The 230,686-nt window shown below is 37.6% G+C and carries 216 protein-coding genes, 1 tRNA gene and 1 pseudogene (2 of these 218 only partly in view); 75 read left to right on the forward strand and 143 right to left on the reverse strand.

Going from position 1 to position 230,686, the window contains the following annotated elements; translation table 11 throughout:
• From FEE95_RS19095 to FEE95_RS19150, 12 genes are all read right to left on the reverse strand, one after another.
• Positions 1-60: the 5' portion of an MBL fold metallo-hydrolase gene (locus tag FEE95_RS19095; protein WP_138659636.1), read on the reverse strand. It extends 717 nt beyond the left edge of the window; only the first 60 of its 777 coding nucleotides appear in the window; the start codon lies at positions 58-60; the stop codon falls past the left edge of the window.
• A 62-nt stretch (positions 61-122) separates the two neighbouring features.
• The gene (locus FEE95_RS19100; protein WP_138659637.1) at positions 123-698 is read right to left on the reverse strand and encodes a Crp/Fnr family transcriptional regulator; all 576 of its coding nucleotides are present in this window, start codon (positions 696-698) and stop codon (positions 123-125) included.
• A gap of 207 nt (positions 699-905) precedes the next feature.
• The gene (locus FEE95_RS19105) at positions 906-1,517 is read right to left on the reverse strand and encodes a MarR family winged helix-turn-helix transcriptional regulator (protein ID WP_138659638.1); all 612 of its coding nucleotides are present in this window, start codon (positions 1,515-1,517) and stop codon (positions 906-908) included.
• A 54-nt stretch (positions 1,518-1,571) separates the two neighbouring features.
• Entirely contained in the window at positions 1,572-1,835 is a 264-nt protein-coding gene (locus FEE95_RS19110; RefSeq protein WP_138659639.1) for a DUF2024 family protein, read from the reverse strand.
• A gap of 4 nt (positions 1,836-1,839) precedes the next feature.
• Entirely contained in the window at positions 1,840-2,562 is a 723-nt protein-coding gene (locus FEE95_RS19115; RefSeq protein ID WP_138659640.1) for a hypothetical protein, read from the reverse strand.
• A gap of 66 nt (positions 2,563-2,628) precedes the next feature.
• On the reverse strand, positions 2,629-2,862 hold the full coding sequence (locus FEE95_RS19120; RefSeq protein ID WP_138659641.1) for a thioredoxin family protein: 234 nt from the start codon (positions 2,860-2,862) through the stop codon (positions 2,629-2,631).
• Between the two features lie 469 nt (positions 2,863-3,331).
• On the reverse strand, positions 3,332-4,108 hold the full coding sequence (locus FEE95_RS19125) for a carboxypeptidase-like regulatory domain-containing protein (protein ID WP_138659642.1): 777 nt from the start codon (positions 4,106-4,108) through the stop codon (positions 3,332-3,334).
• A 277-nt stretch (positions 4,109-4,385) separates the two neighbouring features.
• Positions 4,386-5,558 (reverse strand): MalY/PatB family protein, encoded by a 1,173-nt coding sequence (locus tag FEE95_RS19130; RefSeq protein ID WP_138659643.1) that lies wholly within the window; start codon positions 5,556-5,558, stop codon positions 4,386-4,388.
• 218 nt (positions 5,559-5,776) lie between these two features.
• Positions 5,777-6,538, reverse strand: coding sequence for a hypothetical protein (locus tag FEE95_RS19135; protein ID WP_238474616.1), 762 nt, complete (start codon positions 6,536-6,538; stop codon positions 5,777-5,779).
• 63 nt (positions 6,539-6,601) lie between these two features.
• Positions 6,602-7,186: a Crp/Fnr family transcriptional regulator gene (locus tag FEE95_RS19140; protein ID WP_138659644.1), complete on the reverse strand. Its 585-nt coding sequence runs from the start codon at positions 7,184-7,186 to the stop codon at positions 6,602-6,604.
• 177 nt (positions 7,187-7,363) lie between these two features.
• Complete coding sequence (locus FEE95_RS19145) at positions 7,364-8,431, reverse strand: serine hydrolase domain-containing protein (protein ID WP_138659645.1); 1,068 nt, start codon at positions 8,429-8,431, stop codon at positions 7,364-7,366.
• Positions 8,432-8,666: 235 nt separating this feature from the next.
• A complete protein-coding gene (locus FEE95_RS19150; RefSeq protein WP_138659646.1) occupies positions 8,667-9,050 on the reverse strand; it encodes a nuclear transport factor 2 family protein in 384 nt (127 codons plus the stop codon).
• A 130-nt stretch (positions 9,051-9,180) separates the two neighbouring features.
• Between FEE95_RS19150 and FEE95_RS19155 the strand changes: the two genes are divergently transcribed.
• The gene (locus FEE95_RS19155) at positions 9,181-10,071 is read left to right on the forward strand and encodes a LysR family transcriptional regulator (RefSeq protein ID WP_138659647.1); all 891 of its coding nucleotides are present in this window, start codon (positions 9,181-9,183) and stop codon (positions 10,069-10,071) included.
• Between the two features lie 240 nt (positions 10,072-10,311).
• On the opposite strand, the gene FEE95_RS19160 is transcribed toward FEE95_RS19155, so the two are convergent.
• From FEE95_RS19160 to FEE95_RS19180, 5 genes are all read right to left on the reverse strand, one after another.
• Entirely contained in the window at positions 10,312-11,529 is a 1,218-nt protein-coding gene (locus FEE95_RS19160) for an acyltransferase family protein (RefSeq protein WP_238474617.1), read from the reverse strand.
• 250 nt (positions 11,530-11,779) lie between these two features.
• Positions 11,780-13,066, reverse strand: a complete 1,287-nt coding sequence (locus tag FEE95_RS19165) for an alkaline phosphatase family protein (protein ID WP_238474618.1) — start codon at positions 13,064-13,066, stop codon at positions 11,780-11,782.
• A 227-nt stretch (positions 13,067-13,293) separates the two neighbouring features.
• The gene (locus FEE95_RS19170; protein WP_138659648.1) at positions 13,294-14,148 is read right to left on the reverse strand and encodes a DUF2911 domain-containing protein; all 855 of its coding nucleotides are present in this window, start codon (positions 14,146-14,148) and stop codon (positions 13,294-13,296) included.
• Between the two features lie 69 nt (positions 14,149-14,217).
• On the reverse strand, positions 14,218-15,402 hold the full coding sequence (locus FEE95_RS19175) for a tyrosine-type recombinase/integrase (RefSeq protein WP_138659649.1): 1,185 nt from the start codon (positions 15,400-15,402) through the stop codon (positions 14,218-14,220).
• A 113-nt stretch (positions 15,403-15,515) separates the two neighbouring features.
• The gene (locus tag FEE95_RS19180) at positions 15,516-16,583 is read right to left on the reverse strand and encodes a branched-chain amino acid aminotransferase (protein WP_138659650.1); all 1,068 of its coding nucleotides are present in this window, start codon (positions 16,581-16,583) and stop codon (positions 15,516-15,518) included.
• A gap of 106 nt (positions 16,584-16,689) precedes the next feature.
• On the opposite strand from FEE95_RS19180, the gene FEE95_RS19185 reads away from it, so the two are divergent.
• The 10 genes from FEE95_RS19185 to FEE95_RS19230 all read left to right on the forward strand — a co-directional run bounded on the left by FEE95_RS19185 (position 16,690) and on the right by FEE95_RS19230 (position 26,348).
• Complete coding sequence (locus tag FEE95_RS19185; RefSeq protein WP_238474619.1) at positions 16,690-17,193, forward strand: DUF4920 domain-containing protein; 504 nt, start codon at positions 16,690-16,692, stop codon at positions 17,191-17,193.
• Positions 17,193-17,858, forward strand: a complete 666-nt coding sequence (mnmC2, locus tag FEE95_RS19190; RefSeq protein WP_138659652.1) for a tRNA (5-methylaminomethyl-2-thiouridine)(34)-methyltransferase MnmC2 — start codon at positions 17,193-17,195, stop codon at positions 17,856-17,858. The genes FEE95_RS19185 and mnmC2 overlap by 1 nt, the downstream gene beginning before the upstream one ends.
• A 106-nt stretch (positions 17,859-17,964) precedes the next feature.
• Positions 17,965-18,924: a TIGR01777 family oxidoreductase gene (locus FEE95_RS19195; protein ID WP_138659653.1), complete on the forward strand. Its 960-nt coding sequence runs from the start codon at positions 17,965-17,967 to the stop codon at positions 18,922-18,924.
• A 216-nt stretch (positions 18,925-19,140) separates the two neighbouring features.
• Positions 19,141-19,701 carry a nucleotide exchange factor GrpE gene (locus FEE95_RS19200; protein WP_138659654.1) on the forward strand — a complete coding sequence of 187 codons (561 nt, stop codon included), beginning with the start codon at positions 19,141-19,143 and terminating at the stop codon, positions 19,699-19,701.
• 9 nt (positions 19,702-19,710) lie between these two features.
• Complete coding sequence (dnaJ, locus tag FEE95_RS19205) at positions 19,711-20,826, forward strand: molecular chaperone DnaJ (protein WP_138659655.1); 1,116 nt, start codon at positions 19,711-19,713, stop codon at positions 20,824-20,826.
• A 312-nt stretch (positions 20,827-21,138) separates the two neighbouring features.
• Entirely contained in the window at positions 21,139-22,074 is a 936-nt protein-coding gene (locus tag FEE95_RS19210; protein WP_138659656.1) for an ABC transporter ATP-binding protein, read from the forward strand.
• Positions 22,067-23,404: an ABC transporter permease gene (locus FEE95_RS19215; protein WP_138659657.1), complete on the forward strand. Its 1,338-nt coding sequence runs from the start codon at positions 22,067-22,069 to the stop codon at positions 23,402-23,404. The genes FEE95_RS19210 and FEE95_RS19215 overlap by 8 nt, the downstream gene beginning before the upstream one ends.
• Positions 23,405-24,268 (forward strand): mechanosensitive ion channel family protein, encoded by an 864-nt coding sequence (locus FEE95_RS19220; RefSeq protein ID WP_138659658.1) that lies wholly within the window; start codon positions 23,405-23,407, stop codon positions 24,266-24,268.
• Positions 24,269-24,294: 26 nt separating this feature from the next.
• Positions 24,295-25,173, forward strand: coding sequence for a DUF6268 family outer membrane beta-barrel protein (locus tag FEE95_RS19225; RefSeq protein WP_138659659.1), 879 nt, complete (start codon positions 24,295-24,297; stop codon positions 25,171-25,173).
• An 11-nt stretch (positions 25,174-25,184) separates the two neighbouring features.
• The gene (locus FEE95_RS19230; RefSeq protein ID WP_138659660.1) at positions 25,185-26,348 is read left to right on the forward strand and encodes a sigma-54-dependent transcriptional regulator; all 1,164 of its coding nucleotides are present in this window, start codon (positions 25,185-25,187) and stop codon (positions 26,346-26,348) included.
• Between the two features lie 51 nt (positions 26,349-26,399).
• Here FEE95_RS19230 and FEE95_RS19235 read toward each other — a convergent pair whose 3' ends face one another.
• A complete protein-coding gene (locus FEE95_RS19235) occupies positions 26,400-27,095 on the reverse strand; it encodes a hypothetical protein (protein WP_138659661.1) in 696 nt (231 codons plus the stop codon).
• A gap of 198 nt (positions 27,096-27,293) precedes the next feature.
• Here FEE95_RS19235 and FEE95_RS19240 point away from each other — a divergent pair, with 198 nt between their 5' ends.
• From FEE95_RS19240 to FEE95_RS19250, 3 genes are all read left to right on the forward strand, one after another.
• Positions 27,294-28,178 carry a PPK2 family polyphosphate kinase gene (locus FEE95_RS19240; protein WP_138659662.1) on the forward strand — a complete coding sequence of 295 codons (885 nt, stop codon included), beginning with the start codon at positions 27,294-27,296 and terminating at the stop codon, positions 28,176-28,178.
• On the forward strand, positions 28,175-29,548 hold the full coding sequence (locus FEE95_RS19245) for a M20/M25/M40 family metallo-hydrolase (RefSeq protein WP_138659663.1): 1,374 nt from the start codon (positions 28,175-28,177) through the stop codon (positions 29,546-29,548). Before FEE95_RS19240 ends, FEE95_RS19245 begins: the two co-directional genes overlap by 4 nt.
• A gap of 128 nt (positions 29,549-29,676) precedes the next feature.
• Entirely contained in the window at positions 29,677-30,609 is a 933-nt protein-coding gene (locus tag FEE95_RS19250) for a peptidylprolyl isomerase (RefSeq protein ID WP_138659664.1), read from the forward strand.
• Positions 30,610-31,146: 537 nt separating this feature from the next.
• On the opposite strand, the gene FEE95_RS19255 is transcribed toward FEE95_RS19250, so the two are convergent.
• The 6 genes from FEE95_RS19255 to FEE95_RS19280 all read right to left on the reverse strand — a co-directional run bounded on the left by FEE95_RS19255 (position 31,147) and on the right by FEE95_RS19280 (position 35,398).
• On the reverse strand, positions 31,147-31,341 hold the full coding sequence (locus tag FEE95_RS19255; RefSeq protein ID WP_138659665.1) for a cold-shock protein: 195 nt from the start codon (positions 31,339-31,341) through the stop codon (positions 31,147-31,149).
• A gap of 197 nt (positions 31,342-31,538) precedes the next feature.
• The gene (locus FEE95_RS19260; protein WP_138659666.1) at positions 31,539-31,919 is read right to left on the reverse strand and encodes a hypothetical protein; all 381 of its coding nucleotides are present in this window, start codon (positions 31,917-31,919) and stop codon (positions 31,539-31,541) included.
• Positions 31,920-31,999: 80 nt separating this feature from the next.
• Entirely contained in the window at positions 32,000-32,851 is an 852-nt protein-coding gene (locus tag FEE95_RS19265; RefSeq protein WP_138659667.1) for a hypothetical protein, read from the reverse strand.
• Between the two features lie 152 nt (positions 32,852-33,003).
• Positions 33,004-33,996 (reverse strand): UDP-3-O-(3-hydroxymyristoyl)glucosamine N-acyltransferase, encoded by a 993-nt coding sequence (lpxD, locus tag FEE95_RS19270; protein ID WP_138659668.1) that lies wholly within the window; start codon positions 33,994-33,996, stop codon positions 33,004-33,006.
• Positions 33,997-34,131: 135 nt separating this feature from the next.
• Positions 34,132-34,875 (reverse strand): LVIVD repeat-containing protein, encoded by a 744-nt coding sequence (locus FEE95_RS19275; RefSeq protein ID WP_138659669.1) that lies wholly within the window; start codon positions 34,873-34,875, stop codon positions 34,132-34,134.
• A gap of 4 nt (positions 34,876-34,879) precedes the next feature.
• Positions 34,880-35,398 (reverse strand): hypothetical protein, encoded by a 519-nt coding sequence (locus FEE95_RS19280; protein WP_138659670.1) that lies wholly within the window; start codon positions 35,396-35,398, stop codon positions 34,880-34,882.
• 148 nt (positions 35,399-35,546) lie between these two features.
• Here FEE95_RS19280 and FEE95_RS19285 point away from each other — a divergent pair, with 148 nt between their 5' ends.
• Positions 35,547-36,077, forward strand: a complete 531-nt coding sequence (locus FEE95_RS19285; RefSeq protein ID WP_138659671.1) for a YfiT family bacillithiol transferase — start codon at positions 35,547-35,549, stop codon at positions 36,075-36,077.
• A gap of 55 nt (positions 36,078-36,132) precedes the next feature.
• Here the strand turns inward: FEE95_RS19285 and FEE95_RS19290 are convergent, their stop codons facing one another.
• The 3 genes from FEE95_RS19290 to FEE95_RS19300 are packed head-to-tail and all read right to left on the reverse strand — an operon-like array spanning position 36,133 to position 37,568.
• The gene (locus FEE95_RS19290; RefSeq protein WP_138659672.1) at positions 36,133-36,660 is read right to left on the reverse strand and encodes a GNAT family N-acetyltransferase; all 528 of its coding nucleotides are present in this window, start codon (positions 36,658-36,660) and stop codon (positions 36,133-36,135) included.
• Positions 36,657-36,986, reverse strand: coding sequence for a cupin domain-containing protein (locus tag FEE95_RS19295; RefSeq protein WP_138659673.1), 330 nt, complete (start codon positions 36,984-36,986; stop codon positions 36,657-36,659). Before FEE95_RS19295 ends, FEE95_RS19290 begins: the two co-directional genes overlap by 4 nt.
• Positions 36,987-37,010: 24 nt before the next feature.
• On the reverse strand, positions 37,011-37,568 hold the full coding sequence (locus FEE95_RS19300) for a thioredoxin family protein (RefSeq protein WP_138659674.1): 558 nt from the start codon (positions 37,566-37,568) through the stop codon (positions 37,011-37,013).
• 113 nt (positions 37,569-37,681) lie between these two features.
• Between FEE95_RS19300 and FEE95_RS19305 the strand changes: the two genes are divergently transcribed.
• Both FEE95_RS19305 and FEE95_RS19310 read left to right on the forward strand, forming a co-directional pair.
• A complete protein-coding gene (locus FEE95_RS19305; RefSeq protein ID WP_138659675.1) occupies positions 37,682-38,602 on the forward strand; it encodes a bile acid:sodium symporter family protein in 921 nt (306 codons plus the stop codon).
• A gap of 32 nt (positions 38,603-38,634) precedes the next feature.
• A complete protein-coding gene (locus FEE95_RS19310; protein ID WP_138659676.1) occupies positions 38,635-39,642 on the forward strand; it encodes a lysophospholipid acyltransferase family protein in 1,008 nt (335 codons plus the stop codon).
• 63 nt (positions 39,643-39,705) lie between these two features.
• On the opposite strand, the gene FEE95_RS19315 is transcribed toward FEE95_RS19310, so the two are convergent.
• The 7 genes from FEE95_RS19315 to FEE95_RS19345 all read right to left on the reverse strand — a co-directional run bounded on the left by FEE95_RS19315 (position 39,706) and on the right by FEE95_RS19345 (position 49,062).
• The gene (locus FEE95_RS19315) at positions 39,706-42,213 is read right to left on the reverse strand and encodes a glycoside hydrolase family 3 protein (protein ID WP_138659677.1); all 2,508 of its coding nucleotides are present in this window, start codon (positions 42,211-42,213) and stop codon (positions 39,706-39,708) included.
• A gap of 270 nt (positions 42,214-42,483) precedes the next feature.
• Positions 42,484-42,858: a nuclear transport factor 2 family protein gene (locus tag FEE95_RS19320; RefSeq protein ID WP_138659678.1), complete on the reverse strand. Its 375-nt coding sequence runs from the start codon at positions 42,856-42,858 to the stop codon at positions 42,484-42,486.
• A 74-nt stretch (positions 42,859-42,932) separates the two neighbouring features.
• Positions 42,933-43,328, reverse strand: coding sequence for a toxin-antitoxin system YwqK family antitoxin (locus FEE95_RS19325; protein WP_138659679.1), 396 nt, complete (start codon positions 43,326-43,328; stop codon positions 42,933-42,935).
• A gap of 182 nt (positions 43,329-43,510) precedes the next feature.
• A complete protein-coding gene (locus FEE95_RS19330; RefSeq protein WP_138659680.1) occupies positions 43,511-44,083 on the reverse strand; it encodes a hypothetical protein in 573 nt (190 codons plus the stop codon).
• Positions 44,084-44,180: 97 nt separating this feature from the next.
• A complete protein-coding gene (locus tag FEE95_RS19335; protein ID WP_138659681.1) occupies positions 44,181-46,709 on the reverse strand; it encodes a M14 family metallopeptidase in 2,529 nt (842 codons plus the stop codon).
• A gap of 125 nt (positions 46,710-46,834) precedes the next feature.
• Complete coding sequence (locus tag FEE95_RS19340; RefSeq protein ID WP_138659682.1) at positions 46,835-47,233, reverse strand: PUR family DNA/RNA-binding protein; 399 nt, start codon at positions 47,231-47,233, stop codon at positions 46,835-46,837.
• Positions 47,234-47,310: 77 nt separating this feature from the next.
• A complete protein-coding gene (locus FEE95_RS19345; protein WP_138659683.1) occupies positions 47,311-49,062 on the reverse strand; it encodes an ABC transporter ATP-binding protein in 1,752 nt (583 codons plus the stop codon).
• Positions 49,063-49,241: 179 nt separating this feature from the next.
• On the opposite strand from FEE95_RS19345, the gene nusB reads away from it, so the two are divergent.
• The 3 genes from nusB (at position 49,242) to yajC (ending at position 51,143) form a co-directional block, all read left to right on the forward strand.
• Positions 49,242-50,189: a transcription antitermination factor NusB gene (gene nusB, locus FEE95_RS19350; protein ID WP_138659684.1), complete on the forward strand. Its 948-nt coding sequence runs from the start codon at positions 49,242-49,244 to the stop codon at positions 50,187-50,189.
• A gap of 160 nt (positions 50,190-50,349) precedes the next feature.
• Positions 50,350-50,823 (forward strand): DUF1573 domain-containing protein, encoded by a 474-nt coding sequence (locus tag FEE95_RS19355; protein ID WP_138659685.1) that lies wholly within the window; start codon positions 50,350-50,352, stop codon positions 50,821-50,823.
• A gap of 29 nt (positions 50,824-50,852) precedes the next feature.
• Complete coding sequence (gene yajC / locus FEE95_RS19360; RefSeq protein WP_138659686.1) at positions 50,853-51,143, forward strand: preprotein translocase subunit YajC; 291 nt, start codon at positions 50,853-50,855, stop codon at positions 51,141-51,143.
• 62 nt (positions 51,144-51,205) lie between these two features.
• On the opposite strand, the gene FEE95_RS19365 is transcribed toward yajC, so the two are convergent.
• A complete protein-coding gene (locus FEE95_RS19365) occupies positions 51,206-51,802 on the reverse strand; it encodes a YdeI/OmpD-associated family protein (protein ID WP_138659687.1) in 597 nt (198 codons plus the stop codon).
• A gap of 53 nt (positions 51,803-51,855) precedes the next feature.
• On the reverse strand, positions 51,856-53,085 hold the full coding sequence (gene pepT, locus FEE95_RS19370; RefSeq protein WP_138659688.1) for a peptidase T: 1,230 nt from the start codon (positions 53,083-53,085) through the stop codon (positions 51,856-51,858).
• Positions 53,086-53,158: 73 nt separating this feature from the next.
• On the opposite strand from pepT, the gene FEE95_RS19375 reads away from it, so the two are divergent.
• A complete protein-coding gene (locus FEE95_RS19375; protein ID WP_138659689.1) occupies positions 53,159-53,602 on the forward strand; it encodes a hypothetical protein in 444 nt (147 codons plus the stop codon).
• Between the two features lie 91 nt (positions 53,603-53,693).
• Complete coding sequence (locus tag FEE95_RS19380; RefSeq protein WP_138659690.1) at positions 53,694-54,731, forward strand: quinone-dependent dihydroorotate dehydrogenase; 1,038 nt, start codon at positions 53,694-53,696, stop codon at positions 54,729-54,731.
• A gap of 24 nt (positions 54,732-54,755) precedes the next feature.
• Here the strand turns inward: FEE95_RS19380 and FEE95_RS19385 are convergent, their stop codons facing one another.
• Positions 54,756-55,178 carry a Dabb family protein gene (locus FEE95_RS19385; protein WP_138659691.1) on the reverse strand — a complete coding sequence of 141 codons (423 nt, stop codon included), beginning with the start codon at positions 55,176-55,178 and terminating at the stop codon, positions 54,756-54,758.
• 86 nt (positions 55,179-55,264) lie between these two features.
• On the opposite strand from FEE95_RS19385, the gene FEE95_RS19390 reads away from it, so the two are divergent.
• Both FEE95_RS19390 and FEE95_RS19395 read left to right on the forward strand, forming a co-directional pair.
• The gene (locus tag FEE95_RS19390; RefSeq protein WP_138659692.1) at positions 55,265-55,891 is read left to right on the forward strand and encodes a LysE family translocator; all 627 of its coding nucleotides are present in this window, start codon (positions 55,265-55,267) and stop codon (positions 55,889-55,891) included.
• 32 nt (positions 55,892-55,923) lie between these two features.
• Positions 55,924-56,790 carry a hydroxymethylglutaryl-CoA lyase gene (locus tag FEE95_RS19395; protein WP_138659693.1) on the forward strand — a complete coding sequence of 289 codons (867 nt, stop codon included), beginning with the start codon at positions 55,924-55,926 and terminating at the stop codon, positions 56,788-56,790.
• On the opposite strand, the gene FEE95_RS19400 is transcribed toward FEE95_RS19395, so the two are convergent.
• Genes FEE95_RS19400 through FEE95_RS19410 form a run of 3 tightly spaced genes read right to left on the reverse strand, consistent with a single transcriptional unit; the run spans position 56,787 to position 58,616 of the window.
• Positions 56,787-57,146 carry a hypothetical protein gene (locus FEE95_RS19400; RefSeq protein WP_138659694.1) on the reverse strand — a complete coding sequence of 120 codons (360 nt, stop codon included), beginning with the start codon at positions 57,144-57,146 and terminating at the stop codon, positions 56,787-56,789. The genes FEE95_RS19395 and FEE95_RS19400 overlap by 4 nt on opposite strands.
• A gap of 5 nt (positions 57,147-57,151) precedes the next feature.
• The gene (locus FEE95_RS19405; RefSeq protein WP_138659695.1) at positions 57,152-57,706 is read right to left on the reverse strand and encodes an FMN-binding protein; all 555 of its coding nucleotides are present in this window, start codon (positions 57,704-57,706) and stop codon (positions 57,152-57,154) included.
• Entirely contained in the window at positions 57,690-58,616 is a 927-nt protein-coding gene (locus FEE95_RS19410; RefSeq protein WP_138659696.1) for a DUF6607 family protein, read from the reverse strand. The genes FEE95_RS19405 and FEE95_RS19410 overlap by 17 nt, the downstream gene beginning before the upstream one ends.
• Positions 58,617-58,720: 104 nt before the next feature.
• Here FEE95_RS19410 and FEE95_RS19415 point away from each other — a divergent pair, with 104 nt between their 5' ends.
• The 9 genes from FEE95_RS19415 to FEE95_RS19455 all read left to right on the forward strand — a co-directional run bounded on the left by FEE95_RS19415 (position 58,721) and on the right by FEE95_RS19455 (position 67,921).
• Complete coding sequence (locus tag FEE95_RS19415; RefSeq protein WP_138659697.1) at positions 58,721-60,814, forward strand: TonB-dependent receptor plug domain-containing protein; 2,094 nt, start codon at positions 58,721-58,723, stop codon at positions 60,812-60,814.
• A gap of 11 nt (positions 60,815-60,825) precedes the next feature.
• Positions 60,826-61,452: an HmuY family protein gene (locus FEE95_RS19420; RefSeq protein WP_138659698.1), complete on the forward strand. Its 627-nt coding sequence runs from the start codon at positions 60,826-60,828 to the stop codon at positions 61,450-61,452.
• 218 nt (positions 61,453-61,670) lie between these two features.
• A complete protein-coding gene (locus FEE95_RS19425; RefSeq protein ID WP_138659699.1) occupies positions 61,671-62,855 on the forward strand; it encodes a transporter in 1,185 nt (394 codons plus the stop codon).
• Positions 62,856-62,978: 123 nt separating this feature from the next.
• On the forward strand, positions 62,979-63,515 hold the full coding sequence (locus FEE95_RS19430) for an FMN-binding protein (RefSeq protein WP_171037091.1): 537 nt from the start codon (positions 62,979-62,981) through the stop codon (positions 63,513-63,515).
• Positions 63,515-64,015 carry a hypothetical protein gene (locus FEE95_RS19435; protein WP_138659700.1) on the forward strand — a complete coding sequence of 167 codons (501 nt, stop codon included), beginning with the start codon at positions 63,515-63,517 and terminating at the stop codon, positions 64,013-64,015. The genes FEE95_RS19430 and FEE95_RS19435 overlap by 1 nt, the downstream gene beginning before the upstream one ends.
• Before the next feature lie 52 nt (positions 64,016-64,067).
• A complete protein-coding gene (guaB, locus tag FEE95_RS19440; RefSeq protein WP_138659701.1) occupies positions 64,068-65,540 on the forward strand; it encodes an IMP dehydrogenase in 1,473 nt (490 codons plus the stop codon).
• A gap of 58 nt (positions 65,541-65,598) precedes the next feature.
• Positions 65,599-66,408: a hypothetical protein gene (locus FEE95_RS19445; RefSeq protein WP_138659702.1), complete on the forward strand. Its 810-nt coding sequence runs from the start codon at positions 65,599-65,601 to the stop codon at positions 66,406-66,408.
• Between the two features lie 23 nt (positions 66,409-66,431).
• Positions 66,432-67,079 carry a class I SAM-dependent methyltransferase gene (locus FEE95_RS19450; protein ID WP_138659703.1) on the forward strand — a complete coding sequence of 216 codons (648 nt, stop codon included), beginning with the start codon at positions 66,432-66,434 and terminating at the stop codon, positions 67,077-67,079.
• A gap of 68 nt (positions 67,080-67,147) precedes the next feature.
• Entirely contained in the window at positions 67,148-67,921 is a 774-nt protein-coding gene (locus tag FEE95_RS19455; protein WP_138659704.1) for a hypothetical protein, read from the forward strand.
• Between the two features lie 75 nt (positions 67,922-67,996).
• Here the strand turns inward: FEE95_RS19455 and FEE95_RS19460 are convergent, their stop codons facing one another.
• Positions 67,997-68,473 (reverse strand): thioredoxin family protein, encoded by a 477-nt coding sequence (locus FEE95_RS19460; protein WP_238474630.1) that lies wholly within the window; start codon positions 68,471-68,473, stop codon positions 67,997-67,999.
• Between the two features lie 134 nt (positions 68,474-68,607).
• Positions 68,608-69,849 carry a diaminopimelate decarboxylase gene (gene lysA / locus FEE95_RS19465; protein ID WP_138659706.1) on the reverse strand — a complete coding sequence of 414 codons (1,242 nt, stop codon included), beginning with the start codon at positions 69,847-69,849 and terminating at the stop codon, positions 68,608-68,610.
• 262 nt (positions 69,850-70,111) lie between these two features.
• Between lysA and FEE95_RS19470 the strand changes: the two genes are divergently transcribed.
• From FEE95_RS19470 to FEE95_RS19485, 4 genes are all read left to right on the forward strand, one after another.
• Positions 70,112-70,753, forward strand: a complete 642-nt coding sequence (locus FEE95_RS19470) for an LON peptidase substrate-binding domain-containing protein (RefSeq protein WP_138659707.1) — start codon at positions 70,112-70,114, stop codon at positions 70,751-70,753.
• A 104-nt stretch (positions 70,754-70,857) separates the two neighbouring features.
• On the forward strand, positions 70,858-72,051 hold the full coding sequence (gene sucC, locus FEE95_RS19475; RefSeq protein ID WP_138659708.1) for an ADP-forming succinate--CoA ligase subunit beta: 1,194 nt from the start codon (positions 70,858-70,860) through the stop codon (positions 72,049-72,051).
• 229 nt (positions 72,052-72,280) lie between these two features.
• On the forward strand, positions 72,281-72,619 hold the full coding sequence (locus FEE95_RS19480; RefSeq protein WP_138659709.1) for a hypothetical protein: 339 nt from the start codon (positions 72,281-72,283) through the stop codon (positions 72,617-72,619).
• A 435-nt stretch (positions 72,620-73,054) separates the two neighbouring features.
• Positions 73,055-73,399: a hypothetical protein gene (locus FEE95_RS19485; protein ID WP_138659710.1), complete on the forward strand. Its 345-nt coding sequence runs from the start codon at positions 73,055-73,057 to the stop codon at positions 73,397-73,399.
• A gap of 51 nt (positions 73,400-73,450) precedes the next feature.
• On the opposite strand, the gene FEE95_RS19490 is transcribed toward FEE95_RS19485, so the two are convergent.
• The gene (locus tag FEE95_RS19490) at positions 73,451-73,837 is read right to left on the reverse strand and encodes a DUF1456 family protein (RefSeq protein WP_138659711.1); all 387 of its coding nucleotides are present in this window, start codon (positions 73,835-73,837) and stop codon (positions 73,451-73,453) included.
• 136 nt (positions 73,838-73,973) lie between these two features.
• Between FEE95_RS19490 and FEE95_RS19495 the strand changes: the two genes are divergently transcribed.
• A complete protein-coding gene (locus tag FEE95_RS19495) occupies positions 73,974-74,375 on the forward strand; it encodes a TerB family tellurite resistance protein (protein ID WP_138659712.1) in 402 nt (133 codons plus the stop codon).
• Between the two features lie 48 nt (positions 74,376-74,423).
• Here the strand turns inward: FEE95_RS19495 and FEE95_RS19500 are convergent, their stop codons facing one another.
• Positions 74,424-75,557 carry a DmpA family aminopeptidase gene (locus tag FEE95_RS19500; RefSeq protein ID WP_138659713.1) on the reverse strand — a complete coding sequence of 378 codons (1,134 nt, stop codon included), beginning with the start codon at positions 75,555-75,557 and terminating at the stop codon, positions 74,424-74,426.
• Positions 75,558-75,721: 164 nt separating this feature from the next.
• Here FEE95_RS19500 and FEE95_RS19505 point away from each other — a divergent pair, with 164 nt between their 5' ends.
• Positions 75,722-76,147, forward strand: coding sequence for an Hsp20/alpha crystallin family protein (locus FEE95_RS19505; protein WP_138659714.1), 426 nt, complete (start codon positions 75,722-75,724; stop codon positions 76,145-76,147).
• Positions 76,148-76,250: 103 nt separating this feature from the next.
• Here FEE95_RS19505 and FEE95_RS19510 read toward each other — a convergent pair whose 3' ends face one another.
• The 10 genes from FEE95_RS19510 to FEE95_RS19555 all read right to left on the reverse strand — a co-directional run bounded on the left by FEE95_RS19510 (position 76,251) and on the right by FEE95_RS19555 (position 93,519).
• Positions 76,251-77,822: a M20/M25/M40 family metallo-hydrolase gene (locus FEE95_RS19510; protein WP_138659715.1), complete on the reverse strand. Its 1,572-nt coding sequence runs from the start codon at positions 77,820-77,822 to the stop codon at positions 76,251-76,253.
• A gap of 140 nt (positions 77,823-77,962) precedes the next feature.
• The gene (gene uvrB, locus FEE95_RS19515) at positions 77,963-79,951 is read right to left on the reverse strand and encodes an excinuclease ABC subunit UvrB (protein ID WP_138659716.1); all 1,989 of its coding nucleotides are present in this window, start codon (positions 79,949-79,951) and stop codon (positions 77,963-77,965) included.
• 89 nt (positions 79,952-80,040) lie between these two features.
• Positions 80,041-81,495, reverse strand: a complete 1,455-nt coding sequence (locus FEE95_RS19520) for a T9SS type B sorting domain-containing protein (RefSeq protein ID WP_138659717.1) — start codon at positions 81,493-81,495, stop codon at positions 80,041-80,043.
• An 11-nt stretch (positions 81,496-81,506) separates the two neighbouring features.
• Complete coding sequence (locus tag FEE95_RS19525; protein ID WP_138659718.1) at positions 81,507-82,958, reverse strand: T9SS type B sorting domain-containing protein; 1,452 nt, start codon at positions 82,956-82,958, stop codon at positions 81,507-81,509.
• A 12-nt stretch (positions 82,959-82,970) separates the two neighbouring features.
• Positions 82,971-84,710, reverse strand: a complete 1,740-nt coding sequence (locus tag FEE95_RS19530) for a T9SS type B sorting domain-containing protein (protein WP_138659719.1) — start codon at positions 84,708-84,710, stop codon at positions 82,971-82,973.
• Positions 84,711-84,747: 37 nt separating this feature from the next.
• A complete protein-coding gene (locus FEE95_RS19535; protein ID WP_138659720.1) occupies positions 84,748-86,487 on the reverse strand; it encodes a T9SS type B sorting domain-containing protein in 1,740 nt (579 codons plus the stop codon).
• Positions 86,488-86,515: 28 nt separating this feature from the next.
• On the reverse strand, positions 86,516-89,224 hold the full coding sequence (locus FEE95_RS19540; RefSeq protein ID WP_238474620.1) for a T9SS type B sorting domain-containing protein: 2,709 nt from the start codon (positions 89,222-89,224) through the stop codon (positions 86,516-86,518).
• A 33-nt stretch (positions 89,225-89,257) separates the two neighbouring features.
• Complete coding sequence (locus FEE95_RS19545) at positions 89,258-91,639, reverse strand: T9SS type B sorting domain-containing protein (RefSeq protein ID WP_171037092.1); 2,382 nt, start codon at positions 91,637-91,639, stop codon at positions 89,258-89,260.
• 131 nt (positions 91,640-91,770) lie between these two features.
• A complete protein-coding gene (locus FEE95_RS19550) occupies positions 91,771-92,604 on the reverse strand; it encodes an ABC transporter permease (protein WP_138659722.1) in 834 nt (277 codons plus the stop codon).
• Positions 92,605-92,616: 12 nt separating this feature from the next.
• The gene (locus tag FEE95_RS19555; protein WP_138659723.1) at positions 92,617-93,519 is read right to left on the reverse strand and encodes an ABC transporter ATP-binding protein; all 903 of its coding nucleotides are present in this window, start codon (positions 93,517-93,519) and stop codon (positions 92,617-92,619) included.
• Positions 93,520-93,632: 113 nt separating this feature from the next.
• On the opposite strand from FEE95_RS19555, the gene FEE95_RS19560 reads away from it, so the two are divergent.
• Entirely contained in the window at positions 93,633-94,721 is a 1,089-nt protein-coding gene (locus FEE95_RS19560; protein ID WP_138659724.1) for a hypothetical protein, read from the forward strand.
• Here the strand turns inward: FEE95_RS19560 and FEE95_RS19565 are convergent.
• The 12 genes from FEE95_RS19565 to FEE95_RS19620 form a co-directional block, all read right to left on the reverse strand.
• On the reverse strand, positions 94,718-95,776 hold the full coding sequence (locus FEE95_RS19565; protein ID WP_138659725.1) for a nucleoid-associated protein: 1,059 nt from the start codon (positions 95,774-95,776) through the stop codon (positions 94,718-94,720). The two genes, FEE95_RS19560 and FEE95_RS19565, sit on opposite strands and share 4 nt — an antisense overlap.
• Before the next feature lie 63 nt (positions 95,777-95,839).
• Positions 95,840-96,340, reverse strand: coding sequence for an IS1096 element passenger TnpR family protein (locus FEE95_RS19570; protein WP_138659726.1), 501 nt, complete (start codon positions 96,338-96,340; stop codon positions 95,840-95,842).
• 28 nt (positions 96,341-96,368) lie between these two features.
• The gene (locus FEE95_RS19575; RefSeq protein WP_138659727.1) at positions 96,369-97,403 is read right to left on the reverse strand and encodes a COX15/CtaA family protein; all 1,035 of its coding nucleotides are present in this window, start codon (positions 97,401-97,403) and stop codon (positions 96,369-96,371) included.
• 137 nt (positions 97,404-97,540) lie between these two features.
• Entirely contained in the window at positions 97,541-99,478 is a 1,938-nt protein-coding gene (locus tag FEE95_RS19580; RefSeq protein ID WP_138659728.1) for an OmpA family protein, read from the reverse strand.
• Positions 99,479-99,489: 11 nt separating this feature from the next.
• Positions 99,490-100,419, reverse strand: coding sequence for a PorP/SprF family type IX secretion system membrane protein (locus FEE95_RS19585; protein WP_138659729.1), 930 nt, complete (start codon positions 100,417-100,419; stop codon positions 99,490-99,492).
• A gap of 35 nt (positions 100,420-100,454) precedes the next feature.
• Entirely contained in the window at positions 100,455-104,492 is a 4,038-nt protein-coding gene (locus FEE95_RS19590) for a T9SS type B sorting domain-containing protein (protein WP_138659730.1), read from the reverse strand.
• Between the two features lie 298 nt (positions 104,493-104,790).
• Positions 104,791-106,215, reverse strand: coding sequence for a CCA tRNA nucleotidyltransferase (locus tag FEE95_RS19595; protein WP_138659731.1), 1,425 nt, complete (start codon positions 106,213-106,215; stop codon positions 104,791-104,793).
• Positions 106,215-106,790 carry an L-threonylcarbamoyladenylate synthase gene (locus tag FEE95_RS19600; RefSeq protein WP_138659732.1) on the reverse strand — a complete coding sequence of 192 codons (576 nt, stop codon included), beginning with the start codon at positions 106,788-106,790 and terminating at the stop codon, positions 106,215-106,217. The genes FEE95_RS19595 and FEE95_RS19600 overlap by 1 nt, the downstream gene beginning before the upstream one ends.
• Before the next feature lie 80 nt (positions 106,791-106,870).
• A complete protein-coding gene (locus FEE95_RS19605) occupies positions 106,871-107,803 on the reverse strand; it encodes a glycosyltransferase family 2 protein (RefSeq protein WP_138659733.1) in 933 nt (310 codons plus the stop codon).
• A 14-nt stretch (positions 107,804-107,817) separates the two neighbouring features.
• Positions 107,818-109,671, reverse strand: a complete 1,854-nt coding sequence (locus tag FEE95_RS22485) for a glycosyltransferase (protein ID WP_138659734.1) — start codon at positions 109,669-109,671, stop codon at positions 107,818-107,820.
• 200 nt (positions 109,672-109,871) lie between these two features.
• Entirely contained in the window at positions 109,872-110,681 is an 810-nt protein-coding gene (locus FEE95_RS19615) for a glycosyltransferase family 2 protein (RefSeq protein ID WP_138659735.1), read from the reverse strand.
• A gap of 98 nt (positions 110,682-110,779) precedes the next feature.
• Positions 110,780-111,595 (reverse strand): 2,3,4,5-tetrahydropyridine-2,6-dicarboxylate N-succinyltransferase, encoded by an 816-nt coding sequence (locus tag FEE95_RS19620; protein WP_138659736.1) that lies wholly within the window; start codon positions 111,593-111,595, stop codon positions 110,780-110,782.
• A 101-nt stretch (positions 111,596-111,696) separates the two neighbouring features.
• On the opposite strand from FEE95_RS19620, the gene ruvX reads away from it, so the two are divergent.
• The 4 genes from ruvX to FEE95_RS19640 all read left to right on the forward strand — a co-directional run bounded on the left by ruvX (position 111,697) and on the right by FEE95_RS19640 (position 116,750).
• Positions 111,697-112,107 carry a Holliday junction resolvase RuvX gene (gene ruvX / locus FEE95_RS19625; protein WP_138659737.1) on the forward strand — a complete coding sequence of 137 codons (411 nt, stop codon included), beginning with the start codon at positions 111,697-111,699 and terminating at the stop codon, positions 112,105-112,107.
• Positions 112,108-112,698: a peptide deformylase gene (gene def / locus FEE95_RS19630; RefSeq protein ID WP_138659738.1), complete on the forward strand. Its 591-nt coding sequence runs from the start codon at positions 112,108-112,110 to the stop codon at positions 112,696-112,698. It abuts the gene before it with no gap.
• Positions 112,699-112,857: 159 nt separating this feature from the next.
• Positions 112,858-113,277 carry a DUF5606 family protein gene (locus tag FEE95_RS19635; protein ID WP_138659739.1) on the forward strand — a complete coding sequence of 140 codons (420 nt, stop codon included), beginning with the start codon at positions 112,858-112,860 and terminating at the stop codon, positions 113,275-113,277.
• Positions 113,278-113,375: 98 nt separating this feature from the next.
• On the forward strand, positions 113,376-116,750 hold the full coding sequence (locus tag FEE95_RS19640) for an amidohydrolase family protein (RefSeq protein ID WP_138659740.1): 3,375 nt from the start codon (positions 113,376-113,378) through the stop codon (positions 116,748-116,750).
• Positions 116,751-116,876: 126 nt separating this feature from the next.
• On the opposite strand, the gene FEE95_RS19645 is transcribed toward FEE95_RS19640, so the two are convergent.
• The 8 genes from FEE95_RS19645 to FEE95_RS19680 form a co-directional block, all read right to left on the reverse strand.
• Positions 116,877-118,343 carry a Gfo/Idh/MocA family protein gene (locus FEE95_RS19645; protein ID WP_138659741.1) on the reverse strand — a complete coding sequence of 489 codons (1,467 nt, stop codon included), beginning with the start codon at positions 118,341-118,343 and terminating at the stop codon, positions 116,877-116,879.
• A 292-nt stretch (positions 118,344-118,635) separates the two neighbouring features.
• A complete protein-coding gene (locus FEE95_RS19650) occupies positions 118,636-119,655 on the reverse strand; it encodes a pepsin/retropepsin-like aspartic protease family protein (RefSeq protein WP_138659742.1) in 1,020 nt (339 codons plus the stop codon).
• A 99-nt stretch (positions 119,656-119,754) separates the two neighbouring features.
• The gene (locus tag FEE95_RS19655) at positions 119,755-120,315 is read right to left on the reverse strand and encodes a magnetosome magnetite crystal formation protein family (RefSeq protein ID WP_138659743.1); all 561 of its coding nucleotides are present in this window, start codon (positions 120,313-120,315) and stop codon (positions 119,755-119,757) included.
• Positions 120,316-120,375: 60 nt separating this feature from the next.
• Positions 120,376-121,995, reverse strand: coding sequence for a family 20 glycosylhydrolase (locus tag FEE95_RS19660; RefSeq protein WP_138659744.1), 1,620 nt, complete (start codon positions 121,993-121,995; stop codon positions 120,376-120,378).
• A gap of 45 nt (positions 121,996-122,040) precedes the next feature.
• Positions 122,041-122,685 carry a GDSL-type esterase/lipase family protein gene (locus FEE95_RS19665; protein WP_138659745.1) on the reverse strand — a complete coding sequence of 215 codons (645 nt, stop codon included), beginning with the start codon at positions 122,683-122,685 and terminating at the stop codon, positions 122,041-122,043.
• 1 nt (position 122,686) lies between these two features.
• Positions 122,687-123,568: an alpha/beta hydrolase gene (locus FEE95_RS19670; RefSeq protein WP_138659746.1), complete on the reverse strand. Its 882-nt coding sequence runs from the start codon at positions 123,566-123,568 to the stop codon at positions 122,687-122,689.
• Positions 123,569-123,585: 17 nt separating this feature from the next.
• On the reverse strand, positions 123,586-124,314 hold the full coding sequence (locus FEE95_RS19675; RefSeq protein WP_138659747.1) for an MIP/aquaporin family protein: 729 nt from the start codon (positions 124,312-124,314) through the stop codon (positions 123,586-123,588).
• A 48-nt stretch (positions 124,315-124,362) separates the two neighbouring features.
• Positions 124,363-125,601, reverse strand: coding sequence for a serine hydrolase domain-containing protein (locus tag FEE95_RS19680; RefSeq protein WP_138659748.1), 1,239 nt, complete (start codon positions 125,599-125,601; stop codon positions 124,363-124,365).
• Positions 125,602-125,833: 232 nt separating this feature from the next.
• On the opposite strand from FEE95_RS19680, the gene FEE95_RS19685 reads away from it, so the two are divergent.
• The 3 genes from FEE95_RS19685 (at position 125,834) to FEE95_RS19695 (ending at position 129,125) form a co-directional block, all read left to right on the forward strand.
• On the forward strand, positions 125,834-126,166 hold the full coding sequence (locus FEE95_RS19685; protein ID WP_138659749.1) for a DUF2853 family protein: 333 nt from the start codon (positions 125,834-125,836) through the stop codon (positions 126,164-126,166).
• Between the two features lie 137 nt (positions 126,167-126,303).
• Complete coding sequence (locus tag FEE95_RS19690) at positions 126,304-128,520, forward strand: DUF5916 domain-containing protein (protein WP_138659750.1); 2,217 nt, start codon at positions 126,304-126,306, stop codon at positions 128,518-128,520.
• A 23-nt stretch (positions 128,521-128,543) separates the two neighbouring features.
• Positions 128,544-129,125, forward strand: coding sequence for a 3-keto-disaccharide hydrolase (locus tag FEE95_RS19695; protein ID WP_138659751.1), 582 nt, complete (start codon positions 128,544-128,546; stop codon positions 129,123-129,125).
• Positions 129,126-129,127: 2 nt separating this feature from the next.
• On the opposite strand, the gene FEE95_RS19700 is transcribed toward FEE95_RS19695, so the two are convergent.
• Genes FEE95_RS19700 through FEE95_RS19740 form a run of 9 tightly spaced genes read right to left on the reverse strand, consistent with a single transcriptional unit; the run spans position 129,128 to position 138,274 of the window.
• A complete protein-coding gene (locus FEE95_RS19700) occupies positions 129,128-129,574 on the reverse strand; it encodes a YybH family protein (RefSeq protein ID WP_138659752.1) in 447 nt (148 codons plus the stop codon).
• A gap of 16 nt (positions 129,575-129,590) precedes the next feature.
• The gene (locus FEE95_RS19705) at positions 129,591-129,947 is read right to left on the reverse strand and encodes a DoxX family protein (RefSeq protein ID WP_138659753.1); all 357 of its coding nucleotides are present in this window, start codon (positions 129,945-129,947) and stop codon (positions 129,591-129,593) included.
• A 2-nt stretch (positions 129,948-129,949) separates the two neighbouring features.
• Positions 129,950-130,240: a putative quinol monooxygenase gene (locus FEE95_RS19710; RefSeq protein WP_138659754.1), complete on the reverse strand. Its 291-nt coding sequence runs from the start codon at positions 130,238-130,240 to the stop codon at positions 129,950-129,952.
• Positions 130,241-130,292: 52 nt separating this feature from the next.
• Positions 130,293-132,794: a DUF2855 family protein gene (locus FEE95_RS22255; RefSeq protein WP_212748459.1), complete on the reverse strand. Its 2,502-nt coding sequence runs from the start codon at positions 132,792-132,794 to the stop codon at positions 130,293-130,295.
• Positions 132,795-132,842: 48 nt separating this feature from the next.
• Entirely contained in the window at positions 132,843-133,757 is a 915-nt protein-coding gene (locus tag FEE95_RS19720; protein ID WP_138659755.1) for an SMP-30/gluconolactonase/LRE family protein, read from the reverse strand.
• A 21-nt stretch (positions 133,758-133,778) separates the two neighbouring features.
• A complete protein-coding gene (locus FEE95_RS19725; RefSeq protein ID WP_138659756.1) occupies positions 133,779-135,431 on the reverse strand; it encodes an N-acyl-D-amino-acid deacylase family protein in 1,653 nt (550 codons plus the stop codon).
• 28 nt (positions 135,432-135,459) lie between these two features.
• Positions 135,460-136,296 carry a sugar phosphate isomerase/epimerase family protein gene (locus FEE95_RS19730; RefSeq protein ID WP_138659757.1) on the reverse strand — a complete coding sequence of 279 codons (837 nt, stop codon included), beginning with the start codon at positions 136,294-136,296 and terminating at the stop codon, positions 135,460-135,462.
• A 14-nt stretch (positions 136,297-136,310) separates the two neighbouring features.
• Positions 136,311-137,336 carry a DUF3500 domain-containing protein gene (locus FEE95_RS19735; protein WP_212748460.1) on the reverse strand — a complete coding sequence of 342 codons (1,026 nt, stop codon included), beginning with the start codon at positions 137,334-137,336 and terminating at the stop codon, positions 136,311-136,313.
• 5 nt (positions 137,337-137,341) lie between these two features.
• The gene (locus tag FEE95_RS19740) at positions 137,342-138,274 is read right to left on the reverse strand and encodes a TolB family protein (protein WP_138659758.1); all 933 of its coding nucleotides are present in this window, start codon (positions 138,272-138,274) and stop codon (positions 137,342-137,344) included.
• Between the two features lie 105 nt (positions 138,275-138,379).
• Here FEE95_RS19740 and mazG point away from each other — a divergent pair, with 105 nt between their 5' ends.
• From mazG to FEE95_RS19765, 5 genes are read left to right on the forward strand one after another with little or no spacing between them, the layout of a single operon-like run.
• Positions 138,380-139,153: a nucleoside triphosphate pyrophosphohydrolase gene (gene mazG / locus FEE95_RS19745; protein WP_138659759.1), complete on the forward strand. Its 774-nt coding sequence runs from the start codon at positions 138,380-138,382 to the stop codon at positions 139,151-139,153.
• Positions 139,154-139,175: 22 nt separating this feature from the next.
• Positions 139,176-140,546 (forward strand): MATE family efflux transporter, encoded by a 1,371-nt coding sequence (locus FEE95_RS19750; RefSeq protein WP_238474621.1) that lies wholly within the window; start codon positions 139,176-139,178, stop codon positions 140,544-140,546.
• Positions 140,547-140,551: 5 nt separating this feature from the next.
• On the forward strand, positions 140,552-140,779 hold the full coding sequence (locus tag FEE95_RS19755; protein WP_138659760.1) for a hypothetical protein: 228 nt from the start codon (positions 140,552-140,554) through the stop codon (positions 140,777-140,779).
• Between the two features lie 4 nt (positions 140,780-140,783).
• The gene (locus FEE95_RS19760; protein WP_138659761.1) at positions 140,784-141,353 is read left to right on the forward strand and encodes a phosphatase PAP2 family protein; all 570 of its coding nucleotides are present in this window, start codon (positions 140,784-140,786) and stop codon (positions 141,351-141,353) included.
• A complete protein-coding gene (locus FEE95_RS19765; RefSeq protein ID WP_138659762.1) occupies positions 141,350-143,008 on the forward strand; it encodes an ArnT family glycosyltransferase in 1,659 nt (552 codons plus the stop codon). Before FEE95_RS19760 ends, FEE95_RS19765 begins: the two co-directional genes overlap by 4 nt.
• Here FEE95_RS19765 and FEE95_RS19770 read toward each other — a convergent pair.
• The 5 genes from FEE95_RS19770 to FEE95_RS19790 all read right to left on the reverse strand — a co-directional run bounded on the left by FEE95_RS19770 (position 143,002) and on the right by FEE95_RS19790 (position 147,433).
• Positions 143,002-143,871, reverse strand: coding sequence for a lysylphosphatidylglycerol synthase transmembrane domain-containing protein (locus FEE95_RS19770; RefSeq protein WP_212748461.1), 870 nt, complete (start codon positions 143,869-143,871; stop codon positions 143,002-143,004). The genes FEE95_RS19765 and FEE95_RS19770 overlap by 7 nt on opposite strands.
• The gene (locus FEE95_RS19775; RefSeq protein WP_138659763.1) at positions 143,855-144,814 is read right to left on the reverse strand and encodes a glycosyltransferase family 2 protein; all 960 of its coding nucleotides are present in this window, start codon (positions 144,812-144,814) and stop codon (positions 143,855-143,857) included. The genes FEE95_RS19770 and FEE95_RS19775 overlap by 17 nt, the downstream gene beginning before the upstream one ends.
• A gap of 33 nt (positions 144,815-144,847) precedes the next feature.
• Positions 144,848-145,885 carry a methylmalonyl Co-A mutase-associated GTPase MeaB gene (gene meaB, locus FEE95_RS19780; RefSeq protein ID WP_138659764.1) on the reverse strand — a complete coding sequence of 346 codons (1,038 nt, stop codon included), beginning with the start codon at positions 145,883-145,885 and terminating at the stop codon, positions 144,848-144,850.
• A gap of 2 nt (positions 145,886-145,887) precedes the next feature.
• Positions 145,888-146,457, reverse strand: a complete 570-nt coding sequence (locus FEE95_RS19785) for a DUF2911 domain-containing protein (RefSeq protein ID WP_138659765.1) — start codon at positions 146,455-146,457, stop codon at positions 145,888-145,890.
• Between the two features lie 70 nt (positions 146,458-146,527).
• A complete protein-coding gene (locus FEE95_RS19790; RefSeq protein WP_138659766.1) occupies positions 146,528-147,433 on the reverse strand; it encodes an aldose epimerase family protein in 906 nt (301 codons plus the stop codon).
• A 174-nt stretch (positions 147,434-147,607) separates the two neighbouring features.
• Between FEE95_RS19790 and FEE95_RS19795 the strand changes: the two genes are divergently transcribed.
• Genes FEE95_RS19795 through FEE95_RS19805 form a run of 3 tightly spaced genes read left to right on the forward strand, consistent with a single transcriptional unit; the run spans position 147,608 to position 150,150 of the window.
• On the forward strand, positions 147,608-148,150 hold the full coding sequence (locus FEE95_RS19795; RefSeq protein ID WP_138659767.1) for an RNA polymerase sigma factor: 543 nt from the start codon (positions 147,608-147,610) through the stop codon (positions 148,148-148,150).
• Positions 148,134-148,718 (forward strand): hypothetical protein, encoded by a 585-nt coding sequence (locus FEE95_RS19800; RefSeq protein WP_138659768.1) that lies wholly within the window; start codon positions 148,134-148,136, stop codon positions 148,716-148,718. Before FEE95_RS19795 ends, FEE95_RS19800 begins: the two co-directional genes overlap by 17 nt.
• Positions 148,690-150,150 (forward strand): hypothetical protein, encoded by a 1,461-nt coding sequence (locus FEE95_RS19805; protein ID WP_138659769.1) that lies wholly within the window; start codon positions 148,690-148,692, stop codon positions 150,148-150,150. Before FEE95_RS19800 ends, FEE95_RS19805 begins: the two co-directional genes overlap by 29 nt.
• Before the next feature lie 3 nt (positions 150,151-150,153).
• On the opposite strand, the gene FEE95_RS19810 is transcribed toward FEE95_RS19805, so the two are convergent.
• From FEE95_RS19810 to FEE95_RS22380, 3 genes and pseudogenes are all read right to left on the reverse strand, one after another.
• A complete protein-coding gene (locus FEE95_RS19810) occupies positions 150,154-150,888 on the reverse strand; it encodes a sugar-binding protein (protein ID WP_138659770.1) in 735 nt (244 codons plus the stop codon).
• A gap of 147 nt (positions 150,889-151,035) precedes the next feature.
• Positions 151,036-151,722 carry a peptide-methionine (S)-S-oxide reductase MsrA gene (gene msrA, locus FEE95_RS19815; RefSeq protein ID WP_138659771.1) on the reverse strand — a complete coding sequence of 229 codons (687 nt, stop codon included), beginning with the start codon at positions 151,720-151,722 and terminating at the stop codon, positions 151,036-151,038.
• A gap of 170 nt (positions 151,723-151,892) precedes the next feature.
• Positions 151,893-152,687, reverse strand: a pseudogene (locus FEE95_RS22380) (malectin domain-containing carbohydrate-binding protein); the annotation flags it as partial.
• 392 nt (positions 152,688-153,079) lie between these two features.
• Between FEE95_RS22380 and FEE95_RS19825 the strand changes: the two are divergent.
• A complete protein-coding gene (locus FEE95_RS19825) occupies positions 153,080-153,757 on the forward strand; it encodes a peptidoglycan DD-metalloendopeptidase family protein (protein ID WP_138659773.1) in 678 nt (225 codons plus the stop codon).
• A gap of 183 nt (positions 153,758-153,940) precedes the next feature.
• Positions 153,941-154,192: a hypothetical protein gene (locus FEE95_RS19830; protein ID WP_138659774.1), complete on the forward strand. Its 252-nt coding sequence runs from the start codon at positions 153,941-153,943 to the stop codon at positions 154,190-154,192.
• Between the two features lie 5 nt (positions 154,193-154,197).
• Here the strand turns inward: FEE95_RS19830 and FEE95_RS19835 are convergent, their stop codons facing one another.
• A complete protein-coding gene (locus FEE95_RS19835) occupies positions 154,198-154,896 on the reverse strand; it encodes an arylesterase (protein ID WP_138659775.1) in 699 nt (232 codons plus the stop codon).
• Positions 154,897-154,962: 66 nt separating this feature from the next.
• Between FEE95_RS19835 and FEE95_RS19840 the strand changes: the two genes are divergently transcribed.
• The 3 genes from FEE95_RS19840 to FEE95_RS19850 all read left to right on the forward strand — a co-directional run bounded on the left by FEE95_RS19840 (position 154,963) and on the right by FEE95_RS19850 (position 160,331).
• The gene (locus tag FEE95_RS19840; RefSeq protein WP_138659776.1) at positions 154,963-155,652 is read left to right on the forward strand and encodes an ABC transporter ATP-binding protein; all 690 of its coding nucleotides are present in this window, start codon (positions 154,963-154,965) and stop codon (positions 155,650-155,652) included.
• A 47-nt stretch (positions 155,653-155,699) separates the two neighbouring features.
• A complete protein-coding gene (locus FEE95_RS19845) occupies positions 155,700-158,195 on the forward strand; it encodes an ABC transporter permease (protein ID WP_138659933.1) in 2,496 nt (831 codons plus the stop codon).
• Between the two features lie 87 nt (positions 158,196-158,282).
• Positions 158,283-160,331 carry a M13 family metallopeptidase gene (locus tag FEE95_RS19850; RefSeq protein ID WP_138659777.1) on the forward strand — a complete coding sequence of 683 codons (2,049 nt, stop codon included), beginning with the start codon at positions 158,283-158,285 and terminating at the stop codon, positions 160,329-160,331.
• Between the two features lie 73 nt (positions 160,332-160,404).
• On the opposite strand, the gene FEE95_RS19855 is transcribed toward FEE95_RS19850, so the two are convergent.
• The 12 genes from FEE95_RS19855 to FEE95_RS19910 all read right to left on the reverse strand — a co-directional run bounded on the left by FEE95_RS19855 (position 160,405) and on the right by FEE95_RS19910 (position 169,715).
• Positions 160,405-160,947 (reverse strand): DUF4287 domain-containing protein, encoded by a 543-nt coding sequence (locus tag FEE95_RS19855; RefSeq protein WP_138659778.1) that lies wholly within the window; start codon positions 160,945-160,947, stop codon positions 160,405-160,407.
• 38 nt (positions 160,948-160,985) lie between these two features.
• Positions 160,986-162,344 (reverse strand): M24 family metallopeptidase, encoded by a 1,359-nt coding sequence (locus FEE95_RS19860; protein WP_171037093.1) that lies wholly within the window; start codon positions 162,342-162,344, stop codon positions 160,986-160,988.
• A gap of 7 nt (positions 162,345-162,351) precedes the next feature.
• Entirely contained in the window at positions 162,352-162,765 is a 414-nt protein-coding gene (locus tag FEE95_RS19865) for a VOC family protein (RefSeq protein WP_138659780.1), read from the reverse strand.
• Positions 162,766-162,770: 5 nt separating this feature from the next.
• Positions 162,771-163,220 (reverse strand): SRPBCC family protein, encoded by a 450-nt coding sequence (locus FEE95_RS19870; protein ID WP_317129269.1) that lies wholly within the window; start codon positions 163,218-163,220, stop codon positions 162,771-162,773.
• A 70-nt stretch (positions 163,221-163,290) separates the two neighbouring features.
• Complete coding sequence (locus FEE95_RS19875; protein WP_212748462.1) at positions 163,291-164,844, reverse strand: phospholipase D family protein; 1,554 nt, start codon at positions 164,842-164,844, stop codon at positions 163,291-163,293.
• Positions 164,845-164,962: 118 nt separating this feature from the next.
• Entirely contained in the window at positions 164,963-165,982 is a 1,020-nt protein-coding gene (locus FEE95_RS19880; RefSeq protein ID WP_138659782.1) for a tetratricopeptide repeat protein, read from the reverse strand.
• Between the two features lie 60 nt (positions 165,983-166,042).
• Positions 166,043-166,744, reverse strand: coding sequence for a helix-turn-helix transcriptional regulator (locus tag FEE95_RS19885; protein WP_138659783.1), 702 nt, complete (start codon positions 166,742-166,744; stop codon positions 166,043-166,045).
• 56 nt (positions 166,745-166,800) lie between these two features.
• The gene (locus tag FEE95_RS19890; RefSeq protein WP_138659784.1) at positions 166,801-167,172 is read right to left on the reverse strand and encodes a VOC family protein; all 372 of its coding nucleotides are present in this window, start codon (positions 167,170-167,172) and stop codon (positions 166,801-166,803) included.
• A gap of 118 nt (positions 167,173-167,290) precedes the next feature.
• On the reverse strand, positions 167,291-167,704 hold the full coding sequence (locus tag FEE95_RS19895) for a VOC family protein (protein WP_138659785.1): 414 nt from the start codon (positions 167,702-167,704) through the stop codon (positions 167,291-167,293).
• A 4-nt stretch (positions 167,705-167,708) separates the two neighbouring features.
• Positions 167,709-168,203, reverse strand: coding sequence for an anthrone oxygenase family protein (locus FEE95_RS19900; protein ID WP_138659786.1), 495 nt, complete (start codon positions 168,201-168,203; stop codon positions 167,709-167,711).
• A gap of 9 nt (positions 168,204-168,212) precedes the next feature.
• A complete protein-coding gene (locus FEE95_RS19905) occupies positions 168,213-168,845 on the reverse strand; it encodes an NAD(P)-dependent oxidoreductase (RefSeq protein ID WP_138659787.1) in 633 nt (210 codons plus the stop codon).
• 84 nt (positions 168,846-168,929) lie between these two features.
• Positions 168,930-169,715 carry a helix-turn-helix domain-containing protein gene (locus FEE95_RS19910; RefSeq protein ID WP_138659788.1) on the reverse strand — a complete coding sequence of 262 codons (786 nt, stop codon included), beginning with the start codon at positions 169,713-169,715 and terminating at the stop codon, positions 168,930-168,932.
• Between the two features lie 240 nt (positions 169,716-169,955).
• On the opposite strand from FEE95_RS19910, the gene FEE95_RS19915 reads away from it, so the two are divergent.
• Positions 169,956-170,243 carry a hypothetical protein gene (locus FEE95_RS19915; protein WP_138659789.1) on the forward strand — a complete coding sequence of 96 codons (288 nt, stop codon included), beginning with the start codon at positions 169,956-169,958 and terminating at the stop codon, positions 170,241-170,243.
• Between the two features lie 372 nt (positions 170,244-170,615).
• Here FEE95_RS19915 and FEE95_RS19920 read toward each other — a convergent pair whose 3' ends face one another.
• The 16 genes from FEE95_RS19920 to FEE95_RS19990 form a co-directional block, all read right to left on the reverse strand.
• A complete protein-coding gene (locus tag FEE95_RS19920) occupies positions 170,616-171,053 on the reverse strand; it encodes a DUF6463 family protein (protein ID WP_138659790.1) in 438 nt (145 codons plus the stop codon).
• Between the two features lie 71 nt (positions 171,054-171,124).
• A complete protein-coding gene (locus FEE95_RS19925) occupies positions 171,125-171,706 on the reverse strand; it encodes a Crp/Fnr family transcriptional regulator (RefSeq protein WP_171037094.1) in 582 nt (193 codons plus the stop codon).
• Positions 171,707-172,040: 334 nt separating this feature from the next.
• The gene (locus tag FEE95_RS19930) at positions 172,041-172,772 is read right to left on the reverse strand and encodes a DUF6090 family protein (RefSeq protein ID WP_138659792.1); all 732 of its coding nucleotides are present in this window, start codon (positions 172,770-172,772) and stop codon (positions 172,041-172,043) included.
• Between the two features lie 227 nt (positions 172,773-172,999).
• A complete protein-coding gene (locus FEE95_RS19935) occupies positions 173,000-173,455 on the reverse strand; it encodes a DUF1877 family protein (RefSeq protein WP_171037095.1) in 456 nt (151 codons plus the stop codon).
• Between the two features lie 124 nt (positions 173,456-173,579).
• Positions 173,580-175,172, reverse strand: coding sequence for an amidohydrolase family protein (locus FEE95_RS19940; protein WP_138659794.1), 1,593 nt, complete (start codon positions 175,170-175,172; stop codon positions 173,580-173,582).
• Between the two features lie 38 nt (positions 175,173-175,210).
• Entirely contained in the window at positions 175,211-175,918 is a 708-nt protein-coding gene (locus tag FEE95_RS19945) for a class I SAM-dependent methyltransferase (RefSeq protein WP_138659795.1), read from the reverse strand.
• 4 nt (positions 175,919-175,922) lie between these two features.
• Positions 175,923-178,457 carry a M14 family zinc carboxypeptidase gene (locus FEE95_RS19950; RefSeq protein WP_138659796.1) on the reverse strand — a complete coding sequence of 845 codons (2,535 nt, stop codon included), beginning with the start codon at positions 178,455-178,457 and terminating at the stop codon, positions 175,923-175,925.
• A 73-nt stretch (positions 178,458-178,530) separates the two neighbouring features.
• Positions 178,531-179,754 (reverse strand): sensor histidine kinase, encoded by a 1,224-nt coding sequence (locus FEE95_RS19955; protein WP_138659797.1) that lies wholly within the window; start codon positions 179,752-179,754, stop codon positions 178,531-178,533.
• Between the two features lie 176 nt (positions 179,755-179,930).
• Positions 179,931-181,151, reverse strand: a complete 1,221-nt coding sequence (locus FEE95_RS19960; protein WP_138659798.1) for a sensor histidine kinase — start codon at positions 181,149-181,151, stop codon at positions 179,931-179,933.
• Between the two features lie 240 nt (positions 181,152-181,391).
• Entirely contained in the window at positions 181,392-184,754 is a 3,363-nt protein-coding gene (gene secA / locus FEE95_RS19965; RefSeq protein ID WP_138659799.1) for a preprotein translocase subunit SecA, read from the reverse strand.
• Between the two features lie 191 nt (positions 184,755-184,945).
• Positions 184,946-185,170 (reverse strand): DUF2795 domain-containing protein, encoded by a 225-nt coding sequence (locus tag FEE95_RS19970; RefSeq protein WP_013994285.1) that lies wholly within the window; start codon positions 185,168-185,170, stop codon positions 184,946-184,948.
• A 124-nt stretch (positions 185,171-185,294) separates the two neighbouring features.
• Positions 185,295-185,870, reverse strand: coding sequence for a cob(I)yrinic acid a,c-diamide adenosyltransferase (locus FEE95_RS19975; RefSeq protein WP_138659800.1), 576 nt, complete (start codon positions 185,868-185,870; stop codon positions 185,295-185,297).
• A gap of 85 nt (positions 185,871-185,955) precedes the next feature.
• A complete protein-coding gene (locus FEE95_RS22190; protein ID WP_171037096.1) occupies positions 185,956-186,096 on the reverse strand; it encodes a hypothetical protein in 141 nt (46 codons plus the stop codon).
• Positions 186,097-186,126: 30 nt separating this feature from the next.
• Positions 186,127-186,477 (reverse strand): hypothetical protein, encoded by a 351-nt coding sequence (locus FEE95_RS19980; protein ID WP_138659801.1) that lies wholly within the window; start codon positions 186,475-186,477, stop codon positions 186,127-186,129.
• Between the two features lie 143 nt (positions 186,478-186,620).
• Positions 186,621-188,510 (reverse strand): ABC-F family ATP-binding cassette domain-containing protein, encoded by a 1,890-nt coding sequence (locus FEE95_RS19985; protein ID WP_138659802.1) that lies wholly within the window; start codon positions 188,508-188,510, stop codon positions 186,621-186,623.
• A 22-nt stretch (positions 188,511-188,532) separates the two neighbouring features.
• Positions 188,533-189,723 (reverse strand): lipoprotein N-acyltransferase Lnb domain-containing protein, encoded by a 1,191-nt coding sequence (locus FEE95_RS19990; RefSeq protein ID WP_138659803.1) that lies wholly within the window; start codon positions 189,721-189,723, stop codon positions 188,533-188,535.
• A gap of 95 nt (positions 189,724-189,818) precedes the next feature.
• Between FEE95_RS19990 and FEE95_RS19995 the strand changes: the two genes are divergently transcribed.
• The 5 genes from FEE95_RS19995 to FEE95_RS20015 are packed head-to-tail and all read left to right on the forward strand — an operon-like array spanning position 189,819 to position 192,748.
• Positions 189,819-190,571 (forward strand): CDP-alcohol phosphatidyltransferase family protein, encoded by a 753-nt coding sequence (locus tag FEE95_RS19995; RefSeq protein ID WP_138659804.1) that lies wholly within the window; start codon positions 189,819-189,821, stop codon positions 190,569-190,571.
• On the forward strand, positions 190,568-191,098 hold the full coding sequence (locus FEE95_RS20000; RefSeq protein ID WP_138659805.1) for a DinB family protein: 531 nt from the start codon (positions 190,568-190,570) through the stop codon (positions 191,096-191,098). The genes FEE95_RS19995 and FEE95_RS20000 overlap by 4 nt, the downstream gene beginning before the upstream one ends.
• Positions 191,099-191,134: 36 nt before the next feature.
• On the forward strand, positions 191,135-191,377 hold the full coding sequence (locus tag FEE95_RS20005) for a hypothetical protein (protein WP_138659806.1): 243 nt from the start codon (positions 191,135-191,137) through the stop codon (positions 191,375-191,377).
• Positions 191,378-191,389: 12 nt separating this feature from the next.
• Positions 191,390-192,070, forward strand: coding sequence for a HupE/UreJ family protein (locus tag FEE95_RS20010; protein ID WP_138659807.1), 681 nt, complete (start codon positions 191,390-191,392; stop codon positions 192,068-192,070).
• Positions 192,071-192,079: 9 nt separating this feature from the next.
• Entirely contained in the window at positions 192,080-192,748 is a 669-nt protein-coding gene (locus FEE95_RS20015; protein WP_138659808.1) for a hypothetical protein, read from the forward strand.
• Here the strand turns inward: FEE95_RS20015 and lptB are convergent.
• From lptB to FEE95_RS20030, 3 genes are read right to left on the reverse strand one after another with little or no spacing between them, the layout of a single operon-like run.
• Positions 192,745-193,485, reverse strand: coding sequence for an LPS export ABC transporter ATP-binding protein (lptB, locus tag FEE95_RS20020; protein WP_138659809.1), 741 nt, complete (start codon positions 193,483-193,485; stop codon positions 192,745-192,747). The two genes, FEE95_RS20015 and lptB, sit on opposite strands and share 4 nt — an antisense overlap.
• A 52-nt stretch (positions 193,486-193,537) precedes the next feature.
• Positions 193,538-194,392, reverse strand: coding sequence for a twin-arginine translocase subunit TatC (gene tatC / locus FEE95_RS20025; protein WP_138659810.1), 855 nt, complete (start codon positions 194,390-194,392; stop codon positions 193,538-193,540).
• Between the two features lie 13 nt (positions 194,393-194,405).
• The gene (locus FEE95_RS20030; RefSeq protein WP_138659811.1) at positions 194,406-195,371 is read right to left on the reverse strand and encodes a KpsF/GutQ family sugar-phosphate isomerase; all 966 of its coding nucleotides are present in this window, start codon (positions 195,369-195,371) and stop codon (positions 194,406-194,408) included.
• A 195-nt stretch (positions 195,372-195,566) separates the two neighbouring features.
• Between FEE95_RS20030 and recQ the strand changes: the two genes are divergently transcribed.
• Positions 195,567-197,777, forward strand: coding sequence for a DNA helicase RecQ (gene recQ, locus FEE95_RS20035; protein WP_138659812.1), 2,211 nt, complete (start codon positions 195,567-195,569; stop codon positions 197,775-197,777).
• 66 nt (positions 197,778-197,843) lie between these two features.
• On the opposite strand, the gene FEE95_RS20040 is transcribed toward recQ, so the two are convergent.
• Both FEE95_RS20040 and FEE95_RS20045 read right to left on the reverse strand, forming a co-directional pair.
• Complete coding sequence (locus FEE95_RS20040; protein WP_138659813.1) at positions 197,844-198,917, reverse strand: trypsin-like peptidase domain-containing protein; 1,074 nt, start codon at positions 198,915-198,917, stop codon at positions 197,844-197,846.
• A 28-nt stretch (positions 198,918-198,945) separates the two neighbouring features.
• Positions 198,946-200,109 carry a YbjN domain-containing protein gene (locus FEE95_RS20045; RefSeq protein ID WP_138659814.1) on the reverse strand — a complete coding sequence of 388 codons (1,164 nt, stop codon included), beginning with the start codon at positions 200,107-200,109 and terminating at the stop codon, positions 198,946-198,948.
• A 324-nt stretch (positions 200,110-200,433) separates the two neighbouring features.
• Here FEE95_RS20045 and FEE95_RS20050 point away from each other — a divergent pair, with 324 nt between their 5' ends.
• Positions 200,434-200,916 carry a fasciclin domain-containing protein gene (locus FEE95_RS20050; protein ID WP_238474633.1) on the forward strand — a complete coding sequence of 161 codons (483 nt, stop codon included), beginning with the start codon at positions 200,434-200,436 and terminating at the stop codon, positions 200,914-200,916.
• 70 nt (positions 200,917-200,986) lie between these two features.
• Here the strand turns inward: FEE95_RS20050 and FEE95_RS20055 are convergent, their stop codons facing one another.
• The 12 genes from FEE95_RS20055 to FEE95_RS20110 all read right to left on the reverse strand — a co-directional run bounded on the left by FEE95_RS20055 (position 200,987) and on the right by FEE95_RS20110 (position 216,136).
• Positions 200,987-202,312 carry a carboxypeptidase-like regulatory domain-containing protein gene (locus FEE95_RS20055; RefSeq protein WP_138659816.1) on the reverse strand — a complete coding sequence of 442 codons (1,326 nt, stop codon included), beginning with the start codon at positions 202,310-202,312 and terminating at the stop codon, positions 200,987-200,989.
• 102 nt (positions 202,313-202,414) lie between these two features.
• Positions 202,415-203,053, reverse strand: a complete 639-nt coding sequence (locus FEE95_RS20060; protein ID WP_138659817.1) for a M23 family metallopeptidase — start codon at positions 203,051-203,053, stop codon at positions 202,415-202,417.
• Between the two features lie 116 nt (positions 203,054-203,169).
• Complete coding sequence (locus tag FEE95_RS20065; RefSeq protein WP_138659818.1) at positions 203,170-203,709, reverse strand: lipocalin-like domain-containing protein; 540 nt, start codon at positions 203,707-203,709, stop codon at positions 203,170-203,172.
• Positions 203,710-203,771: 62 nt separating this feature from the next.
• The gene (locus FEE95_RS20070) at positions 203,772-204,878 is read right to left on the reverse strand and encodes a helix-turn-helix domain-containing protein (protein ID WP_138659819.1); all 1,107 of its coding nucleotides are present in this window, start codon (positions 204,876-204,878) and stop codon (positions 203,772-203,774) included.
• 81 nt (positions 204,879-204,959) lie between these two features.
• Positions 204,960-205,694, reverse strand: coding sequence for a 23S rRNA pseudouridine(2604) synthase RluF (rluF, locus tag FEE95_RS20075; protein ID WP_138659820.1), 735 nt, complete (start codon positions 205,692-205,694; stop codon positions 204,960-204,962).
• Between the two features lie 3 nt (positions 205,695-205,697).
• Complete coding sequence (locus FEE95_RS20080; RefSeq protein ID WP_138659821.1) at positions 205,698-207,269, reverse strand: sodium:solute symporter; 1,572 nt, start codon at positions 207,267-207,269, stop codon at positions 205,698-205,700.
• A gap of 18 nt (positions 207,270-207,287) precedes the next feature.
• On the reverse strand, positions 207,288-210,284 hold the full coding sequence (locus FEE95_RS20085) for a glycoside hydrolase family 2 TIM barrel-domain containing protein (RefSeq protein ID WP_138659822.1): 2,997 nt from the start codon (positions 210,282-210,284) through the stop codon (positions 207,288-207,290).
• 175 nt (positions 210,285-210,459) lie between these two features.
• Positions 210,460-211,677, reverse strand: coding sequence for a DUF3999 family protein (locus FEE95_RS20090; RefSeq protein WP_171037097.1), 1,218 nt, complete (start codon positions 211,675-211,677; stop codon positions 210,460-210,462).
• A complete protein-coding gene (locus FEE95_RS20095; RefSeq protein WP_138659824.1) occupies positions 211,667-214,045 on the reverse strand; it encodes a DUF2339 domain-containing protein in 2,379 nt (792 codons plus the stop codon). The genes FEE95_RS20090 and FEE95_RS20095 overlap by 11 nt, the downstream gene beginning before the upstream one ends.
• Before the next feature lie 79 nt (positions 214,046-214,124).
• Positions 214,125-214,640: an SRPBCC family protein gene (locus FEE95_RS20100; protein ID WP_138659825.1), complete on the reverse strand. Its 516-nt coding sequence runs from the start codon at positions 214,638-214,640 to the stop codon at positions 214,125-214,127.
• A gap of 104 nt (positions 214,641-214,744) precedes the next feature.
• Positions 214,745-215,884, reverse strand: coding sequence for a serine hydrolase (locus FEE95_RS20105; RefSeq protein WP_138659826.1), 1,140 nt, complete (start codon positions 215,882-215,884; stop codon positions 214,745-214,747).
• Positions 215,885-215,893: 9 nt separating this feature from the next.
• The gene (locus FEE95_RS20110; RefSeq protein ID WP_138659827.1) at positions 215,894-216,136 is read right to left on the reverse strand and encodes a hypothetical protein; all 243 of its coding nucleotides are present in this window, start codon (positions 216,134-216,136) and stop codon (positions 215,894-215,896) included.
• A gap of 119 nt (positions 216,137-216,255) precedes the next feature.
• Here FEE95_RS20110 and FEE95_RS20115 point away from each other — a divergent pair, with 119 nt between their 5' ends.
• The 6 genes from FEE95_RS20115 (at position 216,256) to FEE95_RS20140 (ending at position 223,186) form a co-directional block, all read left to right on the forward strand.
• Positions 216,256-217,143, forward strand: coding sequence for a peptidylprolyl isomerase (locus FEE95_RS20115; protein ID WP_138659828.1), 888 nt, complete (start codon positions 216,256-216,258; stop codon positions 217,141-217,143).
• Positions 217,127-218,575, forward strand: a complete 1,449-nt coding sequence (locus FEE95_RS20120) for a peptidylprolyl isomerase (protein ID WP_238474622.1) — start codon at positions 217,127-217,129, stop codon at positions 218,573-218,575. The genes FEE95_RS20115 and FEE95_RS20120 overlap by 17 nt, the downstream gene beginning before the upstream one ends.
• Positions 218,576-218,585: 10 nt before the next feature.
• A complete protein-coding gene (locus FEE95_RS20125; protein ID WP_138659829.1) occupies positions 218,586-219,539 on the forward strand; it encodes an AAA family ATPase in 954 nt (317 codons plus the stop codon).
• 173 nt (positions 219,540-219,712) lie between these two features.
• Entirely contained in the window at positions 219,713-221,986 is a 2,274-nt protein-coding gene (locus tag FEE95_RS20130; RefSeq protein WP_138659830.1) for an aconitate hydratase, read from the forward strand.
• Positions 221,987-222,071: 85 nt separating this feature from the next.
• A complete protein-coding gene (locus tag FEE95_RS20135) occupies positions 222,072-222,626 on the forward strand; it encodes a TlpA family protein disulfide reductase (protein ID WP_138659831.1) in 555 nt (184 codons plus the stop codon).
• Positions 222,626-223,186 (forward strand): TlpA family protein disulfide reductase, encoded by a 561-nt coding sequence (locus FEE95_RS20140; RefSeq protein WP_138659832.1) that lies wholly within the window; start codon positions 222,626-222,628, stop codon positions 223,184-223,186. Before FEE95_RS20135 ends, FEE95_RS20140 begins: the two co-directional genes overlap by 1 nt.
• A gap of 3 nt (positions 223,187-223,189) precedes the next feature.
• On the opposite strand, the gene FEE95_RS20145 is transcribed toward FEE95_RS20140, so the two are convergent.
• The 6 genes from FEE95_RS20145 to FEE95_RS20170 form a co-directional block, all read right to left on the reverse strand.
• Positions 223,190-223,636, reverse strand: coding sequence for a sterol desaturase family protein (locus tag FEE95_RS20145; protein ID WP_138659833.1), 447 nt, complete (start codon positions 223,634-223,636; stop codon positions 223,190-223,192).
• The gene (locus FEE95_RS20150; protein ID WP_138659834.1) at positions 223,637-224,476 is read right to left on the reverse strand and encodes a phytoene/squalene synthase family protein; all 840 of its coding nucleotides are present in this window, start codon (positions 224,474-224,476) and stop codon (positions 223,637-223,639) included.
• A gap of 5 nt (positions 224,477-224,481) precedes the next feature.
• Positions 224,482-225,939 (reverse strand): phytoene desaturase family protein, encoded by a 1,458-nt coding sequence (locus tag FEE95_RS20155; protein ID WP_138659835.1) that lies wholly within the window; start codon positions 225,937-225,939, stop codon positions 224,482-224,484.
• A 20-nt stretch (positions 225,940-225,959) separates the two neighbouring features.
• Positions 225,960-226,859 carry a MerR family transcriptional regulator gene (locus FEE95_RS20160; RefSeq protein ID WP_138659836.1) on the reverse strand — a complete coding sequence of 300 codons (900 nt, stop codon included), beginning with the start codon at positions 226,857-226,859 and terminating at the stop codon, positions 225,960-225,962.
• Positions 226,860-227,123: 264 nt separating this feature from the next.
• Positions 227,124-227,207: transfer RNA gene (locus tag FEE95_RS20165), tRNA-Leu, on the reverse strand.
• Between the two features lie 124 nt (positions 227,208-227,331).
• The gene (locus FEE95_RS20170; RefSeq protein ID WP_238474623.1) at positions 227,332-228,072 is read right to left on the reverse strand and encodes a LytR/AlgR family response regulator transcription factor; all 741 of its coding nucleotides are present in this window, start codon (positions 228,070-228,072) and stop codon (positions 227,332-227,334) included.
• Positions 228,073-228,968: 896 nt separating this feature from the next.
• Between FEE95_RS20170 and FEE95_RS20175 the strand changes: the two genes are divergently transcribed.
• Positions 228,969-230,686, forward strand: the 5' portion of a protein-coding gene (locus FEE95_RS20175; protein WP_138659837.1) for a DUF5107 domain-containing protein. 1,591 nt of this gene lie beyond the right edge of the window; 1,718 of the gene's 3,309 nt are visible here — the first part of the coding sequence; its start codon is at positions 228,969-228,971; its stop codon lies beyond the right edge, outside the window.

Below are 230,686 nucleotides of genomic sequence, written 5' to 3' on the forward strand. Positions count from 1 at the left end.
AACTTCATTTTCTGTTTCAAGAACCATGGTAGCATTTCGTACATGATGAATATTTAGCATTTTGTATTTTTTATGTGTTATACAAAAGTCAAATAAAGAAGAATCATTTTGATTGATTCAAATCAAGAAGTACGTTTTCTAATACGACTTAATGTTTCAGGAGTTATATTTAGATAAGAAGCAATATGATATTGAGGAATAGATTGAAGCCATTCAGATTTGTAAATGAATAATTCTTTATATAATTCTTCTGGAGTTTTAGTGACGCGATTAAACTCCAACATTTCTTTTTGTTTTAATAATTTTTGAAACGAAGATTCAACAAAGGATTTTCCACATTGATATTTCTCTAACAAATCAAAAAAAGGCTTTCTGTCAATGCTTAAGACCTGTACTAAAGAAATGCATTCTTGATTTTTATTAGTTAAAGTATTTTGAGTGAAAGTCAATAAATCAGAAATAAATTGTGGTTTAACGTAAAAGTTTATATTAATTTCTTTTTCTTGATTTGAGTAATATTCTCTTACTATTCCTTTATTAAGAAACCTAAGTTGTTTTTCTTTAGTTTGAGCTTTAATTAATAGGCTTCCTTTCTTATGCTCATTAATTTCAAATAACGAGAACAGTTCGGCTAATCCATCTTGATTTAATGAATATTCAGATTTGAAAAATTTAGATATCTCAGCGAAATTGTTCATTTTTTTTGAGCTTGTTGGTAACGGTCTTGCATATAAAACGTAGCATGCAAAAAGATGTTGACTTTTCAGTTAAAACACAGAGCCGAATTTTATATTTTTCCTTTTATCTTATATTTCTCAAAAAGCCAAATTTAAAAATCTAACGGTCTTCAAAAATACACGAAAACCTCTCGAAATACCTGTAACATCTATGTTTTATATAATTTTTTAACCACTGATTTTTTCTTCATACTCTGGACAGTCCAATCGAATCTCTTGATTTAATAATTCCTTTTCAAGCAAATTACAGTAATCCGATTCTTGCTGTTTTTCATAAAACTTGCATCCATAACAAGTCCGCTGTACGTTCAATATTCCGTTACGATTTAGTTTGTAAATCAGTTGACTTAAAGTACCAAATAAACTCTTTAATTCAGATTGAGAAAGACTATCCACTTGTTTTTTTAATGGATTTGAGAAATCATAGGTTTGAGAAACTATTTCAGTTCCTAATTGAGATAATGTAATTGAATAACTACGACTATCTAATGAGGAAAAATCTTTTAGAATTAATCCTTTCTTGTCTAGAATTCTAACCGCATCACTAACAGTTGGTTTAGTTACGTTAAATTCTTTAGCAAGATGGCTTACGTTACACAATTTTCGTTTGTGAAAAGCTATAAATAGGAGTATTTGAATTTGAATTGGACTTAAACCAACCAACTTAGCCTTTTCCCATAGCAAGATTTTAAATACTTCCGAAACGCGTTCCATTCCTGTAACGATTTTACTCGAAATGTCTTTTTCTTGTTGCTCTGGATTAAATGTACTTTCCTTCATAAAAAAAGCCTGTCAAAATTTGTTCGACAGGCAAAGTTAGTACTCCTAATTAAATTAATTGCAATTTTCCATTTCTATTATGAAATAGCCCTTGTTTTCAATTGATGAGATTATTTCTTCTGATGCCTGTTCAATATGACACAGGCGACATTCATTTGAGGTCAATTGCCCTGTTTTAAATGATTTTGTCTTAAGGTAACTTTTTCCAAAATTAAATATCGTTTGCTCATTGGTTATATTTTCAGGAACGAGAATATCAAAATGCATAATATTACCATCTTCTTTTTTTACGTAAGTGTCCCAAACTGCTATTTTCATCTTATTAGTTCTTTACTTTATATGGTAACGACAAATCTCCACTTGCCACACTAAAAACTTCGTAAACTCCGAGCATAGGTAAATTTTCATTACTTGTATTTACTTTCATAAATGCAGTCACGCCATCATAATTAAAGTCTGTTCTATTGTTCATACGATAAATTGGCACGACTACCTTTATTTTGTTGCTTTTAGTTAAAACAGGATAACCTGGCGAATCCATATACATTGGCATTCCTGGATTTGTTGGTGGTAAAACAACTGTCTCATCTGCTTTCTTAAATTGTTTAACCGAAAGCCCTCCATCAATTCTTTTATCTTCGTGAAGAATTACCCAATGTGGATGCCAAATAATTCCATCGTTATCAAATATTTGGTCGCTATTTTCATCCCAAAGTGGTGTGTCATCAAAATCGGGATGTGATGTTAGAGCAAGAGCAACAATTCCGTCTGTCTGATTAAAGCCAACATCAGTAGGTTTTAAATTTGTTGGAAAAACATAGGCTAAAACAGGTGCACCATCTAGTTGACCAACTTTAGTTGGTGTTGTTTTTCCTGCTGTTCCAGCTACAGTGATTTCCCAAATAGTAACTCCTAAATCGGGTTTGTGTGTTACACTAACTTTATTGATTTTGAAATTGTCATTTTTATATTCGCTTTCTTGAGCACAAGAATTTGTTGTGTATAAAAGCATCGTTGTTGATAGTAATAATAGTATTGATTTCATTTTTGATTTGTTTTAAGAAGTTAGGATCCCTATAAAATTAGGAATCCTAACTATATATTTTAAAAATTAACCTTTTACATCTGCCATTGAAGCACCAAAATTTATATGTAAAGTATTGCCATTAGGTGTAACTAAAGCTGGAACAGAGTTTACTCCTGCTTTTTCTGCTTCTGAAATTCTGTTTCGGTCTTCTCCAATGTTTACGACTTCAACATTTTCAGCTCCAACTAAATTTACGATATCGTGTTCTGCACTTACGCAAACTGGACATCCTGCGTGATAGAAAATGGATTTACTCATTTTATAATATTTTTAGATTAACGCATTATTGCAACACAAATATAGTAAGGAATCCTAACAATACAAATTTTGAATCAATTATTTTTTGAAATGGAAAAGTGGGTTTTTAATCTATAGTTGGTTGCGTGCAGTATTTTTCAGCTTGTGGCTAACGGTTCGGCTAAGCGTAGTGCGGAGGCAAAGAAACTTTTCGTTTCCGTCTGTGCAAGAAGCTAAAGCTCTTGGTTTTTCTTTTTCTTTTTTTGTCCAAAGCTAAATCCCAAAGATTTAGCGACTTCATAAATATACACAGACCATTCGGTTTTGCCCTAAAGTCCGCATTATGTTTAGGTATTGTTAACTAATGTGGCGACATGTTTCAGTAAGCACGTTCCAATCCCGTTTTTTCTTTTATCTCCGCCCGAGTTGGAAGTCCATCTAGGTTTTCTTCGTCTCAGTCGACAGAATAAATCCCTCAATTTCTACAGTACTACTCCAAATCGTTGTTGACGCGATAAATCTTGCTCCTATCTTCCAAAAATTCCCAAATTTTCAACTTGTCCTGACCATCAACAGTAGCCTTGAAAATCGTGTCGAAAGCACAGAAATACATGAAGTCATCTATTCTTTCTTCAGGTACTTTCAGTTTTTGACTATAAAGCGAAACGGCATAAAACTTCTTTATAATCTCAATCTGTTCTGCTACTTCATCTAAGGAAACCATTTTTCTCAACCTTCTATTATGACCAGTTATTTCGTCAATAAGCCTATGCAGAGCTTGCTCTTCCATTGCCAAGAAAAGCTTTCTTTCATTGAGTGATAATTGTTTAACATGTGCATTTGGTAGTCCCAAAGTTGAAGATGTCACTACAGGTTCAATTTTCAATGATTGGATATCTTTAGCAATATCGCCGGATAATTTGTATGGTGTAATTACTACTTCATCTAGTTCAGTTAAAGATTCTTTCAAACGGACAGTAACCATTTTACTTTGTAAAATCTCATTAGTAACAATCAACTGGGATTTTTCATATTGAATTGCTGAAAACCATATGGTGTCATTCAGCTTTACTGAAATTCTAAAGTAACCATAAGCGTTAGTTATTGTAGCCTTTTTTGAGTTAGCGTTAATTACATGAACATCTGAGACCTCCATGGTTTCACTTTCTATTTTACCATCAAGTTCTTTTGCGATTTCTTGGGCATTTGAAATTAAACTAACAAAAGATATTATGAAGAAAATGATGAAATTCCTGTCTGAAAACATAAGATTTATAATTTTCCGACCGAGTGAAGTCCATCTGCGCAAACATGTTCAAAATTCCGTTTTACGTCCATTTTTTAATAAAATATTTTTTTGGATCTATTTTAGTTAATGGTTCGGCGATGGCAAGTAGGGCAGGCAAGGAAACTTTTCGTTTCCGTCTGGTCTACGAGCCAGAGCTTTTTGTTTTGTAATTAATTTTCTTTTTTAATTGCCAAATCCAAAAGATTTGGCAGACTTGGCAAATACGCACAAGCCTTTAAATATATCTCTTTATGCCCTATTTGTTATAGGTTTTGTTAGGCACAGCTTTTTTTATCTTGTTAATCGAATTCAACACCTTATCTCTAGAGGTAGCTATGTTCATTCGCATAAATAATGCACCCTCTCGTCCAAACCAATGCCCAGCGTTAAGCCCAACACCCGAACCTTCGGTTATGTTGGTAAACATTTCTTTGGTGTCTTCAAAAACCTCTCTAAAATCCAGCCAAAGTTGGTAGGTCCCTTCTGGTTTTATCAAATGTATATTAGAATTTTCTAACTCTTTCTCTATACTGATGACATTGTTTTCAATCGTTTTTATTATGTTTTTTAACCATATACCTCCGCTAGTATACGCTGTTTCCAGAGCAACTCTTGTGAGGGCATTTGTTCTACCTAAATTGTATTTTTTAAAAGTAGCCGACACGGAGTTCCTCAGTTCTTCATTCGAAATAATTACCATTGAGTCTGTAATTCCACAAAGATTAAAAGTCTTGGCTTCAGACGTACAAACAACTATTCTTTCATAATCTTTAATGAATTGTAAGGCCGAGGTAAATTGATTTTCGAAAAGGATAATGTCTTTATGTATTTCATCTGAAATAAGAAGTATATCATTCTCTTTACAAATACTAACAACTTGGTTTAATTCCTCTTTGGTCCAAACTCTACCAACTGGATTGTGAGGGTTACAAATAATCAGAACTTTATTGGTTTCCAATTTTGCTTTTTCTTCTAAATCTTGAAAGTCAATTTGATATTGTTTATCAATTAATTTTAGAGGGTTTTTTGTTATTCTACGCTGAGTGTTTCTTATCACATCTCTGAATTCCATAAACACAGGGGGTTGTGTTATTATTCCATCACTTTCAGATGTGAAATTTTCAATTAAAGTCGAAATTGTTGTAGTGATAGTAGGACTATATAAAACGTGGTCTTTGTTTAAATCAACTTGATAGTTTTGTTCATACCATTTCTTTTGTGCTAAGAAAAAAGATTCAGGCTTGTATTCATAACCAAACCCCGAATTAGAAATTCGTGCAATTAGAGCATCTTGGATAGGTTTTGCTATTTGAAATTCCATATCCGCAACCCACATAGGTGAAATATCACCTTTTCCAAATAGAGATTCTAAAGTATTGGGATTAGACTTGGTTAACGGTAATTCTTTTAATTTTTGGTCAATGTTCATGAAGTGGTTAAGTTGTGCCTAACGGTTAGGCTAAGCGTAATGCAGTAATAAGGAAACTTTTCGTTTCCGTCTGCGTACGAAGCTAAAGCTTTTGGTTTAGTTTTTATTTATCTTGTCCAAAGCTAAATCCCAAAGATTTAGCGACTTCATAAATATACACAGACCTTTTGGTTTTGACCTCAAATCTGTATTACGTTTAGGTATTGTTGGCGGTAGTTTTATTTCCGCAGTTTGCTTTTTAATTCTTCTGCTTTTGTCCGTCCTGCTTTATACTCTGGGTCAAGCTCTATAGCTTTATCAAGATAACGTAAAGCCTTTTGGCGATATTTTTTTCCTTGATATTGATTGGCCCAAGCCCAATAAGTAAAGCTAAGAACTTTGGAGTTTGCGTATTCAGAATTTTGTTCTGCTTTTTTGATTATGGAGCTAAAGTCTTTTTTTGAAAATTTACGTTTGCTAAAAAAGAACCAAGGTAAGTTCTCTGCCACACTACCTCTCAAAAATTCAGGCAAGTAGGTTATGTCTGAATATTTTTTGACGGCTTCTTCGAATAGGTCAAAAGACTTACCGAGTAAACTTAACTTTTTGGTTTCAGCTACAATCAAGGATAGTGCTGATGCTCTATAAGATGCTACAAAGGGCATTAATTCCTTGGGGGTACTTTCTGAATTAAAAAGTTCGCTTAAATGGTCAAAACTTTTCTTGGCATAACCTTTATACTCTGTTTCTGATAGAAATGATAAATTCAAAGCAACTTCATGATAAACAATACCGATTCGCGCTTTATTGATGTCACTTGACTCATTTTTGAAATCATATTCTACTTTTATCAATTTTTCTTTGATTTCCGTAGTATCGATAAGTTCCATTACATCATCAAGTTTCTGTTCAATTGCCCGTAACTTTTTTAAGTCTAACTCTTGGGCGTTTACCGTGTTCATCATTGCAACTAGTATAAATATTAATAATCTGTACTCCATAACTTTTGGTTTTAATTGAGTACAAATTTGCAAGTGAAATGGGGCTGAAAACGATGACTTATGTTAAGATTTTTCTTTTTTTTGTATTCGCGCTCTAATCCTGCTCAAACTTTCAGGACTGATGCCAAGGAAGTTGGCAATGTGTTTCTGCGGTATTCTTTGAAAGAAATCGGGTCGGTTATTTAGGAGATTTAAATAACGTTCTTCGGGCTTGTCGGAAGAAAGCGAAATTGCAATTCGTGTTGCTCGATTGGCAACTCCTTCTGCCATTAATCGACCAAATGTTTCGTATTTCGGGCAATCTCGATACAAATCTCCTAATTGTTTCTTTTCAACCGTATAGATAACAGAATTTTCCATTGCCTGAAGATTCATTATGCAATGTGCTTCTGTTGTAAAGCTTTGAAAATCTGTGACCCAAGAATTCTCAAAAGAAATGTCGCAGGTTTTTTCAAGGCCATTTTTTATATGAAAATGCCGAATGGAACCCTTTGCAATAAAACCCAGAAAATTACAGATAGAACCATCTTCAAGAAGATATTCCTTTTTTTTCAATGTCATTCGTTCAAAATATTTGTCAATCAGTTCCAATTCCTGAGGTGAAACTGGTACGATTTTTTCACAATATTTTTTAAGTTCATTAAACATTCAAAGGCTTTTTTAAATTACCGCCAACGGTTCGGCTAAGGTTCGTTGCTGTGATTCGTCCGAAGGACAATCCAGCCGAACCTAAAGATAGCTTTTTACGCGCTATTTCCCTGCCCGTCCGCAGGCGGGCGTTTAAGAAATCCGTAAGCAATGAATTTTAGGCTTTGCTGGCAGTAGTTATTTCCCATTTAAAACTTTATTCAAAGAGGTTACGATTTCCTGTATATTAGAGGCATCACCACTATTGGTTAGTATTATATAGCCACTGTTGTTATATAGATTTCGTATCATAAATGTTCTATAACCAGATAGTCCGCCTGCATGATATACTGATTTTCGCCCTTCTTTTTCAGAAATCACCCAGCCAAAACCATAATTGGTCAATTTCCCATTATTTAAGGTTGTTCTTGTGAAAGCCTCTTCCAAAGTGGATTTTGGAATTAACTTTTCGGTATACAACGCTTGATCCCAAAGATGTAAATCATCTAGTGTAGAAAATATACCACCAGCTCCAGTCGTTAAAATTTCATAATCATCTAATTCACCTGCTTTATTGTACCCAACTGCTCTGTTAGTAATGGCTGGAGTAGATTCATTGTATACTAATGTAGAGTTCATATTTAACGGTTTAAAAATATTAGTCTCCATAAATTCATTAAAAGGTATACCTGAAACTTTTGTGACAATTTGTGATAATAGAACGTAACCTCCATTGCTATAACTATACTTTTTTCCTGGCTTAAAATCTAATTTCTTTTGCTTTGCTAGTTCTTTTATTACATCGTTGTTGGTAAGTCCTTTTTTATAGATTCCTAATCCAAAGTGATCCGGGATACCTGAAGTATGTGTTAGCAAATGTTTAATGGTTACAGTATTCGCATAATCCGGGAAATCTGGGAAATACATCGATAAATTATTATTGTAAGAGAGTTTGTTCCGCTCCTTTAAGATCATAATGGCCATTGCTGTAAATTGTTTTGATACTGACGCCAAATAAAAAACTGAAGTTTTGTTAAGTTTTGAATTGTTGTCTTTATTAGCATAACCAAATGCATTTTTGTAAATAGGTTTACCATTTTGACTTACCAATATGACCCCATTGAAAATTCCATCTTTATAACTGGTCTGCATCAGACTATCAATTCTTTTAGCTTGAGAACTAGTTTCAACTATAGTGCCTGATTGTGCTTGTATAGAATTTGACGCCCAAAACAGCATAATAAATATAGGTAGTATGTTTTTCATTCTTTAAGAGTTATAGTAAGGGAAAAATATTGTTTGTTTATAATTATTGCCAACGGTTGGTATATGAAAAGTAGCAGATTAAAATGCACTTTATTTCAGATTAAAAACAAAGTTAGCAGAAAAGAACCTAACTTAAAGTTTAACTCTTAACTGCTATTTTTTATATACATTGTTACCTGCTGGCTTTCCTGTTGTTAAATGTTCAGAAAATGAAAACCTGTTATAGATGTCGATATTAACCTATTACCTTTTCCAAATGCCATACCTTTGAAACTATCTGCCATCCATCTTCTCCATTAACAAATCCAAGATGGTCAACAAACACATTATTATGTGCTCTAATTCTTATTTTTACTGTGGCGCAAGAGGATGATAACCAATCAACCAATAAAATTTCTGCTTCAGGTTCTTGCCCTTTACTCTCGGGTGAAACTCTTCCTCCGACATCTTTGCTAAAACTTTCGATAGGTTCCACAAAAATTTTGCCTTCATCAACATCAAAAAGGCTAGAGTTCTTGTGAAAGACCTCGTTAAGCTTTTTAGTATCACAATGATGAAGAGCATCAAAATAAGTTTGTACAGCATTAAGTAAATCGGTTGTTGAACTCTTTTTTTGCATAATTTCTAAATTTTTTCTCAAAACTAGCCTGAATATCATGCTATTTTAAATGTTCAAACTGAGAGTTTATAATTTTTAGCTGAATTTTTTTCAGCTAATTTATAATTGCAAATCTTTAATTTTGTCAAGCATGGAAATCAAATATTTTAGGCTTATAAAGACAATAGTGGAGGAAGGTAGTATCGCTAATTCTGCCGAAAAATTGTTTTTAACGCAATCGGCTTTAAGCCACCAATTAAGAGAACTGGAAGAAAGGTTGGGATTTAAGGTTTTTCTTAGAACTCGAAATAAATGGGAAATGACAAATGAAGGTGCTGAGTTACATAAATTAGGGAATGAAATTCTTGAAAGTATTGAAAAAGGTTTTCAAAATATTGAGCACTTGCGAACAGGTTCTACTGGTACTATCAAAGTGAGTACAGAATGTTATAGTTTTTATCAAGGTCTTTCTGCTTTTATACAGAAAATGGGGCTTTTATATCCTGAAATTAATGTTGATTTAATTCTTGAAGCTACACACCAACCAATACCAAAAATCTTATCTAACGAAATTGATATTGCAATAATTACTTCAAAACCTGAGAACGAAACTTTATCAAGTATTGAAGTTTATGAGGATGAGATTTTTGCAATTATGCATCAGGAAAACTCTTTGAGTGCAAAGGATTTTTTGGATTTAAATGATTTTGTAAACGCACATTTAATAATTCATTCATTTCCATTAGAAACTGTCTCGGTTTATGAACGGTTTTTAAAACCGAACAAAATAATACCACATAAGATTTCCGCAATTCCACTTACTGAGGTTGCTTTGGAAATGGTCAATGCCAATATGGGAATAATATGTATGCCAAAATGGGCGATTAAATCATTTAAAGTTTCAGATGATTTGATTTTTAAACGAATTAGTAGAAATGGATTAAAAAGGACACATCAATTAGTTTTCCGAAAATCCGATAAATCAAAGAAGTACATTAATGATTTTATTTCAAATTTTGAAGATGATTTTTCAAAAGTTTGAGCGGTTTTTCAGCTTGCAGCTAACGGTTCGGCTAAGCGTAGTGCGGAGGCAAGGAAACTTTTCGTTTCCGTCTACCCACGAAGCTAAAGCTTATTGTTTTGCTTTTTCTTTTTTTGTTCCAAAGCTAAATCCATAAGATTTAGCGACATTATAAATATACACAGACCTTTCGGTTTTGCCCTGAAGTCCGCATTACGTTTAGGCATTGTTGGCAACTGGCTTTTTCCGTTCTGCTTTTCTTCATTTGTCCGTTTTTACTTGGTCTAGATTTACAGATTCTTGATTATTTTTTCTCGGATATTTTCTACCATTTAAAAACTTACCAATAAAAGTAGAACGTACAAAATAATGATAACTCACAAAACAAATTATTGCAGTTGTCGAAAGGACAATCATAAACTTGACAGCTGCTGGTAAATGTAATTTTGAGATAAATCCTGGAAGAATGGCGGTAATTGGTAAATGGATTAAATATACCCAATAGGAAGAATCGGATATGTATCGCATTCTTGCCGAATACTTGCTGCCATAGCGGATAAAAAGTCCTGTAATCCCAAACATAAACAGACATACTACGACTGAACTATAAAGAATCAACATTATAGAATTTCCATTCGGTGCCAGTCCCGAGTTTTGAATTGTCAAACCTTGGATTGTTGCCAAAACAATTGCTAAAATGGTACAAATCCAATCATAGCGCATGAAAGTTTTCAAATGTTGTTTCGATTTGTATAGAACCCAACCTATCAAATAGAAAAATAGAAAATAAACGAAAGTGTTCAAATCGGGAATTAAGGAAACCGAAGCATCAACCATGGAAGTCCCTAAAATGTTTAATATTAGAAATATAATACCAGAAAAAAACAAAATTCGAGTTATTGGTCTTTGGATAACCCAATTGAATACTCTAGTTGCTGTTTGGGTTAATTTGGGTATATTTTTGAGTAAAAGACCTAGAATTACAGTTATACTAGTTATTAATGCGAGATAGTACAAGAACCATAGATGAGATGTTGTTCTTGGAATAAAATCGGAAAAATGTGATAATGCTTGTGTAGCGATTTCAAACGGATTTCCTTGGTTTGAAAAGACTGCATCCGTGTAGCCGAATGCAAATATTGTTATTGGCCAAAGTATAAATAGAAAGACCACGAAAGGAAAAATAATTCTAGAAACCCTATTTTTTACCATTCGCATTGGCTGTCTTTCATAAAACAACATCGCGCCAAAAAAACCAGCCACAACAAAAAATATCGGCATTCGGAACGAGTGAATTAAAAACACTAAGGAATCACTAAAAATGTGAGTGGTTTCAGGGTCTTTTAATGACCAAGATTCTCCATGAAATGTAACATTGTAAGTCAACGCAGAATGAAGAACAAGCCCCAACAGCATCATTATCGCTCGCAAAGAGTCCAAAGAGTGTATTCTTTCTGTTTTTTGGAATTTTTTGGTCAAATAATATGGTTTTTCTAGCTTGTTGCCAACGGTTCGGCTATGAACAGTACGGGAGCAAACTGGCGTTTGCTTTCCGCCACGCAATTAGCCAAACCTTTTTGTTTTGCTTTTTCTTTTTTTATTTAATGCCAAATCCAAAAGATTTGGCGGTGGCCGTTGATATTCCGGGTTTATAACTTAAGCAGCCAAGCCCGTATTATTTATAGGTTGTGTTACCTGCTGCCTTTATTTCATAGTTCTCGTGTGGTTTTTACTCTTTTAAAACGCTCCCTATTTGATTTATATCTCCATCAATTGATTTTGGAATTTCTAACCCTAATATTTTACACATTAATGGATAGATATGAATGTTTTTAACTGAAGGTATCTCATAACCCTCTTTAAATGCTGGACCATTCGCATAAAATATTCCATGCATTTCCTTGTATTTACTATCAATCCCATGTATTCCTATGGTTGTAACACCATTTTTGCCAATTAGGCCTATTCGCCTTTGGTCCAGAAAACTATAGCCGAAGTCTGGTATTAATTGAATTTCTCCCCAATTCTTATTTTTAGGACTATACTCAAAACCCGGAGTTTTATTTGTTTTATAAACCTTAAAACCATCCTCTTTCTTTTTTAAATAATTATATACCTGGTCGACTTCAATATTTTTTTTTGGATGAATATTCACAATAGATCCATTGTCTATGGACAAATATAAATCATCATTTTCTATAGATTCTGTTGGTATCAAGTTAGCCGTGGATTGATTAATCATACCATGATCTGAAACGATGAAAATGTTCACAGGAAGACCAGTAGCTGATAGCCCTTTAAACAGGTCGCCTAAATTTTTGTCCAATTGAAGCAATGCCTTCTCTAACTTCTCATCCTGACTAGTGCCAAACCTATGTCCAACTTTATCCAGGTCAGCAAAATACAAAGTCATTAAATGTGGCCTACTTTCATCAGGAAGATTCATCCATTCCAATGCTTGATTTATTTTAGCTTCATTCTTCACACTACCATCAAATTTGTAATAGTACGTAGGTCTTATTCCTTGAATATCTGCTTCTGTTCCTACAAAGAAATAACTGGCCGTTACCATGTTTGCTTTATTCGCCTCGACCCAAATAGGCGAACCTCCATAGAAGCTTCCATCCTCCGACATTTCCAAATTTCTTTTATTAAATATGGTATCCTTCTTGTAATCATAAAATATATTTCCTAAAATCCCATGCTTGTCAGGATAGAGTCCAGTTGCAATTGTATAGTGATTTGGGAAAGTTTTTGTTGGAAAAGAAGGTATTAAAGACTCAGCTTTAACACCATTTTTAATAAAGGAAGTTAAGTTTGGGGGATGATATTTCTCTAGATAATCCCATCGAAAACCATCGAGTGAAATTAGTATTACATAAGGTTTTTTTTGAGCAGATTTTGAATTTGTATTCGCAATAGAATGAGTTGGACTTAATATTTTTTTATTGCAAGAAGTCAATAATAACATTCCTATAATAAAAACTGATGTAAGTAATGTTATTCGTTTTATCATTTCGGTTGATTTTTAGTGGTTGCAGGTAACGGTTCGGCTATGGCAAGTAGGGCAGGCAGGGAAACTTTTCATTTCCGTCTGGTCTGCAAGCCAGAGCTTTTTGTTTTGTAATTATTTTATTTTTTTAATTGCCAAACCCAAAAGATTTGGCGGACTTGGTAAACACACCCAAGCCTTTAAATTTATGGATTTACGCCCTATTTGCTATAGGCATTGTTAGGCGTAGTTTATATTTTCTTGTTAATCCTTTCTTTATTCTTAATCCAATACTTGATTTCACTTTCACTTTTTTCGTTAACGATAGCATCATCTATTATTTCAATAGCTTTGTGGTAAAGGTGTAGTTTCTCATAAATTTCCATTTTTACTCGATAAACAAATCCTTTGCTGTAATCGTCTGATTTCTTATGTTTTTCTAAAGCTATTTCACACAAGGCCAAAGCATCACCAAACCTAGAATTCAAAAAATATAGCTGTTCGGCAGCATTTGCGTATCGATTACCGTCTTTCTCTTTTTTAGTTAAGAGAAATTCATCAATATAATTCATTAAGTCTTTATCTGTTGTAGTTACTAATTCAAAAGAAATATTAGTATTTTCCCAAGAGATATAGATTCTTGCATTGTTAGGAATTAAGTCAATATCAAACGAAAGAGTTTCATAATAACGGTCACTTTTTTGTGGAGTAACGATGAATCGAGCTACTTCTTTTTCGGGACTATAATTGAAACTTCCATAGAGTTCAGTATCCGAATTAAGTATCACAACCCACTCTTGAGGATTGGGTATTGTAAATATGGAATATTGGCCAGCCTTTACAGGTTGACCACCTAAAATAACATCTTTGTCGAAACTAATTCTTGTACAATTCCCAGCTCCAGTCCTCCAAACTTTGTCCCAAGGGACTAATTCTCCAAATACACTTCTATTTCTGGCGGAAGGACGCTCATATTCGATTTCTACCTTTGTATTACCTACAATTTGGCTAATCATACCTTTTGGACTTAATGAAGGATAATCAACCTGTCCGGATGCCGTAAATAATCCTAAAACAAAGATTATAATTCCAATTGTATATTTCATTTACTTATTGTTATTAAGTGTCTTGATTTAATTACGCCTAACTTGTTATATGACAACTAAAATAGTTATTTAAGGAGTAATAGTTCCGGATAAAGACACTTTTTGATGCGCTTTAGCAGATTTCTGTATCGCTTGAACAGCACTATCTAATGGGCTTTTTATCGATAATAAGTCTTTTTTAGCTATATGTGTGTAAATCATTGTAGTCTCAGGCTTGGTGTGACCCAACAGTTCTTGTATATGTCGAATACCAACACCATCTTCGATAAGATGCGTGGCATAAGAATGTCGTAATGTGTGCGGAGTAATCGGTTTCTTGATTCCCGCTGTTAAACAAGCTTTTTTTAGAAAGGCACGAATACTACTTGCACTGTAGCGATTGTCTGAATTTCCTTCAATGAAAAAAACTTTGGGCTTATAAGTGTTAAGATAATTTATAAGTAGCGGAAGAATACTTTCTGCAAGGGGTACATAACGGTCTTTTCTTCCCTTTGCTTGCCGAATAGCTATCTGCTTCCTTTGAATATCAATGTCACTTAGGTTCAGATTTATGATCTCCCCAACGCGTAAGCCTGAAGAATAAAGTATGGCCAAGATAGTACGATGTTTTAAGTTAGAAGTGCATTGTAGTAAAGAAATTACCTCGCGTTGACTTAGTACTATGGGTAGATAGCGACTCTTTTTCGGTCTATTTAGCTGCAAATCATTGATTTTTGTTTCCTTGAAAAGATGCCCAAAATGCTTTAAAGCCCCTATCATTTGTCTATGAGTGCTGATACCATACTTTTTATTAGAAATAATGTTTTCTACAAAATGGCGTATAGAAGTATTATCAATTTCAGGAAGTGGAGTGTCTTTTGCATACAAGAGCAGTTGAACAATGAAAGATGAGTAGGTATCTATAGTGCTCTTGCTCAATCTGAGTCCGAAAAGGTAATTTTGATATTCTTGAAGTAAGGGCCGCTGCGTTTGATTTAACTTTTCAAATGCGGGTTTTGGCTTTTGAACTGGGTTTTCTGATTTAAGCTTTTGCAACGCACTGTAGTCGACATAATAATTACCCTTTCTGAGGTATACGTACAGTTCATTGGTCAGTTTCTTGGAAAAAGGCATACAAAAGGCACCATGTGTTTGACTCCATCTTACCTGTGGAAATTTCTTGATGTAAGCTTTAAGGTCAACTTGATAGATAAAGTCAATTTTTACTTGAACTATGCCTGTATGGGTTATGGGAATTAGAGTAACAGTAGACATTTTGAATGATTTTTCTTACACTAAATTAGCATAAAAAAAATACCTCCAGAGAAAAATTATCCATTATTTATCTGATGCTATCTGAGCAAACTAAAACCGCCTTAAAAAGCCAATTAAACCTCAACACGCCACCCAAAAGGATCTTTAGCACGATTGTACTGAATATCGGTGATACGTTTTTTGAAGAGTGCTGCGTAGCTATTCTCAACTTCTTGAAGCTCATAATCGGTATCGCGATAACCAAAACCTGCGATAGGGGAAATCACTGCTGCTGTACCGGCACCGAACATTTCTTTGAGGCTTCCGTCTTTGGCGGCTGCAACAACTTCAGTAACGGTAATGGTACGTACTTCGGTTTTTATTCCTTCAGATTCCGCCACTTCCAAAACGCTTTTACGCGTGATTCCGTCTAAGATACGGTCGCTGGTGGGGCCTGTTATCAAAGTATCGCCAATTCGAACAAAGATGTTCATGGCACCCGCTTCTTCTATGTTTTCGTGTTTGTGGTCGTCCGTCCAAATGACTTGGTGGTATCCTTTTGATTTGGCCAATTGGGTAGGGTGAAATTGACCGGCGTAGTTTCCACCGGTTTTGGCATATCCAACACCACCATTAGCAGAACGTGAATACTTTTCTTCTATTAATACCTTTACCTTTCCAGCAAAATAAGGACCTGAAGGGGCCAAGCAAATCATAAATTTATACGCGTCTGCGGGTGAGGCATGAAATCCTTCCCCTGAAGCAAACATAAAAGGGCGAATGTACATAGCACTACCTTCACTTTGCGGAATCCATGCTTTATCCAATTCTAAAAGAGTCTTTAGTCCTTCCATAAAATATTCTTCTGGAAGCTCAGGCATCGACATTCTACTAGCTGAAATATTAAATCGCTTGTGATTGTCTTTTGGGCGAAATAGAAAAATGGAGTCAGTATCATCTTTATAGGCTTTCATACCTTCGAAGATAGATTGCCCATAGTGAAAAATCTTAGCTGCTGGTGCAAGGCTTATAGGCCCATAAGGCACAATTTTCGGATTTTCCCAAGCGCCATTACGGTAATCACAGACCAACATGTGGTCAGAGAAAACGCTTCCGAAAGCTAGATTATCAAAATCAACTAGGGCTATTTTAGAGCTTTGCACTTTTTCAATGCTGATGGCATTCTTGGTGATACTTTCCATTTTGAGTTATCTTTGAGGAATAAAATTAAATAAATATCTCAAATTCCATGGGCTTTTTCAGTTTAAAATGCCCAATTTTACGGATGTCTTTCAAATATTGAAGATTATGAAACGAATTAACATTTTACTTGTATTTTTCTTCGGAATTACTATCATTTCGGCACAAAATTCACAGTCCCATACTGAGCAAAAAGCTGTTGCCCCCACCGTCTTTCCGTCCTTTGGGATGCAAATTGACGAGACAAATGCAATATCCGCTTCAGAAATGTCTGAAAAGTATGCCATCATGAAGCCAACTGATACCCTACAAACCAAATTTGTCGCAAAGGTTACAGAGGTATGTCAATCGAAAGGATGCTGGATGCGTGTTGAACTACAAGACGGTCAAGAGACCATGGTGCGTTTTAAAGACTACGGCTTTTTTATGCCGAAGGATATCAAGGGCAAGGAAGTCATCGTTAACGGACTCGCCTTCGTTGAAGAAATGAGTGTAAAAGACCAACAGCACTATGCCAAAGATGCTGGTAAGTCTGATGATGAAATTACCAAAATCACAGCCGCGAAAAAAACCTTGGGTTTTGAAGCCGATGGAGTTTTACTAAAACATTAGTGGAGCGCAAAATCATTACTACTTCAGATGGTTCAAAGACCATTCACCTTGTCGATTGGGATGAACAGTATCATTCCAAACACGGCGCTATTCAAGAAGCCTATCATGTATTTATCAAGTCCGGACTTTCACTTTTCAAAGATAGGTCGGTATCTATTTTAGAAATCGGTTTTGGTACAGGGCTGAATGCATTGATTACATTGATGGAAGCAGAAAAGTTTAATCTGGATATTATGTATAGGGGAGTTGAAGCCTATCCTATTACATCTAAAGAATTGGAACAACTCAACTATCTTTCTGAACTAAATGCGCAAACGCTTGAGGCTGAGTTTCTAAAAATGCATGAATCCCCGTGGGAAAAACAAATAGCCATTACCGAAACTTTCCAATTGCACAAACAGCAAAAAGAGTTTAAGGATATTAGTGACACCGATGCGTTCAATCTAATCTATTTTGATGCCTTTGGTGCCCGTGTTCAACCTGAACTTTGGACTGAGGCTATCTTTTCTAAAATGTATGCAGCCCTACAAGATAAGGGAGTTTTGGTCACCTATGCGGCAAAAGGTAGTGTTCGCAGAGCAATGCAGGCAGTCGGTTTTATTGTTGAACGTTTGCCGGGTCCGCCTGGAAAACGTGAAATGCTTCGCGCTACTAAAACTGCATGATAGCATTAAAGTACTCATCTTCAACTTTTAACATAAGCTTAAACAATACTGTTAAATCGACATTAAACCGACATGTTACGATTCTAAAAACCAATACCTTTGACTCATGCAGATATTGATTACAGGTGCGACAGGTCTGGTAGGCAGCGAAATTGTTCGTTTGTGCCACGAGCAGAACATTGGTGTAAATTATCTTACTACAAATAAGAACAAGCTTATTTCTAAGGGAAATTACAAGGGTTTTTATTGGAACCCTGATGTGGGGGAAATTGACCTGAACTGTTTTAAAGGAGTTTCTGCTATTATCAATTTAGCTGGCGCAAGTATTTCAAAACGATGGACGCCCAAGTACAAAAAGGTTGTTCTTTCGAGCAGAATCAATACACTTCGTACCCTTCAAAAAGGTTTGGAGCAAATCGATGACTCGAATATTAGCTCTTTTGTTTCTGCTTCCGCTATCGGAATTTATCCCAATTCGCTCTCCAATTTTTATACGGAAGATGAAGAAAGTGTAGATGATAGTTTCTTAGGGGAAGTTGTGGAAGCATGGGAGAGAGAAATCGATGCATTCGAAAAATTTGATTTTAAGGTTTCAAAACTAAGAGTAGGGCTTGTGATGTCGGCAGATGGTGGTGCGCTGCCCGAGATGGCAAAACCCATAAGGTATTATGCAGGTGCAGCTTTCGGAAGTGGTATGCAATGGCAATCATGGATTCATATTACTGACCTCGCCAGACAGTTTTTATTCCTTATCGAGCATCAGCTACAAGGAGTTTACAATGGGGTAGGGCCGAACCCAGTGAACAATGCAAAATTGGTCAAGGAAATAGCCAAGGTACTTGATAAACCATTATTCTTGCCCAACGTACCTCAATTTGCGATGAAAGCAATCTTAGGGGAGATGTCTTATCTTTTATTTGCAAGTCAACGGGTAAGCAGTAAAAAAATAGAAGAAGAAGGTTTTGTTTTTCACTTTCCAAATGTCTGCAGAGCCATAGAAAATATCTATTTACAAGAAACCCAAGAAAACAATTTTGAAGGGGCACAAAAGAAGGAATACGTTTAACTTCGCTTATCGCTTATCGCTTATCGCTTATCGCTTATCGCTTATCGCCGGAACGACTTTTTCCATCCTTTGGTAACTAAGCCATTCACTTCGGTCTTATGTCTTGTTTCTAGGAGCGCAGCGGTCTAATCACTCTTTTTTAAGTGACATTTTGACATTTTTAAAGAATTGGCAGTACTTTTGCCACCTGAAATTGACGAATAATAGTACTATCAAATGAGTGAGAAAGATAAAACTGAAGAATTAGAGGATATCATTCCTGATACAGAAGAAAATACCGAGGCTGAAACTGTTGCCGAAGAGGCTATTCCTGAAGAAGACGAGCGAACACCTGAAGAAAAACTACAGGAAGAGCTCGGTAAGGAAAAAGATAAATTTTTACGCCTTTTTGCGGAGTTCGAAAACTACAAAAAACGAACCTCCAAAGAGCGCATGGACTTGTTTAAAACAGCCGGTCAAGAAGTTATCGTTTCCTTACTACCTGTTATGGATGATTTCGATAGGGCCCTAAAAGAGCTTGTAAAAGCGGATGATAAAGAAATGCTCAAAGGTATAGAGCTTATTAGCAATAAGTTCAAAGAAACGCTGAAGAGTAAAGGCCTGACTGAAGTTGAGGCAAAACAGGGTGATGTTTTTGATGCGGAAATTCATGATGCAATCACACAAATACCTGCGCCAAGCAAAAAATTGAAAGGAAAAATTATCGATGTTATCGAGAAGGGTTATAAGCTTGGTGATAAGATTATCCGTCATCCAAAAGTGGTGGTCGGAAACTAATAACAAAGCATGAAGCAAGATTATTACGAAATTTTAGGTGTTACCAAGAATGCAAGTGCATCTGAAATAAAAAAGGCGTACCGTAAAAAAGCAGTGCAATACCATCCTGATAAAAATCCGGGTGATGCCAAGGCTGAAGAGAATTTCAAGAAGGCTGCTGAGGCTTATGAAGTATTGAGCGACCCAGATAAAAAAGCGCGCTATGACCAATTTGGTCATGCTGCTTTTGAAGGTGGTGGTGGCTTCGGCGGTGGCGGTATGAATATGGATGATATTTTTAGCCAGTTCGGTGATATCTTCGGTAGTGCCTTCGGTGGTGGCGGCTTTGGTGGTTTTGGCGGCGGTGGCGGTCAACGTCGCGTTAAAGGAAGTAACCTTAGAATTCGAGTCAAACTTACCCTTGAAGAGGTTGCTAACGGAGTGGAGAAAAAGGTAAAAGTCCGCAGAAAAGTACAAGCAGACGGTGTGACCTATAAAACCTGTGGAACCTGCGGTGGAAGAGGTCAGGTAACCAAAATTACCAATACAATTTTAGGACGAATGCAAACTGCGGCGGCCTGTAATGCGTGTGGAGGCAGTGGACAAATCATTGATAAACGTCCGAGTGATGCAGACGGTCAAGGTCTTAAAGTCGCAGAAGAAACGGTTTCTATTAACATTCCTGCGGGAGTTGAGGATGGTATGCAATTGAAAGTCCCCAGTAAAGGTAATGAAGCACCAGGTAATGGTGTTCCAGGAGATTTGCTGGTCGCTATTGAGACGGTAGATCATAAAACGCTAAAGCGCGAAGGTGATAACCTTCATTATGACCTCTATGTTAGTATTTCAGAAGCTGTACTCGGAACTTCAAAAGAAATCGATTCCGTAGGCGGAAAGGTCCGCATAAAACTGGAATCGGGAATTCAATCGGGAAAAATACTCCGTCTTCGCGGAAAGGGTATTTCTAGCTTGAATGGCTATGGAAGTGGTGATTTATTGGTACATGTGAACGTTTGGACGCCAAAAGAGCTGAATAAAGAGCAAAAAGATTTCTTTGAGCGTATGCAGAACAACGAGAATTTCGAGCCTAAGCCCGAAAAATCAGATAAATCTTTCTTCGAAAAAGTTAAAGATATGTTCTCTTAGAGGATATTTATTTGGCATTTAAATAAAAAACGTATATTTGAATTAGTATTGGGAAACTGATACTAATTTTCTTTTTCATAGCAATTTTTTTCCCATCCTTAATTCTTTAAGGGTGGGTTTTGTGTTTTTAGTGAGACTGTATTCCGAGCATGCAGAGCATAGCTCATAATACCTAGTCGAACTAACTCCGCTAAAAGACTATTGCTTAAATTTTATGAAAAAGAATTCGCCTACTGTACGCTCTATACTTTTTCTGTCTACGGCCACTACTTACTGCAAACTCTTTTACATATCTTTGAAAAAATTGCTTGCATGAACAACATTTTGGTTACTAAAGACGTCACCAAACGCTTCGGGGAACATACTGCCCTCAAAAAGGTTTCCATTGAAATTCCTAAAAACAGTATCTACGGACTCCTAGGTCCGAATGGGGCTGGAAAAACCACTTTAATCCGTATTATCAATCAAATTACTTTCCCTGATGAGGGAGAAGTGTTTTTTGATGGTCAACCCTTGCAATCACATCATATTGCTATGATTGGTTATCTGCCTGAAGAAAGAGGCTTGTACAAAAGTATGAAAGTTGGGGAACAGGCACTTTATTTGGCTCAATTGAAAGGCTTGAGTAAATCGGAGGCAAAACAACGCCTAAAGTACTGGTTCGATAGACTGGATATTGGTGACTGGTGGAACAAAAAAATACAAGAGCTTTCCAAAGGAATGGCCCAAAAAATTCAGTTTATAGTGACGGTATTGCATGAACCCAAACTTTTGATTTTTGACGAACCCTTTAGTGGTTTTGACCCTATTAATGCCAATATCATTAAAGATGAGATATTGCAATTAAAAGAAAAGGGAGCCTCCATTATTTTTTCGACACATCGCATGGAATCTGTTGAAGAACTTTGTGACCATATCGCACTGATACATCAGTCTGAAAAGATATTGGATGGGAAACTATCCGAAATTAAGAAAGCCTATAAGAGTAACATTTTTGAAGTAGGATTGGAGGTTGAAAAAGGAGAAACCCTGCTTAAAGACCTGCAAGAAAAGTTTCAGATTACTTCTTCAGCCTATGACCCGATTGAAAAACAACTTGATTTTAAATTGCAATTGCCTTCAAGTGATTCGAGTGGTGTACTGGCCTATTTATCCGGTAAAGCAAATATTAATCAATTCATAGAAACCATTCCCTCTGCCAACGAGATATTCATAAGAACTGTTCAAACCAAAGATGCCTATGAGTAAGTTACCATTAATTATCAAACGGGAGTATTTGGCAAAGGTTCGCAACAAGTCTTTTGTTATTATGACTTTTCTGAGTCCGATTTTAATGGTGGGTATGGTCGTTTTGATTGCCTACCTCACGAAATTGAATGACAATGAAAAGCGAATCATTTCCGTTTTGAACGAAAGCAATTACTTCAAAGCTGACTTCATAACAGACGAGTCTACTGCTTATGTGAACTTCGAAAACATCAGCTTAGATGCTGCCAAAGACTCCACCGCTAACTTAGGATACTCTGGTTTACTTCACATACCGGGTGATGGTGACTTGGAGATGATTGCGGAACGCTCGTATTTTTACTCTAAAAAAGCAGCAAATACTTCTGTAATTAGTACCATTGAAAATATTTTTCAAGAACAACTGCGACAACAAAAATTAAAGAAAATGGGTGTTTCTTCTCATGATTTTGCCCAAATAGCTGACCGTTTCGAAATTCGTACCTCTACCTTTGCCGGAGAAGAAAATTTAAAGGGCATAAATGAATTAAAGGCTGCGGTGGGAGGTGCTTTCGGATACCTGATAATGATGTTCATTATCATTTATGGTGGATTTGTAATGCGAAGCGTTATCGAAGAGAAAACAAGTCGAATTATCGAGGTAATCATATCATCGGTAAAACCCTTTCAATTGATGTTGGGGAAAATTATTGGAACTTCCTTGGCAGGTATTACCCAATTCGCCATATGGATTGTATCCGCAAGCCTCTTATCATTGGTTGCTTTCGCTGTTTTCGGAATAGACCCTGATACCTTAAATCAAGGTGCGGAAATGACTTCTGTGATGGGAGGGAATATGGAAGGTTCTGTTCCGTCTCCTTCAAGGGCAATGGAATATGTTCAAGAAATTTGGCGATTGCCATGGTTGATGTTAATCATATTCTTTTTAGTCTATTTCATTCTAGGCTATTTGATTTATAGCTCCATTTACGCGGCGATAGGTGCCGCCGTTGATAACGAAACGGATACCCAACAATTTATCTTTCCAATTATCCTGCCCTTGATGTTGGCCATTTATGTTGGCTTCTTTTCTGTTTTTAATAACCCACATGGGCCGATAGCGGTTGGGTTTTCATTATTTCCCTTGACCTCTCCAATTGTTATGTTGATGCGGTTGCCTGGTGGAATCGGGGAAGGTGGCGTACCTATTTGGCAGCTGTTGACATCGATTGCACTTTTAATAGCTACCTTTATTGGAATCGTTTGGTTGGCCGCGAAAATCTATAGAATTGGTATCTTAATGTATGGTAAAAAGCCGAGCTACAAAGAACTCTTTAAATGGTTGCGATATTAAATGGAGAATCTTGAAAACGTTTTAAAAACCATAAAGGATTTCTTATCCTATCGAATTTACGATACTGAAACTGTACATCTCACTGTTGGTACCTTCCTTTCGATAATCATAGCTTTAATCATTGTTACTTATGTTTTGCGTTTGGTGCATCGATTGGTAACGGCTAAACTACCAGAGGAGGATAAGAACAAGTTTATTAGCATCTTTGGTTTCCTAAAGTACGTTTTCTATGTTTTGGTCGTAGTAATTATCCTTAGTTCTTCAGGAGTTAACCTCACCGTTCTACTTACGGCATCAGCCGCTCTATTTGTTGGTTTAGGTTTTGCACTGCAGTACCTGTTCCAAGACATTATTTCCGGAATTCTCATCATTTTAGACCAGTCTCTGCACGTTGGTGATATCATTGAGGTAGAAAATAAGGTAGGGCGTGTTTTTGAAATACGACTTAGAACCACCAGAGCGCTCACTCGTGACGATAAAGTATTGGTGATTCCTAATCATAAGTTCTTGACGGATAGTATCTATAATTATACCCAGAATCATAAAACAACCAGAGAGTCTATTAAGATAGGAGTTGCCTACGGAAGCGATGTTAAATTGGTCACTCGATTACTCGAAGAAGTGGCAGATGAACAAAAGGGTGTGCTAAAAAATCCGAAGGCATTTGTGCTTTTCGAAGATTTTGGAGATTCGGCCTTGCAATTTTCGCTGAATTATTATATCACAGATAGTTTTAGTGATCCAAAAACCAAAAGCAGTATGCGGTATAGGATTGATGAAAAGTTCAGGGCAAATGATATCAATATTCCCTTTCCACAAAGAGATGTACATCTATTTCAAAAGAATTTATCCCCCAAAGACTAATTTATGATTGCTGCCGTTTAACTGCTATGAAGCAACATTTTTTTTGTGCTTTCCTATTTTTTCTGATAAGCAACTTCGCTTTATCACAGACTCCTGACCTTCTTCGTTTGGAATATACCGCAATACCTGAAAACAAATCGGGAATACGCACCAATCGCTATCGGGCTGTTTTGAATGTACCTTTCAAAATTAAAGAGCGTAATTACCTTGTCATAGGTGCTGAATACAATAAATATGATTTTCGTGTGGGGCAAGCACTTCCTTTTGATACCAGTACTTTAGAACGTCTACATATTATAGATTTTAACTTGGGATATTCCTTCAAATGGAATGAAAATTGGCGTTTTATTGGAGCCGTTCAACCGCGGCTGGCGTCCAATTTTGTTCTGGGCAGTATTGATAATAACGATTTGAGGGTAAACCTTTCTGCAGTACTAATGAAAGAGAAGAAGGATATAGAAAAACCTTTTCGGTTAATTCTTGGTTTATCATTTAATAGCGCAACGGGCTTACCTTTTCCATTGCCAGTGGTAAATTATTATAAAAGATTTCATCCGAATTGGTCCTATACCATTGGAATTCCGAGACAAGATGTCAAATACCACAGTAACTCTGGGAAACACGTATTACAAGCGGCATTGTTTTTGGATGGTTATTTTATAAATATTCAAAATGATGTGATATTACCTGGTAATACAATAGGAGAATCCATTTCACTATCAGCTCTGGTGAGTGCTTTGGGCTATCAGTATAAGTTTTCCAAGGAAATATCCTTTTATGCCCTAGCAGGATATTCTCTATTACAAGAGGGGCTTATTAGAGATGGTAATAGAAATAGAGCGTTTACGCTAAATGATGAAGGAAATATTTATCTTAGGACAGGATTTAAAATTGGAATTTTTTAAAAGTATAATTTATGTCAAAAATATTAGTCATTGAGGATGAAGCGGCAATCCGAAGAGTATTGGTGAAAATTCTTTCTGAAGAAAATGATACCTATCAACTTGAAGAAGCTGAAGATGGATTGAAGGGCCTTGAGGCCGTTAAGAACAATGATTATGATCTGGTACTCTGTGATATAAAAATGCCAAAAATGGATGGTGTTGAGGTACTTGAAGCGGCCCGTAAGATAAAACCCGAAATTCCCTTTATCATGATATCAGGTCATGGCGATTTGGATACTGCGGTGAATACCATGCGTGCCGGTGCTTTTGACTATATCTCAAAACCGCCAGATTTAAATCGATTATTGACGACCGTCAGAAACGCTTTAGACCGCAAAGAACTGGTAGTAGAAAATAAGATTCTGAAGAAGAAGGTCAGCAAGAACTATGAAATGGTTGGGGATAGCAAAGAAATAGAGTCAATTAAAGGTATGATTGAGAAAGTGGCTCCAACTGACGCTCGGGTTTTGATTACAGGTTCAAACGGTACCGGAAAAGAGTTGGTCGCCCATTGGTTGCATGAAAAAAGCCCTAGGAGTTCGGCTCCGTTTATAGAGGTGAATTGCGCTGCAATTCCATCTGAATTGATAGAAAGTGAATTATTCGGTCATGTAAAAGGTGCCTTTACCTCTGCGGTTAAAGATAGAGCGGGTAAGTTTGAGGCAGCGAATAAGGGAACCATTTTTCTTGATGAGATTGGTGATATGAGTCTATCCGCTCAAGCGAAAGTGCTGAGAGCGCTTCAAGAAAGTAAAATCTCAAGAGTAGGTACGGATAAGGATATCAAAGTAGATGTTCGTGTGTTAGCTGCTACCAATAAAGATTTGAAAAAAGAGATTGCAGACGGAAAGTTCCGTGAGGATTTATACCATCGACTTGCAGTGATTTTGATAAAAGTACCTGCTCTGAACGATAGACGCGATGACATTCCCTTGTTAATTAATCACTTTGCAAAGAAAATAACCAGTGAACAAGGTATTGCTAACAAAACCTTTTCCGACAAGGCCATTAAACTTTTAAAGGCGTATGACTGGACGGGTAACATACGTGAACTTCGCAACGTGGTAGAACGACTAATCATTTTAGGTGGCAATGAAGTAACGGAAGAGGATGTGAAGTTGTTTGCCAGTAAGTGATAAAGAATTAATTACATTATTATTCTACCAATGGCGAATGGCTATTGAGTACTACTTCCCGTTTCCGCAATCACCTAAACGTAAAAGTGCTTTTTCGGTAATTTCTTTTGTACGAAGATTATAATACTTTTTACCCTCCGAAAGATTCGATTTCAAAAGTTGTTGTTCGCAATGGGCGAATATATTATCTGCAAAGGCACGAGCTTCCATACAGCCTACCGAATCAATAACGTTGTTTATGGATTTTGAATAATTCTCCAATGAAACATCTATTTGATGATATAATGCATCTTCTTTTGTCTCAGTGATTGGCATAGCAGTCTCCCCGATAGCTTCGGTATTCATGGCGAAATCTTTTGACGAAAATGCGGTGTCATGCATTTCATGTTGTTCAAAGGCATCAAGGGCATCCACAATTTGTTGTAGCGCTTCAGTAAGTAATATTCTAGTACCGTTTAAAGATGTGGATTTAGTCGCAGCTTTTAAGTTTATAAGGCTCTCCTCAATATTAACTTCTGCATCTTTACATCCGCAATCATCAAATCGATTAGTTGAAGTTTGGAGAACTTTAATGGCCTTGTACGTATAGAATCTTGCCTTATTGATATCGTTTGTAGTTAGTGCCTCTTCAGTTCGTGCTTTTACATAGTTCATGTTAGAACCTGCATAATTGCACGCTTCACTTGCAGAGAAGGACGATAGAAATAAAATGGCTAAACCATATAGCACTACGTGTGGCGTTTTCATCTTGTAGGTTTTTGGCAGTAATATTTGGGAACATTACTAAAGGTAAAATTAGGAAATGCTAGCCCTTGCTACCTACTTTTTTCGACGGAACACCCTCAATTTCAGGTATTTCGGTTGAACCTTATACTATGGTCGATAAACGGTCATTTTTTTTAACAATTCATGCATTTCACCGATAAAAAATTTTATCTTTTGCCCATGGATACGATAAATAGTAGTGAATATAAAGTCGAAAAGAGCATCAAACTGTCAGATTTCAATTCTGGTACTGATTTAGGTGCATCAAATAAGGAGTTGAAAAAACAACTGGAATCTATTCGAGAAGACCTGGGTGATTTCCAAAATACCTTATATGCACATAGTAAGTATAGCGTGCTCGTTTGTCTTCAAGGAATGGATACTTCCGGAAAGGATAGTCTTATTCGTGAGGTTTTTAAGGACTTTAATGTCCAGGGTGTTGAGGTTACCAGTTTTAAAGTACCTACTGAACTTGAATTGAAGCACGATTATTTATGGAGACATTATATCGCATTACCCGCAAAAGGAAAGTTTGGTGTATTTAACAGAACACATTATGAGAACGTTTTGGTGACCCGTGTGCATCCTGAATATATTTTAGGGGAACACATTCCAGGTATTCATGAAGTGGCAGATATCAATCAAGACTTTTGGAATCAACGCTTCGAACAAATCAATAATTTTGAAAAACATCTGGCGGATAACGGGACAATTATTTTCAAATTCTTTTTAAATCTTTCCAAGGGCGAACAGCGAAGACGTTTGGTGAGAAGGTTGGATTTACAAGAGAAGAACTGGAAATTCTCCGCAGGAGATTTAAAAGAGCGCAGGCTGTGGGACAAATATCAAGAATGCTATGAAGAGGCCATTAATAATACCTCTAAACCTCATGCGCCTTGGTATGTAATTCCTGCGGACAACAAAAAAGCTGCGCGTGTAATTGTTGCTAATATCTTGCTTGAAGCGTTAAAGAAATACAAAGATATCAAGGAACCAGAGTTGAGCGCCAAAATAAAAGCTAATTTAGGGGACTATAGAAATCAGCTCGAAAACGAAACAGAATGAAGAAGATTACCTTAGTATTCCTTTTAATAGTAGTACAAACATTTGCACAAACGGAAGATGAAAAACAAATCCGTCAAATTTATGATGCAGCCCTTGAGAATGGAGAGGCCTATAATTGGCTAAACTATCTATCCAATCGAATAGGAGGGCGCCTCTCAGGTTCAGTACAGGCACAACAAGCTGTAGACTACACAAAAAGACAAATGGATTCCCTCGGTTTAGATCGGGTTTGGCTTCAGCCGGTTATGGTACCAAAATGGGTTCGAGGTACACCTGAGTTCGCTTATATGGAGACCAATCCAGGGGTAACTACGAATCTTCCAATATGCGCATTAGGTGGCTCCGTGCCTACCTATGGACGAGGTGTTAAGGCCAATGTGATTGAGGTACATAGTATTGATGAACTCAAAACCCTGGGCAAGGAAAAAATTTCTGGTAAAATCGTATTCTTCAATCGACCTATGGACCCGGCTAAAGTGAATACTTTTGAGGCATATTCTGGTGCCGTAGACCAAAGAGGGAGGGGAGCTGCCGAAGCTGGTAAGTATGAGGCACTGGGAGTAATCGTTCGCTCAATGAATTTACGCCAAGATGATTACCCGCATGCAGGAGGAATGAACTATGGAGATATTCCTGAAGCTGAAAAAGTACCTGCAGCGGCAATTAGTACAAACGGCGCCGATTTGTTAAGTGCTACTTTGAAATTGAACCCAAATACACAATTCTTTTTCAAATTGAATTGCAAACAATTGGAAGATGTCGAATCGTACAATGTAATAGGAGAGATAAAGGGAAGTACCAATCCCGATGAAATTATTGTTGTGGGAGGGCATTTGGATTCTTGGGATTTGGGTGACGGCTCGCATGACGATGGTGCCGGATGCGTTCAGAGCATGGAGGTACTAAGAATATTAAAGAAAACAGGCTACAAACCTAAAAGAACGATTCGAGCGGTTCTTTTTATGAATGAGGAAAACGGACTACGAGGTGGCAGAAAATATGCTGAGATAGCTAAGGATGCAAATGAAAATCATGTTTTTGCATTAGAGAGCGATTCTGGCGGATTTACCCCAAGAGGATTCAGCTTCGATGCATCTGATGAAAAAATTGCCCGAGTACAAAATTGGTCAAAGTTATTTGAACCCTATTACATTCATATGTTTGTCAAGGGATTCTCTGGAGCTGATATCAGTCCTTTAAAGAATGATAAAATAGTCTTAGCAGGATTGCGACCAGACTCTCAGCGCTACTTCGACCACCATCACGCTGAGAATGACACCTTCGAACATGTGAACCGCAGAGAGTTGGAATTAGGAGCGGGAGCCATGACCAGTTTGGTGTATCTATTTGACAAGTACGGTATAGAATAGAGAATAAAGGTGGAAAAAAAGTATCAGACTATTTCATGTGCGGATCGACTAAGCCTTTTACATCAAATGAGTTGCCTTAAAACAAGCAACAATTTCTTACCTTTGCCGCTCATTAAAAAATGCTAACAATGCAAGACGGAATCTACGCAAAATTCAATACTTCGAAAGGAGAAATAGTAGTAAAATTAACACACGATAAAACCCCTGGAACCGTTGGTAACTTTGTTGCCCTGGCGGAAGGAAAACAACAAAATACTGCGAAAGCAGCAGGTGAGCCGTATTACAATGGATTGAAATTCCATAGAGTCATTCCTGATTTTATGATTCAAGGCGGTTGTCCTCAAGGAACGGGAACCGGTGATGCAGGCTACAAGTTCGATGATGAATTCCACCCTGAACTTACTCATAATGCGCCAGGAGTGCTTTCTATGGCAAATGCTGGTCCTGGTACAAATGGAAGTCAATTCTTTATTACACATATCGCAACACCTTGGTTAGATAACAAACATACCGTTTTTGGTCATGTAGAATCAGGTCAAGATATCGTAGATGCAATTGCGCAAGGTGACGAAATTGAAAGTCTTGAAATCGTAAGAGTAGGAGCAGAAGCTGAAGGATGGGATGCCGCTGCCGCTTTCGAAACCTTTAAAAACTCTGGTGCTGAAAGATTGGCTGCTGAAAAGGCAAAGCAAGCGGCAGAGTTAGACAAAGTTGCTGCAGGTTTTGAGTCTACGGATAGTGGACTTCGTTATAAGAAAATTCAAGAAGGTAATGGTACGAAGGCAGAAAGTGGACGTCAGGTATCCGTACATTACGAAGGTTCTTTATTAAGCGGACAAGTTTTTGATTCTTCGTACAAGCGAAATGAACCTATAGCTTTTCAGTTAGGAGTAGGGCAAGTAATTAAAGGGTGGGATGAAGGCATTTCACTTTTACAGGTCGGCGATAAGGCTCGTTTTGTAATTCCGTCTGATTTGGCCTATGGTAGCGCAGGTGCTGGAGGTGTAATCCCTCCGAACGCAACTCTTATTTTCGATGTAGAATTAATGGATGTGAATTAAAAATAGTTTTACGCATGCGAGAGAATCTCTTCCAAATCAATGGAAGGGATTTTTTTATTTTTAGTCGGACTTGTCAACTCTCGTTTACGCTTACAACAAGCAGAACAAGATTAAGAAGTATTAGTAAAACTAAAATTGTAAAGAAGGTTATCAAAGGTAAAAGGTTTAGGGTCTATAACTTTACCTCAATAACAATTTGAAGTAATAAAACCCTACCTAAATCTTGAAAACTACCAGTTTTCAATTTCACCTTCTGTTGCACTGAATCTTAAGAGAACAACATTAACGGCTAGAATAATAATAAGTATTGCAAAAAGAACAATCATAATATTGGGGAGTTTTACAATAATTTTGTTTAAACATATCAATTACTCACATTTGAACGTACTATATTGTCAAAAAGTATTATTGTTTTCACAAAAATTGTAAAATATGCAATAAAATAGGTGTTTTGTTGATAAGATGGTTGTGATTGTTCATAAAAAAAGGCCGCAACGTAAGTTGCGGCCTTTACTATAAAAAAGTTTAATACCTATCTTAATCTACTACCTTCACATTAACGGCGTTCAATCCTTTTTTACCTTGTTGTAGTTCAAATTCCACAACATCACCTTCTCGAACCTCGTCGATTAAGCCAGAAATGTGTACAAAATGATCTTCGTTCGAACCTTCTTCAGTGATAAAACCATATCCTTTGGAATCATTGAAAAATTTAACTGTTCCTTTACTCATAATACTAAAAATTAAAAATTATTAAAGCCCAAAGATACTATTTAATTGTTAAATGTCTGGATTTTTGGAAGTTATATTTAAATTAAGGTAATGTGAAGACAGTGAATTGATTAGGCTAATTTGCATCTTATATTCTCCAATTTTGACCTTTATCAGAAAAATTCCGACCAAATTTACTTTTAACTATAAATTGGTTGTTATGAAACAAGTTCTTGAATACTTCTTGTGACCGCGGAAACATCTAATGCAAGTATTGCTGAGGCCAGGTTTAAAACTGAACTTGCTCTATCAAGAATACTTTGAACATTCGTTAATTTCTTATAAAGTTCTTGAGATTCTGCAGTAATTTTATCAATCTTTTTTAACGCATCTTGAGCATCTTCTAGCACTAAAATCGCCGACTTTGTATATAACTCGGTAGTTTGTGCTAGTTGTTGGTTATGAATTCCCTTAATTTTTATATTCTCCTCATCGGTAAGTGAGTCTATGTTGTTGTAGCGATAATCTCCCAAAGCATTGGCCATGAGCATAAAATTGTCTGCTAGTCGTTTTACCTGTTCAGCGGTTAGATTTGCCATCTTTAATTAAATTGAGCTTCTAATATGAAATTGTCGTAAAGTTTAATTTGATAATCGAGATTTAAATTCTGAGAGGTTGGTTACTTTTTAAATAAATCCGTTGAAAGCATTTTTAGCTGACTGCCGTATTTAGCCAAAGCGACTTTTAGTTTGTTATCATTCAAATGTTCTATTTCGGCAGACAGGCTTGCGTGCCCCTCGGCAATCGTACTTAATATTTTGGAATACGCTTCTAGTTCATTCTGCTGTCTTTCAATTTCTTGCATTCTTTTAAAATAATCTTCAGCAAACTTCGTCCGCTCGTAAGTGGATAGTTTTTTATCGCGTACTAAATCAAAATAGTAGTTTTTAAGCGTGCTTTTTTGAACTTCCAATTTGCCTTTGAGGTTTCCGGTCAAGTTGAGATCTAAAAAATGAAGTAAATCTTGAACAGGTTGGTTCGCATTTAAAACGTAGGTTTTAATTTTATTCCTACGGTATCCGTCTGTAAAGGCCCTTCCAACAAGAGTAATAATATTTGAATATGATTTCACATTGGCCTCCTTCACTTGAATAGAACCAAAATTTCCAGAAGTGATGGCATTCGTAAGTCCATCAGTTTGATAATTGGTAAGTTGGTTATCGGAGATATTGGTTAGGGCATAAAAATACCCCTGTAGCCCATGGTAAATAAGTGCCGTTATGCGGTCCGCTTCCTCATTTTGGGAACAATCACAATCAGTCTGATGAATATTTAGAGCTGCAATGTTTATATTTTGGCAATCTTCGAGACAGGTTTGGTTGAAACTTGAAGACAGGGTTTCAAAGGTTTCTATGCTGTCAATAGCGGATTTCGAAAACTCAGTAACATGTTTAATGTTTACGCAACTGCTTAAAAGTAGTGAGCAACAAAGGAAAAGGAAAACGTATTTTACATGATATTGGGGCATCATCTGTTTGATTTTCTACCTACAAGGTAAAAAGAATTTTTTGTTTGCTAGCAAAGTTGATTTTACTCGATAATGGAGATTTTAATATTTAGAAGCACCTTTCTATAGTATTGAGTCGTAACTAAACGAACTCCTAAAGGCTTTCTTAAGGTTGATTATTGTTTTGCCAATTTTCGCATCATTACCCATTGTTTGAGCATTTCTCTTGAGTCTTGAGCAGGATAGCCTAAAACAGTTTTTCCCGCGGCAACATCTCCGACCACACCAGAACCAGCACCAACAGTTACTCCCGAATGGAGTGTTGTATGATCTTTGATAGAGGCACTACCTCCAATAATTACTCCATCACCTAAGGTTACGGAACCCGCTAAACCACTATGACCAGCCATGATACAAGATTTGCCCATAATACAATTATGCGCAATCTGAACTTGATTATCTATTTTGCAATTGTCCCCAATAATAGTGGCACTGAATTTTCCTCTGTCTACACAAGAATTAGCACCGATTTCGACATCGTTTCCGATAATAACGGTTCCTATTTGTGGAATTTTTACCAGTCCACGACCATCATCACTAGGGCGATACCCAAAACCATCCGCACCAATGCTTACATTGTTGTGAAAAATACAACCTTGGCCAATCTCACAACGTTCGCGAATTACTGTACCTGACCAGATAACACTTCCCTTACCAATAGCTGTATCATCTAAAATGGTAACATTAGGGTAGAGTACTACTCCGTCTCCTAAGACCACATCTTTACCAATATAGCAGTTTGCCCCAATCTTGCAACCCTCGCCAATTTGAGCGGTTTCATGAACAACTGCGGTTGGGTGAATATCAGTATCAAAAACCGGAGATTCGGGTTCAAAAGCTTCTAGTACTTTAGCCATTGCCAGATCTGCATTTTTTACTTTGATGAGCGCACGGTTTTCACCAGGTTCTACTTCTAAGTTTGCATTGACAATTGCGGCCGATGCCTTTGAATCCTTCCAACGCGATACGTATTTAGAACTTCCTATGAAGGTAATATGGCCAGTTTTTGCTTTTTGAAGTTCTTCTGGACCAGTTATGGTTTCCGAAGTACTTCCTACTAGTTCACCCTGCAGTATGGTATTGATTTGAGCTATTGTAAAAGATTTCATGGAAATGTAATATTTGGTTTGTGTTATTAAGGTTTACGGCAAGATAACATATATAGACTAAAGCGTGAACCCATTATAAATGAAAATGGCCCTTGAAACTTTCAAAGGCCATAAGCTAAATTTTCTTGATATATTTCAGATATTTATGGAACTGATTTCCGTAGCTGTAACACCGTCGGTGGTATTATTTGAAAGCTCATATTGATACAATCCTGATTCACCAATGGCAATTAGCAAGTCATTGCGAATGATGACGTCAAAAGCACTTCGCTTAATTGAGGTAACCAATTTTGATTCTTCAGGATTGGTAACATCAAAAACCTTTATTTCATCATCACAGACAAAGAGGTAGTTTCCGTAAAGTCCCAGTCCTTTAGGAAAAGTTAGGTTTCTGCTATTTAAAAGTATGGGATTGGTTACATCAGTTACATCGTAAACTTCCAAGACGTTGATATCATTACCACAATTCGTATTGGAATGCAAGGTAACAAACGCATGAGTATCATTGGCAATCACCGGGTCACAAGCAGTAAAATGTTCTACACTAGATAGTTGTTTTGGAAACTCTGGATTTTCTAAATCGTATATGAACATTCCGTTTTGAGATCCGATATAGAGGTAGTCTTTGTATCCGAAAAGGGTTTCGATATTGAAACCAACGGGAACTGAATTTACCTTAATAGGGTCTTTTGTATCCGCCACGTTAAATACGTTTAAGCCGAAATCATCAACAGTATAAAGATAGTTGCCTTTAAGAGTGAACCTAGCCAATGATCCACCCTGACCATCAGAGGTAGGTGCTTGTGATTCGCTATTTGCATCTGATTCGCAACCGATTATTGCGACCGAAAGGATAAGAATATATAGATATTTTTTCATGGGTTTAGTTTTTTAGTTTCCAATCAACAACAACGCTATTTTCAGGAACATCATAAGCATCAAATCCATCTGGAGAACGAAGCTGAGGAAACGTATTTGGTATCCGTTTTGTTAAGTTTGCCGTATTGGTTTCAGAATTATATTCAACAGCAATCAAATCAGTGGCTTGATTGATGTAAATCATATCTCTACGAATGGCAAGGTCTGTCGAACCCGGAGCCTCCAAGAATTTGATTGCCTTCGGATTTGCGGGGTCAGCATTGTCATACACATGAAAACCTTTGTTCAATTCATTGATAAAAAGAAGATTGTCTTTCACATAAATTTTCCCCGAAGTACCAATAGCAAGCGAATTTTTTACACTGACTGATTTTTCAAAATCGGTACGATTTAAGAAAACAGGTTCATAGTTGGATCCTGAAAAAGGTTCAACAAAGTCATCATTGCAATCGAAAGGAGGAAGGCAGCAGCTTTGGAGAGCAATGCAAATAAGTACTACATAAAGAAATTTTTGATTTTTCATTTGTGGGTTATTTGTTTTATAATTCTATAACAACCTCAATCGTTAGTACCCTACTTTAAGGAATTGTAAACTCCAATTTCTCATTCTTTTTAACGAAAAGTTCAGGAGGATACCTCTGTATTCGAATCAAAGTTTTGTAATTTTAAATATGGAAAAGTTAAGATACCCCATCGGACAGTTTGAATGCCCAAAAGAGATTACACGTTCTCATATTGACGACTGGATTGCTGTTTTAGAAACCTTACCTGAGCGCCTGGAAGCATTGGTCAAAAACCTCTCAGCTGAGCAGTTGGAAACTCCTTATAGACCTGAAGGATGGACGATTCGGCAAGTAGTACATCACGTCGCAGATAGTCACCACAATAGTTATACAAGATTTAAATGGGCTCTGACTGAAGACAAACCCTTGATAAAGGCCTATGAAGAAAAGGAATGGAGCAAGCTGTTTGATGCAAGAACTGCACCTATTCAGCTTTCACTAAATTATATTACCGCTTTACATGCCAAGTTGGTGTATTTATTAAAGGGACTTTCTGAAGAAGATTTGAAAAAATACTATTTACACCCTGAAGGAAATACCATTGTTACCGTTGCTGAAAACATAGGCAAATATGCCTGGCACAGTAATCACCACTATGCGCATATTGAAGGAGCCGTTCAACGGGAAGCTTGGGTTTAAAGTTCAAAAAAGGTTAGAAGTTTATTTGTTTAAGAGTGTACGAAAATTAGTTTCCTTAAACCTTTTTCACCATCACCCACATCAATTCTTCCTCCTCAAGTATCGTTGGTAAGGTTACCTTGCTTTCACCGTGAATTTCAAATCCATTTTTGAGGTAAAAATCTAACGCGGGACCTTTTTGCATGGTATCTAACCACACAATTTTTTTCTGCATTTCCCTTGCGCGCAACATGGCAAACTGAAGTACTTTTTTTCCGATACCTTTTCCTGAGTATTCGTTTAGAATATAGATTTTATCTACATACAAGGCCTCTTCTTTGGAGAAATTTGCTAGCGAAGCATTCAATGTCATTTTTAGAACACCTACGGCTTTTCCATTCCTAAGAATTCGATAGAGTATAGTGTTGTCATCCCATTCCTCTCTTTCAAGAACCTCATTTGTAAAACTACTTTCAATATAAGGGGCAGAATTTCCATTAGGCCATAAATGGAGATAATGTTGATTATATGCTTTAGTACCTACTTGAATATAACTCTCGTACGTATTTGAAGTGATGGGTTCAAAATGCACAATATTTTTCATGAAATACTACTATTTTCACCGCCTTCAGGTCCGTAAAAGAGAACCCAAGTTGAAAAATCATCAGTAAAATTTTCAAAACGATGTTCTATGCCCGCAGGAACAAAAAGGAAATCCCCTGAGTTCACATCACTTCGAACACCGTCATTTAGGAATTCCCCACTTCCGGAAATGATGATATACACTTCATCTCTAGAATGTGGTTGTTGTAAATCAATTTTTTTAGGTTTATACACTTCAACTGAAAGTGTTCCATGTTCAAATAAATTTAAAAAAGGTGATTCAACTCCTTCCAGTTTTTGAAGCGCTTCTTGCGGATTTATTTTCATTTTGAATCTGATTAATGAAGATTATCAACTTACCCATTTGATATTGCAACCGATACTTGGTTTTTGTGTTTGGATATTCTCTTGTCCCAGAAGCAACGCATCCATGGCATTCCTTAAATCTGAACCGGAAAGGGGAATCCCGTTTCCAGGTCGAGAATCGTCTAATTGACCGCGATAAATCAATTCCAAATTTCCGTCAAATAAATAAAAATCAGGGGTGCAGGCCGCATCATAGGCTTTAGCAATTTCTTGCGTCTTATCGTACAAATACGGAAAAGAATACCCAGCTTCTTTAGCTACTTCTTTCATTAAATGCGGAGCATCTTGCGGATAGTTCACAACATCATTACTCGAAATAGCGATGAAACCAATTCCTTTTGATTGATACTGTTCAGCCACCCTGACAATTTCAGGATTAACATGTATTACAAATGGGCAATGGTTACAGATAAACATAATAACCGTTCCCATTTCTCCCTTAAGAGTGGTCAGGTTTAAGGTTTTCTCACTTACCGAATCCATCAAATTGAAGTCGGGTGCCTTAGTACCTAGAGGCAGCATATTGCTGGGTGTTAATGACATTTTATAACATATTTATAGAATTTAAAGTTAAAAGTATTTGACCGATTCTTTGTTATCTGCTAGTCTATTTTTAACTTGACAGCTTTGATTGACCAACAACACGAATCCTATTTTTGACCGACGCCGTTCTCGATACCGTCCAAATTAATTTTAATTCAGAAACACTATGGGTGCTGAACTTCGCTTTGGCTTTTGTAATGTTCGGAATTGCTCTTGAAATTTCAATAGAAGATTTTAAAAGGTTGTTGAATAATCCCAAGCCTATTTTGGTTGGGGTTTGTAGTCAATTTGTTTTGCTTCCGGCGGTCACTTTTCTTTTGGTATTAGCAATGAATCCTTTGCCAAGTATCGCTTTAGGAATGTTTATGGTGGCAGCTTGTCCTGGCGGTAATATTTCCAATTTTATTTCACATCTTTCCGGCGGAAATACAGCTTTGTCCGTGAGCTTGACAGCGATAGCAACATTGTTAGCTGTGGCCATGACTCCTTTAAACCTTCAGTTTTGGGGTTCGTTATATGCTCCTACGGCTTCCATTTTAAATGAAGTGGCGATATCGTCTTTAGAAATGATAAAGCTGGTAAGCTTGTTATTGGGAGTGCCACTGCTGCTGGGCATGTATGTGAATCACCTAGTGCCTAAAATAGCAACGCGAATGGCGAAAGTGCTCAAAGTTGCTTCATTACTGTTCTTTGTTGCCTTGGTGTTTATAGCACTATATAATAATCGCGAGATTTTTATGGATTATGTTTTTTACGTTTTTTGGATTGTATTATTACATAATCTATTGGCATTTACCACAGGTTTTTCCTTGGCCAAACTGTTTCGGCTTACAGATGAGAATGTTCGAAGTATTACTGTAGAAACCGGAATCCAAAATTCTGGATTAGGCCTCCTGCTAATATTTACATTTTTTGATGGATTAGGTGGAATGGCATTATTAGCTGCATTTTGGGGTATATGGCATTTGGTTTCGGGACTCCTATTGGCCGGATTTTGGGGCTATAAACCAATAAAAAAAGAGAAGCTCGCTTGAAGAATTTAATATACAATCTTGTTAAAATTTGGATGAAAGCCAACCTTCATCTCTACTACGGGAAAATAAGGGTATCTGGCCTTGAAAATGTCCCTAAAGACAAACCTGTACTGTTTTTACCAAACCATCAAAGTGCACTTTTAGATGTTTTATTGATTGCTACAGATTGTAATCGGAAACCCTGGTTTTTGACTCGCTCGGATGTGTTCAAAAGCAAAACCTTGATTTCAATCTTTAATTTTTTTCAAATGATTCCGATTTATCGTATTCGAGACGGGCGGGAATCCTTAAAGAATAATCAAGCTGTTTTTGACCGTTGTTCGGAACTTTTAATTCAAAAGGAAGCCTTGCTTATGTTTCCCGAAGCAAATCACAATTTGAAACGTAGAGTACGGCCTTTGAGCAAAGGCTTTACTAGAATACTGTTTAATACTTTGGATAAAGCTCCTGAAACGGATATTATGATTATACCGGTGGGGATTAATTATAGAGATGCCATTCGCTTTCCCGATAAGGTAGCTTTGTATTTTGATACGCCCATTGCAGTTAATGGAATGTACGACCCTACGAATGAAAAGGGATCTGTGGATAAAATCAAGAAAGCAGTTTCCAGTAGACTAAAAACCTTGACCACACATATCGAGAATGAGGAAACGTACGATGAAACAGTTCAAAAGTTGGAAATAGAAGGAGTCGATTTTTTAAACCCTAAAGAAGTAAATGCCGCTCTTCAAAATTTAAATTCCACAGACCAAACCGTTAAAAAAAGTTCAGATGTTCTGGCTGGAATCGGCAAAGGTATTTTTACACTTTTGAATCTTCCAATGCTTATACTTTGGAGAACTTTTGGTAAACCTAAGGTATGGGAGCCCGAGTTTATGGGTACGTTGCGATTTGCTTTTGCCTTATTGACATATCCTATTTACTACGGATTAGTACTTGTAATTGTAGCAACTATTTGGAATCCATTGGCAGGATTAATTGCAAGTCTAAGTTTGTTTGTTATTAATTGGTCTTATACAAAGTGGGGTAGTGCATAGTGGTAAAAAAATCGGTTGTCCCATGGGAACAACCGATATATAATGTATTACTTCAACCTATTTCTATTTTCCGTCACATCCTGGCTTAGCATCGATATCCGATTCTAAACGAATATTTGCGAGCCCGATTTCAACGCCCTCACCAGCAGTAATCATTAAGGCAGTACTGATTTTAGTCATATCAACACCTAGATTGTCAAAGCAACTGAGGCTGATTCTATATTCTTGCCAATCATTACCCGAAATGTTTATATCGAGTGTTTCATTACATGGTGAATCTTGATCACAGCCTATACCAATTTTAACGGTTGCACTGGTATCTTTAAATGATTTTGCAGAGAAGGTTAATTCCATCGCCCCGTTGGCTTGGCGTGACATATCGCTAGGGGAGGCTGTACTTACTCGTACTTGATCATAGTCTTGTTGAGTCCATTTTATCCGCAAAGCATCTTCTTGTGCTTCGTGGTCAGTTTTGCTGATAATAAGTCCACCAACAGAGGTTGGAAAACTGCCTATCTGTTTGCTCAAGTCTCCTGATTTAAGCCATAGCGACCAGGGTGCAACAGCTGCTCCTTTGTTATAAAACTCACCTGTAGAAGCTACATTCATGCTTTCAAGCCCTGATTCCTCAGACAAGGTATCCACTTTTGAATCGCTCTTGTAGGACAGCCCATAGCCCAAGTCGAACAATGCTTCTGCATTCTCAGAGACAACTGCGCTATTTGGCCAGGAGAAAGACAAACGACCCGTGAAATCATAAGAAGGGTCTCTTTGGAATAACAGATCAGAGATACCACCGCCTTCGCTACCCGGTAACCAAGCAGCGACGAAAGCGTCTGAGCTATTTATTTCAGGATTGGTCCATAAAGGACGACCGGATAGAAAAACAGATACTACAGGTATTCCTTTACTTCGGAATTTGGAAAGCTTGCTCACATCAAAGCCGTTGGGTGCAAAGTCTAAATTTTCAAGGTCGCCTTGGAATTCCGCATAGGGGTCTTCCCCGTATATGGCCACCACAACATCTGCCGATTCATTGGAATCTCCGTTGGCTGAAAAAACTACTTTACCGCCAGCAGCTTTAGCAGCTTCTCTTATGCCATCAAGTATCGTTTCGCTATTCGGAAATTCATCGTTTGTATGACCTGTACCCTGCCATGAAAGTGTCCAGCCTCCACAAGCTTTAGAAACACTATTCGCACCATCACCAACCACCAGAATGGTTTTCTTAGCATCTAAGGGTAGTAAACCATCATTGTTCTTTAGCAATACCATTGTCTCACGTACCGCCTGTCTTGCAATGGTCCTATTTTCAGGAAGACCTAAGAGTTCTTGATTTCCTGCATTTTTTCGGGTGCTTGGCGCGCCCTTTTTGAAAATGCCAGAGGCAATCTTTACGCGTAGGATGCGACGTACCGCGTCATCCAATCGTGTCATGGGAATGGTCCCATTTTTAGCTTGTTCCAAGGTGCTTTCCCATAGTCCTTTCCAGCTATCGGGAGCCATATACATATCAAGACCCGAATTCAAAGATTGCGCACAATCTGTATTGGTACATCCAGGTACTTGGCCATGACCATTCCAGTCACCGACAACAAAACCATTGAAACCAAGTTGCCCTTTCAGCACATCGGTCAACAATTCTTTATCTCCGTGGAGCTTTCTGCCTTGCCAGCTTGAAAAAGAGGCCATAACAGTTTGAACTCCTGCAGGAATGGCACTGTAATATCCAGCGGCATGTACCTCCCGTAATTCTTGTTCAGAAATTTTGGCATCACCCTGATCTACACCTTTTTCAGTTGCGCCATCGGCGAGAAAATGTTTTGCGCTGGAAATTACTCGTCCATCACCCATAAAACCTTCTTCGCCAAATCGACCTTGTAGGCCGTAAACAATCCGGTCTCCATAGGATTGTACAATCTCTGAATTCTCCGAAAAACCTTCGTAGCTTCGGCCCCATCGCGTGTCTTGAGGTACTGCCAAAGTTGGAGCAAATGTCCAATCATGTCCTGAAACCGTGAGTTCATGAGCGGTTACGGAGGCGATTTTTTCAATTAAATCAGGATTGCGCATAGCACCAAGTCCAACATTATGCGGAAAGATAATCGCACCACTGAGGTTGGCGTGACCATGAACAGCATCAATTCCCCAAATGGTCGGAATAGCAATTTCCACACCTTCCGTATCGATGGAGGCGTTGTAATACTTGTCGGCCATTTCTAACCATGATTTCGTGTCCGCGTATGGGAGGGGACCAGGAGCGGAATTACCGCCACTTAGTACCGACCCTAAGCGATACTTTTTAACTTCCTCTGGAGTGACAGAACCATTATCTGCTTGAATGACTTGACCTACTTTTTGCTCCAAAGTCAACTTAGGCAAAATGTCATCTATTTGTGCCTCAATCGCGGGGTCTAAGGGAAGCGGTTTGATACTTGGCCAATCTCTGGGATTTACCATATTTGCGGATTCCTCCCCTTTGGGTGTTGCTTTTTCTTCATTACAACCCATCGCGAGAATGGAAATTATAAGGACCAGTGAAATTGATGATAAAGACTTGATAACTTGCATAGTAAAAATGTTGGTGTGTTTGAAACTTAAGCTAAGTTGCAATGTACCATATTTCACATGTATTCGGAATACTGGGGCGGTAAAAAATAGGATTTTTACATATTTAAAACAGAAATCGACCAAAAAATTAGAAATCTACCATAGTCGGACTATGAAGATGGTGGAGCAAACTGGCGTTTGCTTTCCGATATGTACAGTTCATTCGATTTAATCCGTAGCTTGTATTATTTCTAAGTTGTGTTATCAGCAGTTGTTTTTGTCTTCAAAATTTTATGGTGCTGCTTTCTTGCTCAGATTTTCAGTTAGTAAAACCCATTTGCCATTTTTACTAATTAGAACTGTTGTACCAATTCCGTTTCCCTTTGCAAGGTTTTTATTGATTATTCCTTCCCAGTAGAATTCAAAAACAAAAGCTGCCATCGATTCATTTTTATGAATCCAGCGCACGTTTTGTATTGCGTATTCTTCGCTATTAATTATTGAAAAATTATGTTCAAAGGCAATTCTAACTTTTGATTTACCCAGATGAACTGTTCCATCAGAAAAAGTAACACAAGCATTATCATGAAACAATGGGTCAACGGTATTCCAATCCTGTGTTTTTAAAGCAGCTTTGTATTTTTTTATAAAATCTTCTGGCTTCATTTACTGTAATATTCGATTATAATTGATGTCAACCTGCTGGTGTATGAGTAGTAGTGCAGCGGCTTAACCATTCCCTACTTGAAAGTTTGCGTCTTCAAGAGCTCACCATCCTCATTATAGACCTTCCAAGTGCCCTTCTTCTTACCGTGTTCGAAGCGACCTTCGTCCCAGAGTTGGCCATTGGCATGGTATCGCTTCCATATACCGTGTTTCTGTTCTTCATCATCGAAGCCACCTGTTCCGCGTGGTTCGCCATTCTTGAAAAACCATTTCCATTGACCAACAATCTTTCCATTCTTGAAGCTACCGGAAGATTGCATCTGGCCATTGTTGAGAAAATACTTCCACTTTCCTGATTTCTTTCCATTGTCGAACTCACCTTCGCACGAAACAAGTCCGTTCTTGAAGTACAGCTTAAAAGGGCCATTTTTAGGATTGCCGTTTTCGTCGATTCCAGGGATGTCTTTCATCGGTATTCTTTTTTATTGCTTCAGCGGTTCGACTAAAGCTTATTGTTTGGCTTTTTCTTTTTTTGTCCAAAGCTAAATCCATTAAGATTTAGCGACTTCATAAATATACACAGACCTTTTCTTTTTGTCCTAAAGTCCAAATTACGTTTAGGTAGTGTTGGCATTAGTCATTTTACGAGCGGCTAGCTGCTCCGTTCAAATATTATAGTTTTTCCATTTTTTAGAAAAGCAATTTTGAACCATTCCTTTCCATTATGGTAATAAACAACGTCGATATCTTCCTCATTTATGTTTTTTACCATTTTACGATAACCCATGGTGATTCCAATATTCTGCTTTGTAGTATCAATTTGAAATTCCACCTGACTGCTCAATTGCAATTTTAGTTTTTCAAATTCATTTTTGTCCATATCAACCATTGCAGAAGCCGAGTAGTCCCCATGCAAATCAGGATAGCCAGAATCGGTGGCAATAATTACCCCGCTTTTAGGAAAATCCATTCCCGTATTTTGTTCAAATTCTTCTTCATAAAAATCGTCCGATGGAAAGAATGCGGTCCATGTAAAATAGATAGATAAACTTAGAAGAAGTGCAATGAATGACTTATTGATTATCTGACTGTTTTTAGGACTTAATTTTCCGTTATCAAGAAGCCATTTTTTGAATGGTTTATAAATCAAGTAAAGAAGAGCTCCCAAAAATGCAAACACAAGACAAACTACTAAGAAAATGACAGCAGCGATTAAATATATCATTCCTTACTTTTTCAAAATTGATGCCGACAATTCGCTAATCCTACTATTACGCTTATTTCTTTTTTATCAATATTCGGTTATTGCGACAAAAATTTCCTTACATCATCTCCCCAAAGAAAATAGCATTCATCAATAACTTATTGGTACCGTACCAAAAGGCTCTAAACTGCGTGTTATCCGTAAAACCAATAACCCTTCCTTTGCCCATACGTTTTACTTGAAAAGGCACCGTATTTTTAATGAGTTCTAGGTTTTCTTCGGAGATATAACCGCTCAATAGAGGGTTGGAAGTATACTGAATGGGGTTGTTGTAACTATTCTTATCGGCCTCGATATAAATGTTGGAATTTCTAAACAGCGCCAGAGTATTATTTTTATACCCGTAATTGATGGGGTGAGAGCGGTCTATATTGGTCTGGAATATTGCACCACCGGTAACTTGAGCCCCTCTGAAATCGTTCTTTTGGTCGAAGGGAATATTTTTCGCAACTAGTGTATCTTTCTTTAATTTCAGTTTCATAAATTCACTTTTGTTAAACCATTCTACTGTACTTCTATAGCCAATTAAAGTACCGCCTTCTTTCACCCATTTTTTGAGCTTATCAGCATTCTTTTTGTTTTGTATACTTCCACCCCTACCAGCACTTGGGACAATGATATCGGTATATTTACTTAAATCTACTTGACTGAAATAGGCCATGTCTATTTTAGTGAGTTCCATATCATAGCGTGTATCAAATAAATGCCAGATTTCACCTGCGTCATAAGAACGTATTCCAGCTCCAACTAAAACAGCCACTTTTTGTTTTTTAACGGCATCGTAGTCATTACTTCCCAAATCAATGCCTTGTGTTAATCCAGTGCTAACAGATGTGATTTGAATCTTACTTTCATCGGCAATTCCTTTCAAAAACTCATATAAGGCATCTGCCTCTAATTTTTGATTTTGAACGGGTATCATGATAGTACCATAATCATATTTCTTCCCTTCTAGCGTATACGGAGACTTGGCCACTTTGGCTCGTAAACCTTTTTCAAGAATAGCGTTTAAGGCTTTTGGAGTGTAGTATTCATTCCATTCAAAAAGATAAGCATAATTGCTTTTGGCACTTACGCTTCCTGTTAAAGGTTTGAATTCCGTAATTTCTGGTCCGGCATTGGTTAGTGAACTTAGTTCTGCGTAATCGACATTAAATGCTAGCGGAAAGGTCCAGGCGGAAACATCATAAAATAAACTGTCTTTAAAGGTCGTACGCTTTTCAAACATCGCTTTGATCAAACGATGATTCTTTTGATTCATAGGAACTACATAACTACTTCCCTTTTTATACCCCTTCCCAAATATGGTGGCATCATTTGCCAATTCATGAAATTTGATTTTATGTCGGCTTAGTATTTCTGCCAAGTGCCAGGACTTTGCAGCATCTTTACTATCTCCAAAAACAATCGCCTTTGTTTTACTACGTGATGCTGTATTTCTAGTATCGGAGTAGAATTTCTTTTGATAGTTCAGGAGTTTGGTACGCATGTTTTTACCTGCATCAATTGTAGATAGCGCTGCGGTAAATTGATTTCGAATGGTGAAAGGAAAAGTGATTAATCCGTTTTCACTTTCTTGAATATGTCCTCTTGAGCTTCCTTGTTCAAATAGAATTCCAATACTTCCGTTTACATCAGGGAAAGTAGATCCTTTACCATAGTAGTAATCATCAAAGTTTTCTTCGGAATAGTATAAGGAACCAATTTTATCTAAGGCCTTCACATGGTAGGTGCCAATTTCCCGAGTTAGTTCTTGATTCATTTGAGGCGTCAAAGGATGTGTTCTAGAGGGTTCCCCTGGTTGAAAGAAGAAGGTAGAATTGGTTCCCATTTCATGATGGTCGGTCAAAATATTTGGCATCCATTTGTGGAAACTTTCAATACGTGCTCTACTTTCTGGTAACTGTACGGGCAGCCAATCTCGGTTCATATCAAACCAATAGTGGTTGGTACGTCCTCCGGGCCATACTTCGTGATATTCACGGTCATTATTATCTGCTGTTAAGTTTTGCGCTTTGTTGGTATTGGCCCAATAGGCAAAGCGTTGTAATCCATCGGGATTAAAAGAAGGGTCCAATAGAATCACCATATTACTTAAAAGGTCTTCTATTTCTGGCCCTTGAGCGGCAGCTAGATAATAGGCATAGGCCAATCCCGCATTTGCGCCACTAGGTTCGTTTCCATGGATTGAAAAACCTTGATATACAACTAGAGGCATATCTTCGACGGAAGAGGAACCTCCAGCTTCAGTAAGGGCGACATGGTCTTTTCGAATCTGTTCGATATTTTGATGGTTCTTTGGCGTAGTAACCGTCAACAACAAAATAGGTCTTCCTTCAAAAGTAGAACCTCTATTCTCGATAGTTATCCTATCAGATGCTTTTGCAAGCGTTTGCATATAGAACATAAGTTTATCATGTGTAATATGCCATTCACCAACTTCATGCCCGACAACTTCTTTTGGAGTCGGTATGCTTTCATCATAGGTAATTCCTTGCGGCAGGTAATAGTTAAGGTCTAATTTTTCTTGGGATACAAGGGTTTGAACGGAGACAAGGGCAGCGAGAATAAGTAATAATTTTTTCATATTGGCTTGGAATGTAATTAGTACAAGAAGTTTAAAACACTTCGAAGTAAATTTAAGTAAACTAGGGTCCATAAAAAAACGGCCCGTTCAGAGTGAAGGGCCGTTTTTAAAAGAATTAAAATGTCTTAGATATCATCAAAATCAACATCGGTAAAACTTTCTGTAGTCTTTACCTCGTCAATTTCTACTGCTGGAGCTGACTCTTCAGCAACTACATCATCTTCTTTCTTAAAGTCTCTTTGGTGTCTTTCAGAAATGACTTCTGTACCTTTCTCATCGATAATGAAGTCCATCATTTCAATAACATTTTCTTTAAAGGCATCGAAATCCTCTTTGTAGAGATAGATTTTGTGTTTCTTGTAATGAAAAGATCCGTCGTCGTGTGTAAATTTTTTACTTTCAGTAATTGTTAGGTAATAGTCTCCGGCTTTGGTGCTTCTTACATCAAAAAAATAAGTTCTTCTTCCGGCCCTTAGAACTTTGGAGTGTATCTCCTCTTGTTCCATTGAATCTCTGTCCCCCATCGTATGTAGTGTCTAGTTAGTGCTTAATTAATATTCTACCAAAAATGTAAAAAAAAAGCGTATCCAGCAACAATTTGTCAGTTTTCTTTCTCTGACAGTTGATTCTCATAAAGCTCTTTGTAATAGCCATCAGTGCTATTTAGTTCTTCATGTGTGCCCTCTTGCAGCAGCTTGCCATCCTCTAGAACGATAATCTTATCTGCGTTTTTAGCAGAAGATACACGATGGCTTACAATGAGTGTAGTTCTATCGCGAGAAGCCTTTTTAAGATTATTTAAAATTTCCTCCTCGGTTTCGGTATCTACGGCCGAAAGACAATCGTCAAAAGCATAGATTTGAGGGTCTTTCAACAAGGCCCGAGCAATGGAAACCCGCTGTTTTTGTCCTCCACTTAGGGTAATACCTCTTTCTCCTAAAACTGTATCGTATTGCTGTGTAAAACCCATTATATTCTCATGAACAACGGCATTTTTAGCAACTGTTACAACTTCCTCCTTGGTCGCGTTATGTTTGCCAAATTTAATATTGTTCTCAATGGAGTCAGAAAAGAGAAATGCATCTTGGGGGACAGCGCCAATAGATTCGCGGAGGTTGGTAAGATTCAATTTTTTAAGGGGAACACCATCTATTAATATCTCACCTGAAGTAACATCGTATAGGCGTGCTACCAAGTCTAAAATTGTTGATTTTCCTGAACCTGTTTTTCCGAGAATCGCAACGGTTTCGCCTTTATCAACTACAAAAGAAATGTTTTTTAGTGCTGTAATCTCAGTATCCTCATAGGTAAACGTGACATCTTTGAATTCGATTTTTCCTTGAATTGGGGTTTCAAGCTCAACCTCATTTTTCATTTCAGGTTGCTCTTGCAAAAATTCATTGATTCTTTTTTGAGATGCTTCCGCGCGCTGCACAATGGTTGTGAGCCACCCAACAATGGCTACAGGCCAGGTGAGCATGTTTACATAAAGAATGAATTCCGCAATGAGGCCTACTCCAATTTCTCCTGCAAAATACTGTTTCCCACCAATGTAAATAACCAAAATATTACTGATACCTATTAACAGTATCATCAACGGAAAGAACCAGGCATTCACTTTGGCCAAACTCATACTTTTATTTTTCCCCTCTATGGCCAAGGTTTGTAAATCTTGATTGGTTTGAGGTTCTAAAGCGTAAGCCTTGATAACCGAGACTCCTGAAAAAACCTCTTGGGTAAACGTTGACAAGGTTGATAGGTATTCCTGAACAACTGTACTGCGCCTGTGAATCATCTTACTAATCTGATATATGAGTACTGACAGTATGGGAAGCGGCAGAAGTGTATAGGCAGCTAGAGAAGGAGCCTTAATGAACATCAATGGAATAAGACAGGCGAAAAGAGTTAAGGTTTGTATACCATACATAATAGCAGGACCTGCATACATTCGAACCTGATTAATATCTTCACTAATACGATTCATAAGGTCACCTGTTCGATTCTTCTTATAAAAATTGAGACTAAGCAATTGATAATGGTCAAAAACCTCATTTTTTAAATCGTATTCAATGTACCGAGAAACATTGATTACCGTTTGGCGCATTAAAAAAGTAAAAAAACCAGATAGAAGTGCGGCTCCTACAATGATGAGTATATAGTTCAGTATGGTTTCTTCAGCGACACTTTTTTCTAATAAGCCCTTAAAGTTGTCTTCAACTGTAGTAAGAATTTTGTTGACATATGAAGGCATCACCAATTGGAAAACCCGTGCGATTACCGTAATTATCATTCCGATAAGAAGCTTGAGCCAGTATTTTTTGAAGTATTTATTGAGGTGTCTAAGTTCCTTCATGCAGTTGAAATGCTATGGGTCGCTAGTTTTGGTTAGAATTTGTCAAAGATAGGGGTTTGCTATAAAATCAAATGTTATAAAATGTATAACATAATAACCTTTAGGTAACTCAAGGTTTGGAAATAGATTCCTATTTTTGTGCTGTGAAAATTTACCCAATTCTATAAAAGTTCTTTAACATGTTAACAAGAAGGCATATAAGAGTAAAGGTGATGCAATGCATTTATGCGCTGATTCAATCAAAAGATGATTCCCTAGAGAAACAAGAAAAATTTCTAGAGGACAGTATTGAAAATATGTATGCGCTTTACTTGTTGCTGTTAAGTCTTCTTAGTGAGATTCAACATTTTGCTGCTGGTCAGGTGGCATTATCTTCAAAAAAATATTTAGAAAATCTGACGGATGACTTTCCGAATAAAGAGAAATTTATCAACAATAAAGTGCTATTGCAGATAGCGAATAACCGTTTGCTAAAGGAATCGCTAGAAAAACGAAAACTCAAAAATTGGTACCTAAATGAGGAATATGTAAAGCTCATTTACAAGGCGATTATCGAAAGTGAGCACTATTTAGATTACATGCAAACGCCGACAAGTACTTACGAGGAGGATAGGGTTCTTATCAAAACTCTGTTTGAAGAAGTAGTCGCGCCTAACGAAAAAATCTACGACTATTTCGAGGATGATAAGCTTACGTGGGTCGATGACATTCCTATCGTAAATACTTTTATTTTAAAACAGTTAAAAAAGGTAAAAGAAGATAATCAACCGAAGTTCTTTTTGCCACAATTGCTGAAGGATGAGGAGGATATGAAATTTGCCAAGCAATTGCTTACTAAAACCCTTTTAAATAATGCCGAATGGGAAAAGGAAATTGAGGGTAAAACACCCAATTGGGATAAAGACCGTATAGCCGATATTGATTCTATTCTATTGAAAATGGCTATTTGTGAATTATTAAACTTTTCATCAATACCGGAAAAGGTTACGATTAATGAGTTTTTAGAAATAGCCAAAGAATATTCCACGCCAAAGAGCAGCATCTTCATCAACGGAATCTTGGACAAATTGGTAAAAGAGTACAAAGCGGACGGAAAATTGAAGAAAATGGGTAGAGGTCTTTTATAAGTCCCGTCTTTTCGATGATTGGTGCTTATGCAACGTATTTTCAATGGCTCATCGACGAACCGCATTCGAAAAAAAACAACCTCAAACAGACTATGAAGACAATTTTGCCGTTAATCTATAATATTTATCTAATTTTGTAACTACTTAAAAAATCAATAAAATGAAACGAGTTATTTTATTTGCAGGGGTATTATCCCTTTTCGCTTTTGTTTCCTGCAAGGAAAACGCCACTAGCAAAATCAGCAGTGCCAATGTAGCTGTTGCCGCAGAAAGAGATGAGGCTGCTAAATTAGTTCCTGTTATGAGCTTTGAGAAAGCGGAGCACGATTTCGGAACGATCGAACAAGGAACTCCACAAGAAACGGTTTTCAAGTTTACCAACACAGGTAATGGACCTTTAATCATCACTGATGCTACTAGTAGCTGTGGTTGTACTGTGCCTGAGTATCCAAAGAACACTCCAGTCGCTCCAGGTGAAAGTGGAGAGATGTTGGTGAAATTCAATGGATCTGGTCAAAACCAGGTAACGAAAACTATCACAGTAAAAGCAAACACTGCTAAAGGTTCTGAAATTTTAAGAATTAAGGCATTTGTTAATCCTAAAGGAGCTGCTCCACTCGGGCCTACCAAATAGGGATTTTAATTAGAACATAAGAGAACTATATGGAAGGATTAGGTCAATGGCCATTTATGATTGCCATTTTTGTGGTATTTTTTGTCTTTATGATATTACCACAGAGAAGGCGAGCCAAAGCGGAAAAAAATTTCGCAGAGAGTTTGAAAAGAGGAGATAGGGTCATTACCAAAAGTGGGCTACATGGAAAAGTCTTTGAATTGAATGACAAAGACAATTCTTGTGTAATAGAAACCATGGCGGGTAAATTAAAATTTGACCGGTCCGCTATTTCAATGGAGATGAGTAACAAATTAAATGCTCCCTCAGAAAAGAAATAGTTTCCAAATGAATATTTTGAAAAGCCTTAATCTAGAGTTTAAGGCTTTTTTGTTTTTAATATCTATCGGTACATATCATTTAGTCCTTTTCCATCTGATATCATAGGAAGAATCTTTTCAAGACGTGATAATTTGGTTTTTTCCTGTTTGGCCCCAGCAATATATTCGGCGTACTCATTTTGATTGTAAAGCGATAGCTTCTTAAAAGCTTTAGCTGCATTAGTATTTTCAGCAAGGGCGTCTTTCAAAAGTTTTGGCACGGGCTTTTTGGTAGCTTTCTTTTTCAAAGAGACTAAAACCCGACCATTTTTCTGATTTTCTATGGCCTCGTTCATATATCCCAATATGGCCTTTTTATCAATATCTTCTATGGAATAAAATTTCCAATGACGCATGGCTTGGGTTTTTCCTTCCTGAGCGTTTTCTAAAACTTGCTTTTTGTCTTTTAGAAAAACACCGTTAAAGAACCAGATACCAAAATGCTTTTTGAACTTACAAATGGAAAGGACGTTTTTACCTTTCAAAGTATAGGTTGGAAACATCCATTTGTAGGTTTCCTCTAAGCTGGTTTTTAAAACAAGTTCACGCAGTTGAGCAATAGCATCTCTGAACCGATGTTCTTCAGCATAATACCGTTCTACTTTTTCTGTTTTTTCCAATTTGAAGCTCTTAATTTCGGGAGACTAACTTTGATTAGTATTTATCCAACAATCTAGAATTCCTTCTCCCCAACAAGTTCGCAAATTTTCACGATAACTTCAACTGCTTTCTGCATACTTTCCACGGGTACGTATTCATACTTGCCATGAAAGTTATGTCCGCCTGCGAAGATATTAGGGCATGGAAGTCCCATATAACTTAGCTGTGAACCATCCGTTCCTCCGCGTATGGGTTTTATTGTGGGTTCGATTCCTACCTTTTCCATAGCTTCTTTGGCAATTTCTACAATATGAAAAACAGGCTCGACTTTTTCGCGCATATTATAGTATTGGTCATTTAAATCCATTGAAACGCAATCACCATAATCTTTATTCATTTTTTCAACGATATCATGCAGAAGTTTTTTTCGATTTTCAAATTGTTTTTTGTCATGGTCACGAATAATGAGTTCAAATTCCGCGCTTTCGATTTCTCCTTTCATGCTGTGGATATGAAAGAATCCTTCTCGGCCTGAAGTGTTTTGTGGGGTTTCCTCAGGAGGAAGAATCGACATGAATTCATTAGCTATACTCACTGCATTTATCATTTTTCCTTTGGCATAACCGGGATGAACACTTATTCCGGAAATGGTGACTTTGGCTCCCGCAGCATTGAAATTCTCATATTCCAATTCGCCAATTTGGCTTCCGTCCATCGTATAGGCCCATTCAGCGCCGAATTTTTCCACATCAAATTTATGTGCACCACGACCAATTTCTTCATCCGGAGTAAACCCAACACGAATATCCCCGTGTTTAATTTCAGGATGATTTATGAGATATTCCATAGCGGTAATAATCTCTGCAATTCCGGCTTTATCATCTGCACCTAAAAGTGTTGTTCCATCTGTAGTAATCAATGTCTGACCCTTGTACTGCAGCAAATCTTCAAAGTAGAAAGGGGATAAAACTATCTTTTGTTCTACGTTCAAGACAATATCCCCACCATCATAATCCCTGATTATTTGTGGCTTTATGTCGGATCCTGAAAAGTCAGGTGTGGTGTCAAAATGTGATATAAAACCAATTGTGGGTACTTTTTTATCTAAATTGCTTGGTAGCGTGGCCATAATGTAGGCATTGTTGTCAATGCTTACATCTTGCATGCCAATCTGTTTGAGTTCGTACACCAGCTCATTGGCCAAATGCCATTGTTTTTCTGTGCTGGGAGTAGTTTTAGAATTCGGATCGCTTTGTGTATCAATACATACATACGACAAAAAGCGGTCAATAATATCTTGCATTCGTATAATTTTTGATTAAAAATACTGTTTATACAGTAACAATTCTAACAATTGAATTTAGAAACCAAAAATCATGTATTCCAAAGTAATCGTTCCTATAATTGCTTTACTCTTAATTTCTTTTTCAGGAAATGCCCAAGATTGCACTTTAGATGTAGGGGGTAAAAATTCGGAGATGCTCATCAAGGTTTTTCAGATGAATGCTGAACAAATTACCAAGATGGAAGCTTTACGGGCAGAATTGCAGATTGAAACAAAAGTTGTTGAAGATGAGATTCAAAAGCTTTTTGACAACCACCCCCAGAGCACACCAGATGAATTGACCACACTTTCAGAAAAATACAAAGTGTTGCAGCAGAAAATAGTATTGGCTTCTAAAGCTACAGATAAAATGCTATTATCAAGCTTTAATGAAAAGCAATACAATCGGTATTTGGAACTTTGTTATGAAGCGATTCGAAAGCCTATAAAAGTGACTCCCGCAGTTCTAAAAGATTCTATTGTAGATCCTAAATAATTGTCAACCGAAGTCTGTTGATAAAATCGCTTGAGATAGGGTAAATACTCATAGTGACTTCGTATTTTTGTGGAAACTTCCTCTGTATTCCATGTATAAATTTCTCATTCGACCTTTTCTTTTTTTTATGAATGCGGAAAGGGCGCATTATTTCACCTTTTCGCTTGTTGAATTTTTATCCAAAATGGGTTTCTCAGGACTCTTTAGAGCACTTTATTTGGTCGAAGATAAACGATTGGAACGTGAGGTTTTCGGACTCAAATTTAAAAACCCGGTAGGACTTGCTGCGGGATTTGATAAAGACGCGAAACTCTACAACCAATTCTCAGATTTTGGCTTCGGATTTGTAGAAATAGGTACGCTTACCCCAAAACCACAAGACGGAAACCCTAAACCAAGACTTTTTCGTCTAAAGCCGGATCAAGCGATTATCAATCGTATGGGTTTCAATAACAAGGGTGTTTTCGATGCAGTAGAACGATTAAAAAAAGAGCATAAGGTGCTTGTTGGGGGAAACATAGGAAAGAATAAAGTAACTCCGAATGACGAAGCCGTTAAAGACTATTTGATTTGCTTTGATGCACTTTTCCCCTATGTAGATTATTTTGCTGTCAATGTTAGTTCACCAAATACTCCCGGACTCAGAGAACTTCAAGATAAAGAGCCTTTGAAGGCTTTGCTTCATGAGTTGAAAAAAGAAAACTTGAAATTCCCAGAGTCGAGGAGAAAGGGGAAACCTATATTGCTCAAAATAGCGCCTGACTTAACAGATGATCAATTGCTTGATATCATTGAAATTGTAGAAGAAACTAAGATTGACGGTGTAATTGCCACAAATACAACCATAGCCAGGGATAATTTAAAATCTGATTTGGTTTCTACCGAAGAAAAAGGTGGCTTAAGCGGAAAACCACTAACAAAAAGGAGTACGGAAGTAATTCGGTTTTTAGCCGAAAAAAGTGGAAAAGCGTTTCCGATTATTGGAGTAGGAGGCATTCATTCTGCAGCGGATGCTTTAGAAAAATTAGAGGCAGGTGCTGACTTGGTTCAATTGTATACCGGTTTTATTTATGAAGGTCCGTCGTTAATAAAACGAATTAACAAGGCGCTTTTAAAAAGGGCGAATTAGGAAATATAGTTTTAAACTACGAACTTATTTCGTCCAATAATCAACTACCAAAACATCATCTAAATGTGGTCCTAAGACTTCACCAAAAGCTTTATGGTCTGGGTGGGGTAGATAAATGGCCCGGTCTTCTTCACTTTCAAAAGTGAGAAAAAAGCAATGTGTAAAACCTTTCTCTAATCCTTCAGGACTGTTGTTCAATCCCCATTCATAGCCCTTTATCTGAGGTATTTTAGATGGTAGGGCCGTAAAGGCATCTTCTACCTTTTTTATGTCATTTGCTGAAGTACCTTCTTTAAACTTAAATAGAACTACGTGACGAAGTAAACTGTCTGTTTTCATAGAAATGGATGCTTTGGATTCATCTTGGTCTAATTTCCATGTAGCGGAAACACATACCAGAGAGGCGAAGGCCAAAAACAACACTAGGGATATTCCTTTGGTGCTCATTGGTTTTTGATTTTTTGTAAGATATGAAAAATGGGTAATACTTCTTAGGATTTCGTATTTTTCTCCTTTAACACACTTTTTCCATTTTGAATTACGAAATTCTTATTGCTTTTATTGGTGCAACTGCTGCTCTTGCAATTTCACCCGGGCCAGACAATATATATGTGTTGATGCAAAGCATCACCAATGGAAAAAAGTATGGGTTGGCTACTGTTGCCGGACTCATGACAGGTTGTTTGGTACATACCACGCTTTTGGCGTTTGGAGTATCGGCTATAATCAAACAAAGCGACCAACTCTTTTTTAGTATTAAACTCTTTGGGGCTGCTTATCTTTTGTATCTGGCAATTCAAGTTTATCGAAGCGATTCAGAGATAAGTCTGACAAATGATACAACTCCAAAAAAAAGTTTGGCCCAACTTTTTCGACAGGGTTTCATTATGAACGTTTTGAATCCGAAAGTGACCATTTTCTTTTTGGCCTTTTTTCCAGGTTTTTTGTTCAGTGAATCATTACATACAGTAGTTCAGTTTTATGTCTTGGGATTTCTTTTCATTGCTGTTTCATCGTTTATATTTAGCACTATTGCAATTTTATCAGGAATGATTTCTGAAATGATTACGAAGAACTCAAATGTGGGAACCATTCTAAAGTGGCTACAGATTATTGTTTTTGTTGGCATTGCCTTGTACCTGTTACTATCAGATAAATAGTAGTAATTTTACATTACCAATTCGTTGCTTAAATGTCAGAAAAAGTTAAAGTCATTGAATGCCCTAGAGATGCTATGCAAGGAATCAAAACCTTTATTCCAACAGAAGATAAGGTGCGTTATATTCAGTCGCTTTTAGGGTGTGGTTTTGATACCATTGACTTTGGTAGTTTTGTTTCGCCCAAAGCCATTCCACAAATGGTAGATACGGCAGAAGTATTGTCCCTATTGGATTTATCTGATACAATTAGTAAGTTGTTAGCGATAGTTGCCAATGTTCGAGGAGCGAAAAACGCATCCGAACATAAAGAAATTCAATATCTGGGCTACCCCTTTTCGATTTCGGAGAACTTTCAGATGCGGAATACGCATAAGACGATTGAACAATCCGTAGAAACACTGCAAGAAATTTTGAATATTGCCGATGCATCCGGAAAGGAAGTGGTTACTTATATTTCCATGGGATTTGGGAATCCATACGGAGACCCTTGGAATGTGGAAATCGTAGGGAAGTGGACTGAAAAATTAGCTGCGATGGGCGCACGAATTTTATCGTTGTCTGATACTGTGGGAACATCAACTCCTGAGGTAATAGATTATCTGTTTTCAAACTTGATTCCCAAATACCCCGAAATTGAATTTGGCGCTCACTTACATACAACGCCTACCAAATGGCATGAAAAAGTAGATGCCGCTTACAAGGCGGGTTGTAGGAGATTCGACGGAGCAGTTCAAGGTTTTGGCGGCTGCCCTATGGCCAAAGATGAGCTCACTGGAAACATGCCCACAGAAAAAATCCTTTCCTATTTTAATACAGCGAAAGTGGATTCGGGTGTCAATTGGTTGGTTTTCGAAGCTGCTTATAACAAAGCATCGGAACTCTTTTCAGAGTATCACTAGTCGCTTTTACAGATTCCTCCTAAATAGTTGTCCAAATTCATTTGAAATAGTGTACCCTCTACTAAATCTTGTATTCCATTCAATTCTTTTACATTCACAGCAAAGGTGATTTGTGGTGCGGGCGAATCAATTAATAGTGCTTTGCAAGAGTCATTATTGACACAGTCCTTACAAAGTGAGTTATTATCTTTTGTGTATTGGATATTTTTAGAAAACTGCGTCAATTCCTCTTTGGACAATAGTAATCCCGTATCTCTAAAGACGATTTGAACTTTCATTATGTCTTTGACTTTATTTCTTTTCCATTGAAAAGCGACGCCGAAACTATTATGGTATATGGGATGTATGTCTTGCATGCGATTTATTTAATTACTTCGTTTTCCTTTAAAATTTGTATACCTTTTAGAACGTCTCCGACTGCTTTTGTCATGCTTGAAGCGGAAATAGTAGCCCCAGAAATTGCATCAATATCTACTCCATAAATAGGACTATCTTCTAGGGAAAGTCCTATAAACTGTTTTAGCCACCTTTGACTGCCGATTTGCTTCCCATGTTCTTCGCGATAAATCAGGACTTTCGATTTCTTAATGGTAAAATCAATATTGAATAGCACGATAAAATCGAACTTTTTTTTCATGCTTGGGGCCACACCCAAATACAAATAGCCTAAAAAGTTTGAATCACTATAGATTTCAAAAAGACTATTCTCCGTAAAATCGGCAGCCGTTTTGGTATTCCAATCAGCAGGAATGGCTATGTTTTTCAAAACGCCGGTCCCTACCTCAAAGGTGGAAAGAATGGCAGCATCTATTTTCTTTTGCAACCTCGGACTTATATCTCCCTCAGAAAAGGAAAATAGGATTCCCACAAATAATGATACGGCCGCTACTAGCAAGATTCTATCTGCCTTCAACATCGGAAACAGGTTTATCAGTAATGAATTTTTTAAGTAAGCTGCTTATATCTCGTCTCTTCGCATTTTCTTTTTCCAATTCATAAAAGTGCATGAACAAGGGCTGTTTATTCACTGATTTGAGAAGGGTTAACTCACCCGTGCGATTGTACACGTCATCCCATGAATTTCGGACTTTGCTCCAGAATTTAGTATTGTTGGCCCACCAGTCTTTTGCCGGTTTGCATTTTTCGTCCGCTACTTTAGTATACACATTATAGCCCTTTTCTTGTGCCAACAGAATATCTTCTTGTCCGTCTTCTCGAATGACTTTGTCATTATCTTGTTCGTGTAACCATCCTGATTCAATGATTTCATGACGGTTTCCCCGAAGCATAACATTGTAATCTTTTCGTTTGGTGTATTCTCGTCTGGGTAAGGGAGAATCGGTTTTGTTTTCCCAATAATGTTTGCCGTCAGCATGTATCCATGTAGCGGAGCCGGAATATCTGGGACTGTCATCTACCTGAAAAACCTTCTGTGTCCACTGCCCTTTCACACTTTCTTTAGGTAAGGATTTGAATTTCCAAGTGTTGTCTTTGTCATAGTAGAATACATCTTGGTTTTCGTATTCCCAATCTTGTCGCCAGTGTTTTATAACTCGATCTTTGTTGACAAGTAATAGATGTTGTATCGATAGTTTATTGTCCTCATCTTCGATAAGTTCCGCCCATTCTAGGGCTCCAGAAGTGTAATCCAAATGTTTTTCATAATCAATTTCTGGTGCAAAAGTCTCGGTATACTTAAATGTAACTTCATAACAGCCACACATGTTTTTTATGGACTCAATGTCCTGTTGTTTTTTGTTTTTTTCTGTCTGACCGAATACCGAAACTAGCATCGATAGCATCCCCAATAAAGTCAATTTTCTCATTTTAAATAGTTTAAAAGTTGCTTTAAATATTTCTTTGTCAAAAATAGTATTTTTATTTAGACTGATTAAAAATAAAGTATATATTTGTTGAAAAATTATTAGGAATGAATCTAAATAGTGTTTTAACGCTTGTTTTTATTGGGGTTTTGAGAGCCTCTGTTTTTGGGCAAGAAATACCTGTTCAAAAAGATTCAGTACTTATTCAAGATTTAGACGAGGTAATTGTTACCGCCACACGTACGGTTCGACAGCTTTCTTCAGTGCCACTTCCAGTAACTTTGATTTCTAAAAAACAGCTACAAAAAACTGGAGTAATTCGTCTGGATGAAATTCTAAACGAACAAACGGGAATTACTACCGTTGCAGACCAAAGTGGATTTAACGGGATACAAATTCAAGGTATTTCTTCGGATTATGTGATGATTTTAATTGATGGGGTTCCTTTGGTAGGAAGGTCTGCTGGAAACTTCGATTTAAGTCGATTGGCTGTTGGAAATATTCAACAGATTGAAATTGTAAAAGGTCCCTCCTCAAGTCTATATGGTTCAGAAGCCTTGGGTGGCGTGGTCAATATTATTACCGAAATACCAAAAGAAGCTTCTTTGAATGGAAACGTCTCTTATCGTTTTGCTTCATTCAATACCCAAGATGCCAACCTTAGTATCAAACAGAAGTTTAAGAAGTTCGGCTATTCGTTTTATGGAAACTCCTTGCGTAGCGATGGCTATGACCTGCGCCCCGAAGTTGAAGGGCAAACAGTAAATCCCTTTGAGAATTACACCTTTAATGGCCAGCTATTCTATAACTTCTCTGATCAGTTGAAGTTATTTACTTCGGCGAGATACTATATGGAGAATCAGGATGTGACACTTTCAGTGAATGACCAGTTGATTGAGGGCTTGAGCGATATCAATGATGCCAATGCACATATTCGTTTGGATTCTGAAATCAATACGAAATTGCAATTGCAATATGAGTTTTACTATACAAATTATAAGGCTTCCGAAGAATTGCAAAATACGGTTTCCAATACACTGTTTAGCCAAAATGACTACGACCAAAAGCTATTTCGGCCAGAAATAAGAGCTACGTATACCGTTAAATCAAAAAATGCCATAACAGCGGGAATAGGCTATAGTCATGAAAATCTGGACCGAACATTTTTCGACCAAAAAGTTTCCTTTGATTCGCAATATGTTTATGCGCAGTATGATTTTTATCCATGGAAAAAACTAAACCTCATTCTAGGAGCTCGTTTTGATAACCATAGTGAATATCAATCACAATTTAGCCCGAAGGCTTCCCTGAACTTCAAACTGAGTGATGCGATTTCCCTGAAAGGCTCTGTGGGCTCAGGATTTAAAGCTCCCGATTTTAGACAACTTTATTTCGATTTTACCAATGCGGCAGTAGGCTATACGGTTTTAGGATATAATGTCGCCATGGATAAGGTAAAGGCGTTGGATTCCCAAGGACAACTTTCAGATATTCTATTTGACCTTGAGGACTTAGAAACACCTTTACGAGCTGAAAGTTCGGTAGGGTACAATATCGGGGCGGGTTATACAAAAGCCAAAGTGAAATTGAACTTTAACCTATTTCGAAACGACTTTAAGAACCTGATTGATACAAGGGCGATTGCCAGAAAGACAAACGGACAAAATGTATTTAGCTATGCCAATTTCGACCGTATTTATACTACAGGTTTAGAACTGGATGCAGAGTATAAACTCACTGATAAACTAACACTTTCCGGAGGATATCAGTTGTTATACGCAAAAGACAAAGAAAAAAAGGTGGCTTTGGAACGGGGCGAGGTATTTGCGCGTGACCCCAAGTCGCTGCAAACGGTTGCTCTAGACAATTCCGATTATTTCGGGCTCGTCAACCGTTCCAGGCACACCGCCAATTTTAAGCTATTTTACGAAGTCCCAAAATGGAATTTCAACACCAACCTGCGAATCAACTATAGAAGTAAGTACGGACTTTTCGACGGTAACGGCAACGGAATCATAGATACCTATGACACCACTTTTGTAAATGGCTATGCCCTAGCCAACCTCACTTTGAACAAGATATTTTCTGATAAATACACTTTGCATCTAGGAGCGAATAATCTCTTTGATTATCAAGATGCAGAAAACATACCCGGTCTCGCCGGAATACAACTATTCACCAAAATAAACATTCAATTTTAAATTCAATTCTTATGAAAATGACATCCAAATTTTTGACACTACTTTTTATAGCAACAGTTTTCAACTCATGCAATGATGATGACAATGAACCATCATTAGTTGCTGTTGAAAGTAAAACTGCAACCAATATTCCTGCTCCACAAACAGGAGGGCAGGGACAACCGGTAGGCGGACCTTTTACGAAATTTAGTTTTGCTACTAGTGCAGTAACTACAAGTGATACGGATTGGGATATCGCTTTCCGAGGAACAACAATTGCCTTAAATGGCGGAGCCGTTACAGGTACAGATGATGAGCCGACAAGAAATGGCAATGCAGGCGCTTCAATCGCCTCTGGTACTTTTGTAAGTATTTCAGATGCCGCAGGATTAACTTTTGCTCAAGATGCGGATGGGGCTTTTGCTATCCCCACAGGTAGTGATAATGGCTGGTACAACTACAACCCACAAGTAAATCAAATTTCACCCATTCCGGGAAAGGTTTTGGTTATCAGAACACATGACGATAGATATGCGAAGGTTGAGGTTTTAAGTTATTATAAAGATGCGCCGGCCCAGCCTGATGCAACTTCGGAATCGCGTTATTACACTTTTAATTACGTCTACAATCCCAATGAAGGAGAGACTTCTTTGGAATAAATGAGTTTGAGTTGGTTTAGTTTGAAAGGTCCATTTTTCTTGGTTAGTTGATGGGCCTTTTTTTATCAATCTTCTAGTCTTTGCAACACAATATTGCCTTATCGTTAAATCTTTAAGTTTATTTAGATTTAATTTAAATAAAGTTTGTTCAAACCAAATTTGATGTTAAATTTGCGCTTCGAAAAATTACCTATCTATAACAAGTCTAAATAAGAATAATGTCAAAACAACTTCTTTTACCTTTCGTTTTTTTTCTTTTAACCATAAGTTTTTCCTTTAGCCAAACACAGACCGATTCTATCACTTTTGTTCCGCAATCACAATTAAATGCTGCCCAGCGATTGCTTTCTGGTAATTACGCTTCTGCGGTAACCGTAAGTGCGTATGCAGAGATTCTGTATAATCAACCTGAAGCGGATAATGGAGAACTCGACGTACAACGAATGGTATTGCTTTTCGGTTATCGATTTAATGAAAAAACACAGTTCATTACTGAAGTTGAACTAGAGCATGTGAATGAAGTTTTCATTGAACAGGCCTTTGTAAATTATGCTATTGGTAGTAATGTTAGTTTACGTGGTGGATTGATGTTGGTCCCCATGGGAATTATCAATGAATTCCATGAACCAACAACTTTTAACGGGACTGAAAGACCGGCTATGGATAATGCTATAGTGCCAACTACGTGGAGAGAAATCGGTATTGGTGCCGCAGGTCGATTCAATGATATTTCCTTAGGATATCAGGTTTATGTTTTTAACGGATTTAAATCTACAGAAGCTAATGGTGAAGGTGGCTTATCAGGCTTCCTAAAGGGTTCTAATGGCTTAAGAGGTGGTCGCCAGAAAGCCATTCAATCTACTATTGATAGTCCTACATTATCTGCAAAATTAGACTATTATGGTATTCCCGGATTGCGTTTGGGCTTTTCCGGATACTTTGGAAAAACACAAGCGACCGACGATATCGAAGAAATTGAGGGCGCAAATATTGGCATCAGTATGCTAGGCTTAGATGCCCGTTATGCTTATCAGAGATTTACAGCTAGAGGGCAGTTTGTTCATGCTTCGCTTTCGGATACCGATTTATATAATACTGCCACGGGAAGAGACTTGGGTAGTGCTTTACAAGGGTTTTATGTGGAAGGTGCTTACAATCTTCTTCCGATGACCAAAAAGCAAAAACTATTTGCCTTTGCTCGTTATGAAAAGTTCAATACGCATGCTAATACCGCAGGTGATTTGGTAGCCAATGATGCTTACGACAGAACTGATGTTACAACAGGTCTTACCTATCATATTGCTCCAGGAGTAGTTGTGAAAGGGGATTACCAATTCCGTTCCAACGCATCGGATGTCGATACAAAAGACAGATTGAACTTCGGTATAGGAGTTTGGTTCTAAGAAACTGGTTAGTGTTTAATTCCTTCTCCGCTTTGATGAAAGTCGAATGAGAAGGGATTAAAATTGTTAACAAAAAATAAGGTTATTTTTATTGAGATTGATTCTAAATTAATACATTTGCCCATGCTTCAGAAAAAAAGATTTTTTGGTGTTGTATTGTTCAGTGCAATGGTCTTATTTGGTTTTGGACTTCCTAAAAATGTTCAGAAAAAAGTAACCAAAGAGGTTCAGAAAGCATTTGAAATTGAGAGTTTCCAGATGCATGCTATTGCAATATCCGAAGAACTCAATGCAAAAATTCCAAGTAAAATAGGTACAGATAACTTTTATAAACTGACGCAATCTAATGAGCTCATAGGTTATGCTTTCGTAGATCAAGCACCGAGTAAGACGGCTAAATTCGATTACTTGGTTGTATTTGATGCTGATTTAAAGGTGAAGCATTCCAAGGTACTTATCTACCGCGAGGAATATGGTGGTGAAATTGGGAGTAAAAGATGGTTAAAACAATTCCTTGGCAAAACTGGGGGAGACCGTGTTGACCACGAAACTAATATCGATGGTATTGCCGGGGCAACGATTTCAGTTCGTTCAATGACTAATGCAATGGATGACTTATTGCAAACTATAGAAATACTTCAAGCAAATAAAGCCTTGTAATGCATTACAATGGGCTTTTACTTTCTTTTCCCAAGGAAATAAAAATCTTTATCGCAGCTTTCGTTGTTATTCTATCCATTGGCTTTTTTACAGGCTTACTTTTTGTATCTCAGACGAGTACAACGTCTCCCAATGGAATTGTAGAAAACTACAACGGTAATGAAGAAGACGAAGATGCTGAGGTCATGAAGTTCAAAAAGAGTGAACGCGAAATGTTAACTATCGTACATACCCATATTCTTTCCATGTCTTTTATTTTCTTTTTGTTAGGGGGATTGGTTTGGTTGACGAAGCTTTCTAAAAAATTGAAACTCTTTTTAACCGTTGAACCTTTTGTTTCGGTAGTATTGACTTTCGGAGGCATCTATTTTCTATGGACGGGCCTTCTATGGATGAAATACGTAGTTGCTTTCTCTGGATTTTTAATGACAGCAACCTTTACGATTTCTGCAATTTTAGTGCTATACCAATTGACTTTGAAACCTGCTGAAAGTAACTAAAGGAATCCCAATAAAAATCACTACATTTGCTCGCAATTAATCCTTAATTGCTATGCAAGCTCACCTTGACAAAATTGTTGGAGAAGGTCTTACTTACGATGACGTACTCCTTGTTCCTGCCTTTTCAGAAGTACTTCCCAGAGAAGTAAATATTCAAGCCAAATTCACACGTAATATTACTATCAATGTGCCTATTGTTTCCGCTGCCATGGATACGGTTACTGAATCGCGCATGGCCATTGCTATTGCACAAGAGGGCGGTATTGGGGTTTTGCACAAGAACATGACAATCGAGCAACAAGCGATTAAGGTCCGAAAGGTAAAGCGGGCAGAGAGTGGTATGATTTTGGATCCCGTTACGATGCCCCTTGATTCCAAGGTCAGTGATGCCAAGGCCAATATGAAGGAACATAGCATCGGAGGAATTCCAATTGTTGATGATGAAGGCAAATTAATCGGTATTGTTACCAATCGTGATTTACGTTTCGAAAAAAATAATGAAAGACCAATTTCAGAGGTGATGACCTCAGAAAATTTGGTTACGGCCGCAGAAGGAACTTCCCTCTCGGAAGCCGAAGACATTTTACAAGAACATAAAATTGAAAAACTACCCGTAGTAAATAAAGACAACAAGCTTGTCGGATTGATTACTTTCAGGGATATTACCAAGCTCACTCAAAAACCAATCGCGAATAAAGACCAATACGGAAGGCTCCGTGTTGCCGCGGCCTTAGGTGTTACCGGAGATGCAGTGGATAGGGCAGAAGCATTGGTAAATGCAGGAGTTGACGCTGTAGTTATTGATACGGCTCATGGTCATACAAAAGGTGTTGTTGCCGTCTTAAAGGAGGTTAAAAAGAAATTTCCTAAACTCGAAGTTATCGTCGGTAATATTGCTACTGGTGAAGCAGCCAAATATTTGGTTGAGGCCGGAGCAGATGCTGTTAAAGTAGGAATCGGTCCAGGATCCATATGTACAACTAGAGTAGTAGCCGGGGTAGGTTTTCCGCAATTCTCAGCCGTACTAGAAGTAGCTGCTGCCATCAAAGGAAGTGGAGTTCCAGTAATCGCCGATGGAGGAATTCGTTATACAGGAGATATTCCCAAAGCCATCGCAGCGGGCGCTGATACTGTAATGTTGGGTTCACTGCTAGCTGGAACAAAAGAATCTCCGGGAGAAACAATTATATACGAAGGAAGAAAATTCAAGTCGTATCGTGGTATGGGTTCTGTGGAAGCCATGAAGCAGGGTTCGAAAGACCGGTATTTTCAAGATGTGGAAGATGATATTAAAAAATTGGTGCCGGAAGGTATTGTGGGTCGGGTTCCTTATAAAGGTGAATTGTATGAGAGCATTCACCAATTTGTCGGTGGGTTAAGAGCAGGAATGGGCTATTGTGGCGCAAAAGATATAGCTAAACTTCAAGATACAGGTCGCTTTGTTAAGATAACCGCAAGCGGCATCAATGAGAGTCATCCTCATGATGTAACCATTACCAAGGAATCCCCTAATTATAGCAGATAAAACCATATTGATTGATACAAAGAATTCCCCCATTTTGCCTTGACATCTCTTCTAAGTGATGAAAATAGGCATACATATCACTTTCTTTTATGTGGAAGACAGACTGCCTTACCTGCAAAAAGTTGTTCAGAATATATATGAACTTAAGGCCGAGACCCAGATTTTCATTTACACCAACGAAGAATTTGAATTACCATTTCAAGAAGGTTCCATTCAGTATATCATTTATAAGTACCAAAAGAATATTTTTAGATTCGGTTACAATAGTCTTTTTAATAGAATGGGTTTAAAACAGCTCTTACACCCATTTTACTTGACGTGGGAGAATAGGGAAAAGATTTCTGCGAGGATAGAGGAATTTGACGTTCAAGTTTATTTGGAGGATGATATGGCCTTTACACAAGAAAATCTTGAGTATTGGTTACAACATAAGGATGCCGTTTTAAAAGCAAACTACAATTTGGGTTTTTTACGCACAGAATTAGACAGCCAAGATGTGTATATAACCGATCTTACTAGCCCGCTTTCCCAAACAGTTGAAATTAATGGCGATCATTACCTTCTCAACAATAATAATCCCTATTACGGATTTTGGATAATGGACAAGATTGAATTGAAAAAATTTATTCAAAGCGAAGAATGGTCTATGCAATTTGAGCAATATGGAATTCGTGAAAAATCTGCAATTGGTTGGCATGGAGAAAATATGTCAAAATATAAAGGTACTTTAATACCATTGGAAACTCGAGAAACGGGTCATTTTACGAGTGAAGGTGCCGCTATACGACATTTACCAAATAACTATATTGGCCATGAGACGTTTTGTACGGTAAAGTTTCCGATTGCAATTGAGGATTTGAATACCTAAATTCTCTGTTTTAAATACGAATTATGGATTATAATAATAAAGCTGGCGATTACTTTAATCACGAACGTCCAGAAATGTTGGCTTTTCTTCCCGAAGGTTGTAAACGTGTTTTGGATATTGGTTGTGGTGAAGGCACTTTTATTAAGCAAGTTAAAGACAAATATAAGACGGAAACCTGGGGCATTGAACTTATGGAAAAACCAGGTAAAGAAGCTGAAAAGGTATTGGACAAAGTATTTATTGGTCCTTGTGAGAACTTTATTGAGGAGCTTCCTGATAATTACTTCGATGTTATTTATTGCAATGATGTTTTGGAACATTTGGTGGACCCGTATTCCGTTTTAGGAATCATTAAAAACAAATTGTCTAAAAATGGAGTTGTGATTAGCTCCATACCAAATATTAGATATCACTATGCCTTCAAGAAAATAATACTACAAAAGAAGTTTGAATATGAAGGGCATGGAATTTTCGACAAGACCCACATGCGGTTTTTTACAAAAAGTAGTATTGCAAAAATGTATGCCGATCAAGGCTATACTGTTTTAAGTCATAAGGGGGTTAATCGTACTAGGTCGTTAAAGCCTTATTTATATAACATTCCGTTCTTCTTTACGGCTATGGATATGTTTTATTTGCAATATGCAACCGTGGCAAAGAAATCAGACTAAATTGATAATGAACCGTTTATAGGAATTAATTATTAACTTCGAGGTACAAATAACTTAATCCCCCTAAAATGGAAAACGGAAAATCATCAAAAAAAATCACAAAGATTGTCGATGACACTATGTCAACGGAATCTGGTAGTAATGACGCTACATGGTCGCCGACAGCGGAAAGTAAGTCAAAAGCAACCACATTTAGAATTATTGCAGTATTAGGCTGGCTATTGGCTATTGGCTGTCAAGTCTTCGCTTATTTTAAACTACAAGAAGTCCCGGTCAATATGACTTGGATGATTGGCTTAATCGTTGTCGCCCTTATTTTTGCAATAATCGGGAATATACTTTGGAAAAAGTCGAATCGTTTAGATCCGGCATCAGAGAAGAATAAAACGAAGTTCTTTATTCAGAATCAGTTAGGTTTGATAATTAGCGTTTTGGCATTTCTACCCATGGTCATCCTTATTTTTACCAACAAAAACTTGAACGGAAAGCAAAAAGGTATTTTAGGAACTATTGCCATTGCCGCGCTGGCGGCAGCGGGTTTAACAGGTACCGAATTCAATCCGGCTTCTGTTGAACAATATACAGAACAGACGAAGCAGGTCGAACTGCTCAATGATGGTGTAAATAGCGTCTATTGGACACCTTCTGGTAGAAGTTATCATTTGTATCAAGATTGTTCCTATATCAATGGCAAGCGAACCAATGAGATTTTTCAAGGGACTGTTGCTAAAGCGAGGGAATTGAAAAAGATTACTGACCTGTGTGATAGATGTCAAGGCAAAGCCAAAAAAGCAAAAGCTCTAGATGTAGGTACGGAACTTCAGAAGACAGGTTCAGATTAAGAAGATTCACAAAAAATACTTACTATAAAGTGTTCTTTCAATTTGTTTTGAAAGGGCACTTTTTAGTTTTGTACTTTATTTCCCTTTACCAGAATAGGTTTTCCAATCTTTCTCTTTGTAGATATCATCACCAAAATACTTGGCAATATTTAAGAAAGGCCCTGGTTTTTGATACCCAGGTACTGGTGAAAGCATATTCATTTCCTCGTCAAGGAAAACAGTTGTGGGATAACTCAATTTGCCACCCATCAAGGCTGCAGCGAACTCATGATATCCTTTTCTTCCGGATGGAACAAAGTTAAATGTCTTTCCCTTAAATTCAATAGGTTCTTTTCCTTCTCCATCCAGTTTGACCATGTAGAAGTTTGATTCCATATAAGCAGCTACTTCGGCATTTTGAAAGGTATCCTTATCCATTTTCTTACACCAGCCACACCAGTCTGTGTAAACATCAACAAATATTTTCTTCGGATTTTTCTCAGTAGTTGCCAATTCAGCAGCCTCGCTCCATGAAAGCCATTTTACTTCTTGGGCACAAATAGTGTTGACCATTAATGCCACAAATAGAAAAAGGATGAAATGCAGTGATTTTGGGACGCTTATCTTCATGAGATGCAATTTTTCTGTATTAGTCCAAAGACTATACCAAAACTAACGAATTTCCCCGACCTTTATTTCAAAAGGTTCTATTTAACCTTCACGGTTTCCTTTACAGGCGCAAACAAATCTTTGACATCAACTTGGTGTTTAATCAAATCATCGAAATTTTCTCGCTCACGGATTAAGTTAGCTTTCCCATTATGCCATAATACTTCAGGTGGTCTGAACCTTGAATTATAATTGCTGGCCATTGTAAAACAATAGGCTCCAGCATTTTTGAAGCAAAGGACATCGCCTTCGGAAATCTCATTGATTCTGCGGTTGCTAGCAAAGGTGTCGGTCTCACAAATGTATCCTACAACCGAATAATAGCGTTCCCTTCCTTTCTCATTGGAAATGTTCACTATAGAATGATTTGCCCCATATAACATCGGACGGATTAAATGATTGAATCCGGAGTCGATACTTGCGAAGACTGTGGAAGTAGTTTGCTTTACCACATTTACTTTTGCCAAAAAGAATCCCGCTTCACTAACCAAAAATTTTCCTGGTTCGAAAGCCAATGTCAATTCTTTCCCGTATTCTTTGCAAAATTCGTTGAATCGAGAGCTTAGTTTTTTGCCTAATTCCTCAATATTGGTTTCGATGTCCCCTTCTTTGTAAGGAACCTTGAATCCACTTCCAAAATCAATAAAGTCAAGATTAGGGAAGTTCTTCGCCGTTTCGAAGAGAATTTCCGAAGCATATAAAAAGACATCAATGTCCAAAATATCACTTCCTGTATGCATGTGAATACCATTGATATTCATCTTGGTTAAATTCACAATACGTAGTAAATGAGGAATTTGATGAATGCTGATTCCGAATTTAGAATCGATATGGCCCACGGAGATGTTGGAATTCCCTCCGGCCATAACGTGTGGGTTGATTCGAATACAAACAGGAATATCAGGATGCTTACTACCGAACTGTTCTAATATGGAAAGGTTATCGATATTGATTCGAACCCCTAATTTGGCGGCTTCTTCTATTTCTTCCAAAGAAACCCCGTTGGGTGTAAATATGATTGCCTCGGGTTTGAAACCTGCTAATAAGCCGAGCTGAACTTCTTGAATCGACACGGTATCTAAACCGCTACCTAAGCTATTCATTAGCTTCAAAATAGCAAGATTCGATAGTGCTTTGGCGGCATAATTCAATTTCAGGTTTTTGACGCCACTAAAAGCATTCGTTAGTCTTTTGAATTGAGAAACGATTTTTTGAGAGTCATAAACATATACGGGGTCTCCGTATGTTTTGGCGATTTTAAGTAAATCAGCATTCTTCATAGTGCAAACGATTTTGGACAAATCTAATTTTCTTAGACCTTCTAACAAAAAAAAAGATGCGACATACAATAAATACAACAATTTGTTGTATTTGAAACAAATTATGGTTTTAAATTCATTTGTTGAAGAGCCAGTGGTATCGTATTTTTACTCGATAATCGAGATTTAAAAGGTCTAGGGCTTGGATCAATAGGTAAAGCCTTTTCTAATCGAATGCTTGGGGCCTCTCCTCGAGATTGTTCACACAAATTGCTATTGTACTATGAAGTTACCTTTATTCCCTTTACAGTCTATATTTTTCCCGGGTGAGACCGTCCCTTTGCACATCTTTGAGGAACGATACAAGCAGCTAATAATGGACTGTCGAGAAGAGGCTATTACTTTTGGCATTCCTGTTTATATATATGACAGCATTCTTTTCGGAACGGAGGTACAGCTGGTCGAAATCGTAAATTCATACGAAGGAGGTGAGATGGATGTTACTTGTGTAGCCCGGCAGGTTTTTAAAGTAAACGCCTTTGAGAACCAAATGGAAGGGAAGTTATATGCGGGCGGAGATGTCGAGTTTTTGGACAATATCAATGATACTAATGATGCAAGTAAAAAAGAAGTTCTAGGACTTCTGGAAGCCTTGTACAATTTAATGTCCGTGCCTTTTACTCCAATAGAAGTTGACAAATTCCATAGTTATGTTCTTGTGCATAAGATGGGGCTCTCTTTCGAACAAGAGTATGAACTTTTACAAATATCTCGCGAAAGTGAACGATTAGCGTTTATTAAAAATCATTTGGTTACAACCATTACAGTTTTAGAAGAAGTAAATCGAACCAAACAAACTATAAAGCTGAATGGGGACTTCAAGAATTTTGACCCCCTTGATTTTGATGACTACTCGGTTAAGTGACCTATTTTTTCTTGTAGACTCATTAAATTCTGTTCACTATTATTTTAGTGTAAATCATAATCGTTTCCTATTTTTGCACCCGAACCTAAATACACCTTATATATATGAATCTTCACGAGTATCAAGGAAAAGAAATTTTAGCCAGTTTTGGCGTTCGTATTCAACGCGGTATTGTCGCACATAATGCAAAAGAAGCGGTTGATGCAGCTAAACAACTCACGGCTGAAACCGGCACAGGATGGCATGTAATCAAAGCTCAAGTTCACGCTGGTGGTAGGGGTAAAGGTGGAGGCGTTAAATTGGCCAAAAACCTAAAAGAGGTTGAAGAAATTGCTGGTCAGATAATAGGAATGAATTTGATTACACCGCAAACTTCGGCTGAAGGAAAGAAGGTTCATCAAGTATTGATCGCTGAGGATGTATATTACCCAGGTGATAGTGAAACAAGTGAATTCTATATGTCTGTTTTATTAAACAGAGGTTCTGGAAGAAACATGATTATGTATTCTACTGAAGGTGGAATGGATATCGAAGAGGTGGCAGAGAAAACACCACATTTGATTTTTACGGAAGAGATAGACCCTTCAACAGGGTTGCTTCCTTTTCAAGCTCGAAAGATAGCTTTTAATTTAGGCTTGTCGGGAACTGCCTTCAAGGAGATGGCTAAATTTGTTGCTTCTTTATACAAAGCATATGTTGAAAGTGATTCTAGCATGTTTGAAATCAATCCGGTTTTAAAGACTTCAGATGATAAGATAATGGCCGTTGATGCGAAAGTATCCATTGACGATAATGCCTTATACAGAAGAAAGCAATACGCCGAAATGCGTGATTTGCGTGAAGAAAACCCCATCGAGGTCGAAGCTGGTTCATTAGGATTGAATTATGTGGATTTAGATGGAAATGTCGGTTGTATGGTCAACGGAGCCGGACTCGCCATGGCAACGATGGATTTAATCAAAATGGCGGGGGGAGAACCAGCAAACTTTTTAGATGTAGGTGGCACTGCAGATGCCAAAAGAGTTGAGGAGGCCTTCCGTATCATTTTAAAAGATGAAGGAGTTAAAGCTATTCTGGTCAATATATTTGGAGGAATTGTACGTTGTGACCGTGTTGCAAATGGTATCGTTGAAGCCTATAAGAATATGGGGGATGCTATCAATGTTCCAATCATCGTTCGTTTACAGGGAACGAATGCTGAGATTGCAAAAGAGATTATAGATAATTCTGGCCTAGCGGTACATTCTGCTGTTCAATTTCAGGAGGCTGCTGATAAAGTCAAAGAGGTTCTTAGTTAGAGTTTAGAACTTATATCAAGTAAACAAAGAGTCGTATATTATACGGCTCTTTTTTTTGGTCTAAAAAATTAACATACTGATTGTAATCTCGTTAAAATGTGTTAATTGGGAATTTTATCTGTAACCATTCTAATAGTTCGTGCGTCCTTTTAGTAATTCATCAATTAAATAGTAATCAGATTTTGAAAAAACCGGTTAATCCCCGGGTCAAAATCAAAAAACGAACATCATGAAAAAAATCAGTTTGATGTTGGTAGCAATAATGCTACTAGCAAGTACAAGTGCTTTTGCGCTAAATGAGAGACCGAACAATAATCCATCGAAAGAACTGAAGGGTAAAGTAAAAAAGCTCCTAAACGGTTATTTCGAAATGACATCAGATGAAAAATTTGATGCTACCGTAATTTTTACGGTTAACAAGGAAAAGGAGATAGTAGTGCTCTCTGTAGATTCCGAGGACAAAGATTTCTGTCAGTTTGTGAAAAATAAACTGAACTACAAAGGAGTCAAAATTGAGGGTATAATTCAGGGCAGACGATATACGCTGCCGATAACTGTTCAAACCTAACTTATTTTCGAAATTGAGAATAAAGGGGTAATATTTTAATAATATTGCCCTTTTCTTTTTCTATAAAATGTGCAAAGTCATTCCTTTTTCCCTTTCCGAATAGAGCTTTTTTTGAATATCTACTTTGATTTTTATAAAGTTTGATGTTCATCAGGTGTGAAAGTTTTGAAATTATTTTTCCATACTATTTCACGAGCTATATATAGATGCGAAAGATCACCCCGCTTCCGTATTTGCTAGCGTCATCTTCTTTTTCTTAAGAGTTTTTTAAAGGTTTAATGAGGTAGTTGATTCAATTAAAAAAATGTTAAAAGTGATTTCGGCTGTAACATTCTCCTTTTCGAGACGTCTTTTTAGTAATTCATCAATTAATTAATAATCAAATCCTGAAATAAAATCGTCAATCAACGAATCAGGGTTAAAAACAAACAAGTCATGAAAAAAGTTAGTTTAATGCTAGTAGCAGCTTTGCTACTTTCTACAGGAAGTATTTTTGCAAATGATTCAAAAAAAGGAGTAAAATCTTCTAAAAGTCAAAACCTATCTGAACAGATTGGGGATTACCTAAACGACAACAACTTCGACGAAAAACAACAAGGCTATGAAGCACAAGTGCTTTTTATGCTAAATGACGATAAAGAAATTGTAGTTCTTTCTGTTGATACTGATAAAGAAGAACTTGAAGGCTTTATTAAAAGTAGATTAAATTACAAGGAAGTGGCCTTAAATGATTATGAAGAAGGCAAAAAATACACGGTATCAGTACGTGTTGCTAGTTAAAGGTTGGTCAATGACTAGCAATTTAAAAGTCCTATCTCGAGTAATTCGAGGCTAGGACTTTTTTTTACCCGCCGAATTGGAGGGTTTGTTCTTATATTTTACAGGGTCTATATCCCAATTTGCTTTTTTACGTTGAATCGCTTTGTACACCGGTTTGGGTTTATCACTTTTCTGAACATTCTTCTTTTGTGAAAGGACTTCTCCCGGGTTTTTAGGATTCTCTTTCGTTCCCCGCAAATGAATTACGAGTCCGTTTAGAAAGTTTCGCAATACTTGATCACCGCATTCCATATAATTCGGATGATCTTCTTTTCGAAAAAAAGCGCCCAACTCACTCTTGGACATTTTAAAATCGGCTAATTTCAAGATATCCACGATTTCATCATCCCTCAGCATTAATGCTACTCGTAGTTTCTTGAAAATATCATTATTGGTCATACAATTCTATTTGCTCGCAAGATATTACAAAATTCGTGTTGCCTAGTAATTTGGTAGTTGTTTGTCGATAATTTATACGATACTGAGCCATTTTTTAGTTATACTAAAGAAAATTGAACTTTTCAACCCTAAACCTATGAGTACCTATAAAGAGAAGCTAAGTATTCTTTCTGAAATGATTGCTTTTGCAAAAGTTGATAATTTGGTAAAAGATCCAGAGTATAATTTTCTACTGAATGTTTCAAAGCAATTGGGTGTGGAGCGTGAAGTCTTTGATGGTCTTTTCGAAAAGGAAAGTGAACATCTAATTCCTAAAACCGAAGCTGAACGTATCCTACAGTTTCATAGATTGGTTTTATTAATGAATGTTGACCAAGTTCAAGAGGAGCTTGAAATTAGACGTTTACATGATATGGGACTGGGCATGGGCTTGCCACCATCTGCAATTGACCAGGTACTTTCTGTTATGCATAAGTATCCTAACAATGTGGTTCCACCTGAGGTGTTAATCGATATTTTTAAAGCGCATTATAACTAGAGTTAGGGCTCTTCAGTCTTTGTAATTAGTCTCTTAAAAAGTCTTTCTCTATTCTTTTTCTACAATCTGGTTATAGTCTTGCATGATTTTTAAGATTTTTTCCATAGGAATGGCCTTTATCTCATGACCATCTCTACCCTTCATGTCTTTCGCGGCAAACAATGCATTCAATATAGCCTCTTCTGTAGCTTCAATAGTGGCAAGAAAAAGAGGCGTCATCGCTCCATTTTTCAATACCTTTTTTTCTTCAAATATCGATTTGTTTTGATAGGAGATTCTATTTTCTTCGGCTGTAGAAACAGCAATCACATAATCACCACTACCATTAGATGCAACGCCACCGGTTTTTGCTAAGCCCATAATTGCTCTTTTCGCCAATCGTTCTAAGTTTCTTGCATCCAAGGGCGCATCGGTCATTACAACTATCATACAGGAGCCGTCAACGTCGTAGGTGTACTGCCTTGGGTAATTGTCCAGTTCTTTTGCTATAGGTACACCATTTAGCTCAAAAACACCTCCGAAGTTGGTCTGAACCAAAACGCCTACTGTATAACCGCCAAAGGACTTGGGCACAATTCGCGAAGCTGTTCCAATCCCTCCCTTATATTGAAAGCATATGGTGCCTGTGCCTGCGCCTACATTTCCTTCTTCGATTACACCACCCTTTGCATTTTTTATTGCTGTTAATACGTGTTCTTCTTTGATGTGTCTTCCTCGTATGTCATTCAGCCAACCATCATTTGTTTCTCCTACTACGGAATTTACAGACCGTACTTCCGAATTTTCCTTTTGTGCCAAAGTGTAGCTGATAAGTGCGTTGGAGGCTACAGGCACACTTAGGGTATTGGTGAGAATAATGGGGGTTTCTATATTTCCCAATTCTTTAACTTGACTATACCCAGCCAGTTTGCCAAAACCATTTCCCAAATAGATAGCCGCTGGTACTTTTGATTGGAAAATGTTGCCAGAATGGGGTAAGATGGCCGTAACTCCAGTTCTGACGCTATCTCCCGCAATTAAAGTTGTATGCCCCACTTTAACGCCTTCAACATCAGTAATGGAATTGTTTACTCCAGTTTTTAAAATTCCGATTTCAATTCCGTAATCGCGCACTCTTTTGTTTTGAGCAATCAAGTTGAACTGAACACTTAAAAGAATAAGAAGCAAGAACTGGTTTTTCATAAAACAACAGATATTGATTTTTTTGGCGGTGTATTTTGTTAAAAAAATGTCAAAGTGTCACTAAAAGATAGTGATTTTATGTCAAAACGACATGAAATTGGTGTTGGTATGTATTTTGACTTTAGGTGATTGATTAAAAATTAAACTATTTAAAAATACATATTATGAGCGTAGTAAAAAGAAATAATTCGGTCTTTCCAGCATTGATGAATGAACTGTTCAAGCCAGATTGGTTTGGAGGTTTAGAATCTGCAACAAGTTACTTGCCTGCTGTTAACATTAAGGATAATGAAACTGAATTTGAATTAGAACTTTCTGTTCCCGGAAGAAAGAAAGAGGATTTCAATATTGAAATCGACGAAGATGTTCTTACGGTTTCGTCTGAAGTAAGAACCGATGAAGAAAAGAAAACGGAAAACTTCACAAGAAAAGAATTCACCTTCAGCTCCTTTAAAAGGTCTTTCACTTTGCCCGAAACAGTTGACACTGAAAAAATCGAAGCAAATTATGAAAACGGGATTTTGAGTTTTGTGCTTCCAAAGAAAGAGGAAGCATTGCCAAAACCTAAAAGACTGATTGAGTTGTCGTAAGAAATAAAAGTATTGTGGACAGTCCGTTTCTTCGGACTTTCATGATGGTTGGTTTAGTTGGTTAGTTGGGAAGCGTCTCTATTGCAAAATAGGGGCGCTTTCTTTATTCAATGGGTTCATCTAAAATTGCCAAGCAGGTAATAATACCTTCTAAAAAATTTCCTATTCTCAAATTTTCATTGGGGCTATGGATATTGTTGTCAGGATTTGGAATGCGTATGGAAACTGCTGGGATGCTAAGTGTTGCTATGAATGGTGCGATTGGCTGTGAGCCACCAGTCGTACGCATCTTGATATAATTTTCACCAAATACTTTTTGCATTGCTTTTTCCAAATACTTACCTATTTGCGAATCCATGTCCGTTCGAAAGGGTTTCGAGCCTAAGCGGTATTTAAACGAAGCCAATTTCGGATAGGTTTTACGCTCTTTTTCCGAGGGAATGGAATCTACTAAATGATAGCCTTGGTCTTTGATGTGTTGTTTTAGGGACTGCATCAGTTTTTCGCCATCCGATTCGGGCACAAGACGCATATCTATTTCGGTAATCACTTCGGAGGGAATGATGGTTCTGACCTCGTCGCCAACCCAAGCAGCATTTAGCCCTCTTATGTTTAGGGATGGGTATTGCAGTGCCTCTTGATACGTTTCTCCAACATTGTCTTGGCGAGCAATTCCCAAGCGTTGTTTTATGCTATCCAAGTTCTCAGGAACATCATTGAGTAGTGTCTTTTCTTTTCCTGATAATTCAATACCTTCATAAAAACCCTTAAGTGCAACCCTTCCATTTTCATCTTTCAGACTACTTAATAGTCTTGATGTCTCGAAGACGGGATTTGGTGCAAAATTGCCATACTGACCACTGTGAAGGTGGTATCTGGGTCCAAAAACCTTTAAAGTGGCCGTAGCGATGCCCCTAGCACCAAATGTTAGTGTGGGTAGATTTGAGAGGTGTCTTGTGCCATCCATGATGAAAAGCATATCTGCATTCAGAAGTTGCCTGTTTGCTATAACAGCTTTTGGTAGGGAAGGGGAGCCCATCTCTTCTTGAAAATCCATAATGACTTTTATGTTGAAGGCCGGATTTATTTTTTTAGCCTGAAGAATTTGCAATGCAGAAATCAAAGACATCGCAGGTCCTTTTGAATCCGAAGCTGACCTTGCAAAAATCCGCCAGTCCGGATTATACTCTTTTTGTAATAATTGTGAGTCAATAATTTTCCAATTCTTATCATCATCTTTTTCCTTCAAAACAGGTAGGAATGGATTTTGCTGATTCCATTTTGAAGAGTCCACTGGTTGACCATCAATTTGCAAATAGAACAAAATTGTTTTTAAATTTTTATTAACTTTTTTTTCGGCCAAGAGCAGGGGAGCACCTTCTGTTTTTATCACCCGTCTTTCAAATTTTAAATTTGAAAAAACCGAGTCACACCAGCTAAAATTTTGTTCGATTTCATTTTCAAAATGGCCATCATTTTGTAACTTTAAAAATGACATTAAATCAAAAATTGCGGTCGGAAATTTTTCTTCAGCAGCGATATTGATTTTTTTTTGGGATAATTTTTGGGCTGAGGAATATTGCGAAAAGAACAGGCTAAAAATAATTGCGTAAAACGGAAACGATTTTTTGGATAATAAACTACTGAACGATACTGATTTTGTTGAAAATCTCATTGATATGTGATTTTAGACTTGTCTAAAAAGTGAATTTAAATAACTTAAAACCAGTTATATGAATCATTTTATTTAAAATATTACTATAGGATTCTATAAAAATGAAGAATTTATAGAAATTTACACTTTTTTTTACAAAATCACTCCTTCTCTTGCAACATTTTTATTTCGTCACGGAGCTTTGCGGCTTGCATAAAATCTAGTTCTTTGGCAGCTTTTTCCATAGATTTTCTTTTCTCTCGAATCAATTTTTCGATTTGTTCTTTGGTCAAATAGTCCATGTCTGGTTCGGCTGCACGCATCTCCTCTTTTTCAAAATGGTAGGTAGAAACTGAGTTTTTCGCAAGGGCACTATCCAAGCTTTTGTTTAGTGATTTTGGAGTGATATTGTGTTCTGTATTGTAGGCTATTTGTTTCTCTCTTCTATAGGTAGTTTCATCAATTGTCTTCTGCATACTAGCCGTAATTTTGTCCGCGTACATGATGGCTTTTCCATTCAAATGTCTTGCAGCTCTTCCTACAGTTTGTGTCAAAGAACGGTTGCTTCTTAAGAAACCTTCTTTGTCCGCATCTAGTATGGCAACCAAAGAAACTTCTGGTAAATCTAGTCCTTCTCTTAACAGATTCACTCCTATTAGCACATCAAAAATACCCTTTCGTAGGTCTTGCATAATCTCAACACGTTCCAAAGTATCCACATCGCTATGGATATATCTACATCGGATATTAATACGAGCAAGGTATTTTGCCAACTCTTCCGCCATACGTTTTGTAAGCGTTGTTACTAATGTTCTTTCATCCTTTTCAACCCGTTGTTGTATCTCCTCAACCAAATCATCAATCTGGTTTAAACTGGGCCTGACCTCTATAATGGGGTCTAAAAGGCCTGTTGGGCGAATGATTTGTTCTGCAAACACGCCTTCACTTAGTTTCATTTCGTAATCGGCAGGAGTCGCACTAACGTAAATCACTTGATTCTGTAATGCCTCAAATTCTTCAAACTTCAAAGGCCTATTGTCCATTGCCGCAGGTAATCTGAAACCATAGTCTACCAAATTCACTTTTCGTGATCTATCCCCTCCATACATTGCATGTACTTGGGGTATTGTTACATGACTTTCATCAATCACCATTAAATAGTCATCCGGAAAATAGTCTAGAAGACAGAATGGTCGTGTTCCGGGGTCTCTTCCGTCCAGATACCTTGAATAGTTCTCAATTCCCGAACAGTAGCCCAATTCGCGTATCATTTCCAAATCGAAATTGGTTCGTTCCTCCAAACGTTTAGCTTCTAGAGGTTTAGCGATGTCCTTGAAATAATCAATTTGTTTTACTAAATCTTCCTGTATTTGGTGAATGGCATTTTGAAGAATATCCGGTGAAGTAACAAACATATTTGCCGGATAGATATTCAGATTTTCATAGACTTCTATGACATTATTATTGAAGGGGTCGAAAGCTTCTATTTCTTCTACTTCATCCCCAAAAAAGTGAATTCTAAAGGCATTATCGGCGTAACTTGGAAATACATCTACAACATCTCCTTTAACCCTAAAATTCCCGTTTCGAAAATCTGCTGTTGTGCGAGAATATAAACTTTGCACCAATTGATGTAGAAATTTGGTGCGTGCAATGACCTGGTCTTTCTTAATGTTGATGACATTCTTCTGAAATTCAACTGGGTTCCCAATACCATACAAACATGAAACTGACGCAATAACAATAACATCCCTTCTACCCGAGAGAAGTGAGGATGTAGTGCTTAAACGGAGTTTCTCAATATCTTCATTAATGGAAAGATCTTTCTCAATATAAAGTCCAGAAGTGGGAATAAAGGCTTCTGGTTGATAGTAGTCATAGTAAGAAACAAAATATTCCACCGCATTCCCTGGAAAAAATTGTTTGAACTCCGAGTATAGTTGTGCGGCTAAGGTTTTGTTATGAGCTAAAACAAGAGTAGGTCGTTGGACTTCTTCAATCAAATTGGCAACTGTAAATGTCTTTCCCGAACCAGTTACACCTAAAAGGGTTTGATATTTCTCTTTCCCCTCAATTCCATCAACCAATTGTTTGATGGCTTGGGGTTGGTCTCCTGTTGGTTTGAACTCTGATACTACCTTAAATTTCATCTTTTAAAAATACAAAAGCAGAAGTGTTTTTAGCCATGAAATATTTAGAATTTCTGAAGAATTCAATTCTTGAATTACAATAGGGTGAATTATCTTTTTAGCGAGAAGTGACCTATCATTTTTTGCTGATTGGTTGAAACCACCTTGAACCAATAATCAGAAGAGGGCAACTGTTTACCATTAAAATTGCCGTTCCACCCTCTAGAGTTCGGGTCAAGCTCTAATAATAAATTTCCATATCTATCAAAAATTGAAATACTTCCTTTTAAAACCTCCAATACATCGGAGATTTCTGGTGGAGGTACAAATTGCCAATAATCATTTATGCCATCACCGTTTGGGGTGAAGAAATTTGGAAAATCTTCGGGTTTCAATCCTCTTTCTATTAGTCTTGAAACTATACCACATCCGTTTTTATCCCTAACAAAGACTGTATGTGGCCCTTCAGGTACATTTACAAAAACCGGGTCATCTTGATACTCTCCTTCAGAATCATCAAGGGCATATTCATATTCTCCCAGGCCTACTGCATTTACCGTAACCTCCTTACCTGCGGTGAGTTTTCGTATACCTATGGATTCAATAGTAGCCACTTCTGAGGCAACAACGTTAAAATTATTGGCACTTACACACTCCAAATTAACTCCGGATTTCGTGATTATATTATAAGATTCAAGTATATAATTACCTACCTCGTTAATTTGATAGTTTCGGTTTTGAGAAAGAAGAGTTTCGTTATTTCCTTCGACGCGATACCAACGGAAACCATCGGCCTGACCTTCCGGAGAAACCATAATTTGGCCACTATCTACACATTTGGTATATCTATTCGGGAGCTCTATTTCGGGTCTAGATGAAGTTACTTCTCCCGTTACGCTATCCGTTTGCTCGCAGGGGTCGTCTACCTCACCTGTAAAAAAGCTCTCTTCAGTACACGGGGCCATATTACCATTTTCGTTTTCTGGACGTACGGTAACATAAATGCGTAAATCTTGTGGTAAACTCATTGGAGGGTCATAGGATAGTACATTGCCAACATTCACCTCATTCAGAATATCAGTCCCACCTTCGGATGTGCCAATGGATACAACATAGCTGGTAGCCGTTGGCGCGTATGCCCATATAATGTCTGTCACTGCAGTAACATTAGTTGCATTGTTATCAGGTGCTATTAAAATAGTGCAGGGTGGAGGAGTAGTAACATCCATCGTGTTAAATATAATACCACCACAAGCCACGGGCTGAGCTGTAGCATCTATAATACTGAGTGTTGCAAAGATTCGCGTATTTTCTGGTAGACCTACTGGTGCTTTATACGAGTTTATTATTCCAGTGGGTTCACGGTTGAGAAGTTCTGTTCCACCAGGGGTAGTACCCAAGGAAAGTAGATATCCGTTTATGCCTGTTACCTCTGTCCAAGTAATAGTTGCATCAACTGGAATATCCGTTTCACCATCTGCGGGGTAGTTTATGGCAGGACACTGTTGTCCGTAGATATTAGATCCTACAGCTACAATTATCACAAGAAGTAATTTCCTTATCATAAAGCAAACTTCTATCGTTTCAACGTAAAATGACCGAGTATTTTTCGTCTATTGAAGGTAATAGCTTTAAACCAATAGTCTGAAGCCGGTAAGGGTTGACCATTGAAATTTCCACTCCAGCCTTTGGATTCTGGGTCTACCTGGGCCATTAAGTTACCATACCGATCATAAACCCAAATAGTTTCTACACTATTTTCGCGGGTATCCCCTGGCGGGACAAATTGCCAAAAGTCGTTTATACCATCTCCATTTGGAGTAAAAAATTGCGGGAAGTCCTTAGCGGAAAGGTTTCGTTCTACGGATCTTTGCACAATACCACAACCGTTTTTGTCCCTCACATAGGCGGTATGTTCTCCTACCGGAATCCTATTAAATATGGGGGAATCTTGATATGGTCCTTCAATGTTATCCAAGGCAAATTCATAATTTCCTGACCCGCTAACTTGTATTTCTATATCCAAACCGGTGGATTCTCGTGAGACTAGAATTGCATTGATTTGAGCTTGCTCTGACGGAACTACTTCAAACTCTTTAACACTTGCACATTCGATGGTAGCACCGGACTGTATGACAGTATTATAGGCTTCGTATCTATATTTTCCGAACCCCTCAATCGACACTTCAGTGGTTTCGGAAAGAAGGGTTTCTGTCCCGTCATTATTTAACCGATACCAACGAAACCCTCTTGCCCTATCATTACTTTTCAATACTTCAAAATCATCACCAGGACAAACACCAATTTGATCTGGAAAATCAATTTCAGGGGAGAGTTTTATGGTAGACCCTGATACAGAATCGTAATATAAGAGACAATCGACAGTTGGTACACCTGTAGTGAAACTTTCAACTGAACAGCTTCCGGCGTCACCATTTTCATTATAGGGAACTACGCTGACAAAAATTTCTTGATCGAGAGGTAATTCTTCTGGTGGGTTATATGACAAAACGTTGCCTACATTAATATTATCAGTGATATCTGAGCCCCCAGAGGAGGTTCCTATACTTATTCTATACCCTGTGGCGGTTGGAGCATATGCCCAGGTAATTTTACTATTTACATCTATGCTTACAGCATTATTGATAGGTTCTGCTAAATCAGTGCATAGAGGTGCTTTTGTAACATCGACGGTTGTGAAAATCTCACCAGGACAGAGAATGATTTGTTGTCCTTCTAAAAACATCTCAATGGTAACATAGATAATAGTATCATCTGGCAAACCTACCTCAGGCGTAAATGAATTAGTTAAACCTGCTGAACGCCGATTTAAGATTTCCGTACCACCTGGTGTTGTGCCCAGTGAAATGAGGTAGCCAACGATTCCATCAACAGAGTTCCAGGTAATTGTTGTATTCACTGGAACTTCTATTGATCCGTTTACCGGATTCGTAATTCTTGGACATTCTTGTGCTTCGGACGCAAATCCGAACAAAAGAAATAAAACAAGTATTACTATCTTCTTCATGAGATACGAACGCTATCGTTTGAGTGAAAAATGACCTTGAATTCTTTTATTTTTTGGAGATATCGTTTCAAACCAATAGTCTGACGCAGGTAAAGGTTTTCCATTTAAATTACCATCCCACCCTCGAGAAGTGGGATCAATTTGCCTTAGAAACATCCCATATCTGTTGAAAATTGAAATAACTCCTATTTCTAACTGACCAGTATCGATGGGTGGAATAAATTGCCAAAAATCGTTTATCCCGTCCCCATTTGGAGTGAAGAATTTGGGAAATCCATCCAAGGTCAAATCTTGTTCCAGTGTTTTTTCAGTGATTCCGCATCCGTTTTTATCTCTAACATAAAAGGTGTGGATTCCCGGTTCCAGGCTTTGAAAGTTCGCGCTATCTTGGTAGGGTCCATCAATGTTATCAACAGAGAACTCATAATCTCCAATTCCAGATGATACTTTAACCGAAACATCAATTGTCCCATTTTGCCCGGTAACGGTCAAATCAACTATTACAGCAACTTCAGATGACACCACCTCAAAAATTTTCGAAATATCACATTCAATGGTACTCCCAGATTGCGTTGCAGTGTTGAATGCTTCATAACGGTATCTACCAGTTTCATTTAGGGCAACTTCTCGTTCGGAGGATATCAGTGTTTCATTATCAAATTGGTCAACCTTATACCATCTAAACCCTTCGGCTGTGTCTTCGGAACTGACCATAAAGGGAATATCATTCTCGCAAAAGGAAAGTACATCTGGAAAATTGATTTCAGGCCTTAAATCAATTAGTTCATTGCTTATGGAATCGAAATAGGGCCCACAACCCAGTATAGTTGAAAATGACTGTTGCTCACAACCCAAAGCTTCTCCTGCAGAATTAAAGGGTACGACGGTTATGAAAAAAGTCAAATTGGGCTCAAATTCAACTACCAACGTACTATTTTCAGTAAAATTGACATTGCTTAAAACATTTCCATTGAAAGGTGTTGTGCCAATGGTAACCCTATAGCCGGTAGCTTCAGGAACTTCTACCCATTCTAAAACAGGGGATAACTCTACATTAATAGCCCCATTTGCAGGATTAACCAGGGTGGTACAGCCTGGTATGGTCACCAAACCTCCTGTTGTAAAATTATATTCAGAACACGCAGCTGCCGAACCGTTTTCATTATATGGAACTAAGTTTACAAATATTTCGGTGTCCACAGGCAGATCCATCGTTGGTTGGTAAGAGAGTCCTCCAACAATGTTTTCATTGTTTACGATATCTGATGCTCCCGCTGTGGTCCCTAGAGAAATGCGATAACCTGTTGCTGTCGGAGCATAGTTCCATACAATCGAAGTGGCAACATTCACATTCATCGACCCATCGATGGGAAACCTGGGAGTGGTACAATTTGGCGGTTGTACTACATCTTCAGTACGAAACATTTCAGTACTACAAACGATATTTTCCGCATTGAAAAAGAAAATTGTAATGGTCACATAGATATTGGTGTTCTCCGGTAAACCTAATGGTGGTTGATACGAAGTCGCATTACCAACTGCTCGTTCGTTTACAATATCAGTTCCACCGGGAGTTGTTCCAATCGATATCAGATATCCTGGTGCGCCAACAATACCATTCCAAGTGATAGTAACATCAACGGGCACATTGGTAGCACCGTCCATCGGACTTGAAAGTGTTGGGCACGCCAATTGTCCGTAGGAAATTGAACTACAGATTAGGACAAGATAGAATAGCAGTTTTTTTTTCATTTGATTTTAACACCAAACATCACAATATAGTAAAACTCTAGCGCTTCAAGGCGAAATGCCCTTTGAATTGCTTTCCGTCCTCGACGAACACCCTATACCAATAATCGGCGGCAGGGAGAGGACTCCCATTAAGTGTTCCATCCCATCCCTTTGATCGCGGGTCTATTTGGAGAAGCAAAACGCCATAGCGATCAAAAATTGTAATAGAACCTAGTTGTTTTTTTCTGGTTTCCGAACTTAGCTCAAATTGCCAAAAATCGTTTATACCATCTCCATTTGGCGTGAAGAATTTTGGAAACCCATCGATAATGCTTTTTTGAACTAATCTCTTCGCAATTCCACAACCATCTTTTTCCCTTACATAGACTGTATATGATCGGTCAGGTAAATTTTCGAAAATATTACTGTCTTGGAATTGACCATCTTCACCTTCGATACTATATTCATACTGACCGTTACCATCAACAATTACAACAATGGTTAAATCACCAAATTCCCCCTCAGGGGTAGCTGTAGCAGAGATTATGATTGGACCATCGTCGATAAAAACCACAAATTCTTTTGTGGTAGAGCATTCGATAACACTTTCGAAAAGAGCTACTCTATCGTAGATCTCAAGCAAATAAGTACCATCTTCGTTAAGTTGGATTTCTTTGGTTTCTGAAATCAAGTCCGTAGTTTCATCCACGTTGATTCTAAACCAGCGATAGCCATCCGCTCTATCATTTGCACTCAAGAGGTAAGGAAGTTGATTGTTGCAAATCGATACGCGATCAGGAAGTGTTATTTTGGGATTCAAAACAACTGTTTCACCCGTTAAATCATCTGTGAATGGACCACAATGTACAATAGTTGTAAAAGTTTCGGTAGTACAACCAACAGCTTCTCCGGCATCATTGTAGGGTATGATTGTAACCCAATATTTATGTGACGAGTCAAAATCTAGAACACTGGTGTTAGCGGTATCAACAAATGCGGTATAAAAAATGTCTACCGGAAAGGGGGAAATTCCTATTGATACTTTATAACCGGTAGCAGCTTCTACCGTTTCCCATTCTAAAGCCAATGATTTGGGAACCTCTATCGCGCCGTCTTTGGGATAGGTCAATTTTGTGCAATCTAGGCTGCTTGTTACTGTTCGAATGGCAAAACTCTCTTCCGGGCAAATTCCCGAAGCAACGCCATTCTCGTTATACGGAACAACGCGGGCATAAACTATCGCATTTACAGGTAAATCTGCTGGGGGATCATAGAAAAGTTGATTCCCAACATTTATGTTCGCTGCAATATCACTCTTATCAGGAGAGGTACCCAAAGAAATTCTGTAGCCCGTAGCTAGAGGAGCATAATTCCAAACAATGTTTACCTCTTCTCGTACAAATACTGCATTGTTTAAGGGGTCTCTGAGTGTAGTACAAGATGGCGTATCCGTTACATCTTCCGTAATAAAACTTCCTATCTCACAATCGAAACTTCCAAAATTTCCATCAATTATTTGAAGAGAGACATGAATACGCGTTTTTTCAGGAAGTCCTTTTGGAGGAGTAAAAATTGCATTGGTTCCTGAGGTTTTACGATCAATTATATCGGTTCCTCCAGGGGTTGTTCCTAAAGAGATGAGGTATATCTGTCCTCCTTTCAGATTCTCCCAACTTATGGTAGTTGTTACGGCAACATCTGTATCCCCATCTAATGGGCCGATTAACTCTGGACAGACTTGAGCCTGACTTACAATAAAGCCAAAAAGGCAAAATAAGTATGTCAATTTTTCATGCATTCTGAATTGAGTTTTAGAAGGTCGAATTCTAACGTTTCAATGCGAAGTGTCCCTTAAAGTCCCTGCCATCAACTAAAGTAATTCTGAACCAATAATCAGAAGCTGGGAGCATCTCTCCCAAAAAACTGCCATCCCATCCATTACTATTTGTATCGAGCTGTTTTATCAGTCTCCCATACCGGTCATGGATAGTAATGTTTCCGGTCACCATATCTTTACCAGATCCAGTGAGTTGCCAAGTATCATTGGAGCCATCTCCGTTTGGGGTAAAGAACTTTGGAAAACCGACCACAGCAATATCTTTTTCTGAAATACCACAACCCTTTTTGTCTCTGGCAAATACGGTATAAAATCCCGGTTCTATATTTTCAAAAAACGAGCTATCTTGATAGAGATTCGAATCTAAAGAAAATTCATATTCACCATCTCCGGTGACCAAAGCCATTATGGTATTGTTATTGGAAAAGTCTTCAATGTTTATCTCGGTAAATGTGGCTCGATTGGATTGGACTACCGTGAAATCAATACTTGAAGTGCAGGTAGTAACCAGTCTACCATTATTCTCATGTTTTATAGCGACCTCTAAACTATAGGTACCGCCATTTGTGATTGAGATTTGAGGTAAGGACCCTATTTCTGAGAATTGGTCATTAGCTTTTTTATACCATTTATAGGAATCGAAATTTGCTGGTGCATTTATAACTAGTGCCTCGCCATCACTGCACACTTGATACGAATCTTCGAGAGTTATTTCAGGAAGAGGCTTTACGACGAAGTCAATGGTTTCAATACTCTGGCATTGATTGTCATTTTCAGTACGAACGTACAGTACCAAATTTGAAGTGCTAAAACTTCCTTCAAGTTCGTTATCCTCCAAAGCTGCATCGGTCAGATTTTCGTAAAAAGCAACATCCAAACCACTAAATTGCTCTTGGCGTAATAAATCGAGGTCCACACTGCCAACAAGTGCAGTGTCTTCACTGCTAGTATCACAAATTACAATAGGACTTAAATCACTAGTTATAACCTCTGTAGGGTTAACTATTAAAGTGATTTCACCTGTATCACTGCACCCCAATTCATTTGTAACCGAATAGAAAAGGGTTTGCGTAAATGCCTTTGTGTTTGAATATGCATCAGGATTGGCAATAGGATTCCCATTGGTTTGGTCTTGTCTTGTTTCATAAAAAGTAAAATCAAAGTTCTGGTTACTGCCAGCCTGTTCTAAATCAAATATTGTGAAACCATCTTGAATGTTTTCATCAACATCACATTGCTGAAGTGAAAGTAAGCTTGTTTCTGGTAGTGGTGCCACACGTATCAATGCTTCCCCTATAATTGGACAATCTGATGGATTTGCTGTCTGTATGGTCAACCTGTACTTTCCTGAATCGGTATTGGCCGACGATGGTATTTGCAAGGTATTTCCTGAAATAGCTAAGGATTCACCATCTTTTTCCCAAATATATATGGCCCCGGGTATTAGTTCAGCTTCTAAGGTAAATGGTTCTCCAGCACAAATTGATAGCGAACTTGTTGTAGTACCATCAGGTTTTTTTATCAAAGCAATTTTGTTAAAAAAAGACTGAATAAAAGGAGGAAGACCTTGGGTGGCATTTTTTCCATTCAACGCGATGGCTTCGTGTTCATAATTGACGGCATCCCCTTTTTGATTTGGATTATTTATAACACTTAAAAAGGGAGTGCCCTGAAAATAGTTTTTAGCGGCAGTACGATAGATTTTTCCATTATCGCCCAATTGCAGTGCGCCGCGGTAGATTGAACGTGTATCAATTATTTCCTGTGATTGCGAAATATCTGATGACGCCAGGTCGTATTGTAAAAGTGACGACCGATGACCTGATTCGGCAAAAATATCATTAGAAGCATGAATGTATAAGTATTGACTATTTGGAGAAAATTCTACCCCATAAGCTGCTTTGTTCGAACCTGAGATAAAAACACTCTCTTGATTTGATAATTTACCTGTGGCCGCGTCGAAATCATAAAGGTATAAACCGTCTTTCACGTTGGCATTAGCTAGTTTATTACCGTCAGGTGATATTTTCAGGTAACCTCTAGGGTCTTCAATATCCAGACCTTCAAAAGTTGTCTTTACCGATGTTACATTTACGCCATTCGTATTGATTTCAAAAGCATGGAAAGTGTCAAAAACTCCTTTAGATCCGCCTAATGAGGCAAAAGTCAATAACCAAATCGATTGGTCTGAACAGTCTTTGATAACAGCTGCCACTTTCTCCGAACAATCATTGAGCAAGGGAATGTTTTTCTGAGTAACTGCTCCTTTTCCATCATTTAAAGTGACATCAACAATTGAATAGTTCAAACCCCTGTCGGGGTCACCTTGAAACGACGAAGTATCTACTGTGAAAATAAAGAAGATGTTTGGGTCTCCGGGTTTTGGTACAATAAGCGCAGATTGTGTACTTGAAGGGTCGCCTAATAGGTTGCCTCCATTTTGCATGACTTTGTGATCTCTGTCATAGACGATTATACCATCCGTGTAAAAGAGTAAATCACCAAAACTATCTGAAATTGTTGCGCAGCCTTCAAAGGTATCAAGTCTTCCTTGCGTTGTTGGAGTGATACTTCCGTCGCTATTGAAAGTAATTCCGGCGCCATTACCAAAAAACCAATTGGATGTTTCCCCTTGCCCAAAAAAGAGGGTAGGGCAAAATAGGCTTACCAATAAAACCATTGAAATAATTCTCATCATAGCGTTCTCTGCGCCTCACAATATAGTGAAAGTCTATCTTTTGAGAGAGAAATGCCCTTTAAATTCTTTACCGCTATCTAAGGTTATTCTGAACCAATAATCGGACGAAGGAAGAAGTCGCCCGTTCATTAATCCATCCCAACCAATTGAGTTTGTGCTGATTTGTTTTACCAGTTTTCCATAGCGATCGAAAATTTGTATCTCCTCATCACTAAAATTTTTGTTTGCTCCGATAATCTGCCAGGTATCATTGGCTCCGTCTCCATTTGGTGTAAAGAATTTCGGAAAACCAATAACCGATATTTCTTGTTCTGAAATACCGCAGCCGTTTTTGTCACGAACGAAAACCGTATAGAAACCAGCTTCTACATTATCAAATTTAGACTCGTCTTGATAGTTTCCAGCGTCTAAGGCATATTCGTAATCTCCTTCTCCACTTACTTCAACAATTACTGTATTGCCATTAGAAGATTCTTCAATTTTTACCTCCTGAATCGTAGCGCGGTTCGATGGTGCAACTACAAAATCAGTACTGGCTGTACAACTTAATCCTTGTCCGTTATTTTGATATTGGGTTTCAACTTCTAATCTATAATTCCCTCCTTCAGTAATAGTCACTTGCATGGTGTTACTAAGCTCTTGTGAAAGACCACTATCGATTTTATACCATACATAGCTATCGAAACCACTTGGGGCATCTATATACAAAGGCTCACCGTCGGTGCAGACCTGATAATTATTCTCTAAGGATACTTCTGGTAGAGGGTTCACTATCAGCTCGATTTCTTCAACACCTTGGCATTGATTGTTTGTCTCAAGACGTACATAAAGTGTTGTAGATCCAGTTCTATAATTTCCTTCAAGCGGATTTTGTTCAAGTGAAACATCAACAAGGTTGCCATAAAAAGCTACATCTAGACCAGCATAGTTATTCTGTCGGATACTTTCTAAATCAAAGTTACTTTCATGTACGCTATCTGTAGGATCATCATCACAAGCTTGAATTGGACTTGCCGTATTAAGGCTTATTGTAGTTGGGTTAACTTCAATCGCAATTTCACCCAAACTTTCACAATTGTTCGATTCCGCACGATAATACACAATAGCATTAAATGCAGTTGTATTACTGTAACTATTAGGATTGGCAATAGGATTGTCAGTGGTGCGATCAGCAACGGTTTCATAATAGTATACGGTGACATCGGGGTTATTTTGGAAAACTTGTTCTAAATCCAATTTTGTTATTCCATCTGAGGAATTGTCCTGATCGACGTCACATTGCACTAGACTCAGGTTGGCTGCAAATTCAGGAGTAGTCAGGTTCAGGGAAATAGGATAAGTGATAAAACAACTACTTAGAATTGAAGAACTGACGCGGGCATATATAGTTGCGCTAGCAGAACTAAGAGTCGGGCCAAGAATAGGGTTGGAGTTTGCTGTCGCTTCAGCTTCACTGGAATGTAACGAGAACTGGAACTCCATGGGGTTAGCTATGGTATTTTCACCATCAGTAGTTATTTCAGTAGTATCGAAATCCGCTTGTCCATCCCGGTCTACATCACAAGAGGTATAGCTTAAATTTGGAGGACTGTCAAAGAGCAAGGGCATAACTGCGAAATCGACAATTTCAAAACAGCCGTTTGGGTTGGTGACCCTTACATAGATATTTGAAGTTGTCCCAATGAAAGGGAATTGTGTGGGGTCTACTATGGCATTGGTTTCATCAAAGGCATCTTCGTAATTGTTGAAATAGTCAATGTTCGCTATCGAGCTTGTGGTTATTAAAGCCTCTTGTTGGGTTAAATCTACCGAAGAACTGCCATCTTCTGAACAGACCTCAATATTTGAGGGTTTATTTACGTCAGGAGCGGGAAGAAAGCCTGCGGTACCCGTCCATTCCAAACTAAAACCACCCTTACCAATGGGTCTGTCAATTAGAATATAGAATTGTTCTCCAGCGGTTACCGGTATTGAAGAAACATAACCATCACCATCTTCTCCAGGCCCTCCAGTCGGGTCGATTGAAGAATCCCGAAGGCCAGTTGTATTGTAATTCAATGATGCTTGAAGTGGATTTGTAGTATTGCACCGAATCGGGTTATCAAAGTTACCGCAGCCATTATTTGGACCAAAAACGTAAAAATCATAATCTACTTCAAGGTTGGTATCATCAGGTCTTATAGTAAAAGCTAAACTTCCTCCGGTTGCAATTGTAACATTCAACCATAAGCTATTGAGCTCTTCATAGGTACAGGGGTTTGTTGTGGCGTCCAATTCTTGAATACCGAAACCAGAAACATTGGTGGAGATATTTGTGTTTCCACAAACCACTATGGCATCAACGCAATCATTAGCTTGTTGGGCACTTGCGTAGAAGTAGGTAAGGAATAAAATTATTGAGAGTAAATTTTTCATAGCGCCCATTTTATATTCTACAGATGAATATAGTATTAATGGGACGTTACGGCTAATACTAGTTGATAAATACTAGAAAATAGCGACAATTTTCTACTGGAAATCCAGTAGAAAACGCAGCTAAATATAGGCTATAAATCTCGTTTTTTCAAAAGTGCATATGAGCCATATACAAAAAGAGCTGTCCATGCTAGTACGATTATGATTTCGTACCAATGTACTGCATAATCAAATTTGAAGTCCTCGCCAATTTGATCTCCCAGGTTTTGAACGGCTGATAATCTAGTAAAAGGCTCGTCAATTAGATTGGACATTGCCTGCATCGGAAAGAAACCTTTTATGGTATTAGCCGTTTCCCAACTTGTAACTTTCCATCCTAAAAGTCCGAAAAGGAGTTGTTCAAGAATAGCCCATAGAATTAGAAAACCTAATGCAAAAGCTGATCTTTTGACAAGGATTCCTAAAAATAAGCAGAAAGAAAAGAAGCCCACTAATTTTACAAAATAGGCCAGTATGAATTCCAAGTCTGAAAATATGATACTAATCTCATCGTATGATGAATATCCTAGGCCCAGTAGGAATGAAATAATAAAAAGGAATAGAGTGGAAACGGTAGATAATGCCAAAACCGTAAGGAATTTTGAATAGATAAACTCCCATTTACTAAGTCCATCAATAAGGTTTTGCTTGATGGTTTTATTGCTGTATTCATTTGCCATCATAGACACTATGACTACTGCTAAAAAGAGCTTAAAAAAGGCTGCTATAAATGAGTTGAAATGCCATATATAAGGAAAATCGAAAATTCCCAATTCGGCGAGATGAAATTTAATCGGACCAATATCAAACTTTATGGCCGCAACTAGAGAAATAAAGGTCAACAGTATGAAATAGGCTATTATCAGTACCTTACTTGCTCGGTTATTCCAGAGCTTTATGAATTCTATTTGTAGTAAACGTATCATTAGGTCGGTCGATTAATTTGATTGATTTTTGGTTATTTCTAAGAACTGCTCCTCAAGACTTTCTTTCCTTTTTACCAAATGGGATAGAAAAATTCCTTTTTCAAAAAGCGTCCGGTTCAATACTTCCGCACTCATTTCTTCATTTAAAAAAGCCGTAGTGAGTCCGTTTTCGGTTTTAATTTCACCAAAATTCCCATCACTTTCCAAATGCTTGACGAGTGCCTCTGATTGAGCGGTTTTTAGCTCAAAGAAGCCGTGGGTCGCCATCATGTCATCAACACGACCTGAATACAATTTTTCTCCTTTTCGAAGGATTACAACATGACTACAGACTTTTTCAACTTCATCTAATAAATGGGAAGCCAATAGTATTGTTGTTCCTTGAGCTGCAATTTTCTTAATGATTTGCCTGATTTGATGAATACCTTGGGGGTCAAGTCCATTGGTAGGCTCATCTAGAATTAATATTTCAGGATCATTCAATAGGGCAGAAGCAATAGCCAAGCGTTGTTTCATACCCAATGAGTAAGTTCTGAACTTGCTATTTTTACGGTCGAGTAATCCCACAAGCTCCAACTTCTCTTCAATCTTATTCTCCGTTACATCCTTAATCTTACAGACCAATTTAAGATTCTGAATTGCTGTCATATAGGGGTAGAAATTGGGCCTTTCGATTATGGCACCAACTTTTTTAAGAGCGTCATGTGTTGAAGTATTTCCACCGAACCATGAGAATTCCCCATGAGTTCGATTCACAACGTTTAGTACAATACCTAAGGTGGTAGATTTTCCACTTCCGTTAGGGCCTAAAATGCCATAAACATTGCCTTTTTCAATAGTAAAAGACAAATCTTTGACTGCCGTTAAATACCCGTATTTTTTGGTAAGGTTGTTTACCGTTAGAATTTTTTCCAAAATAGGATGTGTTTAGTTGATTGATGAAAATACATAAAAGGCTGGATAAGCCATATAGTATACATGACGACAAAAGCCTAAATTTGTTACAACGAATTTGAAATACTTGAATCATGGCCGATGAAAAGTTGATGTCAAAGAAGAAGCCGGCTTACCCAGTCAGTGAAAAATTGGATAGGTATCTTGATCACTATAATCGTAAAATCGAGATTCCTATTTTTTATGATGACCTTTTGCGATTTGCTGGCTCAGTGGTCGTTTATGATGACAATGATGAGGACACACTTTGGGTGCGTGTATATTATGAGGATCACGAACGTCAAGAAATTGATGTTAGTTTGAAAAAGGTATATTCAATTTTACATTCTGATGGTAGCGACCGTATAATGGAGTACTTGAACGTTGATGCAGTCGACTATTGTACTTTTGGAAATTCAAAGCCGTTTCGTATTAAAATCAGGAATATCCTCAATGATAACTTTACGTATTTCTATGTAAAAAAAACAGATGCTTCCCGCGTTTATGGTCTTGAATTAGAGCATATGCTCTCTCCATACAATCTCAACTTCTTGGTTTATAAGGATACTTTGATAGAGGAGCATATTGCCGGAATACCAGGCGATGTTTTTATCAAAGAGATGCTTCCCAAGTGTACGGAATCAGAAAAGGCGCAGTTGGCAAAGGAGTTTGTGAAATTTAATGAACGTTGTATGATCCGTTTATTGGGAGATATGCGGTCTTATAATTATGTCATCGTTCCTACACACGATTTTGATCATGTAGTTTATAAAATACGGGCGATTGATTTTGATCAACAGTGTTTTGAAGGAAAACTCAAAGTTTACCGCCCTCAATTTTTCAAAGAAAACTATTTGATGGTTGAATTAGTACGTGAAAAGCTGCAGAAATACTCCGTTGATCAATACAAAGTGGAGGAGCGTTCGATTGTTGCTAAACGAATTATTAGTTCGGAAGATAGAATTGAGCAATTGATAGATATCTGTAGGGAAGATAGTATTTCATTGGACAAACATGTTGAAATGCTTCGTTCGGAAATACAAGCTTTTATTCTTGATATGAAGTTTAAACAGTGCAAGAATATGGGAGAGATTCTAACCCTTGGACTTGATTTTGTAAAGCGTAATTACGAAAATGTGAGTATGAAACAGATAATCGAAAACAAGATTGATATAAAGTCCTAGCTTTTTTGTTCCTTGTTGAAGTAGACCAAATAGTAATACATTTGTCGTTCTTCGTCCCAACCTTTTTCCACAAATTTCTCGGCTGATTCAGGGTTTATAAAATCCATTTTGATTTGAATGTTTGTATCCAAACTAATTACATTCTTTATTTTTTTTCTAGCATCGGAAACTGCCTTATTGGCTATGTCAAAGTTAGAGACGTCTTCAATGCTATATTTAGGACCTTTTTCAACCTTATAATGTTTGAATTCAGGAATCAATTCCGGATTCTCCATAACCTCCGTCAAAAAAGAACTTTCCTCAAATTCATCATTCTTGGCAAAATGGTTTACAGCACGGTTCATAAACAACACTTCTTGCTGCTTGTCTTCTGCTGGTAAAACAACATCTTTAGCAAAATTCTGGCAGAATTTCAAGTAATTCTTTGTTTTGAAATTATCATCGGAAAGTGGTTCGGCACCTAAGAAATTTTCTAACCAATATTTAGCATCATATCGATTGCTATCCACAGAAAGTACTTTATATCCTTCTTCTCTATCAACATTGAAAATGAGGCATCCTTTGTCGAGTTTATTGATATTGATGCCTTGTTGTACAAGAATATTTAGATTGTTTCCCGTCTCTTCGAATTGTAGAAAGTCATGTTTTAACTCACTTTTGAATATTCCGATAGCATCTACTTTTACGTTGTCTAAAAGTAATCCTGTCAAATACCCAACATAAACCTCACCATTTTTAATATGCGGGTGATTTGATTGCTCAAACAAGTGAGTGGCGATCTTTTTAGAGTTTAGATGTGCAGAAGAAGAATCGGCAAATATTTCTGAAGCTATTTTATGAAGCTCATTAAATTCAACATCAACCTCATTAGCTAGTTTGAAGTAGTTTTCTTCTTTTTCTCGAAAAGGTTTAAAGAAATACTCTTTGAGTAAGCCTGTAGTTTCATCATTTAGACTAAAAGGTTCTTCGGAAAGAAAGATTCCTTCGCTCTTATTTTTATTGCCCACTCGATGAAGTGAAATACTTTCGATTTGGGTAGAATACAGGTTAATCATATTTTGCTAAGAAGTTAAGAGTTATGAGTGTGTAGTTATTTTTATTAAGCTAGATGTTGGCTTCTAATTCCAATTTTCATCAAAGTCCAAATCATCATAGTTCTCTAAAGTGTCATCAAAATCGAAATTATCCGTGCGATCCGCTTTAAAATTCTTTTCTGGGGGTGTTTCGGGCAATTCACCGAAACTAAATAGTACGTTTGGATAGGAAATACCAGGTTCATTTTCAACTATATCTGCAAGCTCTACAAAGAAGGTCCACATACTTAGAAAATCATAAACATAGATAAGTTTTGGTGTTTTTTCGGTCAGCACATCATCTAAAAAAGTCTCGTTCATTAAACGAACATCTGAACCCGTTTCACTCATATCAAAAAGAGCAATTTCCTCATCTTGTACCCATTCTTCATCACAGGTGTAAAAAGAGGCCATCTCATTGCCTAAAAAACCGAAGGCCTGCGATATAGCGTTATGGAATTCTTCCATGGAATTACCCGCATCAATTTCAATATCTCGAAAGATATCATCCTTCGCATCTAAGATAATGCGCACTTTGTAAATCATTAGTGTTTATTTTTGTGGGAAGACAAAGTTACAAAGTTTTAAGACTTCTTTTTGCTTTTAATGCTTCCAAAATCATATAGAACTGAACGCCAAATAGGAGGGAGGCTAATACCAAATGCAAAGGCTGACTGGCAAATGGGAAATCTAAATAATACATGGCCATGCCCGAGATTATTTCAACTAAGAGAATTATCATTACCCAGTTTATTTTGTTGTATCCCAAGCTATATTTATATATTCTATAGGCTAGAAAAGAGTTAATAAACACCACCAGAATCGAAAAAGATCGGTGTATATAAAAGGACACGGTCGGGTTTTGTAACCATTGTGTTTGCATCCCTTCTCCTAAAACATCGATTTGAAAATCAACATATTGTCTCACCTGAATACCCATTATAATCTGAAATAAACTTGCCACGAATGCTATTGCCAAAGTGACAAGTAACTTTTTATCATATTTTACTGAAGTCGTCTGTTTGCTTGTTCTATGAATTAAGTAGATGAGCATTGCCATGATTAACAAAGCAATAAGCATGTGAACCGAAATCATAGTAGGTTTTAGATTGGTATCAACTACAATTTTACCTAACACAGCTTGGATGCCAAGCACAAAAAGCGTGAAGACTGTAACTATAGTTATAACTTTATCTTTTTTATAGAGCCAAAATGATAATATAAAGAGTATCAACATAGGTATACCCAAAATTACCGTTACTAATCTATTGATATACTCAATCCATGTGTGCCAAGGGTTAAAAGTCGCATACTCATGTTTAGTATAGGGCTCCCAGTTACTTTGATTATAGTTCAAAGTAGACTCAAAATCTTGTACAGCTACCTGAAGTGACTCATTTACAATTATAATTTGTCCTTTTTTAAAGTCTTTGTTGGGAGTCCATTGTATTTCTGAAATATCAGTAGGAGGAATGTAATACCCGAAACATTTAGGCCAATCGGGGCAACCCATGCCACTTCCTGTAACCCGTACTATGGCACCTGCGACAATTACCAAGTAGACTAAAACCAAAGAAATTTTGGCTATTTTACTGAAGTTTTCCTGCATTTTAAACGGAAGAAATTGTTCAGCAAAATTACCACTCTTAGCTAAGAAAGTAGATAGAAGATATTTTATTTTTTAGGCAAAAAATAAAAATGCCGTTTATTACAAACGGCATTCTTAAATATTAGTTGGTTATTTAGTTATTCGATTACAATGAATTCAGATCGCCTATTTTGTTCATTCTTTTCTGGAGTACATTTTGTCCAATCAATACAATCATTAGCAAGTTTAGATTCACCAAAACCTTTACCCGAAACACGAGATTCATCCATTTTGTTGGATATTAAGTAGGTGACCGTATTATCAGCACGTCTTTGAGAAAGACGCTCATTATATCGTGTGCCGGCTTTTGTATCAGTATGCGACTCTACCTGAATTTTAATATCAGGAAAAAGATTCATGTATTCGATTACCTTTAAAATAGTAGCCGAAGCGTCGGGTCTAATATCCGCCTTGTCTAAATCAAAATACACAGGTTTTAATGATAAGAATTGAACTAAATCAGTACCCACAGGTGCTCTTTTGATAGTTTTTTCCAAAGCAATTTCTACTCCTGAGGTATCATTAGCGCTGACTACGGCAAACATTTTTTCGCCATCGTCATATTCATCCATAGAGGCGATTAGTTTGTAGTCACCATCTCTACAATCACCCTCAAGTACAAAAGATCCATCAACACCCGAAGTGGTTTCTGATACGAGTTCATTGTTGGTATTGAAAATAGTAACCTTGGCTCCTGCTAAAGGACCGCCAGTTTCTTTGTCTTTTACAATTCCTTCTACCAAAGTATTACAGGTGAGATCAATTTCCTCGTTTTCTGTAAATCCGTATATATCATCACTGCCAACGCCACCATCTCTGTTTGAAGCAAAAAATCCTTTTTTGGTTTCTTCATTGATGATAAATGAAAAATCATCTTGTTCACTATTTACCGATTTTCCAACATTAACGACATAGATGTTATCCATATCTTCAATTTTTGTAGCATAAACATCTAGACCACCAAGTCCTGGATGACCGTCAGAGGCAAAGTAAAGAGCATTTGAGGCCGTTACAAAAGGAAAAGTCTCTCGGGCTTCTGTATTAATACTATTACCTAGATTCTTAGGAGCTCCAATACTTCCATCTTCATTTAAATCAACCACAAAAATATCGGAAGCACCTATAGTCCCTTCCATATCTGAGGCGAAATATAATTTTCGTTCATCTGGACTAAGGGCTGGGTGCGCGGCCGAATAACCATCTGCATTAAATGGGAGTTCAACAATATTTGTCCAGGCACCGTCTTTAAGGCTTGCTCTATAAATCTTCAATCTACTTACACCATCTTCATCTCTCGAAAACCTACCGTTCTCCGAATTATTTCTTGTAAAATATACCGTGGAACCATCTTTTGTAAAAACCGCTGAGGTTTCATGTGTCTTCTTATTTAATGAAGCTACTTTGCTAACAGCGCCAAAACTATCACCGGTTGCAGTTGCACTATACAAGTTGGTGAACGATTTGTTGTTCCAAGTATGAATATTTTTAGCTACCGTGCCACTATCCCGTGCAGAAGAAAAGACCAATTGCTCTCCTTTAAATGCGGGCGCAAAATCAGAGGCAGCTGAATTCAAGCTCAGATTCTTAATTTCGTATCGCCCAGAGTTATTTTCAATTTTTTTCAAGTAATCTGGGTTGTTTGCAATTTTTTTAGCACGGACATCAGCCGTTTTGGTCGCCTGATACTTTTGCATCCAGACATCTGATGCTTCATATTCTTTGGATGACTTTAAAGATTGTGCGTAGCGATACATATAGTCCGCATCCAAGGTAGCACCTTCAATGGCAAAAAGTTTGCTATACCAATTTGCAGCTTCTCCGTAGTTCGCATTTTGATAATTCGCATCACCTAAATTTTTAAAGATTTCTTCTTCTGAATATCCTTTTTCAACCAAATCTTCATAGCGTTCTATTGCCGGAGCATAAGAATAGTCTTCAAAATTTTGTTTGGCCTTTTTTGTTTTTTTATCCTGAGCAGTAACTAAAGCAAAAGCTAATAGCAAAGCGCTTAAAATGTATCTTGATTTTTTATTCATCTTCGTAGTATTTAAAAGAATCTTGGTGCTATTACGTTTTTATATTTTGAACGGAACTCATAGCGCAGAAGCACTTCAAAAGACCCATCATTAAAAGTAGTATTGCCTAATTCTGTGGTTTCTTTGTCATAGGCAAGACCTAACATAAACTGATCTGTGATTTGGAAACCAAACATGGCGCTGATAGCGGCGTCCCATCTATAAGCAGCGCCCAATGTAAACTTGTTATTAATCATGAAGTTTGCAGATAGATCTATTTGTAAAGGTGCTCCGCTCACTGCTTTTAACAAAGCTGCCGGCTTGAATTTTAAATTTGGATTGAATTCAAATACATAGCCCGTAATCAAATAGAAGTTCATTCTTTCCTCTGCCAAACTTGCTGTACTATTATCAAAATGCTCGGTTTTAAGAAAGTTAGGAACTGAAAGTCCGGCATAAAACTTATCCGTATGGTAATAAATTCCTGCTCCAAAATTTGGAGAGAACTTTTTGTCAATATTACTAAGGCCAATCGTGTTAGCTTCATTATTGTAATTTTGAAGCCTATTAAAATCAATATTCAACGCATGGCCACCCGCTTTTATTCCAAATGAGAGCTTCCCTGTTTTTGATGTAGGAACAGTATATGAAGCTACTGCATCGAAGTAGGTATCTTGATTTGTACCATTACCAATTCTATCATTCACAATGGAAAGACCAATTCCAACTCTTTCAGATACCGGAGTGTTGAAATTTACAGTTTGAGTTGTTGGTGCACCATCTAGACCGACCCATTGAGACCTGTGCAGGGCATTAAGGCTTAAAACGCCTCTAGAACCAGCATAAGCTGGATTGACAGCCAATGTATTGTACATATATTGGGTATACTGTGCATCTTGTTGAGCCATTACGCCCCATACCGAGGTAGTTAGGAAAACTAGTGTTATTATGAATTTTTTCATGATTATCGAGTTTACTTTTATGGTGAGGGTATGGTTTATCTGTTTACGTATAAATATCCGTCAAGAACTTTCGTTGTTCCATCATCTACATATTCCACGATATAGAAGTATATGCCTACAGGAAGTTCTTTGTCGGTGTTTACCGTAGCTCTTCCGTTTGATATGCCTCTGAAAGCTCTGTTACCATTGTCGTATCCTTCAGTTTCAAATACCAAAATACCCCAACGATTGTATATTCTAACAGTGTTACTTGGAAACAACTCAATATTATTAATTCGGAAAACGCCGTTATTAACACCAGGGTTTACAAAATCAGTATCTATCGAGAGATCCGTATCACAATTTGCTTCTGGAGGCGGAGTTCCACCAATATTACTGCAAGGGTCATCTGGATCAGTACCATCTGTAGTTTCTTGGTCATTAGGAATCATATCACTATCACAATCTGCTGTTAGCCAATCCCCTGAACGATCTAAAGTAACACTAGCCTCAATGAAGTCACAAGGATCTTCAGGATTCGTACCATCTGTAATTTCAGTACCATTAGTTACACCATCGCCATCACAATCAGAAATCAGGTAATCTCCTGATAAGACTAGCGTTATGCTAGCTGCGGTGAAATCACAAGGGTCTTCAGGATTGGTACCGTCGGCAACTTCCTGCTCATTAGTTACACCATCACCATCACAATCAGCTAATAACCAATCACCCCCCTGAACTTCTGTAATACTTCCTATTACAAAATCACATGGATCGTTAGGATCTGTGCCATCTGCAATTTCTTGGTCATCTAATACACCATCGCCATCAGCATCTAGAACAATACATGCAGTTGCATCAGCAGCATCCGTTACTGTTGCTACAATACCGGTATCATAAGCTGCTGCAGTAACAAGCCCAAAGGCGCCAGTTGCTGCTGGTGTTCCAGTTCCATATTGTCCTCCATCGCCTCCGTCGGCATTGGCACTTGCATAGGCTTCATTAGCATCACTACATCCATCGCCATCACTATCTAGATTTATATAGTCTGGAGATCCGTCAGCTCCGGTGTCTATTGGCATATTTCCACCACCTGCTGAGGTTGGAATACCATTACTTCCTGTATTATCAGCATTATCGTCGTCGTCGTCTGCTGTTCCGTTTCCGTCTGTGTCCGTTCCTCCAGATTCAATAACATCATGAATACCATCATTGTCTGAATCAAGATCTAATCGGTTTGGTAAACCATCACCATCCGTATTCGTATCTGGCAAGGCTGTTCCTCCATCACCAACACCGGCTACAGTATTATCATCTGTATCAATTGTATCTATAAAACCATCTCCATCAAGGTCTAACATGGTCATTGGATCGCCGGGTGTAGCATAATCTACCTGACCGTCGCCATCCGCGTCTGTGCCTCCAGCTTCAATGATATCGGCTATACCATCATTATCAGAATCAAGGTCTAATCTATCAACTAGGCCATCGTTATCTGAATCGGTATCTGGAAGGGGAGAGGCAGCAACACCATCATCTAATCCATCCATATTGGTATCGTTCATTGACATTGGGTCACCAGGAGTCGGGTAATCAATTTGCCCATCTCCATCAGTGTCTGTTCCTCCCGCCTCAATTATGTCGGGAATTCCATCGTTGTCACTGTCAAGATCTAAATAATCTAGTATGCCGTCTCCATCTGAATCGACAGTACCTTCAACGGTATCAGGAATCCCATCATTGTCGTCATCCAAGTCGACAATATCATTAATTCCATCTCCATCAGTATCGATAGTTGATACATCGCGGTAATCAACATCCCCACCTGTGCCTAAATCACCATCCTCATCACCAAGGTTTGTGGCATTTGGGGGATTGATACCATCATTAACTGTAGCACCTTCAATAGCGGTATCGTCGTTATCGTCAAAAGCATCATCTAATCCATCTCCATCGGTATCAACATTTGACAGAGAATTATCGGTATCGCCATTTTCCACCCTATCTAGAATAGTATCATTATCACTATCATCATCGAGATAATCTGGCTCGTCCATCAAATCTGTATTTTCTGGATCAATACCTACAATAGCGCCACTTTCATAATTATCATCAACACCATTCATATTCAAGTCAGTGATACCTGTACCAATTCCACTAGGAGCTTGGTAGGTGTCAGTAGGTTGTCCTTCAACATTATCCGGAATTCCGTCATCATCGGCATCAATATCTAAGTAGTTGGCAAGGTCGTTGGTATTTCCATCTGAATTTGGGGGAGTTGTCCCTGTTCCTGCACTAGTTGGAATTCCATTGCTTCCCGTGTTATCTCCATTATCGTCGTCGTCATCCGCAAGTCCGTCCATATTGGCATCCGTACCACCGGCCTCGATGACATCTGGAATGCCATCATTGTCACTATCTAAATCAAGGTTATTTGGAATACCATCTCCATCAAAATCACATACAATTTCTAGGGATACATTGTCAATTCCGAAGTCATTACCAATGCCTCCAGGGGTATTATTTCTTATGGATAATACCATATCCGTTGCTGTTGCGGTAAAAACCAAAGATACTTCTTTCCAAGTACCATCATTAGGAATGTCTCCAGAATCAAACTGTGCGATTACGGCTCCTCCCATCTCTGCAATGGTCATAGTAACATTGGGTGGTATTGGGGTATTGCCAAGAAACACTTCGGTTCCATTGTCAAGATATCCAGGATTGAATAAGTTTATAATTCCAGTAGAAAACTCATACTTTTCCCCAATTGTAAGTCCAGGGACGGTTTGCTCGAAAAAAGTTCCTGCAGAACCATCTGCATTGAACAATGCAAAATAACCAAGTTCACCAGTGGCATCAATTGTAAAATCTTCAATATCAAGCCAAAAATTGGGGATGGACTGACTGGCCAAATATGAAAATCCAATTGAATTTGTTACTACGGCATAGTTGCCATCAGATGGTCTAGGTGCTTGATAACCATAAGTGGTTGAAATACCCGCAGGCATTGGTTTGGTGAAAGTATTGTAGTTGTCTGGATTACCTGTTCCATTACCAGGGCCGTTGAAAAAAGTATCACCTGCAGTGGCGACACCAAAATCTCCATTAGGTAAAAATGAAAAACCAGGTTCTGATCCACCACATTCAACAGTATCAAGGATACCATCGTTGTCATCATCTAAGTCAGTGCTATCTGGTACGCCGTCACCATCACTATCTAAACATGCACTGGCATTTCCATCTAAATAGAACACATTTTCAGAATTGTATCCAGCGATATCAACTGTCCCATCTGTTGGGTCGACAGTTATAGGTGCCGTTCCATATTCACCATCATTATCTCCATCAGCGTCTGTAACCGTACCAAAATAGGCTTCATCCGGATCACTACATCCATCACCATCACTATCCGTATTGATGAAGTTTGCAGGTGAACTTGTTACAGTATTCGGGGGCGTTTGCCCTTCAAAACCATCAACTTGTCCATTTCCATTTAGGTCAATTGATGGCAATGCCGAAACCCTACCATCATTATTGGTGTCATTTGCTCCGAAACCCGCCTCAACTACATCATAAATACCGTCGTTATCGCTATCTAGGTCTGCCATATCAACAACGCCATCACCATCGGTATCAACCGGATCAAAGCTATCAATTACTCCATTCCCATTTAAATCAGTACCTCCACCTGAAGAATCCATTGCGTCCGGTATCCCATCAAAATCTCCATCAAGGGTAAAATTCACTCCTGACACATCGACGCCATATTCGATAGTATCACTTATTCCGTCATCATCACTGTCAATATCCAATATATTCGCATAAGGGTCAGAATCTGTCTGGGTTATTGCATTTTCCAAAACATCAATAACACCATCATTATCAGAATCTTGAGCATTTATTTTTTGAATTGAAAATAGACCTGAAAGCAAAAAGACGCTTATTATGGACTTTAAGAAAAAAGTAAAATTTTTCATGGTTGAAGTAGTTATTTTTTTTTCTAGTAAAACTGAAATTTGAACAGGAGCAAGTTCGGCCTGTATCAATTGAATTAGTTTGGAGTGGTTTAAAAAGTAAGTATACTTTTTCATAAACACGGGGGTGTTATGCTGATGCAATATACATCATGTTTGTTAAAAAAAATCGATGAACTGCTTAAAATTTTAACAAAAATAGGGGTATGGATGTAGTTCGTCGAGGGAATGTTGTGCTTGCCCATGAAAACATCGGTGAAATACACTTTTCTGTAGGGGACATAAAAAATTCCTACAACTAACTATATTTCCTACAAATTCCTACAAATTCCTACATTTTAAAATAATGTAGGATTAGATGTACCTCGAGATTGTTTTTTTAACGAAAAGAATTTTGTGAAGAGTGGTGATTAAATTAAGCTAAATCAAGACCGAGTTCTTTGCCCTTTTGTATCATCAGTGCTCTAGCGGATTCATGTTCATTCGGTATTTCACCCTCCAAGATGGCTTCTTTAATCGCTTCTTTAATAATTCCAATTTCTTTAGAAGGTTTCAAGTTGAAGGTCTCCATAATTTCTTCACCAGACACAGGAGGTTGAAAGTTTCGTATGTGATCACGCTCTTCAACCTCCTGTATTTTTTTGCGTACGATTTTGAAGTTATTCTTATACTTTTTTTGCTTATTGGAATTTTTAGTTGTGATATCTGCTTCACACAAAGTCATAAGATCATCTACATAATCCCCTGCATCGAAAACCAATCTTCGCACTGCTGAATCGGTTGCAAAATCTTCTGACAATACAATTGGCCGCGAACTCATCAAAACCATTTTCTGAACAAATTTCATTTTATCATTCAAAGGCATTCGGAGTCTTTTGAAAAGTTTATAAACCATCTTTGATCCAACGAATTCGTGTCCATGAAAGGTCCAACCTTGTTTTTTATGAAATTTCTTGGTGGGTGCTTTCCCTATATCATGCAAAAGCGCAGCCCACCGGAGCCAGAGATTATCTGTGGTTTCGCAAATATTATCTACTACCTCGAGTGTGTGCCAAAAGTTATCCTTGTGTCTTTGACCTTCTATTTCTTCGATACCTTGAAGCGCAACCAGTTCAGGCAAAATATGAGGTAGCAATTCGGTTTTGTGTAAAAGGGAAAAACCTAGAGAAGGTTTATCGCTTGCCAAAATTTTGTGAAGTTCATCAACTATACGCTCCTTCGAGATAATATTGATACGTTCCTTATTTTTTGTAATAGCTTCTAAAGAGGGCAGAGCTATTTTGAAGCCCAATTGCGTAGCAAACCGAATAGCGCGCATCATTCGTAAAGGATCATCTGAATATGTGATGGATGGTTCTAAGGGGGTTCTGATGATCTTTTTTTCTAGGTCGGAAACTCCGTCAAAGGGGTCTAATAAGTCACCAAAACTATCTTTGTTCAATGATAAAGCCAGGGCATTGATGGTGAAATCCCTTCTATTTTGATCATCCTCTAAAGTGCCATTTTCGACAAATGGTTTTCTACTATCCCTATGGTAACTTTCTTTACGGGCTCCAACGAATTCAAGCTCAATATCATCATGTTTGAGCATGGCTGTCCCGAAATTTTTGAAAACAGAGACCTTTGGTTTACTGGGTAGCAAATGGGCTACTTTTTGTGCTAATTCAATACCGCTACCAACCACCACCACGTCAATGTCTTTTGGAGTGCCCCGCCGTAAAATAAAATCACGTACAAAACCACCTATCACATAAGAGTCAACTTTCAGTTCAGTAGTTGCTCTTGTGAGTGTTTGAAAAATAGGATTTTGAAGCGCTTCTTTAAAATTCTGTTGCATCATTATTCTCGAATCACCTTTACTTGACCATCGTTACTTAATTTGATAATTACCGATGGCGTACTTGCGATTTTCTCTTGATGCAAATTTACGACATAGTCAACTCCTTTTATAACGGCTTCGTTGATTTCACTAAACTGTTTTGGAGTCGGTTCACCTGAAATATTCGCTGAGGTAGATACAATTGGCTTTTTAAATTTATTGATTAGGTACTGGCAGAATTTGTCAGATGCCACCCGTATTGCGAGAGTGTTGTCATTAGCAATAAGGTTTGGGGCAACTCCCTTGGGCTTGTCGTAGATAATAGTTGTGGGCTTTGTGGATAGATCTATTAGGTCATAGGCTACGTCAGGTACCTCCGTAATATGCCTTTCTAACATGGCATCATTGGCAACTAGACAAATTAAGGCTTTACTATCGGAGCGTTCTTTCAATGCATATACTTTGGCTACCGCCTCTTCATTGGTAGCATCACATCCGATTCCCCAAACGGTATCTGTTGGGTATATGATTAAACCTCCGTTTTCTAGTGTTGATATTGCTTTATTGATTTCTTCTTGCACTGTAAATACGTTCATATTCTAGGAGGCAAAAATAAGTTTTCCAAAGATGGAATTTTAAAATTTGGAATTTTTATGCAAATTTTGAGATGAATGGATTAATCTTGAATGGTTTGTTTTTGCTTCAGGGATTTCCCCAAAGGTAGTCCGACTAAAATCCTATGAAATAGTTTAAAGTATTTTGGTTTTATCAAGGAAGTCAACCCATAACGGATAATGAAAACCAATCTCAATGCTAAATAATGCAGATAACCATAATTTTTTCTAATAACATAGAACATTGAAGTTTTGAGTTCAATCTTTATTGCGATAGGCATTTTGGTTTTGTTGACACTAATTCCTTGATGGTGTATATACGATGGATTAGGCAAAAAATATGTTTTCCTCCCTTGTTTCTTTAGACGATAGCAAATATCGCACTCTTCGAAGTAGAGAAAAATATTAGTATCAAATCCTCCAATTTTATCAAAATCCTCAGCCCTGAAGAACATAAAACTTCCGTTTACATAATCAACCGCAATAGGCTCCGAATAATCCTTTTTTCTATTGGGTTTTGCAAATAGAATCTCTGGTGTTTTTCTTCCGAAGACCTCACGAGCAAATGAAGTAAAATGGTCGAAACTAACTGTTTTTTCATTCCGTTCATTATAAATTTGAGGACCGCAGAGGGCTGCGTCAGAATGGGTTTCCATAAATTCGTAGCATACCTTTATGGGGTTGTCAACTAGTAAAGTGTCATTATTCAAGAACAGATAGTACTGGGCATTTGTGAACTGAATACCATGCATATTACCACCACCAAAACCGGTATTTATCTTACTGCGGTGCAATTGAATGATATCTTCTGGTAAAGTGGCAACAAATGAACTCAGCCTTTCAAAATCTTCTTTTTCTGAGGCGTTGTCAACAACTATAATTTGATAAGCTAAGGCAGAAGTTTGGTCTAAAATACTTGAGATACATTTCTGTGTATATTCTGAAGAATTATAATTTATTAAGATTATCGCAACGTCACTTTTGTTTTTGCTCATTTTTAAAATCTATGTTAGCCACAATTCTTTGCTAGAAAATTAAGCAATACTTCTTTAAAAAGATTTGGTTCAAAAGCCTCGTATAGTGTTGTGATGTTTTTTTTGATCTCTCTTTTATCCATTTCACCAAATAGTTCGGGGCGATAATCTCGTAGGTGAACGCTATCATGATTTTTATATACTTTTCCGTGCCAAGCACCTTTTACTATAAACGGACTAAAAAAACAGAAGGATGGAATTTCAAGCGCTTTTGCCATGTTTACAGTGCCTCCTTCGTTTCCAATAAGCATATCACATTGCGATAATACTCCCATGAAATCCCTTAACGAATCCGCATAAAAGTCAATTGCAATGTGTTTTTGTGTTTCTTTGGAACACAAGTGATATATGTTTAAGGCCTCTGCTTTCTGTGAAGGAATGTAATTGAAAAGAAGTTTGGAATCGCAATTTTGACAGATGGTATCAAGTACTTCCGCCATATATTTTGGCGGGTAAGTCTTATCCGGGCCACTTCCTAAAATACCAATCATTATAAGTTTTTCACCTTCAATATCGGATATTTCTTCAATTGCACTTTTTGCTTTTTCTATTTCATCTTCAGAAAGATATAATTTGGGATATGTTACAAACTTATTTTTTGAAAGTAACGGGTCCAATAGCATTAACCTATTTGATATTGAGAGAGGTATCTCGGCATCTGTTATCAATGATTGATAAATGGGATCGGAATAAATCCAGCTAGTGTACCATTTCCGTCTTCCAATTTTTGTATTGGACTTAGCGAAACGAGTCATGAGGTTACTTTCTAACTTTCCGTAAGCATCAATAACAGCGGAATACTGGGTCTTTTTTAAGGATTTTAAAAATCGATAAAAAGTTCTTTTGCTTTCACGATATTCTTTTTTGAATACAACGACCTTATCGACATATGGATTGCCCTCAAGCACAGGTAGCGTATTCTCATTAGCCACCAAATGAACTTCCGCCCCGGGGAAATGATGTTTAAGACTTTCACAAATTATCGTGCTTGCCAAGACATCACCAATCATCTTTTGTTGTATGACTAAAAATCGAATTTCAGATGTATTGTTCAGGCTTGGGTTGAAAGGATTTTTTAATCGTTTGAGTTCTTTGTATCTAGAATAGACGCCTAAAGCATTCAGGTAGCTGATGATTATTCCTTTTTTTCCATCTAAAAAACCAAACCTCAAGAAATAGTGGTTGAAAAACTTATAGGAAGGCCTGAAAACAAAATGGTAAAGATTTGGTGTATAATTTTTATCAAGCTCTTCCTGAGCTTTCATCTGCCCATACTTTATCATTTTACCCTTATAGTCATGGTAATTTTTGTAGGAGTAGTGAATCAATTTATTTTTCAGAATGCCAATCTTACCGTCAACTACCAAGGTTTCATGAACTACGCGTTCTAAGGTAAAGTTCACCTTACTTTTTCTAAATAAGCGAAAGTTTTTATCGCTTTGCCACCCACTAAACCGCAATACTTTCTTTTGAAACATAAAAGTCCGGTAGAAGTAATAGGCAGCGGCCGGATTGGGCGAGTTTATAGTAGCTATAACCTCCTCTCTCAAAGCATCTGTCAATCGTTCATCTGCATCCATGAATAAAACCCAGTCATTGGTCGCCTGGCTCATCGTAAATGACTTTTGGTCGGTATAGTCTTTAAACGGACGCTGAATAAGTTTTACCTTAGGGTAACTTTGTATTCTTTCTGCAGTGCCATCAGTACTGAAAGAATCGACAATAATTATTTCATCAGCAAAGGACACATTTTCAATTACCTCATCAATGTTTGTAATTTCATTGAATGTGATAAATAGAGCAGATATTTTGTTTGTGGGATTATCCAATATTTAGGCCGGTGAACAGTTAAATCTGTGGACAAATTTAGATATAAAAGGAGTTTTAAGGGCTTAATTTCTAAATTTTTGCTTTCGACAAAAAAAATGTAGCACAAAATCCTTTTAGTCTTATTAGAGGTAAAATTATGTTAGAAGTATTCCCAGAAGTAAAATAGGATTATTATGAAAGAAAAGAAACAGAGGTTTTCTTAGTTTCCTCGCTGTTGAACAGGCTTCAAACTTGGTGCTTTTTGCTCCTGTTCCAACTTTCTTAGTTCAAGATATCTTTCCCAATCTCCAAGCGCATTGAGATAACAGACTTTGATGCCTTTCATTCCGTCTAAAATTCCGAGACGAAAGATGTAGTTGTAGACAAATGTAAAAGTTGGCTTTCCTAAAAGCATTCCAATTGTAAAGCTCTTTCCTTTCTGAATCGCTTCTTTTGCTTTCAACCTACCGTATAATAACATTTTACGCTTGTAGTCGGCATAATCTCTATAACAATAGTGGGTCAGTTTTTCGTTTAGGGTAGCAGAAGTACCATTCACTTCTAAAGTTTCATGAACAATACGTTTTGCTGAAAACTCCACTTTACTTTTTCTAAAAAGACGGTAATTCTTGTCAGTTTGCCATCCGCTGAATCGTAATCTTCTTTGTTGGAACATGAATTTTCTTCGGAACCAATATGCAGCATGGGTCTTTGAACTGTTGTTTACCGTTTGAGTAATCTCTTTTCGTAACTCGGGAGTAACAACTTCGTCAGCATCAACAAATAATATCCAATCGTTTGAAGCTTGTTCTAAAGTGAACGCTTTTTGCGCAGTGTAATTTTTAAATGGATGTTGAATAGCCTTAACCTTCGGATGTGCTGACAAATACTCATAAGTTCCGTCAGTACTGTAAGAATCAACAACGATTATTTCATCGGCAAATTCTATCGATTTTAGACAGTTTTCGATGTATCCTATTTCGTTGTAAGTAATTACAAGCGCTGTTATTTTTGTGCTTTGAAGCCCCATAGCTATGATTACGTAGGTTATTCATATTGGAGTGGTCTGGTATAAGAACTTCAAAAAATAGAAAATAGTATAATTTTCCCTATAAAATTCTTACAAAATTACACAGCAACATTATGTTCCCTAAGGGCGTCATTCAATGAAGTTTTTTTATCCGTACTTTCCTTTCGCGTGCCGATGATTAAGGCACAAGGGACTTGATAATCTCCCGCAGGGAATTTCTTTGTGTAACTCCCTGGTATAACAACTGAACGGGCGGGAACCCTACCTTTTGTTTCAACTGGCTCAGAACCAGTAACATCTATTATTTTAGTGGAGGCAGTAAGAACCACATTTGCACCTAAAACTGCTTCTTTTTCCACATGGACGCCTTCAACAACGATACATCTTGAACCTACAAATGCATTGTCTTCAATAATCACCGGAGCGGCTTGCAGAGGCTCAAGTACTCCCCCGATACCCACACCACCACTCAGATGCACATTTTTACCAATTTGCGCACAACTACCAACAGTTGCCCAGGTATCGACCATAGTTCCTTCATCAACATATGCACCTAAATTTACATAGCTTGGCATCAAAATAGTTCCTTTGGAAATATAAGAACCATGTCTTGCCACGGCATGAGGAACAACACGAATACCTTTCTCAGCATATCCTCTCTTCAAGGGAATTTTGTCATGATATTCAAAAATGCCAACTTCTAGGGTTTCCATCTTTTGAATAGGGAAATAAAGTACAACACCTTTTTTGACCCATTCATTGATTTGCCAACCATCTGCCGTTGGTTCGGCACAACGTAGTGTTCCACTATCCAATAGATTGATTACTTCGCGAATAGCTTCTTGAGTTGAACTCTCTTTCAATAATTCACGGTTTTCCCATGCAGCTTCGATGGTATTTCTTAAATCGGTCATATGTTTTATAAAATTTCGACAAATATAAGTAGTCGCTCATGAAATGATTCCCCAATTTTACACTTATAACAAATTATCCATTATTTTTGCAAAAAAATAAATTGGGACGTATACTGGCCTTGGATTATGGTAAAAAGAGAACGGGTATTGCGGTAACTGACGAGTTACAGTTAATAGCATCCGGACTCACCACGATTGCATCCCATGAATTACTTGATTTTTTGAAAAAGTATGTCTCTGAAGAAAAAGTTGTGAAATTTGTGGTTGGTGAACCTAGACAAATGAACAATACACCTTCAGAGTCCGAAATTTTCATTGCGCCCTTTTTGAGCCGTTTGAAAAAAGCATTCCCCGAAGTACCAGTGGTGAGAGAAGACGAACGTTTTACTTCAAAACTGGCGATTCGCACAATGATTGATAGCGGGTTAAAGAAAAAACAACGAAGAGATAAAGCTTTGGTCGATGAAATCAGCGCCACAATTATCCTTCAAGCCTATTTAAATAAAAATTAAATGATACTACCTATAGTTGCTTATGGCGACCCAGTCTTACGAAAGGTCGGTACCGATATCGATAAAGATTATCCAAACTTAAAAGAACTGTTGGCCAACATGTGGGAAACCATGTATGGTGCAAGTGGGGTTGGGTTGGCAGCGCCTCAAATCGGATTGCCAATTCGTGTGTTTTTGGTTGACGCTACTCCCTTTTCTGATGACGAAGAGCTTTCAGATGAGGAACGAAAAAAAATCGACGGTTTCAAGAAAGCCTTTATCAATGCTCATATCGAAGAAGAGGTTGGCGAGGAATGGATCTTTAATGAGGGCTGCTTAAGTATACCTGATGTGCGTGAAGATGTAAAGCGAAAAGATACAGTTACCTTGACGTATATGGATGAAAATTTCAAGTCACATACAGAAACGTATGACGGCCTATTGGCAAGAATCATACAACATGAGTACGATCATATTGAGGGAATTCTTTTTACGGATAAACTTTCCGGATTAAAAAAGAGATTGCTCAAAGCCAGGTTGGCGAATATTTCAAAAGGAAAAATCAATGTGGACTACCGAATGCGTTTTCCAAAAATCAAAAAAGCACGTTAAAAAGCCTTTTCAATTAAAGGAATTGTTTCATATTTGCGCTTTGAATTTTTAGGGCAGAGACCTTTAGGAAAGCCTATAAAGTACTCGTTTGAAAAACAATTGGAATTAGAGGCAAGCCTCGGAATAAATAAATCTCGATTATCGAGTTAAAAGAAATACATGAGTTTAGATAAAATATTATCCATAGGGGGTAAACCAGGCCTTTACAAATTAGTAACTCAAACTAGAACGGGCTTTGTGGCAGAATCTCTATTGGATGGAAAAAAAATTACGGTAGGTCTCAGAAGCAATGTAAGTGTGCTTGCTGAAATCGCCATTTATACTTTAGATGAAGAGCTTCCCCTGCGAGAGGTATTTCAAAAGATTCAAGTAAAAGAAAAGGGTGGCAAAACTTCAATTCCCCATAAATCTGAAAAAATAAAATTAGAAGAGTACTTCTTTGAGGTACTTCCTAACTACGATGAGGACCGCGTTTATACCAGTGATATTAAAAAAGTCATTCAATGGTATAATCTGCTTCAAGAAAACGGTTTAACGGATTTTTCAGAAGACGACGAAGATTCATCAGAAGAAGAATAAAACTTTAACACAATATAGTAAAGCCCCTGCCATCGGTAGGGGCTTTTTTATGCAAACTATTGGCTATATTTAAAGACAGAATCCTAAACCAAAAATTGATGGAAAATTCAACCTTTCGAAGGTGGGCGATCTACTTTGCCCTTTTAATCTTCTTTCCTGTTATAGCTCAACAAGCCAAAGACACCACTAAAAAAGCAACCAAAGAACTTCCTTTAGAACCTGAACGAAAAATTTCATTTACCACGGATAACGGTACATGGATTTCCTTGGATGTAAGTCCAGATGGAAAAACCATCGTTTTCGATCTTATGGGTGATATTTATTCTATACCTATAACTGGCGGAAAGGCTACTCAGATTACAAATGGTATGCAATATGATGTGCACCCGAGGTATAGTCCAGATGGAAAATCTTTGGTTTTTATTTCGGATAAAAGTGGTTCTGATAATATCTGGACAATGGATTTATCTACTAAGGAGGACAAACAAATCACAAAGGAGAAGAAGCACAATTTCTTTTCGGCTGAATGGACTCCTGATGGAGACTATATAGTTGGAGTGAAGGGGAGACGAAATATTAAGCCGCACATTTATCATAAAGATGGAGGTTCAGGAAGTCAATTGGTTGGTAAGCCTGAGAACGTAAAATTAGTTGACCCAGCCTTTAGTCCGGATGGTAAGTTGCTTTATTTTTCTCAGCGTAGAGGTGCTTGGAATTATAACGCGCGATTACCACAGTATCAAATCTCAACTTATGATATGGAGGATGCCGATATGAATACAATTACCTCTAAGTACGGTTCGGCTTTTACTCCAACATTGTCGCCAAACGGCCAATGGCTAGTTTATGGCTCTCGTTTCGAAAATGAAACGGGTTTGGTATTGCGAAACTTAAAATCGGGTGACGAACGTTGGTTGGCATATCCCGTTCAGCGTGATGAGCAGGAATCTATAGCACCATTGGGGGTGCTTCCGGCCATGTCCTTTACTCCTGATAGCAAAAATCTGATAGCATCCTATGGAGGGAAAATCTATTCTATTTCTTTAAATGGAAATGTAGCTACACAGATTCCATTTTCCGTAGATGTGAATTTGGACATGGGGCCCTTACTATCTTTTAAGTATCCTATTAAAGACGTTGAGGAAGCTTTGGCAACGCAAATCCGCGATGCGAAACCATCACCCGACGGAAGCAAACTGGCTTTTACCGCACTAAACAGATTATATGTAATGGATTTTCCAAACGGAACTCCGAAACGTTTGACCAAAAACGATTTCATTGAAGCCCAGCCCGATTGGTCTCCTGATGGAAAGTATTTGGTATTTACCACTTGGAAAGAGGGTGGTGGACATCTCTACAAAGTAAACGTAGACGGAAGAACCAAAATAACGCAGTTAACGCAGCAGCCAGGTCTTTATCAGTATCCTGAATGGTCGTACAAATCCAAAAGGATTGCTTTTCACCGTGGGTCAACTCAATCGTTTCAAGATTTATTAGGAATATACAGCAGGCAAATGTTCGAGGATTTGATGTGGGTTTCTTCTGAAGGCGGAACCATCAATTTAATCGATAAATCGAAACAACGTTTCTATCCACATTTTACGAAAACGGATGATCGCGTGTATTTAAGTAATAATAATGGGGAATTGCTTTCCATTCGTTGGGACGGTACGGATAAGAAAGTCCATTTGAAATTAAAAGGAATTGTAACCTACGGTTCTCAAGACAAATTAGATGACCATTCATTGCTTCCGCAAGAGGTCGAAGCAGATGACAAGGACAAATCATCAAAACCTGATTACATAAAGATTTCTCCAGATGGTAAATCCGCAATGGCAAAAATCAATAATGATGTTTATGTGGCAACCATTCCAAGATATGGTAAGGTGCCGACAGTTTCTGTTGCTAAAGCTGATAAAGCAGCTTTTCCAGCGATGAAACTAACCATTATTGGTGGTGAATTTGCCAATTGGTCATCCGACAGTAAAAAGGTGCATTGGTCATTGGGATCAAGTCATTTTAGATATGATGTGGACGCTGGCAAGCAATTCGTAGATAGTCTTGCCGCGGCAAAAAAGAAGGAAAAGGAATTGAAAAAATCCGAAAAGAAAACCGATTCCACAAAAACAGATACCGATAAAGAGAAAAAGAAAGATCCGAGGTTTGAGGCAGATGAGTTTAAGATTGACGTGAAGTATAAAAAATATACGCCAAAGGGAAACTTGCTTTTAAAAGGTGGACGCATACTAACCATGAAAGGTACTGAAGTAGTTGAAAATGGGGATTTGCTCATTGAAAACAATAGAATTATAGCAGTCGGACCTTCAGGAAGCCTTCAAATACCTAATGGAACAAAGGAAATTGACATTACAGGAAAGACGATTATGCCCGGTTATGTTGATACACATGCCCATCTGCGACCAGCTTGGGGCATTCATAAGAATCAAGTTTGGATGTATGCTGCAAACCTGGCCTACGGTGTTACCACGACAAGAGATCCTCAAACAGGAACTACGGATGTTTTATCCTATTCCGACATGGTCGAGGCGGGAATGGTCGATGGACCAAGAATTTATAGCACTGGACCAGGATTAGGGTTTTGGGGCTACCAATTGGAAAGCTTAGATCAGGCTAAAGACGTATTGAAACAATACAGCAACTATTATGATACCAAGACAATCAAAATGTACTTGGTTGGTAACCGCCAACAACGACAGTGGGTTATTGAAGCCTGTAAAGAACTGAAATTGATGCCAACTACTGAAGGTGGACTGGATTTCAAATTGAATATGACGCAGTTGTTAGATGGCTATCCGGGTCATGAACATTCCTTGCCGATTTACCCGATTTATGATGATGTGGTGAAAACCATTGCGGAATCTAAAATGGCTGTCACACCGACTTTATTGGTTTCCTATGGAGGTCCTTGGGCAGAAAACTATTACTATTCGCGTGAAGATGTTTGGGGAGATCAAAAGCTACAATATTTTACACCGTACAAGGAATTGGCGAGTAAAAGTAGGAGGAGACCAGGCTGGTTTATGGATGAAGAGCATGTCTTTAAAAAGCATGCAGAATTTATGAAGGACTTGGTAGAAGCTGACGGATTGGCGGGAATCGGCAGCCACGGACAATTACAAGGTCTCGGTTTCCATTGGGAATTATGGTCAGTTGCTAGTGCAGGAATGGATAAATACGATGCTCTAAAAGTGGCGACTATCAAGGGTGCAAGAGCAATTGGACTAGATGGCGATTTGGGAAGTATAGAAGCGGGTAAACTGGCGGATATCGTTATTCTTGAAAAGAACCCCATGGATGATTTACGAAACACAAATACACTGAGCCACGTAATCAAAAACGGAAAAGTGTTTGAGGCGAATACCTTGGACGAGGTTTGGCCAGTAGAAAAGAAAGCTGAGAAATTCAATTGGCAGACCAAGAAACCAAATGGGTTGCCTGGGGTGAAAAAGTAAAAAACCTTTTAAAAACTCAGTCTACTAAACTGTCAGTTCGAGCGAAGTCGAGAACGTGCTTTTAAGTGAAATGCATCTCGACTTCGCTCGATGTGGCAGAAATAGAATAAGTTCAATCAACTAAATCTAAACTTTCCAACCATCTCTATAGGTTCTTCCAACAAATTGATTGGCTTCCTCTAGATTGGTGATTCTTGTATTTTCTCCATCCCATAAAAGTTTTTTACGGGCGAAGAATTCCATTTTACCTTTTTCGTCCTCACGGCGCAGCATATAACTTCTAATGGCCAAATTTCCCATAAGAACTGTTTCTGTCATTGGTCCTGCATAATCGAATGATGAGGTCAATGCCATATGTTCTTCACTACCAAAACCAGCTTTACATGCATCTACCCATTTGCGCTGATGCCCATATTCGGGTTCTTCCATAATTTCAACCTCTGGTCCGAAATCCGTAGTCCCATCATTTAGATAGAGTTTAGGTGTAAGTGGAGAGCTATCATTTATGTTTGTGGAAATAATTCCTTTCTCCCCGATGATTAAAACACCATTATAGCTACCTGGTCCTCCTATATCACTATTGGCAGGAATAATATCGGGATGCGAAGGTCGTATACCGCCATCGCTCCATGTCATTTCAATTGGGTTTTTAGTTTTCTCGGTCGCATCAAAATGTAGCGTGATAAATGACGAAGCCGGACAACCTTCAGGGTGATAATCGGCATTCCACATTTGAGAATAAACAGAACCCACACTGCACTCAGCATCGGTGGGATATTTTAGACCCAACGTTCTAAATGGAATGTCAATAAGGTGACAACCTACATCGCCTAAGGCGCCTGTACCATAATCCCACCAGCCTCTCCAGTTGAAGGGATGTATGTTTGGTGTAAAAGGTTTTGCTTCGTTAGGGCCTAACCATAAATCCCAATACAGGTCTTTTGGTTTTAAACTGGCATCGGCTTCAGGCATTTTTCCGCCTTGAGGCCATACAGGACGATTTGTCCAAACTTGTACTTTTGAAACGGCACCTATCGCGTCTGAATCTATCCATTTTTGAACCATACCCAACAACGGATTCGAGCCGCCTTGATTCCCCATTTGAGTAACAATCTTTTTTTCGCGGGCCATTTCAGTCAATATTCGTGCTTCACGAATATTATGGGTCATAGGTTTTTGCACATATACATGAATACCACGCTCCATGGCATAGGCCGCAGCGGGACCATGAATATGATCGGGGGTAGAAATAGTAACCGCATCAAGATTCTTTTCCTTATCCAGCATTACGCGGTAATCATTATAGAGCTTTGCCTTAGGAAAGTTTTCAACCGAACGTTTTGCCGAACCTGAAAAATCAACATCACATAGCGCCCGTACTTTTTCACGGCCATCGACCGAAGCATTTTTGATATCACTTGTTCCTTTTCCACCCGCACCAATGGCAGCTAGGTTGAGACGGTCGCTAGGCGCTAAAAACCCAGCCCCCCCAAGAACATGCCGTGGGACGATAAAAATGGAAGAAGCAATAGCTCCTTTTTTTAGAAATGATCTTCGAGAAGTTTTTGTTGGTTTCGATTTTTGATTCCTCATAACACTAGTGAATTTCAGTTGGTTGCTAATTCATTAAAGTTAAGGAAAATGAATTGAAGAAATAAATTGAGAACTTATGCCTTTAAGAGGGCTAACGGTCTCGGCTATGATTAGTACGGGAATAAAAGTGCGCTTTTGTTTCCGTTTAAGCGATTCGCCTAATCTTTTTGTTTGTTTTTATTTTTTCTATTTAAAAAGTCAGATCCAAAAGATTTTGCGGACCCTCTAAATATAGCCAAACTTAGGGCTAAGCACCAAAACCCGTATTAATTATAGCCATTATTAGCACACGTTATTCGCGAATTTGACTTTCAATAATAATAAATTCTTCCCTTTGAGTGTCAAGTATTAATGTATTTTGATCAAAAGGTCGATTACCTAGCCAACCACCAATTCGTGTAAATGGGGTGATAAATCTTTGATATTTTGCATACATATCAACATAGCTAATTCTTTTCAAATTGAGATTTGAGTTTCCAATTTCCATCATTCTGGTAGTACTTCTATGGCAAATGGGTATAGGGTCGCCAAATTTATTAGCGTTATATCTTATTTCTTCCTGATTTTCGTCCGTATAATTATCATAACGGTTTTTTGATGTGATTAAACCAAAGGTACTAGAACCCGAATCGTAAAATAATTCCAACTCTTGATCATTTATCCTTGCGGGTAGCATAATTCTTCTTCCTTTAAATTCGAAGGTATTAAAATCACCTAGACTATTCATCCATTTAGGACGTTCATCGTAGCTCCGTATAAACTGATTTTTAAAATCAATTAGGGTTATTTTTTTATCCAGAAAATCGGCGCCAAGTGTTCCTAAATTTACTGCTTTAATTGTATCGTTTATATCAAATGAATCTCCATAACCCTCTAATAATTCTAACATCGACGCATGTATTTCATTACCACCTAGTGTGATATTGAGACTATCTAGATAAAGGTTTTCATCTTTAGAAATCGTGCTAAAATCCTTTTTAATAAGCTTTAGTGATCTTAAAGTATTGCCATAGATAATTGTAGTTGGAGCACCAGTATCGAATTGAAAATAAAAGTTATGAGGAATACCTTTTATTTTTAATGGTACTCTTATTGCCACTTTAGTTTCAAAATAGTCCCCAACAGAATCATTTGCCCATTCGAAAGAGATAGGCTTCGGCTGGGAAGTGTATACAAGATAATTTGGAGTTTCTTTAAATAATGAATTGTTGAATTTGCGCATTCCAACATATCCTGCTGCTGCACTAAGGGTAAGTAATACTAGCAACGTGTAGCCTGTTCTTTTTAATAGTTTCTTATAGGTAATACTCATGTCGTATGTTTTAACATAGACAACAAATAAAACAAAAAATGAAACCGAAAATTCTATAAATATATCGTCAATTTTACGACAATTGACTTCTAACCAGAACTATAAAAACCGAATAGGTGGATTTAATACCGCAAAACTATTACGTTGCAGAGCCCGTGCATTTTTTACTATTATTATTAAATTTATAAGTATTGCGATTGATAAAATAACCAAACTTAAGGGTAAAGAAGATGCAATTACTATATTCATTAAAGGAGACAGGCATAGTAATAAACACAATACTATAGACCAAAGAATTTGAATGTTAATAATCCTTCTCCCAGCTTCATCTACAATCTTTGAGTTCCGTTTGTTCTTCCACATTAAAAAAGGTAGAATTATGTTACCAAAAGGCAATCCTAAAAATGCTAAAACGGATAGATTGATGTATTTAATTGATAAGTTATCTATCGCTTCGCGTTTTTGAATAGAATTAAATTTTTTGAGAAGAACTATAGGTTCTAAATTAAAAACTTCCGAAAGTACTTTTAAGGTATGCCCTATAGGAGCTTTGTCGCTCACATCCAGACGTTGAATGGTTCTTAAAGATAAGCCAGTCTTTTTTGACAGTTCCATTTGAGTAAAGCCATTTTTTTTTCGAATTTGTTTAAAAATGCTCATAATTTATCTAATGTGTGCTAACAATTGAATATGGTTATTAACTATATCCTACTTTTAAAATCAATCTTTCTCAATCTCTTTATAAGAATACTTACTCTTCTTCCAATCAATTAAGGGCGAGGGATAATACTTCACATTCATTCGATCAAGAAAAGGCGCTTGATTCGCCAAACGTACTTTGTAGTTTTCCCAATCACGATTTTCTTGGGTTGTCCAACTAAGTTCAGAGTAGCCAATAGCTCGTGGAAATGCCAAGTATTCTAATTCTCCAATATCACTTATGGTCTCTGACCATAAAGGTGCTTCAATACCTAGAATATTCTCCATCGGTATGCCTTCATATTCCTCAGGTGTCCAAACATAGGCGGTGTCAGTTGGAATATAAGCCGCCCAATGCAAACCATGTTTTGATAGGGTGTCGTATTGCATATCGAGATAGGCTTTCTTCGCTGGAGACATAATAATCTTCATACCTTTTGCAACAGCATCCAAAGCATTTTTCTTGCCTGCCCAAAACTGCGAAATCGAAGTGGAATCGATATCGGCCTGCCCAATTTCATCCCAGCCAATCATTCTCTTGCCGTGCTTCTGCACAATTTTTTCAACCTTTTCTACGAAGTAGATATAATCTGCCTTTTTAGTTACATGACTTTCATCACCACCAATATGAAAATAGGGTCCGGGAGTTATGGCCGAAATTTCTCTTATCACATCATCTAAAAAGGAATATAAGGTATCCTTTCGTGTAGCAAAAGTACTTTTGCCTACTTCGGTTCCTTCATAGAGTTCGGGCTTAATACCATTTCCATTAAAGACAGGGTAAGAGACCGAAGCTGCATTGGTGTGGCCCGGCATATCAACTTCTGGAACAATGGTAATATGACGTTCTGCGGCATAGGCTACGATGTCTTTGTATTCTTCTTGAGTATAGAACCCGCCTGCTTCACCGCCGACTTCTGTGCTTCCACCGACTTCGGTTAAAAGGGGCCATGATTTGATTTCGATACGCCAACCTTGATCATCTGTTAGGTGTAAATGCAGAACATTGTATTTGTAGTAGGCGAGTAGGTCAATGTATTTTTTGACATCTTCAACACTAAAGAAATGTCGGGCAACATCCAGCATCGAGCCACGATATTCGAATTGTGGGTTATCCATAATTTTTCCTGTCGGAATTGCCCAAACCGGATTGGTAGTCAAGGTATCATTGCTCGTTTCAGGAATAATTTGCCGTATCGTTTGAATGCCTCTAAAAGCACCTGCAGCTGTATTTGAATTCAGAATAATAGAATCTTGTGTAATATAGAGCTGATACGCTTCCGGTCCGTCCAAGTCAGTACTTTCAGATTGATTGATATAGATGACCGTCTCCATATTCGGAATTTCAGCCACATTCACTTGAAGGTCTAAATCGGTTTTGGCTTTTATTTTTTTTGCCAAAAATTTTCCGACGTCTTCAAATCCGACCGCATTTTCAGAAGTATATATTGCGGTGAATTCATCTAGAGCAAATCCCGTATTAGTAGGAATGACTTTCAATGGCTTGGGAATCATGTTCTCCGCAGCCAAATCAGTCTTTGGAAAGTTGATGACCCGTTTCTTTTTGTGCTCTGTGCAAGAGCTGAAAGCGATAATGGTTAAAATAACCAATAGACTTTTTGTGAATGTTGAATTCCTCATTTCTTTTCGATGGATAGTTTGTTGATGCGTTTATTTGATTGATTTTTATTCCAAAAAAGACTTAATTGCATTGTACCAAATAGCATAGCCTTTGGCATTCATATGTAAACCATCTTCGATAAAAATATCTTGTTTTACTTTTCTTCCGTTAAGCATGGGTTTCCAAACATCTACAAACAGAATATCCGCATCTTTTCTGCTCATCTTTTTGAACTTGCGATTTAGGCGTTTGTAATCGCGTTTTAGATTCCATCTTGCGATACTTGGTTTTGCCGCAATCAAGACTATTTTAACTGATTGATTTTGTTCCCTTATTTTACTGATAATTTGCGAGATGTCTGAAAGAATAACCTTAACATCTTTTCCTGCGGAAATATCATTGTCCCCCTCATAAATAAAAACCTTTTTGGGTTTGTATTGTAATATCAGTTCATCGGTATAGGCCAACAAATCAGACGCTTGTGAACCTCCAAAACCGGCATTTACAATTTGATGCTTCGGAAATTTTTCTTGGAGATCGTGCCAAATACGAACACTCGAACTGCCGGCGAATACTGTCGTTTCTTTTGAAGTGTCTAAAAGCGTATCATATTTTTTTTGAATGGCTTCTATCTCATTAGCAAAACGATTAGCCTCTTGCCCTCGAGCAAAAATTGATACCAGTAAAAAGATAAGGAGTACTTTTTTCATATTACTCAGCTGCAGATGGAATTATAATACTTTGTGCTATCGCCCATTCGTGAAAACGCTTGATCCAATCATCTGAAGGCAAACCTTGATTTTTCATTCCGTAACCGTGTCCACCTTTTGCGTACATCTGTAGTGCTACTGGTTTATTTGCTTTTAACCAGGAGGAATATAATTCAACGCTTCCAGTGGCCAATCCAAGCGGATCATCACTTGAACAAATCACTAGCATTGGTGGTGCATCTTTGGGAGCTTCCTGAACAGGCATTACCAAGGTCCATGGATATACGGGTACCAAAAAGTCCGGTCGATTCGTTTTATCATAGTTGTAGGCAACCCCCATGGTAACGGCGCCTCCAGCGGAGAATCCCATAAAACCAATTTTACTTGGATCGAGTTTGTAGCTGTCCGCATTTTCTCGAACGTATTTTATCGCCGCCAGACCATCTGCGTAGGAGTAGGGGAGTACTGGAGCGACGCGCTCAAATATCAGCGCAGGATTGGAAGCACCTTCGTCGGTAATTTCTTGTACGCCATCTTCCCCGGTTGGGACCAATCTGTATTTTAAAACAAAAGCAGTGACACCTTGTTCGTTTAACCATTGGGCAACATCGGTTCCTTCACTTTTAATGCTTAAAGCATAAAGCCCTCCACCTGGTGCAACAACAACTGATACGCCATTCGGATTTTCTGGACGAAAGACTTCCATGGTAGGAACAGATACATTTGTCACTACATCATTCTGCCAGATTTTGGAGAAATATGCTTTTTCGCCCCCTTCCCAGGTCGTGCCAGTCGCTTTTTCATGGGGTATTTGAACTATTTCTTGAGCGGTTGCAAAATTGCCAGCGCTAACGCATAGCAATAAGATGATGATTCTTTTCATTATTTTGATTTTATTTTCTAATACATTTCTATCCAAAGATATACTAAAGCTGCTACCACTCCACCTGCGATTGGTCCGAAAACGGGAATCCAGGCATACCACCATGCACTGCTTCCTTTTCCTTTTATAGGTAACAAGGCATGCATGATGCGTGGTCCTAAGTCACGTGCTGGATTAATTGCATAGCCCGTTGGACCTCCCAAACTAATACCGATTCCTAGAACTAAAAGGGCTACTGGCAAAGCATCTAAAGAACCTAAGGATATGGGTTCGTCCGACATACTACCTCCAGCGATATAAAAAATAGCCAATACGAAGGCAAAAGTTGCGATGAACTCCGTCATAAAATTCCAAAACGGATTTTTGATTGCGGGTGTATTGGCAAAACTGGCAAGAATAGCTCCTTGGTCCTCTGTAGCATCGTAATGCTTTTTATAGGTCAACCAAACCAATGTTGTTCCTAACATCGCCCCAATAAACTGTGCGATAATGTATCCAGGTACAAGTGCCCAACTGAACTTTCCCGCCGTAGCAAACCCCAATGTGACTGCGGGGTTTAAATGTGCTCCGCTGACATCCGCGGAGACAAAAACACCCACAAAAACCGCCACCGCCCAACCAATGGTGATACCCACCCAACCGGTGTCTCCACCCTTGGTGTCTTTTAGCAATGCGTTTGCAACGATACCGTTACCTAAAAGTATCAATAAGGCTGTTCCTATTATTTCAAATACGTACGCTTCCATTTTTGTTGGTTGTTTAGGGGCTTGAAGATATAAAAAAACGTCAAGAATTTATTCGGTTAGGGATTGATAGATGAACTGTTGGAATTTGTTAGCATAATAACCACTATACGGTTGAATTTGCGTCATTAAAATGGCAATCAATTCTTCCTTTGGGTCAATAAAAAAGTAGGTACTATAAGCTCCGCCCCAATAGTAACGTCCAACGGACCCTAAACTTTTGCTAGCAGCAACATCAGTAGTTACTCCAAAACCCAGTCCGAAACCTTGCCCAGGACCTTGGGATAAATCTCCAATTTGATTCATGGTCATGAGTTCCAAAGTTTTAGGGCTTAAGAATTGTTGGCCATTCAATTTACCATTGTTCAAAAGCATTTGGCAAAATTTCATATAATCTGGCGCCGTTGAAAAAAGGCCATGCGTTCCTCCATAGACCGTATTCCCCTCTATAGGAAGCTGTTGTTCTGAGTTGGCCATTTTACCTTCCTTATTGTAATTGTGAACTGGGCCCCATCTTTTTTGGTTTTCCTTCGTAATGTTATAACCAGTATCTTTCATTCCTAATGGATTGAAAATTCGCTCTTGCAAAAAATCAGCAACATTTACTCCTGAGAAATGTTCAATCAGTAAGGCAAGAATATCAGGTGATGCACTATAATACCATTGCTCTCCCGGATGACCTACCAAGGGCAAACTTGCCAAAGTATTTACCCTACTTTCAATGTCTTTTTGAGGTTCAAAGTATAGCGCTTTTGCAATTGCATTATCAAGTTCGGTTCCGGCAAGCCCATGTGAAAAACCTGCAGTATGTGTCAAAACATGATGAATGGTAATCTCCTTGTTCGCAGGTTCGGTTTCTCCATTTAAACCAGCATTTAAGTCTTTTGCGACTTTCAAGTCTTTGAACTGAGGCAAGTATTTCGAAACTGGATCTGAAAGGAAAAAATGCCCTTCCTCATAGAGCATCATGAAAGCAACGGTAACTATGGGTTTGGTCATTGACATCAAATGTAAAATTTGATCTTCCTGCATTGGGGTCATGTCCTTTAAACTGCTATAGCCGTATGCGCCATTATGTACCAATTGTCCATTTATCATGATATAAGAGACAGCTCCCGGAATTTTTCCATCCGCAATTTCCTTTTTTAAAAATGCTTCGTATTTGCCTAACCTTTCGACTGAAACTGTTGGTGGATGGGTTCCAGATTTGGAAACCATCTGCGCGTTTAAACCATCACAACTGAAAAAGAGGAGAATGCATAGTATGAAGAAAAGGTCTTTTTTGGTCATCTTAATATTTTTTACATGTTGGTTATTGCTGGTAGAGGTCTAATTACACAAGATAAGCACTTTTTAAATTAATTTAGATGAAACTCCCATATTTTCAGGCGGACAACGGGTCGAAAATTATAAAATAACCATATTTTCACGGCAGTTTCTGTTTTTTTGTTAAAGAAATTTTTACCTTACAGTTCTGATTTAATATAAACACTGATTTCTAAACATTTTAAAACAAAGTACCATGAGCGACAGAGATGAAAAATTAGCGGCATTAAAAGCAACTGCTGTATCACAACTTAATGAGTGTGGTGTATCTAACATCAACCACGATCAACTTGACGGTTATGTAAATAGCTTAAAGTCTATGGTAGATAATAAAGATGCCACCTTGGTTTCTGGCAGTGACCAATCTGAATTGGAAACTGTTTGCAGAAACTTCGTTGCCAAAAAGTTAGGTGTAGAAGATAAAGACAAGGCAATGGCGGCTGTCAATAAAGTTGCTGATAAAATGTCAGGTATTCGTATGAAGAGCAGACCTGCATTTTACTATTTAGTTGCTAGCGAATTAAGCTAATCGACCGAAACTACAACTAGTTTCAAATGAAATATAAAAAAGGCCTTCAGTATTGAAGGTTTTTTTTGTTTATCTAAAACGCTGTATTTTTAACTTGACGCGCCTTTAGGGAATTTTATAAACCAACCGACTATTTCATGCACCATCACAGAAGTATTTTTATTTTCTTCCTTTTTGCGGGATGCTCTTTTTTTTCTTTTGCCCAAGAACAAGTCAGTACCTCTGATTTAAAATCGAGACCAACAGCTGCAGCAGTGGCCTTGGAAAATGCTCCTTCGATAGATGGAGATGTTATAGATGACGTAATTTGGAAGGCAATAGAACCGATAGGGAAATTGAGTCAGGCACAACCCAATTTTGGGCAAACGCCAACCGAAAAAACAGACATTCGGGTAGCCTACACGCCAGAAGTCTTCTATGTTTCTGTAGTCTGCTACGATTCGAGTCCGAGCAGTTTGGTAGTTTCTGATGCACGAAGAGATGCAAATCTTGATAATACGGATGCGTTCTTGTTTATTTTGGATACCTATAAAGATGGGCAGAACGGATTCATTTTCGGAACGAATTCCTTAGGTGTTGAGTATGACGCTCAGGTAGATAATGAGGGCCAAGGAAATTTCAATCAGAATAGACAGCAAGGCGGAACCATCGGTGGATTTAACCTTAACTGGGATGGTGCCTGGGAGGTGCAAACCAAAGTTGGTGATTTTGGCTGGAGTGCTGAATTTGCTATTCCTTTGCGAACCTTACGCTTTCAATCAGGTAAGGATTGGGGAATCAATTTCAGACGGAATATTCGAAAAAGTAATGAAATTGCATTTTGGGCCGAAATGCCTGTAGGGCTTGATTTGAAGAGACTTTCGCTTGCTGGTACCTTAACAAACTTAGATTTGCGCAGCCCTGGTAATTTAAAGTTGATTCCCTACGCGCTCACTCGGTTCGATTCAGATTATACTTTGCCGGAAACCGTAAATGATACCAATTTCGAATTTGGAGGCGATATCAAATATAGTATCACGCCAAGTTTAACACTTGACCTCACGTATAATACTGATTTCGCTCAAGTTGAAGTTGATGACCAACAGGTGAACTTAGATCGCTTTAATTTGTTTTTTCCCGAAAAACGACCCTTCTTTTTAGAAAATGCCGGATTGTTCAGTGTTGGTAGCCCAGGAGAAGTAGACCTCTTTTTTAGTCGTCGGATTGGTATTGGTGACAATGGAAATGTAGTTCCTATCATTGGAGGTGCCCGATTATCCGGAAAGTTGAATCGTACCAATGTGGGATTGCTTAGTATGTGGACTGAAGATGTAAGTGATAAAGGAATTGAAGAAAACAATTTTACTGTAGCTAGGGTTAATCATGAGTTCAAAGGGCGTTCTGCTCTAGGTGCAGTTTTTATAAACCGGGAAGGTTTGCAATCTGATAATAACTACAATCGAACCTTTGCTTTGGATGGAAAGTTAGGATTGGGAAGAAAAGCACGAATGTCGGGATTCTATGCGCAAACCAAAGATCCAGATAATCGGAATAATGCGCATTCTTTTAAGTTTCAAACCACATATAATTGGAATAATTTGGAAATGCGTGCAGGTTATACCGAGGTAGGAGAGGGCTTTAACCCTGAAGTTGGTTTCTTACTGCGATCATCCTTTAAAAAGCCTGAAGGTTTGATTTTGTACCATTTACGCCCTAAAAAACCGGATGCTAAAATTTTGGAGTATCGTCCACATATATCCTATAGAGGATATTGGAATTTTGACGGATTTCAAGAAACGGGTTTCTTGCATTTAGATAACCATTTTGAATGGAAGAGCGGCAACGAATTACACACGGGGGTAAATATTACCAAGGAGGGCGTTGTAAATCCTTTTGACATTTCCAGGGGGAGAAATGTAATTGTGGATGCAGGCGTTTACGATCATGCGGAATCACAAATTATATTTTTCACAAATCAAAGCAAGCCGTTTTCGGTCAACCTGCGATCTGTTATTGGAGGTTCTTTCGGAGGCACACGATATATAGAGACCATAACGGGTAGATACAGAGCGGGTGATCGGTTTAACATCGACGCTACTTTTCAGTATAATAATTTTCAGTTGCCAAATGGAGATTTTACAGCGAATATTTTGAGTACGCGTTTGTCATATGCTTTTAAACCTAATATTTACTTACAAGGTTTGATTCAGCACAACACCTCTGACAAACTTTGGGCGGCCAATGTCCGTTTCGGATGGCTTCAGCAAGCAAATACGGGTCTTTTCGTAGTTTGGAATTATAACCTGCAAGATGGTGACCCATTGAATAATAGTTTTATCATCAAGTATACCCGAATCTTTGATTTGGTAAAATAAGGGTTTAATAAAATGAATTTGGAATGAAAAAAGTGGTTACGTTTATCAGCATATTTTTCTTAGTTGTTTTGGTTTCATCTTGTGCCGAAAAAACTGCTCCGCCGGAAGTTTTATTTCAAAAGGAATCAAAAGATTGGTTTAGCGAGGGGCATGCGGAATGGAAATACGTCAAGAATGAATTGATAGGAAGTTTAGATAGTGGTTCAGGATTCGTAATGACCAATAAGTCCTACTCCAATTTTGTACTGGAACTGGAATTCAAACCAGATAGCGCCATAAACTCTGGAATTTTTATCCGTTGCAAGGAGAATGTTATTTCAAATACAGACTGCTATGAAATCAATATCTGGGATTTGCACCCCAATCAGGACAATCGCACTGGATCAGTGGTAACTCGATCAAAACCTTTGGAAAAGGTTGAAACCCTAGATAAATGGAATAGCTATAAAATTAGGAATGACAAAGATCATCTTCAAGTATGGGTCAATGATATAATGACCATAGATATTAAAAATAAAGACCTTAGTGATGGGCCGATAGGGTTACAAGCCGCAGCATCTGGGAAGATTTTATTTCGGAATGTGAGGCTTACTCCTTTAGAATGAGTTTAATCCCATACAAATTTCCAACTTCCGTCGGGTTGTCTTTTCCAAACCGTGTGGAATGTGCCCGTATTTTCTTTCTTTGTGCCGTTTGAATCTACAGTAGTAAAAACATATCCACCATAGGTGTAGGCCATATCGCCGGAACTACTTACGTCAATAAAATCAGGCTGCCAGGTCAGGGTTTCTCCTGGTCTGCTATCATTTCGATACCAATCACCAATCGCTTTTGGCCCTTGAATTACTTTACCACCCTTTCGAATTACGCCTGTTGGCGCTGCGAATTTTTCGAATGCAACGGCAAGGCCCTTTTCTTGTGCCAAATCATTAAACTCCTGTTCGACCGCCTTAATTTCGGACTTCCATTTTTCCATTTCATGAGTTGCGGTACGCTCTTTACAATTGCTTAAGAATAGCAATACACAAAATAAGAAGGCAACGATTTTTTTCATGATTGTGAATTAAAGGTCAATCAGCTGAAATTTTATGCAAATAAATATTTGAGATAACCAGCAAGGCCACTAAAACCATATTGATCATGGTTATAAAAAAGGGGTCTTTATGTGCCGTATGTGCAATGATGGCTGTCAGGAAAAAGAGTGCGATACCTACATAGGCCCATTCTTTTACTTGAAGAGGTATTTGCGGAACTAGAATTAGAACCACCGCAATCACTTTTAAAATGGCTAATTGAACCCTGAAATGATCGGGGAAGCCCAGATTGCGCACACCGTCAATTGTACCTTTGCTAAATAAATAGGTATACGAACTCCAAAGAAGAAAAAGTGATAGTATTCCAGTAGTTGTCCAATAGATTGTTTTCATAATTATCCGATATGGGTCAATTCTTGAAGTGTAAATTTTTCCACAGAACCTTCCGTAGCTTTTAAGTATTCTGCGATATGTGGGCTGGCCAAATGTTTTTCCAATAGTGTTTTACTCTCCCAATTTTCATGGAAAACGAAAAGGTTCGGATTTTCATTATCCTGATGTAGGTCGTAGTTTATGCAGCCTTCTTCCACTCTTGTTGGCGCAATAAGTTTTAAAAGTTCGCTTTTTACCAGTTCTCTTTTTTCGTTTTTTGCTAGTATACTAGCGATAAGTGTTAGTTTACTCATGATTCTATTTGGAATAAAGTGATGTTATTTTTTGTGGTGAAATTTTTCTTGTCTACGACAGGTTAACAATCAACCCCTCATCAGGAGGCAAAACACCGGCACAAACCAGTGGATGTAATGCAACCAGTTCATGCAAGCCATTTAGTTGTTTAAATTTAAGCCAACTTTTCGTTTTTGCCGTGGTCTTCATGAGAAAGCTTGTCGTTTTTTGGTCAAAACGTTCCGCTCCCCATTCTTTCATTCGTTTTTGAATATGTCCCGGGGCAAAGAAAAATTTGCTTCGCTCTGAAATGATTCCTTCTTTGGGTTTCGCATTCGCCCAGTGTGTTAATCCCACGTTACTTGTAAATTTCATTTGGTCACCTAAATGCGTATGTAGCGCAGCCAATACATCTTGATTCCCCGACATATCAACAATTACAGTTGGTATCCTGGAATCAATACTAGTAACTTCTTTATAAGTCAAACAGTGGTTGTAGATATTTAAATTCTTGACGGTTTCTAAATTCCTTCGAGAGGTCACACCAATGACATTAGGGGCATTTTCATCGGATTTCAATGCATACCCTAATCCTGTACTTGTTTTACTACTCGCACTGAGAATAATTAGCTGTTTCGCACCATACCATTCCTTTTCCTGTAAGGCGTCCCATAAACAAAAAGAAGTCAGATGCAGCGGAAATAACAGCATACGTTCTCTATCATTTTGTGAATTGTAGTTTTTCTCATTATGTACCCTTCGATAAATATTATAACCAACAGGCAATTCTGAACGATGAGGTGAACCATCTATGAACCTTTTTTCCTTACAACCCACAGGTTTCATCTTTAGATATTTTGCTGGGGGGAAATATCCAAATAAACGGTCCCCTATAGGAATTTCATCCGTTTTGGATTCAACAACAGATGCAAATCCCCAAACAGGAATCACCCCCCAACCATCTGTATTTTCTCCCACTGGTGGAAAGAATTGCCAATAGCCTATCGTATCACCAGCAACGGCATAGGTGATATTATTAGCAGTATAGGCGAACTTTTCGACCTTCACTAATACATCGCCTTCATCCAGTTTGAGTTCAGAAGATGGTGTTTCCACAATACGATTTCTAATAAAAATATTTTGGTTTACCTGAAACTGTGGATTTTCAATTTCAGAATTCTCTATTTCATCTAGCTTTGAAATAAATTGTTCGAGCCGCATCATTGCAGGCATCGAGGCACTGCGCATTCTTTTTAAAAGAGCCATTTTATCGGCATCCTTTTTATCCACATTGTTTACTAGTCTACCAAAACCATTCAGACGATTCGTAACTAACCACTTTCGGAGATCTTTATCCTTCGACCATATAAATTGGTTGGTCAATTGAGCGGACAACATTTTTATCCAATCGGTATCATGGTTTGGGAGAAGCACTACTTGACAAAGCGTATTCTTTGTTTTGTCATCTCCATAATGTGCTTCGACATAGGCTATAACCGATGCACTAAAAACAGGTTGGTATGAGCGAACGGTTTGTGGCGTTATCAAGCCATCTTCAAATATGGGACGAATGTCGTGTTGCGTAATTGCGGTTGCCGAGCAATCTATATGAATATGGCCTGTAGAAGTTGGAATGGCCCCCCTATCCATGATAATTTGATTTGTTTCCAAACGTTGAACCCTTCCCAGACGAATTATGTTCCTGATTTTTCTAAGTTCTACCAATTCCAATTGGCTAACTGTTGCCCCATGAAACATAGTTGGCCGAATATTTTTATCCAAACGTAAGAATACGCCGGCTTCTGCAAGGTTATAAAATAAATCAGGAATTGAGTTCGCCCTAGGAATTACCTCTAATTGTGCCGCCATTGAACCAATTGAAGTTTCAAAAAATTCATCTGTAGGCTGAGTGTTTTTACGGTCAAGTAGCCATGCATCTCTTGAGACAATCCAAGTGATATCGTTTGGATTAACCTGTTTTTCTAAAAGCCAAAGACAAGCATCTATACCTGTTTTACCACCTCCAATAACTACATAACCTTTTGGAGCGTTCTCAACTTTGGGTAGATCATTTAATGGCATAAATTGTACACCATCTTCAATTGCAAAATTAGGGGTGTGAGTTGCAGGAACGCTTGTTCCTAAGATTGTAGTGTCGACTACTTTCTTATTCACCTTTACCAGTTGTTTCTCACCTGTTTCAAAGGATTCAAACTCACGATTGCCTTTGTAATTACAGTTAGGAAAGTATTTTACCCTTCCTGAGGACAGGAAAGTATTCTGCATGACGTCTTCATAATAGGCATTTATTTCTGAGCCTTTTGCCAGGCTATACAATCCCTTGTTGGTACCTGTCTCATCCTTACGACCGTTGCTTAATTCTTTTGAGCTTACGCCATAGAATTGTGAAGGCTGGTGCAAGGTTACAAAGGGATAGGCAACATTCCAATGCCCGCCAGGGTTTGCATAACGGTCTATCATAATGATATTGGCATCTGTTTCTGATAATAAAGTATCAACGAAGGCCATTCCGACCGCACCGCTACCAATGACTAAGTAATCCGTTTCTAGCATAAATTTTTTAAATTTTTTGGATTTCAACAAGATTCAAGAACTCTTCACTTATCTAATTCCGTTCACATTCATCTCTAGGGTATATACCGAATCCATGGCCGTGATAAATAAGATATCTTGATTTGGACCACCAAAGGTGACGTTGGCTGTCCATGCTTCCGGAATTTTTATGTGTTCGATTTGTTTACCGTTCGAATTAAAAACCGTAACGCCATTGCCCGTAAGATACACATTGCCCTTATTATCTATGGTCATTCCATCTGAGCCCATTTCACAAAAAACTCTTTTGTTTATTAGGCTTCCATCCGCTTGTATGGAATAAGAATATGTTTTCTTGTCCGAACTAGAACCCGGGTACCCAATATCAGCAACATAAAGGGTTTTTCCATCCGGAATACCAATAATGCCATTGGGTTGGGAATAATTTTCTGCCGCAATGCTTATTTCCTCATTATCAGGACTAAGATAGTACACACGTTTTGGGATGGTATCTTGAGTACGATTCCAATACGGCCTTTTGTAATGGGGGTCTGTCAGGTAAATACCTCCCTTAGTATCAATCCAAAGATCATTTGGACCATTAAGTTTCTTATTTTCAAAATCTTTAACAAGTACGGTAATATTCTTTTCAACATCAATACGCCAAATCTCATTTTTTTCATCAGCACAAGCTATGAGATTTCCATCAAGGTCAAAATAGAGTCCGTTGGAACGACCGCTAGGTTTCATCCAATCAGAAACGGAATTGTCACTTGCATCCCATTTAACGATTCTATCATTGGGTTGGTCTGTAAAATAAACATCACCATTTTTATCAACCGCAGGGCCTTCCGTAAAATCATAACCATCGGCTACCAGAGTTAATTCAGCGCCTTCTTTAATAATGCTTGTAGTCTGTGCTTTGCAACTACTGAGTGTTATAAGTAAAGCAAAAACAAATAGGGTTTTGTTCTGTGATTTCATTATTCATATGGTTTAATAAATTCATTTTACTTTCCATCCGGGCCCTCGAACCACACGGCCTGGAAAAGAACCTGTATGTTCGCCGTCTTTTAGGACTACTGTACCGTTGACTAAAACATGCTGCATTCCTGTAGCATATTGATGTGGCTTTTCAAAAGTAGCATTGTCCTTGATTTTAGCGGAGTCAAATACCGTAATATCGGCATAAAAACCTTCTTTTAGTGCCCCTCGTTTTTTAAGCTTCAAATTTGTAGCTGGGAGCGTTGTCAATTTATAAACAGCATCTTCCAAGCTAACCACCTTCTCCTCACGTACATATTTACCCAATAACCGCGCAAACGAGCCATAGGCTCTGGGGTGTGTGCTTTGTTCTAAAAACACACCTTCATTCGTATAAGAACCAGAATCAGAGCAAATGGACATGTAGGGGAGCGCCAATTTCTTTTTGATATTTTCTTCGGACATGGAGAAATAAACCACCTGTATTCTGCTATTATCCTCATAAATCAAATCAACAATGGCCTCTTCAGGGGATATATTTCTTTCTTTTGCAACAGCAGCCAGTGTTTTGCCAATATTGGTTCGCATTTCCTTATTTCGGAAACCTACTAAAAGGATATTCTCAGGAGGCACATGAAAATCTACTTCGGCCATCATCTTTTTGCGCTTGTCTTTTTGTTCAATGAGTTTCATCGTCGCTCCATGGCCACCTTCTTTTGCCCAAGCGGGAAGCAATATATTCAATCCTGTAGAACTCGCATTATACATATACATATCAGTAGTTACTTCCAAACCTTTTTTGCGGGCCTTCTCAACCAGTGTTATAGCGGAATCCAACAAGTGCCAATTGGCATTTCCGGAAGCTTTGAAATGATAGATTTCTGATGTGATATCAGCTTCTTCGGCAATAGTAATCAATTCTTGAACAGCATCTAGTAGGAATCCTTCTTCATCACGGATATGGGAAATGTACATTCCGTCATACTCAGAAACTACTTTGGCCAATTCAATTATTTCATCTGTTTTTGCATGCCCACTAGGAACGTAAATTAATGAAGTTGATATGCCCATCGCACCTTCTTCCATTGCTTCCCGGGTCAACCTTTTCATCGTTTCCATTTCATAGGGGGTAGGAGGTCGATTCTCATAACCAATAGTATTCTTGCGTAAAGTGGCGTTTCCAATAAAGGAAGCGATGTTAGTAGAAACCCCTTTGTTTTCGAGATATTCAAGATATTCACCTAAAGTAGTCCATGGAATATCATATTTGATGGTGGATTGTCCTTCCTTCATTTCCTTTTTCATCGATTCACTCAATGGTCCCATTGAATTTCCTTCGCCTAAAACTTCAAGTGTAACGCCTTGTCGAATATCACCTTGTGACCGACCATCTTCAATTAAAGATTCATTGGCCCAACTTAGCATATTGATAAATCCGGGGGCAACTGTGAGTCCGGTGGCGTCGATTTCTTGTTTACCAATAGCATGCTGAATATCTCCAACTGCTACAATAGTATCCCCGTTGATTGCGATATTACCGGAATATCCAGGTTTACCTGAACCATCTACAATTTGTCCGTTTTTTATTAAAATGTCATAAGTGGTTACTTCTGGAGAACAAGCTACGGATAATATAAGGCATACTATCCCAAGTATTCGAATCAAATTCTTCATAAGGATTTTATTTTCAGTTGGTTGATGATTAGAGATTTCCTAAAAACTCCATATTGTGTTTCATGCTTTCTAGCGGCGTACTGGCATACTCTTCTTGTTCGATAAAAATATGTTTTACTCCTGATTCTTTTTGATTTGCCATCATAGTTGGAATGTCGAGGCTACCTTTCCCAAATTCCGTGCTTTCCATTTTGGTCATGTTCATATCCTTCAAATGCCAAAGCGGAAAACGACCAGGATACTTTTTGAAATAATCCAACGGGTCTTTTCCGCCAACGATTACCCAGCCCAAATCCAATTCCATATGGACCAAATCTGGCTCAGTATGATCCATTAAGACATCGTATAAAACTTCGTCATTTTCAGCTTCGAATTCGTATTCATGATTGTGATAGCCGAACTTTAAACCTTGTTTTTTACAAGATTCACCGGCTTTATTGAAAGCATCAGCTACTTTTTTGTAGTTATCTACCGTTTGCCCTTTGCTAGGCATTGAAGAACAGATTAGATACTCTTGACCTGAAGCGACTGCCTCTTCCATGGTTTTATCAAAACTGTCGTCTAGTGCAACATGACCACTGGTAAGTTTCATTCCTAAGGCATCACATGTATCTTTCATTTCCTTTGGGGAGAGTCCATAGTAATGGCCTTCGCGACTTCTTGCCGATTCTATTTTTTTCAATCCGATGGAAGCTATTTTTTCCAGAGTTCCTTTTGCATCATTGGCCATTTCATCTCGGAATGAATAAAGCTGCACCCCATATTGCTGCGATTCCAAGTAATTAGCAAAAGCGCAGGAAGGTAATAGGATAGTTCCCGCAGTAAATAATCCTGATTTAAATAAAAACTCACGTCTGGTATTCATAAATAAAACTGGTATTAGTTGTGGTGCCTTTTGTAATGTTCTCTAAGTATATCTTCTCCGTAGTCATTTGTCAAATCCCGAACCACCGCATGAGCGTGATTTGCGTTGTTTTGTGTATTGTCATATTCAATGAGCAGTGTAGGACCTTGAATTCTGTAATAATGTCCAGTACCTGGTTGAAGACTCCCCGCCCACGCGAAGGTCAGGTTATCGATTCCGGAGTCCTTTATCTTTTCCCAAAAACTGGATTCAAAATGAGGCTCAAAGGTTGACAGATAAACATTCAATAATTGGAGCAGTACCTCTTTCTGGTCTTCTGATAAGGCCGTATAAGAAATACCCTCGGGATATAATTTCTCTACCTTTCGGTGGTTTGCTGAGCTAACATCTAAGGGTGCTTCTTCTGTAAATCGTGTCACCTTCAATTGTGTTTCATTCATTGAATTAATAAGTTGAAAACCTAATTCTGCCTCCTTCTTTAAAACCTCTTTTTCTTCTTGATTAGTAGTTTTTATAATACCTGGGTTAGTACCAAAGAAAGATGGTGTTGAAGCGCTGATTTTTCCTTCTGCGGATGTAAAGTTCAATGAAATGTGATGTCCTTCAAATCGCCAGCCCCATGGCGCTTTTGAGGCGGGGTCACCGAAAATGCAGAAATGATAATTCAAAGGATCTCTTCTTGGTCGACCATCTGGCATTTTATCATTATCGTCGTTTTCAATAATGCGAAGGACTTTTTCAAGAGCTATAATTTCTTGTGTTTTTCTATAACCTTCTTTGCCTAATGAAGACTGCAGTAAATCCAATGCTGCTGCTTTTTGTTTTTCATCGAAATCATGAAACGTCGGCCCCTTTCTAGGAATGGGCACGTAATTCATGTTGAAACGCTCTTCGTCTTCCAGTTCAAAAAGTACTTTTTCCTTTATTTCATCTGATAAGAGATTTAGAAAAGTAGTTGCTTTTTCAGAAAGGTTTTGGGCCGTCATGTGAAAGGTCAACCCACATAAAATTAGGCACAGAAGTATTTTTTTATATTTCATTTCTTTTATTTAAACTGATAACTAACAAAAGCAATTTGTTGACTATCCGGCGACCACGACGGTACATTAATAGTTCCTTGCCCGCCAAATAGTTTAGCTATTGTTATAACCTCTTTTGTTTCTAAATGCATCAAACGAAGCATCACATTTTTATTGGCAGGGTGTTGCCCTGAAGGGACATCTGTGCCGAAAGTGACGTAAACAATAAATTTTCCATCAGGGGAAGGATGTGGAAACCAATCGTTTAGTTCATCGTTGGTAACTTGTTCTTGTTCGGTACCATCTGTTTTCATACGCCAAACCTGCATGGTTCCCGTTCTCTCGGAATTAAAATAGATATACTTCCCGTCGGGAGAATAATCTGGGCCGTCATCCAAACCATCTGAAGATGTCAAACGTTTTTCTTCACCGCCTTTTAGTGGAATTGAATAAATGTCATAGTTGCCATTTCGTTCCGCACAATAGGCCAAAGTTTTTCCGTCAGGTGACCAACCGTGCCAGTAGGACGGACCAACCGGTGTGATTTGTTTTGGTTCACCCCCTTTAATAGGTAGTGAATAAATTAATGATTTTCCGGTCTCTGTCTGATCGCTAATTACCATTTGAGTACCATCTGGTGAAATACCATGGTCGTTATTAATTCTTGTAAGAGAACCCGTGGGAATCAATTCTGGTTTCCCACCTTCAACGGGAATTTTATATAACAATCCTTTACTATTATAAATCAATGTCTTTCCGTCGGGAGTCCAATTTGGTGCTTCAAAATGAATATTATTCTGGTAAATTACTCTTCGTTCTAGAGAAGCTATGGAGATTATTTCCAAGGTACTTTCTATCACCTTTTCAGAATCTGTGTTTTGAGCCTGGCAAATATTTCCCAGAGAGATTATCCCTAGAAATAGAAAACTATTAAAACCTATTTTAGAAAGGAGAGACATTTGGTGTGCTGTTCATTTTCAATCTTTTAAAGATAACCAAAAATACACTTCCGAAAGGGTGAAGGAAAACCATTGTGATTTGTACTTTTACCGAAAGCAATTTCGATGAATTCAAGAGAAACCCAATTAGCCGCTTTTGACCGCTTACTCACTATAAAGGATGAACTTCGGGAGCAATGTCCGTGGGATAAGAAGCAAACTATGCAAACCCTTAGACACCTGACCATTGAAGAGACTTATGAATTGGGAGACGCCATTTTAGACAATGATTTAGAGGAAGTCAAGAAAGAGCTAGGCGATATTCTTTTACATATTATTTTCTATGCCAAAATAGGAAGTGAAACTAAAGACTTTGATATTGCCGATGTATGCACAAGTATTAGTGAAAAATTGATTAATCGACACCCTCATATTTATGGAGATGTGACGGTGGAAGATGAAAAGGATGTAAAGCGAAATTGGGAGAATTTAAAGCTTAAAGAAGGAAAGAAAAGTGTTTTAGAAGGAGTACCAAATGGATTACCGTCCCTGGTAAAAGCCAACCGCATTCAAGATAAAGTTTCTGGAGTTGGTTTTGATTGGGAAAAACCTGAACAAGTTTGGGAAAAAGTTCAGGAAGAACTGGCAGAGTTTCAATATGAAGTAAAAAAGCAAGATACTGAGAAGATGGAGGAGGAGTTTGGTGACGTTCTTTTTTCAATGGTGAATTATGCCAGATTCTTAGATATAAGTCCCGAAAATGCTTTGGAACGCACAAACAAAAAATTTATAAAAAGGTTTCAATATTTGGAGAATAAGGCCAAAGGATTAGGTAAATCTTTAAAAGAAATGACTTTAGAGGAGATGGATGTTTTCTGGGAAGAAGCTAAAAAAGTTTGAAATTGAAATACCGACTGAGTAAGTGCTAAAAAACTATACCAAAGAGTTTACCTATAACATTAAGTTGTCAGTACCTGTAATCATGGGTCTTTTGGGTCATACTGTGGTGCAACTGGCTGATAATATTATGGTGGGCCAATTGGGTACGGCTGAACTTGCTGCGGTATCCTTGGGGAACAGTTTTGTATTTATCGCCATGTCTTTGGGTATAGGATTTTCAACAGCTATCACCCCCTTAGTTGCCGAAGCGGATGGTGCAGGCAATAAGGCAGATGGCAAAAGTGCACTAAAGCACGGACTTGTTTTATGCGCAGTTTTAGGTGTCTCTCTGTTTGGCTTGATTCTCTTAGCAAAGCCTTTAATGCATATGATGGACCAACCTCCTGAAGTGGTTGAACTGGCAATGCCGTATTTAGATTTGGTTGCCTTTTCACTAATTCCTTTGGTAATCTTTCAGGCATTTAAACAATTTTCTGATGGACTGTCACAAACAAGATATCCCATGTATGCTACGGTCGTTGCCAATGTGGTAAATATTATCTTGAATTATCTATTGATTTTTGGCTCTTTCGGATTTCCTAAAATGGGAATTGTTGGTGCGGCCATAGGTACTTTGGTTGCTCGAATATTAATGGTGCTTTATATCTGGTATTTGTTGAAGAGTAAGAAGAAGTTCCATGACTATGTTACCGGTTTTAATTTTCGTGATCTCGAAAAGAAGGTGATGAACAAGATTATTAGTTTGGGTTTCCCATCGGCCTTACAAATGTTTTTTGAAGTGGCCATTTTTACCGCAGCCATTTGGCTAAGCGGAGTTCTAGGCAAGAATGCTCAAGCAGCCAATCAAATTGCCCTTAATCTGAGCAGCATGACCTTTATGTTCAGTATGGGCTTAGGAGTAGTCGCAATGATACGCGTTGGAAATCAGAAGGGGCTTCAGAATTTCAAGGAGTTAAGACGGATAGCGCAATCTATTTTCTTGCTAACCTTTTTTGTTACAATTGTTTTTGCTACGCTCTTTTTATGGGGTAGAAATTGGTTTCCGACCTTGTATTTGGATTTAGACTCGGCTTTGAACCTATCTGATAATACTGAGGTGGTTTTCCTTGCTGCACAGCTTCTTCTGGTTTCAGCCTTTTTTCAAATTTCGGACGGTATACAAGTAGTTGTTTTAGGTGCTCTAAGGGGATTACAAGATGTAAAGATTCCTACTTTTATAACATTTATTGCGTATTGGCTCGTCGGATTTCCTATCTGTTACTACCTAGGATTGCATACAGAATTGGGAAGTGCAGGTATCTGGATTGGACTTTTAGCAGGTCTTACAGCATCGGCCATTATGTTGTATATTCGATTTAATTATCTCACGAAAAAGTTAATAGTTCAAAGTTGATTACCATGGAATTCCCGAAATTTTTATTAGGTGATAATACTGATTATCCATCTGCCATATTTATTGTTCATACAGAGTACCCTAGATTTATCATTAATCTTGAAGATGATGAGGTACAATGGTTTGAAGAATTCACCACTGACGATGAAAAAGAGCTTGAAAACGAAACTGAAAGTTTAATAAAACAAGCAACGGCTTTTTACGATAGAGAAGTTTCTAGATACGAAGACTAGTTCTATGCTAGAGGAAATCCTTAAATATGACAAAGAAGTTTTCTTGTTACTCAATAATTTGGGAACCGAAACTTGGGATGGTTTGTGGATGTTCATTACCAATAAATACAGTTCAATTCCAATATATCTACTCCTCATATTTCTTTCATACAAACAGTTTGGATTGAAAAAGACGGGATTACTCGTTGTAACCGCTATTTTAATGATTACCGTAACCAATGGCTTAGCTGATTTTTTTAAATATGGAGTTCAGCGCTTACGTCCGTGTTTTGATATAGATGTTAATGAATTGGCTCGATTGGTAAAAGATAACTGCGGAGGTAAGTTTGGCTATTTTTCGGCCCATGCTGGTAATACAATGGCAGTGGCCGTTTTCTTTTCAATAATATTGAAAGGTAAATTTCGTCATATAGGAATTTTCCTGTTAGTTTGGGCCGTTTTCGTAGCCTATAGTAGGATATATATTGGAGTGCATTTTCCCTTAGACGTATTTTCGGGAATGGTAATAGGTCTCTTTTTTGGCTGGTTATTTGCAAAGTTGTTTATATTTGCTCTCCCCAAAATCCGTCTATGATATCTAACACTAGGTATTGGTTTTTGTTGTTTCTGACCATTTTTGTGTACATCTCAGGAATGTTCGTGAAACTCTTTGAGAATGATTCTGCACAGTTTGCCGTGATGGCCATGCGTATGGTTCAGGAGAATGACTTCTTGAGCCTTTTTAAGGGTCCAGAAGAATACCTCGACAAGCCACATATGCATTATTGGCTTGCCGCACTTTCCTACAAAATTTTTGGTATACACGCTTGGGCATATCGCATTCCCGGAATACTAGCCACTCTTTTAGGGGCCTATAGCTGCTTCGGTTTAGGCAAACTCTTATACAATACGGAAACGGGTAAGTTAGCTGCTATTGTCTTTATGACAGCACAAACCATAGTTCTAGCTACCATAGATGTTCGGACAGATGCTGTGCTCACCGGTTTTACCATTTTTGCCATTTGGCAATTAACGGGATATATTGAAAGTAAGTCCTTAAAAAATATTGTTCTAGGGGCTTTTGGGGCTGGTATAGCATTTTCCACAAAAGGTCAGATAGCTCTTTTAGTAATAGGTTTTCCATTACTCTGTCATTTGGCGTATACTAGAAAATGGAGACGTTTTTTGAGTTGGAAAGTTGTTATTGCTCTAGTGATTTTTGCAATTGCCATCGCGCCTATGCTCTATGCCTATTACCATCAGTTTGATTTACATCCTGAAAAAATCATACGGGGTAGAAGTAATCGAAGCGGCATCTTTTTTATTTTCTGGGAACAGAGTTTTGAACGCATGAGCGGAACAGGCATGGGAAAGAACAGCAGTGATTACTTTTTCTTTTTCCACACATTTCTTTGGGTGTTCTTACCTTGGACGATTTTAGGAATCTGTGCATATCTCTGCAGATTGAAAACGCTTATCAATCTAAAATTCAAGTATAACCCTAAGTATGAATTTTTGACGTTCGGAGGGATTACCCTGATTTTTATTATCATCAGTTTTGCCCAGTTCAAATTGCCTCATTATTTGAACATTACGATTCCATTGTTCTCTGTACTGACGGCCTCTTACTTGTATAGCCTTTATAAATATACTAAGCGAAAAACGATAAAGGTACTTCTGGGAGTTCAATATTTTGTTCTCAGCTTGGTTTTTATCGCCTCTGTATTGATATGTTTTTACGTATTCAAATTTGAAAGTAACTATGCCTATATTTTAATGGGGAGCGCTTTCGCCGTAATAATTTATTACTCCTTGAAGCGTGAAGAGTATTATTTACGTATTATTACGATTTCGGTATGTAGCTCATTATTATTGAATGCCGTTTTAAATACTCATTTCTATCCATCATTACTGGAATACCAAGCCGGTTCTTCAATGGCAGAAACTGTGGCTGAAAACAACATTCCTGTTGATAATATTTATAAGGTATCCACACATCATACTTGGGCTCTGGATTTTTACAATAAAAAACCCGTAAAGATTACTACTATAAGTGGGTTGAGCGATAAAAAGAATGTCTGGGTTTATGTCGATGATTTGCAATTGAAAGAACTTCAAAATATGGGTTTCGATTGGGATAGACAGTTTAGCGAAGACCAGTTTAGAATTACAAGATTACAAGCCAAGTTTTTAGATCCTGCTACAAGAAAGAAGGTCTTGAATAAACGGCATTTGATTCATATTTATTGATGGACCTCCAGCTCAGGTTTTCCTACTGCGTAGTATACCCCAAGTAGAGATACCACTGCCGTAATTAAAAAGAATAGCATGCTAACAGCTACAGAAGTACTCTCATTTAATCCAAGAAGCGCTGCACCATAGAAGAATGTAAGTTCTCGACTTCCTATTCCGCCTATAGTTAAAGGAATTACGGATACTATAGATGAAATTAAGAAAATGACCAGGTAAGCTACGATACTCGTTTCGACTCCTAGGGATATCAATATGAAATACACACAAATCAATTGCGATAGTTGAACCAAAGCCGAATAACCGAACGATTTCCAAAAAACTGATAGGACGTATCCTAAGAATTTTTTATTTAAAAAATAAAAAACCACGACACTCAAGGGAATTGCGAGCCCTATTAGAATTTTAAAATTTTCGAGTTGACTGTTATTGAGGAACAATGCCAATCCACAAGCATAAATGAACAGTAAATGAAGACCACTTAACCGATCCAAAACCAAAACGGAAACTACTTTTTTCGTTTCTATCTCAAATTTTTTTTTGATAACATAGCCTTTGTAGGCATCACCACCAATTCCCCCAGGCAGAAAGAGGTTGTAAAACATTCCCAATAGATATAGTTTCAAATTGCTTTTATGTGTCAAGAAAATTCTCAACTCATGAAAGTAGCTATTTAGGCGAAAAGCTGCTATTACTTTAGAAATGATGAAAATTGCTAGCGCGAAGATTAAATAAAAAGGATTCGACTTTTTGACAGTTTCAAAAATCTCGGCAACATTAAGTTTGGTAAAAATGAAATAGATAAGCGCTGCACTTATAAGAATCTTTAATGTAGTTATACCTTTCTTACGCAGATTCGCCACCTACAGTGATTTTTTTGATTCTATAGGGTCGTTTCTGCTGTGATTCATAGTAGGTTCGAATCAAAAGTTCCATAACGATACCTATTGTAAATAATTGAATACCGGCTAGAATGAACATCAAACCGAAAATAAGTAATGGTCTGGTTCCGATATCTTCGCCAAAACCGAATTTTACGATTAAAAGATAAATGTTGATTAGTCCGCCTAAAATTATTAGTAAGACTCCAAAAATACCAAAAAGGTGAATGGGTCGTTGAAAATACTTCCGTATGAAAAGCAGAAGCATCATATCTGCAACTACTTTAAATACACGCTCTAATCCGTATTTTGAAACACCTGCATGTCTTGCGTGGTGTTTTACGGGAACTTGTTTTATCTGAGCGCCTTCGAGATGCGCAAGCAAGGTAATAAAGCGATGCATTTCGCCGTAAAGATTCAATTCTTTGGCAATATCTTTGGTAAATACCTTGAGCGCACAGCCATTGTCCTTAATATCCAATTTAGTTACTCTTCTTACCAAGAAGTTGGCAATTTTAGAAGGAATTTTTTTGACTAAAGAGTCCTTACGTTTCCGACGGATTCCTGTCACGACATCATACTCCTCTTGCACAGCATAGCCCAGCATTTCAGGAATATCACTAGGGTCGTTTTGTAAATCACCATCCATAGTAATAATGTACTCTCCTTTGGCATGATCTATACCAGCGGCAAGGGCTAAACTTTGTCCGTAGTTCTTTTTAAGTTCAATCAAATGGACCTTACTATCACTCATTGCCTTGACAACTTTTCTGGTATTATCAGTAGAAAAATCATCCACATAAATGATTTCATAGTTATACCCTTGCAGACTCTCATGAATTTTCTCGGTTAAGAGAACTGCATTGTCTTGCTCGTTATAAAAAGGAACTACTATTGAAAGTAAAGAATCGGTAATTACATTCATTGACTAGGTGTTGCTGGCGCAAATTTAGGGATTTCATTTATGATGTGCCCGTAGTAGTTTTTCTGCGGCACGAAATGGGGAAATCCTATTGTTTATAACATCCTCTATTAACTTCTCAAGCGCTTTAGCCACCTTTTTATCTTGATAAAATTGTTGCTTGAGTTGGTCATCAAGTGTCTGTAGTAACCAATTTTTGTTTTGTTTTTGCCGTTTGGAGTTAAAAAAGTTTGAAGCTTTGTTTTCTAAGATATAATTTAGAATCATTTCCCAGATTTTATCAAGTCCTGTATTTTCAATTGAAGAACAGCTTAACACTTTAGGTGTCCATCCATTTACTTTTGGCGGATATAAATGTAAGGCTCTAGAAAACTCAATAGATGCATTTCGGGCGCGTTTTACATTATCACCATCTGCTTTATTGATAACTATAGCATCGGCCATTTCTATGATTCCCCTTTTGATTCCCTGTAGCTCATCTCCAGCTCCTGGCAGTTTCAACAACAAAAAGAAATCTACCATGCTATGTACGGCAGTTTCGCTTTGACCCACACCTACGGTTTCCACAAGAATAACATCATAACCAGCAGCTTCACAAAGAATAATGGTTTCTCGCGTTTTACGGGTGACACCGCCTAATGATATTCCCGAAGGAGAGGGGCGAATAAACGCCTTTTCATCTTTTACCAATTCTTGCATTCTAGTCTTGTCCCCTAAAATACTTCCTTTGGTCTCTGTACTTGTAGGATCTACGGCCAGAACCGCTACTTTTTTTCCTAAGGACGTCAATTGTTTACCGAAAGATTCAATAAAGGTACTTTTACCAACTCCTGGTACTCCGGTAATGCCGATTCGAATGCTATCTGTTTTTTTTGCTAAGCAGTTTTCAATGATTGCATTTGCCTTTTCAAGATTTTCTTGCTTGGTACTTTCAACTAAAGTAATAGCACGGGCCAGAGCGGTTTTATCACTTTTGAGAATACCCAAAGTCAATTCGTCAACTGTGGGAATAAGCTTCCTACTATCTTGAATTTTAGAAATTCGGGATGAAGTAATATTTTTTTGAGTCGCCAACCTTATCTTTTAATAGGAACTTGAACAATTGTTTCATCCCAAGATAAAGAAAGATTTACTGGGTTTCCGTGATCAAAAGAAATCGTAAAATTTTCACGCTCAGCCGAAAGAGAATTTGAAGGAACTTCAACCTGTAAAACATCCAAATCGGGGTCTCTCGTTGTTTCTTTACCTCCACTTAAAAGTGTCACTCCCCATTCAGGAACTTCACTATTGAATATGATAGACCAACTATTTTTCCCTGGGATGGTCCATAGGGCATAAGTACCTGCGGCCAAATCCTTATCTATAATTTTAATTGGAGTTTTGGTAGTAAATGTGGTAGGCTCATTTGCTCCAGTTCGCCAAACCTCATTATAAGGAACCAACTCTCCGAAAATTACCCTACCTTTTTTAAACGGGCTTGAATATGCAACAGTCAAATCCATGCCGTTTTCAATATAGGTAGCCACTTTTTGGGGACTTATTTTTTTAGTTTCGCCCTGTAAATAAGGCCAAGCGATAAATTTGAATATCAAAAACAAGGCACTAAATGTAATCAGCAGGCCAATGAGCCATTTTTTTAGTTTCATGTCTATATGTATTGGGTTAGTCTAAGTTACTAAATCAGTAGGTATTTCAGCAATTTTGAGCAGCGTCTATTTATAATAGGTCAAAAACAAATTTAGATTCATTCTTGTAGATTTCACCAGGACGAAGTCTACTGCTCGGAAAGTTTTTATGGTTTGGTGCATCAGGATAGTTTTGGGTTTCAAAACATATCGCTGGAAATTCAGGAGGCGTGTAGCAGACTAAGGCCGGTTGATTTGTGCTTACTTCCATCGAAATAGCTGTTTTATCTGAGGAAACTTTTCCCGCCACTTTTGATTTGGAGTCAATTACGAAAGGTGTATCTAATCGAGTACTTCCAATTTTCTTTTCATTCAGAAAATCGAAAGAAGTTCCATTGACAGGAATTAATGCACCTGTGGGCAATAGATTTGCATAGGTCTCTACCATTCGCGAGCAATTCAATTGGAGGTTATAGTCATCTATTTGACTGGTGCCATCTAATCGAAAATAGGAATGGTTGGTCAGATTGATTACCGTCGTAAGGTCGGTGCTTGCCTCATGGATAATATGTAGGTGATTGTTGATTAGTTTATAAGTGACATATACTTTCAAATTACCAGGGTAACCCTCTTCTAAATGCTTACTATGATAGGAAAGCTTCACAAAAGGTTGGCGCCCCTGATGCACTTCTTCGATAGTCCAGTATTTTAGACCGAAACCTTTTTTTCCGCCATGAAGATGTACACCATCTTTTTGGTGCAAATCATAGGTTTCACGTTCTAGTTCAAATTTTCCATTTGAGATACGACCGGCATACCTTCCAATACAGGCACCTAAAAATTTATTATCCTCTAAATATTTTTCAGGAGAGTTAAAACCAACAACAACGTTGACCGATTCTCCATTTTTATCTTTTACCAGTAGCTTTTGAATAATTGCTCCGTAATCAAGCACGATTAGTGTTATAAAGGGTGTGCTGATGGTAACTTGCTTCATATAATTTTAATAATTATTTGGGGATGGATTTTGAATCAAATACGTAAGTTTCGCTTAAATCGATGTTTTAACAAGTGACTTATTTCATAAAATTACTTGTTTTTTGCAACATCCAATTTTTTCTTTCGTCCTTTAAGGGAATTCATCATCAAAAACCAACAACGAAACTACCGAATGTTTCAAATTGATATCGTAGAGGAATGCAAAGCGAATAATCGCAGAGCGCAATTAAAGCTTTATAAACAGTATTGTGACGGAATGTTTTATGTCGCCATGCGGTTTTTAAAGAATGCGGATGACGCTGAAGATGTCATACAGGAATCATTCATTAAGGCATTCCAAAAAATAGAGCAGTTTAAAGGTGATGTCACTTTTGGAGCTTGGTTAAAACGGATTGTTATTAATAAGAGTATTGATTTCTTAAAAGCGAAAAAACAAAAGTTAGTTGAATTGAATGAAGGTTATATACATGTGGCGGAAGATGAGGATTGGTCAATAGAAGAAAACATTTCCTTAGATGAGGTAAGGCAGGCGATTGAAAGTCTACCGGAAAAATATAAATACGTGGTTATGATGTTTCTAATGGAAGGGTTTGACCATAGCGAGATTTCGCAAGTATTGAATATTTCTGAATCGGCGTGTAGAACTAGATTATTAAGGGGAAAAGGATTTTTGAAAGAATTATTAAAAGATAGAAGATATGTCTCAGGATCTTAGAGAATTATTCAAAAAGGAAAGGGAAAAAGAAAAGCCTAGAATGAATCATGGCCACCAGGAACGATTTTTAGAACGGTTGGAAGATGAACTTCCAAAAGCGAAAAAGTCATACCTCTATGTATTGAAAATAGCAGCCACTGTCTTGTTATTCATAACTGCAGGGTATTTCGCATTTGAAAAGTATGCAGAAGAGCCAATTAAACAAACTATCGTAAAAAAAGACGGAGAAATAGAAAAACGGAAAGGAATCTCTTTAGGTGACTTATCTCCTGATCTGAAGAAAGTAGAAAACTACTACGTAGCCAATATCAATTTAGAATTATCAAAACTAGCGGTTTCGGATGATAACAAAGCGCTAGTGGATAGTTATATGGAACAATTAGAAAGTTTGGATACTGAGTATAAAAGATTAAACAAAGAGTTGAATGAAATAGGTCCCAATGACCAGACCATATCAGCGCTCATACAGAATTTACAATTACGATTACAATTATTACAGAAGTTAAAAAAGAAGTTGAACGATTTAAACACATCAAAAAATGAACAAGTCGAGACAAACATCATTTAAAATGCTCACAATGCTCCTATGCTTCATCGCCATGGGAGCATATGGGCAAAAGCAAACCAAAACCTTTAAAGAAACTTTTAATGTTTCCGAGGATGCAGTGTTAGAGATTAATACGAGTCATGCCGACATTGAATTTGAAACTTGGAGCAAAAACGAAGTGGAAATTGAAGCTATTATCGAAATTGAAGATGCGACTAACGAGGAGGCTGAAAAATACTTTGAAAATTCAGGTTTAGAGATTTTAGGAAATAGTAAAAAGGTTTCGATTACATCAGGCTCTCAAAATATGGGGCTCTGGCAAAATTCCATTAGTGACTTGCAAAATTTTCATATTGAAATGCCCAAGTTCCCTGAATTGCATAACTACAGCTTTGATTTCGATTTTGATGAATTGAGTAATATCCCAGTTCCACCCATGGCGGAGTTTGATCATGAGGCTTTTAAGAAAGATGGGGATAAGTATATCAGACAGTGGAAGAAAGATTTTGATAAAAGTTATGATGAGGAACATGTGAAAAAATTAGAGGAGTGGGCCAAGCGAATGGAAGAGAAGCAAGAAAAATTAACGAAGAAAAGAGAAGAGATGATGGAGAAACGAGCGGAAATGGAAAGAAAAAGAGGAGAAAAACTAAATGAGCGAATGGAGAAAATGGCTCAGGCCCGAGCAAAAAGGATGGAGGCCCAAAATGAGAGAAGAGAAAGATTTCTTGAATTGAGAACAAGAAAAAAGTCGGCAAATGATTCTACAAGTATCTTCTACTTTAACAGTCATGGAGAGGGGAGACCGAACATTTTTTATGGTTCCCATGATGGGCTACATAAAAACTACAAGGTTAAAAAGACGATTAAGGTGAAAATGCCGAAGGGAATGAAAATCAAAATGAACGTGCGTCATGGAGAAGTTAAATTGGCAGGTAATACGATGAACTTAAATGCAATACTTTCACATTCGAGTCTTTGGGCCGCCAAGATTGATGGAGTAGGAACTAAAATAGATGCTTCTTACACTCCTATAAATGTTAAAACTTGGTATTACGGGCAATTGCAAACAAAGTATTCCGAGGATGTCGCGTTGGAAGAGGTATTTGATTTGAAGCTAAATTCTACCTCCTCTAATGTAATGATTGAACGTTTGGTGAATGGGGCTTTTATTAAAAATGATTTTGGCCCTTTAGAAATCAAATCGATATCTAATGATTTTAAAGATATAGATATTACCTTACAGAATGCTGAATTCAACTGCGCAACACCTGATGTTCCATTTACGATATATGTAAACGGAACATCATCCAAATTTTCTTCTCCTGAGAATATAACCCTAAATCGGACACAAAATTTTAACAATACGATTCACCGGGGGTATTTTAAGAATAAGAATTCAAGCAGTTCAATTAATATTAATTCTAAGTTTAGTGAAGTAATTATTGAATAGTTCTTACTTAAGCACGAGCGTCCCAAAAATATCTGCATTAACCCAAGCTTGATTTTTATCTTCTCCAGGAACAAAAACGGAACCTATATAGTTTTCTCGCTCTATGCTACCATCATTATCGCAATAGGCTAGTGCAAACCCAATTTTTTTATTAGTTTCTAGAACAGTAGTTTGATTTTTACTTTTCTCAGAATAACTGTCATCATAAAGGGTTATTGCCATTTCCCATGTAGTTTGATTACCATGTTGTGTTTTTGCCGAAAGAATATGTTCATTGAAAAGTTTTGGTGCTTTGGATTCGGATAAGTCAACCACATTTCCATCAAGTGCAATGTGATAACCAAAAGCATTATGACTTTTTTGATGTAATCCTCCAGAGTTATCCTCATCGATAAAGACTTGTAAAGAGTCATCGTTCCACCATAGTTTCAATGGGTCTTTTACACGGTCGTACAAGGAATCATCGATAATCTCTACTAGCAAATAGAGGTAATCTTCATCCCAGTTTAGTTTGTACCGTCCGTTAAAGTCATTGTAATCGTAGGAAGGACCCAACCAGTTTTGATCTAAAGGATGCCATTCGGTAACGTTCCAAGAGTTTTCATTGCCTTTACCATCAATTATTGGACTTTTTGTTGCTCTTTTTACCTCGATGATTTGATGGTCTTCCTTATAATGAGGTTTAGGATGGCAAGAATAAAAAAAGAGTAATAGGAGGGGTGGGACTATTAACTTCATAGGCAACAAATTTGGGGATTTGCATACCCTAAGATAGTAATTTCTTACGTTTTAAGAAGATTTTATTACCGTAAACAGGGATTAAAAAGAATTGATAGAAGAAAAAAGCGGCTATATAGCCGCTTTTTAGAACTATGTTGCTAAAACTTAATGGGCGTCCTCTTTTAAGTAGTCACCAAAATTTGACTTAAATCGATTTAATCTTGGAATAGAAACATTAGTAATGTAAGAATTATTAGGATGCTTTTTTTCATAGTCCTGATGGTAGTCTTCTGCAATCCAAAATTTTTCAAAGGCGGTTACCTCAGTTGTAATCGGATCACCACCATATACATTTTGTTCTTTCAAAGCTCTGATGTAAGCTTCAATGATTTTCTTTTCCTCTTCATTCTTGTAGAAGGCAACAGATCTATATTGAGGCCCTCTGTCGGGTCCTTGTCTGTTTAAGGTAGTTGGGTCATGTGAGCCAAAAAAGACTTGAACCAATGCCGTAAAGGAAATCACTTTAGGGTCGTAATATACTTCTACAGCTTCTGCGTGGCTTGTTAGTCCCGCACCTACTTGCTGGTATGTGGGATTATCTTCGGTGCCTCCAGCGTAACCTGAAACAGCTTCTTTAACTCCTTTTACGCTCTCAAAAATCGCTTCCACACACCAAAAGCAACCGCTGGCGAAATAGGCAGTTTCGTATTTGCTCAAATCTTGTTGAGAAAGTTTGGCGATTTCTTTTTTGGTTTCTTGCGTTGCTTCAGTTTTATCCTTTTTTACATTTGACTGGCAGCTTGTTGATATCAGAAGTACAACAGCCAAGAGGTTTGTTTTTAAAATTCTCATTTTTTCAATTTCAAAGTTTGTAGTTCAAGTTACGAAGTCCTTACAGTATTGAAGGTTAAAAAATGTTAACATTCATGGGTTTGTCAATTGAAAAACCCCGCTATCAAAGCGGGGTTTTATTTTTAATTTAATAAAAATCAAAGGTTCTCTCTAAAATTTAATTCTAGATATTATGGATTTATAGTACCATCACCGAAAATTTCTATTGCAGAAACTTTAGGCTTATCAACCGTTGAGGTGAAAACAATATTCAATTCTCCATCAGTAACTTCAATATCGTACATTTTGGTAAAAGCAATTGCAGAACCTCCAGCAACCTCAAAAACATCAAAGGTGTTTAAAATTGAAGTATTTTCTATATCAACATCGAAAATACGGCTACCAATGCCACCCAATGTTTCATTTCCATCGGTTTTTGTTTCACCCCAGTAAATCTCAGCAAAATGTAGCTTAACGGTGTAAGTTCCGTTTGAAACAGGAATATCATAGGAAACCGGACCGTTGTTCTGTTCATTGCTGGTAATGGTCTCAGTCAAGTAAATCTCATCAAGATCTGTATTAGCGATTTCCGTAATACTTGGGTGAGCTGTATAGTCCGCACTAGGTGTACTCGTATATTGATCTTCTAAAAAGGTCTCAGCACCAATAGTAACTTCTGGCCCTCCACAGTTGATTTTTAAGATATTAGGCCCTACTACGTCTGTAGACTCCATAGCATCTTCTGGGCAACCATCTAGAGCAGCAACGCCAGCTTCATTCGGACAGGCATCATCTTTATCGGCAATTCCGTCACCATCTGCATCCGGGCAACCGGCTAAATCAGAAAGTCCGGCTTCGTTAGGACAGGAATCATCTTTATCAGCAACGCCATCACTATCAGCATCAGGGCAGCCACCTAAAGCGGCAAGACCAGCTTCGCTAGGGCAAGCATCATCAGCATCAGCAACGCCGTCACCGTCAGTATCAACGACAGGGGCTGGAGGGTCTGGATCATCACTTCCGCAGGAACTGGAAATTATTGCCAAGGAAAATAGCAAAACAATTAATTTCATTTTGGAAAAAACAATTCTTTTCATAATCAAGTAGTTAAGGGTTTAATTTATTTCTCTTTCAGGGTTGAATTTGATCATAAAACTATTCAAAGTCCGCAGGGTCAACAAGAATTTAACAATAATCTCGTTTAACGGCATTGCTGCATTATGCTTGATATTAACGGTTTTTGTATTTTTTTGTTATTCAAAACTAGCACGAAATTTAGTCATAATCAAGTACCATAGATAAACTGCATCCTTTTTTTAAACAATTTAAATTGATAAAACCCTAAAATCATTGCAAATTTGAAGCAAAGATTAAGTGTATGATTTCTTCGTTAACCGAACTTTTCGAAAACCTGGAAAGCCCAATATATCTATTAGATTCTTTAATTACCCTTGATTCGTTTTGCCCTATAGATTTGAGTGTTTACAACAACGAATTAGACAATATCGATATTACAAATCCAGATAAATGTCAAGAATATATTGACACGGTTTTGGCTAAAAACAAGGCTAAAGTTGGGTATGGTGGCTACTTAGAGAAGCGTAATTTATACTCAGATAAGTCAAGCTTTTCTGACCAGACCGCCTATCGCAATATTCATTTAGGTGTAGATTTTTGGACCACAGCTGGAACAAAAGTAATAACCCCTTTAAAGGGAAACGTACATAGTTTTAAAAATAATAACGTATTTGGGGACTATGGACCTACCATTATTTTACAACATGAAATAAGAGGATTTAGGTTTCACACTCTTTACGGGCATCTATCTATTGAATCCATAGAAACTATTCAAATTGGACAAGAATTCGAAAAAGGAAGCGTTTTGGCAACTTTGGGTACGCCAGACATCAATGTAAATTATGCTCCTCATCTACATTTTCAAATTATCATTGATATGGAGGGAATGAAAGGTGACTACCCGGGAGTTTGTTCCGTGGACAAGTTGAAATTCTACGCTCAAAATTGTCCCGACCCTAATATTTTACTCAATTTCTAAGATTTTCTATCGACAAAAAACCAATCATTTCGGTGAAGTGAAAATGCATGCACTTCACTTTATCGAGTCTATTCTACACTTTGTCCTAAGTTTTACAACATACCGAAAATAAAGGGTTCTTAGACGAATCATAACCCTTCAAAATGCACTTGCGCCAGTTATACTAATAACAAATCGCAAGACATGAAAGCAATACTAACTTTATTATTTGTTCTTTTTATCGGAGTCGCTGCTCAAGCTCAATCTTCTGTTGTTGACATTAAAGAAGAAGTTAAAGTAGAAACAATGGTGATGGGTATTGTTACGACTACTCAAACTAAAGAAGTTGTCACAGAAAAGAATACTGAAGTTGCGCGTTTGTACAAGTTTAAAAACTCTAGAATTAAAAAAGCTTTGAAATTCACCACAAAAAGAAATAAGGCCAAAATGGCTTAAAATTCTCAAAGCAATCCTTCAAGAACAACCCAAACATTTTCTCTAACAATTTTCTGTCCCTCAGCCGTGGGGTGAATTCCATCAGGTAAATTCAAATCAGGAATACCTGCAACACCATCCAACAAAAAAGGAATCAACTGCAAATCATTTTTTTCCGCCAAATCAGGAAAGATGGTTCTGAACTCTTTCGTGTATTCTTGTCCCATATTAGGTGGAATTTGCATTCCGGCCAATACAATTTTGGTTTCAGAATTCTTTTCACGAACGGCATCAATGATGGTTTGAAGATTGTTTCTGGTCTCATCTAAAGGAATTCCACGCAAACCATCATTCGCTCCTAGTTCCAAAACAAAAATATCAACCTTCTGTTTTAAGACCCAACCCAAACGGTTTTTACCAGCCGCGGTCGTTTCTCCACTCAATCCCGCATTGATGACGGTATAATTTAGGTCTAGGGAATCCAATCTATTTTGAATCAAAGAGGGGAAGGATTCTTTTGTATCTAAACCATATCCGGCTGTTAAACTGTTTCCGAAGAACAAAATCGTTTTTGTGTCGGCAATTTCCAAGGTCTTACTCTTAATTTTTGTTTGCTGTTTTGCTTCCTCAGTGGACTGTTCATCTGTTTTTTTGGAGGTAGAATCTCCGCAGGAAATCATCCCTATTAAGACAAAAAAATAACTAAACTTTAAGAAGATGTGCATAACGGTAAGGTCTATTTATCAGAATCATTTCCTTATTTTGCAATTTGCTATAGGAAACTGAGAATTATGACAAAGATATTAAACGTTCGCAACCTAGGGAAGACCTATACAAGTGGTTCGAAACGATTGACGGTATTAGATGATATTTCATTTGATGTGGAAACTGGAGCAACCTTTTCAATTGTTGGGCCATCGGGTAGTGGTAAAACTACTTTACTTGGTCTTTGTGCCGGTCTAGATAATGCCGATACGGGAAGTGTGGAACTTTGCGGTACTGTTTTAGACACTCTTAATGAGGATGAAAGAGCCCTTTTACGGAATAAGAATATCGGTTTTATTTTTCAAGATTTTCAACTTCTTCCGACATTAACAGCACTTGAGAATGTGAGTGTTCCCCTTGAATTACAAGGAGCAAAAAATGCTTCCGTCATAGCTAAAGAACTTTTACAGAAGGTTGGATTGGGTGAACGTACTAATCATTACCCTTCTCAACTTTCAGGAGGAGAGCAACAACGTGTGGCCTTGGCCAGAGCCTTTTCAAACAAACCCTCTTTACTTTTTGCTGATGAACCTACAGGAAATTTGGATGAAGATACAGGGGAAAAAGTAATACAACTCCTTTTCGAATTGAATAAAGAGGCTGGGACGACTTTAGTTATTGTCACCCATGATTTGGATTTGGCCAAACGAACGCAACATATTCTTCGCTTAAAAGGTGGGAAGATTTTAACAAACGAAACTACTGCTATATCGTGAACGACCATCCTATAGTTTCGAAAGCTAGTTTTAGTTGGATTCTAAAAATGGCATGGCGCGACGGCAAGGCTAGCGGAAAGCGTTTGCTTCTATTTATGGCCTCCATTATTCTTGGTATTGCCGCGGTCGTTTCTATTCAATCTTTTAGCCAAAACCTTAAAAATAATATTGCACTTCAGTCAAAAGAATTGATGGGCGCAGACTATATTATCGACAGTAATCAACTCCCAACCGAGAAAGTTCAGAAGATTATAGATTCGTTAGGTGCGGGTGGGAGAGAGGTCAGTTTTGCGTCCATGGCCGCTTTTCCAAAAAATGGTGCAACTAAATTGGTTCAAGTTCGTGGTATTGAAGGAGGGTTTCCTTTATATGGTGAACTCGAAACAGTTCCAGTCTCGGCATCCGTTGATTACCAATCTGAAAACGGAGCTCTAGTAGATGCGACCCTGATGTTGCAATACAAGTTAAAAGCCGGTGATAGTGTAAAAGTGGGGGAATTGACATTTCCTATTATTGGTTCTGTTGTCTCTGCCCCAGGAAGTAATGCTATTTCAACCACAGTTGCTCCACCGATAATTTTGCCTTTTGGATTTATTAAAAATACAGGACTACTACAAACAGGAAGTCGATACAAGTACAATTACTATTTTAAAGCCGAACCTGGTTATGATGTGGAAGCCTTGGACGAGGAACTTGACCCCATATTAGATGCTGAAAATGCAGATTTTGATTCGCATATGTCGGTAAGTCAAAGGTTGGGTAGACGTTATGAAAATTTTGCGAAATTTTTGAATTTAGTAGCTTTTATAGCCCTCTTACTGGGCTGTGTTGGTATTGCTAGTTCGGTACATATTTATATCAAGGAGAAGCTACGCGGTATTGCTGTTCTAAAATGTATGGGTGCTACACGTAGACAAACCTTCCTGATTTACCTCGTTCAAATTGCGGGATTGGGATTATTAGGTGGTATTGTTGGAACACTTTTAGGATTAGGTCTACAACAAGCATTTCCTTTGCTATTACAAGAGTTTCTTCCTTTCAGTGTAGAGATTTCGACATCCTTACAGCCGATAGTTATGGGCTTACTGTTAGGTATTTTCATGTCAGTTTTATTTGCGCTCCTTCCCTTACTGTCCACTTGGTATGTATCTCCTTTAGAGGTACTGCGCGTTCAGGAAGGAAATCCTGTAGAACTCCAAAGAGCGGGAATTTTCGTTTTGTTGGGTATAATGGCATTTATTTATTTCTTTTCACTGTGGCTCCTCAAAGATAGTCGTTACGCCATGGCCTTTGTATTAGGCATTGTGGTAACCTTCTCCATTTTGGCAGGTGTTGCCACCTTGTTCATGAGGGCAATTAAGAAATATTTTCCCACCTCTTGGGGATTCACAGCCCGAACGAGTCTTTTAAACCTCTTTCGTCCAAACAACCAAACCATGGTTTTGATATTAGCTATTGGGGTCGGTTCATTTTTGATAAGTACCTTGTATTTTACCAAAGATATTTTATTGGCAAAGGCAACACTGGAAGCCAATATGAAAAATCCGAATATTATTTTGTTGGACATACAAACTAACCAGAAAGACGAAGTTGCTAGAACTATCGCTCCTAAAGGATTGCCGATTATCGATAATATTCCAATCATTACGATGCGTATGAATAGCATCAAAGGAGTTCCTGTCAATGATTTACGTTTGGATACGACTTTGACCATGAAAAAATGGATTCTTAACCATGAGTTTCGTGTGACGTATAGAGATTCCTTAATAGCCTCGGAGAAATTGGCTTCAGGAAATTTTAATGTTGACATTCCCGAGAATGGACCCATTCCAATTTCCTTGTCCGATAATATTGCAAGTGATGCGCAGGTGGTTATTGGTGATACGATAGTTTTTAACGTGCAAGGTGTATTAATGGAGACTAAGGTAGGTAGTATAAGAAAGGTCGATTGGGGACGCATGCAGTTGAACTTTTCTGTTGTATTTCCTGAAGGTGTTTTAGAAGAAGCTCCTCAATTTCATGTAATAACCACAAAAGCTCCGGATGAAAAAACATCGGCTCAGTTACAAAGAGAATTAGTAAGTAAGTTTCCGAACGTCTCTGTCATAGATTTGAGACAGGTATTGACACTACTACAGGGCATACTTGATAAGATTTCTTGGGTAATTAACTTTATGGCATTCTTTAGTATCCTTACGGGAATTATTGTGCTTATTGGTTCCGTAAGGACAAGCAAATACCAACGAATTAAAGAGAGTGTACTCCTTAGAACATTAGGTGCAAAGAGCGATCAAATACTAAAAATTACCGCGTTGGAATATTTGCATTTAGGAATTCTAGGTAGCGGTATCGGCATTCTTTTATCGCTGGTCAGCGCCCAGTTGTTAGCATGGTTGGTTTTCGACTCTCCCTTTGTTCCTTCTTGGGTGCCTTTTGTGATTTTACTTCCAGGTATTACAATCCTTGTATTGCTTATAGGTTTAGGAAATAGCAGAAGCGTTTTGAATAGTCCACCTTTGGAGGTGCTGCGGAAAGAGGGATGATTTTCTGTTAATTAATTTAACAAAAATTCAGTAACATTTATATTATTTTCGCGTCTCTTAAAGAGAACTAATTTAGAACACTAGAAAATGAAAAAAATGTACTTCTTCGCTGTTGCTTTGATATCCTTTGGATTTTGCGCAGCGCAAACCGAAACTATCAATGATGGTGATGCCTTACCCGGAATTGATTTGGAGAATATGAAACCCGAAATAAGTCCGAAAGATGATTTTTACAATTTTGTAAATGGTACTTGGATGGACGAGACGGAAATTCCTGCTGATAGATCAAGTTGGGGCGGATTTTCGGTACTTCGCAAATCTACTGACAATGATGTCCTAGAAATATTGGCAAAAGCAAAGGCAAGCGGAAAATATGGTCCTGAGACGGATCAAGCTAAAGCCTTGGCGATTTTCGATACAAAGTTAGATACCGTGGCTAGAAATAAAGCTGGTTTGGCTCCTTTGCAACCAGCCTTGGATGCCATTGCAGGTATAAAGAACCTTACGGACTTACAAACTGTTCTTGCCAAAAATGACGCTGTTTCTTCTCCGTTTATTGGACTAGGTGTTCAGGCAGATTTAAACAATAGTGCAATGAATGCTGTTTATATGGGTCCTGCGGGACTCGGATTACCAGATAGAGACTTTTATTTAGAGCAAGATGAAAAGTCAAAGGAAATCAGAGAGGAATATAAAAAACATACCGCCCGTATGTTGCAAATGCTAGGGGATAGCGAGGCGGATGCAACTGCTGCCGCAGAAAAGATTTTGGCCATGGAAACTACCTTGGCTGAACCTCGACTTGACAAAGTAGAAAGTAGGGATGTTCGCAATTTTAATAATCCAAGGACTATTGCAGAGGCTGATGCCATGCTGAGTAGTATTGATATAAATAAAATGATTGTGGACTTGGGAATAACCAAAAAGTTTGATACGCTTATCGTTACCCAATTAAAGTACACCGAAGCGCTGGATAAATTTTTAAAAGAGACTTCTATCGATGATATCAAAACACTTTTGAGATGGGATACTTTTAATAGTGCTGCAGGGAGACTTACCACTACCACAGAAAAGGCAGATTGGGGATTCTATAGTAAATATTTAAGGGGTTCTGAAAAACAACGTCCGTCAGACGAGCGTGCTTTGGCAACTGTTAATGGTTCTGTTGGTGAAGCTTTAGGACAATTGTACGTTGATGCAAAATTTCCGCCAGAGGCTAAGGCAAAAGCAGAATTAATGATTGCTAATGTAATCGAAGCTTTTAAAGCACGAATTCAAAAGTTGGATTGGATGGGTGATACCACCAAATTAAAAGCTATTGAAAAGCTTGATAAGTTTACAGTTAAGATTGCCTATCCAGATGAGTGGGAAGACTACTCAAAAATGGAAGTTGCGGCAGATAAATCCTATTTTGATAACCGAGCAGCTGTTAGTAAATGGAGAAGACAAAAAAATTACTCCGAAATTGGTGAACCCGTTGATAAAAAAGAATGGGGCATGTCTCCTCAAACTGTTAATGCCTATTTCAATCCACTGAATAATGAGATTGTTTTCCCGGCTGCAATTTTACAGCCACCTTTTTATAACTACCAAGCTGATGAAGCTGTTAATTATGGTGGAATAGGAGCTGTAATCGGTCACGAAATTTCTCACGCATTTGACGATAGTGGTGCTCGTTTCGATGCTGACGGAAATGTAAACAACTGGTGGACCGAGGAAGATTTGAAAGCTTTTACAGAGCGTGGAGATGCTTTAGCAGCACAATACGATGGCATTCAAGTATTGGATAGCGTAAATGTAAATGGAAAATTCACCTTAGGGGAAAACATTGGTGACTTAGGGGGTGTTTTAGGAGCTTATGATGGTTTACAACGTTTCTACAAAGAAAACGGAAGACCAGATGATATTGATGGCTTTACTGCTGAGCAGCGCTTCTTTATGTCTTGGGCAACCGTTTGGAGAACAAAGAGTAGAGATGAAGCTTTGCGAACGCAAATCAAAACAGACCCACACTCTCCAGGACGCATAAGAGCTACACAGCCTTTGTTGAACATCCAGGCGTTTTACGATGCTTTTGATATTAAGGAAGGTGATGCGATGTACTTAGCTCCTGAGCACAGGGTAAGTATTTGGTAAAATCATTTATTTAGAAAACTAAAAACCGATTTCTTCTCTAAGAAATCGGTTTTTTTATTTGTAAAATCAATTTTTAGTTTGCTTTTTCGTAAGCTTCTTTTAACCAAGCCACTAATTCGGCATCAACTTCTGATACTGAGGAGAGTTGCACGCGATGTGTACACATACTCCCAAACGGACCAGAGTTACCTAATCGATCAGTAATTGGCGTGTTCTTTAATTTTAAACCTAGATCAATTCGTGTTTTAGTGGCTGGTTTTATAAGAGCAAATTGTTTCTTTCGGATAATGCTTACACTTGTTTTTTTGGGAGTTTTTACTACGTCACTTCCAAAATCTGAAACCACAGTAATCAACTTTTCATAGATTGGAATGAGATCCTCTTTCCCCTTATATTGGGCACTGACTAAGTCATCGGTACTTTCTTTATTTTCTTTTGATAAGTGAATAATCGTGTTAGCAAAGCCATGTGTAACGCCATGTTCACCTTTTAGAAATTTCATTGCATCACCATGCTTGGCAAAACTTTTTTGTTTCAAAATTGCTTTCCATTCTTCCAATGATTTACCTGTTTTTTTAGGCATATTAGTAATCATGGTTTGAAGTGCCTTGTCCATAATTTTGTGTATTTAGATGTTTGTTTATATGGAGAACTTTATTCTTTCATCAATTTTTCTAAACCCTCTGGAGTTCGAGGCAAGTCCATACTAAGAACTTCACAGCCGTTTTCAGTTACTAGAATCACATCCTCTGTAAAAACTGAAATTTGCTCATCGTGATTGTAATACCAAGGCTCAACCGTAAAAATCATGCCGGGTTGAAGTTTTGCATCTGAAAGGTTTGGGTCTCCAGTAGAAAGTCCTAAATGATGTCCAAAGAAGAGGCCTACTTGCATGTATTTCTTTGCATCTTCCGGAATGCTTCGATCGGTCAATTCTTTGATATCGGAAAATGTGATTCCGGGTTTGATAAAATCTATGATTTGGTCCGCTATACCAACTTCCATAGTTAAAATCTCTTTTTGTCTTTTACTGAACTTCCCTGAAACAGGGAACGTTCTTCCCACATCACTTACATAGTTTTTGTACTCACTACCTACATCAAAAATTACCATTTCCCCATTTTCAAGTTTACGATTCCGACGATTGTAATGGGTTGCCAGAATACGCCAAGGCCAAAGGGAGTTGGGGCCTGATTTTATGATTGACCCAAAAGCCAATCGATGTGCTCCGTTAACTTTGTAGTTTCCTTCAAGGATACCTTCTAGATAACGTTCTTCAATTCCATTTTTTATACTTCTTGCAGCGGTTTTGATTCCTTCGACATTGATAGCTGTAGACTTTCGCATGATTTCAATTTCAGCTGAAGATTTTATCATTCGTACTCTTGCCACAGCTTCATACATGTTTTCAAACTTCAAACCTTTGTGCTTCGCTTCCATAGCTTTCAAAAGAATCTGTTCGGGAGTAGGGGAGCCAATATAGTCTTCGGTGGCATGTCGAATTTCTCCAATTCGTCCGTTATCAATAAAAACGATATTTCCTTCCAAAGCTTTTTGGTCCATTAAAGCTGGGAAATCAGAAATGTTCTGTAACGACAAACCTGATTGCTCGGCTATTGAAATATCATTTAGTAAGGGTCTTCCCGGAAAATCATTGGATCTTGAATTACTTTTAAAGCGCAGATCCTCCTCAGGAGTATAGATTACTTCCGAATTCCCCTTAATATCCAAAACCAAAATACTATTTGGTAGTTCCAAACCCGTGAAATAGTAGAAGTTATCTAATTGCCGAAAGGTTTCTCCGTATGAAAATCCGTCCTTTGCAGGGATAATTACGATTCCTGTTTTTCCCGATTTTCGTAAATCTTGTAATAAATTTGACCTTCTTTCCTTTAATTCCTCCTTTGAAAAGGGCATTTCCGTCCATTCGAAATAGGATTGCTGAGGAGTCTGAGAAAATAGACTGATGGATAAGCTAACTAAGGCTATTAGGAGGAAAGTTTTTAATCTCATTTGGACGCTATTGTTGGTAAAATGATTCTTCATCAACCATCAAGGTGGTAAGCTCAACGATATGACCGTCTAAGTCTTTGGTATAAATGGAATGGAAATAAAAATGATCTTGAATCGTGTAGTCTAGTCCCAGGGCATCATATTTTTTTTGGGCGGTCTTAAAATTTGCATTGGTCACATTAAAAGCGAAATGATCAATTCGTATACTTTTTCTGTTTACTTGCGTCTTTTCTAAATTTAAATCTGCAGGAAATATGGCCAGCCCCGTTTTTCCTGAAAGCATGAAAACTGGATATTCCCCCCACCTCTCTAGTTTATATTTTTTAAGACCTAGCACTTTTTTGTACCAATCTGCGGAAGCTTCAACGTCCGCTACGTTAATCGCTACGTGATCTAAAAATTCAAGTTTTAATTCTGACATATTAGTTATTCTTCCTTAGGATAGCGGTCCGCGATAAGATTTAATTCTAGGTTGTGTTCCATGTACGCTTTGGCACCAGCAAGAACCCATGTAAAACCACCAGTGGCATCGCGAATCTGTGCCATGATTTCATCGGTTGTTCCCTTAAGACCTGTGTTGGTTATTGTGACAAAGGTTTTGTCAGGTCCCATTGATTTAAAATTCCATTCTGCTATTGCATCTTTATCTTCACCCCATTGAATTTTAATATTTTCATTCGGAGTTATTGAAATCACATGAATGGAAGCCGTATGATCGAACATTTCCCAAGTCCAGTCAATTGTTTTTCCTACTTCCAATTTTCCAGAACTTTTAGTAAACCAGAATTTTGTTGTGATTTCAGGATGTATAAAGGCATCAAAAACCTTGGAAATTGGTTTTCGAATTAGCATTGCAGTTTCGGCGTAGTTGCCCATGGTCTTCATTTTTACATGTGTTGTGTACTGTAAAATAAAGATTAAAATGGAATTGCTATGTTAAAGAGTCCTACAAAATATCTTTGGGTAGAATTTTACGTGTCCAGGTTTTGACACGTTTGATATTGCTCACTTCCGAATCGGGATTGAATTCAACTGTAGTTTCCCAAGCATTTTCGGGTTTAAATTCTTCTTCGATTCCTTTTAAAACATTTTGAGATACCTGTTCTGATTGGATAACCGCCAAACATTCCGTATTTAAATTGGCACTTCTCGGGTCTAAATTAAAGGTTCCAATAACTGTTATCTTACCGTCGACCACCATGCTTTTGGAGTGTAGTCCAAATATAGGCTGATAGTCAATGGAGGCCTGTAATTCCCCCGTCATGATTCGCTTGCGCTCAGCTGCGTCTGGTCTGAATTCAAAAATACGGACTCCGGTTTCCAATAATGCTTTTCGGTCTTTCTGGTACCCGCTAAAAGCTTCAAGATTATCTGTTGAAGCCAAGCTATTGGTAAGGATACGAATCTTTACGCCACGATCAGTTGCCTCTTTAAATAACTCACGGCTCAACTCTGAAGTAATTAAATATGGACTTTGAATTTCAATGGATGTTTTCGCATTCTTCACCAAACGGATTAATTTGCTAGTTGAAATTCCACCACCTCCTAATCCGCTATTGCCATCATTTTTGCCCGGCTCATCAGAAGTAAATTCCACATCATCTACCCAAACTAGAGACCCAGAATCCTTGATTGCAGGGAAAGCGGCCGGTAAATTTTTAATCTTCTCACGAACCTGCGGCCAAAAATTTTCTGGATTGCAGGCATACTCATGCAATTTATCAAATCGATTTTCATCGGTAACGTTATCCGGAAGTTCATCTGTCAACTCGGTTACAGCAACACTTAGGTCGCTATTCCAGAATTTATGAAAAGAGGCATTTACTTTCTTGGTTTCTTTTCCTAAAAGTAAAACATCTCGATCTCTAAAATTGTATTCATGGTCGTAGTCGAAATATTCATCTGCGATATTTCTGCCGCCCGTTATTACTACTTTTCCATCAACTACAAAAGTTTTGTTATGCATTCGTTGATTGAATGAACGAAAATCGGTAGCCAGTTTGCCGAGCTTTTCGAAAATGTTTTTGCCAAGATTTACTCCCGGATTGTAGACCTTAATTGTAATATTCTCATGGGAATCAAGTGTTAGTATATCTTGTATATCTGCATCCACCATAATATCATCCACAAGCAATCTTATTTTTACTCCTCTGTCAGCAGCTCGAACTAGATAATCACAGGCGATTAGTCCAACGTTATCCATCGAAAAAATAAAATACTGAATGTCAATGGTCTCCTCCGCATATTCAGTCAGCCAAGCCCTTGTAATCATGGCGCCACCACCATCTTCGAGTACATAAACTCCCGTTTTTGTTTTCATTAATTCGGAAATGTCTTCCAGTTCTTTTGAGAGACTAATGGAATAGTTCCTGTGAATGTTATCACAAAAACTGGTTGTTAACTTTCCTGATAGAGGATTCTTTTCTTCCTTACAAGAGGTGAAGAGAATCAAGCCTATCATAAATATTATGAGGTAGGGTGAGAGTTTTGATTTGGTCATTTGGTTTATCGTTCGGTATAAATTTACTCGATAATCGAGATTTAAAATGCTCCAACGCTCGCGTCGAAATCAATGTTAGTTTTCCTTATAATGCCCCTTGGGATTTCCCCTAGGTTATTTATTGAACAATTTCTATTTGCGAAGTCAAAGGCCTATCGTTATCATCAGAACTTGATACTTGGATGTAATGACCTTCATTAACTTCCAAAATCTGACAGGTCAGGACCATTTTGGGAATGTCTTTTTGTGCAGGATTAGCCAAATTAGCCACTGGTGTTAGGGTGTAGGTACATTCATCGAGCCAATCTACCTTAAGTTTTAATTTATATCCTAAAGCTTCGTTTTCTTCAATCTGATATCCTTGACTACGGACTATTTTGGTAACTCCATTTTGACGGCTTTCTATTTGAAAACTTCCTGTCTTGACATCTGAACAATCTCCGCATTGGAGATTGAAATCACTTAGGTATTCCTTCGTAATGGGTTGTCCGCCAAGTGCTCTTGTTGCTTTTAAATACTTTTTGGCATTTGCGCAATCTTGACTATTCAAGTACGCTATAGACAATTTATAGGTCGTGTGAATATACTCGGAATCAATTGCATAGGAAGCTAGAAGCTTCTCTTTTGCCATTTTTAAGCTTCTTTGAGCGCTTTTGTAATTTGAACGAACATTATCGTAATATTCCCCCAAATAGGTAGTGGCATAATCGGTTAAAATTGGTGCGCTTTCAGGGTCGAGTTTTAGCCCATGCGTATATTCGTTTCTTGCTTCATCATAGGCTCCTAAAGCCATGTAGACGGATCCATACCCCCAATAGATTCCAGAGTTTTTCGGATTCAGTAAATAGGCTTGATTAAAGCGATACATGGCAGTTTTTAAATCTCCTTTGTACAAATAGTCAAAACCGATATGAATCATTTCATGTGCACCCTCGGAGTTCGATTTTCCATTTTCAAGAATAGAGTTCACAAATCTTGTGTCTGCTGCAATTTCCGATTTGGTTTTTTCAGTATTACCATACTCAGGAAGCATTCGAATGTCTTTTTTCGCTTCTTTTTGCCAAGATTTAAATGACGATTGTTGGGCATATGCTCCTAAAGAGAATAAAAATGAAAGTACTAGTATGAGATACTGCATAGGTTGAATTTAACCTATTTATAACGTAAAGCGACTGTTTTTGTTGCTGTTAACCCACTTTTAACTATCCTTCCTATGGGTGTAAGGATTTGCACGATAATACGCTTTTGGGTCAAATTCGCGGTCTTCGAATTTTTCTGGTAAGATTTTAAAGTGAAGAATTCGGTCTACTCTAAAAGCTCGATAGTCTTTACGTAAGTGGCACCAGGCCATTAAAATCCATTTGTTGTCAGAATACAAGAGCATGTAAGGCTCAACTTTTCTAAAAGAAGGCTCTGAGTTATCTAGTTTTCGGTAATTGATTTCAATGTAATTGAAGTTTGTAGCTGCCAATTGTATTTCAGAGAGTGCATTACTACTAATGTTTTCGGAACGTCTTCCAAACACATGTATTTTCTTGTTAAGCATTTCGCTTTTCTCCAGAACAGAGGAACGAAAAACAGATTTGATTTTAGTAAGTGCTTCCTCAAAATCAAGAACGAATGAAGAATCATTTGATTTGCTGACCAAGTGTTGTGCCGTGATTAAGGCATTAGCTTCTTTTTCCGTGAATTGCACGGGCGCTACCGTATAACCATCCATTAATGTATATCCTCTTCCTTCTAAAGTTACAACTGGAACACCAGCTTCAATTAGTTTTTGGATATCCCTATAAATCGTACGGATGCTGACCTCGAACTTATCTGACAATTCGGTTGCGGTCAAAACCCGTTTGGATTTTAGCAGTGTTAATATTGATATAAGGCGGGATAACTGTGTCATTAGAAACAAAGATAGCGAACCGTCAACCGATTCGCCATCTTAAGAATTTTAAGGTACTAGTTCCAAGAATGTAAGGCTATTTTGTTTCCTTCGGTATCTACTATTTGTGCCATGAATCCGTTTTCCCCAATATCGGTCTTTGGCATTACTACAGAACCCCCTGCTGTCACCACACGGGCTAAGGGAACACTAAGGTCATCTCCTCCATTAAGATAAACAACAACACCATCTTTTGAGGGTGTATAGCCTTCCATTTCAACAATACCTCCACCAACTCCATTGTTGTCTTCATCATATGCGAACATGCCATATTTCATTTCCGCCATTGGCGCATCTGTAATTTTGGTGTTTAATACGTTCGTGTAGAATGATTTAGCTCTTTCGAAATTTTTTACTGGAATTTCAAACCAGCTGATTGCATTTGTCATTGTATTTTAATTTAAAGGTTAAACTTAATACAAAGATATTTAGCAAAATGTCAGATGTTGTCAGGGGTTTTTCATTTTATCAATTCCTTTAGCGCAGGAGAATTTTTTTGAATCGATTTCACTCATGATATCCTTTTTCAACCAATCGCTTTGAAATCCACCAATAATTCCCTTCGGGGTCAATTACACCCCCTTGACGATCTTCATAGTCCATATTGGCAGGAGGAAAACTTTCTATAGCACCATTTTCTAAGGCATTTTTATAAACGGTGTCTACATCATTAACATAAAGATAGAGCGCGGTACGCATGTTTTCAAATTCTCCACGGGCCTGACTTATCATGAAACAGCTATTACCAATTTTCAAAATACAATTACCAACATCTCCATTTGGAGCAATGGAGCGATTGATTTCCTCGGCCCAGAACGCTTTTTTCAAAAAGTCGATTTCTTTCTGGGGGTCCGAAACAAACAAATAGGAATTTACAGTTTGAAATCCCTCTGGTTTAAACACATTATAAATTCCTTTCATAAGATTATATTTTTGATGTTATACTGCAGATAATGAGTAAAATAAAAGCAGCTAGAGCACTATAGGTACGTATCCAATTTAGTAAATTCCATTTGTTTTCGAAACTCTCACGTAGTGTTTTAGCGTCTTCTAATGAGATGTCGTTTAATTGGGTCTTATCCAAAATAGTATTCAAAGGAATGTTCCCTACAAAGGTCACTATGATTACACCAATTAGATATAACAATGAGGCGATTAAAAGCATCCAAAATAGATTTTGGGGTTTCAACCTCAAATGCAAAAAAGACGATAATGGCAGCAATACTGCCGCACCGAATATTGCAAGGAAAAACGCAGGATTCAAAATGGTTCGGTTCATTGCCTGAAAAGACCTAAGATATTCAACATCACTCAACCTACCAATACCGCTAGTGACCGTATTCGACCAAGTAAAAAAGAGACCTGCCATGACTCCGGTTGATAGGGTCGCAAGAATTAGAATTATAGATTGTGCTTTCATGATTTCGGATTAATACGATAGACCAGGAGTTTTATGTAAATAGTTAAGGCTATTCAATTGCTTTAGAATAAAGTCAGCAACATCAGCTCTAGATATCTTTAGTTTTAGCGATTTGTCCTTAGGACTAAATCCATGTATGTAATTTCCAGTTTTCTCGCCGTCAGTAAATGCTCCAGGTCTAACGATTGTCCAAGTCAACCCGCTTTCTTGAACATACTTTTCCTGAAGTTCATGATCTTGAAAGATTTGTTTGAGATACCAACCGAACATAATGTATTTCCAGAAAAAATTTAGGTTCTCGTTGCTTTCATAGGTGCCTAATGTGCTTTGACATATTAGACGTTGTACGCCATTAGCTTTCATAGCTGCGATAATGTGCTTTGTACCTTCCGAGCGTACAACACTTTTTCTGCTCCTTCCTGACCCTAATGCTATGATGACGACATCCTGCCCTTGAACCGCACTTGTTACATCCAAGGGATTGAATACATCACCATTCGCGATTTTCAAATTGGGACTCTGAAAATCTTCTAGTTTTGATTCGTTTCTACAAAATGCTGTGACTTTATGCCCTTGCTCTAGAGATTGAAAAATAAGATGTTTTCCGATAGTGCCTGTGGCACCAAATACTACTACTTTCATGTTTTTTGATTTTTTGATGATTAATACTGACACAAAACTAGCGCGGAACAAAGAGCCCCAATAGAACAAAACCGACAAAATGAGTTAGTGAGCGGTTTCCTGTAGGAATTCAGATGGCGTTTTACCAGTATATTTTTTAAAACTACGTATGAAATGCGATTGGTCGGAGAAACCACTCTCAAAACTAATGTCTAGCAATTGCTTATAGTTCTCATTGGTCAATTGCATTAGTGAGCATTTGAACTGAATGATTTTAGCAAACTGTTTGGGAGTAAGCCCCACTTGGGCATTGAACTTTCGTTCGAATGTACGTTCGGCCAAGAAGACCTTATCACGGATTACTTTTATAGAGAGTTGTCCACGCTCTGCTAATATCAAAGCAATGGCTTCCTGTATTTGATCGTCTTTTGGCACTTGGTGATAGCTTATTAGTTCTTCGGTCAATTCTGAAAGAATGCCTACCCATTCTTCTAAAACTTCAGTAGCTCTTAACTTTTTGACATAAGCATTTACATTAATTTGTTCTAGTTGAAACAGGTCATAACAATCATCATTCAATTCTCTGGGGTTTACCCCTAGCAGATATTTAGATGCAAAAGGATAAAGTTGAAGTACCACAAATTTAAATGGACCTTTTATATCTAAGGAAACAGGTTCAAGCGTTTGCCCATATAAAAAAAGCTCAGATAACTTTTTGTTTCGCGGAAGCAGATAACAGCCATTTTCAGAAGTGTAATACATAATTCCTGGATAGCCGTCTGCGTAAAGAGGAATGTTGGTATGGGAATTCATAGCATTAGTTTCCATGACCATTATGGTATTTACATAGGGTCTTAACCTTTCGGGAGGCATGAATTCAGCTTTTCGCATATATTAAAAGTACAATTTCTAATGCCTTTGGTCTTAAAATCAACTAAAAAAGTACCGATAAAAAACCACTTCAATCGTTAAGGTGTTTTCACCATCGAATTCACTTATCGAGCATTTTCTACACTTTATCCTAATTTTTGTCAAGTACCGAAAAATAAGGCTTTTCAGCGATTGAAATCGAGATGAGGCTTCAAGCTGTCGTTATTTTGGTGTAACCCAAATGATTATAAATACCTACTTATGAAGTCTTTAATTACTCTTCTTTTTATCCTTACATCTGCAGTATCTGCTTTAGCAAATACGAACGACCACGATAAAGTATTAAACCCTCAAATCGAAAGTTATGTACAAGTTGAATTTTCTAAAATGGGCGATCTTTTGGATAGTAGCACTATTGTTGCTGCCGAGCTTAATGAAGTTAAGACAGCAACTGAAACTGAAGTTGCTCGCTTATACAAATTCAAAAACTCAAGAATAAAAAAGGCATTAGCTTTTAAAACGAAAAGAAACAGAGCCAAAACGGCATAAGACTTAACCCCAAATAAATATATACCATGATTGTATTAGCATCTTTAATTCCTGCAGTAGTTCTTACGACAATGCTTTTAAGAGTTAAAAAACAAACGAAAAAATTAGAGCCTATTAAAGTAAGGGTTCAGAATGATAGAAGACAGTTTCGGTCTTAATAATACAAAGTCCCCCTCTTAAGCCGTTTCCTAGCGGTGTGGCTTAAGAATTTTGTCACCTATCAATACCAATATTAATTAGTTAAGCATCGAACGATTCCCTGAGGGGAGGTTTGGTGCTTTTTTCTTTTTATCATGTTTTAAGCGGATTTTCCTCGCTTTGCGACTGCTAAAATTATTATTTTCTTTACGTACTTCTCTTGCGATGGAGGTACTATGCAACTTTCGTTGTACTCCTCTTTTTAGCTTTAATACTATTTGTAATTAACATATAGACTGCGTGGGGCAACATAAAAATGGTAATACCTGAATTTGGCACCATATAACAACCAAGTAGCACAATTACAATATAACCCACAGTAAAATAATGCGGCAAAACCTGTTTCTGTTTTTCAATAGAATGTACCAATAGGCCCAAGGGAATGAGGAAAATACCGAAATATAAAAACCAAAATGCAGCAAAATTTTCGAAATTCGTATGACCTACAGCCGCAGGTAATTCTTCCATACCATCACTGACTATAAAGAAATATGATTTTGAGAACTGAAGCATCTGTTTTTGAAAACCATCGGGAGAAAAGGCAAATTGTGTATGTAGTAGACCGATTATTATAATTAATATTCCGCTTGTAATTTTTTTAATAATTCTCATACTGTATTTGTATTAAAAGGTAGTGACAAAACTACTTTTTCATACAGTACTTTCTTTTGACCTAGGTCAAATTATTCTTTTGAGGCTCTAATTCTGCTCAGTGTTTCTTGTGTGATTCCTAAAAAAGAAGCAATATCTCCCAAAGGTACTATTAACTCTATTTTTGGGTACTGTTTAATTAAGCTTTGGTAACGTTGCTTAACGGTTTTAAACTGAAGGGAAAACATTCGATGTCTATACTGTACAATTACCTTTGACAATACAATCCTAAATAGATGTTCAAAATCATGATGCGTATTACACAATATTTCAACATCTTCTTTATTAGTTTCCAATAGAATACAGTCTTCCATAGTTTCAATATCATGAAGACTGGGTTCATCTGTAAAATAACTAGTACTAGACGTAATAAATTCATTTTTGAAGGCAAACCAGTCCATGATTCGTTTACCATCTTTTAAGTAATAAGCTTTTAGTGAACCTTCTAAGACAAAAAATAATTTGTGCTGTCGTTGTCCTAGATTAATTAAGTGTGTTCCTCTTTTATATTTGGAAACAGTATACTTAGTACTCCAATCTACTAATATATCCCCTGTCAAATCACAGTAGTTTTGAGCTATTTGATGTGCGATTTCGTTTAAATTTTTGCTCAACCGTTGGTTTTTATAATGATTGTTGCAAGGTATTTTTATTAATTGGATATTATTTACTTAATGTGTGCAATATATTTTTTAAATGCACCACGACGTCTCGGCTATGATTAGTACGGGACTAAAGGGCACTTTTGTTTCCGTTTAAGCAATTAGCCGAATCTTTTTGTTTGTTTTTATTTTTTCTTTTTTAAAGCCAAATCCAAAAGATTTGGCAGACTTTCTAAAAATACACAGACCTTAGCTTTATAGCCCAAAACCCGTATTAATTATAGCCATTGTTGTGCTTTAGTTATTTTTCGTTCATATTCCTTTTTGGTCTATTCAAATTCTAAAATCAATTAATACTTGAAAGGTAATTATTAATTATTTCAAGATTACTTTCAGCCTGTTTAAGAGCTTCAATTACTATTCTACGTTGAGCAGACCAATTATGCTTAGTATTTCTTAAAATTCCGATAAATTCAATATCGTTGATAATATAGTTTAAATGTGATATGTCTTTAGGTCTTTCTAATTCTGTCATTTCTAATGGAAATCCGTGTTTAATAAGATAATCGCGAAGTAAATTTAGACTGTAAAATGAAAGCCCTTCATAAAACTGATTGTTTGACTCAACAGAGTATGTAGAATAATAAGTAGTCAGATTATTAGTTAAACCATCAGGTAGCAGTTCGGATTTTGGGTGTTTATTTAATTTGTTATATCCAAAATTTATAGTAGTAAGAGAGCTAACTCTATGAACTCGTGAAATATTATTCAATAATGAGTCAACAGGCATTATGTTGCCATTGGTAAGTAAATTATCAAGGTTATTAATAAATGCTTCTGAGAATTTGATTTCCTCTCTAAGAGAAAGAATGTCTTTATTGAGGTCACTACGTATTTCTTTAACAGTTTGTTTTAATTCATTTTTGTAGGTTACATTCTGGTTCCAATTATTAAGACTTAATGCAATTAAAATACCAACAACGACAAGAACTATTTCTCCAATCGCATATTTCAGATACTTTCCAGTTTTGCCTTCTGAAAGTAAGTTTTGTCTAATTTTTCTAAAGAATTTTATCATTGGTTATTTGTTAGTCATAATGAAGCACAACGGTTGAGCTATGAACAGTAGGGGGGCAAACTAGCGTTTGCTTTGCGCCACGCACATAGCGAAATCTTTTTGTTTTGATTTATTTTTTCCTGTCCAGAGCAAAATCCAAAAGATTTTGCGGACTTCATAAAAATATGCAAACCATGCGATTAAGCCAGAAGCCCGTATTGTTTATAGGTTTTGTTGTACGCAGTTTTTTACCCCCAATTTATTGCAATTCCATCGTCCATTTCAGATGCCTTTTCAAATGCCTTCTGATACGTTTTTATGTGAACAAAGATGTATTCCCAATCATAGTCCATCTCCGCCCTATATACGTAATGTTCTGTCATTTTTTTTCGGTCATAATGCTTTTTCAAACCATTATTTATTATTTCTTGAAATAACTGATTTATAGGTTTTACTTCTTTAGACTTAACAAAAAGATTATCTAATGAGTTTAAGATTTTTGTATCTGTAGTGTCCGCTTGTTTTAGAATATACTTTGCAATTGCCCAACACTTGTCCATTGGAAATACCGTATCATTTTCCACGTGATATTTTCCGTTAATACTTCCGTAATTCTCGTCCAGATATTCAATGGCTTCGTCCTGATTTAGTTTCATTAAATCATCGATTCGGTTGTCCGATACTCGATATAATTCACAAATCATTCCCATTCTTTTGCCTTGTATATTTTCTGGTTAATAGTTTTTCTGAAATTGCGTACAACAATTGGCTAAACGTACTCAGGTATGCTTATTCCATTTTTAGTATTACTTGCAAAATAAAATTTTGCTATTCCTTAATCCCAGGCTGCAAAATCTTATATCCAGTCTTTGCCTTTTCAGCAGCAACCATATCTTTCACCTCTTTTAACAAAGCTTTTGAGTCATAGATGATACCATCTTTTATGGTATACTTTACACCGCCTTCACGAATAACTTCGTTGTCTTCTGTTAGTTTTATTGCCCCTGTTCCATATAGTACTTTTAAGTTTGCCAGTGGATTCGCATCAACCACTACAAAATCTGCCATTTTTCCAATGGATACCGAACCTATCTTGTCATCCATGCCGAGAGCTTCCGCTCCGTTTAATGTCGCTGAACGAATAACCTCCAAGGGGTGAAAGCCTGCTTCACGCAGCAATTCCAATTCACGAATAAAGGCGAAACCGTAGAGCTGAAATATGAATCCGGAATCAGAACCAGCCGTAACTCGCCCCCCTCTGTTTTTATATTCATTGATAAAAGTCATCCAAAGTTGAAAGTTTTGTCTCCAGGCTACTTCTTGTTCAGTGCCCCAATCATGCCAATAACTTCCATGGGAAATTTTACTGGGTTGATAGAAATCCCACAGAGAGGGCAGAGTGTATTCCTCGTGCCATTCCGCGCGACGTGCTCGCTGTAAATCTCGACTTGCTTCATAGATGTTGAAGGTTGGGTCAAGGGTGAAGTCTAGTTCTAGCAACTCGGTCATCACGTTTTCCCAATGTTCGGAGTAGGGTTTTGCCGCCTGCGCCCAAAGCTTTCCAGCATTTTCAAAACGGTGTTGTTCGTTTTGGTAGTTGTAATCCAAAGGATAATCTTGCACGGTTCTATCATCGAAAAGGGCCTCTGGTAATCCGTACCAGTGTTCCATAGAAGTTAATCCCGCTCTGGCGGAATGCAAAACGTTCCATCTGGCCACACTGAGTTGTGCGTGGTGGCAGGCTGAACCTAATCCTAGTTTTTTGTTCTCATCTAAAGCTGCAGCCATGATTTCAGGTTCTGCTCCGAAGAATTTGATACCGTCCGCTCCTTTTTTTGCATTGGCGCGTACCCATTCCCTAGCTTGTTCTGCCGTAGAAATAGGAATGTCATTTAAAGGATTGAAGGTTTTACTAGTTTGTCCGAAGCCTGTATAGGCCATAATTCTAGGAGCAACGATTTCGTTTTTCGCACTTTTTCGTTTTAAGTCCATCGTAAAATCAACACCGCGACCACTGGGTTCACGGACGGTAGTTACACCATGACCCATCCAAAGTTTAAAAACATAGTCTGGTTCGGCACCTTGTGCGTTACCACCAATATGCCCATGCATATCTACAAAACCCGGCATCAAATACATACCATTACAATCGAGCTCCTTGCCTCCAGCCTTTAGTTTTGGTCTTTTAGACTCATCAATGGGCACTCCATCATAGCCGACAACCTGAATCTTTTTAATAATATTTTTTTCGACTACAATATCGATGGGACCTTGTGGAGGCGCTCCATTACCATTTACTAACATCACACCACGAATAATCAATTGTGAATGCGGTCCGTCACCTTGTGCGGATTGGGAGATGGCCTGAGAAATGCCACTAAAAAGAAGGGCTAGTGTGAATAAAATGGTTTTTGTTTTCATATTCCTTTAGATTATTTGACGGATAGGTATTTAGATTGTTATTTTTTAATGCCTCGTATGTGCATAAACGCTGGGAAGGTATTTAGTTCCTTATAGTGTCTTTGGTCGTATTTTTCAAATTCTGGTACTGGTTTAGGTTCAATAAGCTTGTCGATATAGAAACCATTATTGGTAATGGGTTTGATGCATTCGATCAAAGGTCTTCTATAGCTATGCATTTTGATTCGCTTTCCAAACCCACCCCAAGTAGCTTTTACTGCCTCAACTTCAAAATACTTTTTTGATTTGAAATAGAGATACTCGAAAAAGGGATGTTCTACAGAAATCACTAAAGTGCCTTTCGGCTTTAAAACTCTACAGAATTCTTGCATGCTTGTATTCCAATCTTCCAAATAGTGCATGGCAAGAGCACAAACTACGGTGTCAAAAGATTCATTTTTTAGCATTTCCAGTGGTGCGGACAAATCATGAACGAAGAACTCTCCATCGTTTTTGTTTCTTGTTTTTGCCAATTCTACCATTCTTGGGCTATTATCGAATCCGGTAACGGTTGCTCCTTGTTTCAATAATATCTCAGCGTATTTACCAGGCCCACAAGCAGCATCTAAAATATTCTTTCCATTGGCATCGCCAATCAATTTCAGTGTATTCGGACGGTCGTAATAGGCATTATGAGGCTTATGTTCAATGAGCGCATCATAACTATCCGCCAACTCTTCATAAGCCGCGATTATTTTTTCTTTCATTCGACTAATCCCTAGATGGAATATTAATTTTATCCCCTAAAAACAAAGCGTTTAAGAAAAGGCGATTCGTTCCATACCAACTTCCCCTAAAATTTGGGTTGTCGGCAAACAGAACTACTCTTCCGCCGCCCACTTTACTCACTATTAGTGATGCAGAGGGCTTGAGATATTCTTCCATGTTCTTTTTCGTTAAGAATCCATCGATATGTGGATTTTTGGAATATTTAGCTACCGTTGCATATTCGTTTTTGCTGGGCGCTAACCAAACCGTATTGTTTTTATAGACAGGAATCGAACTGTCACGATACCCAAAACCCAAAGGATGTGTCGTATCTAAATCCGCTCTTAGAATAACTCCCCCAACACTTTCTTTTCCTAAGTTTTCACCAGCGTCGACATAGGGTTTTCTATCGACAACTTTGGTCGAATCTTTTTTCAAGGAATCTTTTTCTTTATTCGTCAATTTCTCCTTGACTAATTTTTTGTCAATCGCCCATTTCGAAGCTGTCCCAATGGTAATCAAAGTATTTCCCTTGCTAACCCAGGCTTTGATTTTTTCTTGCTGCTTTTTAGTCAAGTTGTATCGCCCAGATACCATGACTAGGGTAGTGTATTTGTCAAAATTGGTGCGATTGAAGTTGCGCAAGGGTATTTTGCTAATGGGCATGTTCATACGGGTATCCAATAAATGCCAAACTTCACCAGCCTCGTATGAACGAGTTCCATCTCCTATGAGCATCGCAGCTTTTACCTTTTTAACGGGCTGAATATATCTGCTCCCTAAATCAACTCCCTTTAGGCTATATCCGGAATTGACAGCGTATAAGGGTACTTGGTATTTTTCCTGCGCTTTTTGAACTAAATCATAGACTTCTTGGGCGTTTTTCTTTTGGAGCGACACCGGTACAACGAGCGAACCATAATTAAATGATTTTGATTGGCTGCCTACTTTTACGGTAAAAGGTTTAAAGGCAGATGAAATCACCAATCCTTTTTGCTGTAAGTAATTGAGCACTGCCGGGGCACTATAATCATCCCAATCAATTACATAGGCATATTCAGATTTTTGAACCGCGGAAACGTTTACAAGATTGTTTGTGCTTTCTATTTTTTCTTCCATCTTAAGGCTTGTTACAGGTCTGTACTTCATATTATAGAAGTTTGCCACCGACCAAGCGGAAGCATCGTAATAAACACTGTCACGATATTTTGAATAGGTTTCAAACATGGTTTGTACCATTCTATATTGTGGTTGTTTGGTAGGAACTACATAGCGATTTCCTGATTTGTACACATCAATGTCATGGACTAAAAGTTTATCGATGAATGCCTTGGTTCGGTTTTGGTCGTAATCATCTCCAAAAGAATATCCACGGACTTTCTTCTTAGCAGCGTTGGTGAGTGCACTTTTAAAGAAATCTTGCTGGTACTTTCGCATATAGGCTTTGTTTGCCACTGCCGTTTTAACCGTTGTAATACTTGAAGTATATTGATTTCGGATGGTAAAGGGAAAGGTGATTTTTCCAAAAGCCGTTTTTTGCTCATGCCCCCTCGAACTGGCTTGCTCAAATAATAGGGCCAGAGCTCCATGTAAATCGGGGTAGGAGGAGCCATAGCCTGGATAGGTACCATCAAATACTTCCTTAGTAAAGTAAAAGGAACCGATACTGTCCAATGCCTTTGCAAATTCTGCTCCGAACATATTGTTGAGGTCTACATAATTCTCCTTTGGCATTATAGGGTCATAGGAGGCATTCGTCTTCATCGGTTCGAAGAAGTAGCTTGCCTGGCTTCCCATTTCATGGAAATCGGTCACTACATTAGGCAACCATTCATGAAACCATTTTAACTTACCACGGCTCTCTGGGTTTATAGCCAATAACCAATCTCGATTCAAATCGAACCAGTAGTGATTGGTTCTTCCACCGGGCCAATATTCATTGTGTTCAGCATCTTGCGGGTCTGTCACATTTGGTGTTCCTTGGTAAGAATTGGCCCACTGTGTATGGCGGTCACGACCATCAGGATTGATGGTTGGGTCAATCATTATTACTGCATTATTAATATATTTTAATACCTCGGGATTGTTCGACGCTGCGAAAGTATATGCCGTCAATAAGGCAGCCTCTGAGCTTGATGGTTCATTACCGTGCACGTTATACGCCAAATTAATGAAAATAGGAACCTCACCGTAATTGGTTACATTCTTCGCTGGATCTGCAAAAGCAAGATGTTGCTGCTTTAAATTATCTAAGTTGGATAAGTTTTCAGGACTCGTAATTGTTAGGATAACTAACTTCCGTCCTTCATGAGTTTTTCCGTATTGGTATATGGAAGCCCTCTCTGAGGTTTCAGCCAATTTGGTTAAATAGGCAACAATCAGGTCGTGACGGGTATGATGCTCCCCGATTCCATAGCCAAGAAATTCTTCCGGACTAGGTACATTATCATTAAAAGGTTGGAATTTTTTGAAAAAGTAGTCTTGTGCTTGGATGGTGGTACTAAAACATAGCATCACCAAGAGTAATCTTTTTAGCATTGGAACAGTTTTAATTAGTCGTACTAAATATAAGTATAATACGCCGAACTAAGATCTGTAAAATTTTAGGGTTTTAAGCAGGTTGAACCATAGGAGGAACCTGAGGTTTTATCTCTTTGAACTTCACAATATAATGTGTTCCCTTTCGGGTAATATCGCGGACAATAGAACCACGTAGCTGCCGAGCTAAATTGTGGATTAATTTTAGGCCCAATGATTGTGTAGTTTTATGATTTATAGTTTCTGAATATCCAACTCCTGTATCACCAATATTCAATAAATATTCGTCATACTCGCCTTTACGCAACTTAATAAAAATATGTCCTTGACTATCATCAACAATCCCATATTTTAAGGCATTGGTTACAGCCTCGTTTATTAGCAACCCTAAGGGAATTGCGGTATCAATGTTCAGTTTTACATCTGGAATATCAATATCTAGAGTAATATTACTGCTGGTGCCTTTGATAGAACGCACCAAATATTCTGCAAGTTCTTGTACGTAAGATTTGTATCCGATTTTAGAAATATCCTCTCGCATGTACAACATTTCATGTACCATAGCCATTGAAATAACCCTGTTCTGACTGCTTTTTAGAAGACTTTTGGTATCCTTATCTGAGACATTTCTAGCCTGCAAACTGAGCAAACTAGATACAGTTTGTAAATTGTTTTTTACACGGTGGTGCACTTCTTTAAGTAAGGTTTCCTTTTCATTGATTTTCCGTTCTAACTCTCCCTTGGTTTTATAAAGGTTGTGGTGGGCGCTCAGTAAATTTTTACCAAAAACACCTCCTAAAAGATATACGGAAAATAGTACACTAAGTAGAGCAAAAATATTTTTTGACTTTTCAGGAACCACGTTGGTAGCAAAACTAAAATCAGCTATGCTTTGAGAATATATAAGAACGATTATTAGTAGGCATAAATTGAGGTATAGCGAGCCGTATGATTTGGTTGTAACGTATCCCGCAATTACTATTATGGCAAGCACAAAAATAAAGGGGCTATTAATACCTCCACTGTACAAGGTAATAACACTTGCTCCGGCTAATGTCATTATTGACACCACATTATAAGTGATGGTCAAATTTTTGTGGTAATAATAAAGAATTGTGTTGATAAGGTTTAGGATGCCAAAACCTAAGAATACAAAAGGGATAACTTCAGTAATATCTAAAAGAAAGAGGCATATACAGGCGAAAACCAGAGAGAAGGCTGAAGTGAAATAATTTACCCTAAGCACCAAACGTGCCTTATCTCTGAGCCGTTCTTCAAGTTTTTTGTTCTCTTCCATTGTATCTGGTTTATAGATTGGTTAAAGATATAGGGGCAATCCGAAGATTACTAGAGCAATTTTAACGTAAATCTAAATATGTTTTGGCTTATATTCCAATTTCTACCTTTTTATTTGTCTAATGGCTTTATGAAAATTGTTATGTAGATGATTTAAATTTCACCTGTTAAAGTCATTTAAGCTACAGGGCTTAGCGTTTGTGGCACATCTTTAAACTTGATATAATAAGTGGTGCCTACTTTTGATTCATCTTTTATAGCTGACCCTTGTAGTTGTCTTGCTAGGTTATGAATTAGCTTAAGACCAAGTGATCTTGTTGAATTTGAACTGGTTTCATCCGAGAACCCAACACCGTTATCACTTATCGTGAGTATATAGTCTTCATCACTATTTTCTTGCTTTTGAAGTCCGATACCAATGCACCCATCATTTCTGCCATGAAACCCATACTTTAATGAATTGGTAATAGTTTCATTTATGAGCAAACCCAGTGGAATTGCAGTGTCTATACCTAATTTGACATCGGGAATATCAATATTCAAATCTATACTCTGGCTAGACCCGTCTACGGACTTAATAAGAAACGCTGAAAGTTCCTCAACATACGGTTTGAATGCTATTTTTGAAAGGTTATCATTCATGTAAAGCATTTCATGAATAATGGCCATTGAAATTACACGATTCTGACTACTCTTAATAATTTTTTTAATTTGTTCATTAGTGGTGTTTCTACCCTGCATACTAAGGAGGCTTGAAACCGTCTGCAGGTTGTTTTTCACACGATGGTGTATTTCTTTTAGTAGCGTTTCTTTTTCAATAATCTGTTTCTCAATTTCTGTTTTTGATTTATACAAGCGATGATGCGTCTTTAGTAGATTTTTACCGAAAATGGCGCCAAGTAAATAGACAGAAAACAATGCGCTGAGCAAAGCGAAATGGTCTTTTGATGCCCCTGGAATTTCATTTGTAAAATTGAAAACATCCAGTTTTCCTAAAGTATAAATGGAGCAAACAATACCTAAAATGGAGTATAAATAGATTTTGCCAAAAAGGCTGGTTACGACATATCCTGCGAGAACAATGAGAGCAAGCACGAAGAGAAAGGGGCTATTTATACCGCCACTATAAAGAACAATTATAATGGTACTAATTAGAGATAGCAAAGATGTTGCTACGGCCATGACAAGTAAGCTGCCATGACGTTTAAACATGAATATGTTCAAAACATTTAAAATGGTGTAGGTGAAAAAAGCATGTGGAACAATACTTTTTATATCAAGAAAGTAATAGCACAACACGCCAAATACCAAGCTTAGAATGGAAGAGGTATAGTTAAACTTTAGAAGCAATTTGGTCTTATCGCTAAGCCTGCTATTTTTTTTAGTTGAATGTTGCATCACCTTTCCTTTAGAAAGCAGGGAATACTAAGGTTCATGGGCAAGAAGGGGACAAGAGTATGTAGTAAAGCTACTTTTAAACGGGTAAAGGATATTGAAAATGTGGTGAAAGAGGTAATTTATGTGGTATAGAAAGGAATTTGCGCTATAAACAAGACTTGTTTTACTCTGATTTTCTAGTTTTAATCAATAAAAACGGCGACCGAATAGGTCGCCGTTTACTAAATATGTATTAGGGTTTTAGTCCTCAGTCAATACCCATTCCCCTTTATTAATTAAAGGTTCTGCCTGTTTATACTTGACTACTTTACTTTCACCCGACATAATATTCTTTATAGTCACGCGATCATTTCTTCCAATTTTTTTGTGTTCACGAACAATAGTTTCTGTAACCGCAGGTCTTCCTCCTTGATTTTGACCAATAGCTCTGCTTTGTGCAGCCCGTTCATCACTATTTGGAATTTCCTCTTTACTAGTCTGTAAATTTTCCTTTGGTCTTCGGATGTTATCTGCCTGTTGAATCTCATTTGGGTTACCACTTGGTAATTCGCCCTTGAATAAGAAGGAAACTACCTCTTTGTTCACCTTCTCAATCATACCTTTGAAGAGCTCAAAAGCCTCGAATTTGTAAATCAACAAGGGATCCTTTTGCTCATGTACTGCCAATTGAACCGATTGCTTTAATTCATCCATTTTACGTAAATGAGTTTTCCAGGAATCATCTATAATGGCTAGAGAGATATTCTTTTCAAAATCTGTTACCAGCTGTGCCCCATTACTGTCATAAGCTTCTTGAAGATTGGTAACTACATTCAAGGTTTTTATTCCGTCTGTGAAAGGAACTACAATACGTTCAAAATTATTGCCTTTGTCTTCATATACGTTTTTAATCACAGGAAAGGCCACGGCAGCGTTTCTTTCTATCTTCTCTTTATAATGGTCGTAAGCCGCCTTGTAGAGTGTATTCGAGATTTCTTGAACACCTTGTTTCTCAAACTCACCTTCAGAAATGGGTGAAGTGATAGAGAAATATTTAATCAGTTCGAACTCAAAGTTTTTATAGTCGTTCGCCGCCTTATTCTGCTCGGTGATTACCTCGCAAGTATCATAAACCATATTGGCGATATCTACCTGAAGACGCTCTCCTTGTAATGCGTGACGTCTTCGTTTATAAACGACTTCACGTTGCGCATTCATTACATCATCATACTCTAGCAAACGCTTACGTACTCCAAAGTTATTTTCTTCCACTTTTTTCTGAGCACGTTCAATAGACTTGGTCATCATAGAATGTTGAATCACCTCACCTTCTTCAAGTCCCATTTTATCCATCATCTTGGCTACTCGATCAGAACCGAATAAACGCATTAGGTTATCTTCTAGAGAAACATAAAATTGAGAACTTCCTGGATCACCTTGACGACCCGAACGACCACGTAACTGTCTATCTACACGACGTGAATCATGACGTTCTGTACCTACTATGGCCAACCCACCAGCTGCTTTAACTTTATCAGAAAGCTTAATATCTGTACCACGACCTGCCATGTTGGTTGCAATGGTCACAATACCCGCGTTACCCGCTTCGGCAACTACATCAGCTTCCTTCTTATGCAATTTTGCATTCAATACGTTATGAGGGACTTTTCGAATATTCAACATTCGAGAAAGCAATTCTGAAATTTCTACGGAAGTTGTACCAATTAAAACTGGTCTTCCTTGTTGCGACAATTGGGTAACTTCGTCAATAATCGCATTATATTTTTCACGTTTGGTCTTGTAAATCAAATCGTTTCTATCATCTCGGGCAATTGGTCTGTTGGTCGGAATTTCCATAACGTCCAACTTGTAAATCTCCCAGAACTCACCTGCCTCTGTAATCGCAGTACCTGTCATACCAGCCAATTTGCTGTACATTCTGAAGTAATTCTGTAGGGTAACTGTCGCGAAAGTCTGTGTGAGCGCTTCAATTTTTACGTTCTCTTTCGCTTCAATGGCCTGGTGCAATCCGTCTGAATAACGACGACCATCCATAATACGACCTGTTTGCTCGTCTACAATCATCACTTTGTTATCCATAACTACATATTCCACATCCTTTTCGAAGAGGGTATAGGCCTTTAATAATTGGCTCATGGTATGGATGCGTTCACTCTTAACCGTAAAATCCTTGAATAGCTCTTCTTTGAGTTCAGCTTCCTTTTCTATTTCAAGATTTTGATTTTCAATTCTGGCAATCTCTCCACCAATATCTGGCATCACGAAGAAATCCTTATTCTGTTCTCCAGAAATATATTCAATCCCTTTATCGGTAAGTTCAATTTGGTTATTCTTCTCTTCGATTACAAATAACAAATCTTCATCCACCTTGGGCATTTCACGATTGTTGTCTTGCATATAGAAGTTCTCGGTCTTCTGTAACAACTGCTTTACACCTTCTTCACTTAAAAATTTTATAAGTGCTTTGTTTTTTGGTAGACCTCTTTGAACACGAAGCAGTAAGAACCCTCCTTCTTTCGTATCACCTTCATTTATTAATTTCTTGGCCTCCGCTAGAACTCCGGTTAAATGTTGTCTTTGTTTTTGAACAATCTCACTGACCTTCGGCTTAAGCTCATTGAATTCGTGACGATCACCCTCGGGCACCGGACCTGAAATGATTAAGGGTGTACGCGCATCATCGACCAATACAGAATCGACCTCATCAACTATAGAGTAGTTATGTGGTCGCTGTACCAAATCTTTAGGTGTATGCGCCATATTATCTCTTAGGTAATCAAAACCAAACTCATTGTTTGTTCCATAGGTAATATCAGCATTGTAGGCTTTACGTCTACCATCAGAATTGGGCTTATGATGGTCGATACAGTCAATAGTTAGTCCGTGGAACTGAAAGATTGGCGCCATCCATGCGCTATCACGTTTGGCCAAGTAATCGTTTACTGTTACCAAATGTGCACCATTGCCGGTAAGGGCATTCAGGTAGAGTGGAAGGGTAGCGACTAATGTTTTTCCTTCCCCCGTTTGCATCTCTGCAATTTTGCCCTGGTGTAAGGCTATCCCCCCAATCAGCTGTACATCATAGTGAATCATATCCCAAGTCACCTCTTTTCCGGCAGCATCCCAAGAGTTTTTCCAAACGGCATTATCTCCATCTAAGGTTACATAGTCATTGCTTCCTGAAAGCTCTCTATCATACTCAGAAGCTGTAACTGAAAGTGTAGTATTGTTTGCGAAGCGTTTTGCCGTTTCCTTTACTACAGCAAATGCTTCAGGTAAAATTTCGTTTAGCGTATCCTCAGAAATTTTATACGCCTCTTCTTTTAGCTTATCTATTTCTGTGTAGATATCCTCATTTTTATCAATATCAGTAGATGCATTTACCTCCTCTTTTAAAGCTTCAATTTGGTCATCTAAAGCTTTACGGTCCTCCTTAATTTTGGCTTTGAACTCTGCGGTTTTAGCTCTAAGTTCATCGTGGCTTAAGCCTTCAAGTTGTGATTCAAAAGATCTAATCTTATCGACCATAGGTTGCAACTGCTTCACATCTTTCTGAGACTTGTCGCCTACAAACGCTTTTATAACTGAATTTATAAAACTCATAAATTTATTTTATATGGTGAACCGCTTCTAAGTAATCACGGTACTACGTAATTCGATTTCTGATGCCTTTGGTTGAGCAAAAGGTATTCCAGTTTCCAATTCAATGGGAAGTTAGGCATACACCTGACAAAATTACATAAAAAAAAAGCCTCGTATGAGACTTTTTAACTTCAAATTAAATTGAAATGTTATTAATATTCATCCTCATTCCAGAGGTAATCTTCTTCTGTAGGATAATCTGGCCAAATCTCTTCGATAGACTCATATATCTCTCCACCTTCTTCTTCCATAGATTGTAGGTTTTCGACAACCTCCAACGGCGCTCCTGTACGAATTGAGTAATCGATTAATTCGTCTTTGGTAGCTGGCCAAGGCGCATCACTTAAATAAGATGCTAATTCTAATGTCCAATACATGGTAATAGTTTGATTTTAAATTTTTTGCAAAAATAATTTTTAATGCGAAACCACCAAGTTTTTTAGTGTTTTTTATTGAAAATTTCTGCTTTAATAGTTTGATAACGAAGAAAAAACAGATTTATTAGTCCTTTTTCTCAGGAATCCATTTTATTTCTTCCGCTTGAAGGTCTGAGGACAATTTTCGTGCCAATACGAAAAGGTAATCGGAAAGTCTGTTTATGTACATTAAAACCCGTTCGTCATAGGGTTCATTTTCATTGAGCAGAGAAGCTATTCGCTCAGCACGACGGCAAACCGTTCGAGCTATGTGACAGTATGACACGGTAGCATGACCTCCTGGAAGTATAAAATGCGTCATTTGGGGAAGTTCGGCATCCATATCATCCATTTCTTTTTCGAGTAGTTCTATGTCGCCGGCATCAATTTTAGGAATATTCAATCGGTCTTTTCCACTTTTTAGAATAGCCTTATCAGGATCGGTTGCTAAAATTGCTCCAACAGTAAAGAGTTTGTCTTGTATTAAAGTCAATATTTTTTTGGAATGTGTATCAATCTCTTGATCTCGAATCAATCCCAGCCATGAGTTCAATTCGTCAATTGTACCATAGCTATCAATACGAATATGGTGTTTGGCAACCCGGGTACCTCCGAATAAAGCTGTAGTTCCGTTATCTCCTGTTTTGGTATATATTTTCATTGATTGGTGCTTAGTTTGTAGTAGCTCAATTACGATTTAATTCAAATTATCGTGAAATTTCGGAAATTAGTTTTTCTTCGTCTACTTACTTCTTATCATCACGCTTGTAGTCTTCCATAAACTTTCTCGATTTTCGGGCTTTTGCCTTACTTCTTGTCGCTATTGATATGATGAGGTAGAGCATAAATACGCCCCCTAGAATCATATAAATTGTATTGTTTGCCATAACTTTAATACTTATACTAAAATTACAGGATTAAATCCGAATCTTAAAATGTTCCTTGGCTTGTTCTTTGCGTATGAAAAGTAAGCCGCAATAAAACATGTCGATAGAGACCGTCACCTTTTTATTATTTCTTAATGCTTCCCAAATCTCAGTTGTTTTCTTTGTACTATGGATGTTTTTCAAAAAGAAGAAACTATCATTATGTATTTTATCTGTGTAGACCGTCAGGACGTTTTCTTCGGGATTATCTAGATAAACTAAGTCAAGAAGAGTTTCGTCTGAAGATTTTAGTCCAAATTCCTTGAGAATTCGATTTTCTAAAGCAAAATCATTTGAGCTAATCTTAATCTCTTTAGCCGAAAAATACGGGATGCTTTTCAACAGGACATTCTCCCATTTTGAGCCTTTAAATTTTGTATTTGCATACAAACACTTTGTCAAATAATTATATACAAAAGGGGAGTGGACGCCGTGTTGGTTGGTCGCTGTCAGAAGGTGTTTTATGTATTGAAGAAAATAATACATTATTCCAACAAGGCAGAAAGCTCAAACCATCTTTCAGTCTTTGTTTCTATGCCGTCACTAATTTCCTTTAGATTCTTGGAAAGTTCTGTAATATCCTCTACGGATAAATCTCCAGTAACGAATTGTTGTTCGATTTCTCCCTTTTTAAACTCCAACTTCTGAATATCCTTTTCGAGTTGTTTGTATTCCTTTTGTTCAGAATAGGATAATTTTTTGTTTTTATCTTCGGTTTTCCATGAATTTTTAGCACTATTGGTTTCCTTCTTCTTCTCTTTCGCTTTCTCTTTTTCAGCTCTTATTTCTAAAGCCGTACTATCTTCATAAGCTCTATAATCAGAGTAGTTTCCTGGGAAATCTTCCACAACGGCATCTCCTCGAAATACAAAAAGGTGATCTACAATTTTGTCCATAAAATAGCGATCGTGCGAGACAACAATCAAACAACCCGGAAAATCTAGTAAAAAACTTTCCAAAACATTTAAGGTTACAATATCTAAATCGTTTGTAGGTTCATCTAATATCAAGAAATTCGGATTTTGAATCAAAACGGTACACAAATAGAGCCGTTTACGCTCACCACCACTCAACTTGTCTATAAAATCATATTGTTTTTTTCGGTCGAATAAAAAACGTTCCAATAATTGTTGTGCGGATATTTGTCTTCCCTTTGCTAGGGGAATATAATCACCAAATTCTTTTATGACCTCAATTACCTTTTGACCTTCTTTTATCGCAATGCCCTTTTGGGTGTAATAACCGAATTTTATGGTATCACCTTTCACCACTTTCCCTGAATCAGGTTGGTCGGTTCCTGTAATAATATTTAAAAATGTGGATTTTCCCGTTCCATTTTTACCAATAATACCAATGCGTTCGCCTTTGATGAAATTATATTCAAACTTGTCTAAAATTGGTTTGTCAGGATAGGCTTTAGAGATTTTATGGAGTTCTAGAATTTTACTTCCCATTCGTTCCATATTAATTTCTAGCTGTACTTCATGGTCTTTGCGGCGTTGGCTTGCTTTCTCCTTTATTTTATTGAAATCGTCGATTCTCGATTTTGATTTCGTCGTTCGAGCCTTGGGCTGTTTGCGCATCCAGGTCAATTCCTTTTTGAACAGTAATTTTGTTTTGTGATGCTCAACGGCTTCTTGCTCGATTCTGGCTTCTTTCTTTTCGAGGTAATAGGAATAGTTTCCCTTGTACGGATACAATTTTCCATTGTCCAATTCGATGATTTCATTGCATACCCGTTCTAGAAAATAACGGTCGTGCGTAACCATGAACAAGGTCATGTTTTCTTTGGCGAAATACTGCTCTAACCACTCGATCATTTCCAAATCGAGGTGGTTGGTAGGTTCATCTAAAATGAGAAGCTCCGGCTTATTGATTAGTGCATTCGCCAAGGCCAGACGTTTTTTTTGCCCCCCAGAAAGTAATCCGACTTTGACACTGAAATCTTCTAATTTTAGTTTGAATAGAATCTGTTGGTATTGGGTTTCAAAGTCCCATGCCTGGTGATGCTCCATGGCTTCGAATGCTGCTTGATAGGCATCTTGATCATCAGGATTCGCCAATGCTTTTTCATAGTTAGCAATTACCTTCAGTACCTCATTGTCTGAGGCAAAAATGGTCTCTTCAATCGTCAAATCAGGATTTAAATCAGGCTCTTGTTCTAAAAAGGAAACGCGAATGCCTTTGCGATAATTCACTTGTCCCGTATCAGGAGCGTCGGCACCCGATAACATTCTTAGTATGGATGTTTTTCCCGTTCCATTCTTGGCAATGAATGCGATTTTTTGGTCTTTATTGACTCCGAAAGATAGATTTTCAAAGAGCACTAGTTCGCCAAAGGACTTGGATATGTTTTCTACTGTGAGTAGGTTCATTTTTATAGTTAAGAGTTCGGAGTTATGAGTTTTGAGTTAAGGCTGAATTGCCTATACTGTTAATTAAGAATAGATAGCGAATTCCTACTGCCACTAGAATGAAAATAAGAAGAGGTGAGAAAATCTGGATTTTAAAAATCCATAGAACTCCTGTTATTACCATTCCGGCTAGAAGAACCCAAAGATATTTCTTAACCCAAACAGGTGGGGTTTTTGATTTCATAAAAACAAAGGCAAGAACCAAGTTTAAGGGGAAAGCCCAAAGCAAGTTAAAATTGGCCTTGGTAAAGACATGATCCGTCATGAACCAAAGGAAGAAAATTAATAGTCCCGCTAGGCCTGTTAGTAAGAACAAAGTAAAATCTAACCATTTGCTTCTTTTTTTCTTTTTTTGGTCAAAATATGTGACAGCCACCACGAAAGTCATCAGGATTATCAACCAGAATAAAGGGGTAAGGACAAATAGACTCCCTTTTTCAGTTGGTTCTTCCTCTACTAGCATTTCTTCCTTGGTCACGAATGCATCCCCATTAATAGTGGTATTCGGCATTTGCTTTTCAACATATAGAGGTAAAAATTGATGTTCCCAAGGGGTAGCTTTTCGATCAATAATGGAACCCAATGCTAAATCTATTCCGAAGGTTGCCCATGCATTTTCATCTAAGCTTTGGTGTATTAACTCGCGGAAGGTGAAAGTCTCCTTCAAATGAGGATAAGTGAACTTCAGTTTATCGCCTAATCCTTTTTTAAGTACTTCTGGGATTTTAGTCGCACAATTATCAAAAAGAAAATCATAAAGGTAGTAACGGTTCTCTTCCCGATAGTTGTTTTGAAGAAATGCAAAAATTTCATTTCGCTCGTCCTGAGACAAATTCAATGTTTGTTCCTTTACCCACCTGTTTTCCTGCTTGTATGCTTTAACAAAGCTGTCGGTCTTATAACCAGACATTCGGTAATTCAGTTTACCACGGGCGAATTTTACATAAAACCCGGGCGGGTCAAAATCAAATCCACCGTAATCATAAATCCGGTCAACACCTATTGTGGGGTCTTGAATGCGAAATGCACTATGGCCAAATTTTGAGTATAACTCATCTCCGGTACCTACCGTTAATAGGCTAATCTTAGAAAGCGGAGAAAGCAACATTTCCTGAGAAAATCCTAAAGCTGAAAAACTTATAAGAAGTAAAGTGATTATTTTTTTAAAATTCATTTGAAAAGTAAAATAGCTCGAATACAAATATCCGAATAATAATGGACTAAAGCGATTACTCGAAAATTGTATTATTTTTACGAAAACAACCAAAAATGAAAAGGCATATTCCCAATCTTATTACCCTTCTAAATGTCTTCTGTGGTTGTGTGGCAACAGTATTTGCCGTTTTAAACCAGTTAGAACTAGCTGCAGTATTCGTTTTTCTAGGAATAGTTTTCGACTTTTTCGATGGTTTGGCTGCTCGCGTTTTAGATGTAAAAAGTGAGTTGGGCCTACAACTCGATTCTTTAGCAGATATGATTACTAGCGGTTTGGTACCCGGTATTGTGATGTTTCAACTCTTTGCAATGTCGAGTACAGGGGGGTGGAATGTTGGTTTAAACCCACCTAGTGACCAAGACTCTTTCTGGCTTGGATTAGATATATATCCCATTGCATTTTTGGGGTTCTTAATTACAATGGCATCTGCCTATCGTTTGGCGAAATTCAATATTGACGAGAATCAAGTTTCCTCCTTTATTGGCTTGCCGACGCCTGCAAACGCTTTGCTGATTCTTTCATTGCCTTTGATTCTACTGCATCAAAACAATGATTTTTTAAACGGAATTATTTTGAACCAATGGTTCTTGATCGGCATGACCATTTTAAGTGCCTACCTATTGAACTCCAGAATGGAACTATTTGCCTTAAAGTTTAAGAACTGGAGTTTTCAAGATAATGCCTTGCGCTATATTTTTATCATTATTAGCCTCGTTCTGCTGGTTACTATGAAGTTTTTGGCAGTTCCTGTGATAATTGCTTTTTATATTTTCAGTTCACTTTTAAGCAAGATTTCGGCAAAATGAATGTAACAGAACTTTTAATCGAGCAAACCAAAGATGCCCATCTTTGGACGAACAAACTAATCGATTCCATTCCTATGGAAAATTGGAATGAAACTCCAGATACCTTAGCATCAAATATCAGTTGGCAAGTGGGGCATTTGGTAATTAGCGAATACTATCATGCAATTTTAGTGGTTTCTGGATTTGACGAGGAAATCATGCAAAAAATCGATTTGAAAACACACAACCAAATGTATGGTTATGAAAGCGTTCCCAAGGAGTTGATTGGAAAGTGCGAACCTAAGCTTTTAAGGGAACAATTGCACTTTATGCAGCATAAGGTCATCCAAAATGTTTCTATGCTAACAATGGAAGATTTAGAAAGCAGAGTGGAACAACCCATCAAACAAGAACATCCTGTAGCGAAGATAAAATTAGATGCAGTGTCATGGAATATCAAACATACCATGTGGCATTGCGGGCAGATTGCATCTATAAAAAGACTGATTCACGGAGGATTTGATTTTGGTTTGCCAAAAAGAAGATGATAGATAATTTTAGTATTAACACTAATTATGAGAACCATGAGTATAAGAAAATCGATTTTTATCACCATTATCGCATTGGGTCTTTTAAGTGCCTGCGGTGAGCAAAAACCCAAAGAGGTGAAAATTGACTCTGCCGAAGTTGAGAAGCGAGCAGCTGAACTGAAAGCAAAAGCTGCCCAGGAGGAAGCTGAACTAAGAGCAGCCAAAGAAAGAGTTGAAGACAGCTTAAGAAAGTTGGATAGCCTTCAACAGGTCAAAGAACACGGACACGCTCATTAGAAATACCCACAAATGTTCAAGAAAATAATCGTCCTTCTCGCTTTATGTTTTGTGTCGGTAACGGCCTATGCACATGGGGTCGATGATGAGACACAATCCTTTTTGCTAACGAACAAGGGTATAGCCTTTGGTCCCTTTTTGTATATAGGAGCGAAACATATGCTTACAGGCTATGATCACTTGCTTTTTTTAGTTGGGGTTATTTTCTTTTTATATCGCACACGCGAAATTCTGTTGTATATCAGTTTTTTCACTATTGGACATAGTCTGACCCTATTACTTGGGGTCATGGCTGATATCAATGTGAATGCCTATCTCATTGATGCCATTATCGCCTTGTCAATAGTGTACAAAGGATTTGATAATTTGGGTGGATTCAAGCAGTTTTTTGGCAGGCAACCCAATACGAAAGTTGCTGTTTTGGTCTTCGGACTTTTTCACGGTTTCGGACTTGCCACAAAACTACAGGAGTTTGAGTTTGATAAAGAAGGACTTTTTGTCAATTTATTAGGATTCAACCTTGGTGTTGAGATTGGACAATTCTTAGCACTAGGCTTTGTTTTATTGGTGCTTGGCGTTTGGAGAAGGTATAGTAGTTATATCAAATTCTCTAATGTTACCAACATTGCATTAATGGCAGCAGGATTCCTACTACTCGGATTTCAGTTGGCAGGATACTTTACGACTTCTTAATTTTTGAATATGGAAACTACGAATCAACCCTCCTTAAGTAAAAAACAACTGATAAAATCGGTAATAATAGCTGCAATAATTGGCGCCGTAGTCTTAGTAGTAGCCGTCTTACCTGCGGAGTATGGAAGGGATTTAACTGGATTAGGCAAAGTTTTTGGTTTTGATAAACTGTATGTTGGTCAGTCGGAAGAAGAAAATATTGATGGTACGCTTCAAGTAGTTCCTAAAAATGTGAAAAGATTGAAATTGGAAAAACTAGGCTCTGGGCCAGATGTAGTAAAGCCTTCTGAAGCACAAAGCCCACCTCCAGAAAAACAGTTAGAAATCAGATCAGATGCCATAACGATAGTCGTTCCTTCTGGTAAGGGATTGGAGTATAAATTTAAAGCATTGAAACTAGGAAGTGTTAAATATGATTGGAGTACCAGTAAGAATGACATTGTTTATATTGATTTTCACGGAGAAGTCCATGAGGAAAACCCTCCTGAACAAGTCTTTTTTGAAAGCTATACTCTAGCCCACTCTAACAATATGGCCGGTACATTTACCGCACCCTTTGATGGAAAACATGGTTGGTATTTCAGAAATAGAAATGTTTTTGATGTTACAATCACTTTGAATTTGGAAGGGCAATATGAATTGCTCGCTGAGTACGAGAAAGTAGGTCAAACAAATTAAAAATCTAGTTTCTTCTTTCTGAGCTCAAAGTTTTGCCCCAAGTAGACTTTACGAACCATTTCGTCAGCTGCCAAATCTTCTGGATGTCCTGATTTTAGAATCCCTCCTTCGAACATCAAATACGAACGTTCTGTAATGGCTAAGGTTTCTTGTACGTTGTGGTCGGTGATTAGAATACCGATGTTTTTATCTTTTAATTGTGCCACTATACGCTGAATGTCTTCAACTGCGACGGGGTCGACTCCCGCAAAAGGTTCATCCAACAAAATAAACTTGGGGTCGGTGGCCAGTGCGCGTGCAATTTCTGTACGTCTGCGTTCTCCACCTGATAACAAATCACCCCGGTTTTTACGGATGTGACCGAGACTGAATTCCTCAATCAAGGACTCCATTTTCATTTCTTGCTCCTTCTTGCTCAAGTTCGTCAATTGAAGAACACTTAAAATATTTTTCTCGATGCTCAATTTGCGAAAAACAGAAGCTTCTTGAGCCAAATAACCAATGCCATTTTGTGCACGTTTGTACATGGGAAAATTGGTGATTTCCATATTATCAAGGAATATCTTTCCACCATTGGGCTTCACAAGCCCTACTATCATGTAGAACGAAGTAGTCTTTCCTGCACCGTTAGGACCCAGTAAGCCAACAATTTCACCCTGGTTAACTTCCAAGGAAATACCTTTTACCACTTTACGGCCGCGATAGGCCTTCATGATGTTTTCTGCTCTGAGCTTCATTCTTTCAAATCTAAAACATATAATTCCCGTTGTCGGAATAATGCCCTATTATTTAACTTTTTTTGGCACGTTTGGCGGCTAGTTTCGCTTCTTTTTTTGCTTCACTCTTTAATACTCTCTTGGAAATATAAATACTGATTTGATACAAAACTAATATTGGTAAGGCAACCAAAATTTGACTGACGACATCAGGTGGAGTTACAACAGCGGCAAGAATTAAAACAACTACCAAAGAAATCTTTCGGTATTTTTTTAAGATTTCAGGAGTAACTAAACCTACTTTTGTTAAGAAATAAACAATTATTGGGAGCTCAAATATTAAACCGCAGGCAATCACCGAAGTTCTAACAGTACCTATGAAAGATGCTAAATCGATATTATTTGTTACTTGATTACTTACAGTAAATGTTCCAAGAAAATTAATCGAAAGAGGGGCTACTAAATAATAACCGAACAAAGCGCCGCTGAAAAACAATAATGAGGCCGAAAATATAAAACCCCTAGAATGCTTTCTTTCATTAGTATGAAGACCGGGACTAATAAATTTCCACATCTCATATAGAATATATGGAAACCCTAAAATGAACCCAGCCCAAATTGCGGTCCATACGTAGGCAGAAAATTGCCCCGACATTTCGCGACTTTGAATAATGAATGGCAACTCATCAGCACAGAAATTGGATTCAATATTAAGGAAAGTTCCAACTTTACAAAAGAACCTGTATGTGGGGAAATCCATATTTTTTGGCCCGAACAGTACGGTATCGAAGATAAATTCTCGCATTAAAAGTGCAATACTTGCGATGATAACTACAGCTAGAACAGAACGTATCAAGTGCCATCTTAATTCTTCAAGATGGTCTAAAAACGACATTTCATCTGGGGATTTGGGTGCTGCTTTTGCCATTGCTTGAAGTAGATTATATAATGCCTTCTTTGATTAGATTATGCAAATGTACAATACCCTCGTAATTTTCACCGTTGACGGCTAATAATTGTGAGATGCCTTTCTTTTGCATCAGTTCAAGTGCTTTTATGGCAAGAACTTCGGTTTCAATAGTTTTTGGATGAAGACTCATAATGTCTCTAGCGGTTAATCCGTTGATGCTGTCATACTTATTCAACATTCTCCGAATGTCCCCATCGGTGACTACACCGATAATCTTATCATTCTCGATTACAGCGGTAACACCGAGCATTTTTTCAGAAATCTCAACAATTACTTTCTTGATGTCCGTATCCGGACTTACTCGGGGTTTTTCGTTATTAATCACAATATCCGCTACGCGGAGATATAAACGTTTACCTAGCGTACCTCCAGGGTGATACTTTGCAAAATCAGTGCTGCTAAAACCTTTTAATTCCAAAAGGCAAATAGCTAGTGCATCGCCCATTACCAATTGCGCAGTCGTACTAGTGGTAGGAGCCAAATTATTAGGGCAAGCTTCCTTCTCTATAAATGTATTTAGGATAAAATCTGATTGTTGAGCAAGGTGAGAATCTATATTTCCTGTCAATGCTATTAATATATTTTTTCCTCTTTTGATTAGGGGAACCAACATTTTTATTTCAGGAGTATTTCCACTTTTCGAAATGCAGATAACGACATCGTTTTCCTGAATTGTTCCCAAATCTCCGTGGATAGCATCTGCAGCATGCATAAAAATGGCGGGAGTGCCCGTGGAATTGAGTGTGGCGACTATTTTTGAAGCTATAATTGCACTTTTACCAATACCTGAAATTACGACCCTGCCTTTTGAGGATATGATACAAGAAACGGCATTTGCAAAATCCTCGTTCAAAAAAGAGCTCAAATTGCGAATTGCCTCACTCTCGGTTTGTATGGTTTTCTTTGCTAAATCAAGTATAGCTGTGGTGTCGTTCAAAGTATAAAGAAAATTATAAGTTGCTTTTGTAAAGAAAGTATTATATTTAAAACTACAAATTTACGTAAAGTTAAGTATATCAAAACCTTTTAGATAAAACTAAGTTAATTCTATAGAGTGGCGATTTAAAAGCTTAGAAATCCGTATCTTACAGGAACTACCGTATAGATATCTATCGATGATAATTCGTATTGAATGAAAAATAAAGGTTTAGTTTTGAGTGAACTAGATTTACATGCTTCCTTAAAAAAACATTTCGGATTTTCCGAATTCAAGGGTCTTCAAGAACAAGTAGTTAAACACATAGTTCAAGGTAATAATACCTTCGTAATTATGCCGACGGGCGGTGGAAAATCGCTTTGTTATCAACTGCCTGCTTTGATGCAAGAAGGTACTGCAATCATAGTTTCCCCGCTTATTGCTTTGATGAAAAATCAAGTTGATGCTATTCGAGGTATTTCCTCAGAGCATGGTATTGCCCATGTTTTAAACTCCAGTTTGAACAAAACTGAGATTAAACAAGTGAAGGAGGATATTACCAACGGAATCACAAAATTACTATATGTAGCGCCTGAATCATTGACGAAGGCAGAATATGTGGACTTTTTGCAAGCACAAACCATATCATTTATGGCAGTTGACGAGGCACATTGTATTTCTGAATGGGGGCATGATTTTAGACCTGAGTATCGCAACTTGAAATCAATTGCCAATCGCTTAGGAGACAATATTCCAATTATTGGCTTGACAGCCACGGCTACTCCCAAGGTACAAGAGGATATAATAAAGAATTTAGGTATAACGGGTGCAAAAGTGTTCAAAGCCTCTTTCAACCGCCCAAACCTGTATTATGAAGTACGAACTAAAACGGAAAATGTTGATAGTGATATTATCCGTTTTGTAAAGCAGAATTCAGGGAAATCGGGAATTATATATTGTTTGAGTAGAAAACGTGTCCAAGAACTTGCACAGGTTTTACAGGTGAATGGAGTAAGTGCAGTTCCTTATCACGCAGGATTTGATGCCAAGACCCGCTCGAAATATCAAGATATGTTCTTGATGGAGGATGTTGACGTGGTTGTAGCAACGATAGCCTTCGGAATGGGTATCGACAAGCCCGATGTGCGTTTTGTGATACATCATGATATTCCAAAGAGTATAGAAAGTTATTATCAAGAGACTGGTAGGGCTGGAAGAGATGGGGGAGAAGGACATTGTTTAGCTTTCTATTCGTATAAGGATATTGAGAAGCTTGAGAAGTTTATGTCCGGTAAACCTGTTGCAGAACAAGAAATCGGAAATGCGCTATTACAGGAAGTAGTCGCTTACGCAGAAACCTCAATGTCACGTCGCAAATTCATGTTGCATTATTTCGGTGAGGAATTTGATGAGGTAAATGGGGAAGGTGCGGATATGGATGACAACACTCGAAATCCGAAAGAGAAGCACGAAGCTCAAGATGATGTTGTAAAGTTGTTAAAAGTGGTGCAAGGTACGGTCGAAAAATTCAAATCAAAGGAAATCGTACATGCACTGCGTGGAAAAACGAATGCGCTCATTGCTTCACATAAAACCAATGAAAAGGAATTTTTTGGAATAGGTTCCGATAGAGATAAAAGCTACTGGATGGCCTTAATACGTCAGGTCTTGGTTGCGGGACTCCTGAAAAAAGAAATCGAACAATATGGAATTTTGAGAATGACAGATCACGGAAGGGACTTTCTAAGTAAACCTGTTTCCTTTATGATGACTTCAGACCATGTGTACACCAAGGAAGCAACAGATGCTATTGTTAGTGCTTCCAAAGGGGGAGTTGCGGATGAAAAACTATTGAAGCAACTGAAGGACCTGAGAAAGGCTCAGTCTAAAAAAATGGATGTTCCGCCTTATGTTGTATTTCAAGACCCTTCACTTGAAGATATGGCGATGAAGTATCCCATTTCGATGGAAGAGCTCCTAAATATTCATGGAGTAGGAGAGGGAAAAGCGAAGAAATACGGTAAGCCTTTTGTAGAGCTGATTAAAGGATATGTAGAAGAATATGATATTTTACGTCCTGATGATTTGGTGGTAAAGAGTACCGGTGCTAATTCTGCATTGAAGTTATATATCATTCAGAACGTAGATAGAAAGTTGCCTTTAAATGATATTGCTTCTGCCAAGGGACTTGAAATTCCTGAACTGATAAAAGCAATGGAACAGATTGTTTTTAGTGGTACAAAATTGAATTTAGGCTACTGGATAGATGAAATTCTCGACGAAGACCAACAAGAAGAAATACACGAATATTTCTTAGAAGCCGAAACTGATAAGTTAGAAACTGCGATGGAAGAATTTGATGGCGATTATGAAGATGAAGAATTACGATTGTATCGACTAAAGTTTTTTAGTGAGGTTGCTAACTAATAAGTATATACTTCAGATAAAAAGCCCTGTCAATTGACAGGGCTTTTTTTTTATTCCATTTTTTGCTTAAGCTTCTTCCTTAGCCTCAATGGCCATTTCGCAACCATATTCATCCATAAAGAAGTTATCCAAGTCATCCGCTTTTAGCGCTAGGTTTTTCAGATCTTGCTTTATGGTTTCCGCATGATCGGTAAAAATGTCTGATAAATGCGCACGGTAAGATATGTAAATCTTGTTATCGCTAATGCCCAGAGAATAAGGGGAGACATGGTCCTGCAATAAGTACTCCGTCAATTCCTTCAAATTTTGCTTTGGAAGATTATTCATAGGCGACGTTGCTACCAAATAATCCCTTTTGAAAACAAAAATTCGCACTAGGGCACTTCCTTGGTGAAACTCCCAAAAATCCCTGCCCGCTCTTCCAAGAACTGGATTCATTCCCAATTCTGTCAAAGACTCCTCCACAAATTTTGCGAAGTGACTTTTTTCAAACTCCTCCCAAATGGATATATCCATATCATTTCCACAGTTGTTACAAAACTCTGTCTGTTCCTCAGTATAACCATCGCAAGAATTGCATTTTACTCTGTAAGCTTGATCTGAAAAAGAGAAATCATTAATCTCTTTTAGCAAATCTAAATGCTTAATACCGAAGCCAACATTATCTGCTTCTGTGAACTTCGAAGTGGTTACGCCAATTATGTTTCCTACTTCGTTCAACATTGGCCCTCCTGAGTTACCTGGGTTTACCGCGGCATCCGTTTGAATATAATGTCTCGGTCCCATGGGTTGACTTGTAGATGATATAATACCTTCAGTAACGGTATAAGGCATTCCAAATGGATATCCATGTATATAAGCCTTTTGAGTATTTGAAATACCTACATTTTCATCCAAAGTTATGGCCGTTTCTGTGTTTTCAAACCCTTCGATATGCAAGAAGGCCAAATCTACTTCAGGGTTTACCATGACCACATCGGCTACGAAACGGTCTTTTTTGTAATCTTCTACAGCAACGGTTTTCGCTCCTGCTACTACATGATAGTTGGTGATTACGTGATTTTTTCCAGCCACAACGAATCCGGTTCCGGTTCCTGAAGCAGTTATTATTTTAAATACTGATTTTCTAATATTTTCCATGATGTTTTTTCTACGTTGTTAATACTGATTATCCAAAAAGTTTAGCGAATAAACCTTTTTTTCCACTAGCTGCTGTTGTACTTCCATTTAAGAAACTGCGGTAAGTTTCTAATAATTTTGGAGCTGCAACTTGTGGTTCGAGTCCTGATACTTTTTCCAAAACATCATAGATTGCATTTTTGTGTACTTCTTCAACATTGTAGTTATACAAGGTGTACAGAAAGTTATATTGAAGAAAATAACACAATGAGAAATTATCTCCATCATTTACATATCGATTGACCGTAGCTTCCAATCTCTTGAAGTCATCTTGTAAAATTTGAACAGAACTTCTCCATTTTAAAGAAATAAAAGCATCGGCATGGTAAATATCTTTCATAAAGTCTTCTTTAGACTTTTCGCAAAGTTGGGTCATAAAGTTTGTACCCTTGTCAATGCGATGTTGAAAGTCTATCTGATTATTGAAAAGGTTATAAACATATTCCTGAAGTTTTGTACGCAAGGTTCCATGCACATAGGGCATGTTTACTATTTTAAGAAGCGAGATTACAATAATATCCCATTGAAATGCATCCCATCTTTTTTCTTTAAAAAATGCGCTATAGTCCTTATATTCAGTTAATACAGTGCTGATTTGTTGCCAAACCTGGTCAATTTCTTCACCCGCTAGTGGTTGGGTATTTGTTTCCTTATAAAAATCTGCTTTATATTTTTCTACGAATTCATCATCATAATCATCCGCATAAACACAAATTTCTCGCAATACATCATAAACTTTGTAAGGCTGACACAAGGATATCGGAGCCTCGTATTCAAACCAAAGGGTATCTTCTTTTAAATGAATTTGTGCGAGGGTCAGTGGATTGAAATTCACCTCTGCTATCTTGCGGTACAAAGCGACTTTATTTGTTGTATCAGTTGCTCTTAGGAAAGGAGCGTTCACTGAAAAGGTCGTTTCTGAAATATTAACCTGTATTTCTGCAGAGCCTTGACCACGAACCAAATTTATTTCGCTACTGGTATCTTTTCCTTTTAAAAGTTCTGGGTTAATATAGTTAATGGTTTCAATTAACGATGTTCTGTAGTTTTTGGCATCGTAAGCGTCCATGGCTTTATCCCAATGGGAAACTTCCGTACGGGGCTCATCAATACCTTGAATAGGTCTTTGAAATTTTGGTAATACGTTTTTCATTTGGTTGAATTTAAAAGGAGTGATTGAAATTGTTTATTTACAACGGGTAAACCATTAATTTATTTTTTGATTTTAAACTCCTGGATTAATGTCTATTGAACTTGACACAAATTTCAGTGGAAAAAGAGATTTCCTTTAACCTGATTTTGGTGAAATCTGTACCCCTGAAAAAAGGGAGAGCATCAAACATTAACTTTGTTTAACAAAATTTATAAAACTTTAAACAAAAATTAAGATTACAGCGTTCAGCAATCGCATAGATTTGTCTGAATTTAAAAACAAACAGTTATGAAAATGATTAAAATTACCTTAGTATCTGCCTTGATGTTATTCACGGCAAGTTCATTTGCACAGTCCGAAAACATTGTTGGTGTGGCCGCTGGAAACGATAATTTTTCGACCCTGGTTACGGCCGTAAAGACGGCTGGTTTAGTAGAGACCTTGAGTTCTGAGGGTCCTTTCACAGTATTTGCACCAACTAACGATGCTTTTGCAAAGCTACCTGACGGCACAGTGTCAAGTTTGCTGCTGCCGACTAGCAAAGCTGATTTAACAGGCATATTGACCTATCACGTTGTTGCGGGAAAATTTGAGGCGGCCGCGGTAATCGACGCAATCAATGCAAATAACGGTATGTTCAAAGTTAAAACGGTTCAAGGAGATGAAATCGGACTTTCTTTGAAGGATGGAAAAGTTGTACTAACAGATGCAAAAGGCGGAATGTCAACGGTAATAATTGCAGATGTTGCTGCAAGCAATGGTGTTATTCATGCAATTGATTCAGTAGTAATGCCCTCTTCCAAGTAGAGATTAGTTCCCTAAAAAGAAAAACCGCTGTCTGATGAGATAGCGGTTTTTTAATATGCAATAAATAATATCAATCGGCAGATGTTCCACCAGTATTTTTGGACCTTCTTAACTGACGCTGTATTTTTTTGATAGCCGATTCGATAGACTTTTCAGGTTCAATAATATTATACTCACCCCAAAAATCTGGATCAGCAAAACCTAAGGCCTCATCATTTAGAATAATTGATGATTTCATTCTATCTCTGACCTTTGGTAGTTGACTGGTCATGTTTTTTTCCCAATCCGTTACCGCCATTTCACAGGCCATACTGTAGACGGAGTTAAATAACTTTTTATCCCAATTCACTTTAAATTCTAGCAATACGTTACTGTAGCCATAATACCATCTTCCATTTTTTTCACGATAATCGACACGGTAGGCCACCTCACTTGGCCATACTTTGGCATTTCTAGGCTTTTTTCGAACGAATAACTTGGAGGCCTTTTCCTTATCCGTAATGTTTAGTGAATAAATAGCGCTAGTAAGAATTTTGTTTTCGGCGTCAATATAAAGTTTACCCCTATACAACGGTTCAATAATATCTTCATGTTGTTTAAAATTCACAATGAATATCAATTTATCATTAACTCGTGTAGAACGATCAAAACTGAAAGCGTAGTAATCCAATGTCTCTTCGGTGAAAATATATTCCGGATACTTCATTAAATCCACAAATAGTGCGTTGAAAGGCCCACCTTGTAATTTTAAAGCAACCGTGTCTAACTTGCTGTAATCGGTACTTTTTCTGGCCTTATACAATTCCACAGCATCTCTGCGGTCGGATGTATAAGGTGTTTTGTATATGTTGACTACTGCTTCAGAAAGCGATACATTTTTTCGCCTCTTCTTGATTGTCTCCCGATAAAACGCGGTCATTAAAGTTGGATCCTCGAAGTAATTCTGACCTTTTTTCTGTAGAGTTTCCTGTACCAACGTTTTTGCATCCTTAGGAATGCTCAAATCAACACCTGAAAGCTCCATTACAGAGATATCCATTAAGATTTCATTTTTTCCCTCAGAAAGATTTGAGAGTGGAATCATTCTGGTTTTGTAACCTAAAAAAGAAACTACCACTTTGCCTGAATCAGCCCCTTCCGGAACTTTCAAGGTAAATTGACCTTCCGTATTGGTGATTGTACTTATATTGGATTCAGCAATCGATAGTGTGGCAAAAACTAGAGGTTTTTTGCTGTCGGAATCTAAAACTTCACCTTTGTATTGAGCGAAGGAAACAGTTTCTTCCTGATCTTGATAATAGGCGGAAGCGCTTTGTATTCCCGATACCCCTATGAACAAAGCTAACAATAGCATTGTTATAAAGGATTTTTTGGATAAACTTGATTTTTTTTGCATCGTCATTCTATTTTTATAGATGTAACAATTCTTACACGATAAGATACTGTTCTCTAAGTTACTAATTTGTGGTTATATAAATTGTTAAAATAAGTATTATTGTTAATAGCGAAGGGCTTTATATGATTTGCCTTGTTGCAAACTAAACTCATTTTTTTCCGTATTACTAAAGGTTGTAGGAAAGGATGTATATGGATATTCCCATGAACCTGATTTGGTTGCTACAAAATGCAAATGAGGAAAACCAGCGAGTCCCGTATTGCCACTATACCCTACCAATTGACCTTTTTTTAAATACGCCCCAACATTTACTGCTGCCCCATCATACGTTAGGTGCATGTATTGCAGGTAGGTACCATCGGCATGCTGCACTACTACCTTGTTATTCGGAAAACCTCCATCATACCCGGATTCTTCAATGAAAACAACTTCACCGGCTCTTGATGCTGTAATTGGTGTTCCGATCCTCATGATAAAGTCAATTGCAAACTGATCAGGTTCGCCTTCACTATGATATGAACCAGAACAATGTGATAAGCTAATTGAATAGGTCTTTCCTACCGGATAGGGAAGAACATATTCCGAGCTTTCCCAGTTGTCATATGGAGTATTTTCGCAACTAACTGAATTTTGTTCTTCTACTATCTCTGTAGCCACCTTTGGAACTTCCTTTAAGCAGCTACAGTAAACCAGAAAAAGCAATAATGGTGCTCTCCTCAAAATCTTAATCTCGTTCTTCATAAAATTACTTTTTTGGAATAGGTTTAAATCTATTATGTTCGACTAGCTTTAGTGTCTCTCCTTAAAAACATTTACACATTTTTACGGTTATTTTTTAGGTTTTTTTAAAAGCAGTTTCATTGACTTTCAATTTTTTCAAATAGGAAATTTGTTTTCCAAACCCCAGACCATTTTGGCTTTTCCCCGTTAGGATATGTTTCGTCATACATCATAAGCGACAATTGGTTCTCGCTAAGACTATATGTATAGAATTGTTTTCCACCAGCGAAACCCGGCACTTTCGCCAGATTGGCGGTTGTTACAAGTATAGAATCTGTTTGGGAATAGCTACCAGAATTAAAAACGATTGACCTAAAACCACTTTTTATTTCTTCATCGGTTGGATTTGACAAATTATAGAACGGCTTTCGTTTTTCCTCCGTAGGGGACCATATGATAGAATAGCGCTCAGGCGTAATTAAAAATAATCCCAATTGAGGTTTCTTTAAATAAAATGTGGTGTCAACTGAAACCCAGCGAACTTCTGTGAGATTCCAAGACCCTTCTAAAGTGTTTTTAGTATGGCCTTTAGAACTACATGAGTGAAAAAATAAAATCAAGGTGGTTAGTGAAAAAACTAATACCCATTTTGACGAAAAAATTTTTAATAGCTTCATGAAACTAATGTAAAGGAATGTGGGAAAGACGGTGTATCAGCTTACAAACCTTTACAGTTTTGTCAAGATGCTGCGACTTGTTTTACATATTCTGAGGGATTGTAATCAGTGAATTTTTTGAAGGCTTTGTAGAATGATGCTCTATTATTGAAACCAACATCATAGGCGATTTGAGTGGTGGTTAATCCATTCTTTTCGTTGTTCATTAACAGGTTCTTAGCATCTTTTATGCGATATCGATTTATAAAATCGAAAAACGAAAGATTAAAATGTTCATTTATAATTTGTGATGTATGATTTCTTGACAAGTTCATTAGTCGAGAAACATCATCAAGGCGCAGTTCATGGTTGAGATACGGTTTTTCACGCTGCATGATATCCAAAAGCTTTCCCTTCATTTCTAGTGATAGTGCTGGGGATAGTCCAGTTTTTTGATACTTTATAAAAGGAATGATTTCTTTAAAGGATTTTCCCTCAAAGACTTGGGGTTGCACAAATCCGAAGAAAGAGAGCATTCCAATAAAAAAGACGATAGCCATATCTACCAAATAGTCATACGATGCATCCATAAGCTGAAACCGTACTAAGAAAATATATAGGGCAAAGGCAAAGGTAAATCCGAAATAAGAGCCAACAAACCATCGTAGCCATCGATTTTCCCTAAAGCCCAGACGTCTATTATACCCAAATTTGAAGTAGGTATAAAAAGCGTAAAAGAACATTAATCCAATAACCAACCAAATGGCATACGATGGAAATATGGCATACTCCCAAGTTTTTCCCATACGGACTATGTTCAATTTATCATTAGCTCCTTTCAAATAGAAGGGTGCAAGTGAGACAGTTATTACCGAAGGTGGTATTAGAAAGAATACATCTGAAAGTTTGAACTTAGTCCCCGTTAGAATATTTCGAACGTAAATAAAAACTAGAGGACCATAAATTAGCCATAATGGGAAATGGGTAAGATCGATATGAATAAATTCCTCAGTATACAGCCAACCTGACCAACGCATACAGTTATTGAACATTTCAAAAGCAAACAACAAGGTATAGAGGGAAAGAATATAATTGGCAAACCGATTCCCCTTCTTTTTTACAAGGAAAAGAATTGAAAGAAGAACCCCAAGAAATACAAAAAATAGAAATAGAATAACAACCTTAGACATATGATATCTTATTTATTTTAAAGATACCGTTTACTAATTTCCAAGTTGTCTCTTTATATAGGGATACATTATTTTCGGCAATTAACCTTGATTCGTTTTTGAAGAATCAGAAACCAAGCGTTGAATCTCTGATAATTCCTCTGAGGTCAAATCGCGCCATTTTCCTAAAGGCATATCCAATTTCACGTTCATAATACGAACACGTCTTAGTTTCTTTACACGATAGTCCAGAAACTCACACATGCGACGAATTTGCCTATTCAAACCTTGTGTTAATATAATTTTGAATTGGTATTTACTGATTTCTTCAACTTCACATTTGCGTGTCACGGTATCAAGTATTGGAACGCCATTTCTCATCTTTTTCAAAAAATCGGCCGTAATCGGTTTGTCCACCGTAACAATATATTCTTTTTCATGGCCATTTCGAGCCCGCAATATCTTGTTCACGATGTCTCCATCATTGGTTAAAAAGATAAGTCCCTCACTTGGTTTATCTAATCTACCGATAGGGAAAATGCGTTTGGGGTAGTTGATAAAGTCTATGATGTTATCTTTTTCAACGCGTGTATCCGTTGTGCAAACAATGCCGATAGGTTTATTAAAGGCTAGGTAAACAGGCATTTCCTCAGATTTAGAGACGGGTTCTCCATCTACACGAACATCGTCTCCTTCGACGATTTTAGTTCCCATTTCTGGGACTTTTCCATTGATGGTTACTCTACCTTGCTCAATTAACTTGTCTGCAGCCCTGCGCGAACAATAGCCTACTTCGCTGAGGTATTTATTGATTCGGGTTTGTTTGGGTTCGTTCATATTCTACCACAACCAGATTAAGATGTAGGTGATAACAACTACTAAAACTACAATATGATAGATGTAATTTTTGTACCAGGGCACATTTTCGAAACCGTCCATCAAAAGTTCTTTGCGATAAGTGAGTAGCTTCATTTTTTCTGCATCGGGAGCCGGAGTCATTAAACTCACAACTACAAAAATAACGGTCGAAAGTAGAATCATCAATCCAACATTAATTGTGTAATGTAAATGCCACATATCGAATTGCTCTAAAACGAATAATCCTATTCCTGCTAGAGTTCCTAGTACTAATGTCCAAAATGCACCATCCCCATTTCCTCTTTTAAAGAAAACACCCACTAGAAATATTACGGCTACTGGTGGTACGATTATGGAGAACATTTGTTGTAGGTAATCCCAAAGGCCTGTAAAGTTTTGAATTTGTGGAGCCCAAAGTGCCGCGATGACCATAAAGACTAATGTGCTAATCCGACCATATTTTACGATGTCTTTTTCAGTAACATCTTTTTTGACAGGTTTTATAAAATCAATTACCAAAAGTGTAGAAGAGGAGTTTAAGGCGGAATCAACACTTGACATTATTGCCGAAATAACACCAGCCAAAACAAGGCCTATCAATCCGACCGGAAGTACCTTAGTCACTAAGGTTGGAAAAACTTGGTCACCATTAGCTATGTCTGGGAATAAACTGATGGCCATTGCTCCTGGAATTACCATGATGAATAGCGGAATAATTTTTAAAAACCCAGCAAAGATTACCCCCCATCGAGCTTGCTGTATATCTTTAGCACCCAAGACGCGCTGAAAGATATATTGGTTTGTTGACCAATACCAAAAGCCCAAAAAGGGAACTCCCATTAGCAAACCTGGCCAAGGCAAACCTTCATCATCTAAAGGTTGTACTACGGAAAAGTGTCCTTCTGGAGCCGCAGCGACAACACGAGCCCAATCGTAATCTAACTTGCCGAAGAGAATCCATGTAATGATACTACACCCTACGATTAATATGACTGCTTGAATCGCATCGGTATAAACAACAGCTTTCAATCCACCACCAGCGGTATAAATACCAGCTATTACAGCCAAGACCAGCGAAGTTTGCCACATAACTAAATCTGGAAAAAACGTTTGTAATACCAAACTGCCTGCATATAAAGCTCCAGCAGTTTCTATCATTATGGTGCTGAAAATAGTAATGATAGAGAAAAACTTTTGTGACCTTCTATCAAATCGTAATTGTAAAAATTCAGGAATAGTTGTGATTTTACTTCTTAAATAAAGGGGAATAAAAATTAGTGCCGCTATGATTAGGGGAAGACCAGACATCCATTCATAGACTGAATTTACGATTCCTGTGGTATATGCTGCACCCGCTAAACCTACGATTGTAGATCCTGAAATGTTCGATGCAAACAAAGATAACCCTATGATTCCCCAGCCGAAAGTCCTTCCTCCTAAAAAGAGGTCTTCACCAGTTTTAGTTTTTCTGGAAATCCAAAGTCCGATGAATAATACGATAAGGAAATAGGAGATAACAATGCCAATATCAATGTTCGAGATGGTACTTTCCATGGGGCTGTTTGTTTGAGTTTAGTCGATTTCGATAAATATAGTGAAAGAATAGTTCTTGGCTTCAACACGATATTTTTCAAGGGGTTCAGAGAGCCATGAGTCAATTCCACCAAGTCCCATATGTTTGTGGTCGATACAAAGGTAAATACCTCTGCCTTTCGTCAGTTCATAACTACGCCCTCTATCCCTTTCAGTTCGATTCAATTGTTTAGGACTATACTCTAATGCACTGAAAGCAAAAGACTTGTCCGAGCTAATTTTCAATTTAGCTCTGTTTTCGCTTATTAGTTCCATCCATTTACAATCTTGTTTCGCACCATTTTCCTGATTGGAAATATAGGGCACATACTGCTCAGAAACCTTTGCTTCATAGTTGTCAATATGGGCCGCATATTTTCTATCCGGATAGTTTTCAAAAGGACCTCGGCCATACCATTTCAAGTTTGTGAGGGCATCATCAAGTTTCATATATAACCCAAATCTCGGTAAGAGGGGAAGTGGGTTTACTATTTTTAGTTCAGCTGATATAGACAATGTTGCTTTGTTGACCAAACGATACGTCAAATGGACTTCGGCATCCTTTTCTGCCAAATTCAAAATTGCGGTAACACTGTTAAGATTTCCCTCCAAAGAAGTTAATTCTACATTCTGCTGAGCATTTTTCCAGAAAGCTAATTTTTTCGGCATCTCCCAACCAAAATCATTATCTATAGGTGGTCTCCAAAAATTTGGAACTACGGGTTCCAAAAGGAATTCTTTTTCTTTTGAAACCAGAGAATAGAGTAAACCTGTTTTGACGTCAATCTGGGCCATTAACTCATCATCTGTCAAAACCCAGTAGCTTTTCGATTTTGAAATACAGTTTTTACTTTTGTACTTATCGATTTTAACATTGATTTCTCCATGAGCAATTTTGAATTGTTCTCCTGCTATGGCATGCCCTTTTTCTGCCCATTCTTCAGCTTTATCTGAAACAATAGAAATATTTAGAAAATGGTCAAGTTGTTTATCTAAATCGGATAGGGAGTAGGGGAGCACTAGTATTTCTTCAGAATCTGGTTTGGTATTTAATTGCAATTTTCCCTGCTGGTTTAAACCTATTTCTGTAGAAATAGTCCATTCTAAATGATAACCTTGCAATGAAGTAAATAACCATTCATTTTTAATTTTCAAATTTCCCTTGCTTCCCTCTTCCAAGCTTAATTTAACTGGAGCATATAGCTTCTTGACTTCTTCTAGGGCTGGTTTCGGAGTTCTGTCGGGCCAAAGCAATCCGTTGATACAGAAGTTTCCATCGCTGGGAATATCTGCAGAACCAAAGTCTCCTCCGAAAGCCCAAAATTCTTTCCTGTCTTTTTGAGTCACCAATCCTTGGTCCATCCAATCCCAAATAAAACCACCTTGCAGACAATCGTATTTATTGATGAGGTCCCAATATTCTTTGAGGTTGCCATTGCTGTTGCCCATAGCATGTGAATATTCACACATGATAAAAGGTCGGTCACCTCTGTTTTTCGCATAATCTTCCACATGTTCTGGAGTCGGGTACATGGGACAAACAATATCCGTATTCGCTTCCTCCATCGATTGCTCATATTGAATAGGGCGCGAAGTATCTTGTTTTTTCAACCAATCATAAGCGACTTCAAAATTGATTCCATTTCCGGCTTCATTCCCCAATGACCAAATAATAATTGAACAATGATTTTTGCTGCGGTGGTACATTCTTTTTATGCGGTCTAAATGTGCCTCTTGCCAATCTTTGTCTTTTGCCAGACTTTCTTCTTCATAGCCCATACCATGACTTTCGATATTGGCTTCGTCGACCATGTAAAGTCCATATTCATCACAGAGCCTATACCATTCTGGGTGGTTGGGGTAATGACTATTTCGAACCGCATTGATGTTGAATTTCTTCATCAATAGGATATCTTCAACCATACTCTCTGTTGTAATCACATGCCCATTTCGTTCAGCATGTTCGTGCCGATTGACCCCTTTCAGAGTCAACGGTTTTCCATTAATGCAAAGCTGATTTTTTTGGATTTCAATTGTTCTAAAACCAATTTTATTTTCAATTTTGTCTAAGGATACGGTACTATCAATAAGCTCTATGGATAAACCATACAGGTTTGGGTGTTCTCCGCTCCAAGGTTTTATTTGAGGAAGCAATTGTTCGAAATGAACATCTAATTCAGCATTAGTTGCACAGTTAAAAGGACCTTTAGAAGTAACTAGTATATTTCCGGAAGCATCTGTTATTTTAATCAATATTTCACCCTGTGCGGCTTTCGAAGACGTATTTCGAATCTTTATGTTCAAGCTGAGCTTTCCATCTTTATAATCGTTTTCTAAAGTTGCAATCGAATGATGGTCAACGATATGAACTCTATTTCTTGCAACAAGATATACCTCGCGCTCGATGCCGCTTAATCTCCAAAAATCTTGACATTCCAAGTAACTGCCGTCACACCACCGGAAGGCTTGAATGGTAATTTCAATCTCAGTTTTGGCATATTTCGTCACATCAAAAACAACTTCCGTTTTACTGTCTTGATTGTATCCAATGAATTCCCCATTAATCCAGAAATAGGCTGCTGACTTAATTGCGCCTACAACTAAATAAACTTGCTTGTTTTCCCAATTCTTAGGAATCGTTACTTTCCGTTTATATATTCCTGTAGGATTGTCTTCTGGTATCAACGGTGGATTCTTCTCAAACGGATATCGGTCATTCACATAAATAGGAATTCCATATCCATTAAGTTCCCAATTCGCTGGGACTTGAATTGTATCCCAACCGGAAGTATCAAAACCGAGTTTTTCAAAATTTTCAGGTTGCTTCTTTTTGTTTACCGTCCAGAAGAAATTCCAATTCCCGTCAAGGGAAATACTATTATATTCACTAGGTTTTTGATGCCGAAATGAAGCAGGATTTTCTAGGCCAATGTTAAAAACAGATGGGTCCGTAATCCAGTCGTAGGTCGGTTTCGGTAGGGGTTGATTTTTCTTCATTCTTAAAAAAGCACAGGTCTAAGTATGCTAATTTAAGATTTTAATGACTAGACTCTTCCCAATAGGTTTTTTTTAGCCCTTTTTTGTTTGTAATAGCCGACCACTACCAAGGAAAGTGGAAAAAAGAGAATTATTAAAATCCATTTAAGGAGATTTAAAATAAGTCTTATCGCAATCATTTCTTTTGCATCATTTTAAAGGTGAAACCGCCCAAAACCAATATTATGAGCCCCATTACTAACCAAAGCCAAAGTTTATTTTCAAATAGAGGCGCCGTAGTCTGAATTTCCTTCTTAGGAATATTTTGAACTTCTCCTAAAGATAATGATGAAAGCACGACGGGAATTTTAGCAGCAGCATGTGAAATGTCATATTGTGGTTTTCTATCGCTTGTCTTTCCGTAGGCTAAATAATAGGTGGCGGGTTTTGAGAAACGGGCATGAAGTTCATGAACATATGCTTTTGCTGATGCACTTTTTATTGTTAATGGTTGGTTATCATTATTGTCTATGGTAACCCGAAATTTTTGAGCTATGGAAGTTGGGAAGGTGAACTCATTTTTTTCAATGCTATTTAATGTACCATAATATATCTCGCGATAACTGTATCGCCAACCTTTTTCTGTTTGAACACTATCAGCTAAATATTCAATAGTGAAGTTTCGATAGAAATCAATTTCATCTGAAACATCAATTTTAAGATAACTTACCGGTAGCCGTTTTTTTAAATCTAGATTTAAAATTGTTTGCTTGTTTTTATCGTTGACATTTACATTAGCAACGGCATCTTCGCGAAACTTATCTTTAGATTTTACGTCAACAATAATTCTAGTAGTCGATAATTTTGGCTTTTCTTGTGTTTTGACCAAAATTCTATAATATCGGAACTTTGCATCCGGAAAGTTTAAATAGCTATACTTATAATTAGTTTGCTCGTTTTGAATCGATAAAATTCTGTGGTCGTTTAGAATAGTAAACCATTCGTTTTGATTCTGGCTTCCCTCTAAAACAACCTTCCAATCGAAATTTTTGTTTTCAAAGTCCAGACGTATGAGATTGATGGCTTCTTTTGTTGGTACTTCGTAGGTGAAATAATATCCTTTTGCGTTTGAAGTTTTGTTCAATACTTTAAAATCAATGGCTTTGCTATAAAAATCTCCAAAACCTACTTTCATTAGATATGGACTTTCCAAAGTATCATTTTCGGTAATGCCATAAATACGTAAGTCATTCATATTCTGAGATACTTTCTCAAAAACGGTATCTGGTAATTCTATTTTATGCCATTGGTCCTCAATGCCCAATAGCTCCATTTTATGTTCATAGGTATTCAATTGTGCGAACGCGAATACGACATGCAGACATCCGAAGAAAAAAAGAAGTTTAGTCTTCATGCTCATCTGAGATTTTATTTTTGTATTTGTTGTACAGGAACGAAATGACTAGAAGTAGTATTCCCAGAGAAACAAATACAATGGTCTTGGTTATTGTATTCATTAAGGCGATGTCATAAAAGAATAGTTTAAGAAGCGTAATTCCGAAAAGTACAATGCCACCGATGCGTAGGTAACTTTTAGTCTTAAAAATTCCTACGACAATTAAAAACAGAGAATAAACTCCCCATAAAATACTTAGACCTAATTTATAGTTTTGGTCAGACCCTGAGAGGTCCATCCAATTGAGTAGTTCGCTGCTTAAAATCCATAGAATCGAAACGTGCATGATTATTTCAAAAGGAACTTTAAAGTTTATCTTCATAAAATCAGCTTGCGATAATTTGTGAAGTGCAAAAAGAAATAGAGCAAAGAATCCAAAAGCGACATAGCGAATACCTACACCGAATGAATTGGCGCCGTGGTATTGCGAAAGATCTTCGTTCAAGAAACCTTGGCGTAATTCACTTAAGATGTATAGACCTGATGTTAAGAAAATTAAGGTAACGATTAGGCTAAGAACCAGGGTTACAATTCCGAAAACACGATTCCTTATCCTTTTGACGTTTATAAAGGCTAGTGCCGAAATAAAAAATAGCGTGTAATTCTGAAGCCAGATACTTCCGAAATCTTTAAGGTCATAATTGTATTCCGAATAGGTAAAGTTGTTCTGACCGACTACTTCGACCTCTGAATTGTAGAAAAGTTTATCCCAGTAGTATTCAATTTCAAGATAAAAGGATCCATAGATGGCCAGAAGAAACAAAATAGGAATACCGAAGGACATCACCGTAGCCATCAAATTTCTCTTTTCAACTTCAGCTACGCTATTCGTTTTTTTATCAATAAAATTGATAAACCCAAAACAGGCTACAAATAGGAGAGAGCTTAAAAAAGTAATGTTTGCAATAGAAGTGAAATGATCTTCTTTGATGTAAGCCCCATACGAATTGCTCCAATCTTGAAGCAAACTGAAAAATGCTAAAACCATTAAAGGATAGGACAAATACTCGTATATCGCAGCATTTTTCGTGCGACCAATCCAGAAAAGTAAGGCGGCCTCAAGTGCCCATAAAAGTGTGACCCAATTTCCATCTAGCTGTACTGGTATTGCTATGGTAATAAAAACCAAAACTAAGCCAGAAACCAAATAGAAAAGATTTCGGTCTGCCAATTTTTTACGGAATAAGATTGTACTCACAACAAAATGTATAAAGGCGTTGCATAGCGTAAATACACCTAATAGTTCCTTACCAAGTTCATGATTATTTAGTAGGCCGTAACCCAATCCGTAGAAAATAAAGGAGTTCAAAAGCAGCATTGCCACGTCAGATTTCCTGAAATTTTCATTGGCCTTAAGTTTGTACGCTAAGAAGATACCATAGAACAGGGCAAAAAATATGCAGATAAAAACCAAGGCAATAGTAAAATGCTTTGTTGTTTCATAGGAGAAAGCGTAAAAAGATCCAAAGATTAGCCAGGTAAATATAAAAGCTGAATAGTAAAGCGGTTTCCAATACTTCCTAAATGCGATAACCAAAATTCCAATATTGATAATAGCTACATAACTAAAAAGAGTAATTGCGCTTCCTGAATCGTTACTTAATAGAAAAGGTATGGCGTAGGCCCCAACAAGTCCAATATGGGCGATTATTTGCTTGTTGTATTTTAAGGCAGCTACGACCCCAAAAACTGTAAATACGACCATTAAACCAAATGCCATAAGTTGTGGGAAGAGGTCATAAAAACTATATCCAGAGAAAGTGATAAAATAGAGTATTGTTAGAGCACCACTTACGAGAACGGCACTATAGTTCTCATATTTCGCCTTTAGTTTTATACCAAAGCCTAGGAGTCCTAAACCTGACAAATAACCTAAAACAATACGCGTCAATGGACTTATTAAGTTGTTTTCAATGGAGTACTTAGCACCAATTACTACACCGATGATTAGTATGGCAATACCGACTTTATTGATTAGATTTTCACCAATAAATTTTTCCCAGCTTGACTTGCTTTTTGGTCTTTGAAAACCTGAATGAGTGGATTTTTGAATAGGTTGTGGCGCGAGTATTGGCTCTTGAAGCTCGTCTTTTTTAATCGCTTCAACTTTGTTATCCAAGGGAATAAAATCTTCAATAGACCCTGCTATTTCCTCATCTTTACTTTCCGTTTTTTCTTTGGAAGTAAGGGGTTCTGAACCAAGCTTTTTGACTTCCTCAATTTCTCTGTAAAGAGCCTTTAACTCTTTTGCAAACCCATCTTGTTTATTTAAAAGCGCTTCAAGCTTTTCATTGAGTTTTTCGATGCGGTCATGTTGGTCGGCCATTTGAAGTGGTTTGGTAGATGCATCCTTAAAGGGATTACATTTTAATTAACGGCAAAGCGGCATTTTTATTGATTGTAAATCACATATTCACAAACTGATACCCGGCAAGTGGAATATCCCTCAAATCAAATTCGGTTTCATTAAGAAGAACGCCGTGTTCCAAATAGGCTTTTAAATTAGCCAACCAAAACGTCCAGCCATTACTGCAGCCGTGGTGAATGTCGAGCATGCTTTTTTCATCTGTCGGAATATCGTATTGTTTCAAAGTAACTAGTACCGCTGTTCCTTGGTCTTCTAAAGTGACCGAGACTTTGCTAGGGTCAGCGAACAAAATTTCTATAAAATTGCTTCCATTGGCTTGAAGAACAGTTCCTTTTTCTTGACCATCCCAATTATGCCATTCCCATATATAAGAATCTCCAGCTTGAATATGCTCCCTGGAATTCCGCACTTGATTGCTTTCATTTGTGTATACTGCTTTCCGAAGAAACCAAGAAGAAATTCCTTCTGTTGTAGCCCAGCACCAGTATAGTTTTTCGAGGGAAGCTTTGACATAGATTTTTTTGGTAAAAGAATCAAAACTTAGCTTTTCCATGATGAATTATTTTTTACTCGATAATCGAGATTTAAAATGCTCAGACGCTTGCGTCGAAATCAATGTTAATTTTCCTTTTAATGCCTCGTGGGCTTGCCCCGAGGTTATTTACGGTTTAGTTCGTAGTTGTACAATTCTCTACCCAGCTCTGCCAAAAAAGGAAAGCCTATTTCATCGTATTCATAATCATTGTCATTAAAAATAGCATTTTTATTAACCATAATTGTAGCTGTTAACAGGAATTCAATATTGTTCTTTGTATCTTGAATATAGGCACAGTCAGTAAGTGTTCCATAGGCATCGCCCACTTTATTATATATTTTTATATGCTCCGGAATATTCTCCTTTAAGTCGCCGTACATAAAAAATTTACAATAACCGTCATAGTAGGTTTCGGCATCATAACCCGTATTTTTTGGAAGTGTACGCATTGCGGTATGAACGAAGTCGAGCTGATCTGGTGAAAGATGTATTTTTTCCTCTGATTGAAATTTCTCAGGAAACATAACTGTTTTAAGAACTTGATGTTGCGTTTCAATGGGGTAGTAATTCTTTAAACTAAAATCGAAGGGTTCTCGCACAAGGGAATCTCCATCCATATACCCCAAACCTTTTTGGATGTCTGTTAGTGTCAGTGATTTCGCAGAAGTGTTTATTGTATTTGGTAGAGTAGTAGTTGTACTATCATTTTGATATACAATTAAGGGTCGGGTCGTGATTTCATCCGAATCGGGAGTAGAAACCCGATGCGAAATGCGAACTGGTCCAAACGGAATTTGGGTTAACTCACTATTGATATAATTCTGCCCTAAAAACTCAAAGAGGCGATTGTAAGATTGGTTATCGCTTACTGCAAAAATCTTTTCGATTTCCCGCGCAAATGTGCTTTCAACGGTATCTCCTTCCACATAGAACTTGGTATTCCGGTCTAGGCCATCCATACTTCCCAATTTAGACAAGGTCAATAAGGCTATGGGAAATTTCACCGTACTCGCAGGATAAAAATATCTCGAGGAGTCAACTTGAAAATCATAATCCTTGAATGAGATTCCGCCATTTTTTCTGTCAATTTGAGAGAATTTAATTTGAACAGCATATTGGTGCACACTATCCATAACTCTTTTGATATTGGGATTTTGAGAAGCCAAAACAGTTTCAAGCGGACCTCTAATATCAACTTTTTCTTGACTATCACAAGAAATTAGTAGAGCGAGTAGGGTTATTGTAATGTATCTTGTAAACATGGTTTTCTCTTATTGTTCTTCGTAAACTTCGCCTCGATGCGGTTTTAAAGCATCACGAAGCACAATCATATTTGATTCTTCTGTTACCATAAATGCATAACTATGTACATCGTTAATATGTTGAAATCCGGTAATATTTAAGTCCAGTTCTTCAATGGCAATGTATTCTTTGAGGTGTTTTTCATGATGTTCTGCGGTCTTAGCAGCCGCTGGGCCCCTAAAATCCCAAATGAGTTTTATTTTTCGGTTCATGAATTGGTTTTACTGGTGTAGAGTAACGAATTTAGCAAATTCCAGATAAGCATTATAAAAATCTGTTAATCATTCTAACAACTACTTGTAAGGCAGGTGATAATTGTTATTTTTGCGGGATGTTTTTAAAGAAACGGAAAACACTAACCCTCGGTTTAACCACCATTCTTGCTTTACTCATTTTGAGTTCATGCGGTTCTTTTCTCAAGGACGCAGATGAAAATGCGCCCATAGCTAGAGTTGGTGAAAACTATTTGTACAAAGAAGATATCGCTCCTTTGTTATATGATGGTATGACAAAAGGTGATAGTACCACAATTGTCACAAATTTCATTAATAATTGGGCTTCAAAGCAGTTGTTACTTTCAAAAGCTAAAATTAACCTTCCAGAAGAGAAACTAGCTGAATTCGACGAACTTGTTTCAAACTACCAAACTGATTTGTATACCCGTGCTTATAAGGATGCGCTCGTTCAACAGGCTGCGGATTCTATGGTCACTGATACACAGCTAAAGCGTTTTTATGAGAAAGAAAAAGAGAATTTCAGACTTCAAGAGCGTATCGTTAAAATTCGATTTGTGCAATTGCCCAAAAGATTTTTGAACAAGGATGAAGTAGAAAAGAGATTGAAAAGTTTCCGAAAGAAAGATGTAGCGTATTTGGATTCTATTGGTGTTCAGTTTAAGAAGTTGAATTTTAACGATTCTATTTGGGTGAGTGCTTCGAGGGTCATATCTGAAATACCTCCCTTAACCCCTGAAAATCAGAGTAAATACTTAAAAAAATCCCAATTTTTTGAATTGGAGGATGCATTAGGGGTATATTTGGCAAAGGTAACAGGGGTACTTCAGATCAATGATGTTGCTCCTTTGTCTTTTATAGAACCAACCATAAAGCAAGTATTAATAAACCGACGAAAACTAAATTACATACGGCAGTTAGAAACCGAAGTAATTGATGAAGCAATTAAAGAGAATGAATTTGAAGTTTATGGACAAGAAAATTAGAATTATTACAGGTTTATTTTTTATGGGAATTTTGGTTTCAGGGTTTGCTCAAACAGATTCTATCCAAGTACCAGACACGAATTTGGAGCTGCCCAGTATAGCAGAGAATACTTCCGTTAAGAAGGACTCGACAAACGGTTTCAAGAGAGTTAAGTTAGACGGAATTGCCGCTGTAATAGGCGACTACGTTATATTAGACTCGGATATTGACAAGACCTTGATAGATCTAAGAAATCAAGGAGCTTCAACTGAGGATGTAACCCGCTGCGGACTTCTTGGTAAACTTATGGAAGACCGTTTGTACGCTCACCAAGCCGTTCAAGATAGTATTTTAGTTTCTGATGATGAGGTTAATCTAACCGGGGATCGCCAATTACAATCGCTTGTACAGCAGATTGGTTCAATGGCGAAAGTTTTGAAATATTATAAAAAGGATAATGAAGCGGATTTTCGTGAGGAGCTTTACAAAATTAACAAGCTTCGAATGCTTTCTGAAAAAATGCAGCAGAAGATTGTTTCCGATATAGAAATAACGCCTGAAGAAGTTCGACAATTTTATAATAAGATTCCAGAGAGTGAACGTCCAGTGATAGGTGCAGAAATGGAAATCGCCCAGATTGTCAAGGAACCAGAGCCGTCAGAAGATGAGATTCAAAAGGTAATTGATAAATTAAATAGTATAAAGGCTGATATTGAGGATAATGATGCGAGTTTTAACGTTAAGGCAATTTTGTATTCTCAAGGCCCTTCAAAATCTAAAGGAGGAGCTATTCCTAGTGTAACCAAAGAATCTAGTTATGTTACTGAATTTAAAGATGTGGCCTTTAGTTTACAGGAAGGGGAAGTTTCTGAGCCCTTTGAAACTCAGTTTGGATGGCATATTATGATTGTGGAAAAAATTCGTGGGCAAGAAAGAGACGTACGTCATATTTTGCTTCAACCAGAGATTACACAATCGACATTGGATAAATTAAAAGTAGAATTGGATAGTATCCGTCAAAATGTAATGGATGGTAAATATACTTTCGAAGAAGCGGCATTAAACTTTTCAGACCAAAAAGAAACTAAGTTCGATGGTGGAAAACTAAGAAACCCACAAGATTTTGGTCCTCGATTTGAACTCACTAAAATGGATCCCGAGTTATACAATCAAGTTCGGAATTTGAAAGATGACGAAATTTCAATGCCGATTTTTGAGCAGGACCCTAGAGGGGGAGCGCCAAAATATAAGATAATGAAAATTACCAATCGCTATGACGAGCATGTGGCAGATTTCGCGCAAGACTATATTAAAATTCAACAACTTGCAAAAACCGAAAAGCAGTATAAGGCTATCAAAGAGTGGATGAACGAGCACATAGAGGATACCTATATTACAGTGAACGAAGCTAATCGCGAGTGTGAGTTCGCTAATAATTGGGTTAAAGAATAGAGATAAATCAATGTCAGACGTTACCGCCATAAATAACCTTGTTACCAAACATCAAAACCTAAAGAAAGAAATTGCCAAAATTATTATCGGGCAAGAAGAGGTAATTGACCAAATACTTCTCTCAATTTATACTGGAGGGCATTCTTTGTTAATCGGAGTACCAGGTTTGGCAAAAACCCTAATGGTAAATACTATTGCCCAGACCTTAGGGCTTGATTTTAAAAGAATTCAATTCACACCCGATTTGATGCCGAGTGATATTTTGGGCAGTGAGGTTTTAGACCAAAGCCGTAGCTTCAAATTTATCAAAGGACCTATTTTTTCAAACATTATTTTGGCGGATGAGATTAACCGTACCCCACCAAAAACGCAAGCTGCACTTTTAGAAGCCATGCAAGAAAGAGCGGTTACCATCGCTGGTCAGCAATACAAACTTGATTTACCATATTTCGTTTTGGCAACCCAAAACCCCATTGAGCAAGAAGGAACGTATCCGCTTCCTGAAGCCCAGTTGGATCGTTTTATGTTTGCTATTGAGTTGAAATACCCTTCTGTAGAAGAGGAAATGCAAGTAGTAAAAGCCACTACGAATGACGAAACCCCCGACGTAGATGTTTTATTCAATGATCGAGAAATACTTGAGATACAGCATTTAATACGTCGTATTCCTGTCCCTGATAATGTGGTGGAATATGCAGTGAATTTGGTAAGTAGTACAAGACCAAATTTAGAAACTGCTTCTGATTTTGTAAAACAATATATTGATTGGGGCGCAGGTCCGCGTGCTTCTCAAAACCTAGTTTTAGGAGCAAAGGCTCATGCAGCAATCAAAGGTAAGTTCTCTCCAGATATCGAAGATGTGAAAGCCGTTGCAATGGGAATCCTGAGACATCGTATCATAAAGAACTACAAAGCGGAGGCAGAAGGAATTTCCGAAGAAGATATTATCACCAGACTTTTATAATCTGCTTATTAGTAAGTAGTTGGTATTTTATTCAAAATATTGTCATTTCGGCAATTGGGAGGCATAGAAATGACCATTTGTTCAATGCGCCATTAATCCTTCTATAAAAATTTTATTCCCCCTTAGTATTTTCTTAATTTCGTAGAATTGCAATTAACTAAAATTCTCATCGAATGGCATTTGATATTGATATGATCAAAGGCGTTTACGCCAGAATGGCCGAAAGAGTTGATAAAGCTCGTGAAATTGTCGGCAAACCATTAACTCTATCTGAAAAGATTTTATATTCCCACCTTTGGGATGGGATTCCTTCTAAGGAATTTACCAGAGGGAAAGATTATGTAGATTTTGCACCAGATCGTATTGCATGTCAAGATGCTACCGCTCAAATGGCTTTATTGCAATTCATGCAAGCTGGGAAACCAAAAGTTGCAGTTCCAACCACAGTTCATTGTGACCACCTTATTCAGGCTAAAAGTGGTGCAGCTGCGGATTTAAAATCTGCAAACAACACAAGCGCTGAGGTTTTTAATTTTCTAGAATCTGTATCTAATAAATATGGTATCGGTTTTTGGAAGCCAGGAGCAGGAATTATTCACCAAGTAGTTCTTGAGAATTACGCTTTTCCGGGAGGGATGATGATTGGTACTGATTCACATACTGTAAACGCCGGCGGATTAGGAATGGTAGCCATTGGAGTAGGAGGGGCTGATGCCGTCGATGTTATGGCCGGAATGGCTTGGGAATTGAAATTCCCCAAATTAATTGGAGTCAGGCTATCAGGAACAATTTCTGGTTGGACGGCACCAAAAGATGTAATTTTAAAGGTTGCTGAAATTCTTACTGCAAAAGGAGGAACTGGTGCAATTGTTGAATATTTTGGCCCTGGTGCAAAAGCTTTGTCTTGTACAGGTAAAGGAACGATTTGTAATATGGGTGCAGAGATTGGTGCCACCACTTCAACTTTCGGCTATGATGAGTCTATGGAACGTTATTTACGTGCAACAGAAAGAGCGGATGTTGCTGATGCTGCTAACGCGGTAAAGGAATATTTGACTGCTGATGCTGAGGTTTATGAAAATCCAGAGCAATATTTTGACCAGCTTATTGATATTGACCTAACGGCCTTAAATCCATTATTGAATGGCCCATTTACACCGGATTTATCTACGGCGGTTGGTGATGCCATGACAGATAAAGCAACTAAAAATGATTGGCCTCTTCAAGTGGAATGGGGACTAATTGGCTCTTGTACAAACTCATCTTATGAAGATTTATCGCGTGCTTCATCCATAGCCCAACAAGCTATTGACAAAGGTGTAAAAATGAAAGCCGAACTGGGTATCAATCCTGGTTCTGAGCAAGTGCGTTTTACTGCTGAAAGAGATGGTATTTTGGATGTCTTTGAACAATTAGATGCTAAGATATTTACGAATGCTTGCGGGCCATGTATCGGACAATGGGCGAGATATAGTGATCCGAAGAATGCACCAAAAAATAGTATTGTGCATTCGTTTAATAGAAACTTTGCCAAACGTGCGGATGGAAATCCAAATACGCATGCCTTTGTAGCTTCTCCTGAGATAACTGCCGCAATAGCGATTGCTGGTCGTTTGGATTTCAATCCAATGACAGATAGCTTAATCAGCGAAAATGGAGAGGAAGTACGATTCGATGAACCAACAGGTTGGGAATTACCTCCAAAAGGTTTTGAAGTAGAAGATGCTGGTTTTTTAGCACCTGACGAAGACGGATCAGGGGTTGTGGTTAATGTTGCTGAGGATTCAGAACGTTTACAATTGTTAGAGCCCTTTGTTCCTATTGAAGATAATGAGCTGCAAGGTGCTAAATTATTGATTAAAGCCTTTGGAAAATGTACTACCGACCACATTTCAATGGCGGGACCTTGGTTGCGTTACAGAGGACATTTAGATAATATTTCAAATAACTGCTTAATTGGAGCTGTAAACGCTTACAATAAAAAGACAAATTTTGTAAAGAGTCAGATAACAGGGGATTATGGAGGAGTACCCGATACCCAACGTGCTTACAAAGCAGCTGGAATCAGAACTGTTGTTGTTGGCGACCATAATTATGGCGAAGGTTCTTCTCGTGAACATGCTGCAATGGAGCCTCGTCATTTAGGGGTTGCCGCAGTAATCGTAAAATCCTTCGCTCGTATTCACGAAACCAATTTGAAGAAGCAAGGAATGCTAGGTTTAACGTTTGCTAACGAAAGTGATTATGATTTGATTCAGGAAGACGATACCTTCAATTTTGTTGATATTGCTGATTTTGCGCCAGGAAAACCATTGACTATTGAAGTGGTTCATTCCGATGGAAGTAAGGACACCATTCTTGCAAACCATACGTATAACGAAGCACAAATAGGATGGTATAGAGAAGGTTCCGCTCTTAACGTAATCAAGCGAGAGAATGCCTCCTAGATTTAATTATTCAAATAGTTGAAAAAAACTCCCGATAATCTTCGGGAGTTTTTTAGTTTTGGGAGACAGAGTTTAAAGTCCCTCTATGAAGAAACAAACGGTCTATACGCTTTTAGTAATAGCCTTAATCCTTTCCTTTTTCGTTACTCCGCTAGGAGATTTTAGCAAAGAATTTTTGAATAAAACTTTTGCCGCATCTCCAACAATAATACCTACAGAAAATCAGGGAAAGATTTCGAATTACAATTGGAAATTAAAAAGAGCCGATTGGAGTTTTTTTAATTTTGAAGAAGCCGAAGGTCAGGTGGTATTTATTAACTTTTGGGCAACTTGGCATTTGCCTTCTAGAGCACAATTAGACGATATTCAAAAATTGTATGAGAAATATGAGGGTGATGTTAAATTCTATATCATAACGGACCAAGAAAGAGAACTACCGGAAGAGATGATGATGCGAAAGGGTTATACGTTTCCCATAACCTATCAAATTATTGGCGAGCCAAGCCCAATCGAATTACTAAAGCCAGCAGGAAGTTATATTCTGGATAAAAAGGGTAATATCGTTGTTCACCAAACCGCAATTGCCGATTGGGATAATAAAGATATTGAAGCACTATTGATTCGATTGATATCGGAATAATGAAGCTAAAAAAGGAAAACCTCTCCAATTTTGCATTTATAATTGTATTGGCACTTCTACTTTTTACGCCATTAGGGTTTCATATAAGAGTTCTCACTTCAAGAATATTTTCATTTAGCCCTTATACAATCGACAAAGAGGATCAATTGATATTGTCTTGTTACAATTGGAAATTATCAAATGCAAGAGGAGAAGTATTTAATTTCAAAGATGTTGAGGGAAAGGTTGTATTGGTCAACTATTGGGCCACTTGGTGTCCACCTTGCGTTGGTGAGATGCCTAGTTTGCAAGAATTGTATAACGAGTATGGTGATAAAGTCGAATTTGTCTTTGTAGCACATGACGAAGGAGAAAAAGTAAAAGACTTTATGAGTAAAAAGGAATATAACTTTCCGGTATACTTTGAAAAGAGTTCAAGCCCTATTGTTTTGTCGACGAAAAGCATCCCAACTACTTTCATAATTGACAAAAAAGGAAAAATTGTTGTTAGAAAGACGGGAGCTGCAGATTGGAATGGCAATTCCACTTGGGAGATATTAGAACGGTTACTAGCTGAGTAGCTGTTATTTCTTAAAATATTTGAAGGGTACGAATAGCATTCCGAAGCATTCCCCATCTCCTTTTTCTAAATGCTTGTGGTGAATTTTGTGCGCTCTTCGAACGCCTTTTGCATACCAATTGTTCGCATTTCTAAACATTTTAAAGCGTTGGTGGATGAAAATATCATGTACCAGAAAATATGCGATGCCGTAAGCTAATATTCCAAAGCCTAATGCCCATCCTGGCCACCAACCATTTTTTCCTGCAGAAAAAAGTACCATGCTCACAACAGCATAAAAAATGAAGAAGGCATCATTTCTTTCAAACCAAGAATCATGGTCTTTGTGGTGGTGATCTTTGTGTAAACTCCACAAAAACCCATGCATAATATACTTATGGGTAAACCACGCCATAAATTCCATAATGGAAAATGTACCAAGAAATATAACTATCCAAAGAAAAATTTTCATCTAAACTAAATGTAATTTATAATTAACGTATGATTTTGCTAAGAGTCCAAACTTCTGATAATTAGGAACTCGTATCCTTGCATTCTTAATCTCCATAGATGGAGTTTTTTGCAGTTTTTGGAGCAATTTATAATAGTATTTATATGCTGTATATACACCAAATTTTGCTTCGTTAGGTAAATGCAAAATACCAGAATACCCTAAAGCGAAATCTGCTTTGATTTCCTCCACGATTTTAGATTTTGATGCCTCATCCAAATCCGTTAGATTGGCATGAGGAAAATAAGCTCTATTCAAATCTTCAAAATCAGCTTTCAAATCCCTTAAGAAATTCACTTTTTGAAATGCAGAACCCAGTGACATAGCTGATTTTTTCAACGCTTCATATTGCGAATCATCTCCCTTTACAAAAACTTTCAAACACATCAAACCGACCACATCGGCTGAACCGTAGATGTATTCTTTATATTCAGCATCCGTTCTATACTCACTTTTTGTAAGATCCATTCGCATACTTTTCATAAACGAAGCTACCAGGTGATATGGTATTTTGTATTTGTGATACGTATGTTGGAAGGAGTTAAGAATGGGGTTAAGACTGATTTTGGCTTCAATGGCGGCCTTTAATTCTGTTTCAAAATTTTCAAATAACTCCTTTTTATCATAGCTATGAAATGTATCGACTATTTCATCTGCAAAGCGTACAAAACCGTATATGTTATATATATCAGGTCTTATCGACGGCGATAGCATTTTGGTCGCCAAGGAAAAGGAAGTGCTGTAAGACTCGGTAACTATCTTACTACAATCGTATGAAACTTTATCAAAAATACTCTTCATATGTATTAGTCTACTTTGGCTATTAATTCAGAAACTAATTTTCCAGATATCAAGGCAGGTGGTACTCCAGGTCCTGGTACGGTAAGTTGCCCAGTAAAGAATAATTTTTTTACTTTTTTACTTTGCAATTTTGGCCGTAGGAACGCTGTTTGTAAAAGCGTGTTAGCCATTCCGTATGCATTGCCTTTGTATGAATTGTATTCCTCCACGAAATCTTTCACACAAAAGGACTCCTTAAATATAATATTATTTTCAATTTCTTGACCAGTTCTTAATTGAAACCTTTTCATTATTAGACCGAAATATTGCTTTCTCAGTTTAGGGGTATCCTCCAAACCAGGTGCTATTGGAACCAAGAAAAAGCCGGTCTCACAACCCTCGGGAGACATGCTTTCGTCAGTCACGGAGGGGAAGTTGGCATAGAACAAAGGGTCTGAGGGCCATTTAGGCTCATCATAAATTTCTTCGGCATGTCTTTCAAAATCAGTATCAAAAAACAGATTGTGATGTTCAATACTTTTCAGTTTTTTATCGAAACCTACATAAAAGAGGAGGGAGGAGGGCGCAAAAGTCTTTTTAGCCCAGTATGATTCGGAATATTGTCGATATTTTTCGTCTAATAATGTTTCCGAATGATGATAATCTGCTCCACTTAAAACAAAATCACTGTCTATTTCTTTGCCATTGCATGATATTCCGATAGCTTTTCCGTTTTCCACACGGATTTTTTCTACTGAACTATTCGTATGTATGGAGACGCCTAATTCAATAGCCAAAGCTTGCATTGCCTTAATAATTTCATACATACCACCTTTTGGATGCCATGTGCCCAATCCGAAATCGGCAAAATTCATAAAACTATAGAAAGATGGAGTCTTACTAGGCTTCGCCCCTAGAAACAAAACTGGAAATTCTAAAGTTGAGATTAATTTTGGATTTTTGAATTTCTTTCTAACCTGACCGCTAATGGTTTTAAAAAATTGGTCGATTTTAAAAACAGTTTCCTTAGTAACCAATTCAAAGGGTGATAAACCTGGCCTTAGAACAATCTTATCAATTGCAATACCATAATTTTCTTGGGCATCGGAAATAAATTTTCTAAGGTGTTTGGAGCTTCCACTTTCAATTCGCTCGAATTCCGCACAAATTTTATCCATTGTATCACCGATGGTAATGGTGTCATCAGCAAAGAAAATTTTATAGGCCGGACTAAGTTTATCTAGTTGGTAATAATCCGAGGTTTTTTTTCCAAAATCTGCAAAAAATTTATCAAATATGTCGGGCATCCAATACCAACTAGGACCAATGTCGAAAGTAAAACCATCTTTAACAAGCTGCCTAGCTCGTCCACCAACAGTTGCGTTTTTTTCGAAAATAGATATATTAAAACCTGCTTTTGCAAGGTAACATGCGGCAGATAAAGATGAGAAACCTGACCCTATAACACTAACAGTCTTATTCATATAAAGAAGAAGATTCGAGTTTAAAGTTGTTCAACAACTTGATCTATGGAATTGAAAGTTTTCACGAAATCAGGAAGATTACCAGAATCCAGGTGCTTGGTTTGGTATCCTAGAAGCCATACATCGGCAGCACCATATTCCTTGATTAAGTCGGTGAATTCTAGCATATATTTTTCAATCTTTTCCTTTGTAGGAGTAACAGTAAAATAGGATAGAAAACAAAGATTGTCAAAGTACTTCATAACATCTTTCAAGGTGTCTAAAGGTACTGTCTGACCAAGGTATATCGATTTGTAGCCCCTTAAAACTATTTCGTAATTGAGATATAAAAGACCTATTTCATGAATCTCATTTTCAGGTAAAAATGGCACGAAAATCTTATCCTTTTTTACGGGCTCTAAATGTTGAAGTTTTTCGGTGTTTATTAAGATTTTTTGTTTTATCAGGCTCGTAATAAAATGCTCGTGGGCGGGACTAATGGTATCCGTTTGCCAAAGCAATCCGATTTCATTAAGCAAGGGAATGAAGACCTCCTTAAAGACATCTCTGAAAGATTTATCGACCAAAATACTATTGTAGGTACTCATGAAGAGCGATTGGTCAAAATTAATCATTGATAGTTTAAATGCATTAATCGCGTGGTTTTTAACGCTGTTTTTCGCAACTATTTCTCGTACCATCAAAGGAATATTACCTTCGGGAATACGGGAAATCTTTGAGATTTTATAGCCGTTGTTATAAAGCAGAGTAACGTTCAAAAGCTTCTGAAGGCTACTTAAACTATAGGTACGAATATTTGTAGCAGTTCTTTCGGGAGCAAGAAGGTTATATCGTTTCTCCCATATACGTATGGTGTGTGCTTTTATTCCCGATAGATTTTCTAAATCGCGAATGCTGAAATTCTTTTTTACATTGTTCATCCTTTTGTAAAAATACTTAAACAAATTTACATTCTAAAGTTTCTTGAAGTGAAATTTGAGTTAATGTTTTTGCATCCATACGTGATGGAGCGCTATTTATCGACCGATGATTGGAGTTTTAAGAGGATTTATCTCAATAAGAAAACAAGAGTTTCCTGAAAATATAATTATACCCGTAGACCAATGTTTACATCATAATATCTGAACTTTTGAAACAATTCTTTTTGAAATAAAAAAAGCCAAGTGAATCACTTGACTTTTTAGTGCGCACGAGAAGACTCGAACTTCCACGGCCTAGTGGCCACCAGCCCCTCAAGCTGGCGCGTCTACCAATTCCGCCACGTGCGCTTTTTGAGCAGGGCAAATATAGAAAGCTATGGGCTAACAGAAAATTAATTTCACCTATTTATGTTCTAAATAATCTAGTCGAAGCATTCTAGTTATAGACCAAGTTTGAACATAATATGGAAACTCAAGACAGGGCATTTGAAGAAAGATTAGTCGCCAACTCAGACATTACTTTTCGGTATGCCCTTGAAAATGGAAGTTTCATTTTAAACGGCTTTAAATGACATTCATGTTTACCAAGATGTATGCGAGAAATGTAATTTTGATTTATTACAAAGCTTTGATGAATACGTCGGAATGATTTAGGTAATATGGATTCAAAGTATTTAAGGGTTTTATAAGCAACAATCTTTGTTTTGTCGGTCAAAAAAAACTCGGTCGAATTATTATCTGCCTTTAAATAGAGAATGTCATTGATTTCAATAAATCTATAATCACTGTAAGTCTGTAAACATAGCTTTTTAGGTTTGTCCTTTTTAGGAATGTTTGCAATACGCAGTCTGGAGTCCAATAAGTGTAATTGTGATTCATTTAATGGGTGTAGTAAGTAATAATAGAAGTTATGTTTAATGCAGTTAAAGGCTTGCTTTTTTGAGGGAGCAATGGCTACTAGCTCGGGTTTTTTGGGGAACGACCGATATAAATCTTTAATAATGTTGATAGGATTGATAAAATCTTTGTTGGAGTAATTATCGACATTAATGAAAATAAGGCTTGGCATTCCGGCAAGAATAACATCCAATAATTGATTGGTATTTTTAGCAATTCCGGCCAAGTTGTATCCGTCTAAATTCGCCAAATATGATGTTATAGCATCAGATTCCTCCTTTTTCAGCCCAAGTAATGCATATTGTATAGTTTTCATAGCAACGGGGTATATAATTACTTAAAAAGTAAGTATTTACTTTCAAAAATAAAATTTTTTACAAGATATTATTCATTAATTGATTGATTATTAAAATAATATAACAGATCATTATTGTTCGTGACTAATCGATTTGCCTCTAGAATTTATCGACGAATGAGCAGAGGCAATAGGTAGTTAACTTAAGTTAGAGAGTGCTGTGAAAAAGGTAAGAAGGATTGTTAGCTGAGTTTAAAATAAAAAGCCCCTGTTGGACAAAGACTTTTGTTTTGGTGACTGGCTGGGGCTCGAAACCCATTCATAACAATTTGATATTCAAAGTGTTAAAATCTATATTTTCAAAGTGGGCACCAAATTTCGCAACGGACCGCACTTATATTTTTAATGAACTTGTTTCGTATTGAAATATTGGTAAATTCTATTCGAAAGTCAAGAACTGTTATCTAATTCTTACTACTTATTCAAAATTTATATTTTGAAAGGGGGTAAAAAACGCGGTAAATAACCTTTGTATTATCAAAAAGGGCAAAGATTGCTTTCATTTGTTTTGGGTTAACTAGGCAAATAAAATTTTGATTCAGGTTTTTTTATTGTGGATTTTCAATGATTGAATTACCTAAATTCCTAAGCATATAGTCCTTAAATAATGGAATAAAATTAGTTTGGTTCTTTCTTAATAAGATTAACGAATTAATTGGAAGCGGAACAAAATGGTGAATAGACTTTATTTTGTGGTCTAGATTTTAAAGTATGGAATTATTACCGAGTAATTATCCTTTTAAAACGTGAGCTAGGTTAAAATACTACCATTCTCTGTTAAGAGCCGTTACCTTCAAAACAAAGAAAAATGATACATTTAGTATTACTAGGATTATCAAAAACTTTAAAACAACAGAATGAATTTATTTAAGCTCGTAGTATTGTCGGTTTTAATTTTTATTTGTTCGACCTCTACTAACTATTTATTTGGTCAAGTAAAAGTGTATGAAGGAAAAGAAGTAATACCTACCTACCAAAAAGGTGAAGATGAGAAAAGCCCTTTGTTCTATACGGGCCGAAGTGTTCAAGGGGCTCAAGGTAAAATATACCCGTACCCTTCACAAGCGAAACTTGGTGACTCCTTGACCGATGTGACCTATGAAATGGTTTATCTCGAAAATGAATATATCAAAGTAAAAGTACTTCCCGCTTTTGGTGGTCGCTTGTTCTCTGCTATTGATAAAACTAATGGACACGAACTTTTTCATACCAATAGCGTTATCAAACCTGATTTAATCGGAACACTCGGCGCGTGGGTTTCCGGTGGAATAGAGTGGTGTTTTCCGCACCATCACCGAACTTCAACGATGATGAAAAGCGACTATCGTATGATTGAGAATGCAGATGGTAGTGCTACGGTTTGGATTGGAGAAACCGAAAAGACACGTGATATGAGGGGCGTAATCGGAATGACACTTCGACCAGGCAAGTCATATATTGAAGTTGATTACCGTATCAACAATACGAATACATTAACCACCACATTTCTTTTCTGGGCCAATGTAGCCATAACCGCTAATGATGATTTTCGTACGTTTTGGCCGCCAAGTCAAGAGATTGGTGTCTTTCACAATAACAGAAATTTTGTGCAGTGGCCCATCTCGACAGATACTCCGACTTATGGGCGAACCAGTTACAAAGCGGGAACTGACCTTACCTGGTGGAAAAACCACCCAAATCCGGTTTCTTTTTTTATGTGGGATATCAAAGAAGGATTTATTGGTGGATATGATTATGGACAAAAAGCAGGCACCGTTCACGTGGGGGATATGTATGAAAACAACGCCTCAAAATTGTGGCAATTCGGCCCCGGACTTCAAGGTCAAAATGCCAGAAGGAAGCTGACAGATGATGGGAAAGCATACGTGGAATTGATGACCGGAACCTTTTCGAACAACCAACCCGACTACAGTTGGATTTTACCACATTCTGTTAAGGATGCCAAGAATTTTTGGTATCCGATTCGCGATTTGGAGGTGGTTAAAAATTCAACTATTGATGCTTCGGTGACACTGCAAATGCGAAATGCAAAAACTGTTTTTTACGGATTCAATACAACTTCGAAGTTTGAAAATGCCAAGGTTATTTTAAAAAACGGGGATGCTGTTCTCGTTGAAAAAACAATCAATATTGACCCCGCAAACCCATTTACAGAAACTTATAAAAGTCGAAAGCCTTTGGATGAATATGAACTTCATGTTGCCATTCAGGATAGTAAAGGTCGAGAATTGGTCTCATACAGTCCGTATAAACTGAAACATCCTGAATTACCAGAAGTTCAAGAAAGGGTTAAAAAACCAGAAGAAATAAACACGGTTGAAGACCTCTATTTGACGGGACGCTTTGTAGAGCAGTTCAGCCGCCCAGGAATCGAACCCGATGATTACTATTTGGCTGCCTTAGAGAAATCTCCCAATGACTACCGCACAAATATTGCTTTAGGTCAACGGCGATTGGGTCAAATGAAATATGAAGAAGCCTTTTCCTATTTGCAGAAAGCAGCCGACAAACTAAAAATTAAATACTACCAACCTAAAGAGGGAGAGCTATATTATTATATGGGGATGGCTCAAAA

This window comes from Maribacter algarum (ex Zhang et al. 2020), assembly GCF_005885635.1.
GTDB lineage: Bacteria > Bacteroidota > Bacteroidia > Flavobacteriales > Flavobacteriaceae > Maribacter_C > Maribacter_C algarum.

What these genes read in the sequence shown, in the direction of transcription:
- FEE95_RS19100 (WP_138659637.1), bottom strand. Translation starts at nt 698, where the DNA reads ATGAACAATTTCGCTGAGATATCTAAATTTTTCAAATCTGAATATTCA.
- FEE95_RS19105 (WP_138659638.1), bottom strand. Translation starts at nt 1,517, where the DNA reads ATGAAGGAAAGTACATTTAATCCAGAGCAACAAGAAAAAGACATTTCG.
- FEE95_RS19110 (WP_138659639.1), bottom strand. Translation starts at nt 1,835, where the DNA reads ATGAAAATAGCAGTTTGGGACACTTACGTAAAAAAAGAAGATGGTAAT.
- FEE95_RS19115 (WP_138659640.1), bottom strand. Translation starts at nt 2,562, where the DNA reads ATGAAATCAATACTATTATTACTATCAACAACGATGCTTTTATACACA.
- FEE95_RS19120 (WP_138659641.1), bottom strand. Translation starts at nt 2,862, where the DNA reads ATGAGTAAATCCATTTTCTATCACGCAGGATGTCCAGTTTGCGTAAGT.
- FEE95_RS19125 (WP_138659642.1), bottom strand. Translation starts at nt 4,108, where the DNA reads ATGTTTTCAGACAGGAATTTCATCATTTTCTTCATAATATCTTTTGTT.
- FEE95_RS19130 (WP_138659643.1), bottom strand. Translation starts at nt 5,558, where the DNA reads ATGAACATTGACCAAAAATTAAAAGAATTACCGTTAACCAAGTCTAAT.
- FEE95_RS19135 (WP_238474616.1), bottom strand. Translation starts at nt 6,538, where the DNA reads ATGGAGTACAGATTATTAATATTTATACTAGTTGCAATGATGAACACG.
- FEE95_RS19140 (WP_138659644.1), bottom strand. Translation starts at nt 7,186, where the DNA reads ATGTTTAATGAACTTAAAAAATATTGTGAAAAAATCGTACCAGTTTCA.
- FEE95_RS19145 (WP_138659645.1), bottom strand. Translation starts at nt 8,431, where the DNA reads ATGAAAAACATACTACCTATATTTATTATGCTGTTTTGGGCGTCAAAT.
- FEE95_RS19150 (WP_138659646.1), bottom strand. Translation starts at nt 9,050, where the DNA reads ATGCAAAAAAAGAGTTCAACAACCGATTTACTTAATGCTGTACAAACT.
- FEE95_RS19155 (WP_138659647.1), top strand. Translation starts at nt 9,181, where the DNA reads ATGGAAATCAAATATTTTAGGCTTATAAAGACAATAGTGGAGGAAGGT.
- FEE95_RS19165 (WP_238474618.1), bottom strand. Translation starts at nt 13,066, where the DNA reads ATGATAAAACGAATAACATTACTTACATCAGTTTTTATTATAGGAATG.
- FEE95_RS19170 (WP_138659648.1), bottom strand. Translation starts at nt 14,148, where the DNA reads ATGAAATATACAATTGGAATTATAATCTTTGTTTTAGGATTATTTACG.
- FEE95_RS19175 (WP_138659649.1), bottom strand. Translation starts at nt 15,402, where the DNA reads ATGTCTACTGTTACTCTAATTCCCATAACCCATACAGGCATAGTTCAA.
- FEE95_RS19180 (WP_138659650.1), bottom strand. Translation starts at nt 16,583, where the DNA reads ATGGAAAGTATCACCAAGAATGCCATCAGCATTGAAAAAGTGCAAAGC.
- FEE95_RS19185 (WP_238474619.1), top strand. Translation starts at nt 16,690, where the DNA reads ATGAAACGAATTAACATTTTACTTGTATTTTTCTTCGGAATTACTATC.
- FEE95_RS19195 (WP_138659653.1), top strand. Translation starts at nt 17,965, where the DNA reads ATGCAGATATTGATTACAGGTGCGACAGGTCTGGTAGGCAGCGAAATT.
- FEE95_RS19200 (WP_138659654.1), top strand. Translation starts at nt 19,141, where the DNA reads ATGAGTGAGAAAGATAAAACTGAAGAATTAGAGGATATCATTCCTGAT.
- dnaJ (WP_138659655.1), top strand. Translation starts at nt 19,711, where the DNA reads ATGAAGCAAGATTATTACGAAATTTTAGGTGTTACCAAGAATGCAAGT.
- FEE95_RS19210 (WP_138659656.1), top strand. Translation starts at nt 21,139, where the DNA reads ATGAACAACATTTTGGTTACTAAAGACGTCACCAAACGCTTCGGGGAA.
- FEE95_RS19215 (WP_138659657.1), top strand. Translation starts at nt 22,067, where the DNA reads ATGAGTAAGTTACCATTAATTATCAAACGGGAGTATTTGGCAAAGGTT.
- FEE95_RS19220 (WP_138659658.1), top strand. Translation starts at nt 23,405, where the DNA reads ATGGAGAATCTTGAAAACGTTTTAAAAACCATAAAGGATTTCTTATCC.
- FEE95_RS19225 (WP_138659659.1), top strand. Translation starts at nt 24,295, where the DNA reads ATGAAGCAACATTTTTTTTGTGCTTTCCTATTTTTTCTGATAAGCAAC.
- FEE95_RS19230 (WP_138659660.1), top strand. Translation starts at nt 25,185, where the DNA reads ATGTCAAAAATATTAGTCATTGAGGATGAAGCGGCAATCCGAAGAGTA.
- FEE95_RS19235 (WP_138659661.1), bottom strand. Translation starts at nt 27,095, where the DNA reads ATGAAAACGCCACACGTAGTGCTATATGGTTTAGCCATTTTATTTCTA.
- FEE95_RS19240 (WP_138659662.1), top strand. Translation starts at nt 27,294, where the DNA reads ATGGATACGATAAATAGTAGTGAATATAAAGTCGAAAAGAGCATCAAA.
- FEE95_RS19245 (WP_138659663.1), top strand. Translation starts at nt 28,175, where the DNA reads ATGAAGAAGATTACCTTAGTATTCCTTTTAATAGTAGTACAAACATTT.
- FEE95_RS19250 (WP_138659664.1), top strand. Translation starts at nt 29,677, where the DNA reads ATGCAAGACGGAATCTACGCAAAATTCAATACTTCGAAAGGAGAAATA.
- FEE95_RS19255 (WP_138659665.1), bottom strand. Translation starts at nt 31,341, where the DNA reads ATGAGTAAAGGAACAGTTAAATTTTTCAATGATTCCAAAGGATATGGT.
- FEE95_RS19260 (WP_138659666.1), bottom strand. Translation starts at nt 31,919, where the DNA reads ATGGCAAATCTAACCGCTGAACAGGTAAAACGACTAGCAGACAATTTT.
- FEE95_RS19265 (WP_138659667.1), bottom strand. Translation starts at nt 32,851, where the DNA reads ATGATGCCCCAATATCATGTAAAATACGTTTTCCTTTTCCTTTGTTGC.
- lpxD (WP_138659668.1), bottom strand. Translation starts at nt 33,996, where the DNA reads ATGAAATCTTTTACAATAGCTCAAATCAATACCATACTGCAGGGTGAA.
- FEE95_RS19275 (WP_138659669.1), bottom strand. Translation starts at nt 34,875, where the DNA reads ATGAAAAAATATCTATATATTCTTATCCTTTCGGTCGCAATAATCGGT.
- FEE95_RS19280 (WP_138659670.1), bottom strand. Translation starts at nt 35,398, where the DNA reads ATGAAAAATCAAAAATTTCTTTATGTAGTACTTATTTGCATTGCTCTC.
- FEE95_RS19285 (WP_138659671.1), top strand. Translation starts at nt 35,547, where the DNA reads ATGGAAAAGTTAAGATACCCCATCGGACAGTTTGAATGCCCAAAAGAG.
- FEE95_RS19290 (WP_138659672.1), bottom strand. Translation starts at nt 36,660, where the DNA reads ATGAAAAATATTGTGCATTTTGAACCCATCACTTCAAATACGTACGAG.
- FEE95_RS19295 (WP_138659673.1), bottom strand. Translation starts at nt 36,986, where the DNA reads ATGAAAATAAATCCGCAAGAAGCGCTTCAAAAACTGGAAGGAGTTGAA.
- FEE95_RS19300 (WP_138659674.1), bottom strand. Translation starts at nt 37,568, where the DNA reads ATGTCATTAACACCCAGCAATATGCTGCCTCTAGGTACTAAGGCACCC.
- FEE95_RS19310 (WP_138659676.1), top strand. Translation starts at nt 38,635, where the DNA reads ATGAAAGCCAACCTTCATCTCTACTACGGGAAAATAAGGGTATCTGGC.
- FEE95_RS19315 (WP_138659677.1), bottom strand. Translation starts at nt 42,213, where the DNA reads ATGCAAGTTATCAAGTCTTTATCATCAATTTCACTGGTCCTTATAATT.
- FEE95_RS19320 (WP_138659678.1), bottom strand. Translation starts at nt 42,858, where the DNA reads ATGAAGCCAGAAGATTTTATAAAAAAATACAAAGCTGCTTTAAAAACA.
- FEE95_RS19325 (WP_138659679.1), bottom strand. Translation starts at nt 43,328, where the DNA reads ATGAAAGACATCCCTGGAATCGACGAAAACGGCAATCCTAAAAATGGC.
- FEE95_RS19330 (WP_138659680.1), bottom strand. Translation starts at nt 44,083, where the DNA reads ATGATATATTTAATCGCTGCTGTCATTTTCTTAGTAGTTTGTCTTGTG.
- FEE95_RS19335 (WP_138659681.1), bottom strand. Translation starts at nt 46,709, where the DNA reads ATGAAAAAATTATTACTTATTCTCGCTGCCCTTGTCTCCGTTCAAACC.
- FEE95_RS19340 (WP_138659682.1), bottom strand. Translation starts at nt 47,233, where the DNA reads ATGGGGGACAGAGATTCAATGGAACAAGAGGAGATACACTCCAAAGTT.
- FEE95_RS19345 (WP_138659683.1), bottom strand. Translation starts at nt 49,062, where the DNA reads ATGAAGGAACTTAGACACCTCAATAAATACTTCAAAAAATACTGGCTC.
- nusB (WP_138659684.1), top strand. Translation starts at nt 49,242, where the DNA reads ATGTTAACAAGAAGGCATATAAGAGTAAAGGTGATGCAATGCATTTAT.
- FEE95_RS19355 (WP_138659685.1), top strand. Translation starts at nt 50,350, where the DNA reads ATGAAACGAGTTATTTTATTTGCAGGGGTATTATCCCTTTTCGCTTTT.
- yajC (WP_138659686.1), top strand. Translation starts at nt 50,853, where the DNA reads ATGGAAGGATTAGGTCAATGGCCATTTATGATTGCCATTTTTGTGGTA.
- pepT (WP_138659688.1), bottom strand. Translation starts at nt 53,085, where the DNA reads ATGCAAGATATTATTGACCGCTTTTTGTCGTATGTATGTATTGATACA.
- FEE95_RS19375 (WP_138659689.1), top strand. Translation starts at nt 53,159, where the DNA reads ATGTATTCCAAAGTAATCGTTCCTATAATTGCTTTACTCTTAATTTCT.
- FEE95_RS19380 (WP_138659690.1), top strand. Translation starts at nt 53,694, where the DNA reads ATGTATAAATTTCTCATTCGACCTTTTCTTTTTTTTATGAATGCGGAA.
- FEE95_RS19385 (WP_138659691.1), bottom strand. Translation starts at nt 55,178, where the DNA reads ATGAGCACCAAAGGAATATCCCTAGTGTTGTTTTTGGCCTTCGCCTCT.
- FEE95_RS19395 (WP_138659693.1), top strand. Translation starts at nt 55,924, where the DNA reads ATGTCAGAAAAAGTTAAAGTCATTGAATGCCCTAGAGATGCTATGCAA.
- FEE95_RS19400 (WP_138659694.1), bottom strand. Translation starts at nt 57,146, where the DNA reads ATGCAAGACATACATCCCATATACCATAATAGTTTCGGCGTCGCTTTT.
- FEE95_RS19405 (WP_138659695.1), bottom strand. Translation starts at nt 57,706, where the DNA reads ATGTTGAAGGCAGATAGAATCTTGCTAGTAGCGGCCGTATCATTATTT.
- FEE95_RS19410 (WP_138659696.1), bottom strand. Translation starts at nt 58,616, where the DNA reads ATGAGAAAATTGACTTTATTGGGGATGCTATCGATGCTAGTTTCGGTA.
- FEE95_RS19415 (WP_138659697.1), top strand. Translation starts at nt 58,721, where the DNA reads ATGAATCTAAATAGTGTTTTAACGCTTGTTTTTATTGGGGTTTTGAGA.
- FEE95_RS19420 (WP_138659698.1), top strand. Translation starts at nt 60,826, where the DNA reads ATGAAAATGACATCCAAATTTTTGACACTACTTTTTATAGCAACAGTT.
- FEE95_RS19425 (WP_138659699.1), top strand. Translation starts at nt 61,671, where the DNA reads ATGTCAAAACAACTTCTTTTACCTTTCGTTTTTTTTCTTTTAACCATA.
- FEE95_RS19430 (WP_171037091.1), top strand. Translation starts at nt 62,979, where the DNA reads ATGCTTCAGAAAAAAAGATTTTTTGGTGTTGTATTGTTCAGTGCAATG.
- FEE95_RS19435 (WP_138659700.1), top strand. Translation starts at nt 63,515, where the DNA reads ATGCATTACAATGGGCTTTTACTTTCTTTTCCCAAGGAAATAAAAATC.
- guaB (WP_138659701.1), top strand. Translation starts at nt 64,068, where the DNA reads ATGCAAGCTCACCTTGACAAAATTGTTGGAGAAGGTCTTACTTACGAT.
- FEE95_RS19445 (WP_138659702.1), top strand. Translation starts at nt 65,599, where the DNA reads ATGAAAATAGGCATACATATCACTTTCTTTTATGTGGAAGACAGACTG.
- FEE95_RS19450 (WP_138659703.1), top strand. Translation starts at nt 66,432, where the DNA reads ATGGATTATAATAATAAAGCTGGCGATTACTTTAATCACGAACGTCCA.
- FEE95_RS19455 (WP_138659704.1), top strand. Translation starts at nt 67,148, where the DNA reads ATGGAAAACGGAAAATCATCAAAAAAAATCACAAAGATTGTCGATGAC.
- FEE95_RS19460 (WP_238474630.1), bottom strand. Translation starts at nt 68,473, where the DNA reads ATGGTCAACACTATTTGTGCCCAAGAAGTAAAATGGCTTTCATGGAGC.
- lysA (WP_138659706.1), bottom strand. Translation starts at nt 69,849, where the DNA reads ATGAAGAATGCTGATTTACTTAAAATCGCCAAAACATACGGAGACCCC.
- FEE95_RS19470 (WP_138659707.1), top strand. Translation starts at nt 70,112, where the DNA reads ATGAAGTTACCTTTATTCCCTTTACAGTCTATATTTTTCCCGGGTGAG.
- sucC (WP_138659708.1), top strand. Translation starts at nt 70,858, where the DNA reads ATGAATCTTCACGAGTATCAAGGAAAAGAAATTTTAGCCAGTTTTGGC.
- FEE95_RS19480 (WP_138659709.1), top strand. Translation starts at nt 72,281, where the DNA reads ATGAAAAAAATCAGTTTGATGTTGGTAGCAATAATGCTACTAGCAAGT.
- FEE95_RS19485 (WP_138659710.1), top strand. Translation starts at nt 73,055, where the DNA reads ATGAAAAAAGTTAGTTTAATGCTAGTAGCAGCTTTGCTACTTTCTACA.
- FEE95_RS19490 (WP_138659711.1), bottom strand. Translation starts at nt 73,837, where the DNA reads ATGACCAATAATGATATTTTCAAGAAACTACGAGTAGCATTAATGCTG.
- FEE95_RS19495 (WP_138659712.1), top strand. Translation starts at nt 73,974, where the DNA reads ATGAGTACCTATAAAGAGAAGCTAAGTATTCTTTCTGAAATGATTGCT.
- FEE95_RS19500 (WP_138659713.1), bottom strand. Translation starts at nt 75,557, where the DNA reads ATGAAAAACCAGTTCTTGCTTCTTATTCTTTTAAGTGTTCAGTTCAAC.
- FEE95_RS19505 (WP_138659714.1), top strand. Translation starts at nt 75,722, where the DNA reads ATGAGCGTAGTAAAAAGAAATAATTCGGTCTTTCCAGCATTGATGAAT.
- FEE95_RS19510 (WP_138659715.1), bottom strand. Translation starts at nt 77,822, where the DNA reads ATGAGATTTTCAACAAAATCAGTATCGTTCAGTAGTTTATTATCCAAA.
- uvrB (WP_138659716.1), bottom strand. Translation starts at nt 79,951, where the DNA reads ATGAAATTTAAGGTAGTATCAGAGTTCAAACCAACAGGAGACCAACCC.
- FEE95_RS19520 (WP_138659717.1), bottom strand. Translation starts at nt 81,495, where the DNA reads ATGATAAGGAAATTACTTCTTGTGATAATTGTAGCTGTAGGATCTAAT.
- FEE95_RS19525 (WP_138659718.1), bottom strand. Translation starts at nt 82,958, where the DNA reads ATGAAGAAGATAGTAATACTTGTTTTATTTCTTTTGTTCGGATTTGCG.
- FEE95_RS19530 (WP_138659719.1), bottom strand. Translation starts at nt 84,710, where the DNA reads ATGAAAAAAAAACTGCTATTCTATCTTGTCCTAATCTGTAGTTCAATT.
- FEE95_RS19535 (WP_138659720.1), bottom strand. Translation starts at nt 86,487, where the DNA reads ATGCATGAAAAATTGACATACTTATTTTGCCTTTTTGGCTTTATTGTA.
- FEE95_RS19540 (WP_238474620.1), bottom strand. Translation starts at nt 89,224, where the DNA reads ATGATGAGAATTATTTCAATGGTTTTATTGGTAAGCCTATTTTGCCCT.
- FEE95_RS19545 (WP_171037092.1), bottom strand. Translation starts at nt 91,639, where the DNA reads ATGAAAAATTTACTCTCAATAATTTTATTCCTTACCTACTTCTACGCA.
- FEE95_RS19550 (WP_138659722.1), bottom strand. Translation starts at nt 92,604, where the DNA reads ATGATACGTTTACTACAAATAGAATTCATAAAGCTCTGGAATAACCGA.
- FEE95_RS19560 (WP_138659724.1), top strand. Translation starts at nt 93,633, where the DNA reads ATGGCCGATGAAAAGTTGATGTCAAAGAAGAAGCCGGCTTACCCAGTC.
- FEE95_RS19565 (WP_138659725.1), bottom strand. Translation starts at nt 95,776, where the DNA reads ATGATTAACCTGTATTCTACCCAAATCGAAAGTATTTCACTTCATCGA.
- FEE95_RS19570 (WP_138659726.1), bottom strand. Translation starts at nt 96,340, where the DNA reads ATGATTTACAAAGTGCGCATTATCTTAGATGCGAAGGATGATATCTTT.
- FEE95_RS19575 (WP_138659727.1), bottom strand. Translation starts at nt 97,403, where the DNA reads ATGCAGGAAAACTTCAGTAAAATAGCCAAAATTTCTTTGGTTTTAGTC.
- FEE95_RS19580 (WP_138659728.1), bottom strand. Translation starts at nt 99,478, where the DNA reads ATGAATAAAAAATCAAGATACATTTTAAGCGCTTTGCTATTAGCTTTT.
- FEE95_RS19585 (WP_138659729.1), bottom strand. Translation starts at nt 100,419, where the DNA reads ATGAAAAAATTCATAATAACACTAGTTTTCCTAACTACCTCGGTATGG.
- FEE95_RS19590 (WP_138659730.1), bottom strand. Translation starts at nt 104,492, where the DNA reads ATGAAAAAGTATACTTACTTTTTAAACCACTCCAAACTAATTCAATTG.
- FEE95_RS19595 (WP_138659731.1), bottom strand. Translation starts at nt 106,215, where the DNA reads ATGATGCAACAGAATTTTAAAGAAGCGCTTCAAAATCCTATTTTTCAA.
- FEE95_RS19600 (WP_138659732.1), bottom strand. Translation starts at nt 106,790, where the DNA reads ATGAACGTATTTACAGTGCAAGAAGAAATCAATAAAGCAATATCAACA.
- FEE95_RS19605 (WP_138659733.1), bottom strand. Translation starts at nt 107,803, where the DNA reads ATGAGCAAAAACAAAAGTGACGTTGCGATAATCTTAATAAATTATAAT.
- FEE95_RS19615 (WP_138659735.1), bottom strand. Translation starts at nt 110,681, where the DNA reads ATGGGGCTTCAAAGCACAAAAATAACAGCGCTTGTAATTACTTACAAC.
- FEE95_RS19620 (WP_138659736.1), bottom strand. Translation starts at nt 111,595, where the DNA reads ATGACCGATTTAAGAAATACCATCGAAGCTGCATGGGAAAACCGTGAA.
- def (WP_138659738.1), top strand. Translation starts at nt 112,108, where the DNA reads ATGATACTACCTATAGTTGCTTATGGCGACCCAGTCTTACGAAAGGTC.
- FEE95_RS19635 (WP_138659739.1), top strand. Translation starts at nt 112,858, where the DNA reads ATGAGTTTAGATAAAATATTATCCATAGGGGGTAAACCAGGCCTTTAC.
- FEE95_RS19640 (WP_138659740.1), top strand. Translation starts at nt 113,376, where the DNA reads ATGGAAAATTCAACCTTTCGAAGGTGGGCGATCTACTTTGCCCTTTTA.
- FEE95_RS19645 (WP_138659741.1), bottom strand. Translation starts at nt 118,343, where the DNA reads ATGAGGAATCAAAAATCGAAACCAACAAAAACTTCTCGAAGATCATTT.
- FEE95_RS19650 (WP_138659742.1), bottom strand. Translation starts at nt 119,655, where the DNA reads ATGAGTATTACCTATAAGAAACTATTAAAAAGAACAGGCTACACGTTG.
- FEE95_RS19655 (WP_138659743.1), bottom strand. Translation starts at nt 120,315, where the DNA reads ATGAGCATTTTTAAACAAATTCGAAAAAAAAATGGCTTTACTCAAATG.
- FEE95_RS19660 (WP_138659744.1), bottom strand. Translation starts at nt 121,995, where the DNA reads ATGAGGAATTCAACATTCACAAAAAGTCTATTGGTTATTTTAACCATT.
- FEE95_RS19665 (WP_138659745.1), bottom strand. Translation starts at nt 122,685, where the DNA reads ATGAAAAAAGTACTCCTTATCTTTTTACTGGTATCAATTTTTGCTCGA.
- FEE95_RS19670 (WP_138659746.1), bottom strand. Translation starts at nt 123,568, where the DNA reads ATGAAAAGAATCATCATCTTATTGCTATGCGTTAGCGCTGGCAATTTT.
- FEE95_RS19675 (WP_138659747.1), bottom strand. Translation starts at nt 124,314, where the DNA reads ATGGAAGCGTACGTATTTGAAATAATAGGAACAGCCTTATTGATACTT.
- FEE95_RS19680 (WP_138659748.1), bottom strand. Translation starts at nt 125,601, where the DNA reads ATGACCAAAAAAGACCTTTTCTTCATACTATGCATTCTCCTCTTTTTC.
- FEE95_RS19685 (WP_138659749.1), top strand. Translation starts at nt 125,834, where the DNA reads ATGAGCGACAGAGATGAAAAATTAGCGGCATTAAAAGCAACTGCTGTA.
- FEE95_RS19690 (WP_138659750.1), top strand. Translation starts at nt 126,304, where the DNA reads ATGCACCATCACAGAAGTATTTTTATTTTCTTCCTTTTTGCGGGATGC.
- FEE95_RS19695 (WP_138659751.1), top strand. Translation starts at nt 128,544, where the DNA reads ATGAAAAAAGTGGTTACGTTTATCAGCATATTTTTCTTAGTTGTTTTG.
- FEE95_RS19700 (WP_138659752.1), bottom strand. Translation starts at nt 129,574, where the DNA reads ATGAAAAAAATCGTTGCCTTCTTATTTTGTGTATTGCTATTCTTAAGC.
- FEE95_RS19705 (WP_138659753.1), bottom strand. Translation starts at nt 129,947, where the DNA reads ATGAAAACAATCTATTGGACAACTACTGGAATACTATCACTTTTTCTT.
- FEE95_RS19710 (WP_138659754.1), bottom strand. Translation starts at nt 130,240, where the DNA reads ATGAGTAAACTAACACTTATCGCTAGTATACTAGCAAAAAACGAAAAA.
- FEE95_RS22255 (WP_212748459.1), bottom strand. Translation starts at nt 132,794, where the DNA reads ATGCTAGAAACGGATTACTTAGTCATTGGTAGCGGTGCGGTCGGAATG.
- FEE95_RS19720 (WP_138659755.1), bottom strand. Translation starts at nt 133,757, where the DNA reads ATGAAATCACAGAACAAAACCCTATTTGTTTTTGCTTTACTTATAACA.
- FEE95_RS19725 (WP_138659756.1), bottom strand. Translation starts at nt 135,431, where the DNA reads ATGAAGAATTTGATTCGAATACTTGGGATAGTATGCCTTATATTATCC.
- FEE95_RS19730 (WP_138659757.1), bottom strand. Translation starts at nt 136,296, where the DNA reads ATGAATACCAGACGTGAGTTTTTATTTAAATCAGGATTATTTACTGCG.
- FEE95_RS19735 (WP_212748460.1), bottom strand. Translation starts at nt 137,336, where the DNA reads ATGAAATATAAAAAAATACTTCTGTGCCTAATTTTATGTGGGTTGACC.
- FEE95_RS19740 (WP_138659758.1), bottom strand. Translation starts at nt 138,274, where the DNA reads ATGTCTCTCCTTTCTAAAATAGGTTTTAATAGTTTTCTATTTCTAGGG.
- mazG (WP_138659759.1), top strand. Translation starts at nt 138,380, where the DNA reads ATGAATTCAAGAGAAACCCAATTAGCCGCTTTTGACCGCTTACTCACT.
- FEE95_RS19755 (WP_138659760.1), top strand. Translation starts at nt 140,552, where the DNA reads ATGGAATTCCCGAAATTTTTATTAGGTGATAATACTGATTATCCATCT.
- FEE95_RS19760 (WP_138659761.1), top strand. Translation starts at nt 140,784, where the DNA reads ATGCTAGAGGAAATCCTTAAATATGACAAAGAAGTTTTCTTGTTACTC.
- FEE95_RS19765 (WP_138659762.1), top strand. Translation starts at nt 141,350, where the DNA reads ATGATATCTAACACTAGGTATTGGTTTTTGTTGTTTCTGACCATTTTT.
- FEE95_RS19775 (WP_138659763.1), bottom strand. Translation starts at nt 144,814, where the DNA reads ATGAATGTAATTACCGATTCTTTACTTTCAATAGTAGTTCCTTTTTAT.
- FEE95_RS19785 (WP_138659765.1), bottom strand. Translation starts at nt 146,457, where the DNA reads ATGAAACTAAAAAAATGGCTCATTGGCCTGCTGATTACATTTAGTGCC.
- FEE95_RS19790 (WP_138659766.1), bottom strand. Translation starts at nt 147,433, where the DNA reads ATGAAGCAAGTTACCATCAGCACACCCTTTATAACACTAATCGTGCTT.
- FEE95_RS19795 (WP_138659767.1), top strand. Translation starts at nt 147,608, where the DNA reads ATGTTTCAAATTGATATCGTAGAGGAATGCAAAGCGAATAATCGCAGA.
- FEE95_RS19800 (WP_138659768.1), top strand. Translation starts at nt 148,134, where the DNA reads ATGTCTCAGGATCTTAGAGAATTATTCAAAAAGGAAAGGGAAAAAGAA.
- FEE95_RS19805 (WP_138659769.1), top strand. Translation starts at nt 148,690, where the DNA reads ATGAACAAGTCGAGACAAACATCATTTAAAATGCTCACAATGCTCCTA.
- FEE95_RS19810 (WP_138659770.1), bottom strand. Translation starts at nt 150,888, where the DNA reads ATGAAGTTAATAGTCCCACCCCTCCTATTACTCTTTTTTTATTCTTGC.
- msrA (WP_138659771.1), bottom strand. Translation starts at nt 151,722, where the DNA reads ATGAGAATTTTAAAAACAAACCTCTTGGCTGTTGTACTTCTGATATCA.
- FEE95_RS19825 (WP_138659773.1), top strand. Translation starts at nt 153,080, where the DNA reads ATGATTTCTTCGTTAACCGAACTTTTCGAAAACCTGGAAAGCCCAATA.
- FEE95_RS19830 (WP_138659774.1), top strand. Translation starts at nt 153,941, where the DNA reads ATGAAAGCAATACTAACTTTATTATTTGTTCTTTTTATCGGAGTCGCT.
- FEE95_RS19835 (WP_138659775.1), bottom strand. Translation starts at nt 154,896, where the DNA reads ATGCACATCTTCTTAAAGTTTAGTTATTTTTTTGTCTTAATAGGGATG.
- FEE95_RS19840 (WP_138659776.1), top strand. Translation starts at nt 154,963, where the DNA reads ATGACAAAGATATTAAACGTTCGCAACCTAGGGAAGACCTATACAAGT.
- FEE95_RS19845 (WP_138659933.1), top strand. Translation starts at nt 155,700, where the DNA reads ATGGCATGGCGCGACGGCAAGGCTAGCGGAAAGCGTTTGCTTCTATTT.
- FEE95_RS19850 (WP_138659777.1), top strand. Translation starts at nt 158,283, where the DNA reads ATGAAAAAAATGTACTTCTTCGCTGTTGCTTTGATATCCTTTGGATTT.
- FEE95_RS19855 (WP_138659778.1), bottom strand. Translation starts at nt 160,947, where the DNA reads ATGGACAAGGCACTTCAAACCATGATTACTAATATGCCTAAAAAAACA.
- FEE95_RS19860 (WP_171037093.1), bottom strand. Translation starts at nt 162,344, where the DNA reads ATGAGATTAAAAACTTTCCTCCTAATAGCCTTAGTTAGCTTATCCATC.
- FEE95_RS19865 (WP_138659780.1), bottom strand. Translation starts at nt 162,765, where the DNA reads ATGTCAGAATTAAAACTTGAATTTTTAGATCACGTAGCGATTAACGTA.
- FEE95_RS19870 (WP_317129269.1), bottom strand. Translation starts at nt 163,220, where the DNA reads ATGGGCAACTACGCCGAAACTGCAATGCTAATTCGAAAACCAATTTCC.
- FEE95_RS19875 (WP_212748462.1), bottom strand. Translation starts at nt 164,844, where the DNA reads ATGACCAAATCAAAACTCTCACCCTACCTCATAATATTTATGATAGGC.
- FEE95_RS19880 (WP_138659782.1), bottom strand. Translation starts at nt 165,982, where the DNA reads ATGCAGTATCTCATACTAGTACTTTCATTTTTATTCTCTTTAGGAGCA.
- FEE95_RS19885 (WP_138659783.1), bottom strand. Translation starts at nt 166,744, where the DNA reads ATGACACAGTTATCCCGCCTTATATCAATATTAACACTGCTAAAATCC.
- FEE95_RS19890 (WP_138659784.1), bottom strand. Translation starts at nt 167,172, where the DNA reads ATGACAAATGCAATCAGCTGGTTTGAAATTCCAGTAAAAAATTTCGAA.
- FEE95_RS19895 (WP_138659785.1), bottom strand. Translation starts at nt 167,704, where the DNA reads ATGAAAGGAATTTATAATGTGTTTAAACCAGAGGGATTTCAAACTGTA.
- FEE95_RS19900 (WP_138659786.1), bottom strand. Translation starts at nt 168,203, where the DNA reads ATGAAAGCACAATCTATAATTCTAATTCTTGCGACCCTATCAACCGGA.
- FEE95_RS19905 (WP_138659787.1), bottom strand. Translation starts at nt 168,845, where the DNA reads ATGAAAGTAGTAGTATTTGGTGCCACAGGCACTATCGGAAAACATCTT.
- FEE95_RS19910 (WP_138659788.1), bottom strand. Translation starts at nt 169,715, where the DNA reads ATGCGAAAAGCTGAATTCATGCCTCCCGAAAGGTTAAGACCCTATGTA.
- FEE95_RS19915 (WP_138659789.1), top strand. Translation starts at nt 169,956, where the DNA reads ATGAAGTCTTTAATTACTCTTCTTTTTATCCTTACATCTGCAGTATCT.
- FEE95_RS19920 (WP_138659790.1), bottom strand. Translation starts at nt 171,053, where the DNA reads ATGAGAATTATTAAAAAAATTACAAGCGGAATATTAATTATAATAATC.
- FEE95_RS19930 (WP_138659792.1), bottom strand. Translation starts at nt 172,772, where the DNA reads ATGATAAAATTCTTTAGAAAAATTAGACAAAACTTACTTTCAGAAGGC.
- FEE95_RS19935 (WP_171037095.1), bottom strand. Translation starts at nt 173,455, where the DNA reads ATGATTTGTGAATTATATCGAGTATCGGACAACCGAATCGATGATTTA.
- FEE95_RS19940 (WP_138659794.1), bottom strand. Translation starts at nt 175,172, where the DNA reads ATGAAAACAAAAACCATTTTATTCACACTAGCCCTTCTTTTTAGTGGC.
- FEE95_RS19945 (WP_138659795.1), bottom strand. Translation starts at nt 175,918, where the DNA reads ATGAAAGAAAAAATAATCGCGGCTTATGAAGAGTTGGCGGATAGTTAT.
- FEE95_RS19950 (WP_138659796.1), bottom strand. Translation starts at nt 178,457, where the DNA reads ATGCTAAAAAGATTACTCTTGGTGATGCTATGTTTTAGTACCACCATC.
- FEE95_RS19955 (WP_138659797.1), bottom strand. Translation starts at nt 179,754, where the DNA reads ATGGAAGAGAACAAAAAACTTGAAGAACGGCTCAGAGATAAGGCACGT.
- FEE95_RS19960 (WP_138659798.1), bottom strand. Translation starts at nt 181,151, where the DNA reads ATGCAACATTCAACTAAAAAAAATAGCAGGCTTAGCGATAAGACCAAA.
- secA (WP_138659799.1), bottom strand. Translation starts at nt 184,754, where the DNA reads ATGAGTTTTATAAATTCAGTTATAAAAGCGTTTGTAGGCGACAAGTCT.
- FEE95_RS19970 (WP_013994285.1), bottom strand. Translation starts at nt 185,170, where the DNA reads ATGTATTGGACATTAGAATTAGCATCTTATTTAAGTGATGCGCCTTGG.
- FEE95_RS19975 (WP_138659800.1), bottom strand. Translation starts at nt 185,870, where the DNA reads ATGAAAATATATACCAAAACAGGAGATAACGGAACTACAGCTTTATTC.
- FEE95_RS22190 (WP_171037096.1), bottom strand. Translation starts at nt 186,096, where the DNA reads ATGGCAAACAATACAATTTATATGATTCTAGGGGGCGTATTTATGCTC.
- FEE95_RS19985 (WP_138659802.1), bottom strand. Translation starts at nt 188,510, where the DNA reads ATGAACCTACTCACAGTAGAAAACATATCCAAGTCCTTTGGCGAACTA.
- FEE95_RS19990 (WP_138659803.1), bottom strand. Translation starts at nt 189,723, where the DNA reads ATGAATTTTAAAAAAATAATCACTTTACTTCTTATAAGTTTTTCAGCT.
- FEE95_RS19995 (WP_138659804.1), top strand. Translation starts at nt 189,819, where the DNA reads ATGAAAAGGCATATTCCCAATCTTATTACCCTTCTAAATGTCTTCTGT.
- FEE95_RS20000 (WP_138659805.1), top strand. Translation starts at nt 190,568, where the DNA reads ATGAATGTAACAGAACTTTTAATCGAGCAAACCAAAGATGCCCATCTT.
- FEE95_RS20005 (WP_138659806.1), top strand. Translation starts at nt 191,135, where the DNA reads ATGAGTATAAGAAAATCGATTTTTATCACCATTATCGCATTGGGTCTT.
- FEE95_RS20010 (WP_138659807.1), top strand. Translation starts at nt 191,390, where the DNA reads ATGTTCAAGAAAATAATCGTCCTTCTCGCTTTATGTTTTGTGTCGGTA.
- FEE95_RS20015 (WP_138659808.1), top strand. Translation starts at nt 192,080, where the DNA reads ATGGAAACTACGAATCAACCCTCCTTAAGTAAAAAACAACTGATAAAA.
- lptB (WP_138659809.1), bottom strand. Translation starts at nt 193,485, where the DNA reads ATGAAGCTCAGAGCAGAAAACATCATGAAGGCCTATCGCGGCCGTAAA.
- tatC (WP_138659810.1), bottom strand. Translation starts at nt 194,392, where the DNA reads ATGGCAAAAGCAGCACCCAAATCCCCAGATGAAATGTCGTTTTTAGAC.
- recQ (WP_138659812.1), top strand. Translation starts at nt 195,567, where the DNA reads ATGAAAAATAAAGGTTTAGTTTTGAGTGAACTAGATTTACATGCTTCC.
- FEE95_RS20040 (WP_138659813.1), bottom strand. Translation starts at nt 198,917, where the DNA reads ATGGAAAATATTAGAAAATCAGTATTTAAAATAATAACTGCTTCAGGA.
- FEE95_RS20045 (WP_138659814.1), bottom strand. Translation starts at nt 200,109, where the DNA reads ATGAAAAACGTATTACCAAAATTTCAAAGACCTATTCAAGGTATTGAT.
- FEE95_RS20050 (WP_238474633.1), top strand. Translation starts at nt 200,434, where the DNA reads ATGTTATTCACGGCAAGTTCATTTGCACAGTCCGAAAACATTGTTGGT.
- FEE95_RS20055 (WP_138659816.1), bottom strand. Translation starts at nt 202,312, where the DNA reads ATGCAAAAAAAATCAAGTTTATCCAAAAAATCCTTTATAACAATGCTA.
- FEE95_RS20060 (WP_138659817.1), bottom strand. Translation starts at nt 203,053, where the DNA reads ATGAAGAACGAGATTAAGATTTTGAGGAGAGCACCATTATTGCTTTTT.
- FEE95_RS20065 (WP_138659818.1), bottom strand. Translation starts at nt 203,709, where the DNA reads ATGAAGCTATTAAAAATTTTTTCGTCAAAATGGGTATTAGTTTTTTCA.
- FEE95_RS20070 (WP_138659819.1), bottom strand. Translation starts at nt 204,878, where the DNA reads ATGTCTAAGGTTGTTATTCTATTTCTATTTTTTGTATTTCTTGGGGTT.
- rluF (WP_138659820.1), bottom strand. Translation starts at nt 205,694, where the DNA reads ATGAACGAACCCAAACAAACCCGAATCAATAAATACCTCAGCGAAGTA.
- FEE95_RS20080 (WP_138659821.1), bottom strand. Translation starts at nt 207,269, where the DNA reads ATGGAAAGTACCATCTCGAACATTGATATTGGCATTGTTATCTCCTAT.
- FEE95_RS20085 (WP_138659822.1), bottom strand. Translation starts at nt 210,284, where the DNA reads ATGAAGAAAAATCAACCCCTACCGAAACCGACCTACGACTGGATTACG.
- FEE95_RS20090 (WP_171037097.1), bottom strand. Translation starts at nt 211,677, where the DNA reads ATGAAGACTAAACTTCTTTTTTTCTTCGGATGTCTGCATGTCGTATTC.
- FEE95_RS20095 (WP_138659824.1), bottom strand. Translation starts at nt 214,045, where the DNA reads ATGGCCGACCAACATGACCGCATCGAAAAACTCAATGAAAAGCTTGAA.
- FEE95_RS20100 (WP_138659825.1), bottom strand. Translation starts at nt 214,640, where the DNA reads ATGGAAAAGCTAAGTTTTGATTCTTTTACCAAAAAAATCTATGTCAAA.
- FEE95_RS20105 (WP_138659826.1), bottom strand. Translation starts at nt 215,884, where the DNA reads ATGTTTACAAGATACATTACAATAACCCTACTCGCTCTACTAATTTCT.
- FEE95_RS20110 (WP_138659827.1), bottom strand. Translation starts at nt 216,136, where the DNA reads ATGAACCGAAAAATAAAACTCATTTGGGATTTTAGGGGCCCAGCGGCT.
- FEE95_RS20115 (WP_138659828.1), top strand. Translation starts at nt 216,256, where the DNA reads ATGTTTTTAAAGAAACGGAAAACACTAACCCTCGGTTTAACCACCATT.
- FEE95_RS20120 (WP_238474622.1), top strand. Translation starts at nt 217,127, where the DNA reads ATGGACAAGAAAATTAGAATTATTACAGGTTTATTTTTTATGGGAATT.
- FEE95_RS20125 (WP_138659829.1), top strand. Translation starts at nt 218,586, where the DNA reads ATGTCAGACGTTACCGCCATAAATAACCTTGTTACCAAACATCAAAAC.
- FEE95_RS20130 (WP_138659830.1), top strand. Translation starts at nt 219,713, where the DNA reads ATGGCATTTGATATTGATATGATCAAAGGCGTTTACGCCAGAATGGCC.
- FEE95_RS20135 (WP_138659831.1), top strand. Translation starts at nt 222,072, where the DNA reads ATGAAGAAACAAACGGTCTATACGCTTTTAGTAATAGCCTTAATCCTT.
- FEE95_RS20140 (WP_138659832.1), top strand. Translation starts at nt 222,626, where the DNA reads ATGAAGCTAAAAAAGGAAAACCTCTCCAATTTTGCATTTATAATTGTA.
- FEE95_RS20145 (WP_138659833.1), bottom strand. Translation starts at nt 223,636, where the DNA reads ATGAAAATTTTTCTTTGGATAGTTATATTTCTTGGTACATTTTCCATT.
- FEE95_RS20150 (WP_138659834.1), bottom strand. Translation starts at nt 224,476, where the DNA reads ATGAAGAGTATTTTTGATAAAGTTTCATACGATTGTAGTAAGATAGTT.
- FEE95_RS20155 (WP_138659835.1), bottom strand. Translation starts at nt 225,939, where the DNA reads ATGAATAAGACTGTTAGTGTTATAGGGTCAGGTTTCTCATCTTTATCT.
- FEE95_RS20160 (WP_138659836.1), bottom strand. Translation starts at nt 226,859, where the DNA reads ATGAACAATGTAAAAAAGAATTTCAGCATTCGCGATTTAGAAAATCTA.
- FEE95_RS20170 (WP_238474623.1), bottom strand. Translation starts at nt 228,072, where the DNA reads ATGAAAACTATACAATATGCATTACTTGGGCTGAAAAAGGAGGAATCT.